244 protein-coding genes, 1 tRNA gene and 7 pseudogenes (2 of these 252 only partly in view) are annotated in these 224,343 nt (G+C 63.5%); 131 read left to right on the top strand and 121 right to left on the bottom strand.

The features are described from left to right. The 10 genes from JD971_RS05845 to JD971_RS05800 form a co-directional block, all read right to left on the bottom strand. A protein-coding gene (locus JD971_RS05845) for a rhodanese-like domain-containing protein (RefSeq protein ID WP_202086647.1) crosses the window boundary here: on the bottom strand, positions 1-95 show its 5' portion. 1,258 nt of this gene lie to the left of the window's left edge; 95 of the gene's 1,353 nt are visible here — the first part of the coding sequence; its start codon is at positions 93-95; its stop codon lies beyond the left edge, outside the window. Between the two features lie 71 nt (positions 96-166). After that, positions 167-871, bottom strand: coding sequence for an NAD(P)-dependent oxidoreductase (locus tag JD971_RS05840; RefSeq protein WP_202086646.1), 705 nt, complete (start codon positions 869-871; stop codon positions 167-169). A gap of 93 nt (positions 872-964) precedes the next feature. After that, positions 965-1,453 carry a DUF6692 family protein gene (locus JD971_RS05835; protein ID WP_202086645.1) on the bottom strand — a complete coding sequence of 163 codons (489 nt, stop codon included), beginning with the start codon at positions 1,451-1,453 and terminating at the stop codon, positions 965-967. Next, positions 1,450-1,977, bottom strand: coding sequence for a DUF305 domain-containing protein (locus JD971_RS05830; RefSeq protein ID WP_202086644.1), 528 nt, complete (start codon positions 1,975-1,977; stop codon positions 1,450-1,452). Before JD971_RS05830 ends, JD971_RS05835 begins: the two co-directional genes overlap by 4 nt. Continuing rightward, on the bottom strand, positions 1,974-2,387 hold the full coding sequence (locus JD971_RS05825; protein WP_202086641.1) for a potassium channel family protein: 414 nt from the start codon (positions 2,385-2,387) through the stop codon (positions 1,974-1,976). The genes JD971_RS05830 and JD971_RS05825 overlap by 4 nt, the downstream gene beginning before the upstream one ends. After that, positions 2,384-3,133, bottom strand: coding sequence for a glutaredoxin (locus JD971_RS05820; protein ID WP_202087390.1), 750 nt, complete (start codon positions 3,131-3,133; stop codon positions 2,384-2,386). The genes JD971_RS05825 and JD971_RS05820 overlap by 4 nt, the downstream gene beginning before the upstream one ends. A gap of 112 nt (positions 3,134-3,245) precedes the next feature. Continuing rightward, positions 3,246-4,529, bottom strand: coding sequence for an APC family permease (locus JD971_RS05815; RefSeq protein ID WP_236672378.1), 1,284 nt, complete (start codon positions 4,527-4,529; stop codon positions 3,246-3,248). Between the two features lie 280 nt (positions 4,530-4,809). Next, positions 4,810-5,085, bottom strand: a complete 276-nt coding sequence (locus JD971_RS05810) for a hypothetical protein (protein WP_202086637.1) — start codon at positions 5,083-5,085, stop codon at positions 4,810-4,812. Positions 5,086-5,129: 44 nt separating this feature from the next. Continuing rightward, positions 5,130-5,597: a DUF411 domain-containing protein gene (locus tag JD971_RS05805; protein ID WP_202086635.1), complete on the bottom strand. Its 468-nt coding sequence runs from the start codon at positions 5,595-5,597 to the stop codon at positions 5,130-5,132. Next, complete coding sequence (locus tag JD971_RS05800; RefSeq protein ID WP_202086633.1) at positions 5,594-6,280, bottom strand: class I SAM-dependent methyltransferase; 687 nt, start codon at positions 6,278-6,280, stop codon at positions 5,594-5,596. The genes JD971_RS05805 and JD971_RS05800 overlap by 4 nt, the downstream gene beginning before the upstream one ends. A 149-nt stretch (positions 6,281-6,429) precedes the next feature. On the opposite strand from JD971_RS05800, the gene JD971_RS05795 reads away from it, so the two are divergent. Genes JD971_RS05795 through JD971_RS05780 form a run of 4 tightly spaced genes read left to right on the top strand, consistent with a single transcriptional unit; the run spans position 6,430 to position 9,636 of the window. Further along, positions 6,430-6,726 carry a hypothetical protein gene (locus JD971_RS05795; protein WP_202086632.1) on the top strand — a complete coding sequence of 99 codons (297 nt, stop codon included), beginning with the start codon at positions 6,430-6,432 and terminating at the stop codon, positions 6,724-6,726. Positions 6,727-6,729: 3 nt separating this feature from the next. Then, positions 6,730-7,164, top strand: coding sequence for a periplasmic heavy metal sensor (locus JD971_RS05790; RefSeq protein WP_202086631.1), 435 nt, complete (start codon positions 6,730-6,732; stop codon positions 7,162-7,164). 15 nt (positions 7,165-7,179) lie between these two features. After that, on the top strand, positions 7,180-7,737 hold the full coding sequence (locus JD971_RS05785; protein WP_371809719.1) for an RNA polymerase sigma factor: 558 nt from the start codon (positions 7,180-7,182) through the stop codon (positions 7,735-7,737). A 48-nt stretch (positions 7,738-7,785) separates the two neighbouring features. Continuing rightward, complete coding sequence (locus JD971_RS05780) at positions 7,786-9,636, top strand: copper resistance system multicopper oxidase (protein WP_202086629.1); 1,851 nt, start codon at positions 7,786-7,788, stop codon at positions 9,634-9,636. A gap of 41 nt (positions 9,637-9,677) precedes the next feature. On the opposite strand, the gene JD971_RS16815 is transcribed toward JD971_RS05780, so the two are convergent. Then, positions 9,678-9,812: a hypothetical protein gene (locus JD971_RS16815; protein WP_256435290.1), complete on the bottom strand. Its 135-nt coding sequence runs from the start codon at positions 9,810-9,812 to the stop codon at positions 9,678-9,680. Positions 9,813-9,860: 48 nt separating this feature from the next. Here JD971_RS16815 and JD971_RS05775 point away from each other — a divergent pair, with 48 nt between their 5' ends. The 3 genes from JD971_RS05775 to JD971_RS05765 all read left to right on the top strand — a co-directional run bounded on the left by JD971_RS05775 (position 9,861) and on the right by JD971_RS05765 (position 12,182). Then, entirely contained in the window at positions 9,861-10,850 is a 990-nt protein-coding gene (locus JD971_RS05775) for a copper resistance protein B (protein ID WP_236672295.1), read from the top strand. Positions 10,851-10,941: 91 nt separating this feature from the next. Next, positions 10,942-11,427, top strand: coding sequence for a nuclear transport factor 2 family protein (locus JD971_RS05770; RefSeq protein ID WP_202086627.1), 486 nt, complete (start codon positions 10,942-10,944; stop codon positions 11,425-11,427). Positions 11,428-11,447: 20 nt separating this feature from the next. Beyond that, positions 11,448-12,182 carry a PepSY domain-containing protein gene (locus tag JD971_RS05765; RefSeq protein ID WP_236672294.1) on the top strand — a complete coding sequence of 245 codons (735 nt, stop codon included), beginning with the start codon at positions 11,448-11,450 and terminating at the stop codon, positions 12,180-12,182. A gap of 13 nt (positions 12,183-12,195) precedes the next feature. Here the strand turns inward: JD971_RS05765 and JD971_RS05760 are convergent, their stop codons facing one another. After that, positions 12,196-12,636, bottom strand: coding sequence for a hypothetical protein (locus JD971_RS05760; RefSeq protein ID WP_202086626.1), 441 nt, complete (start codon positions 12,634-12,636; stop codon positions 12,196-12,198). A 93-nt stretch (positions 12,637-12,729) separates the two neighbouring features. After that, positions 12,730-13,065, bottom strand: a complete 336-nt coding sequence (locus JD971_RS05755) for a hypothetical protein (protein WP_236672293.1) — start codon at positions 13,063-13,065, stop codon at positions 12,730-12,732. Between the two features lie 154 nt (positions 13,066-13,219). On the opposite strand from JD971_RS05755, the gene JD971_RS05750 reads away from it, so the two are divergent. From JD971_RS05750 to JD971_RS05690, 13 genes are all read left to right on the top strand, one after another. Next, on the top strand, positions 13,220-13,630 hold the full coding sequence (locus JD971_RS05750; RefSeq protein WP_236672292.1) for a hypothetical protein: 411 nt from the start codon (positions 13,220-13,222) through the stop codon (positions 13,628-13,630). A 225-nt stretch (positions 13,631-13,855) separates the two neighbouring features. Next, positions 13,856-14,509, top strand: a complete 654-nt coding sequence (locus JD971_RS05745; protein ID WP_371809718.1) for a DUF2231 domain-containing protein — start codon at positions 13,856-13,858, stop codon at positions 14,507-14,509. Positions 14,510-14,523: 14 nt separating this feature from the next. Then, positions 14,524-14,931: a hypothetical protein gene (locus JD971_RS05740; protein WP_202086617.1), complete on the top strand. Its 408-nt coding sequence runs from the start codon at positions 14,524-14,526 to the stop codon at positions 14,929-14,931. Between the two features lie 285 nt (positions 14,932-15,216). Next, on the top strand, positions 15,217-15,570 hold the full coding sequence (locus JD971_RS05735) for a hypothetical protein (RefSeq protein WP_202086615.1): 354 nt from the start codon (positions 15,217-15,219) through the stop codon (positions 15,568-15,570). Positions 15,571-15,641: 71 nt separating this feature from the next. Then, a complete protein-coding gene (locus tag JD971_RS05730; protein WP_202086613.1) occupies positions 15,642-15,911 on the top strand; it encodes a hypothetical protein in 270 nt (89 codons plus the stop codon). A gap of 267 nt (positions 15,912-16,178) precedes the next feature. Next, positions 16,179-16,577 (top strand): single-stranded DNA-binding protein, encoded by a 399-nt coding sequence (locus tag JD971_RS05725; protein ID WP_202086610.1) that lies wholly within the window; start codon positions 16,179-16,181, stop codon positions 16,575-16,577. Between the two features lie 401 nt (positions 16,578-16,978). Further along, positions 16,979-17,200 (top strand): hypothetical protein, encoded by a 222-nt coding sequence (locus JD971_RS05720; RefSeq protein ID WP_202087386.1) that lies wholly within the window; start codon positions 16,979-16,981, stop codon positions 17,198-17,200. Between the two features lie 572 nt (positions 17,201-17,772). After that, the gene (locus JD971_RS05715; protein WP_202086607.1) at positions 17,773-18,045 is read left to right on the top strand and encodes an AlpA family transcriptional regulator; all 273 of its coding nucleotides are present in this window, start codon (positions 17,773-17,775) and stop codon (positions 18,043-18,045) included. Positions 18,046-18,063: 18 nt separating this feature from the next. Further along, a complete protein-coding gene (locus JD971_RS05710) occupies positions 18,064-18,936 on the top strand; it encodes a replication initiator protein A (protein WP_371809717.1) in 873 nt (290 codons plus the stop codon). A 161-nt stretch (positions 18,937-19,097) separates the two neighbouring features. Next, positions 19,098-19,625 carry a DUF2840 domain-containing protein gene (locus JD971_RS16810; RefSeq protein ID WP_371809739.1) on the top strand — a complete coding sequence of 176 codons (528 nt, stop codon included), beginning with the start codon at positions 19,098-19,100 and terminating at the stop codon, positions 19,623-19,625. Then, the gene (locus JD971_RS05700; protein ID WP_236672290.1) at positions 19,622-20,203 is read left to right on the top strand and encodes a S26 family signal peptidase; all 582 of its coding nucleotides are present in this window, start codon (positions 19,622-19,624) and stop codon (positions 20,201-20,203) included. The genes JD971_RS16810 and JD971_RS05700 overlap by 4 nt, the downstream gene beginning before the upstream one ends. Continuing rightward, positions 20,200-20,532, top strand: a complete 333-nt coding sequence (locus JD971_RS05695) for a DUF736 domain-containing protein (protein WP_202086601.1) — start codon at positions 20,200-20,202, stop codon at positions 20,530-20,532. The genes JD971_RS05700 and JD971_RS05695 overlap by 4 nt, the downstream gene beginning before the upstream one ends. 4 nt (positions 20,533-20,536) lie before the next feature. Continuing rightward, complete coding sequence (locus tag JD971_RS05690) at positions 20,537-21,217, top strand: lytic transglycosylase domain-containing protein (protein ID WP_371809716.1); 681 nt, start codon at positions 20,537-20,539, stop codon at positions 21,215-21,217. A 105-nt stretch (positions 21,218-21,322) separates the two neighbouring features. On the opposite strand, the gene JD971_RS05685 is transcribed toward JD971_RS05690, so the two are convergent. The 3 genes from JD971_RS05685 to JD971_RS05675 form a co-directional block, all read right to left on the bottom strand. Beyond that, the gene (locus tag JD971_RS05685; protein ID WP_202086598.1) at positions 21,323-22,858 is read right to left on the bottom strand and encodes an IS66 family transposase; all 1,536 of its coding nucleotides are present in this window, start codon (positions 22,856-22,858) and stop codon (positions 21,323-21,325) included. Positions 22,859-22,930: 72 nt separating this feature from the next. After that, the gene (gene tnpB / locus JD971_RS05680; protein WP_202086595.1) at positions 22,931-23,284 is read right to left on the bottom strand and encodes an IS66 family insertion sequence element accessory protein TnpB; all 354 of its coding nucleotides are present in this window, start codon (positions 23,282-23,284) and stop codon (positions 22,931-22,933) included. Next, positions 23,281-24,039 carry a transposase gene (locus JD971_RS05675; protein WP_202086592.1) on the bottom strand — a complete coding sequence of 253 codons (759 nt, stop codon included), beginning with the start codon at positions 24,037-24,039 and terminating at the stop codon, positions 23,281-23,283. The genes tnpB and JD971_RS05675 overlap by 4 nt, the downstream gene beginning before the upstream one ends. A gap of 238 nt (positions 24,040-24,277) precedes the next feature. Here JD971_RS05675 and JD971_RS05670 point away from each other — a divergent pair, with 238 nt between their 5' ends. The 8 genes from JD971_RS05670 (at position 24,278) to JD971_RS05635 (ending at position 34,959) form a co-directional block, all read left to right on the top strand. After that, positions 24,278-26,026, top strand: coding sequence for a DUF3363 domain-containing protein (locus JD971_RS05670; protein WP_202087382.1), 1,749 nt, complete (start codon positions 24,278-24,280; stop codon positions 26,024-26,026). 167 nt (positions 26,027-26,193) lie between these two features. After that, entirely contained in the window at positions 26,194-26,532 is a 339-nt protein-coding gene (locus tag JD971_RS05665) for an antitoxin Xre-like helix-turn-helix domain-containing protein (RefSeq protein WP_236672289.1), read from the top strand. After that, the gene (locus tag JD971_RS05660; RefSeq protein WP_202086588.1) at positions 26,519-27,220 is read left to right on the top strand and encodes an RES family NAD+ phosphorylase; all 702 of its coding nucleotides are present in this window, start codon (positions 26,519-26,521) and stop codon (positions 27,218-27,220) included. The genes JD971_RS05665 and JD971_RS05660 overlap by 14 nt, the downstream gene beginning before the upstream one ends. 100 nt (positions 27,221-27,320) lie before the next feature. Beyond that, a complete protein-coding gene (locus tag JD971_RS05655; protein ID WP_202086585.1) occupies positions 27,321-29,315 on the top strand; it encodes a conjugal transfer protein TraG in 1,995 nt (664 codons plus the stop codon). Next, positions 29,312-29,788 carry a CopG family transcriptional regulator gene (locus JD971_RS05650; protein WP_202086582.1) on the top strand — a complete coding sequence of 159 codons (477 nt, stop codon included), beginning with the start codon at positions 29,312-29,314 and terminating at the stop codon, positions 29,786-29,788. Before JD971_RS05655 ends, JD971_RS05650 begins: the two co-directional genes overlap by 4 nt. Before the next feature lie 129 nt (positions 29,789-29,917). Beyond that, positions 29,918-30,856, top strand: coding sequence for a HEPN domain-containing protein (locus JD971_RS05645; protein ID WP_202086580.1), 939 nt, complete (start codon positions 29,918-29,920; stop codon positions 30,854-30,856). 366 nt (positions 30,857-31,222) lie between these two features. Beyond that, positions 31,223-32,335 carry a DNA repair exonuclease gene (locus JD971_RS05640; RefSeq protein ID WP_202086578.1) on the top strand — a complete coding sequence of 371 codons (1,113 nt, stop codon included), beginning with the start codon at positions 31,223-31,225 and terminating at the stop codon, positions 32,333-32,335. After that, entirely contained in the window at positions 32,332-34,959 is a 2,628-nt protein-coding gene (locus JD971_RS05635) for an AAA family ATPase (protein WP_202086576.1), read from the top strand. The genes JD971_RS05640 and JD971_RS05635 overlap by 4 nt, the downstream gene beginning before the upstream one ends. A 94-nt stretch (positions 34,960-35,053) precedes the next feature. Here JD971_RS05635 and JD971_RS05630 read toward each other — a convergent pair whose 3' ends face one another. Beyond that, positions 35,054-37,021 carry an ATP-dependent endonuclease gene (locus JD971_RS05630; protein WP_202086574.1) on the bottom strand — a complete coding sequence of 656 codons (1,968 nt, stop codon included), beginning with the start codon at positions 37,019-37,021 and terminating at the stop codon, positions 35,054-35,056. Between the two features lie 31 nt (positions 37,022-37,052). Between JD971_RS05630 and JD971_RS05625 the strand changes: the two genes are divergently transcribed. Next, complete coding sequence (locus JD971_RS05625) at positions 37,053-37,334, top strand: WYL domain-containing protein (protein ID WP_202086571.1); 282 nt, start codon at positions 37,053-37,055, stop codon at positions 37,332-37,334. Between the two features lie 96 nt (positions 37,335-37,430). Here JD971_RS05625 and JD971_RS05620 read toward each other — a convergent pair whose 3' ends face one another. From JD971_RS05620 to JD971_RS05610, 3 genes are read right to left on the bottom strand one after another with little or no spacing between them, the layout of a single operon-like run. Then, positions 37,431-37,670 (bottom strand): hypothetical protein, encoded by a 240-nt coding sequence (locus JD971_RS05620; RefSeq protein WP_202086568.1) that lies wholly within the window; start codon positions 37,668-37,670, stop codon positions 37,431-37,433. A gap of 47 nt (positions 37,671-37,717) precedes the next feature. Further along, a complete protein-coding gene (locus tag JD971_RS05615; RefSeq protein ID WP_202086566.1) occupies positions 37,718-38,839 on the bottom strand; it encodes a DNA cytosine methyltransferase in 1,122 nt (373 codons plus the stop codon). 52 nt (positions 38,840-38,891) lie between these two features. After that, a complete protein-coding gene (locus JD971_RS05610; RefSeq protein ID WP_202086564.1) occupies positions 38,892-39,929 on the bottom strand; it encodes a NotI family restriction endonuclease in 1,038 nt (345 codons plus the stop codon). Between the two features lie 340 nt (positions 39,930-40,269). Here JD971_RS05610 and trbB point away from each other — a divergent pair. The 16 genes and pseudogenes from trbB to JD971_RS17075 all read left to right on the top strand — a co-directional run bounded on the left by trbB (position 40,270) and on the right by JD971_RS17075 (position 52,665). Then, positions 40,270-41,252, top strand: a pseudogene (trbB, locus tag JD971_RS05605) (P-type conjugative transfer ATPase TrbB). Positions 41,253-41,263: 11 nt separating this feature from the next. Further along, the gene (locus JD971_RS05600; RefSeq protein WP_322295224.1) at positions 41,264-41,581 is read left to right on the top strand and encodes a TrbC/VirB2 family protein; all 318 of its coding nucleotides are present in this window, start codon (positions 41,264-41,266) and stop codon (positions 41,579-41,581) included. Then, positions 41,581-41,856 carry a VirB3 family type IV secretion system protein gene (locus tag JD971_RS05595; RefSeq protein ID WP_202086560.1) on the top strand — a complete coding sequence of 92 codons (276 nt, stop codon included), beginning with the start codon at positions 41,581-41,583 and terminating at the stop codon, positions 41,854-41,856. Before JD971_RS05600 ends, JD971_RS05595 begins: the two co-directional genes overlap by 1 nt. Before the next feature lie 3 nt (positions 41,857-41,859). Beyond that, a complete protein-coding gene (gene trbE / locus JD971_RS05590; protein ID WP_202086558.1) occupies positions 41,860-44,322 on the top strand; it encodes a conjugal transfer protein TrbE in 2,463 nt (820 codons plus the stop codon). Continuing rightward, positions 44,319-45,065 carry a P-type conjugative transfer protein TrbJ gene (gene trbJ / locus JD971_RS05585; RefSeq protein ID WP_202086555.1) on the top strand — a complete coding sequence of 249 codons (747 nt, stop codon included), beginning with the start codon at positions 44,319-44,321 and terminating at the stop codon, positions 45,063-45,065. The genes trbE and trbJ overlap by 4 nt, the downstream gene beginning before the upstream one ends. Positions 45,066-45,071: 6 nt before the next feature. Further along, positions 45,072-45,398 (top strand): putative entry exclusion protein TrbK-alt, encoded by a 327-nt coding sequence (trbK-alt, locus tag JD971_RS05580; protein WP_202086553.1) that lies wholly within the window; start codon positions 45,072-45,074, stop codon positions 45,396-45,398. 1 nt (position 45,399) lies between these two features. Continuing rightward, a complete protein-coding gene (trbL, locus tag JD971_RS05575; protein WP_202086549.1) occupies positions 45,400-46,713 on the top strand; it encodes a P-type conjugative transfer protein TrbL in 1,314 nt (437 codons plus the stop codon). A gap of 7 nt (positions 46,714-46,720) precedes the next feature. Next, a complete protein-coding gene (trbF, locus tag JD971_RS05570; RefSeq protein WP_202086546.1) occupies positions 46,721-47,401 on the top strand; it encodes a conjugal transfer protein TrbF in 681 nt (226 codons plus the stop codon). Beyond that, positions 47,401-48,390, top strand: coding sequence for a P-type conjugative transfer protein TrbG (gene trbG / locus JD971_RS05565; protein WP_236672288.1), 990 nt, complete (start codon positions 47,401-47,403; stop codon positions 48,388-48,390). Before trbF ends, trbG begins: the two co-directional genes overlap by 1 nt. Continuing rightward, positions 48,387-49,565 (top strand): TrbI/VirB10 family protein, encoded by a 1,179-nt coding sequence (locus JD971_RS05560; protein WP_202086544.1) that lies wholly within the window; start codon positions 48,387-48,389, stop codon positions 49,563-49,565. Before trbG ends, JD971_RS05560 begins: the two co-directional genes overlap by 4 nt. Continuing rightward, positions 49,562-49,798 (top strand): DUF2274 domain-containing protein, encoded by a 237-nt coding sequence (locus JD971_RS05555; RefSeq protein ID WP_010240186.1) that lies wholly within the window; start codon positions 49,562-49,564, stop codon positions 49,796-49,798. Before JD971_RS05560 ends, JD971_RS05555 begins: the two co-directional genes overlap by 4 nt. 329 nt (positions 49,799-50,127) lie before the next feature. After that, complete coding sequence (locus JD971_RS05550; protein ID WP_010240188.1) at positions 50,128-50,265, top strand: benenodin family lasso peptide; 138 nt, start codon at positions 50,128-50,130, stop codon at positions 50,263-50,265. A gap of 62 nt (positions 50,266-50,327) precedes the next feature. After that, complete coding sequence (locus tag JD971_RS05545; protein WP_010240191.1) at positions 50,328-50,942, top strand: lasso peptide biosynthesis B2 protein; 615 nt, start codon at positions 50,328-50,330, stop codon at positions 50,940-50,942. 50 nt (positions 50,943-50,992) lie between these two features. After that, on the top strand, positions 50,993-51,637 hold the full coding sequence (locus JD971_RS05540) for a hypothetical protein (RefSeq protein ID WP_202086542.1): 645 nt from the start codon (positions 50,993-50,995) through the stop codon (positions 51,635-51,637). A 17-nt stretch (positions 51,638-51,654) separates the two neighbouring features. After that, positions 51,655-51,954: pseudogene (locus JD971_RS16805) on the top strand (asparagine synthase-related protein); the annotation flags it as partial. Positions 51,955-52,047: 93 nt separating this feature from the next. After that, positions 52,048-52,665 (top strand): asparagine synthase-related protein, encoded by a 618-nt coding sequence (locus JD971_RS17075; protein WP_371809738.1) that lies wholly within the window; start codon positions 52,048-52,050, stop codon positions 52,663-52,665. Here JD971_RS17075 and JD971_RS05530 read toward each other — a convergent pair. The 3 genes from JD971_RS05530 to JD971_RS05520 form a co-directional block, all read right to left on the bottom strand. Beyond that, positions 52,651-54,798, bottom strand: a complete 2,148-nt coding sequence (locus tag JD971_RS05530) for an Atxe2 family lasso peptide isopeptidase (RefSeq protein ID WP_202086538.1) — start codon at positions 54,796-54,798, stop codon at positions 52,651-52,653. The two genes, JD971_RS17075 and JD971_RS05530, sit on opposite strands and share 15 nt — an antisense overlap. Continuing rightward, the gene (locus tag JD971_RS05525; RefSeq protein ID WP_202086537.1) at positions 54,798-57,152 is read right to left on the bottom strand and encodes a TonB-dependent siderophore receptor; all 2,355 of its coding nucleotides are present in this window, start codon (positions 57,150-57,152) and stop codon (positions 54,798-54,800) included. The genes JD971_RS05530 and JD971_RS05525 overlap by 1 nt, the downstream gene beginning before the upstream one ends. 120 nt (positions 57,153-57,272) lie before the next feature. Further along, positions 57,273-57,854 carry an RNA polymerase sigma factor gene (locus tag JD971_RS05520; protein ID WP_082379135.1) on the bottom strand — a complete coding sequence of 194 codons (582 nt, stop codon included), beginning with the start codon at positions 57,852-57,854 and terminating at the stop codon, positions 57,273-57,275. 408 nt (positions 57,855-58,262) lie between these two features. Here JD971_RS05520 and JD971_RS17070 point away from each other — a divergent pair, with 408 nt between their 5' ends. The 6 genes from JD971_RS17070 (at position 58,263) to JD971_RS05495 (ending at position 62,233) form a co-directional block, all read left to right on the top strand. Then, positions 58,263-58,454: a transcriptional regulator domain-containing protein gene (locus tag JD971_RS17070; RefSeq protein ID WP_029140658.1), complete on the top strand. Its 192-nt coding sequence runs from the start codon at positions 58,263-58,265 to the stop codon at positions 58,452-58,454. A gap of 190 nt (positions 58,455-58,644) precedes the next feature. Continuing rightward, positions 58,645-59,046: a DUF2285 domain-containing protein gene (locus JD971_RS17065; RefSeq protein WP_050775923.1), complete on the top strand. Its 402-nt coding sequence runs from the start codon at positions 58,645-58,647 to the stop codon at positions 59,044-59,046. Between the two features lie 184 nt (positions 59,047-59,230). Next, entirely contained in the window at positions 59,231-59,983 is a 753-nt protein-coding gene (locus JD971_RS05510; RefSeq protein ID WP_202086533.1) for a LuxR family transcriptional regulator, read from the top strand. A 167-nt stretch (positions 59,984-60,150) separates the two neighbouring features. Then, positions 60,151-60,786: an acyl-homoserine-lactone synthase gene (locus JD971_RS05505; RefSeq protein WP_371809737.1), complete on the top strand. Its 636-nt coding sequence runs from the start codon at positions 60,151-60,153 to the stop codon at positions 60,784-60,786. Further along, positions 60,783-61,649 carry a phytanoyl-CoA dioxygenase family protein gene (locus tag JD971_RS05500; RefSeq protein WP_202086531.1) on the top strand — a complete coding sequence of 289 codons (867 nt, stop codon included), beginning with the start codon at positions 60,783-60,785 and terminating at the stop codon, positions 61,647-61,649. The genes JD971_RS05505 and JD971_RS05500 overlap by 4 nt, the downstream gene beginning before the upstream one ends. Continuing rightward, positions 61,646-62,233 carry a GntR family transcriptional regulator gene (locus tag JD971_RS05495; protein ID WP_202086530.1) on the top strand — a complete coding sequence of 196 codons (588 nt, stop codon included), beginning with the start codon at positions 61,646-61,648 and terminating at the stop codon, positions 62,231-62,233. Before JD971_RS05500 ends, JD971_RS05495 begins: the two co-directional genes overlap by 4 nt. Here JD971_RS05495 and JD971_RS05490 read toward each other — a convergent pair. The 5 genes from JD971_RS05490 to lptB form a co-directional block, all read right to left on the bottom strand. Continuing rightward, complete coding sequence (locus JD971_RS05490) at positions 62,220-63,464, bottom strand: site-specific integrase (RefSeq protein WP_202086529.1); 1,245 nt, start codon at positions 63,462-63,464, stop codon at positions 62,220-62,222. The genes JD971_RS05495 and JD971_RS05490 overlap by 14 nt on opposite strands. Before the next feature lie 109 nt (positions 63,465-63,573). Continuing rightward, positions 63,574-64,290, bottom strand: coding sequence for a tRNA (guanosine(46)-N(7))-methyltransferase TrmB (locus JD971_RS05485; protein WP_202086528.1), 717 nt, complete (start codon positions 64,288-64,290; stop codon positions 63,574-63,576). Between the two features lie 76 nt (positions 64,291-64,366). Beyond that, positions 64,367-65,062 (bottom strand): response regulator transcription factor CtrA, encoded by a 696-nt coding sequence (ctrA, locus tag JD971_RS05480; protein WP_202086527.1) that lies wholly within the window; start codon positions 65,060-65,062, stop codon positions 64,367-64,369. A gap of 251 nt (positions 65,063-65,313) precedes the next feature. Further along, positions 65,314-66,765 (bottom strand): RNA polymerase factor sigma-54, encoded by a 1,452-nt coding sequence (gene rpoN / locus JD971_RS05475; protein ID WP_202086526.1) that lies wholly within the window; start codon positions 66,763-66,765, stop codon positions 65,314-65,316. A 44-nt stretch (positions 66,766-66,809) separates the two neighbouring features. Then, the gene (gene lptB, locus JD971_RS05470) at positions 66,810-67,586 is read right to left on the bottom strand and encodes an LPS export ABC transporter ATP-binding protein (protein WP_236672373.1); all 777 of its coding nucleotides are present in this window, start codon (positions 67,584-67,586) and stop codon (positions 66,810-66,812) included. 329 nt (positions 67,587-67,915) lie between these two features. Between lptB and JD971_RS05465 the strand changes: the two genes are divergently transcribed. The 3 genes from JD971_RS05465 (at position 67,916) to JD971_RS05455 (ending at position 71,116) form a co-directional block, all read left to right on the top strand. Continuing rightward, positions 67,916-68,266 carry a hypothetical protein gene (locus JD971_RS05465; protein WP_202086525.1) on the top strand — a complete coding sequence of 117 codons (351 nt, stop codon included), beginning with the start codon at positions 67,916-67,918 and terminating at the stop codon, positions 68,264-68,266. A gap of 106 nt (positions 68,267-68,372) precedes the next feature. Beyond that, positions 68,373-69,716, top strand: coding sequence for a TldD/PmbA family protein (locus JD971_RS05460; protein ID WP_202087369.1), 1,344 nt, complete (start codon positions 68,373-68,375; stop codon positions 69,714-69,716). A 5-nt stretch (positions 69,717-69,721) separates the two neighbouring features. Beyond that, positions 69,722-71,116, top strand: a complete 1,395-nt coding sequence (locus JD971_RS05455; RefSeq protein ID WP_202086523.1) for a mechanosensitive ion channel family protein — start codon at positions 69,722-69,724, stop codon at positions 71,114-71,116. Between the two features lie 86 nt (positions 71,117-71,202). Here JD971_RS05455 and ppa read toward each other — a convergent pair whose 3' ends face one another. Both ppa and JD971_RS05445 read right to left on the bottom strand, forming a co-directional pair. Next, positions 71,203-71,748: an inorganic diphosphatase gene (gene ppa / locus JD971_RS05450; RefSeq protein ID WP_202086520.1), complete on the bottom strand. Its 546-nt coding sequence runs from the start codon at positions 71,746-71,748 to the stop codon at positions 71,203-71,205. 141 nt (positions 71,749-71,889) lie between these two features. Then, complete coding sequence (locus JD971_RS05445; protein WP_202086519.1) at positions 71,890-73,854, bottom strand: M61 family metallopeptidase; 1,965 nt, start codon at positions 73,852-73,854, stop codon at positions 71,890-71,892. Positions 73,855-73,950: 96 nt separating this feature from the next. Between JD971_RS05445 and hisS the strand changes: the two genes are divergently transcribed. From hisS to prmC, 3 genes are read left to right on the top strand one after another with little or no spacing between them, the layout of a single operon-like run. Further along, the gene (gene hisS, locus JD971_RS05440; protein WP_202086518.1) at positions 73,951-75,204 is read left to right on the top strand and encodes a histidine--tRNA ligase; all 1,254 of its coding nucleotides are present in this window, start codon (positions 73,951-73,953) and stop codon (positions 75,202-75,204) included. Positions 75,205-75,208: 4 nt separating this feature from the next. Continuing rightward, a complete protein-coding gene (prfA, locus tag JD971_RS05435; RefSeq protein ID WP_202086516.1) occupies positions 75,209-76,276 on the top strand; it encodes a peptide chain release factor 1 in 1,068 nt (355 codons plus the stop codon). Between the two features lie 58 nt (positions 76,277-76,334). Next, entirely contained in the window at positions 76,335-77,249 is a 915-nt protein-coding gene (gene prmC, locus JD971_RS05430; RefSeq protein ID WP_371809715.1) for a peptide chain release factor N(5)-glutamine methyltransferase, read from the top strand. Between the two features lie 13 nt (positions 77,250-77,262). Here the strand turns inward: prmC and JD971_RS05425 are convergent, their stop codons facing one another. Together JD971_RS05425 and JD971_RS05420 are read right to left on the bottom strand one after the other, a co-directional pair. Continuing rightward, on the bottom strand, positions 77,263-77,562 hold the full coding sequence (locus JD971_RS05425) for a putative quinol monooxygenase (protein ID WP_202086514.1): 300 nt from the start codon (positions 77,560-77,562) through the stop codon (positions 77,263-77,265). Continuing rightward, complete coding sequence (locus JD971_RS05420) at positions 77,559-77,858, bottom strand: putative quinol monooxygenase (RefSeq protein WP_236672287.1); 300 nt, start codon at positions 77,856-77,858, stop codon at positions 77,559-77,561. Before JD971_RS05420 ends, JD971_RS05425 begins: the two co-directional genes overlap by 4 nt. Positions 77,859-78,170: 312 nt before the next feature. Here JD971_RS05420 and JD971_RS05415 point away from each other — a divergent pair, with 312 nt between their 5' ends. Then, a complete protein-coding gene (locus JD971_RS05415) occupies positions 78,171-80,651 on the top strand; it encodes a TonB-dependent receptor (protein WP_202086512.1) in 2,481 nt (826 codons plus the stop codon). Positions 80,652-80,657: 6 nt separating this feature from the next. Continuing rightward, the gene (locus tag JD971_RS05410; protein ID WP_202086509.1) at positions 80,658-82,754 is read left to right on the top strand and encodes a PQQ-dependent dehydrogenase, methanol/ethanol family; all 2,097 of its coding nucleotides are present in this window, start codon (positions 80,658-80,660) and stop codon (positions 82,752-82,754) included. A 13-nt stretch (positions 82,755-82,767) separates the two neighbouring features. Here JD971_RS05410 and JD971_RS05405 read toward each other — a convergent pair whose 3' ends face one another. Further along, positions 82,768-83,316: a VOC family protein gene (locus tag JD971_RS05405; protein WP_202086507.1), complete on the bottom strand. Its 549-nt coding sequence runs from the start codon at positions 83,314-83,316 to the stop codon at positions 82,768-82,770. Between the two features lie 177 nt (positions 83,317-83,493). On the opposite strand from JD971_RS05405, the gene JD971_RS05400 reads away from it, so the two are divergent. After that, a complete protein-coding gene (locus tag JD971_RS05400) occupies positions 83,494-84,843 on the top strand; it encodes an SRPBCC family protein (RefSeq protein WP_202086506.1) in 1,350 nt (449 codons plus the stop codon). 82 nt (positions 84,844-84,925) lie between these two features. Here JD971_RS05400 and JD971_RS05395 read toward each other — a convergent pair whose 3' ends face one another. The 7 genes from JD971_RS05395 to JD971_RS05365 all read right to left on the bottom strand — a co-directional run bounded on the left by JD971_RS05395 (position 84,926) and on the right by JD971_RS05365 (position 91,011). Beyond that, complete coding sequence (locus tag JD971_RS05395; RefSeq protein WP_202086504.1) at positions 84,926-85,681, bottom strand: SDR family oxidoreductase; 756 nt, start codon at positions 85,679-85,681, stop codon at positions 84,926-84,928. Between the two features lie 32 nt (positions 85,682-85,713). After that, entirely contained in the window at positions 85,714-86,481 is a 768-nt protein-coding gene (locus tag JD971_RS05390; protein ID WP_202086502.1) for an enoyl-CoA hydratase/isomerase family protein, read from the bottom strand. Positions 86,482-86,488: 7 nt separating this feature from the next. After that, on the bottom strand, positions 86,489-87,394 hold the full coding sequence (locus JD971_RS05385; protein ID WP_236672286.1) for an SDR family oxidoreductase: 906 nt from the start codon (positions 87,392-87,394) through the stop codon (positions 86,489-86,491). A gap of 126 nt (positions 87,395-87,520) precedes the next feature. Beyond that, positions 87,521-88,699 carry an acetyl-CoA acetyltransferase gene (locus JD971_RS05380; RefSeq protein ID WP_202086499.1) on the bottom strand — a complete coding sequence of 393 codons (1,179 nt, stop codon included), beginning with the start codon at positions 88,697-88,699 and terminating at the stop codon, positions 87,521-87,523. Then, positions 88,671-89,054, bottom strand: coding sequence for a Zn-ribbon domain-containing OB-fold protein (locus JD971_RS05375; RefSeq protein ID WP_202086498.1), 384 nt, complete (start codon positions 89,052-89,054; stop codon positions 88,671-88,673). The genes JD971_RS05380 and JD971_RS05375 overlap by 29 nt, the downstream gene beginning before the upstream one ends. Then, entirely contained in the window at positions 89,051-90,259 is a 1,209-nt protein-coding gene (locus JD971_RS05370) for a CaiB/BaiF CoA-transferase family protein (protein WP_202086497.1), read from the bottom strand. Before JD971_RS05370 ends, JD971_RS05375 begins: the two co-directional genes overlap by 4 nt. Before the next feature lie 119 nt (positions 90,260-90,378). Next, on the bottom strand, positions 90,379-91,011 hold the full coding sequence (locus JD971_RS05365; RefSeq protein WP_236672284.1) for a TetR/AcrR family transcriptional regulator: 633 nt from the start codon (positions 91,009-91,011) through the stop codon (positions 90,379-90,381). A 229-nt stretch (positions 91,012-91,240) separates the two neighbouring features. Between JD971_RS05365 and JD971_RS05360 the strand changes: the two genes are divergently transcribed. The 5 genes from JD971_RS05360 to JD971_RS16495 are packed head-to-tail and all read left to right on the top strand — an operon-like array spanning position 91,241 to position 94,544. Continuing rightward, a complete protein-coding gene (locus JD971_RS05360) occupies positions 91,241-91,822 on the top strand; it encodes an SDR family NAD(P)-dependent oxidoreductase (RefSeq protein ID WP_236672283.1) in 582 nt (193 codons plus the stop codon). Further along, positions 91,819-92,001 carry an SDR family oxidoreductase gene (locus JD971_RS16505; protein WP_236672282.1) on the top strand — a complete coding sequence of 61 codons (183 nt, stop codon included), beginning with the start codon at positions 91,819-91,821 and terminating at the stop codon, positions 91,999-92,001. The genes JD971_RS05360 and JD971_RS16505 overlap by 4 nt, the downstream gene beginning before the upstream one ends. 8 nt (positions 92,002-92,009) lie before the next feature. Further along, complete coding sequence (locus JD971_RS05355; protein ID WP_202086494.1) at positions 92,010-93,341, top strand: SRPBCC family protein; 1,332 nt, start codon at positions 92,010-92,012, stop codon at positions 93,339-93,341. A gap of 42 nt (positions 93,342-93,383) precedes the next feature. Further along, the gene (locus JD971_RS16500; RefSeq protein WP_236672281.1) at positions 93,384-94,046 is read left to right on the top strand and encodes an acyl-CoA dehydrogenase family protein; all 663 of its coding nucleotides are present in this window, start codon (positions 93,384-93,386) and stop codon (positions 94,044-94,046) included. Positions 94,047-94,061: 15 nt separating this feature from the next. After that, positions 94,062-94,544 carry an acyl-CoA dehydrogenase family protein gene (locus tag JD971_RS16495; protein WP_236672280.1) on the top strand — a complete coding sequence of 161 codons (483 nt, stop codon included), beginning with the start codon at positions 94,062-94,064 and terminating at the stop codon, positions 94,542-94,544. Between the two features lie 6 nt (positions 94,545-94,550). Here JD971_RS16495 and JD971_RS05345 read toward each other — a convergent pair whose 3' ends face one another. Genes JD971_RS05345 through JD971_RS05330 form a run of 4 tightly spaced genes read right to left on the bottom strand, consistent with a single transcriptional unit; the run spans position 94,551 to position 97,171 of the window. Beyond that, positions 94,551-95,027, bottom strand: a complete 477-nt coding sequence (locus JD971_RS05345; protein WP_202086491.1) for a MaoC/PaaZ C-terminal domain-containing protein — start codon at positions 95,025-95,027, stop codon at positions 94,551-94,553. Beyond that, positions 95,024-95,302, bottom strand: coding sequence for an acyl-CoA thioesterase domain-containing protein (locus JD971_RS16795; RefSeq protein ID WP_202086489.1), 279 nt, complete (start codon positions 95,300-95,302; stop codon positions 95,024-95,026). Before JD971_RS16795 ends, JD971_RS05345 begins: the two co-directional genes overlap by 4 nt. After that, positions 95,241-95,951, bottom strand: a complete 711-nt coding sequence (locus JD971_RS16790; RefSeq protein ID WP_202086487.1) for an acyl-CoA thioesterase II — start codon at positions 95,949-95,951, stop codon at positions 95,241-95,243. The genes JD971_RS16795 and JD971_RS16790 overlap by 62 nt, the downstream gene beginning before the upstream one ends. Then, a complete protein-coding gene (locus JD971_RS05330) occupies positions 95,951-97,171 on the bottom strand; it encodes an aromatic ring-hydroxylating dioxygenase subunit alpha (RefSeq protein WP_202086485.1) in 1,221 nt (406 codons plus the stop codon). The genes JD971_RS16790 and JD971_RS05330 overlap by 1 nt, the downstream gene beginning before the upstream one ends. Before the next feature lie 213 nt (positions 97,172-97,384). Here JD971_RS05330 and JD971_RS05325 point away from each other — a divergent pair, with 213 nt between their 5' ends. From JD971_RS05325 to JD971_RS05295, 8 genes are all read left to right on the top strand, one after another. Next, positions 97,385-98,248 (top strand): AMP-binding protein, encoded by an 864-nt coding sequence (locus JD971_RS05325; RefSeq protein WP_256435288.1) that lies wholly within the window; start codon positions 97,385-97,387, stop codon positions 98,246-98,248. A 5-nt stretch (positions 98,249-98,253) separates the two neighbouring features. Then, the gene (locus JD971_RS16785; protein WP_256435305.1) at positions 98,254-99,027 is read left to right on the top strand and encodes a class I adenylate-forming enzyme family protein; all 774 of its coding nucleotides are present in this window, start codon (positions 98,254-98,256) and stop codon (positions 99,025-99,027) included. A 333-nt stretch (positions 99,028-99,360) separates the two neighbouring features. After that, positions 99,361-100,059: a DUF4167 domain-containing protein gene (locus JD971_RS05320; RefSeq protein ID WP_236672279.1), complete on the top strand. Its 699-nt coding sequence runs from the start codon at positions 99,361-99,363 to the stop codon at positions 100,057-100,059. A 48-nt stretch (positions 100,060-100,107) separates the two neighbouring features. Beyond that, complete coding sequence (gene lnt, locus JD971_RS05315; RefSeq protein WP_202086483.1) at positions 100,108-101,751, top strand: apolipoprotein N-acyltransferase; 1,644 nt, start codon at positions 100,108-100,110, stop codon at positions 101,749-101,751. 58 nt (positions 101,752-101,809) lie between these two features. Further along, on the top strand, positions 101,810-103,051 hold the full coding sequence (metK, locus tag JD971_RS05310; protein ID WP_202086482.1) for a methionine adenosyltransferase: 1,242 nt from the start codon (positions 101,810-101,812) through the stop codon (positions 103,049-103,051). Positions 103,052-103,132: 81 nt separating this feature from the next. Further along, a complete protein-coding gene (locus tag JD971_RS05305; RefSeq protein WP_202086480.1) occupies positions 103,133-103,753 on the top strand; it encodes a lysozyme in 621 nt (206 codons plus the stop codon). A 92-nt stretch (positions 103,754-103,845) separates the two neighbouring features. Then, a complete protein-coding gene (locus tag JD971_RS05300) occupies positions 103,846-104,985 on the top strand; it encodes a hypothetical protein (RefSeq protein ID WP_202086478.1) in 1,140 nt (379 codons plus the stop codon). Between the two features lie 42 nt (positions 104,986-105,027). Continuing rightward, the gene (locus tag JD971_RS05295) at positions 105,028-105,750 is read left to right on the top strand and encodes a S9 family peptidase (protein WP_202086477.1); all 723 of its coding nucleotides are present in this window, start codon (positions 105,028-105,030) and stop codon (positions 105,748-105,750) included. Positions 105,751-105,780: 30 nt separating this feature from the next. On the opposite strand, the gene JD971_RS05290 is transcribed toward JD971_RS05295, so the two are convergent. From JD971_RS05290 to JD971_RS05280, 3 genes are read right to left on the bottom strand one after another with little or no spacing between them, the layout of a single operon-like run. Continuing rightward, a complete protein-coding gene (locus JD971_RS05290) occupies positions 105,781-106,329 on the bottom strand; it encodes a glutathione peroxidase (protein ID WP_202086476.1) in 549 nt (182 codons plus the stop codon). 19 nt (positions 106,330-106,348) lie between these two features. Further along, complete coding sequence (locus tag JD971_RS05285) at positions 106,349-106,984, bottom strand: CoA transferase subunit B (protein ID WP_202086475.1); 636 nt, start codon at positions 106,982-106,984, stop codon at positions 106,349-106,351. 59 nt (positions 106,985-107,043) lie between these two features. Continuing rightward, positions 107,044-107,763: a CoA transferase subunit A gene (locus JD971_RS05280; RefSeq protein ID WP_202086473.1), complete on the bottom strand. Its 720-nt coding sequence runs from the start codon at positions 107,761-107,763 to the stop codon at positions 107,044-107,046. A 132-nt stretch (positions 107,764-107,895) separates the two neighbouring features. Here JD971_RS05280 and glnE point away from each other — a divergent pair, with 132 nt between their 5' ends. The 4 genes from glnE to JD971_RS05260 all read left to right on the top strand — a co-directional run bounded on the left by glnE (position 107,896) and on the right by JD971_RS05260 (position 112,857). Then, positions 107,896-110,688, top strand: coding sequence for a bifunctional [glutamate--ammonia ligase]-adenylyl-L-tyrosine phosphorylase/[glutamate--ammonia-ligase] adenylyltransferase (gene glnE / locus JD971_RS05275; protein WP_202086472.1), 2,793 nt, complete (start codon positions 107,896-107,898; stop codon positions 110,686-110,688). Continuing rightward, positions 110,685-111,179 carry a peroxiredoxin gene (locus tag JD971_RS05270; RefSeq protein WP_202086470.1) on the top strand — a complete coding sequence of 165 codons (495 nt, stop codon included), beginning with the start codon at positions 110,685-110,687 and terminating at the stop codon, positions 111,177-111,179. Before glnE ends, JD971_RS05270 begins: the two co-directional genes overlap by 4 nt. A 71-nt stretch (positions 111,180-111,250) precedes the next feature. Beyond that, entirely contained in the window at positions 111,251-111,976 is a 726-nt protein-coding gene (locus tag JD971_RS05265) for a ferritin-like domain-containing protein (RefSeq protein WP_371809736.1), read from the top strand. A gap of 176 nt (positions 111,977-112,152) precedes the next feature. Then, complete coding sequence (locus tag JD971_RS05260) at positions 112,153-112,857, top strand: M23 family metallopeptidase (protein ID WP_202086468.1); 705 nt, start codon at positions 112,153-112,155, stop codon at positions 112,855-112,857. A gap of 176 nt (positions 112,858-113,033) precedes the next feature. Here the strand turns inward: JD971_RS05260 and JD971_RS05255 are convergent, their stop codons facing one another. Next, positions 113,034-116,756, bottom strand: a complete 3,723-nt coding sequence (locus JD971_RS05255) for a PAS domain S-box protein (RefSeq protein ID WP_202086467.1) — start codon at positions 116,754-116,756, stop codon at positions 113,034-113,036. A gap of 179 nt (positions 116,757-116,935) precedes the next feature. Beyond that, the gene (gene galU / locus JD971_RS05250) at positions 116,936-117,814 is read right to left on the bottom strand and encodes a UTP--glucose-1-phosphate uridylyltransferase GalU (protein WP_202086465.1); all 879 of its coding nucleotides are present in this window, start codon (positions 117,812-117,814) and stop codon (positions 116,936-116,938) included. 156 nt (positions 117,815-117,970) lie between these two features. Between galU and murA the strand changes: the two genes are divergently transcribed. Together murA and JD971_RS05240 are read left to right on the top strand one after the other, a co-directional pair. Next, positions 117,971-119,254: a UDP-N-acetylglucosamine 1-carboxyvinyltransferase gene (gene murA, locus JD971_RS05245; RefSeq protein ID WP_202086464.1), complete on the top strand. Its 1,284-nt coding sequence runs from the start codon at positions 117,971-117,973 to the stop codon at positions 119,252-119,254. Between the two features lie 86 nt (positions 119,255-119,340). Beyond that, positions 119,341-119,583: a hypothetical protein gene (locus JD971_RS05240; protein WP_202086463.1), complete on the top strand. Its 243-nt coding sequence runs from the start codon at positions 119,341-119,343 to the stop codon at positions 119,581-119,583. 75 nt (positions 119,584-119,658) lie between these two features. Here JD971_RS05240 and JD971_RS05235 read toward each other — a convergent pair whose 3' ends face one another. The 5 genes from JD971_RS05235 to secB form a co-directional block, all read right to left on the bottom strand. Further along, on the bottom strand, positions 119,659-119,913 hold the full coding sequence (locus JD971_RS05235; RefSeq protein WP_202086461.1) for a ribbon-helix-helix domain-containing protein: 255 nt from the start codon (positions 119,911-119,913) through the stop codon (positions 119,659-119,661). Positions 119,914-120,027: 114 nt separating this feature from the next. Then, positions 120,028-120,708 (bottom strand): DUF4136 domain-containing protein, encoded by a 681-nt coding sequence (locus tag JD971_RS05230; protein WP_202086459.1) that lies wholly within the window; start codon positions 120,706-120,708, stop codon positions 120,028-120,030. A gap of 163 nt (positions 120,709-120,871) precedes the next feature. Then, positions 120,872-121,870, bottom strand: coding sequence for a tryptophan--tRNA ligase (trpS, locus tag JD971_RS05225; protein WP_202086457.1), 999 nt, complete (start codon positions 121,868-121,870; stop codon positions 120,872-120,874). 30 nt (positions 121,871-121,900) lie between these two features. Next, positions 121,901-123,499 (bottom strand): murein biosynthesis integral membrane protein MurJ, encoded by a 1,599-nt coding sequence (murJ, locus tag JD971_RS05220; protein ID WP_202086455.1) that lies wholly within the window; start codon positions 123,497-123,499, stop codon positions 121,901-121,903. Positions 123,500-123,527: 28 nt separating this feature from the next. Next, positions 123,528-124,061 (bottom strand): protein-export chaperone SecB, encoded by a 534-nt coding sequence (secB, locus tag JD971_RS05215; RefSeq protein WP_202086452.1) that lies wholly within the window; start codon positions 124,059-124,061, stop codon positions 123,528-123,530. On the opposite strand from secB, the gene JD971_RS05210 reads away from it, so the two are divergent. The 4 genes from JD971_RS05210 to JD971_RS05195 all read left to right on the top strand — a co-directional run bounded on the left by JD971_RS05210 (position 124,060) and on the right by JD971_RS05195 (position 126,858). Beyond that, complete coding sequence (locus JD971_RS05210; protein ID WP_202086449.1) at positions 124,060-124,278, top strand: hypothetical protein; 219 nt, start codon at positions 124,060-124,062, stop codon at positions 124,276-124,278. The two genes, secB and JD971_RS05210, sit on opposite strands and share 2 nt — an antisense overlap. Before the next feature lie 113 nt (positions 124,279-124,391). Further along, entirely contained in the window at positions 124,392-125,039 is a 648-nt protein-coding gene (locus JD971_RS05205; protein ID WP_202087366.1) for a Tim44/TimA family putative adaptor protein, read from the top strand. Positions 125,040-125,071: 32 nt separating this feature from the next. Further along, complete coding sequence (locus JD971_RS05200) at positions 125,072-126,304, top strand: murein transglycosylase A (RefSeq protein ID WP_202086448.1); 1,233 nt, start codon at positions 125,072-125,074, stop codon at positions 126,302-126,304. Next, positions 126,301-126,858 carry a Smr/MutS family protein gene (locus tag JD971_RS05195; RefSeq protein WP_202086447.1) on the top strand — a complete coding sequence of 186 codons (558 nt, stop codon included), beginning with the start codon at positions 126,301-126,303 and terminating at the stop codon, positions 126,856-126,858. Before JD971_RS05200 ends, JD971_RS05195 begins: the two co-directional genes overlap by 4 nt. 66 nt (positions 126,859-126,924) lie before the next feature. Here JD971_RS05195 and ahpF read toward each other — a convergent pair whose 3' ends face one another. From ahpF to JD971_RS05175, 4 genes are all read right to left on the bottom strand, one after another. Beyond that, on the bottom strand, positions 126,925-128,523 hold the full coding sequence (ahpF, locus tag JD971_RS05190) for an alkyl hydroperoxide reductase subunit F (RefSeq protein ID WP_202086446.1): 1,599 nt from the start codon (positions 128,521-128,523) through the stop codon (positions 126,925-126,927). Between the two features lie 118 nt (positions 128,524-128,641). Next, the gene (gene ahpC / locus JD971_RS05185; protein WP_202086444.1) at positions 128,642-129,208 is read right to left on the bottom strand and encodes an alkyl hydroperoxide reductase subunit C; all 567 of its coding nucleotides are present in this window, start codon (positions 129,206-129,208) and stop codon (positions 128,642-128,644) included. Positions 129,209-129,414: 206 nt separating this feature from the next. Next, positions 129,415-130,509, bottom strand: a complete 1,095-nt coding sequence (aroC, locus tag JD971_RS05180) for a chorismate synthase (protein ID WP_202086443.1) — start codon at positions 130,507-130,509, stop codon at positions 129,415-129,417. Between the two features lie 90 nt (positions 130,510-130,599). Continuing rightward, positions 130,600-131,055 (bottom strand): PAS domain-containing protein, encoded by a 456-nt coding sequence (locus JD971_RS05175; RefSeq protein ID WP_202086442.1) that lies wholly within the window; start codon positions 131,053-131,055, stop codon positions 130,600-130,602. Positions 131,056-131,276: 221 nt separating this feature from the next. Between JD971_RS05175 and JD971_RS05170 the strand changes: the two genes are divergently transcribed. Both JD971_RS05170 and JD971_RS05165 read left to right on the top strand, forming a co-directional pair. Beyond that, positions 131,277-131,627 carry an ArsC family reductase gene (locus JD971_RS05170; RefSeq protein WP_202086439.1) on the top strand — a complete coding sequence of 117 codons (351 nt, stop codon included), beginning with the start codon at positions 131,277-131,279 and terminating at the stop codon, positions 131,625-131,627. Between the two features lie 35 nt (positions 131,628-131,662). Beyond that, complete coding sequence (locus tag JD971_RS05165; protein ID WP_202086437.1) at positions 131,663-132,559, top strand: dienelactone hydrolase family protein; 897 nt, start codon at positions 131,663-131,665, stop codon at positions 132,557-132,559. Between the two features lie 7 nt (positions 132,560-132,566). Here JD971_RS05165 and ubiG read toward each other — a convergent pair whose 3' ends face one another. Further along, a complete protein-coding gene (ubiG, locus tag JD971_RS05160; RefSeq protein ID WP_202086435.1) occupies positions 132,567-133,349 on the bottom strand; it encodes a bifunctional 2-polyprenyl-6-hydroxyphenol methylase/3-demethylubiquinol 3-O-methyltransferase UbiG in 783 nt (260 codons plus the stop codon). 53 nt (positions 133,350-133,402) lie between these two features. Between ubiG and JD971_RS05155 the strand changes: the two genes are divergently transcribed. Continuing rightward, positions 133,403-134,671 (top strand): aspartate kinase, encoded by a 1,269-nt coding sequence (locus tag JD971_RS05155; RefSeq protein WP_236672277.1) that lies wholly within the window; start codon positions 133,403-133,405, stop codon positions 134,669-134,671. Between the two features lie 103 nt (positions 134,672-134,774). On the opposite strand, the gene katG is transcribed toward JD971_RS05155, so the two are convergent. Continuing rightward, positions 134,775-136,964 (bottom strand): catalase/peroxidase HPI, encoded by a 2,190-nt coding sequence (gene katG, locus JD971_RS05150; protein ID WP_202086433.1) that lies wholly within the window; start codon positions 136,962-136,964, stop codon positions 134,775-134,777. A 175-nt stretch (positions 136,965-137,139) separates the two neighbouring features. Here katG and JD971_RS05145 point away from each other — a divergent pair, with 175 nt between their 5' ends. Next, the gene (locus JD971_RS05145; RefSeq protein WP_202086432.1) at positions 137,140-138,150 is read left to right on the top strand and encodes a nitronate monooxygenase family protein; all 1,011 of its coding nucleotides are present in this window, start codon (positions 137,140-137,142) and stop codon (positions 138,148-138,150) included. A gap of 24 nt (positions 138,151-138,174) precedes the next feature. Here JD971_RS05145 and JD971_RS05140 read toward each other — a convergent pair whose 3' ends face one another. From JD971_RS05140 to pepN, 3 genes and pseudogenes are all read right to left on the bottom strand, one after another. Then, positions 138,175-138,399, bottom strand: a complete 225-nt coding sequence (locus JD971_RS05140; protein ID WP_202086431.1) for a hypothetical protein — start codon at positions 138,397-138,399, stop codon at positions 138,175-138,177. 41 nt (positions 138,400-138,440) lie between these two features. Beyond that, positions 138,441-139,205, bottom strand: coding sequence for a peptidoglycan editing factor PgeF (pgeF, locus tag JD971_RS05135; protein ID WP_202086430.1), 765 nt, complete (start codon positions 139,203-139,205; stop codon positions 138,441-138,443). 2 nt (positions 139,206-139,207) lie between these two features. Further along, a pseudogene (pepN, locus tag JD971_RS05130) lies at positions 139,208-141,856 on the bottom strand (aminopeptidase N). 78 nt (positions 141,857-141,934) lie between these two features. On the opposite strand from pepN, the gene JD971_RS05125 reads away from it, so the two are divergent. Further along, positions 141,935-142,756, top strand: coding sequence for an SDR family NAD(P)-dependent oxidoreductase (locus JD971_RS05125; RefSeq protein WP_202086429.1), 822 nt, complete (start codon positions 141,935-141,937; stop codon positions 142,754-142,756). Here JD971_RS05125 and JD971_RS05120 read toward each other — a convergent pair. The 4 genes from JD971_RS05120 to pyk form a co-directional block, all read right to left on the bottom strand. Then, positions 142,710-143,711, bottom strand: a complete 1,002-nt coding sequence (locus tag JD971_RS05120; protein ID WP_202086428.1) for a DMT family transporter — start codon at positions 143,709-143,711, stop codon at positions 142,710-142,712. The two genes, JD971_RS05125 and JD971_RS05120, sit on opposite strands and share 47 nt — an antisense overlap. Next, entirely contained in the window at positions 143,674-144,675 is a 1,002-nt protein-coding gene (locus JD971_RS05115; RefSeq protein ID WP_202086426.1) for a low specificity L-threonine aldolase, read from the bottom strand. The genes JD971_RS05120 and JD971_RS05115 overlap by 38 nt, the downstream gene beginning before the upstream one ends. A 54-nt stretch (positions 144,676-144,729) precedes the next feature. Continuing rightward, positions 144,730-147,024, bottom strand: a complete 2,295-nt coding sequence (locus JD971_RS05110) for a TonB-dependent receptor (RefSeq protein ID WP_202086423.1) — start codon at positions 147,022-147,024, stop codon at positions 144,730-144,732. A 105-nt stretch (positions 147,025-147,129) separates the two neighbouring features. After that, on the bottom strand, positions 147,130-148,590 hold the full coding sequence (gene pyk / locus JD971_RS05105) for a pyruvate kinase (RefSeq protein ID WP_236672276.1): 1,461 nt from the start codon (positions 148,588-148,590) through the stop codon (positions 147,130-147,132). Between the two features lie 94 nt (positions 148,591-148,684). Here pyk and JD971_RS05100 point away from each other — a divergent pair, with 94 nt between their 5' ends. The 4 genes from JD971_RS05100 (at position 148,685) to JD971_RS05085 (ending at position 150,711) form a co-directional block, all read left to right on the top strand. Beyond that, the gene (locus JD971_RS05100) at positions 148,685-148,996 is read left to right on the top strand and encodes a DUF1244 domain-containing protein (RefSeq protein WP_202086417.1); all 312 of its coding nucleotides are present in this window, start codon (positions 148,685-148,687) and stop codon (positions 148,994-148,996) included. A gap of 151 nt (positions 148,997-149,147) precedes the next feature. Next, on the top strand, positions 149,148-149,384 hold the full coding sequence (locus JD971_RS05095) for a DUF2312 domain-containing protein (RefSeq protein ID WP_202086415.1): 237 nt from the start codon (positions 149,148-149,150) through the stop codon (positions 149,382-149,384). A 114-nt stretch (positions 149,385-149,498) separates the two neighbouring features. After that, complete coding sequence (locus tag JD971_RS05090) at positions 149,499-150,359, top strand: SDR family oxidoreductase (RefSeq protein WP_202086413.1); 861 nt, start codon at positions 149,499-149,501, stop codon at positions 150,357-150,359. Between the two features lie 31 nt (positions 150,360-150,390). After that, positions 150,391-150,711: a heavy metal-binding domain-containing protein gene (locus JD971_RS05085; RefSeq protein ID WP_202087362.1), complete on the top strand. Its 321-nt coding sequence runs from the start codon at positions 150,391-150,393 to the stop codon at positions 150,709-150,711. Between the two features lie 5 nt (positions 150,712-150,716). Here the strand turns inward: JD971_RS05085 and JD971_RS05080 are convergent, their stop codons facing one another. After that, positions 150,717-151,151 (bottom strand): VOC family protein, encoded by a 435-nt coding sequence (locus JD971_RS05080; protein ID WP_202086411.1) that lies wholly within the window; start codon positions 151,149-151,151, stop codon positions 150,717-150,719. 84 nt (positions 151,152-151,235) lie between these two features. On the opposite strand from JD971_RS05080, the gene JD971_RS05075 reads away from it, so the two are divergent. The 5 genes and pseudogenes from JD971_RS05075 to ruvB all read left to right on the top strand — a co-directional run bounded on the left by JD971_RS05075 (position 151,236) and on the right by ruvB (position 154,735). Continuing rightward, complete coding sequence (locus JD971_RS05075) at positions 151,236-151,985, top strand: YebC/PmpR family DNA-binding transcriptional regulator (protein ID WP_202086409.1); 750 nt, start codon at positions 151,236-151,238, stop codon at positions 151,983-151,985. Positions 151,986-152,025: 40 nt separating this feature from the next. After that, positions 152,026-152,502 (top strand): crossover junction endodeoxyribonuclease RuvC, encoded by a 477-nt coding sequence (gene ruvC / locus JD971_RS05070; RefSeq protein WP_202086407.1) that lies wholly within the window; start codon positions 152,026-152,028, stop codon positions 152,500-152,502. After that, positions 152,492-152,992, top strand: a complete 501-nt coding sequence (locus JD971_RS05065; RefSeq protein ID WP_236672275.1) for a nucleoside deaminase — start codon at positions 152,492-152,494, stop codon at positions 152,990-152,992. The genes ruvC and JD971_RS05065 overlap by 11 nt, the downstream gene beginning before the upstream one ends. Positions 152,993-153,052: 60 nt before the next feature. Then, positions 153,053-153,657: pseudogene (ruvA, locus tag JD971_RS05060) on the top strand (Holliday junction branch migration protein RuvA). A gap of 10 nt (positions 153,658-153,667) precedes the next feature. Next, positions 153,668-154,735, top strand: coding sequence for a Holliday junction branch migration DNA helicase RuvB (ruvB, locus tag JD971_RS05055; protein WP_236672371.1), 1,068 nt, complete (start codon positions 153,668-153,670; stop codon positions 154,733-154,735). A 40-nt stretch (positions 154,736-154,775) separates the two neighbouring features. On the opposite strand, the gene JD971_RS05050 is transcribed toward ruvB, so the two are convergent. The 4 genes and pseudogenes from JD971_RS05050 to acnA all read right to left on the bottom strand — a co-directional run bounded on the left by JD971_RS05050 (position 154,776) and on the right by acnA (position 158,938). Then, the gene (locus JD971_RS05050) at positions 154,776-155,177 is read right to left on the bottom strand and encodes a PRC-barrel domain containing protein (protein ID WP_202086406.1); all 402 of its coding nucleotides are present in this window, start codon (positions 155,175-155,177) and stop codon (positions 154,776-154,778) included. A gap of 88 nt (positions 155,178-155,265) precedes the next feature. After that, complete coding sequence (locus JD971_RS05045) at positions 155,266-155,676, bottom strand: hypothetical protein (RefSeq protein ID WP_202086405.1); 411 nt, start codon at positions 155,674-155,676, stop codon at positions 155,266-155,268. Next, positions 155,666-156,106, bottom strand: coding sequence for a hypothetical protein (locus JD971_RS05040; protein ID WP_202086403.1), 441 nt, complete (start codon positions 156,104-156,106; stop codon positions 155,666-155,668). Before JD971_RS05040 ends, JD971_RS05045 begins: the two co-directional genes overlap by 11 nt. Before the next feature lie 156 nt (positions 156,107-156,262). Then, positions 156,263-158,938 (bottom strand): annotated as a pseudogene (gene acnA / locus JD971_RS05035) (aconitate hydratase AcnA). A 457-nt stretch (positions 158,939-159,395) separates the two neighbouring features. Here acnA and JD971_RS05030 point away from each other — a divergent pair. Further along, positions 159,396-160,040 carry a hypothetical protein gene (locus JD971_RS05030; protein ID WP_202086401.1) on the top strand — a complete coding sequence of 215 codons (645 nt, stop codon included), beginning with the start codon at positions 159,396-159,398 and terminating at the stop codon, positions 160,038-160,040. 70 nt (positions 160,041-160,110) lie between these two features. After that, entirely contained in the window at positions 160,111-160,716 is a 606-nt protein-coding gene (locus JD971_RS05025; protein ID WP_202086399.1) for a L,D-transpeptidase family protein, read from the top strand. Positions 160,717-160,768: 52 nt separating this feature from the next. On the opposite strand, the gene JD971_RS05020 is transcribed toward JD971_RS05025, so the two are convergent. Together JD971_RS05020 and ispG are read right to left on the bottom strand one after the other, a co-directional pair. Beyond that, positions 160,769-161,263: a murein L,D-transpeptidase catalytic domain-containing protein gene (locus JD971_RS05020; protein ID WP_371809714.1), complete on the bottom strand. Its 495-nt coding sequence runs from the start codon at positions 161,261-161,263 to the stop codon at positions 160,769-160,771. Between the two features lie 215 nt (positions 161,264-161,478). Further along, positions 161,479-162,673: pseudogene (gene ispG / locus JD971_RS05015) on the bottom strand (flavodoxin-dependent (E)-4-hydroxy-3-methylbut-2-enyl-diphosphate synthase). A 149-nt stretch (positions 162,674-162,822) separates the two neighbouring features. Between ispG and JD971_RS05010 the strand changes: the two are divergent. Beyond that, entirely contained in the window at positions 162,823-163,833 is a 1,011-nt protein-coding gene (locus JD971_RS05010; protein WP_236672274.1) for a zinc transporter ZntB, read from the top strand. A gap of 69 nt (positions 163,834-163,902) precedes the next feature. Here the strand turns inward: JD971_RS05010 and JD971_RS05005 are convergent, their stop codons facing one another. The 3 genes from JD971_RS05005 to bla all read right to left on the bottom strand — a co-directional run bounded on the left by JD971_RS05005 (position 163,903) and on the right by bla (position 166,128). Then, positions 163,903-164,514 (bottom strand): hypothetical protein, encoded by a 612-nt coding sequence (locus JD971_RS05005; RefSeq protein ID WP_202086398.1) that lies wholly within the window; start codon positions 164,512-164,514, stop codon positions 163,903-163,905. Positions 164,515-164,623: 109 nt separating this feature from the next. Continuing rightward, complete coding sequence (locus JD971_RS05000; RefSeq protein WP_202086397.1) at positions 164,624-165,142, bottom strand: GNAT family N-acetyltransferase; 519 nt, start codon at positions 165,140-165,142, stop codon at positions 164,624-164,626. Then, positions 165,139-166,128 (bottom strand): class A beta-lactamase, encoded by a 990-nt coding sequence (gene bla / locus JD971_RS04995; protein ID WP_202086395.1) that lies wholly within the window; start codon positions 166,126-166,128, stop codon positions 165,139-165,141. Before bla ends, JD971_RS05000 begins: the two co-directional genes overlap by 4 nt. Positions 166,129-166,268: 140 nt before the next feature. On the opposite strand from bla, the gene JD971_RS04990 reads away from it, so the two are divergent. Next, entirely contained in the window at positions 166,269-167,210 is a 942-nt protein-coding gene (locus tag JD971_RS04990) for an isoaspartyl peptidase/L-asparaginase family protein (protein ID WP_202086393.1), read from the top strand. Here JD971_RS04990 and JD971_RS04985 read toward each other — a convergent pair. Then, on the bottom strand, positions 167,099-168,160 hold the full coding sequence (locus tag JD971_RS04985) for a prephenate dehydratase (RefSeq protein ID WP_202086391.1): 1,062 nt from the start codon (positions 168,158-168,160) through the stop codon (positions 167,099-167,101). The genes JD971_RS04990 and JD971_RS04985 overlap by 112 nt on opposite strands. 213 nt (positions 168,161-168,373) lie before the next feature. Here JD971_RS04985 and JD971_RS04980 point away from each other — a divergent pair, with 213 nt between their 5' ends. Continuing rightward, positions 168,374-169,117 (top strand): cytochrome c family protein, encoded by a 744-nt coding sequence (locus JD971_RS04980; protein ID WP_202086389.1) that lies wholly within the window; start codon positions 168,374-168,376, stop codon positions 169,115-169,117. 94 nt (positions 169,118-169,211) lie between these two features. On the opposite strand, the gene JD971_RS04975 is transcribed toward JD971_RS04980, so the two are convergent. The 14 genes from JD971_RS04975 to JD971_RS04910 form a co-directional block, all read right to left on the bottom strand. Continuing rightward, a complete protein-coding gene (locus tag JD971_RS04975) occupies positions 169,212-169,874 on the bottom strand; it encodes an RlmE family RNA methyltransferase (protein ID WP_202086387.1) in 663 nt (220 codons plus the stop codon). A gap of 28 nt (positions 169,875-169,902) precedes the next feature. Further along, complete coding sequence (locus JD971_RS04970; RefSeq protein WP_236672370.1) at positions 169,903-170,895, bottom strand: Ppx/GppA phosphatase family protein; 993 nt, start codon at positions 170,893-170,895, stop codon at positions 169,903-169,905. A 689-nt stretch (positions 170,896-171,584) separates the two neighbouring features. Beyond that, positions 171,585-171,932 carry a hypothetical protein gene (locus JD971_RS04965; RefSeq protein WP_202086385.1) on the bottom strand — a complete coding sequence of 116 codons (348 nt, stop codon included), beginning with the start codon at positions 171,930-171,932 and terminating at the stop codon, positions 171,585-171,587. 19 nt (positions 171,933-171,951) lie between these two features. Then, the gene (locus JD971_RS04960; RefSeq protein WP_202086383.1) at positions 171,952-172,356 is read right to left on the bottom strand and encodes a hypothetical protein; all 405 of its coding nucleotides are present in this window, start codon (positions 172,354-172,356) and stop codon (positions 171,952-171,954) included. Then, positions 172,353-172,568: a hypothetical protein gene (locus tag JD971_RS04955; RefSeq protein ID WP_202086382.1), complete on the bottom strand. Its 216-nt coding sequence runs from the start codon at positions 172,566-172,568 to the stop codon at positions 172,353-172,355. The genes JD971_RS04960 and JD971_RS04955 overlap by 4 nt, the downstream gene beginning before the upstream one ends. A 153-nt stretch (positions 172,569-172,721) precedes the next feature. Next, complete coding sequence (locus JD971_RS04950) at positions 172,722-173,252, bottom strand: lysozyme (protein WP_202086381.1); 531 nt, start codon at positions 173,250-173,252, stop codon at positions 172,722-172,724. Next, a complete protein-coding gene (locus tag JD971_RS04945; protein ID WP_202086380.1) occupies positions 173,245-173,628 on the bottom strand; it encodes a hypothetical protein in 384 nt (127 codons plus the stop codon). The genes JD971_RS04950 and JD971_RS04945 overlap by 8 nt, the downstream gene beginning before the upstream one ends. Positions 173,629-173,663: 35 nt before the next feature. After that, positions 173,664-174,134, bottom strand: coding sequence for a hypothetical protein (locus JD971_RS04940; protein WP_202086378.1), 471 nt, complete (start codon positions 174,132-174,134; stop codon positions 173,664-173,666). 11 nt (positions 174,135-174,145) lie between these two features. After that, positions 174,146-174,406, bottom strand: a complete 261-nt coding sequence (locus tag JD971_RS04935; protein ID WP_202086376.1) for a hypothetical protein — start codon at positions 174,404-174,406, stop codon at positions 174,146-174,148. Further along, positions 174,403-177,099 (bottom strand): hypothetical protein, encoded by a 2,697-nt coding sequence (locus tag JD971_RS04930; protein WP_202086375.1) that lies wholly within the window; start codon positions 177,097-177,099, stop codon positions 174,403-174,405. Before JD971_RS04930 ends, JD971_RS04935 begins: the two co-directional genes overlap by 4 nt. A 188-nt stretch (positions 177,100-177,287) precedes the next feature. Further along, the gene (locus tag JD971_RS04925) at positions 177,288-177,944 is read right to left on the bottom strand and encodes a hypothetical protein (protein ID WP_236672369.1); all 657 of its coding nucleotides are present in this window, start codon (positions 177,942-177,944) and stop codon (positions 177,288-177,290) included. Positions 177,945-178,170: 226 nt separating this feature from the next. Beyond that, on the bottom strand, positions 178,171-178,392 hold the full coding sequence (locus JD971_RS04920) for a hypothetical protein (RefSeq protein ID WP_202086371.1): 222 nt from the start codon (positions 178,390-178,392) through the stop codon (positions 178,171-178,173). A gap of 137 nt (positions 178,393-178,529) precedes the next feature. Further along, positions 178,530-178,814 (bottom strand): hypothetical protein, encoded by a 285-nt coding sequence (locus JD971_RS04915; RefSeq protein WP_202086369.1) that lies wholly within the window; start codon positions 178,812-178,814, stop codon positions 178,530-178,532. 198 nt (positions 178,815-179,012) lie between these two features. Next, on the bottom strand, positions 179,013-179,936 hold the full coding sequence (locus JD971_RS04910; RefSeq protein WP_202086368.1) for a phage capsid protein: 924 nt from the start codon (positions 179,934-179,936) through the stop codon (positions 179,013-179,015). 266 nt (positions 179,937-180,202) lie between these two features. Here JD971_RS04910 and JD971_RS04905 point away from each other — a divergent pair, with 266 nt between their 5' ends. Further along, positions 180,203-181,348 carry a hypothetical protein gene (locus JD971_RS04905; RefSeq protein ID WP_202086366.1) on the top strand — a complete coding sequence of 382 codons (1,146 nt, stop codon included), beginning with the start codon at positions 180,203-180,205 and terminating at the stop codon, positions 181,346-181,348. Between the two features lie 131 nt (positions 181,349-181,479). On the opposite strand, the gene JD971_RS04900 is transcribed toward JD971_RS04905, so the two are convergent. The 4 genes from JD971_RS04900 to JD971_RS04885 all read right to left on the bottom strand — a co-directional run bounded on the left by JD971_RS04900 (position 181,480) and on the right by JD971_RS04885 (position 183,571). Next, entirely contained in the window at positions 181,480-181,701 is a 222-nt protein-coding gene (locus JD971_RS04900) for a hypothetical protein (RefSeq protein WP_202086363.1), read from the bottom strand. Between the two features lie 43 nt (positions 181,702-181,744). Continuing rightward, positions 181,745-181,999: a hypothetical protein gene (locus JD971_RS04895; protein WP_202086361.1), complete on the bottom strand. Its 255-nt coding sequence runs from the start codon at positions 181,997-181,999 to the stop codon at positions 181,745-181,747. Positions 182,000-182,002: 3 nt separating this feature from the next. Next, positions 182,003-182,533 carry a hypothetical protein gene (locus JD971_RS04890; RefSeq protein WP_202086359.1) on the bottom strand — a complete coding sequence of 177 codons (531 nt, stop codon included), beginning with the start codon at positions 182,531-182,533 and terminating at the stop codon, positions 182,003-182,005. Positions 182,534-183,070: 537 nt separating this feature from the next. Then, a complete protein-coding gene (locus tag JD971_RS04885; protein WP_202086357.1) occupies positions 183,071-183,571 on the bottom strand; it encodes a hypothetical protein in 501 nt (166 codons plus the stop codon). A 556-nt stretch (positions 183,572-184,127) separates the two neighbouring features. On the opposite strand from JD971_RS04885, the gene JD971_RS04880 reads away from it, so the two are divergent. The 3 genes from JD971_RS04880 to JD971_RS04870 all read left to right on the top strand — a co-directional run bounded on the left by JD971_RS04880 (position 184,128) and on the right by JD971_RS04870 (position 185,500). Further along, positions 184,128-184,352: a hypothetical protein gene (locus JD971_RS04880; RefSeq protein ID WP_202086355.1), complete on the top strand. Its 225-nt coding sequence runs from the start codon at positions 184,128-184,130 to the stop codon at positions 184,350-184,352. A 343-nt stretch (positions 184,353-184,695) separates the two neighbouring features. Continuing rightward, positions 184,696-184,995, top strand: a complete 300-nt coding sequence (locus JD971_RS04875; RefSeq protein ID WP_202086352.1) for a hypothetical protein — start codon at positions 184,696-184,698, stop codon at positions 184,993-184,995. Further along, complete coding sequence (locus JD971_RS04870; RefSeq protein WP_202086349.1) at positions 184,988-185,500, top strand: DUF2335 domain-containing protein; 513 nt, start codon at positions 184,988-184,990, stop codon at positions 185,498-185,500. Before JD971_RS04875 ends, JD971_RS04870 begins: the two co-directional genes overlap by 8 nt. Before the next feature lie 17 nt (positions 185,501-185,517). Here the strand turns inward: JD971_RS04870 and JD971_RS04865 are convergent, their stop codons facing one another. From JD971_RS04865 to JD971_RS04850, 4 genes are read right to left on the bottom strand one after another with little or no spacing between them, the layout of a single operon-like run. Next, on the bottom strand, positions 185,518-187,407 hold the full coding sequence (locus tag JD971_RS04865; protein WP_202086347.1) for a hypothetical protein: 1,890 nt from the start codon (positions 187,405-187,407) through the stop codon (positions 185,518-185,520). After that, positions 187,407-187,787: a hypothetical protein gene (locus JD971_RS04860; RefSeq protein ID WP_202086344.1), complete on the bottom strand. Its 381-nt coding sequence runs from the start codon at positions 187,785-187,787 to the stop codon at positions 187,407-187,409. The genes JD971_RS04865 and JD971_RS04860 overlap by 1 nt, the downstream gene beginning before the upstream one ends. Further along, the gene (locus JD971_RS04855; protein ID WP_202086341.1) at positions 187,784-188,941 is read right to left on the bottom strand and encodes a toprim domain-containing protein; all 1,158 of its coding nucleotides are present in this window, start codon (positions 188,939-188,941) and stop codon (positions 187,784-187,786) included. Before JD971_RS04855 ends, JD971_RS04860 begins: the two co-directional genes overlap by 4 nt. Next, positions 188,938-189,159, bottom strand: coding sequence for a helix-turn-helix transcriptional regulator (locus tag JD971_RS04850; RefSeq protein ID WP_202086339.1), 222 nt, complete (start codon positions 189,157-189,159; stop codon positions 188,938-188,940). Before JD971_RS04850 ends, JD971_RS04855 begins: the two co-directional genes overlap by 4 nt. Positions 189,160-189,268: 109 nt before the next feature. Here JD971_RS04850 and JD971_RS04845 point away from each other — a divergent pair, with 109 nt between their 5' ends. The 20 genes from JD971_RS04845 to JD971_RS04750 all read left to right on the top strand — a co-directional run bounded on the left by JD971_RS04845 (position 189,269) and on the right by JD971_RS04750 (position 202,948). Further along, a complete protein-coding gene (locus JD971_RS04845; RefSeq protein WP_202086336.1) occupies positions 189,269-189,694 on the top strand; it encodes a helix-turn-helix domain-containing protein in 426 nt (141 codons plus the stop codon). 163 nt (positions 189,695-189,857) lie between these two features. Further along, positions 189,858-190,283 carry a hypothetical protein gene (locus JD971_RS04840; protein WP_202086333.1) on the top strand — a complete coding sequence of 142 codons (426 nt, stop codon included), beginning with the start codon at positions 189,858-189,860 and terminating at the stop codon, positions 190,281-190,283. Between the two features lie 106 nt (positions 190,284-190,389). Beyond that, positions 190,390-190,563, top strand: coding sequence for a hypothetical protein (locus tag JD971_RS04835; RefSeq protein WP_202086331.1), 174 nt, complete (start codon positions 190,390-190,392; stop codon positions 190,561-190,563). A 12-nt stretch (positions 190,564-190,575) separates the two neighbouring features. Then, complete coding sequence (locus JD971_RS04830) at positions 190,576-190,896, top strand: hypothetical protein (protein WP_202086329.1); 321 nt, start codon at positions 190,576-190,578, stop codon at positions 190,894-190,896. Further along, a complete protein-coding gene (locus tag JD971_RS04825) occupies positions 190,886-191,158 on the top strand; it encodes a hypothetical protein (protein WP_202086327.1) in 273 nt (90 codons plus the stop codon). The genes JD971_RS04830 and JD971_RS04825 overlap by 11 nt, the downstream gene beginning before the upstream one ends. Beyond that, a complete protein-coding gene (locus JD971_RS04820; RefSeq protein WP_202086325.1) occupies positions 191,140-191,346 on the top strand; it encodes a hypothetical protein in 207 nt (68 codons plus the stop codon). Before JD971_RS04825 ends, JD971_RS04820 begins: the two co-directional genes overlap by 19 nt. Next, the gene (locus JD971_RS04815; protein ID WP_202086323.1) at positions 191,339-191,566 is read left to right on the top strand and encodes a DUF2312 domain-containing protein; all 228 of its coding nucleotides are present in this window, start codon (positions 191,339-191,341) and stop codon (positions 191,564-191,566) included. Before JD971_RS04820 ends, JD971_RS04815 begins: the two co-directional genes overlap by 8 nt. Continuing rightward, positions 191,566-191,775 (top strand): hypothetical protein, encoded by a 210-nt coding sequence (locus tag JD971_RS04810; protein WP_202086321.1) that lies wholly within the window; start codon positions 191,566-191,568, stop codon positions 191,773-191,775. The genes JD971_RS04815 and JD971_RS04810 overlap by 1 nt, the downstream gene beginning before the upstream one ends. A gap of 56 nt (positions 191,776-191,831) precedes the next feature. Beyond that, entirely contained in the window at positions 191,832-192,074 is a 243-nt protein-coding gene (locus tag JD971_RS04805) for a hypothetical protein (RefSeq protein WP_202086319.1), read from the top strand. Positions 192,075-192,192: 118 nt separating this feature from the next. Next, entirely contained in the window at positions 192,193-192,429 is a 237-nt protein-coding gene (locus JD971_RS04800) for a hypothetical protein (protein ID WP_202086317.1), read from the top strand. Then, positions 192,419-193,597 carry a tyrosine recombinase XerC gene (xerC, locus tag JD971_RS04795; RefSeq protein ID WP_202086315.1) on the top strand — a complete coding sequence of 393 codons (1,179 nt, stop codon included), beginning with the start codon at positions 192,419-192,421 and terminating at the stop codon, positions 193,595-193,597. Before JD971_RS04800 ends, xerC begins: the two co-directional genes overlap by 11 nt. Before the next feature lie 158 nt (positions 193,598-193,755). Further along, positions 193,756-193,829, top strand: a tRNA-Gln gene (locus JD971_RS04790). Positions 193,830-193,960: 131 nt separating this feature from the next. Then, entirely contained in the window at positions 193,961-195,061 is a 1,101-nt protein-coding gene (pheS, locus tag JD971_RS04785; protein WP_202086314.1) for a phenylalanine--tRNA ligase subunit alpha, read from the top strand. Continuing rightward, positions 195,058-197,457 carry a phenylalanine--tRNA ligase subunit beta gene (gene pheT / locus JD971_RS04780; protein WP_202086312.1) on the top strand — a complete coding sequence of 800 codons (2,400 nt, stop codon included), beginning with the start codon at positions 195,058-195,060 and terminating at the stop codon, positions 197,455-197,457. Before pheS ends, pheT begins: the two co-directional genes overlap by 4 nt. Position 197,458: 1 nt before the next feature. After that, positions 197,459-198,211 carry an SDR family NAD(P)-dependent oxidoreductase gene (locus JD971_RS04775; protein WP_202086310.1) on the top strand — a complete coding sequence of 251 codons (753 nt, stop codon included), beginning with the start codon at positions 197,459-197,461 and terminating at the stop codon, positions 198,209-198,211. Between the two features lie 60 nt (positions 198,212-198,271). After that, positions 198,272-199,816, top strand: a complete 1,545-nt coding sequence (locus JD971_RS04770; RefSeq protein ID WP_202086309.1) for a peptide chain release factor 3 — start codon at positions 198,272-198,274, stop codon at positions 199,814-199,816. Between the two features lie 7 nt (positions 199,817-199,823). After that, positions 199,824-200,519 carry an endonuclease/exonuclease/phosphatase family protein gene (locus JD971_RS04765; protein ID WP_202086308.1) on the top strand — a complete coding sequence of 232 codons (696 nt, stop codon included), beginning with the start codon at positions 199,824-199,826 and terminating at the stop codon, positions 200,517-200,519. Between the two features lie 188 nt (positions 200,520-200,707). Further along, on the top strand, positions 200,708-201,046 hold the full coding sequence (locus JD971_RS04760) for a P-II family nitrogen regulator (RefSeq protein WP_202086306.1): 339 nt from the start codon (positions 200,708-200,710) through the stop codon (positions 201,044-201,046). A gap of 17 nt (positions 201,047-201,063) precedes the next feature. Next, positions 201,064-202,401, top strand: coding sequence for an ammonium transporter (locus JD971_RS04755; protein WP_202086304.1), 1,338 nt, complete (start codon positions 201,064-201,066; stop codon positions 202,399-202,401). A 208-nt stretch (positions 202,402-202,609) separates the two neighbouring features. Continuing rightward, positions 202,610-202,948, top strand: coding sequence for a P-II family nitrogen regulator (locus JD971_RS04750; RefSeq protein ID WP_202086303.1), 339 nt, complete (start codon positions 202,610-202,612; stop codon positions 202,946-202,948). A 10-nt stretch (positions 202,949-202,958) separates the two neighbouring features. On the opposite strand, the gene JD971_RS04745 is transcribed toward JD971_RS04750, so the two are convergent. Together JD971_RS04745 and JD971_RS04740 are read right to left on the bottom strand one after the other, a co-directional pair. After that, complete coding sequence (locus JD971_RS04745) at positions 202,959-203,402, bottom strand: TIGR01244 family sulfur transferase (RefSeq protein WP_202086301.1); 444 nt, start codon at positions 203,400-203,402, stop codon at positions 202,959-202,961. Then, complete coding sequence (locus tag JD971_RS04740; RefSeq protein ID WP_202086299.1) at positions 203,399-204,202, bottom strand: TerC family protein; 804 nt, start codon at positions 204,200-204,202, stop codon at positions 203,399-203,401. Before JD971_RS04740 ends, JD971_RS04745 begins: the two co-directional genes overlap by 4 nt. A 263-nt stretch (positions 204,203-204,465) precedes the next feature. On the opposite strand from JD971_RS04740, the gene JD971_RS16920 reads away from it, so the two are divergent. The 5 genes from JD971_RS16920 (at position 204,466) to queC (ending at position 209,159) form a co-directional block, all read left to right on the top strand. Further along, a complete protein-coding gene (locus JD971_RS16920; protein ID WP_202086297.1) occupies positions 204,466-205,251 on the top strand; it encodes a cold-shock protein in 786 nt (261 codons plus the stop codon). A gap of 167 nt (positions 205,252-205,418) precedes the next feature. Next, complete coding sequence (locus JD971_RS04730; RefSeq protein WP_202086295.1) at positions 205,419-206,597, top strand: aspartate aminotransferase family protein; 1,179 nt, start codon at positions 205,419-205,421, stop codon at positions 206,595-206,597. Next, the gene (gene argF / locus JD971_RS04725; RefSeq protein WP_202086292.1) at positions 206,594-207,523 is read left to right on the top strand and encodes an ornithine carbamoyltransferase; all 930 of its coding nucleotides are present in this window, start codon (positions 206,594-206,596) and stop codon (positions 207,521-207,523) included. The genes JD971_RS04730 and argF overlap by 4 nt, the downstream gene beginning before the upstream one ends. A gap of 11 nt (positions 207,524-207,534) precedes the next feature. Continuing rightward, entirely contained in the window at positions 207,535-208,422 is an 888-nt protein-coding gene (locus tag JD971_RS04720) for an Hsp33 family molecular chaperone HslO (RefSeq protein WP_202087356.1), read from the top strand. 44 nt (positions 208,423-208,466) lie between these two features. Beyond that, positions 208,467-209,159 (top strand): 7-cyano-7-deazaguanine synthase QueC, encoded by a 693-nt coding sequence (gene queC, locus JD971_RS04715; RefSeq protein WP_202086289.1) that lies wholly within the window; start codon positions 208,467-208,469, stop codon positions 209,157-209,159. Between the two features lie 60 nt (positions 209,160-209,219). Here queC and JD971_RS04710 read toward each other — a convergent pair. The 19 genes and pseudogenes from JD971_RS04710 to JD971_RS04620 all read right to left on the bottom strand — a co-directional run. Continuing rightward, positions 209,220-210,335: pseudogene (locus JD971_RS04710) on the bottom strand (OmpA family protein). A 204-nt stretch (positions 210,336-210,539) separates the two neighbouring features. After that, positions 210,540-210,962: a DUF2793 domain-containing protein gene (locus tag JD971_RS04705; protein ID WP_236672272.1), complete on the bottom strand. Its 423-nt coding sequence runs from the start codon at positions 210,960-210,962 to the stop codon at positions 210,540-210,542. A gap of 69 nt (positions 210,963-211,031) precedes the next feature. Next, on the bottom strand, positions 211,032-212,813 hold the full coding sequence (locus JD971_RS04700) for a phage tail protein (protein ID WP_202086280.1): 1,782 nt from the start codon (positions 212,811-212,813) through the stop codon (positions 211,032-211,034). Between the two features lie 424 nt (positions 212,814-213,237). After that, positions 213,238-213,636: a C40 family peptidase gene (locus JD971_RS04695; protein WP_202086278.1), complete on the bottom strand. Its 399-nt coding sequence runs from the start codon at positions 213,634-213,636 to the stop codon at positions 213,238-213,240. After that, complete coding sequence (locus JD971_RS04690) at positions 213,633-214,454, bottom strand: DUF2163 domain-containing protein (RefSeq protein ID WP_202086276.1); 822 nt, start codon at positions 214,452-214,454, stop codon at positions 213,633-213,635. Before JD971_RS04690 ends, JD971_RS04695 begins: the two co-directional genes overlap by 4 nt. Then, entirely contained in the window at positions 214,451-216,799 is a 2,349-nt protein-coding gene (locus tag JD971_RS04685) for a DUF2460 domain-containing protein (RefSeq protein WP_202086275.1), read from the bottom strand. Before JD971_RS04685 ends, JD971_RS04690 begins: the two co-directional genes overlap by 4 nt. Before the next feature lie 19 nt (positions 216,800-216,818). Then, positions 216,819-217,385 carry a tail tape measure protein gene (locus JD971_RS04680; protein ID WP_202086273.1) on the bottom strand — a complete coding sequence of 189 codons (567 nt, stop codon included), beginning with the start codon at positions 217,383-217,385 and terminating at the stop codon, positions 216,819-216,821. Next, complete coding sequence (locus tag JD971_RS04675) at positions 217,378-217,593, bottom strand: phage tail assembly chaperone (RefSeq protein ID WP_202086271.1); 216 nt, start codon at positions 217,591-217,593, stop codon at positions 217,378-217,380. Before JD971_RS04675 ends, JD971_RS04680 begins: the two co-directional genes overlap by 8 nt. Continuing rightward, positions 217,590-217,910, bottom strand: coding sequence for a gene transfer agent family protein (locus JD971_RS04670; RefSeq protein WP_202086269.1), 321 nt, complete (start codon positions 217,908-217,910; stop codon positions 217,590-217,592). The genes JD971_RS04675 and JD971_RS04670 overlap by 4 nt, the downstream gene beginning before the upstream one ends. After that, positions 217,907-218,320 carry a phage tail tube protein gene (locus JD971_RS04665; RefSeq protein ID WP_202086266.1) on the bottom strand — a complete coding sequence of 138 codons (414 nt, stop codon included), beginning with the start codon at positions 218,318-218,320 and terminating at the stop codon, positions 217,907-217,909. Before JD971_RS04665 ends, JD971_RS04670 begins: the two co-directional genes overlap by 4 nt. Positions 218,321-218,344: 24 nt before the next feature. Then, positions 218,345-218,734, bottom strand: a complete 390-nt coding sequence (locus JD971_RS04660) for a DUF3168 domain-containing protein (RefSeq protein WP_202086264.1) — start codon at positions 218,732-218,734, stop codon at positions 218,345-218,347. Further along, positions 218,724-218,900: a hypothetical protein gene (locus tag JD971_RS04655; protein ID WP_202086262.1), complete on the bottom strand. Its 177-nt coding sequence runs from the start codon at positions 218,898-218,900 to the stop codon at positions 218,724-218,726. Before JD971_RS04655 ends, JD971_RS04660 begins: the two co-directional genes overlap by 11 nt. Continuing rightward, the gene (locus JD971_RS04650; RefSeq protein WP_202086261.1) at positions 218,897-219,460 is read right to left on the bottom strand and encodes a head-tail connector protein; all 564 of its coding nucleotides are present in this window, start codon (positions 219,458-219,460) and stop codon (positions 218,897-218,899) included. The genes JD971_RS04655 and JD971_RS04650 overlap by 4 nt, the downstream gene beginning before the upstream one ends. Before the next feature lie 145 nt (positions 219,461-219,605). Beyond that, complete coding sequence (locus JD971_RS04645) at positions 219,606-220,745, bottom strand: phage major capsid protein (protein ID WP_202086260.1); 1,140 nt, start codon at positions 220,743-220,745, stop codon at positions 219,606-219,608. A 143-nt stretch (positions 220,746-220,888) separates the two neighbouring features. Then, positions 220,889-221,326 carry an HK97 family phage prohead protease gene (locus JD971_RS04640; protein ID WP_202087354.1) on the bottom strand — a complete coding sequence of 146 codons (438 nt, stop codon included), beginning with the start codon at positions 221,324-221,326 and terminating at the stop codon, positions 220,889-220,891. Positions 221,327-221,376: 50 nt separating this feature from the next. Next, positions 221,377-221,685, bottom strand: coding sequence for a DUF6127 family protein (locus JD971_RS04635; protein ID WP_202086258.1), 309 nt, complete (start codon positions 221,683-221,685; stop codon positions 221,377-221,379). Beyond that, positions 221,682-222,869 carry a phage portal protein gene (locus tag JD971_RS04630; protein ID WP_202086257.1) on the bottom strand — a complete coding sequence of 396 codons (1,188 nt, stop codon included), beginning with the start codon at positions 222,867-222,869 and terminating at the stop codon, positions 221,682-221,684. The genes JD971_RS04635 and JD971_RS04630 overlap by 4 nt, the downstream gene beginning before the upstream one ends. Positions 222,870-222,878: 9 nt before the next feature. Further along, positions 222,879-224,207, bottom strand: coding sequence for a DNA-packaging protein (locus tag JD971_RS04625; protein ID WP_202086256.1), 1,329 nt, complete (start codon positions 224,205-224,207; stop codon positions 222,879-222,881). Continuing rightward, positions 224,204-224,343: the final stretch of a hypothetical protein gene (locus JD971_RS04620; protein WP_202086255.1), read on the bottom strand. It continues 355 nt past the right edge of the window; only the last 140 of its 495 coding nucleotides appear in the window; the start codon falls outside the window, past its right edge; its stop codon occupies positions 224,204-224,206. Before JD971_RS04620 ends, JD971_RS04625 begins: the two co-directional genes overlap by 4 nt.

Below are 224,343 nucleotides of genomic sequence, written 5' to 3'. Positions count from 1 at the left end.
TCCCGGCGCGGATCGATGACCGCTGCCTGTCCGCCCGAGCCGATGATGTAGGAAAGGTGCGAGAGGCCAGGGGTTTTGATTTTCTCCAGAAACATACGATTTCCTTGTCTGTTGCTCACAACTTGTAACGTTCGGGCCCGTCACAAATCGCAAAATGATACGGCGCTCAATCGATCCCGAGTTCGGCCTTGATGGTGGCAGGGCTCTCGAAATGTTCGGCTTCGGGCCTGCCGATGGCAGGCTTTGCGTTGATCCAGGTATCTTCGCACACGAATTCAAGCAGGCTCGCCGCGAGATCAGCATGACGGCAGCGGAAACAGCCTTCCGCCAGCCGCTCGTCCGTAATCACGGCCTCGCCAGTGTAAGGCTCATCCAGCAGCCAACCCGGCCGTGCGGTCGTCCATTTGATACCTTGGGCGTCGCTGAGCATCGCTTCCATGGCGCGCATCTGCTCGAGTATATTGAACAATGCTGGCTTAGCGGTGAGTTCAAACCACGCCGGAACGCTCGACTGATGTTCGACGAAGGCGGCGGAGATCACGGCAATGCGGTCGATCTTCGCTTGTGCCATCGCCCCGAGCAGGTTGCGCGTGCCATCGGTATAGAGCGGCGGTGGATCGATCGCATTGCCCGGACCAAAAGCGACACCGAGGGTCGAGATGACCGCGCGGCAGCCATCGAGATCGCCCGCGAAATCGTCCGACAGCACATCGCATTCGATATATTCGAAGTCGCCCACTCGCTCGTCTGGCCCAGGCACGGTGTGTTCGAAGGCGCGGATCGGTATGTCCCGGGCAAGGGCACGCCTCAATAGCTCGGTGCCGGTCTTCCCGCCTGCGCCGAAGACAGCGATGGGCCTCGTATCAGTCATCTGCTTGTTCCTGTTAAGACTGGTATGGGCGACGAAGGGCGGCGGCGCGGGCGCACGGGGTAGCCGACGGCCCGCCCATGCGCCCTGCCAGTATCAGGCTCCGTCAGCCGGACAGGTGGTATAACCCCAGAAGCCGAATTCATCCTTGGCTCTTGGTGCTGCCACGATCATCTCCTGCATTTGCAGGCCCGCATCGCCTTCATCATCCAGCATACGGGTTCTGATCCGAAGCTCGCCATTCGCATAGCTGCCGGGGCCATCGGCGGTCACGGGGATCAATTTGCCATTGATCTTGATCGCTCCGCCCCCGTCGCCGTCATAAACAAACGACGGAAAGGCCACTTCGGTCAGGCGGAACTGGCAGGCCTGTCCTGCGCCCAGAGCAGCAAGGTCCGCCTCATTCATTGTCTCGGGAAGCATGAGGCCCGGGCTGACATTTGCCAGTGCACTGGCCGCGTCCTCGATCGGCGCGGCAGTGGCAGGTGGGTCGAGCTGGGCTTCGCGGTCGTTGCCCGGAGCGGTGTTCGAATTGCAGGCGGCAAGCGGCAGCGCGATGAGCGCTGTGAAAGCTATCTTGTTCATGGCTGCATCTCCTCGGGCAGGCGTTCTTCGGTCCGAGGACCGTTCTGCTCGATATCGTCTATGAGATATTTCATCTCGGCGATTTCGCGGCGCTGCGCGACGATGATAGCCTGCGCGAGTTCGCGCACGCGAGGATCTTTCAGGCTCGCGCGTTCGCTGGTCATGATCGCGATTGAGTGGTGCGGGATCATCGCTGCCATATATTCGGTATCGTCGACGGTGGTCTGGCTGCGCACCAGCCATAGTGCGAGCGCGAACACAAAGGCGCCGACACCCAGAATGATGAAGTTCTTGGTCCGGTCCTTGTACATGCCCCACATGAAGAGCAGCATGACGACCATCATCATCGCACCCATGACGAACATCATCCAGAAGCGCGTTTCGCTCCAGAAGACATCGTCAATGGTGAAGGTGTTGGCATACATCAGGAAGAACATGATCACGGTCGAAGTCGACACCATGGCCATGAACCGCCAGTAGTTGCCGCCCCCTCCCTTGTCCGAGTGGGTTGTCTTTTCGGTCATGCTTCTTCTCCTTTGTGCATCATGGTCCAGAATAGCTGCGCCGAGCAGCTGATGAGGGCGAAGCCGGTGAGGGCCTCGACGCCGGCGAGAACCCTCAGGTGCTCGGTCGGATAAATGTCGCCCAGTCCGAGTGTGGTCACGTTGATGAGCGAGAAATAGAAGTAGTCCATCCAGTCCATGGAAGGTGTTTTGTCGAACCCTCCCAGACCCCATTGCGCGCCCAGCCAGAAACCTGCGGCAAAAAGGATCGCGACCAGGAAATGCGACGCGAGCACGAGCAGCGACACGGCAAGCTTTGCCAGCGTATCGCGGCGGCGATCGAAAAGCCGGTGGCCGACACCCAGAATGGCAAGGTGGGAAGCGACGGCTGCAAGGAACAGGAAGACGGCGAGAAGGAGCGCGGTGATCATGCGAGAAGCTTCGCGCCCATCCACAGGCCCATTCCGATCATGAACAGATTTTCGGTCAGCGAGACAAAGCCGAGCGGCACATTGCTGCTGCCGCCCACGCAGGCGCATTTGAGTTCGCGCTTGTCGATGTAGACAGCCTTGAAGACGCTGACAGCGCCGACGGTGCCGATGAACAATGCCAGCGGGGCAGAAAGCCAGGTCAGCGCGCCCGCGGTCATGAGAATGCCGGCAGCGGCTTCGCCGAACGGATAGACGAAGCCATAGGGCACCCAGCGCCGTGCGAGGAGATCGTAGTTGAGGAACATCGTCGAGAAACTGCGCACGTCCTGAAGCTTCTGGACAGCGAGCAGGGTCATCGAGAGGCTGACGAACCATTCGGCGGCCCGGACAGTGAAGAGGTTATCAAAAAAGGCCCAGCTCAGTCCGAGCGCGAGCAGCAGCGCGATCGCGAAAATCGCAATGACCGGCTGATAGCTGGTTTCGCCTTCCTCGGGCTGCGAGCGGCTTTTGCCGAAGAACTCGCGGACATCGTCATAGCCGCCAATGCGCTTGCCTTCGATAAAAGTCTGCGGGGTGGTGTCGACGCCGTGCTTGTCCTTGAATGCGTCGGTTTCCTGCCTGCTGGTCAGGTGATGATCCTCGATCTCGAAGCCTTGCCGCTTGAGAAGATCGACCGTCTTGATGCCATAGGGACAGACATGGTCCTCCATAACCATCCGGTAAACCGCCGCTGTTCGGGTCGTCATGAATCGCTCCATCTGTTTTGTGTGACGTTTCGCTTCGTCAACTCCGGTTTTCGGGAGACGGTTTCGAAAAAGCCCGGCGTAAAAGCGGCAAAGCTGGTTGAAGAAGGTGCCATCAACTCTTCTCTCCTGACCGATCATGTTGGTGAGAAGCGGGCGCTTCGGAATTGCGCGAGAGGTAGATCCATTCTCCCACAAACACCGCGACGATGCCGATCGCCGCATAGGAGACAACGGCAGGATCGCTGCGCAATTTGGCCGCGGTAAAGGCTGCGAGGACCACGCCATCTGCCGCAAGTGCTGTGAGAAGTATTGTTGCGCGCGCGCCGACTTCCTTGCGCAGGTGACGCAGGACGCCCCAGTGCACCAGCATATCCATGACGAGGTAGAAGAAGGCGCCCAGCGAGGCGATCCGCGACAGATCGAACAGGACGGCAAGCGTCCCGGCAATGACCACCGTATAGACCAGCATGTGGCTGCGTATCCCGCCGCTCATGCCGAAATGGCTGTGCGGGATCATTTTCATGTCGGTCAGCATCGCAAGCATGCGCGACACAGCAAATACGCTCGCGATCACGCCCGACGTCGTGGCGGCGATCGCGATCGCCACGGTGAAATAGAAGCCCAGCTCACCCAGCGCCGGACGCGCTGCGGCCGCGAGCGAATAATCGCGCGCCTCGACGATCTCGGATATGCTCAGGCTCGAACCCACCGCCACTGCCACGAGCAGGTAGATCACGATGCAGACCGCGATCGAGATCATGATGGTCCGGCCGACATTCTTGTGCGGGTCGACGATTTCGCCGCCGCTATTGGTTATTGTGGTGAAGCCCTTGAAGGCGAGGATCGAGAAAGCAACCGAGGCGAGCAGGGCTTCTGCATTGGTCAGCGAGACGGGCTGCGAAAACGCGCGTGATGAAAAACCGCTGGCCCAGATCGCCGCGACTGCGAACAGCGCGATGCCGCCGATCTTGATGGCGGACATGATGAGCGAGAAGCTGCTTACCGACTTGTTGCCCGCTGCATTGACGAGATAGGCGAAGATGATGAGGGCAAGCGCTGCGAGAGAAACGAGCCACCCGCTGCTTTCGAGGCCGAACGGGCGCAGCGCGTAAGTCGCAAAGGTGCGGGCCACGAGACTTTCATTGATGACCATCGAGAGCGCCATCAGGAGCGATGCCGACGCGGCAATGACGCCGGGACCATATGCTTTCTGCAAGATCATCGCGACGCCGCCCGAAGACGGCCATTTGTTCGACATCTTGATATAGCTGTAGGCCGCCAGCGAGGTTACCAGCGCGCCAGCGATGAAGGATAAGGGGAAGAGCGGACCGGCAAGCTCGGCGATCTGCCCGGTCAGCGCGAATATGCCGGCACCGATCATGACGCCGGTTCCCATCGCCACGCCGCCCAGCAGGGTTATCGAGCCAGCTGCCTCGCTTTGATTCTCGTGCTCATTGTCTTGCAAGACTTTCCCCTGTCGATGGTCTCCCGTTAAAGAAAGATCATGCCGAACAGTACGTTCAGCCGGGGCTCATCCCTCAAAAATATTTCAGGACAAATCCGGAGAGTTGCGTTTTGCTCGGGGCGCTCGAGCAAATTGCAGCCCAAAGCGGACTGCTTGCGCAGCTGGAAATGCTCCGCGAGTATCAAGGCACGCGTCCATCGCCGCCGATTTGCTACGTCCTGAACCGGTTTCGGAAAAATCGCAGCAGTGGCACCCCAATGATCGCGATGTACCAGCCGTACAGAAAGCTGCCGAGAGCGCCTGCCAGAAAGCCTGAGAGGGTTAGCCATTCGAAACCGGGAAGCAGCGGCGCCCATGCTTCGTGCATATGCGCCCGTTCGGGCGCGAGCAGGCCGAAACCGATGCAGATCAGGTAGCTGAAAAGCAGGAAGAGACTGAGTGTCCAGCCCCATATCAGTATTGAGGCTTTAACCGAATAGTCTGACATGATGGTCCTCCTTTAGAGTTGGCACGAAACTGGCTCGTCCATAGTCACGGGTAGGATGCGAACACGCTCCGCCCGCCTGGACCGAAGGCGATGACATCATAAGGCTGCACCTGGTCCCCGACTTCCATTCCGGGCGAGCCAAGCGGCATTCCGGGCACGGCCAGACCGGCAAAGCCCTCAGGTCGTTCGCGCAATAGCTTCGCGACCGCACCGGCGGGTACGTGGCCTTCGATGATATAGCCATCGACTTCCATCGTGTGACACGACCACAGATCCTGCGGCACACCCCTGGCTGTCTTGAGCGCAGCCATGTCGTCGGTGTCGACCGAGGCGACCTCTGCTTCGAGCCCATGTTCGACGTGACCGGCCCAGTTGAGACAGCAGCCGCATCCTGCGTCGCGGTACATGGTGTAGGTCGCGGCCTGGGCCGCATTCGAGCAGGCTGCAAGGGCGAGGAGGAGCGAGGCCGCCAGCGAACGGCGCAGCGGTCTCGAGTCTTTCATGAGGTTCATTGAGCATTGCCTTTCTTGATGCCGCGCCAGAGAGAAATGGTTCCGGTCGCGGTATGGATACGATCGAGCAATTCGGCGTCCGCGAAAATCTCGGCGAGCAATTTCTCGACGGCTACGTCGGCGCTTGGCTGGGTGTCCTTCACGCCGTCGAGAAGCTGAACGCTCGAACGGAACAGCGCGCGCATGAGTGGAGCATCCTGCCCCATATAGTCAGCAATCAGCGCCATGCCCCCGGGGGCGAGCAGGTTCTCGATCTGCTCGAGGATCGCGCGTTTTTGCGCCAAAGGCACCTGGTGAAGGACGAGGGTGCTGACGATCTTATCTGGTTGCCAGCCGCCGGAAAGCTCGAGACTGTCGAGAAAGCCGTTGTGCCACCGGACCATATCGACTCCGGCCCCGAATTTGCGCTGCGCGATAACCAGCGCTGCGGGGTCTGGCTCAACGCCGATGAAGCCGGCTTCGGGACAGCTGGCCATCAGCGCCCTGAGCAAGGTCCCGGTGCCGCACCCGACATCGATGACCTTGTCGCCCGGCACCAATACGGCCTCTTCGACGATCGCGCGGCGCCACCGGCTCTCGCGCGTAAAGACTGCGATCGCGCGGTCATAGAACGGCGTGAGCCAGCTTTTGCCCAGCGGCGGAGTGAACTCGCGTTCTTTTGGCGGAACTGCCGCGCTTTTCATGCCATGGCTCCCATTCGACGCTGGTACATACCGCTGTTGCTACACTTATCTCCTCTTACGCGTCGCCAACCCGCAGCCCTCAAAAAAGAAACTTGAGGGTTTGCGCGAAGTGTCGCGTATAGAAACCGTGCAACCGACAGGAGCAAGGGATGCGTGATAATCAGACACTCGATGCGATGCTCGGCAACATGGCCTCGCAGGAGGCTGGCGACGTGCCGCCCGACTTCATGAACGGCGTCTGGCAGCGCGCGGGACAGCTTGGCGAAATTGCCGATCAGCGGCGCAGAATGGCCTTGTTCGCCGGTCTGTTTGTCGTCGGCCTGGCGGCAGGCGCAGGGACCAGCGGATGGCCGTCCGAATATGGCGCTCCTACAGAAATTGTTGGCGAGAGCCTCGTTGGCGGAGAATCCCTGTCACCTGCTGCATTGCTTCATGTGGGGTCATAGGCGTTGAAGAAGTTTCACCTTGTCCTCGCGGTCCTGCTGGCGGCGCTCGCCGGATGCCTCGGAGCGCTTGCAGCCGATCGCTGGTCCAACAACGATGCCGAGGGTAGCCTGCACCAGTTCGTGCACGATGAACTCTCGCTCTCGGCTGACCAGGAGGAGCGTCTCGACGCGCTCGAAGCGCGTTTCGCGGTAGAACAGGCAAGGCTCGAAGCCTCTGCGCGCGCAGCCAACGCCCAGCTCGCCCAGGCGATGGAAACCGAGCACGAATACGGGCCCGAAGTCAGTGCCGCGATCGACGAGGTGCATGCGCGCATGGGCGATTTGCAAAAAGCGACCGTGCGCCACGTCTTCGACATGCGCGAAATTCTCGATCCCGATCAGCAGCTTCAGTTCGACCGGAAAGTGTCCGCGGCCCTCACGCGCGATCCGCGTGACTGATCAGCCTTGGCAGCGGTGGATGACACTTCGAACGAAGCGCTGATCGGGCGGGCGATAGCCGGTGACAAGCGGGCGTTTACAGCTCTCGTCGAGAGCGAGATCGCCCGGTTGATCGCGCTTGCCACGCGTATGCTGGGTTCACCATCGCAGGCCGAAGATGTCGTCCAGGACGGTCTCGCTTCGGTCTGGCTGACACGGCATCGCGTCGACCCGAGCAAGCCCATCGGTCCCTATTTGACGACAATCGTTCTCAACAGGTGCCGCGACAGGCTCCGCCGGAGGAAAGTTGCGGGCTTCCTTGGCTTGCCGAGCGGGCGGGAAGCCGACGCCGTTGCCGACGATGCCCCCAATCCCGAAAATGTTGCCGGAGCCCGCGAACAGCTGCGGCTGGTCGAGGCCGAAATCGGGCGCTTGCCGGTGCGGCTGCAAGAGGCGCTCGTGCTGGTCACTGTCGAAGGGTACAGCCAGGCCGAGGCTGCCGAGCTGCTCGGCACCACGGAGAAGGCCGTCGAGACGCGCATCTACCGCGCGCGCAACCGGCTGAAGGAGCGATTCGAAAACTTTGAGGGGTAGCGCAGGTGGCCGCGTAAGTGACGGTATACGCATTTTCAGGAGCTCCCTATGCCTGCCGTAAATCGCCGAAAATTCCTTGGAGCAAGTGCCAGCGGGCTGGGCCTGCTTGGCCTGGCCGGTGCCGTTCCCGCTTGGGCGCGAGGCGGAGATCTGCTCTCCGGGGCCGCCCGACGAGGTATCGACGAGGCGACCGGACCGAATATCGATCTGACGGTTGCGCGTTCGGCTTTCTCCTCCGGCAACAGGCGTGGCGGCGCGATTGCCGTCAATGGCAGCATCCCTGGGCCGCTCCTTCGCCTGCGCGAAGGGACCACCGTCCGCCTCAACGTTCATAACCAGCTTGAGGAAGACACCTCGATCCACTGGCATGGCCTGCTCGTGCCGTTCCAGCTCGATGGCGTGCCGGGCGTAAGTTTTCCCGGCGTGAAGCCGGGCGAGACCTTCACAGCGGAATTTCCCGTGCGGCAGGCGGGCACCTATTGGTGGCATTCGCATAGCGGGCTGCAGGAACAGGCCGGTCATTATGGTCCGATCGTGGTCGATCCCGCAGGTCCCGATCCGGTGCAGGCCGACCGCGAATATATCGTGGTGCTGAGCGAGTTCAGCGAAATGTCGCCCCACACGATCTTCGACAAGCTCAAGAAGGGCGAAGGCTACTTCAACTACAACCAGAACACCTGGACCGACGACTATCCGCTCTCGGGCGAGGATCGCCGGATGTGGGCCAGAATGCGCATGATGCCGACCGACATTCTCGATGTGTCGAGCGCGGCCTATACCTATCTTCTCAACGGTCACGGCCCGCTCGATAATCTGGAATACCTCTTCCGCCCCGGCGAGCGCGTACGCCTGCGCTTCATCAATGCCGGAGCCATGACCTTTTTCAATATTCGCATTCCCGGTCTGCCGATGACCGTCGTTCAGGCGGACGGGCAGAACGTTGAACCGGTAGAAGTCGACGAGTTCCAGATCGGCGTTGCTGAAACCTATGACGTGGTCGTGACGCCCCGCGAACAGCAGGCCTACACGCTGGTGGCGGAGTCGATGGACCGCTCGGGCATGGGCATCGCAACCCTGACGAGCACGCCTGGAGCACGCGCTGCCATCCCGCCGCTGCGCGATCCCCCGCTACTGACCATGGCCGATATGGGCATGAGCGGCATGGACCACGGAGCCGGCGAGAGCGATGCTGGTATGGCCGGCATGGACCATGGTGCCGGCGGGATGGCCGGAATGGATCACGGATCGAGCGGAGCGGCTGGCGCGGATGGGATGTCCGGTATGGATGGCGGTTCGGCGGAGATGGCCGGAATGGCTGGCATGGCGGGGGGCATGCAGATGCGCGACACGTCTCGGCTGCCGCCGGATGTCAGGGTCGGACCTGGCCTCGACATGGTTGCGATGAACCCGGTCGACCGTATGGGCGATCCCGGCATCGGCCTTGCCGATGTGCCGCACCGCACGCTTGACTATCGCAAGCTGCGTGCTCTGACGCCGCACCGCGAGGGCCGCACGCCGTCACGGCGAATGGAAATCCATCTGACCGGCAATATGGAACGCTACATGTGGTCGTTCGACGGCAAGAAGTTCTCCGCCGTCTCCGACGAGCCGATCCGCTTTGCCTACGATGAACGCGTGCGCGTGAAGCTCATCAACGATACGATGATGGCGCACCCAATTCACTTGCACGGCCATTTCTTCGAGCTGGTCAATGGCGCCCCGGCCGACCGTCAACCGCTCAAGCACACAGTTATCCTGCAGCCGGGTGGCAGCGCGCAGTTCGACCTGACGGCGGACGAGCCGGGCGACTGGGCCTTCCACTGCCACCTTCTCTACCACATGCATGCCGGGATGTTTCAGATCGTCACGGTTGCCAATCCGGACGGGAGCGAAGCATGAAGACTTTCAATTTCAGCTTCCTCGCCTCCGTCGCAGCAGGTTCAGTCCTCGCTTCGCCCGCCGCAGCCCAGCATGCCGGTCACTCGCCGGCGGAGCCGCAGCAGAGCGCCGAGGCGCAGTCTGACGCCAAGGTAAAGTGCGAGGAAGAAGCTGCGCGCCATCGTGCGATGGGACATCCGGTAACAGAGGGAGCGTGCGAACGTACTGCCCCGCCTGAAGCTGCGATGGACCATTCGACGATGGACCATTCGACGATGGATCATGGCTCGATGCCGCAGGGCAGGCCTAGCGAAGGCGCGATGGATCATTCGCAGATGAACCACGGCGACATGGGGCAGGCGGAAGCCAGCAGCTTGTCGATGGACCGTGGGCAGATGGATCACAGCCAGATGAACCATGGGCAGACGGGATCGCAGGACATGCAGGGCATGGACCATTCGGCGATGCAGATGAGCTCGAACGACGATATCCCGCTGCTGCCGCCTCCTCCCGAAGCTGGGAGCGGTCCCGCGCGCGCGGCGGTTGCGATCTGGGGCGAGGAAGCCATGAACGAAGCGCGGCGCGAACTTGTCCGCGAGACCGACGGCGGGATGCGCTTCTGGTTTCAGGGCGACCGGCTCGAATACCGCGCCCGCGAGGGAGCGGATGGATATCTTTGGGACATCCAGGGCTATTATGGTGGTGATATCGACAAGTTCTGGTTCAAATCCGAGGGCGAAGGCAGCTTCGGTGAGCCTGTCGAGGGAGCCGAAGTCCAGGCACTCTGGAGCCGGGCGATCGCTCCCTTTTTCGACCTGCAGACAGGTGTGCGCCAGGATTTGACAGGACCCGAGCGCACCCATGCTGTCATTGGCATACAGGGCATTGCTCCCTACCAGTTCGAGGTCGACGTTGCAGCGTTCGTATCGAACAAGGGTGATGTAACCGCGCGCTTCGAGGGCGAGCTTGATCAGCGCATCACGCAGCGGCTGATCCTCCAGCCGCGAGCCGAAATCGCTCTTTCGGCTCAGGATATTCCCGAACTCGGCATTGGCGCTGGCCTCGACCGGATCGAGGCAGGTCTGCGTCTTCGCTACGAGTTCGCACGCGAATTCGCGCCCTATGTCGGCGTCTCCCAGGAGTGGCGGATCGGTCAGAGTGCCGATTTTGCACGCGCCGCAGGGGAAGACCCTAGCGTGACGAATTACGTCGTGGGCATGCGATTCTGGTTTTAAGAGAAGGAAATATACAATGAGGACAAGACTATCCCTAAGCGCGGTCGCCCTGGCCTTGGCCGCAGGGGGCACTCCCGCACTGGCACAATCCATGGATCATTCTGCGCACTCGGACCCTGCGGCTTCGACGCAGATGGACCATTCGGCCCAGGACATGGACCATGCTGAGCATATGGCTGCGATGAACGATGACGTTGCTGGCGCAGAAGCGGTTCTGACATCATATCGCGATGCCCTGACGTCGCGCGATGCAGAGGCCATGGCCGCGCTGTTTGCCGAGGAATCCTTCGTTTACGAAAACGGCAAGGCGGAAGGCAGCTTCACGCATTACATGGAGCATCACCTAGGACCGGAACTCGATGCAATAACCAGCTTCACCTTCGGCGAACCGACGCTCGCAGTCACCCGGATGGGACATATGGCGTATGGCCGCGAAACGTACACCTATCGGATCGAACTGGCCGACGGTCGCGTAATCGACCGCGAAGGGGTTGCGACCTCGGTCCTCGCCCATGATGCAGATGGCTGGAAGATCGTTCAGTACCATTCATCGTCACGCGCACCGCGTAACAACTGATCTGATCGGGGGAACACCGATTGGCGACACGCTCTTTCAAGCTGCGTCTTCATGTGCTGGGCAACAAGCTTCACAAATGGCTAGCAGTCTTTGTCGGCGTCCAGGTGCTACTGTGGATGATCACCGGGGCGCTGATGTCGTTCCTCGACATCGAAGAGGTCCGGTCCGAACATGTCGTTTCGCGCGCACCGGAGGTCCTGCCCGCTGATGCTGTCCTGCCCCAATGGCTCGATAGCAGGGAGGGGGTGGTTTCCCTTGCGACGCGCGCGGTCGGCGGCAGGGCCGTAACCGAGGTCCGCCGGGACGATGGAAGCGTCACGCTCCGCGACCCGGACAGCGGCATTCTCCTTTCGCCTCTTCCCGCTGCAAGCGCACAGGCCATCGCTCGCTATGCCTGGACCGGGCCACCAACCACCATAGCGACCACGCGCCTCATCGAAGATGCTGTCGGGACCGAATTCCGGGGTCCGTTTCCGGCGTGGCAGATCACCTATGGCGATGAGGACAATACCCGCGTCTACATCGATGCATCGAGCGGCTCGGTGCTCGCTGCCCGCAGCGACACCTGGCGCCTGTTCGATTTTGTCTGGGGGCTGCATATCATGGACTGGACGCAGCGCGACCGGATCAACAGCTGGTGGCTGCTATTGTTCGGGATCGGCGGGACAATCATCGCGCTTTCGGGCTTTGTCCTGCTTGCCAACCGGTTTCCCAGGATCAGGCGGCGGGCGAAACCTGCGCCCAACGCTCCCTAAAAGCGTCCCTTGTTCACTCGGCCTTGGCTCGGGCAAAGCGGACCAGAAGGATCGTTAGCGCCGGCACGATCGTCCACATCGCGATCGGGATCAGCGCCAGTCCCGTTACTGGCTCGTGCGGCATCAACTCGCTGTAGCGCCAGCTTAGGAAACTGTTTGCCGGAAGCGATGTGGCGATCATTTCGACGGCAATGGCGACGACAAGCCCGAAGCCGAAATAGATCGCATAGGGTAGTTTGTCTGACTGCCAGGGCCACGCATGCCCGCCGCGCAATGCTGCAAGGCTGTAAGCTGTCAGCAGGATCACGCCATCGCCCAGGCTTGCAATGCCGCAGCGAATGGTCTGATCAAAGGGCTCGAGATTTCCCGGCTTGAAAAACGGCATCTGGAAGATCTCCCAGACGAACGCGATCAGGCCTCCACAAGCAAAGATGAGCCAATGGGTTCTGGTCATACTGCGGATACGCCGGAATGATGTGCGCAAGGAAATAGCGTCGGGCTGAAGTTCCACGTCCTGCATAACGCCCTTGCTGCCCCAAAGCCTGGATCAGTCACGGTCTTCGCGGCTCTCGGTCTTGGCCATGCGAGCAGCGCGTTCGAGAAATTTCCGCATGTCACCTGCTGCCAGTTCGGTAAGCGGATGCCGGCTCGCATCGGGGCGCGGTTCGATCATGTCCGCACGTTTCCTGATCTGTTCGATCTGTTCATCGCTCGCCCCGGACAAAAGGCCGAGAACTATGTTCTCGAGAGTTATGAGGCGAATGCGCATTTGCACCAGTTCGGCATGATCGGGCTCCGGGATATCCCAGCTGCCGTTCTCATTGACCGTGCTCACGACTGCTTCTCCGACGGCTCTGTTGTCACCATGATCTGTCTCATTCATCTCTACAGGCTTCGGTCAAAAAGGGTGACCGAAAAACCCCATTCCTGCAACCGGTTGTGCGATCGGCTCAGCCGTCTCCGGTGGGCGCGGTAATTGTTTGAGGGGAAGAGATGTTGGCTGCGTAAAGAGAATGAATGCGCACAGCACCCATCGCATGACCGACGAAAGGAAATCGATTATGAAACGGACAGCTCTAGCTCTCATTCTCGCTACTGGTCTGACAGCCACTCCGGCGATGGCTCAGGAACAGCATGACCACGGAGCTCAGGCTGCGGCACAGCAGCAGGATCACGCTAGCCACATGATGCAGGATTCCGAGGCCATGACGGCCCATCGCGAGAAGATGGCTGAAATGCGCGCGCTGATGCAGCAGGCCCGAGCGGCGAGCGATCCTGCCGAACGCCAAAGGCTTATGGCCGAGCACCGCACAGCGATGCAGGAGCACATGGCGGGGATGATGCAGGGGGACAATTCCGATTTGATGGCGGCCTGTCACCAGCGCATGATGATGCATGACATGATGGAGCAGATGGCCGCTCACGAGAACATAGCGCAAGACGATTAGGAGGCGGTGGCCGGGCTCTCGCTTGTGCCTGAGCCTGGCCACACTCTTACCAGGGCGCGGTGCCAGGCCCGACCATCTCGTAAGTAAAATTTGAACCCTCACGCGTCGACGATCGCCGCGCTCCATCACCGCAAGAGATGAAGGTTCGCAGAGCATTACAGACACGATAGGTCGCACGACCATCGCCAAGACCGGAGCCCGTAGAGAATGAAACGAATACAATTCATGGCTATCGTGGCCGCCAGCTTGCTCTTCGTCGGACCAGTTCAGGCTCATGGCGACGAAAAACACGGCGAAGAGACGAGCGCCGCGCCTGCCGCCGCGAATGGCGATGCGCACGACCAGGCGGCCATGGCGCAGATGGGCGACGGCGGAGCGGTTGGCGAGCCCTCAGCCGGGCACGACGAAGCAAGTGGAGGCCATGACGAGGCTGGTGGCCATGCTGATGAGGGCGATTCCGGCGTCATCGCCGTCCTGAAAAAACTGCATCCGGCAACGATCCATTTCCCGATTGCCTTGTTTCTCATGGCTGCGGCCACCGAATTGTTCGTGATGCGCCGGAAAGGAGCGGGCCTGGAAAGTGCGGTGCGCGTACTCGTTTACGGCGGAGCGACCGGTGCGGTGATAGCCGCACTATTCGGATGGATTCACACCGGGCTATGGTTCGGCGGCGATACCGTCATGCAGGTGCATCGATGGAACGGTATGCTGATCGCGGTTCTCGGTATTGCGATGGCATACCTCGCGAGCAGGCCGAGCCAGAGCCGCGCATGGTTGCGTACGGCTATCTTCTCGATGGCGGCACTTATTCTGGTGCAGGGCTTCCTTGGCGGCGAGCTCGCGCATGGGCCAAACCATCTCGGAATTTCCTGGCTCTGAAGGAGTTGAACAGCATGCGTACTTCCAGATTAAAAGCGGCGTTCGGGATTCTCGCGATTGTGCCACTAGTGTCCGCTCTTGCTGCTTGCGACGAAGCGCAGAAGAGCACACCCACCTCAGAGGTGTCGCCGATGGGCGAAGCGACGGTGATGCCCGGCACGGCACCCGAGGGTGGTCTTGCAGACCCGGCAACCTCTCCCTCCGAAAGTGAGTCAGTGGCTGCGCGGCAGGACGCTCTTTCGAAAGGCGATGCTGCCGCGCCCGCGTCTCGGCGAGCCGCCTCACCGGCACCACGCGTAATTGCCACATCCGCCGCGCCGGCACCGCGCGCTCAACCCGAGAGCGAGGCGACCCCGCCCGCCGATCCCCATGCCGACCATGACATGTCCTCGATGGCCGATCACGACATGGAAGGCATGTAATCCGGCGCATGGTCCATCAGTCAGGATAGTCAGGAGAAATCGTCTGCAAGCAATCGCGACGGAAATCCGGATATCAGAAAAGGACGGCCCCGCCTCCCCCCGAAGCCCTGCGGGTCGCAGGTGCCCATGGGGCCGTTCTGGAACCCCGCGTGAAGACCAACCCAACGCGCGGGGTTCCGTCTCTTTGTCTTCGTTGTCAACGTTCTAGGCGCTTCCCGGCATGGCTTCGTGCTATGCAAGCATTGCGCTGCCAATCGCCAGGTGGGACATGGAAAGGAACTGCCAATGGCCGAAAAAAGAAAGGCCGGTGCGCTGTCGCGCTGGGAAGACGAAGGCGGTGCGCTCCCTTGCGGGCCGCAGGAAGCCCTCGCGGCCGATTGCGAGAAATGGGACATCCCTCCGCTCACTGATGCCGAAATAATCCAGCTACGCATAAGGGTGATCGCGCTCGAAAACATGGTGCTAGGATTATTGTCCACGGCAAGCGATCATCAGCTCACTGCGATCGAACAACTGGCCGAGTTCATCTCCCCACGCGCCGACGCGACGCAGCATCCGCTAACCTTGCACGCTGCCACACAAATGGAGCACTTTGTCGAGCGCGCTCGACGGTTTCGCGAGGAACCTTCAGCCGATTGACCGACGCATGACCGGCCCTCGAACCCTGGCGCTCCTGCCTGCGGCTGGATCGCTGACCTGAAGAGACTGCGATGGGCCTCGATACGCTCCTCGTCCGCTATTTCCGCACTGCCGATCTCGGAATGGTTGGCGCAGAGACATTGGCATCGGGGATCGAGCGGTGCCAGGTCGATCTCGGTCTCGAGCATGACCGGGGCAAGCGCTTTGCCTTGTGGGCCATGCTCTACCTGCTCGGGTCTGCCCCCGACCTCGAGGCCGTGTTCGACAAGGCAGATGATCGGGATTCAGCCCGCAATTTCATGGATCTCCTGGCGGCATCGGAAGGCGATGGGGTAGGTTGATTGCAGCAGGGTCCTGGCACCTTCAGACCCACGCCCGATACCCATCCAGCTTTTGCCGCGAACAGTCCTGAACCAGGTCAGCTGAGGGCAGCAACCCGTTCCTTTCCGGCCGTGTTGGCAGCTGCGCTGCCTGCCCGCACCACCCGTCATAAACAGGTTTCCCTTGGAGCTTCGCTCCTGCGGTGCAGTCCTCCCATGCCCTGCTTCTTCTGGATGTTCGCAAGCCGGAGATGGTCTCCGGTTTGAGGAACTGAAGGAACTTATCTCATGACCAATATCGCAATCCTCACTGGCCGCATCGCCCGCGATCCGGAAACCCGCGAGACCCAGGGCGGAACCAACGTCACCGGGATCACCGTCGTCACCGATCGCCCCGCACGCGACAAGGACGGCAAGACCTACAAGGACGAGAACGGTTACACCGCCAAGGAAAGCGAGTTCCACCGGGTGACCTGTTTCAACGGCCTCGCCAAGACCGTCGGCCAGTATTGCTCCAAGGGCCAGCTGGTCAGTGTCCAGGGCCGCATCCACTACACCCAGTGGGAGGACAAGGACGGCGTCACGCGCTACGGCACCGAGATCCTCGCCGACAAGGTCGACTTCCTCTCCCGCGGCAATGGCTCGGGTGACGACAACGACAACACCGACGCTCCCGAGATCGACTGACATCGATCCGGTCGTCACTATACGAAGAGGCTCTGCCGGAAACGGCAGGGCCTTTTTGCTGTTCACCTGTCCTTTCGCTCGATCTTTTCTCCCTGGGTCAGACAAGCTTTGCCCAGATGGCCAGATCCATGCTGGCAGCGCTCATTCGAAGCCGTCGATTGTGGTGGACTGGATTGGCCTGGCTTTACCGCACTTCCAGCATGATGGTCCTGCGCCGCCCGCATCAAGGACGACAGGGGCCCCACCATTTTGCCCGCCGCCGGATTGCATCCGGCACCGGACAAAATCGTCACCCCCTGCGCCGCTTCGCGGTCGCCTTGGCAGGCGATCCTGTGACCCGGCCTGCCCAGGCCCATCCGCCGACCTCCTGTCGTCTTACGACAGATTTCAGGAGGATTATCATGACCTATTTCACGCAATGCACACTGCCCTCGCGCAACTATTTCGAGGCTCTGGCAACAGCCGAGCAACGGGCCTTGCACAGCTTCTTCGACCAGCATGTTATCGAGGATGACGAGATCGGATATCGCGCGGTCGACGAAGGCGACTACAACGCGCTGCCCCCGCATCTTGCGATCCGGGTCGTTCATACCGTCCATGGCGGAATGCTCGACGAGTTCTGAGTCATCCGGCAGGGCAGGGACCAGCAGCGGTTCCTGCCCTTTTTCATGTGTCTCAGTGGCCGGGCTTCAGGGTCAAGGTTTCTATCCCGTAGAAACCGGCGTTTCTCCGAGTATCAGCCTGGCCCACTGTCCGTCGGGCTATGTCGAGCGGGGCTGGGGACGCACTCTGTCCCGCGCATCTGGCGATGCGCTCCTGAGGGTGCGGCATTATGCGTTCCGGGGCCCCGCACGCACTTGCGAATCGGCAGCGGGTCGGGCGAGCGGGAAGCTACGGCCGCGACATGCCCCGCTTGCCTTGCTTCCCACAGGCCCTTGGCCGCTGCCTCTCTCGCAGGTGCGCCTTCTCTTTCGGGCCTTTCGGCATTGCAGCCGAAAGCCTGCCGGGCGGCGCGATGTCGCCGGGCTCTACACGGATGTCGCCCCTCCTCGATCTTAGCGAGCCCACTACCGGTAGGGGCGACAAATCCGAACGCACCATTGTGTCGCTCCCCCCATTGCCAAGGCATGCGCCATCACCCTCCGCAATCAGCGGCAGTTAGCCGCAGCCACCCAAGCCTCGTGGAGCTCATACAATGCCCGCCGTCCCCGATCCGGTCCGCCCCCGTTACCTGCGCACCCCCGATGCCGCGGTGCATCTGGGGCTTTCGCCGCGCACGCTCGAGAAGCACAGATGCTATGGAACAGGGCCGGTATACCACAAGCTCGGAGGCCGCATCGTTTACCGGCCCGAAGATCTCGACGCCTGGGCCGAGCAGGGCCTGCGCCGTTCGACCAGCGATCCGGGCACGGGCATCGTCCATCCTGCCAAGCGGATCGACGGCTACACCGGTCCGGTCCGGCGCTGAGGCGGTATGATGCGCTCCTTGAGGACATCGGACGGCGAGGCCGGACAGCTCGACCTGTTCGTCGGCGCGGGCAGCGACATCGCCGCGCGCGATGCCCAGGACCTGATGGCCTGGCCTTTCTTCAGCCTTGCCAAGACGAAGCGGGTGAAGCCGATCGACTTTCGTATGGGCGAGGTCGCCATTCTGGTCGAAGCGACCGCCGAGCATGGAATGGCTACGATCTGGGATGCCGATGTGCTGATCTGGGTAGCGAGCCAGATCGTCGAGGCGCGCGATGCCGGCAAAGCCACCTCGCGCCTGATCGCTGCGACGCCCCATGAAATCCTGACCTTCACCCGGCGCGGAACCGGAAAAGCTGGCTACGAGCGCCTGAAGGCGGCGCTCGACCGATTGCAGTCGACCAGCATCGCCACCTCGATCCGGCAGGACGGAGCACGGCGACGCCGACGATTTTCCTGGATCAACGAATGGCGCGAACGGCTCGATGACAAGGGGCGCGCACTCGGCATCGAAATGATCCTGCCAGACTGGCTCTACGAGGGCGTGCTCGACCGTGCGCTCGTCCTGACCATCGACCCGGCTTATTTCGCGCTCACCGGCGGTCTCGAACGCTGGCTCTATCGCATCGTTCGCAAACACGGCGGGAAGCAGAAGGGCGGGTGGAGTTTCGACATTTCGCACCTGCATGTGAAATCGGGCGCGCTCTCGCCATTGAAGCGCTTCGCTTTCGAAGTGCGGACCATCGTCCGCCGCCAGTCCCTGCCGGGCTACAGTCTCGCTCTTGAGCACCAGTTCGGCCGCGAGCGCCTCCTGTTCGTCGCGACGCCTGTCGATCCCTTTACAGCTGCGCGGCGCCGCATCGGTCTGCCCCTTGTGGAAAAGGGCGTGTGATGTTCGGACTATCAGGAACCATAACGTTCGGACGATCGGGAACCCGATGCCCGGACTATCAGGAACCGAGAGCCCGCGCGACTCGCCGGAAACGCAGCGCTTGCGGAGCCCTTAACAATGCTAACAAGGAATCTTCCAGATTCCTGCTAACACAGCCACGCCTGTGCAAAAGCGCAGCGCGCGCTTCGCTTCCGCCCGCGGAAAGGGTCGACGCAGGTACCGGTGAACCGCCACTCACGCATGTCAGACTGGTGTGGCGCGGCGGCGTGCAGGAAGACTGGCTTCGGTTCGGCAAGCCCGTTGAAGAGCGCATTCTTGATCGCCGGACGCGTATCGAAAGCTATGCTCCCGGACAGGTCTTTGCCTTGGTTCGGTGGGCTTCGAACGATTACGGGACTATCCGCTCGGCGTTCGCGATCGCCCGCGCCGTCAGCATCGGCGACCCGTTGACCACATTGCCGCAGGTCGATCCCGGCGCGCAAATCCTGTTGTCGGTGAAAGGCTGGCCCAAAGTCCGCCAGGCCTTTGCGCTGATCGATGCGATCGAGGAGCACGGCATCGATCCCTGCGATGTGGCTCCGGACCACTGGCGTCATGTCCACAACAGGCTGGCAGCGGGCATGCAGGCACGTTCCTATTCCCCTGCGCGCCATCGCGCCTGGCTGCGGCGGCGAAAGCTGCAATCATGAGGCGGCGCACCGCCTTTCTGGCAGGGATGGTCGCGGCAGCGACACTAGCCAGCGTTGCATTCCCGCTCTCGCGACTTTTCGTCTGGAACGCGACTGCCAGCGTGCCGATTGGCCTGTACTCTATCGGCGCAAAGACCGCTATTCAGATAGGCGACCGCGTCGCGATCGAACCTTCTTCCAGGCTGCAGCGATACCTCGCCTCGCGCGGTTATCTTCCTGCGGGCATTCCGCTCATCAAGGAGGTCGCGGCGCTTGGCGGGGATACGGTCTGCCGGCACGACCTTCTGATCACAATCAATGGGACGGCTGCGGGAGCGGCGCGTCGGCTCGACAGCCTTGGACGCGAACTGCCGGTCTGGGAAGGGTGCCGAACTATCGCTGCGGATGAACTGTTCGCGATGAACACGCGCGTCCCCGGCAGCTTTGACGGGCGTTATTTCGGGCCTGTCGCACGCGCCGATGTCATCGGGCGGGCGCGGCCCGTCTGGACCGATGAAGCGGGCAACGGAAACTATGTCCTGCTTGCCTCGCTTGCCGACTTTCCCATCCCCAACGTCACTGAAGGAGACGCACAATGACCTGTATCGGCACTTTTACAGCTACACCCGACGGCTTCGAGGGGCGGCTGAAAACCCTGACCATCGATAGGCCGCTGACCCTCGTGGCCGCCGACCCCGGCGACACCGAGAACGCCCCGGACTATCGCATCATGGCAGGCGAGGGCGAGGAAACCTACGAAGTGGGCGCAGGCTGGAAGCATGTCGGCGACAGGGCAGGCAGCTTCGTTACGCTCCTCATCGACGACCCAGCGTTGGCGGGGCCCCTGCGCGCGAATCTGTTCAGTTCTGACGACCAGAGCCATGTCCTGATATGGTCGCGCAGCGCGCGCCGCCCGGCAAAGGACTGATTCCGTGCCCCGCCCGTATCTTCTGCCGGGACTCCTGGCCGCCATGCTGGCGGCGAGTCCGGCGCAGGGTTTTGCGCAATCGGAGCAGTTTGTCCGACCTTCCCCGCGCGTCGAGATTGCAGTGCATGTCAGCGAAGCATCGCAGCAATTCGGCATTCCCGAGCGCTGGATCTACGCGGTGATCCGGGTCGAAAGTGCTGGCCGGGTGCGGGCCGTTTCCAGAGCAGGAGCGATGGGTCTCATGCAGCTCATGCCCGGAACCTGGGCGCGGCAGCGCGCCCGGTTCTCGCTTGGGCAAGACCCTTTCGACCCACGCGACAACATTCTGGCCGGTACCTCTTACCTGCGCGAAATGTACGATCGCTACGGCGCGCAAGGTTTCCTCGCTGCATACAATTCGGGTCCGGGACGCTACGAAGACTGGCTTGCCGGACGGCGTTCGCTGCCACTCGAAACACGCCGCTATGTCGCCCGGATTGCGCCCCTGTTGCAGTCCGAGCGCATTTTTGCGGCGGCGCCTCTTCAAGCCGGGAATGTTCCGCCCGGCGTCTTGCAGCCTTCCGGCGCGGCGCGACAAGAGTTGGACGAGGTGGCTGCGCCCGGCCCCGTAGCGAACCCTTTTGCGCGCCCGGAACAGCCCGCGCATGATCTTTTCGCGCCCGTCTCGACGGCTTGCCCTCAATGAGAGCGGTCCTCGCACCTTCGCGCAGGCATGCGTTCCCTGGCGAAAGCGGGCGTAGGAGCGGAGACCTAGGCATCAATGGAAGGGTTAGCGTCCGGTTCTTGCACGTCAGGTTCTGGGCTGATGAGTGAGCGTCCAGTTCCACGGCAGGAGTTCGTCGAGTCGGCTGGCAGGATGACCGTCGGCCATGCGGGTCAGGACATCGCTGAGCCAGGCATGGGGCTCGACCTTGTTGAGCTTTGCGGTCTCGATCAGCGAGCAGATGATGGCCCAGCGATGCCCGCCGCCATCGGAGCCTGCGAACAGGTGGTTCTTGCGTCCGAGCGCGACCGGACGGATCGCGCGCTCGACCGGATTGGTGTCGAGCTCGATGCAACCATCGTCGAGGAACCGGGTGAGGCCCGCCCAGCGCGCCAGCGCATAGCGGACCGCATCGGCAAGGGTGCTGCTGCGCGCGAGCTGCGCCAGTTGCGCTTCGAGCCAGGGCTTGAACACTGCCAGATGCGGCGCGCTGAGCGAGCGGCGCCATGCGAGGCGGTCGTCGGGCGAGCGTCCGCGCGCCTTCGCTTCGATCGCGTAGAGATCGGCGATACGCCGCAGCGCTTCTTCGGCCACCGGCGAGCCGGTCTGCTGGTGAACGTCGTAAAACTTGCGCCGGGTATGTGCCCAGCACGCGGCAAGCACGATGTCTCCGCGCGCGGTCAGACGCTCGAACCCGGCATAGCCGTCGACGTGCAGCACACCCTTGTATCCGCGCAGATGCGTCATCGGTCGCTCCGCCTTGCGGTCGGGCGCGAACAGGTAAACCGCCGCGGGCGGTGCAGGCCCGCCCCATCCGCGCTGCTCGCGCGCATAGACCCACAAGCGCCCGGTCTTGGTCCGCCCGCGTCCCGGATCGAGCACCGGAACCGGCGTGTCGTCGGCGAACAGATGGTCGGAAGCGAACACATCGGCGCAGAGGCGCTCATGCAGAGCTTCGAGCCACCAGCATGCACCACCGACCCATCCGCCCAGCGTCGAACGCGAGAGCTCCATCCCGTGCCGGGCGAAGATGCGCGACTGGCGGTAGAGCGGGGTATGGTCGCAGTACTTGCTCACCAGCACCTGAGTGAGCAGCGCCGGTGTCGCCAGCCCGCCCGCGATCACGCGCTCGGGAGCCGGAGCCTGAACCAGGCTGCCGCATGTACGGCAGGCATATTTGGGACGCGTCGTGCGGATCACGCGCAGCTTTGCCGGCACCCAGTCGAGCATTTCGGAGACGCTCTCGCCCATACTATGAAGCGCACCGCCGCAGCACGGACAGGCCTCGTGCTGCGCGTCGATCACCACCTCTTCGCGCTCCAGATGATCGGGCAGCGGCGCGCGGTGTGGACGCCGTCCGACCGCATCGGCATCGCCAGCGATGACCGGACCGTTCTCCTCGATGCGCGCGATATCGGCATCGAGGTCTTCCAGACCGAGCGCCAACTGGTCGGGATCGAGCCGCTCGGAGCGGCGCCCGAACTGCATCCTTTGGAGCTTGGTGATGATCGCCTGAAGGCGTTCGATCTCGTCATTGCGGGTCTCGACCAGCGACGCCATGTCGCGCACCAACTGGTGCAGAAGACCGACATCGGACGGCAGATTGTCGAGCTCGAGCCGCATGGATTCTGCTACCATAAGAGCAGCATTTTCTCAAGCTTTTCTGCCGGTTTCGCGCCGGTTTCAGGCAGTTTTTCAGCCCGCCTTTCGCGGCCTCCACTGCTGCTCGGGACGCCGCCAGTCGATCCCCTCGATCAGCATCGCCAGCTGCGCATGGGAGAGCGTCACGCTCTCGCCCACCTGGTGCACGCTCGGCCAAACGAAGCCGCCATGCTCCATCCTTTTGGTGAACAGGCACAGCCCGCTGCCGTCCCAGTAGAGGATCTTGATGATCCGCGCATTGCGCCCTCGGAACGCGAACAGGTGACCCGAGAAGCTGTCTTGCCTCAGCACCTCCTGGACCATGGTCGCAAGACCATCGATCCCCTTGCGCATGTCGGTATGGCCCAGCGCCAGATGCACCTTCGTACCTGCCGGAAGCAGCATCATCGCACGTTCTCCTCAACCCGCACCGTCACCAGACGCACCTGCTCGCCTGCGCCAAGCCCCAGCTGCGCGCGCCAGCGGAACAGCAGCGAGGTCGCGATCCCGTGCCGCCGCGCGACCTGCGAGACGGTCACATGAGGCTCGAGCGTCTGCATCGCGATCGCGCGCTTCTCGTTCTCACTGAAGCTGCGCCGCTGCACCCGGTCTGCCTGTTCGGACCCACGCAAAGCGCCTTCGGTCAACCCCGGAACTGCATCTGCATGCAGATTATTAGGACTAAGCTCGCCCTTAGTCCTAGGACTAGCAGCGCTGCCTATTTGCGGCCTGGCGCTCGGATGCAGCCGCGCGCGCCAGTCGACCGGCACCTCCTGATCGGCCAGCAGATCGCGCCATCTGCGCAGGCTGTGCTGCGAGATCGACAACGCGGCGGCATACTCGCGCACCGTCATCCCGCTCCATTCGAGCGCCTCGACATGCATCGCCCAGTACGCCTGCGCTGCCTGATTGCGGCGGTCTCTCGTCAGCTTGCCGCCCTTGCGGCTGCGCTTCGCCCGCCGCTCGGCAGCTGCGCGTTCGACACGGATTCTAGCCGTTTTTGCGTCGGTCAGCACATCGATCCAGCGCGCGAAAGTCGTCTCGGTCAGCTTGTGAGCCCGGCAGTATTTGCGCCGCGACAGTCCGCTGCGCTGCCACGCCTCGACATGCACCGACCACCACTCACGCCGCGCCGGATTATCAAAATGGGAACGAGCAGCCATGCAACCTCCAGCCACCACGAGAACACCCGCTGGACGAAAATTGCACCCCGGAAATCAGGTGCCGATACCGGACGCTTACATGGAAGGGAGGGATGGCGAGATAAAAGCAGCGCCGTCGGCCGGGCTGCAGGTGGTTGGTTTTGCGGGAGAATATGCGCCGTCTCTGCTGTACGCCTGCAGGCGCTTGGATCGAAATCCTTAGGCTTTTCAATGCTGAAAGCGCCGTCTACCGGTTTTCCTGTCTGTGGCTGACGATGAACTCGATATCAGGCCAGGTCGGTCGAGAGACAGTGATGCGCGCGCCTATCGCAAGGCCGGTACGCTGGTCGCACGCGTGCTGCAGGCCTCGCGCCGATCAGGTTATACACCGCTCGGGCGAGGCCGGGCGGGAGGCGGAACCGGGCACCTGGGGCGCGGCAAACATGCTGCGTTCCGAGGCCGCTCCCATGCTTTCCAGCGGCGGGTCATTATCAAGACGCGCGTCGTCCGTCATAGCGGCAGCCGTTTCCGCTCGGCACCGCTCGCCCGCCACATCGCCTATCTCGAACGCGACGGCGTCACCCGTGACGGATCGGATGCCCAGATGTTCGATGCCTTGTCGGATGAGGTCGACGGCGATGCCTTCGCCGCGCGCTGCGAAGACGACCGGCATCACTTCCGCTTCATCGTGTCGCCGGAAGACGCAAGCGAGATGGCCGACCTGCGCGCTTTCACGCGCGAAATCCTCGAAGATATGGCGAGCGATCTCGACACCAGGCTCGACTGGGTGGCGGTCGACCACTGGAATACCGACAACCCGCATGTCCATGTTCTGGTTCGCGGCGTTGCCTCGGGCGGCAAGGACCTGGTGATCGATCGCTCGTATATCAGCGAAGGTATGCGTGCCCGCGCCCAGGAGCGCGTCACCGTCGAGCTCGGCCCGCGCAGCGAGCGCGATATTCAGCAAGCGCTCCGCCGCGAGGTCGATGCCGAGCGCTGGACCTCGCTCGACCGCCGCTTGCAAAATCAGCGCGACGATCTTGGCGTGGTCGATTTGTCCCCCGAGGCCGATGCGACACGCCGCAGCAACCGCGCATTCCTTATTGGCCGCGCACAAATGCTCGAACGCATGGGATTGGCTGAGCGGGTCGGGTCGGCGCGCTGGACCTTGGCCGCAGATTGCGAACCGACATTGCGCGCGCTGGGCGAGCGCGGCGACATCATCAAGACCTTGCACAAGGCGATGAGTGGACGCGGCGCGCATGACGGCCTTGCATCCTTCGCGCTGCATGGAAAAGACGAGAACCGCCGAGTCATTGGAAGGTTGGTCGAGCGCGGTCTTCATAATGAGCTGACGGGCGAGGCCTATGCGATCGTCAAAGGAGTTGACGGCCGCGCGCACTATCTTCGCTTCCCCGATCTGGACCAGACGAGCGATGCAGCGCCTGGAGCCATCGTTGAAACAAGCGAATGGACCGACCGCAAGGGGCGACGGCGCAGCAGCCTGCTGGTGCGTTCGGACCTGCCGCTCGAGCGGCAGGTCGACGCTCGCGGCGCAACCTGGCTCGATCGGCAGCTGTTGTCGCCTCGAGCCGAGACGCTGGGAAGCGGGTTTGGCGCCGATGTGCGGCTGGCTCTGGATGAGCGCCGTGACTGGCTTGTCGATCAAGGGCTGGCGAAGCGGCATGGGAAGAGCGTGACCCTGGCCCGCAATCTGCTGGGCACACTCCGCAAGCAGGAACTGGACTCAGCGGCTGAAGCGCTGGCCGCGCGTTACGGTCGTAAATCAAGGCCGGTGGCGGAGGGCGAACATGTTTCCGGCACCTACCGCGAGCGCATCACGCTCGCCTCGGGCCGGTTTGCCATGATCGATGACGGAGTGGGCTTCCAGCTCGTGCCCTGGAGGCGCGACCTTGAGCAGCATTTGGGGAAAGAGATCGTAGGCAAGGTCAATGAACGCGGCGGTGTCGATTGGAACTTTGCGCGCTCGCGCGGTCCAGTAATTTGAAGAACGCAGCGCTTGCACAGGAAACCTTGACAAACGCGTCATATGATGCTTATACAAGCGTCAGGAGATGCGATATGGTAAGTGCAGCAATTCAGCATGCCGAAGCTCCCAGCGGGCTTCAGACCTTTGCGAGCGACGATGATCGCAGCCGCCTCACTAGCGCTGCGGTGAAAGCCGTGCTGCGGCTCATCGAGGCCTGGGGTGCGAGCAATGCCGACGGTGCTGCACTGCTCGGCGTGTCCGAAAGCACCTGGGACCGGATGAAAGCCGGAACATGGGAAGGCTCGCTCGGTCAGGACCAGTTGACCCGCGCGTCGGCGCTGATCGGCCTGTTCAAGGGGCTGCACCTGCTGTTTGCCAACGACATGGCCGACCGCTGGCCGAAGCTTGAAAACAGGGCGCCGGTCTTCGATCGCCGCTCGCCCATCCAGGCAATGATCGAAGGCGGTATTCCGCGCATGCTGGAGACCAGACAGTATATCGACGCGCTTCGTGGCGGGCTCTGAGGAGGCAGGCGAGCCGCCGCAGATCCGCGAAGCCTTCGAGCGGACGGTCCGGCTCGTTTCCAGCGCGCGTTTGCGCGAAGCGGTCATGGCTCCGCTTGCCGACAGTAACGAAGATCTCGCGCTGCTCGCTGAAATCGAGGGGGCGACGAGTTCGCGCCTGATCGCCGAAGAGCGCGGGCTTGGCGGGCTGACAGCCGACGAACTGGTTCACGGCGTGCCGCATGCCAGATTTATCAATGCGAGCTTTGCATACGCCAAGCCGCGCGAGTCCAATCGCTTCAACCCCGCGAACCGCGGCGCATGGTATGCCGCGCTCGATGTCGAGACCTGTATCGCCGAGGTCGGTCATCATCTGACCCAGGCGCTCGCCGATGCCGGCGATTTCGATGCCGTTGTCGAATATGGCGAGATGATCGCCAGCATGGCGGGGGTCTTTATCGATCTGCGCGGCTCGCCCGATCACCCGGCACTCGATCCGGACAAGACGAAAGGCTATCCTGTCGGCAATGCTCTAGCGGCGCAGTCACGCGCCGCTTACCATAACGGCATTATCTATCCTTCGGTCCGCCATGCGGGCGGAACATGCATCGCGGCCTTGTGGCCCAATGTCGTGCAATCGGTCGCGCAAGGTTCAATGTACCGGCTGACCTGGTCTGGCAATCCGGCCTATGATTGGGAAGCAATCTAGCCGCGTGCCGCTTTCGCTACGCCAGCCTGCGATCACGCAGCTTCTGACTTGAATATGCGATGCAAAGCCGCCGTGCTGCCCTTCACGAAAGGAGACAGCCGTGTCGGCAACCCGGATATTGTGGGGTCAGATACTCGTCGTCTTCGCCCTCACGCTCGCAGGCGTCTGGGCGGGTACCCAATGGACCGCGGACGCTCTTGGCTACCAGGCGCAGCTGGGCGCGCCGTGGTTCAGTGTCTCCGGATCGCCCATTTATCCGCCTTACGCCATCTTCTGGTGGTGGTTCAGCTACGAAGCCTATGCGCCGCGCATCTTCGAGACCGGCGGAATGATTGCTGCATCGGGCGGTCTCGTGTCGGTAGTTGTCGCGATCGGCATGTCGGTCTGGCGCGCCCGAGAAATCAGGAACAGTGCGACCTATGGCTCGGCGCGCTGGGCGACCCGTTCCGAAATAGCACGCGCTGGCCTTCTGGCGGGCAAGGGCGTCATTATCGGCCAGCACGCCAATCTCTATCTTCGCCACGACGGGCCAGAACATGTGCTCTGTTTCGCACCGACGCGCAGCGGCAAGGGGGTCGGCCTTGTCGTGCCGACGCTGCTGACCTGGCCGCACTCGGCGATCGTCCACGATATCAAGGGCGAGAACTGGGAGCTGACCGCTGGTTTCCGGTCCAGCTTCAGCCGCACGCTTCTGTTCGATCCGACCAATGAGGCGTCGGCAGCCTATAATCCGCTGATGGAAGTGCGGCGCGGCATCAACGAGGTGCGCGACGTGCAGAACATCGCCGATGTACTGGTCGATCCGGAAGGCTCGCTCGAACGGCGCAATCACTGGGAAAAGACCAGCCATGCGCTTCTCGTCGGGGCTATTCTGCATGTGCTTTATGCCGAGCCTGACAAGACGCTCGCCGGGGTGGCGAACTTCCTCTCCGATCCGCGCCGATCAATCGAGGCGACACTGACCGCCATGATGCACACACCGCATCTGGGGGAAGACGGCATCCATCCGGTGGTTGCGAGCGCGGCCCGTGAATTGCTCAACAAGTCGGAGAACGAACGCTCGGGCGTGCTCTCGACTGCCATGTCGTTCCTCGGGCTGTACCGCGATCCGGTCATCGCCCGGGTCACCCGTCATTGCGAATGGCGGATCGCGGACCTGGTGGCACAGGGCCAACCGGTCACACTCTACCTCGTTGTCCCGCCCTCCGACATCAGCCGCACCAAGCCGCTCATCCGGCTCATCCTCAACCAGCTCGGAAGACGCCTGACCGAGGACCTGCAGGAGGGTGCCGATCGCGAACGGCTTCTTCTGATGCTCGACGAGTTTCCAGCCTTGGGCCGGCTCGACTTTTTCGAAAGCGCGCTCGCCTTCATGGCGGGCTACGGCATCAAGGCGTTTCTGATCGCCCAGTCATTGAACCAGATCGAGAAAGCCTACGGGCAGAACAATGCCATTCTGGACAATTGCCATGTGCGGGTGTGCTTCGCGACCAATGACGAGCGCACCGCCAAACGCGTTTCGGAATCGCTCGGGACCGCGACCGAGACCCGGGCGATGCGCAATTATGCCGGACATCGCCTCTCGCCCTGGCTCGGCCACTTGATGGTCTCGCGGTCGGAGACGGCGCGCGCTCTACTGACCCAAGGCGAGATCATGCAGCTTCCCGACACCGACGAAATCGTGATGCTCGCAGGCGTGCATCCGATCCGTGCCAGGAAAGCGCGCTACTACCGCGATCCCCGGCTCAGCAAAAGGGTAGAGCGTCCGCCAACGGGCAAAAAGTCGGAGTTCGCGCCGGACAAGGGTGAGTGGCACGGGAGACATGTGATCCCGCCTTCGCAATCGGAGAAATCACTGACCGGATCTGAAGAGTACGAGGTCGATGATCGCCAGTCCGATGGCGGGATCCGCCAATCGCCCGACTTGCCGGAATACGAGGATGTGGCGCCGCCGCCCATGGCAATTCCCAACGAATTTGAGTTTGACGACCGTAGCGACGAGGATCAGGCAAACCGCAATCGCAGGATGGCCGATCGGATGCAGGCCAATGCGCGGCGCGCTGCACTCGATCCGGGCGACGGGATCGAGTTATGAGCAAGGGCAACCGTATCAAGCATACCTTTCGCTTGCCGCCAGCCCTTTCCAGGCAGCTCGCCGACTACGCAGGTCGCAAGCGCGTTTCGCAGGCTTCGGTGGTGGAGGCCGCCATTGCCTCGTTCCTGTCACCCGATGGATCGGAACGCATGGAAGCGGCCTTCAGCCGCCGACTTGATCGCATAAGCCGACAGATCGGCAAGCTCGACTATCATATCGAGGTCGGGAACGAGGCCTTCGCGCTCTATCTCAGGCGATGGTTGGCGGTGACCCCGGCAATCCCGACTGAGGCCAACGCTGCCGCGCGTGCCGATGCCGAAAAGCGGTTCGACTTCTTCGTCGAAGCGCTCGCACGGCGCATGGAGACGGGAAGGCATCTCGCTGACGATCTCATTCGCGCGGCTCCGGAACCCGAACTGGGTGAGGTCGGGAATAGAAACGGAGGCGGTCCGGAGTCTCCGGCGCAGCCCTGACAGAGGTTGTCGATAGTCCGGCAGGGAAACCCTACGAATAGAGGAGAGGGACGCTTTGTTGGATGCGCCGCCGCACCGCGCAGCAATGCGAGGGTGCAACCATTCCAAGTGCTTGCTAAAGGTCCAGTAATGCGCACCGAACTCGATCATCTGCCTCCGCAAAAGCAACGCGAACTTGAGCGCGTGGTGCAGCTGATTTTCGAAGAATTCGATGATGCCTTTGCACTGGCAAAGCACGAATGGAAGAAGGCGGGGCGCATTCTCAAGGTTGTGCTCTACGGCAGCTATGCGCGCGGCACATGGGTCGACGAACCGCATACGGCCAAGGGTTACCAGTCGGATTACGACCTGCTCATCATCGTCAACGACAAACGCCTCGTTGATCGGGTGAAGTACTGGTCGAAGCTCGACGATCGGCTCATACGCGAATACGGCGTCACCAAGACGCTCAACACGCCGGTGAACTTCATTGTCCATACCTTGCAGGAAGTGAACGATGGGCTGGCCCATGGCCGCTACTTCTTCATGGATGTCGCCAAGGACGGGATCGCGCTTTACGAGTCCGACGATACCGAATTGCACACGCCAAAGCCGAAGACCCCCGAACAGGCGCTTTGCATGGCGCAGGAGTATTTTGATGAGTGGTTTCCAGGTGGTGCGGGTCGATTGGACACAGCCCGATACACAGCCAGCCAGGGCCGCCTAAAAGAAGCAGCTTTTGATACTCACCAGGCAGCCGAATTCCTTTATCACTGTGTGCTTCTTGTCTGCACTTTTTACACGCCGCATGTGCACAATCTCGGCTTCCTCCGCACCCAGGCCGAACGGATCGACCCCCGCCTGACCTATGTCTGGCCGCGCAACACTCGTCGTGATCGCGCGCGCTTCGAGAAGCTCAAGGAAGCCTACGTCAAGGCGCGCTACTCAAAGCACTACCGCATCACGAAAGAAGAGCTCGAATGGCTTGGCGAGCAGGTCGAGGAGCTTGGCCGTGTCGTGCACGAGGTATGCAGCGAGCGCTTAGGAAAGCTCAAGGCTGCCGCGAAAGCGCGACCGGATAATCAGTGAGACCCTTTTTCGCAGTGCGGCAGCTTTGCGCTTCGGCTCGCCCTAAGCGGACCTTCCGCTTTCGATCCGATTGCGGACATTCCAGTCAAAGACTGCTTTGCGCCCCATTGTCGGACGTTAAGCAACTCAGCGTTTATTCTCAAAAGCTGCCATTGCGCGTGCCGCATCATTGGACCGATCTTGCGTCGGTCGCCGTGCGCTTTGTCAAAAAAGCCTTTTGAGAAAGAGATATTGCGACAAGAAGATTGAAATTTTCACTTGTCGCGCAGTTGCCTGAGCAGAATAACAAAGACTAGGTCCGTAAGCGGATTGATTGGAGGGTGAGGTCCACCGACCTCAAGTGACGACGGGGAATGAGGGGATAACGTGTTTCGTTTTATTCACACCGCCGACTGGCAATTAGGAAAGCCCTTTGCCTGGGCTGAACCCGAAGTGCGCAGCGCCCTCACGGAAGCGCGCTTTGATGCGATTGACACCATCGGGCAGATGACAAGAGAGCATTCGGTTCCGCATATCCTGGTAGCAGGTGACGTCTTTGACACCGAAGGTCCAGACACGCGAACAATCGTTCAAGCTCTCTCCCGAATGGAACGGTATCAATGCAGTTGGTGGCTGCTACCCGGAAATCACGATTTCGTCAGAGCCGGAGGTTTGTGGGACCGGATCGAAGGGCGTCTACCAGGCAACGTAAACTTGATACCGGAGGCTCGACCAAGCGAACTCGATGACGGCGTTTGGCTGTTACCAGCACCGCTCGTTCATCGCCATCAGAATGACGACCCGACAGAGTCCTTCGACACAATGGAGACCCCCGGAGCAATTCTACGCATAGGACTGGCACACGGGTCGATCGTAGATTTCAGTGCTCAAGGCGAGACAAAGAACCAAATCGCTCCTGATCGCGCGGCGCGCTCCGCGCTCGACTATCTTGCCCTTGGTGACTGGCACGGCCTCCTGCAGGTGAATTCGCGCACCTGGTATTCCGGAACGCCAGAGGTTGATCAGTTTCAGCGCGATGAACCTGGCAAAGCGCTGCTTGTGGAACTCGAACAAAGTAGCGAACCGATCGTCACCGAACTCCGAACGGGAAAGTACCAATGGCTGAGGCGCGACTGGCGCGTGGACGATGCCGCAGGGTTCGAAGCTTACAGTGCCCAACTTCTCGACGAGTGCGATCCTGCCGCAACGCTCGTTCGGTTGACGCTAAGCGGCATCACGACACTGACTGACCGCGTCGCCATACTGAGCTCGATCGAGCACGATCTTGCGCACAGGTTCCGCTACTTCTCCTTCTCGGCAACGGACCTCGTAGCGAAACCCAGTGACGACGATCTGGCGGCATTTGCCGCCGAAGGGATCTTGGGAACAGCAGCTTCGACGCTCAATGCTCGTATCCAGGAGGATGGGCCAGAAAGCCTGATCGCGCGAAAAGCACTTGAACGGCTATTTGTCGAACACGCCAAGGTAGTCGGCTCATGAGCTTGCAGCTCGAACGCATTGTCGCGACCAATTTCCGGAAGTTCCGCGATCCCATGGTGATCGAAGGCCTCGGAAGCGGCCTCAACATTGTCATCGAGCCAAACGAAACCGGCAAATCCACGCTTCTCGAAGCCCTTCGCGCCGGCCTCTTCGTCCGGCACGGTACGAAAAACCAGCTTGCGCAATCCTTCATGCCATTCGGCGAAAACGTAGCGCCCGAGGTCGAAATTGAGTTTCAGATCGACGAAGAGCGTTGGCACGTCGCCAAGAAATTCCTCAAATCGCCAGCACTTGAAGTCCGGGGGCCGAAAGGACGCACTTCAGGCGATGCGGCGGAAGAACAATTACAGGCGCTGCTTGGGTTCGAGCGCAGCACGAGCCGTGATGCCGATCTGGACTCCTACGGTGCCTTAGGTTTGCTCTGGGTCGGACAAGGTGATGCGCTTTCCGTAAAGGCGCCGGGTGAAATCGTGCGGAACAGCGTACGCTCAACCTTGGAAGCGGAAGTTGGCTCGATCATGGGTGGGGCGACGCACGATGCCGTACGTGCCTCCGTCGACAAGCAATTCGCCGATTACTGGACTCCAGGCGGTTCGATTGGGGGCCGACAAAAATCGGCACGTGATGCTGCGCAAACGGCGCGAGATGCAGCGGATCAGGCCGCCTCCGATCTCGCCGCGTTGGAACGTTCCTTCTCAGAGCTTGCCGACAAACAAGCGCGTATCAAGGTTCTGAAACGTGAATTGGCGGACGAACACGATGTACGAGCGCGTGCCGATCTCGTGAAGTCTCTCGAAACAGCCCGGGCAGCCGCCTTGATGCTCGGCCAGCGCAAAGCCGAACGCTCGGCGGCACAGGCAGATGCCGACGCGCTTGGCGAGTTCGCGGAACGCCATAAAACTGCTGTATCAGCGAAGTCAGAAGCCACTGATGCATTAGCCGATGCAAATTCAAAACGGGCGGAAGTCGAGGCGGAAGTCGCGGACGCGAAGAAGAAAGAAGAGAGCGCGAAGCAAGCGCTGTCATCGGCCCGCGATGCCCGCGCAGCCGCACGATCCGCGTTAGGACACGCCCGGCTGCTCGCCACCGCCGCTTCTCAACATTCGGCAATCGCTGACGCGAAAAGTCGACATGAAAAGCTCGTCGAGCTGGAGGCAGAGCTTGCTGAAGCAAGAAAGATCGAAGCGTCTGGCGTCGATCCCCAAACGATGAAGTCGCTGGAATCCCTCCAACGGGACGTCGCGACCGCCTCTGCCGAGCTATCTGCTGGCTCAACCACCATCGAACTGGTCGGCGAAGCATCCCACATTACTGTCGATGGGGATGAATTTGGCAACGGCACGCGAACGATCATTGAGGAAACCAGGATTGGTCTCGGCGGTGGCGCCGAACTGATCGTCAAACCGCCGCGCGGGACAGCGAGTGCGCAAGCGCAGCTGGACAATCTAAACGCACGGCTCAAAACGGAGCTGTCTCAGATCGGTGTCGCGAGTGTTTCGGAAGCGCGCAATCGTGTTGACGCCGCTCGTGATGCGAAAGCAAGTATCGCCGCGCTCGATGCGCGTATCGAAGCAATCACCCCCGCCGTGCCGGCAGTAGAAGTTGGTGCTGGGGCTGATGCATTGAGGAGATTCGTCGCGTCAATCGCTGACAGCGACACGGTGGCACCTGCTACAATTCCCGACCTAGCTGAATTGGAGAAGTGTTTCGAAGATGCTGAGGATGGTCTCGCGACCGCCGATGGCACTCACCAGGCTGCACTTGAAGCCTTGCGAAAGGCTGAAGAGAAGGACCGCCCACTCGCCACAGCAGAAACCTCGGCACGCTCCACTCTCGCTAGCGCCGAGCAGCAGATTGCAACAATCGAAGCAGACCCGCGCTTCGCAAACTTGGATGCGGAACTGCTCGCCGCGCGCAAGAAAGCAGCCAGTGCGGATGTCGCATGGCAAAAGGCTCAGGAGAATGCTGGTTCTCTCGATCCCGACGCCATAGAACGACAAATAGAGAAGATCGACAAGCGCGCGGAGTCAGCCCGAACGCAAGCCACCGAACTTCAGCTGGAGATCGCGAGACTTGAAGCCACAATTGAAACCGAAGGCGGAAAAGGCCTCGCCGAAGCAGCAGCAAAGGCAGAGGAAGAGGCGGAAGCTGCGCAAAGGTTATTCGATCGCGTGAGCGAAGAAGCTACAACAGTGAAACTGTTGCGCGACACGCTCGAAGATGCGCGTTTAGAGACCTCCCGTACTTATGTTGGACCCATTGCTCGCAGGGCAAAACGCCACATTGAGCGGCTTCTGCCCGGATGTGACCTGTCGTTCACAGAAGATCTCCAGCTGCATTCGATCACTCGGGCAGGAACTGAGGAAGGATGTTCCAACCTATCCCGCGGAACGCAGGAGCAACTCGCAGTCCTAACACGGTTGGCCTTCGCCGACATGCTCCTCGAAAAGGGACGACCGGTATCCTTGATCCTCGATGACCCGCTAGCCTATTCCGACGATGCTAGACTGGATCTGATGAGTGATATTCTGACTGAAGCTGCTGAGCGGATGCAAGTAATCCTTCTCACGTGTCGGGAGCGAGCTTTTCGACACCTTGGCGGCACGCACATCGCAATTGGTTGAAGGAGGCTTTGACCACAAACACGACCGTGACACTCAGCGCTTGGACTTGGCAGATTTGTTTCTGAAGCGGAATCTGATTTTTTAGCCGGTGAGACTAGAGATTTTGACCTGTGAGGTGTGTCCAGGCACGCTGGACAATGGAATTGAGAATAGCCGACTCTTTTCCGTTTTCTCTCGCAAGCGAAAGAGTTTGGAACATCACTTCGGGAATCTTTTGAGTTTCTCCGTTAGCCGGCAGTTCAAGTGGCGCACACGCTGCTTGGAGATACTGCTGAAGTTCTGCCTCGCCGATTTCGCTCTTCAAAGTGCGCTCCAGAGAGTCTTGGAAGTGTGCGTAACTCGCTTCGACCGTGGTCTCTGTGGGAGCTTCCTCGATGTCCCCTGTCAGATCGCAGAGCCGCGCAAGCGCTAGGTTCGTAGCTGGGTGAGCGTTGTTTGCGTTCTTGTGCCCATCGCAATCCCAGATCGTGTAGACCGGCACGCCGAGCTCGGTAAAAATCACATAAGGTCGGTCCAGATTTTCCTTGCCTTCGGCTGACAAGATAGCGATGCCCGCCGAAGCGAAATTTACATTAAGCATTCGGGCAGCCGCTTCCAGAGCTGCCTTGTCGCTCCTCCCTTCGACGAGGATCACGCCTTGGGCGAAATAGCCCTCACTCAACTCTGCACCGAGAATATGCAGACGGGGCATCAGGGTCGCGCCGGTAAAGGTGCCCGGATCCTTCTGCCAAGCCGCCTCCAAACGTGTCGCTGCGGCATCTAGGGAAAGCGATTGCAGATCGCAGATTTTGAACTCACACTCTTCGATCGCAATTTTTCGAGCTAAGCGTATCTCGTCGGCATGCCCGAGCGAGACGAAGAACGGTGAGTGCGTTGCAAATAGAATCTGAGTCCGCGCATCGGCACCCGGCAACGTGCCGTTGCTCAATCCTCGCAAAACGTCCGCTAAATGACGTTGTTTTGTGGGATGCTGATAGAGTTCAGGTTCTTCGATCGCCAAGATGAGCTGCGGAACTGGCGTCTGTTCGCCTTCGGGCTCCTCCTCTTCCACCTCGTTCCCGGCCAGAACCGTCGAGCGAGCTAAATGCTGCAAGATCGTGAAAATGAAAGCGCGTTGCAGACCATGGCCCTGACGATCGACTGGGGCTCCGAAACCATCATCAGATAGCTCCACATCTGCCATCGGGAGAGGAACTGGAAATTCCTCGACCGCTCGCCAATCCATGCCTACCGCTGCGTCCTCGTAGAGATTGCGCAAATCTCGGGTGAGGTTGTCTGCGAGAACGCCGAGTTCTGGCATATTCTCCGGTGATACCAATTCCTGATAGCGCTCTGCCATCTCCTGCTTGAAAGCCTGGATCTCCTGACGTTGCTGGATTGCGCTTCTGACGAGCAACTCAAGAAGCTGTCCTACCGCCGAGCTCTTCCCGTCGGTCGCGTCAACGGAAGCGTCCCGAACTGCGGACACAAAGACGAAGGTCGTATGGCGCTGCAATGCTCCTCTGCTCGCATTCTGGAATCCGAAGAATTGACCATCATCCAAATGAAGCTCCAAGGCTTCGGGATTCGCCTCCTCCCACGCCGACATGGCGTCATCGGCTTGCGTTGCGCTGGTAACGGCAGGCAGGCCTGCATATGCTGGGTTGTTGTTGCGGAGATCCCTATAAGCGTCACGGCGAGGACCTGCTTGTATGAGTCCTCGGATCGGAACGAAGTCGGAATTTTGAAGAACCGAACCATGGTATCGCCCTGTCGATGCAGTTTGATCAAAGATGCGTGTGACGACCAGCTCGCCATTGCGCACCCTGCTCGCAAAGCTTTCAGCCTCAAGAGGCGTAAGCTGATTGTAAGTCAGCTCGATACTTACCTCTAGATTTTCATCGCGACCGTAGAAATCGTCGGAAGGCAGTTTCTTCGATGTCGAATAGAAGGCCTGTAATGCTTTTAGGACACTGGACTTACCAGCGCCGTTCCCACCAATCAGCGCAGTATGGGCACCGACGTCAATCGTCACGTCTTTCAATGATCGGAAGTTCTGGACCCGGATCTGTTTTAGCTGCAAAGCTGTTCTCCGACTGGAAGTAGGAAGACTTATGAATCAGACGATTATCAATGCGATACAAGAACGACTACTCCTGACTTTCGATTATAAGGGCAAAACGCGAGTGGTTGAGCCCCACACTTACGGCGTTCAGCACAATGGGAATGAGAGCTTGAGCGCTTGGCAGCTCTCTGGTGGGAGCGGGGAGGATTTTCGCCTCTACATTCTTTCCGAGATGACTGCGATCGAGCCGCAGGGCGAACCGTTCGAAGACGAACGACCCGCCTACCAAAAAGGTGACGGACGATATTCTAAGATCTTCGCCGAGTTGTAGCTGAAGAGCCCGCCGATGAATACCGAATGTCGAATGACAGCTCTTTGCTGGCTCATCTCTTGAAGCAGACGGTCAGCTTCCGGCCCAAAGTTGACGCTACGATTGCGACCTATATTTTTGGATCAACTGGAAAGGCCTGCCATCTGATGGTTCGCCCGTTTCTATCGGAATGCCGAAAGATTCCGAGTCGTCGACTTCGACACCCATCTCGAATTCAAGGAAGTGACGATACCTGGCTCTGTGGTAATCGTTCATGATCCAGACCAGATCATTCGGGTCTGAAGAAGGGGCCTGCGACACTGCTTCCGTCATCTCCCTGTGATAGTCGAAGCTCATCTGAGCATCCTTTCTATCAGTGCTTCGGCCTGCCGGCTGGGCGCGTGTCAAGCGGCTCGTCTCACCTGGTGCGACATAAGCGTCAGCAGATGTTCTCCAATGGCTTTCCCGAGCAGGGGAGGCACTGCATTTCCCACCTGAATATACTGTTCTGTCTTCGAGCCGAAAAACTCGAAATAGTCCGGGAATGATTGCAGGCGAGCCGCTTCGCGAACGGTTATCGCACGATCCTTTTCCGGATGGATGTAAGCGCCCCAGTGAATGTCGCATTTGGTCAGGATCGTGCACGCAAGACCGTCCCAACGCATCCGACCGTAACGCTTGGTGTGATCGGACCGCTTTGCTCTTTTCATGCCCGCAGGCAGAAGTTCATGCGGAATGTCGCGCCAGCTTCCGCCTTGCGGGATGTGCGGAAGGCGATCCATATTCACCTTGCCGAGGCGCGGTGCGGCGTGCTGCGTCACGTGGGTTGCATTGCCACGCAGCTGACGCTGGAAGGCCGACGAAGCCTCTGTGCGATAGGCAGGGGCACCCGGATCTTCACCGTTCTCGATCTCGGGAAGGTCACCGATCGCATCTTGAATTGTCGTGAAGGGATGGGCCCGGTCCGGTCCGTGGGTGGGATCCGGGTGGGAGATAGGCAGGCCGAGCCGGTTGCCGATAAAGACCACTCTGCGGCGTTCCTGCGGTACACCGAAATCTTCGGCCTTGAGCACTGCCTCTTCGACGTCGTACCCCAGAGCCGCAAGTTCGGCTTTGATTGTGCGAACCGCTTCGCCACCGCCGATGGAATAGATGCCTTTGACATTCTCCATCACGATCCATTCGGGTTTCATGCCCTCAACGATCCGAAGGTATTCCCTGAACAGCGTTGCGCGCCTGTCATGCATGCCACGCTTATGATTGTAGACCGAGTAGGCCTGACAGGGCGGTCCGCCAACGAGCACGGTCAACTCGCCTTTCTTGAGCCCGGTCACTCTCATGAGCCGCTCGACCGACAAATCCTCGATCGGGCCCGGGATGAATTGCGCGTTCGGATGGGTTGCCGAAAACGTTTTGCCTGCCGCCTCGAAGCAATCATTCCCGGCCAGGACGCGAAAGCCCGCCATCTCCAGTCCGGCAGAGAGGCCTCCAGCACCACAAAACAGATCAATCGCGGATTTTGTCATTGAGACAGCCTTCGGTTTGTTCTCTTTTTGTCCTGATACATATATCGCTGTGTCATAGCAAGCGATCCAGTCCTGCTTTCGCCTTGATCCGCGCTTCGAAGTCGCCTTGAGCAACCGGAATTCCGCCGGTCAATCCGAGCGTAGCGCTTTCGAGAGTGGTATAAATCTCATCCACGATCTTGAGCTGGTAACGGCCCGACACCGGATCTTCGACAAAATCTGCGATAAACCACGCGATATCGGCGTTGGAAATATGCTTTGTCTGCTCCATCTGGCCCATCGAATGGTAGAAAGCCCAATCGACCACGATGGCCATCTTCTTTCCCCAGCGCCTGAGCGTAGGAATCTTGGTCAGAAGCTGAGGCATGAGCCGCTTTACGCCGCTGCTGCGGTAGTCAGGGCGCCTGCCCAGGACCGGCATTGCCAGTTTCCCCTGACGGTTGGCGATATCGTCAAATTCGACTGCCATCCTCTTGCCAGAAAAATAAACTGCCTGAACCTCGACAGCCACCCAGTCCAGCAAGGACTGGTCATCCTTGTCCAACTTGAGCAGGACCATGTCTATCCGACCGACGTCTTTGCCCTCTTCGCTGTCCAGGCTGCCGGTAGATTCGAGAAACCCAACCTCGCCGACCTCGACCGGGTCCGAAGTTCCCAGAAGGCTCTTGCCGATTTCTGCAAATGCGACGTGACCCTGATGGAACCGCCATGGGCAAAGCGATCTAATCTTTCCTTGATCGCCTTTTACAGGTTCGATTTGATTGCCGCTGTCTTCATAAAGGCGGATTGAACACACCCCGCCTTTCTTGGTGCAAACGGGGTGGTCTCGTCCGGCCTTGAACGGGCAAGGCAGCTCGTCTTCATTCTGCTTCGAAAGCTTCTCGCGAAGTACATCGAGGCGTTTCGCTTCGCGCGCCGTCAGAGATGTTTCGGCCAGCTTTTGCTCGAGTACGGCGAGGCGGTCGAGCTCGTCTTTCTTCATTGCGGAACCACCCACGACATGCGCGGCGCGTACAACACGTGCGGTATCCGCGAGTTCGTGAAACGGATCGCCATACCATTCTGCGATATGGAATTTTCTGTCGGCCATGGATGCCCCGTTTAAAGATGGTCGGCCCTATGTGCAGGTTTAACAGTGGTCCGACAATTCTTGGCCAATTGTATTCCCCGCCAATTCCTTTCTAACCGGGCCTTGCTTAGCAACGTCCGGGAAGCTCCGTTCAGCGTGAAGATCGCTTATAGCGGGGCGCATGTAGAGCAAAGTCGTCAGCATCATCACCTTTGGGAAGCCTCGCTCAAGCGACGTTTCCTCTCAATGCCACGCTAATCTACGATTTGCGCGATTCCTTGTTGCCCGACCATGATTTGATGTCTTTTTGATCTGCCTCGCGAATGCAGCCGGTGGTCGGTTGCCGCATCCGAGGCAGTCCATGAGCGTTATCCCTCTCAGGTCCGAAATCGCATCGCGCGGCGCGCGCATGCTGCGCACCGCGCTTGGTGCTGATATCGCCCGCTGGCTTGATGAACCCGATGTCATCGAAGTCATGCTCAACCCCGATGGGCGTCTCTGGGTGGACCGATTGGGCGAAGGCCTCGCGGCGACCGAATATCTGATGAGCGCAGCCGATGGTGAGCGGATCATCCGGCTGGTCGCCCATCATGTCAGCGCCGAGGTTCACGCAGGTGCACCGCGCGTATCCGCCGAACTCCCGGAAGGCGGCGAACGCTTCGAAGGTTTGCTACCACCGGTGGTTGCCGCCCCAAGCTTCGCCATCCGCAAGCCAGCCATCGCGGTGTTCTCGCTGGCCGATTATGTGACAGCAGGGATCATGAGCAAATGGCAGGCCGAAGCGCTTGCCGGTGCAGTCGCTGCAAAGAAGAACATTCTGGTCGTCGGCGGCACCTCAACCGGCAAGACGACGCTCACCAATGCGTTGCTCGCCGAGGTCGCATCCACGTCCGACCGTGTCGTTCTGATCGAGGATACGCTGGAGCTGCAATGTGCAGCGTCCAATCTGGTGTCGCTGCGAACCAAGGACGGCGTTGCGACCTTGTCCGATCTCGTCCGATCCGCGCTGCGCTTGCGGCCCGATCGCATTCCGATCGGTGAGGTGCGCGGTGCCGAAGCGCTCGATCTGCTGAAAGCCTGGGGCACCGGTCATCCGGGCGGGATCGGCACGATTCATACCGGCTACCGGCGCTCGGTACGCTGCGGCGGCTCGAACAGCTGATCCAGGAAAGCGTGGTCACCGTGCCGCGCGCGCTGATCGCTGAGACCATCGACATCATCGCCGTGCTCGTGCGCGACGGTACTGGGCGGCGCCTTGCCGAGCTCGCCGAAGTACGCGGACTCGATGCCACCGGCGAATACGTTCTCGCCCCCCTTCCATCCTCAGCAGGAGACCCTTCGTGACCCATATATTCTTGCGGGCGCGCTCGCGCCTGTCGGCCCTTGTGCTGGGCAGTTTCGCGGCACTGGCTGTCGCCACGCCCGCCCACGCTGCCGGTTCGTCGATGCCGTGGGAGGCGCCGCTCCAGGCGATCCTTGAATCCATCCAGGGCCCGGTCGCCAAGATCGTCGCCGTGATCATCATCATCGCCACCGGGCTGGCGCTTGCCTTCGGGGATACGTCGGGCGGTTTCCGGCGCTTGATCCAGATCGTCTTCGGGCTTTCGATCGCCTTTGCCGCGTCCTCCTTCTTCCTTTCGTTCTTCTCCTTCGGCGGCGGAGCGCTGGTCTGATGGACAGCGGTCAATCTTCTCTGCCGAACGGCTTTGCGGTGCCTGTCCACCGGGCGCTGACCGAGCATATCCTGCTCGGCGGTGCGCCGCGCGGGCTTGCCATCGCCAATGCCACACTGGCGGGCGCGATTGGGCTCGGTCTGCAGCTGTGGATCGCAGGCATCGTCTTTTTTGCGTTCGGCCACATGGTCGCGGTCTGGGCCGCCCGGCGCGACCCGCAATTCGTCGATGTTGCGCGGCGGCATCTGCGGTTTCCCGCGCATCTGCAGGTCTGAGCTATGCTGTCCCTGCGCGAATATCGAAACAAGGCCGACCGGCTTGCAGACTTCCTCCCGTGGGCGGCGCTGGTCGCCCCCGGCGTCGTACTCAACAAGGACGGCAGCTTCCAGCGCAGCGCGCGCTTTCGGGGGCCGGATCTCGACAGTGCTACCCCTGCCGAACTGGTTGCAACGACCGCGCGATTGAACAGCGCGCTGCGCAGGCTTGGCTCGGGCTGGTCGATCTTCGTCGAGGCGGTGCGCCGTCCGGCACTGGACTATCCGGCCTGCGCCTTTCCCGACCCGGCATCGGCGCTGGTCGAACGCGAACGCGCGGCACAGTTCGCAGAGGAAGGCGCGCATTTCGAGAGCCGCTACTATCTGACCCTGCTGTGGATGCCGCCTGCCGAGGATGCCGCGCGGGCTGAGAGCTGGCTCTACGAAGGCAAGGCCGAGAAAGGCATTGACCCGGGCGAGCTTCTCGAGGGCTTCGCCGATCGGACCGACCGGCTGCTGCGCCTGTTCGAAGGGTTCTTCCCCGAGGTCCAATGGCTCGATGATGGCGAGACGCTGAGTTATCTTCACAGCTGCATCTCGACGCGAGTGCACGACGTATGCGTTCCCGAAACCCCGATGCATCTCGATGCGCTGCTTGCCGACGAGCCGCTGACCGGCGGTCTCGAACCGCGCCTGGGTGCGGCCCATCTGCGGACGCTGACCGTGATCGGCTTTCCGAGCGCGACCTTTCCCGGGTTGCTCGACGAACTCAATGCGCAAGGCTTTACCTATCGCTGGTCGACGCGCGCGATCATGCTCGACAAGAGCGACGCGACGAAGCTGCTCTCGAAAATCCGCCGCCAGTGGTTCGCCAAGCGCAAATCGGTCGCCGCGATCCTCAAGGAAGTGATGACCAACGAGGCCTCGGTGCTGGTCGATAGCGATGCGGCCAACAAGGCCGAGGATGCCGATGCTGCGCTACAGGAGCTGGGCGCCGACCATGTCGGGCTCGCGCTGGTCACCGCGACCGTTACGGTGTGGGACGAGGATCCGGCGCTTGCCGCCGAGAAACTGCGGCTTGTCGAGAAGGTCATCCAGGGACGCGATTTTACCTGCGTGACCGAAGGCATGAACGCGATCGAGGCCTGGCTCGGATCGCTGCCCGGGCATGTCTATGCCAATGTTCGCCAGCCTCCGGTCTCTACCCTGAACCTCGCGCATATGATGCCGCTCTCTGCGGTGTGGGCCGGACCCGAACGCGATGCGCATTTCGACGCGCCGCCGTTGTTTTACGCAAAAACCGAAGGTTCGACCCCATTTCGCTTTGCGCTTCATGTCGGCGACGTCGGACATAGCCTCGTCGTCGGCCCCACCGGAGCGGGTAAGTCGGTGTTGCTGGCCACGATGGCCATGCAGTTCCGCCGCTATACCGGGTCGCAGATTTTCGCTTTCGATTTCGGCGGCTCGATCCGTGCGGCAGCGCTCGCCTGCGGCGGCGACTGGCAGGATCTGGGATCGAGTCTTTCCGAGGAGAGCGACGAGGTGGTCCTGCTGCAACCGTTGGCACGGATCGATGAGCCGGGGGAGCGCAACTGGGCCTCAGAATGGCTTCAGGCGATCCTCGCTACGGAGGGCGTCACGGTGGATCCGGAGACCAAGGACCATCTGTGGTCGGCGCTGAGCTCGCTGGCGAGCGCGCCGGTCGCCGAACGCACGGTCACCGGGCTCGCTGTTCTTTTGCAATCACAGGCATTGAAGCAGGCGCTTGCCCCCTACTGCGTCGGTGGGCCGTTCGGACGGCTGCTCGATGCCGAAAGTGAACGGCTGGGCGAAGCGAGTTTCCAGGCGTTCGAGACCGAAGGGCTGACCGGATCGGCGGCTGCGCCTGCCGTGCTGTCCTATCTGTTTCACAGGATCGAAGGACGCCTTGATGGCTCGCCCACACTCATCATCATCGACGAAGGCTGGCTGGTGCTCGACAGTCCAGCTTTCGCCGCGCAATTGCGCGAATGGCTCAAGACCCTGCGCAAGAAGAATGCGAGTGTCGTTTTCGCCACCCAAAGCCTTGCCGATATCGAGACCTCGGCAATCGCGCCCGCGATTATCGAGAGCTGCCCGACGCGCATTTTCCTGCCCAATGACCGGGCGGTCGAACCCCAGATTTTGGGTATCTATCGCCGCTTTGGACTGAACGACCGCCAGATTGAAATCCTCAGCCGGGCAACGGCCAAGCGCGACTATTACTGTCAGTCCTCTCGCGGCAATCGCCTGTTCGAACTGGGCCTTGGCGAAGTGGCGCTCTCCTTTACCGCCGCCTCCTCCAAGAGCGACCAGCTGGCCATTTCCCGCATCGTCGAAGAGCATGGCCGGAGTGGCTTTGCCGCCCACTGGCTGAGACATCGCGGCCTCGACTGGGCTGCCCAATTGCTCGCTGACAGTGGACACTCTTCCGACCCCCCAATCCCACCAGAAGGAGACCTGAAATGACCTCTCGACAAATTGTCCGCAGCATCGCCATGGGCACCGCGCTCGCCATGGCGAGTACGAGCGCCTTGGTATCATCGCCCGCACACGCCCAGTTCGGCGGGATCGTCTATGATCCGTCCAATTACGCGCAGAACGTGCTGACCGCCGCGCGCACGCTCGAGCAGATCAACAACCAGATCCGCATGCTCCAGAACCAGGCGGACTCGCTCATCAACGAAGCGAGAAACCTCGAAAGCCTGCCGCTCACGCTCGTGCAGCCCTTGCAGGATCAGATCCAGCAGACCCAGCGACTGCTGAACGAAGCCCAGCGCATCGCCTACGATGTCCGCACCATCGAGGGCGCTTTCGACCTGCACTACAAGAACGTTCCGCTCGGTGCCTCGCAGCAGGCGATGGTCGACGGCGCCGAGGCGCGCTGGCAAAACAGCGTGGCGGCCTTCGAAGATGCTCTTAAGGTCCAGGCGGGCACAGTTGCCAATATCGACGGTTCGCGCGAAGCGCTCGGCAGCCTCGTTTCGGCGAGCCAGTCCGCCACGGGTGCCTTGCAGGCAGCACAGGCTGGCAACCAGCTGCTGGCATTGCAGGCCCGCCAGCTGGCCGACCTGACCGCCACGCTCGCCGCTACTGGCAGGGCGCAGGCGCTCGATGCGGCCGAACGCGCGGCGGCCAAGGCACAGGCGCGCGAACAGCTGAGGCGGTTTCTCGCTATTCGTCCGCGCTATCTGCCCGGCGGATCGGACTGATCCGCGATGGACACCAAGCTTCTCGCGCGCATCGGTGCCGCTGTGTTCGTCGGTCTCGCCATCGCGATGACGATCGTACAGCTGCGCGAGGAGCCCGCACCGGTGCGGCAAGCCGACCGGCGCATATGGGTGCCCGACGGCGATCCGCTGCCGGCCCAGCTGAGGGTTTGCGCTCAAATGGGCGAACTGGCGCTGTCCTCGCCCGATTGCCGCGACGCCTGGGCCGAGAAGCGCCGCCGCTTCTTCGGCGTCGATCACCCCGAGGCTTATTCCGGGATCGGCGATCGGGCGCTGCCTGAGTCCTCTTCCGGCGAAGCGAGAGGGGAGGACTGACATGGGCGGCACCGGCGTCGTCGATCGCTTTCTGGCGATCTTCTCGCAATATATCGACAGCGGCTTCGGGCTGCTTTCGGGCGAGGTGGCGTTCATCGCGACCACGCTGATCGTGATCGATGTCACGTTGGCGGCCTTGTTCTGGAGCTGGGGCGCGAACGACGACATCATCGCCCGGCTCGTCAAGAAGACGCTCTTTGTCGGGATCTTTGCCTACATCATCGGCAACTGGAGCGCGCTCGCCAACATCGTGTTCAACAGTTTCGCCGGGCTTGGCCTCAAGGCGAGCGGTTCGGGGCTCGGCGCGGGCGATCTGTTGCAGCCGGGAAGGGTGGCGCAGGTTGGCATCGATGCCGCCTGGCCGCTCCTCGAATCGATTGCCGATTTGATGGGCTATGTCGGCTTCTTCGAGAATTTTCTGCAGATCATCATCCTGCTTGTCGCCTGGGCGATTGTCATCATCGCCTTCTTCATTCTCTCCATCCAGCTGTTCGTGACCCTGATCGAGTTCAAGCTGACGACCTTGGCGGGTTTCGTGCTCATTCCCTTTGGGCTGTTCGGCAAGACCGCTTTCCTCGCCGAACGCGTGCTCGGCAATGTGGTCTCGTCGGGGATCAAGGTGCTCGTTCTCGCCGTCATCATCGGCATCGGTTCGACGCTCTTCGCCGAGTTCACCGGCGCCATCCCCGGCGAGCCCACCATCGAGGATGCGCTGGCCATCGTGCTCGCCAGCCTCACCCTGCTTGGTCTCGGCATTTTCGGGCCGGGGATCGCCAATGGCATTGTCGCGGGCGGTCCGCAGCTCGGCGCAGGCGCTGCCGCAGGCACCGCGCTTCTGGCAGGCGGCGCTGCGGTCGGCGGCGTGGCCGGTGCCAAGCTCGCTGGCGGCGCGGTCGCCAGTGCAGCCTCTTCCGTCGCGCGAGGCACCTCGCGCGCCGCCGGAGGTGCGACCATGGCCTATGCGACCGGTTCGGCGGGCAAGAGCGGCGGCGCCGCCGTCGCAGGCGGAATGGCCGGTGTTGGCCGCGCAGCAGGCGGTGCCGCCATGTCGCCGCTGCGCAAGGCGACAGACAGCGCCAAGAGCAACTTCCGCGACGGCGCACGAGCGTCGGTCGGGAATATGGGTGGGCGCATCGTGCCCGCTTCCGGTGCTTCGTCACCGGATTCCGAACAGACAAACGGCCCGCCAGCCTGGGCGCGGTCCATGAAGCACAGGCAGAGCCTTGGCCATTCGGCCTCGCTTGCCGCCCACACCGTGCGTGCCGGCGACGGCTCCGGCGCAGGCGCTTCCATCGACACCAAAGAGAAGGATTAGCTTTACAATGTTCAAACGGCCTTCGATCCGGTACGCAAAGACGCCTCAAGCAGAGACGCCCTACCAGCGCGCGGCGCAGGTCTGGGACGAGCGCATCGGTTCCGCGCGCGTCCAGGCAAAGAGCTGGCGCTACGCCTTTTTCGGCGCGCTCGGCCTGTCCGCCGTGCTGACCGGCGGCCTCCTGTGGCAGAATGCGCGCGGTACCATCGTGCCCTGGGTGGTCGAGGTCGACAGGCTGGGCGAGGCTCGCACCGTCGCTCCCGCCGCTGCGGATTACGAGCCGACCGATCCGCAGATCGCCTTTCACCTCGCCCGGTTTATCGAGCATGTCCGCGCTATCCCCGACGATCCAATTGTGGTGCGCGAGAACTGGCTCAGAGCCTACCAGTTCGCCAGCGACAAGGGTGCCTTGGCGCTCAACGATTATGCGCGGGCCAACGACCCGTTCGCAGCGATCGGCCGCGAACAGGTGGCGGTCGATGTCACCAGCGTGATCCGCGCCTCGCCGCGCAGCTTCCGCGTGGCCTGGGTCGAGCGGCGCTACCGTGACGGCGCGCTCGCCGAAACCACTCGCTGGACCGCCATTCTCGGCATTGCCGTCCAGCCTCCCAGAACACCCGACGCGCTCACCAGCAATCCGCTCGGAATCTTCGTCACATCGATCAACTGGTCAAAGGAGCTTGGCTGATGACCCACTTTCTTGAATTCTCCCGTCCGGCGCTGCTCGCAGCGGGCGTTCTGCTCTTTGCCGGATCGCCGGCGGCAGCGACGCCTGCGCCGCAGGCACAGGCCGCATCGCGGGCGATCGCAGCCATCGACTTCGCCGATGCATCCCGCCTTGTTCAGGCCCTTGCATATGCCACCACCCCCTCGCGGCAGGCCTCCCCCACTGCCGCGCGCCGCTCCCCTGCCTCTGACCCCGAGGGGCATGTGGGGGCGGCGAATGAGGCCGCCAGGATCGAACCGGACAATGCAGGATTCGACAATGCCATCCAGCGCTATGCCTATCGCGAAGGTGCATTGTTCCAGGTCTACGCCAAGCCCGGGCAGGTCACCGACATTGCCTTGCAGGAAGGCGAAACGCTGGTTGGCCCCGGACCGGTCGCTGCGGGTGATACCGTGCGCTGGATGATCGGTGACACGCTGAGCGGCTCGGGGGCGACGCAACGTGTGCATATCCTCATCAAACCGACGCGGCCCGATATCGCCACCAATCTGGTCATCAATACCGACCGCCGCACCTATCACATCGAACTGCGCGCCAACCCGAACATCTATATGGCCTCGGTCAGCTGGTCCTATCCGGCAGACGAACTGATCGCGCTGCGCCGCGAAAAAGAGCGAGCGGCACGAGCCGCACCGGTCACCGAAGGATTCACTCTGGAGGCGCTCAATTTCGATTACCGCATCTCGGGAGATAAGCCTGACTGGCGGCCCGTTCGTGTCTTCGACGACGGACAGCGGACCTTGGTCGAGTTTCCACCCGACATCGCCCAGGGCGAAATGCCGCCGTTTTTCGTGGTGGGCGCGGATGGCGCAGCCGAGCTGGTCAATTACCGGGTCTCTGGGCGCTATCTCATCGTCGACCGCCTCTTCCATAAGGCCGAGTTGCGCCTGGGTGCCGGTCGCAGACAGGTCCGCGTGAAGATTGAAAACCGCAAGCGGGGCCGGTCGTGAAAGAGGAAGGCAAGACCGAGCCGTCACCCGATGCCGAAAGCATCGTTCAATTGCGCGGGGAAGGACCGCGCGTGGTCAGGCTCTCACGCAAGGCTATCGGCCTTGCCAGCGCCGCGGGTCTGACCGTTCTTGGCGGTATATTGCTCTATGCCCTGCAGCCGCCTTCACAGGACGGCGGCGAAGAGCTGGTCAACACCGACGGGATTGCTGTGGCAGACGGACTTGCCGCAGCCCCGGCAGACTATTCCCAGGTTCCCAGGTTAGGGCCACCGCTGCCGGGCGATCTCGGTCAACCGATCCTCGAGGCGCAGGATCGCGGTGCCATTGCCGCGCTGCCCCCTGTCGGCGCGCCGCCTCCGGTTCCGCCACAGCGGGCCGCGCCGAGCCCTGAAGAGATAGAGCGCGAACGCCTAGAACAGGAACGCGAGGCGGCGCGCGGCAGTCGCCTGTTTTTCGGCGGCGGGACACAAGCTGCCAGTTCCGGTCCGGCAGCTTCGGGCGCTGGGCCGCAACCCGCAGCACCAGTTCAGCCTTCCGTCTCGACCGCGCGGGCAAGTTTTCTAGAACGGCCTGCCGACACGCGGACAGCGTCCGTGCAGCGGCTTGAGGCGGTGCCATCTGGCGCGCTGCTTCACGCCGGGTCGATCATTCCGGCAGCGCTGATCACCGGCATCCGCTCAGACCTGCCCGGCCTTGTGACCGCGCAGGTGACCGAGAATATCTATGACAGCCCGACGGGGCGGCATCTTCTGATCCCGCAGGGTGCGCGCCTGATCGGCGAATACGATTCCGATGTCGGGTTCGGGCAACGCCGGGTACTGCTGGCCTGGAACAGGCTCATCCTGCCCGATGGTCGCTCGATCGTGCTGGATCGTCAGCCAGTCGCCGATCCGTCGGGCTATGCCGGACTGGAAGACGGCGTCGATTACCATTGGGGCGGTGTCGTCAAGGCGGCGCTCGTTTCCACTTTGCTCGGGATTGGCGGCGAGCTTGGCGCAGGCGGAGATGATGACCTGCTGCGCGCTGTTCGCCGCGGCAGTCAGGACAGCATCAATCGCGCGGGCGAGCAGGTCGTTGCACGCGAGCTTGATATCCGCCCGACGCTGACGATCCGCCCCGGCTTTCCCGTGCGGGTGCTGGTGACGCGCGATATTGTGCTGGAGGGTGGAGCATGACCCGGCTCAAGCTCTCCGACATTACCGATGGCAAGCCTGTAAAGTTAACGATCGAAATCCCTGCCCGGCTCCATCGCCGGCTGATCGAATATGGGACCGTGCTCAATGGCGGGGTATCAGAGGGTGCGCCTGTGCCTGAGCTGCTTATTCCGCCGATGATCGAGCGCTTTGTTGCAAGTGACCGGGATTTTGCCAAGGCACGCAGAGGATCGCGCGCACTATCCAAACAATAAGCACCTACAATATCGGAACTTTTTCTGGTTCTTCCAAGCCATTCTTACTTGCGAAATGCACACGTAGGTAGAATTGCGCTGTTTCCGCGTGCATGATTGGCCTTATCGTGAAGTAGGGAACGCATGTTCCTAGCGACCGGGTGGCGACACGCATGTCCAGGCGAAAAGCTAAAAGTGTCGATACACTCGCCAACGGGTGTTTCCATCACCCGGTCGCATCTTCGACCACACTGTATTTATAATTCCATTATAAGTTGGTCTGAATTCCGCTCCGCGCTCACTCTCCACTTGCGACGTCCGAGTCGCGATACCAACCACAGGAGTGAATCATGAAGGAGTTCGACCATAACCAGAATGAGGTTATCGACCTCGGCAAGGCCTCGGTTGAGACCAAGGGCGCCGTCGGTTTCTACATCGACGCCAGCGGCGGGCAATTGGCCAACAGCCCGGGCCTGCTCGACGAATAAGTCCTCGGCGGGCCGTGCGGCGCAATCCTGCCGCGCGACCCGCCGATTCGGGCTCCCAATCGATGGATCTCCACCGCGAAGGACTGGCGTGGCGCATTTTGGATGGCCAGCTCCTATTTCTCGATGTTTCCAACGATCGCTACTTTCGGTTGTCGGATGACGAAAATCGCAGATGTCTCGAAAAACTTGGCCGGTATCCCGAGAAGCAATGGCACCAACCGAGCAGCCTCGCCCGGCCTGCGGACTGGACCGTCCCAGAACAATCGAGCCCGGCAATCGCCGAGCACACCTTTAGTCTGCCCGCAGTCGCGAGAGCGCTTTGGATGCAACGCCGCGTTGAAGCGCGGCTCGCGAAACACTCTTTGGCGCTGGTCCTTTCCCAATTACGGAGCGTTGTCGAATCCAGGTCGGAAAGCCAATTCGAGATCAGTGAGAAGGGACGCAGGTGTATCGGGGCTTTTGAGGATGCACGATTGTTGCGCACCGCTGCGGACCGGTGTCTTTCGCGCTCCATCGCTCTCGCGACTTGTCTTGCCGCATATGGCGACCGGGCGCGGATCGTCATCGGCGTCCATACACCCCCTTTTGCAGCACACTGCTGGACGCAGCACCGAGACACGGTCTTGAACGACAGTGTCGAAGAAGTGCTCCGCTATGAACCAATTCTTGTCGTATGAGACCGCTACGTTTTGTTCTTGCGGTTCCTCATGGCGCGAACGGCCAAATCTTGCCGTCAATCGTTGCAACCCCGGGTCAGGTTTGTTCCGATGTCGCGGCCTTGTGGTGTGACAGCGAAACGCCCTGCCATTTCCTGAACCGACAGTGCTGCCTGATCGGGATCGCTTTTTCCCGAACGACATATCGCCGCGTGCGCGCCGCCGAGGAACTCGGGTTGGCCCCGGCCGAAGCCGAGGAGGCCGCCAAGCATCTCGTCGCCAACGTCTGGGGTGGATATGTCGCCATCCTAGGCGATTGGAGCAATGGGCCAATGGGTGTGCTGGTCGATCCTTCCGGACTCTTGCCCGTTTACCTTCTCTCCACATCCGAGCACGTCATACTGACCAGTGACCCGCTCCTGATTGCGGAAGCGGGAGGATTGGAGACGCCGGTTTCGTACCCGGCGCTGCACGCGCACCTGCTACGGCCTGAACAACGCCACCGGAAAACGTGTCTTGAGGGAATTGACGAACTCGCGCCTGGATCGCTGCATTTACTCGCGCGCCAGGGTTTGCAGATCCGTAGGATATGGCATGCAACCGACTTTCTCCCACGAATGCCGATCCCGGCATTCACGGATTACGCCGCGCAACTGAAGGAGCTCGGCGCCGCAGTGCTGCAAAGCTGGAGCGGCATGTTTGAAGAGCAAGCGTAGCGGCATCGGGCGGCGTCGATTCGTCATTCATTTGCGCTGCTCTGGCCCATTCGGGCGAACGCTTCGATTGCGTTACTCTCGCCACTCCGGATCCGTCCGGCGACGAGCGCATATACGCCAATCGCGTGGCGGAATGGTTCGGGGTTCGGTGTGTCGAACGGATATACGACCCGGCGTTTTACGATCCTTCGAGGTCTTCCTCCCGGGGGTTGCCGCGACCGGCCCGACGTTCATTCCAGCACATTCTTGACGCCTTGCTTGTCGATGCGATGGCGGACCTCGGCGCCTCGGTCATCTACGATGGCAACGGAGGCGACAATCTGTTCTGTTTCCTCCATTCCTCTGCGCCGGTAGCCGACCGGCTGGCAGCGGAGGGTCTGGGGACAGGCGTGCTGCGCTCCCTGATTGACATGTGCCATATCACCGGATGCTCGGTCCCCACCATGGTCGCCGCAGTTCTTCGCAGACGGCTTGGTAAGGGAACGAGGGAAAGCTGGCCGGTCGATGCGAGTCTGCTTACCTGCGGAACTGACGCTGCGTACAGCGAGCCACTCGTGCCCTGGCTGAGTCCTCTAGGGATCTCAGGTTCGGGAAAACGCGACCATATGGTCCTGATCATGCGGGCACAGAACCACATTCATGGACTGGCCGCCGGCCCGCCTCGATTTTCGCCACTAATGAGTCAGCCGCTCATGGAGTTTTGTCTCGGTGTTCCGACTTGGATATGGGCACACGGCGGCAGGAACCGCGCTTTGGCCCGGGCGGCATTCGCACAGGAATTGCCGCCTGCCGTGCTGGCCAGAACATCGAAGGCCGGACCCGACAGCTTCGTAAGGCAAATTTTCGCCCTGAACCGAAATTCGATCGCCGAGCGCTTGCTGGATGGGTTGCTCGCCGCGAACGGGGTAATCGACCGCCATGCCGTGGAAGCCGCGCTGCGCACTGATGAACGAGACGACAACAGCATGTTCGGTCGCATACTTGACCTGCTCGAAGCCGAGAATTGGGCTCGCTCATGGACCCGCTAATGGTTCAGCATGGCAGCGAAGGTCGCGTGTGGGCGGGGCACCCTCCATGGCGCTCCAGCGGGCGTACTGTGCTTCTCTTGAAGGATTGCAGTTCAGCCTGCCCATAAGCCAGAACTCGAACCATTCGACGACGCGCTCGTACATCGCCAGGCGATGCGACGATTGCCATTTGACATGAGACTCATCGGGGAACACGTAGAGTTCGATAGCCTTATTGTTATGCGAGAAGGTTTCAACGACATCGAGGCTGCCTTCGTACTCGCTGTCCCCTGCCTGGATCAAAATTGGAACATCGATCCGGTCCACATTGAGTATGAGCGACATGGGCTCCCAGAATGTTTCGGCACCGGGCTCGAAATAGCGATAACCCATGTCCCGCAAATACTCGGTAAACCGTGGCCCTGCAGCGAGAGCGAAGGAGTAGAGATCCTCGCAGCACGATCCCATCGAAGCGACCTGGAAAAGGTCCGAGTTGATCAGCGCCCACTGGACGGTCGATCCGCCATCACTGAATCCGCTGATCCCCATGCGCGTTGGATCGACCGCACCAGTCTCGACGGCGCGTCGTACAGCGAGCTCTAGTGCTTCCTGCACCTGGCGCCGGTCCGCCCAGTCATCTTCGCTCAATGTCCGTATTTCTGCATCGGTTGTTGCCAGATACGCCTCTGGCGGGAAATCAGGCCGGTCGAAACTGAGGACCGCGAATCCGCGTGCGGCGAGAGGCTGGATCGGAACCTCGTCCCCGGTTCCTCCGCGAAGGAAGCCCCGGCTCCGGTACTGCACCACGATCAGGGGATGCAGTTCGCCAGGTCGATGAGTGGGCGGCAGGACAAGGTCGGCGAAACTCTCGACACCGCTTGCCAGGCGGAAGCGGAAACGCTGGACGGAGCCATACTCCATGTTCTCAAGCTGCGGGTTTGGATCGTGGATCAGTCGTTCTGATCCCGTTCGCATGTCGAGCGCCACTAATCGGCGAGGCTGTGTGCTGCCCTCACGCCCGCAAATAAGTTCCTTGGCATGAGGGGCGCACCCGATGAACACATCATCGGAAATCAGGACTTGGCGAGGCGCAGCATCGCGGGGATCCCAGCGCAACAATGCCGTCTGGCTGTCGGCCCATCCAGTACGCTGGACGAGGAAAAGGGCGCGCTCCGAGGCCGACCAGAACAGTTCTCGGATGCCGTCGCATTGCGTGACAGGGCAGACTTTTCGGCTGCCGTCCGGAGCGGCCAGAACCAGCCGCGTCGGGCTGAGGAGACGCTCGGGGAACTCTGCTTCGAGCCAGGCCGAAAATCCGCCCTCTCCTGATCGAACATTTCGTGCGTTGTCCGGTATCGCTGCCGGTCGCGGCGGGGCAATAAGCACCTGCTCCATTTCGGTTGCAGGTCGCGATGACCCGTCCCGAAGCGAAACCCATGTATAGACCGGATCGGCATGACCGGTCGGTATCGGTCGGTCGGCTGCCTGCGGCGCAAACCGCGCGTCGAAGAGAAATCCGCGTCTGCCTTCGCTGGCGATTGCCGCGGCGGCGAGGCGAATTGCAGGTCTTGTGCTGACAATGAGACCCATTCCGTCCTGAGCCCAGGCGAAATCGTCGACATCGTCGGCCAGATTGGTTGCTCGGACCGCACCCGTTTGCCCGGTTGGGCTGGCCAACCAAACCTGTGTCGAACCGGCTTCTCTCCTCAGATACGCAATCCGCATGCCATCCGGCGACCATCGCGGCGCGCTCGTCCTAGGCCAACCCGCCAGTATCGCGGTGAAGTCGCGAAGCCGGAAATCGTCGCGAATGAATTCCCCGCCGCGCGCCACCTCGATTGGAGAACCTTCGCCGCTCAACGGCGCGACCAGCAATCTTTGGCAATAGCTATTCGTCTCGGGAATTGCGCGACGGACGGTGAAGGCGATTTGGCTGTCGTCAGGCGAGATACCAAATACACTTCGGTTGGGAGTTCCGACCGGTGCGCCAATATCCGCAATCCGGACTTGTCCGTCCACTGTCCACTCACCTAACTCCGCATTTGCCGTTTCCGGGGCGACCGGCAGTGCATCACACGGATCTTCGGCCGATGGCGGATCTTCAGCTGTCGGCACGATCGTCAGGCTGAGCGCTAGCGCAAAGAGCGCAGTCATTACCAATGCCTCCTCACGCCAAACGCGATGAAGCGCCCGATCGGAGAATAGTTGGTTGAATCGTAGGGTGTTGTGTTGGGACCGGTTTGGCCGATCACGTCCGGCTTATCGTTGAATAGGTTTTGAATGGTCAACGAGAATTCAAGACCGGGATCACGGCCGTCTCCCCGAATGACCGCATAGTGCATGCCAAGATCGACAGTTGCGCTTGGTGACAGCCGCTGCACGGTTGCAAGCCGTCTGTCGACGAGCGCACCGATATAACTGACTGCCGCATTGGCGGTAAGGCGGCCTGCCCGATATCTTGCTGCTCCACGCGCGCGGTAGCGGGGCGGGTTGAAAGTCGTACCGGCAAGCTGGACTTCAGGTAGTTCGGATGTGATGGTTTGCCTGCTGCGCAACCAGCTGCCGTTGAGATCCAATGCTATCGAGCGGTCATTCCCGAGATCGCGGTTCCAGGCAATCCTGGCATCCAGCCCTTCTACGCTCCACGCCGCGACATTAATGTTCCTGTTGTCGAACAGAACGACAACGTCTGCAGGATCGAACGGGCGGCCTGTGAAGTTCTCCAATCCGAACTGGGCACCCGTGATGAGTTCGGCCAAATCGGCCGGATCAGGTGAAAAATCGATGAGGCTGGCATATCCCGGATTGTTGATAGCAGCTGCGATCGATCCAGCGATCGGCGCAACGACGCGGTTGTCATAGCGGATATCATACCAAGTCGCGGAGGCGGTCAATCCTCGGACCGCTGCAGGCTGGACCTCGACTCCCGCCGTCCAGCTTCGGGCGCGCTCGGGACGGAGGTTGGGATTGCCGCCCCCGCTCAGAAACACTGTGTCGGAGCCGGTGCCCGCTCCGAACGCCGCAGCAGGCACCAGAATGGCCTGAGAAAAGATGTTTTGCTGGTAAAGCGTGGGAGCCTTGAACGAGCGTGCCCAACTCGCTCTGAACATCAGATCACCACCTGGCGAATAGGTAATCCCAAGGCGCGGGGTGGCGAGCTGGTCGAGTCCGGGATAGTCTTCGTAGCGAACTGCAGCGGATAGCGTTAGCTGCTCGATTCCATCGACGGCGTTCCGACCCGACATGAATGGAACATACAGTTCCGCGTAGGCGAAGCGTGCCCGTTGCGTTGCATCGAATTGCGCATTCAGGATCGCGCTTTCCAGAGAGTACTCGAGTCGATTGTTACGAAATCCGATGCCGACAGCCAAGCGCGTCTCGCCGCCGGGAAGAGTGGCGACCGGGCCTTCCGCACCCATTTCCAGCGAGGTGATCTGATGCAGGTAGCTTCCCGTAGAGACGCGCGCCGGACCTGTCTCTGGAATGAAACTGGTCTGGAAGCGGGTTCGATCGCGCCCGAAGACACCCGCGAGATTGGCCTTCCAACTCGGCCCAAGGTCGAACTGCAGCGACGGCGCTACGGAAAAGGTCTCGAGGTCGGGCTCACGCCGAATGCGCTGGGCCGGCGTGCCATCAATGGTGGTTGATTCGCGATACGAATAGAGCGCGTCGAGATTGGCCTCCACGCCTTCTGACAAGCTCTGGTGCGCCGAAAATGTTACGGCGTGGCGCCGGTTTGAGGGATAAAGCAAGGTTTCCGGTAGCAGTGATCCTGCATAGGCGCGCTCCCTCGCCTCAATCCCGGAATTGTTCGCGAAGTCGTAGGCGAAGACGAAGCCGCCACTGTTCCAGATTGTGCCTGCGACTATGTCGGCCTGTTGGCGAAAGTTGCCTCCATCGGTGCTCGCTCCAATCTGGGCCGAGGTTGTCACGCCCTCAAAGTCGCGGCGCAGGATGACGTTCACAACGCCGCCAACCGCGTCCGAGCCATAGAGCGCTGAAGCTCCATCGGGGACGACCTCGAGCCGGTCGACAATGGCGAGCGGAATGGCGGAGATGTCGACGCCCTGGGACGCCGAGTTGTATGGAAGGCGATGACCGTTGAGCAATGTCAGCGTCGCATCGGGCCCAAGCCCGCGCAGATTGGGAGTCGATGCTGAATTTACATTTTCATTGCCGATGCCGCCGCCCGAACCAACCCCAGGGTTCTGACCGCCCGAGAAATTCTGGGGTAGGTTGCGGATCGCTTCGCCGAGGTCCACCTGGCCCGTCTCGACGATCGTCTCGCGATCAAGCTCGATGACTTCACCTACGACCCGTGCGCCTCGGATACGCGTTCCCGTGACAACGATCGCGGAACTCTCTTCGTCCAAAGCTGTATCGCCAACCTCGGCAGCGTCATCTTGTGCCTGTTCGCCTGGACTGTCTTGGGCGAAAAGAGGAGGAGCGGCACCTGCAAATGCTGCCCCGGTTAGAAGGACGGAAAGTGTGCGAATTGTCGACGACATTGATATCTCCCTGTTTTGGCGCGGACCTACCGCTACAGAAGATGACGCTCACTTTTGCGAGCACCTTAGTTTCAATTGAAATTAAATTTTGAGTGGTCCCTTTTGGCCGGATGCCTGCAGTCACCAACTGTGACCCAGCGCTTGACGCAAATGCGCAAGAGCTTTCATCATGTGATAGTCGACCGTCGGCAGTGCGATGCCGAGTTCGATATGTATCTCTCGGTAGGATTTCTTCTCGAAGCGGTTCATCGCGAAGATACGCGCGCACTTTTCGGGGAGCTCTGCGAGCGCGATTTCCAGCGCTTGCCGGGTTTCACGGACATGCACGGCATCTTCTTGCGCAGCACGGCTTGGCGCGTCTGCGTTCTCCAGAAGTGGCTGGGTCCTGACCCGGCACTTTTGCCGCCGCGCCTCGTCCACCATCAAGTTGAATGCAATCCGCCTCAGAAAGCCCGCCGGATTGACGAGTTCCGTCAGCTGCTTGCTGGTCGCCGCACGCAGGAACACGTCCTGTGCCAGGTCGCGGGCGCGTTCGGAGCCCACGCGGCGCGCAAGATAGGCGATCAGTCCAGCCCGTTCCTCGCGGTAGAGGGCATCGAGTGTGCGGCGGCGACCGACCGTTCGGCTTACCTTTGCAGCGCAATATGCGGGACCCACGCACTGGGGAGATTGGTGCCGAATTTCGGCGGCAATTTGAGTCATGCTTCGAACTTGGAGGCGACCGCAACCTGAGTTCGCCGTGGCGAACTGCGTGCGGGTTCCAGGTCTGTGCCGCCGTCCGGGGCCTAGTTTGTGCCCCTTGATCGGTCCGGCCGCCGGGCCTGCGATGGACCGGCGTGCATGATGTCCGGCGGAAAGATCCACGCGGATGGTGCCAGAATATCAATCCGCGCGCTGTCAATCTGCCCAACATAGGAATGGCTTGCAAGAGGTAAGTAGAGCCGTTTTGGACCCGCTTGTGGCGGCGGTCGTCGCCTTCCCTAAGAAAGCAACGGTCTCGGCGAGCGCCTGATCAAATATGCCCAATATTGGGGAGGCGGCCCCCTAGGTCATGGAATGTCGGCGCGGTGCTGGCGCCTCTAGCGAAATCGGCGAGAAAGGAGGTGCTTCATGGATCGACCATTTGACAGCAACGACCGGACAGGCGCATTCGACTATTCGGATTTCGCGCAGGAATTCCTGCGCCGCAATGCCGCGTACCGGCAACAATACGCACGGATCGCCAGCGAAAGCGGTTTCGACCCGCAATCCCCAGCTTGCCGCCGAATGGCGCGTTCATGGGGCCTTGAATTTCCCGATTGATCCCGACCTTTCAGCTCGCAGCCATCCGGCGATCTGGCAAGCCGAGGAAAACGCTCATGTGGTAATTCTTGGCGGTGGGCGCGCAGTCAAGGCGGCGCGCGCAACGTGCGACCTGATCTCCAAGCGAACCAGCAATGCGGGAGATCATCTGGTCCTCGCCGGTGGTGGCGCTCGCCATCGGCTGCTCGTTATGGCCTCCGCCCGGTTGGGTGGAGACAATTATCTGATCCCTCGGGACCAGTCGTTTCCGATCAGGCTGGCGGCGCTCGATGCGTTTCACTGCTGTGTAGATGGTTCCGCTGCTCCCAGCGTGCGAAACCAGTTGCAGCCCACTGCCTATCAGTCCCACCGCTTCCACTTGCTGCTCGCCATACTTGATGCTTTATCCCGGGCGCCTGAGGGTGTTATGCTAAAAGATATCGCTGGAACCATTGTTTATCGGGGATTGTCCGCGCAGCGCGCCATTGACTGGAAATCGTCATCGCAACGCCGCCAGACCCAGCGTCTCGTGGTTGAGGCGCGGCGAATGGCGTCGCACGGCTATCTCGGCTTGCTTCGCCAAAGCCGGCTCCGCTCTTTTCAAACGCACTGAATGCACTATGGTTTTTCGTGGGGCATGCTGCTGAATTTTGCGGCGCGCCCGGATTGGAACCGGACCTTGAGGGTCGCAACTGCAACTGCTGGAACAGGTGGAATGGAACCGTCTGATCCGGCACCGAGCAGGCGGTCAGGTGGCGGCGTGTTGGATTGCGTGCTGCCGATCGAACGGCAGGTCTATGTACGCATATCTCGCGGAGGAATTCGCAACTGAACTTATCAATGTCCGTTCGGACACTGAACTCGACGGTGCGCTTAAACAGGTTTCCCGGCGCCTTGGCTTCGACCACTTCGCGCTTAGCCTGGAGATGCGTTCGACATCGTGCGAGGCACCGGGCCTGCTATTGCACGACTATCCCGACGAATGGGCGAGAGTCTATATTGCCTTCGACCTCGCAGGGCAGGATCCGGTGCGAAGAGCCTGTGACAAGACAATCATCGGTTTTGCCTGGGACTGGATTGACGAACTCGTCCCTCTCACGCGCGGCGACCGTCAAATGCTCAATGTCGGCCGGGAATGCGGTATCGGCAATGGCTATACTGTTCCGCGGCATTTGCCCGGGATAGGGCGCGGTACCTGCACCTTTGCTGTTCGGCCCGAGCGAGAACTGCCCCGACGGCGCTTCGCTGTCGCGGAAATGGTCGGGACGCTGGCTTTGAGCTGCGCGCTGGGCCTGAGTTCAGAAAAGTTTGATGAGAAGGTTCCCTCCCTGACCGACCGGCAGCGCGAGTGTCTGCTTTGGGTTGCAAGAGGGAAGACTGCGGCTGAAACGGCCATGATACTCGAAATCAGCACGGAGACCGTGATTCAGCATCTCAAGATGGCCCGCGAACGCTATCAGGTCCATTGTAAACAGTCCCTCGTCGTCGCGGCGCTGTTCGACGGGTTGATCGGGTTTGCCGACATTATCCGTTGGCGGGACGCAGGGTAAATCCACTGGCAATAACACAGCGTTCCTCCGCTATTTTCGATAACCCGTCGCCCGAGCGATGAGAACTCGCGTTGCATTGCGTAAATCGAGGAAACCCCATCCCCAGTTCTTGGTATGTCTGTAATTGAATGAATTTGTTGAGATGCCGCCTGTCATCAATCTTGCAGGTGGACCCAATGCAGCAATCAATGGGCGCAATTCGCGCCAGTCTCGCCGATCCGGCACTTCGCGTAATGTTCGAGGCGCGCAAGCGGGTCTTCGTTGACCTCCTCAAATGGGATGTGCCCGTTCTGGAGGACGCCTACGAAATCGATCAGTTCGACACGCCGTCAGCCAGCTATCTGGTTCTGACCGACAACGATTTCGGACACCGGGCTTCGGCGCGGTTGCTGAGGTCTGATGGCCCTCATATTCTCAAAGATCTGTTCCCGCATCTGTGTGCCGGGCCTGTCCCATTGCATGGCAATTTCCGCGAGATGACCCGCTTCTGTATCGAGCCAACGCTACCGCGCGGCGATCGGCGCAAGGCCCGCAACCAACTTGTCTCTGCGCTGGCCGACCATGCCTTGGCGAACGGGATTGCAGGCTACACGGCTGTGGCTCCGATGCCCTGGTTCCGGCAGATCGCAGACTTCGGCTGGCAATGCCATCCGCTCGGACCGGGCGAAGTAATCGATGGTCAAGAATTGGTCGCACTGCAGATTAAAATCGATCAAAATACGCGCGAGGATCTTGAAAGCACCGGCATCTACGGCGGCGAGGCATACCGCATCGCCAATGCCAGCATGGAGCTGGCCGCATGACCGACAAAGCGCACACCCCATGGCTGGAGCAACTACGGTCCGATGGCTACTGCATAATCCCTCGCCTGATGCCCGATGCCACTATAGCCGGGCTCGATGCGGACCTTGAAGATGCATTCGAGAAAACGCCGACGGGCAAAGGCGACTTCTACGGGCGCCGGACCCAGCGTTTCGGGGGATTGCTACGCCGGTCACGGTGGGCGAGCGATCTCGTGCTCCAGCCTCTGGTCCTGGCAATCGCTCGGGAAATACTCGGCGACGCCTGCGACAAGATCCAGCTTAATGTCGCGCAGGCCATCGCCATCCATCCCGGAGAGATCGAACAATTTCCGCATTGCGATCACGACATGTGGGCAGGCCGCAAAGGCGATCACGAATATCTCCTCAACGTCATCTGGCCGCTCACCGAGTTCACCGCCGAAAACGGCGCAACGCGCATATATCCCGGTACGCACAAGCAAGTGATCGAAAGTCTCGATCAACTCGATGATCCGATAGTGGCCGAATGCGGACCCGGAGACGCGATCTGCTTCCTAGGATCGACCGTGCACGGTGCCGGGCCAAATCATACGAATACAGTCCGACGCGGCGTCGTGATCGGTTACAGCCTCGGCTGGCTCAAACCCTATGAAAACCTCTGGCTAGCTTATCCGCCACAGATCGCCAAAACCTTCTCGCCTGAGCTCGCCGAGCTGGCGGGATATATCCAGCATCGCCCCAATCTCGGAAATTTTGAGGGGCAATGTCCTTCGATCCTTCTTCGCGGCGATGTGCCCGATTATCCGCAGGCTACCGATGGCCTGCGTCCGGACCAGGAGGATGCCGTTCGCGAATTTGCCGAAGCGCAGCGTTATCGGTCGTGAGCCCCGCGCACGTTCTCGAACCCACCTATTGCCGCCTCAAGCGGGCACTGATGGAGGGAGCATGGCGAGGCGGAACGAAGCTGGAGGCAATGCGGCTCGCCGACGACTTCGGAGTGAGCATGACGCCCGTACGGGACAGCCTGAACCAGCTCGTTGGGGAAGGCCTAGTCGACCTGACCCCCGGAGAAGGGTTCCGGGTTCATGTCCTGACCGAGCAAGCTTTGCGGGATATCCTCAATGTGAATGCGCTGCTTCTCGAAACTTCATTGTCGGAAAACACCTCGACGGAGGCCCAAAGAGATGATCAACCCTCTTCTGATACCTATCCCGACCGCCTGGCCGCGGCTTATCTGGGTCTCGCGCGCGGATCAGGCAACGGCTATCTCGCCTATCTGGTCGATAGGATAAACGAGCGCCTTCATCCTGTCAGGAAGCTCGAACCGCAGGTTTTGCCGAAAGCGATTGATATGCTCAATCGGATCGAGGCCAGTCTAACAGCAACTCGAGGTGAGCAGCTCGAAGCGATACGCAGGTACCACGAGCAGTGCCGCTCGGCGGCGTCGCAACTCATCAGCCTCCTGTAGAATTCGATCCGCTCTCGCTCTCCAATGAACCTGATGCAGAGAGGATTTGCACTAGATGGCTGTTCCAGTCATCCAGGGCTTCGCGCTTTTCGTCCTTCCAGTCATGCCGCTGATAGACTCCAGCAACACCTGCACGCGAGCCGCCGACGTGGTTGAGCACAGCCTCGGTGACCTCAAACCGCACACCCAGACGCTGGAAGTTAGTGGCAAGCGTTCGTCTCAGATCGTGTAACCGCCAAGCAGGTAACGGATCCCCCTGTTCCGCCTCGATTGCGCTATCAAGCGTATTCTTGCCCTTGGCGTAGCCCGTGAAACCCGCTCCGGTCGATGTTGCAAATATCCTGCCTTTGCGCGGCCAGATGTCGCTGCGCGCCTGCCGGTCCAGTTCTGCGATCGCAAGATCGTTTAACGGGATCGAGTTCGGCTCACCGTTTTTGGTTCGTGAGCCTGGAAGCGTCCACAACCGCTCGCTCCGATCAAGTTCCTGCCAATGCATTCCCGAGACCTCTTCGCGGCGCTGTCCGGTGGCAATGAGCAAGTGAACGATCGGCCCGAAGCAGGGATGACATTGAGGAGCCGCATTCCAGACGAGCCGCAGCTCATTATCCTTAAGCCAACGATCTCGCGGCTTGACCGGGGGCGGCGTTTCCATCCCCTCCATCGGGCTGCGCTCGATATCGCCGCGACTGACCGCCCAGCGAAAGAGCCGCCGCATGACAGCGAAGACATTCCGGCGATTGGCAACCTGTTCCTCGGGCATGTTGTCCAGAACGGCTACGATGTCCGACCTCGAAATTCGGGGAAGCGGCTTTTTCCCGATAACCGGTTCAAGATAAAGCCGGATGACGCGTTCAACGAGCCTCGCCCAGCCAACGCCCTTGCAGGACCGAGCGAAATGCGACGCGTAGTTGTCGAATGCGAGATCGATGGATTCGCGGCGCCTCCGCTTGTCGTCGTCTACAGGATCGATACCTTGCGCAATTAGCAACTGAAGGCGCTCTGCTTCCGCTCTCGCTGTCGTCGGTGTCCACGGCGACCCGTGCGGCCCGATTGTGTAGCGTCTTGTTCGAGCTTCACGGCCGCCCATCCGGAACTGCAGCACATAGGATATCGAGCCAGCTGGAGTGATTTTCGCACCGAATCCTTTGAGGTCGGTATCCCAAAGGAGCTGGCTCGCGCTGCTCGGCTCGAGCGCATCTATCGATTTTTTCGTGATTTTTCCTGTTGCCATCCGAAACCTCGTGTCCCTTTTCTGGCAATCACCGGGCAATCACGCAAGAGGAAAAAGGGGCGAAATGGAGGCAATTCTGGCGTAGGGTGAATCTGCTAAGTACATTGTTTTACAACGATTTCGTACTTTGGCGTCGTCTGAATCGAAAGTACCAGACTTCGTGCCCCTGGCGCCGGGCCTTTGCCTCGTATCGCGTTTCGGGCCAGCCGCCCGGCCGCACCTGGAAATCGGCGGGCTTGTCGCACAGCCATTCGAAGCGCCCGGTATGGCGCTGCATCACCAGCAATGCGTGGCGCAGATAGATCGGATGGTCGGTGCCGAACCGGAATTCGCCGCCCGGCTTCAGCTTGCGCGCGATGAGGTCGACCGGGCCGTCGTTCATCATCCGGCGCTTCGCATGGCGCGCCTTCGGCCAGGGATCGGGATGCAGCAGATAGCAGAAGGACAGCGCGCCATCGGGAACCCGGTCGAGCACCTGCAGCGCGTCGCCCATGTGCAGCCGCACGTTCGGCAATGTCCGCTCCCGCACATGGAGCAGCGCGCCGACCACGCCGTTCACGAAGGGTTCCGCCCCGATAAACCCATGATCGGGGAGCATGTCGGCACGCCCTGCCATATGCTCACCCGAACCGAAGCCGATTTCGAAATGCAAAGGGCGATCGCTTCCGAACAGGCCCGCCGCGGTGATCGGCCCGTCGTCCGGCACCGCGATCTGCGGATAGAGTTCGTCGAGCAGATGCTGCTGCCCGCTGCGCAGTTTCTTCCCCTTGGACCGGCCATAAAGCCGGTTGAGCGTGAGGGGATCGCCTTCCTTGTTCGCCGTCATGCCGCGCCGATAGCGGGTGGCACGCGCCGCGTCGAGATGCGATCGCCCGGGCTTCCCCCGCCCGCTTTGTCGGGAGTCAGGCCGCCTCCGCCTCCTGGGCCGGGTCGCGCAGGACATAGCCGCGGCCCCAAACGGTCTCGATATAGTTTTCCCCGTCGCACGCCATCGACAGCTTCTTGCGCAGCTTGCAGATGAAGACGTCGATGATCTTCAACTCCGGCTCGTCCATGCCGTTGTACAGGTGGTTAAGGAACATTTCCTTCGTCAGCGTCGTGCCCTTGCGCAGCGACATCAGCTCCAGCATGGCATATTCCTTGCCGGTGAGATGCACGCGCGAGCCTGCCACCTCGACCGTCTTGGTATCGAGATTGACGGCGAGCTTGCCGGTCCGGATCACCGATTGCGAATGCCCCTTAGACCGGCGAACGACGGCATGGATGCGCGCGATCAGCTCGTCCTTGTGAAACGGCTTGGTCACGTAATCGTCGGCGCCAAAGCCGAAGCTGCGGATCTTGGAATCCATTTCGGCGATGCCCGAAAGGATGAGAACGGGCGTCTGCACCTTGGCGACGCGCAGTTTCTTGAGCACGTCGTACCCGTGCATGTCGGGCAGGTTGAGATCGAGCAGGATGATGTCGTAATCGTAGAGCCGCCCGAGATCGAGGCCCTCTTCGCCAAGATCGGTCTGATAGACGTTGAAGCCTTCGCCCCCCAGCATGAGCTCGATCGCCTTTGCCGTGGTCGGTTCGTCTTCGATCAACAAAATCCGCATGATGTCGCTTCCCTGTTTCGTATCGCCCCAACCCGCGATCGCCGTAGTCCCCGATCTGGAAGAGCCAGTGCCCCGAATTAACCATACAAATGATGGGCGACAAAGGTTAATAAGGTGTGAAATGGACCCAAGGCACTGAAGCGTAGGTGTTGTGTGCCCGAAAATTCGCTCTGTTCCCCCGGATTGCGCCACTTCGGGCAAGGTCCGAAACGGAGGATTATCGCCGCGCGACGCGCGTTGCGGGGGGCGGATTACCGGCTGGCGGCGATCCGTTTGAGGCGCCGCCGCTGGACCGAGGAGCCGATGCCGATCGCCTCCCTGTATTTCGCGACCGTCCGGCGGGCGAGCGTATAGCCGCGATCCTTGAGGCATTCGACCAGCGCATCGTCCGACAGGATCTTCTTCGGGTCCTCCGCATCGCAAAGCTGGCGAATGGCGGCCTTCACCGCCTCGGCGGAGGCGCCGCCCTCGCCGTCGGCATGGGCGACGCCCGAACCGAAGAAATATTTCAGTTCGAACGTGCCGCGCTCGCAATGCAGGAACTTGTTCGACGTCACCCGGCTGATCGTCGATTCGTGCAATTCGACCTTTTCCGCCACCTCGCGCAGGGTGAGCGGGACGAGCGCGGACACGCCGCGGCGAAAAAACCCGTCCTGCCGCCGCACGATTTCATGCGCCACCTTCAATATGGTGCGCTGCCGCTGATCCAGGGCGCGGGTGAGCCAGTTCGCGTCGGTCAGTTTTTCACCCAGCCAGCCTTGGGCGGCGCGGTCGCGGCAGTGGCGTTTCATCTGCACGTAATAGTCGCGATTGATGACGAGCCGGGGCAGCGTGCGGCGGTTGATGGCCACGCCCCAACCGCCTTTTTCGCGGCGGATAAGCACGTCGGGCACCACCGGCGTCGCCGCCCCGCCGCCAAAGCGGTGCCCCGGTTTGGGATCGTAGCGCCGCAATTCGGCGATCATGTCGGCAAGGTCGTCGTCATCGACGCGGCAAATCCGGCGAAGATGCGCGAGATTTCCCTGCGCAAGCAGGTCCAGATTGGCGAGCAGCGCCGCCATGCACGGGTCGTGGCGATCGGCCTCCTTCGCCTGTAGCGCGAGACATTCGGACAAGGAGCGCGCACCGACCCCCGTCGGGTCGAGCGTCTGCAGCAGCGCCAGCGCCCGCTCCGCCTCGTCGAGCTCGATGCCGAGCGTGGCGGCGATGTCGCCAAGGTCGCCGACGAGGTAGCCCGCCTCGTCCAGATGATCGATCAGATGCCCGGCGACGAAGCGGAGCACCGCCGTCCCGTCCGCGGCGCCAATCTGCGCGTGGAGATGCTGCGCCAGCGTGGCGGCGTCGTCGGCGCGTTCGGCAAAGTCGAAATCGCCATCGGACGCGGCACCTTGCCCCATGCCCCCCTCGCGCGCGCCGATCCCGTCGCCGGTGTCGAAATCGCGATCCGCCGCATCGGGCGCGATGTCGAGTGCGTCGCCGCCATTCGTGCTGCCTGCATCGGGCAATTCGGCGTCGGCCTGGACCGGCGCGGCAGCCTCCCCGGTATCGCCGAGTTCGAGCAGCGGATTATCCGCCACCGCGTCGGCGATATGGCTTTCCAGTTCCAGGTTCGACAGCGTCAGCAGGCGGATCGCCTGCTGCAATTGCGGTGTCATCACCAGCGATTGCGATTGCCGTATGTCGAGGCGGGGGCCGATGGCCATGGGACGTCAGCCGCGCGGATCCGGCAGGAGGGCGCGCACGCAGTTCACAAGGTGAACCCCTCGCCGAGATAGAGCCGCCGCACGTTTTCATCGGCGACCAGCGCCTCCGGGCTGCCGGCAAAGAGCACCTGCCCGCCATAGATGATGCAGGCTCGGTCCACGATTTCGAGCGTTTCGCGCACGTTGTGATCGGTGATGAGCACGCCGATGCCGCGCCCCTTCAGATCCTTGACCAGATCGCGAATGTCGCTGATCGAGAGGGGATCGATGCCGGCGAAAGGCTCGTCGAGCAGCATGATCGACGGTTTCGCCGCAAGCGCGCGGGCGATTTCGGCGCGGCGCCGTTCCCCGCCCGAAAGCGCCATCGCCGGGCTTTCGCGCAGACGCGTGAGCCCGAATTCGTCGAGCAGCCGCTCCAGCTCGGCGGCGCGGACCTGCTTGTCCGGCTCCACCAGTTCGAGCACGCAATTGATGTTCTGTTCGACGCTCATCCCGCGAAAGATGCTCGTTTCCTGCGGCAGATAGCCGAGGCCGAGGATCGCGCGGCGATACATCGGCAGGTTGGTGATGTCGTTCCCGTCGAGCAGCACCCGCCCCGAATCGGGCCGCGCAAGCCCCATGATCGAATAGAAGCACGTCGTCTTGCCCGCGCCATTGGGGCCGAGCAGGCCCAGCACCTCGCCCTTCGCGACGGAGAGCGAGATGTCGGTGAGCACCGCCCGCTTGTCGTAGCTCTTGGCGATGGACAGCACCTCAAGCCCGCCTTGCGGCACAGGGGGCGCGGCCGTCTCTTCGGGGTCTACGGCGGGGTCGAGAGTGATCTCGGTAGCGATGGCGTCTGGTCCTTGGTCTGCGGCGGGGTGCCGGTCACGATCGGTTGTGGCGCAACGCATATCATGGCCTGCCAACCATTAAAGCCCCCTCAACGCCGTCATGCAATCGGTTTGGCAGGCGGTTTGGCAGGATTCGTGCATGGCCACCCTGCGCGCGATGGCCCAGCGCCCCCGAAACAGCCGTATATGCAGTGCCATTGACCTTGGCCGTGAAACAAATGATACTCGATCCGGGACTGAAAGGGAAAGGATCGTGCGGCATGGCAGGATCGCAAACACGAATCGAACGTAGCGCCCGCTTGCACCGCGAGCGAGAGATGGCTCGACCGGCGCCGCCGGTTCATGCGACCCGCGGCTGGCCGAGGAAGATCAGCGACAATATCGCCTATGCGCTTCTGGCGTATACGGTCCTGCAGATCTTCGTCACGGTAAAGCAGCTGAAGGAATTTTCCGGCACGTTGCTGCCCTATATGGCGCTGGTCATTCTGGTGCTGGCGATCATACCGCTCTGTCTGAAGCTGGAGCGGCGCTGGGCCGGGATGTCGGATGAAGCGGCGCACAATCCGCAATATCGCGGGGCCTATCGCCGCGATCAGCTGCTCATCTGGGCAGGGGCGATCGGGCTGCCGTTCGCGATCGCGGGGCTGGCGCGGATGCTGCACGGGTAATCCGCGCAACGGGCTGAACGCGGCGGCGGCGCTTGCCCAGCGGGCAGGCAATGCCTATCCCGCCGGTTTCGAATTCAGGAGAAACCGGCATGTCGAGATCCAACCCGTGCTGAACGCCGAGCAGGCGGAGAGCCGCTGCCACGATCTGATCGCCCGCGTGCGGCGGCTGGGCGCCGATGCGGCGGATGCCGTCTATCTCGGCGATTTGTCCGAAACCGTGCATGTCCGGCTGGGCGCGCTTGAAGAGGTGGAGCGATCCGAATCCGAGCATTTCGGCCTGCGCGTCTTTATCGGGCAGAAAAGCGCCACCATCGGGTCGAGCGCCGCCGACGAGGCCGCGCTCGACGAATTGTCGCGCCGGGCCGTGGCCATGGCGGAGGCGGCGCCTGCCGACCCCTATGCCGGGCTGGCGCCTGCCGACATGCTGATGACAGGGGCAACCCCCGCGCTCGATCTCCTGTCGCCGCCGCCGGGGCCGGACGCGCTGCGCGAAGCTGCGGAACGGACCGAGGCGGCGGGCCGTGCCCATTCCGGCATCACCAATAGCGACGGCGCCGCGGCAAGCTATGGCCGCGCCATCGCCGCGCTGGTTACGAGCCACGGTTTTGCCGGGAATTACGAGCAGGCGCGCCATGCGCGGTCGATCTCGCTCGTCGCGGGGAAGGGCGCGGGGATGGAGCGCGGCTATGCCGGGCGCAGCGCGCGCCATGCAGGCGATCTGCCGGACGAGGAGAAGATCGGCACGCTCGCTGCGGATCGCGCGCTCGAACGGCTCCATCCCGGCACCATGAGCAGCGGGCCGATGCCCGTCGTCTTCGATCCGCGGGTGGGCGGAACGCTGCTCGGCCATCTTGCCGCGGCGATTTCGGGCCACAGCATCGCGCGCCAGGCCAGCTTTCTCCTCGAATGCGAGGGGAAGCGCATCTTCCCGGCCGCCATCACCGTGGCCGACGATCCGCTGCGCCATCGCGGCCTGCGTTCGCGGCCCTTCGACGGGGAGGGATTGCCGACCGCGCCGCGTGATCTGGTGGCGGAGGGGCGGCTGACGGGCTGGTTGCTCGACAGCGCATCGGCGCGCAAGCTTGGCCGCCGCCCGACGGGCCACGCGGCGCGCAGCGGGGGCGGTTCGCCCGCCGTCGCGACCAGCAACGTGACCCTGAACGCCGGCGATGTATCGCGCGACGCGCTCATCGCCGACATCCGCGGCGGCGTGCTGGTGACGGAGCTGATCGGGCAGGGGGTCAATCTCGTGACCGGGGATTACAGCCGCGGCGCATCGGGCTTTCGCATCGTGAATGGCGCCATCGCCGGGCCGGTAGCGGGCTTTACCATCGCCGGCAATCTTCTGGACATGTTCGCGCAGATGACCGCCGCCGACGATCTCGACGACATTCGCGCCGTCAACGTGCCGAGCCTGCGCGTCGACGGCATGACCGTGGCGGGGGGGTGACGACCATGCGCCGTGCCATGCTTGCCGCCGCGCTGCTGCTTTTCTCCGCGCCCGTCCATGCCGCCCTTCCCGATCTTTCGGGCGGCGGCGCAGCCGAACCGTCGGCGCCTGCGCAGGAGATCGAGGCCGAACAGGGTGCCGAGCAGGACATTCGCATCGCCGCGCGCATCCGCAATATCTTCGCCGCGATCGAACCGCTCGCCAATGTCGGCGTGCAGGTCGAGCAGGGCGTCGTCACGCTCAGCGGGAACGTCGCGCAGGCAGAAGCCGCGCAGCAGGCGGAGGACATCGCATCACGCGTGACGGGCGTCGTCACCGTGTCGAACCGGATCGAGCGCGACCTTGCCGTCAACAGCAACCTTGCACCCACGCTCGGCGGGATCGTGGACGAGGCGCGCGGCCTTGTCCGCATGTTGCCGCTCATTCTCGTCGCGACGGTGGTCGCGGTGCTGGTGGCGCTGCTGTTCGGCGCGATCTCGCGCATGCGCTGGCTGCTCGACAAGGTGACGCCCAACGCCTTCGTCACCGAATTGTTGTCCAGCGCGATCAAGTTCGTGGGCGTGTTGTTCGGGCTTTATCTCGCGCTGAAGATCCTCGGCGCGACGGCATTGCTGGGCGCGGTGCTCGGCATCGGGGGCGTCATCGGCATCGCGGTGGGCTTTGCCGTGCGCGACACGATCGACAATTACATCTCCTCCGTCATGCTGTCCCTGCGACAGCCGTTCCGCGCCAACGACCACGTGATGATCGAGGGGAACGAAGGCCGCGTCGTGCGCCTCACCAGCCGGGCCACCGTGTTGATGACGCTGAACGGCAACCATCTGCGCATTCCCAATTCGACCGTCTTCAAATCGGTCATCCTCAATTACACCCGCAATCCGCAGCGCCGTTTCGAATTCGATCTCGGCGTGGATGCGGACGACAATCCGGTGGACGGCATGGCCACGGGAATAGAGGCGCTGCGCGGTCTGGATTTCGTGCTCGACGAACCCGAGCCGACCGCCGTCATACGCGAGGTCGGCGATTCCAATATCGTCATCAGCTTTCGCGGCTGGGTCGATCAGGAAGAGACCGATTTCCTCAAAGGACGATCCATCGCGATCAAGGCGGCGAAAGACGCGCTGGAGGAGGCGGGCTTTGCCCTGCCGGAGCCGATCTACCGGCTGCGTTTCGATTCCGGCAGCCCCCTCGCACTGGGCGAAGGGGCGAGCATTTCGCAGGCGCCGCGTCCCGCGCCCGCCGCGCCGTCCCCCGTCACCACGCGCAAGCGGGCGAGCGGGGAGAGCGAGGCACAGGCGCGGAGCACCCGGCCGGAAAACCACATCGCGGAACTCGTCGACCGCGAGCGTGCCGTCACGGGCGAGGCCGACCTGCTCGATTCCAGCCGCCCGGTGGAATGATCGCGCCGACAACGGGGGCACTCGATACGAAAAAGCCCGGCGGTTTTGGGACCGCCGGGCTTTTGCATGGGATGGTGAGGCGCGCCTCAGCGCTTTTCGTTCTGGGCCTGCTTCTCGCGTTCGATCGCCTCGATCACGATGCGGCGGGCTTCCTCGGCGCCGCCCCAGGTGCCGACGCGGACCCATTTTTCCTTTTCCAGGTCTTTGTAATGGGTGAAGAAATGCTCGATCTGCTTGAACAGGATTTCGGGCAGGTCGCCCTTTTCCGACACCTTGGTGTAATAGGGAAAGGTCGAATCCTCGGGCACGCAGACCAGCTTTTCATCGCCGCCATGTTCGTCTTCGAGGTTGAGCACCGCGATGGGACGCGCACGCACGACGCAGCCGGGCACGAACGGGCTGCGCGCCACGACGAGCGCGTCGAGCGGATCGCCATCGGGCGACAGCGTGTGCGGAACGAAGCCGTAATTGGCGGGGTAACGCATCGGCGTGTGCAGGATGCGATCGACGAACAATGCGCCCGAATCCTTGTCGAATTCGTATTTCACCGGCTCGCCGCCAACGGGAACCTCGATGATGACGTTCAGGCTTTCGGGCGGGTTGGACCCGGTCGGGATCAAGTCGATACGCATGTGGGCTTTCGTCCTCTGTCTATCCGGCGCTGCGTTGCAGCATGTGACCCGGCGGGGCTGTAGCGCGGCGCGCCGCCTGCGCCAAGAGCGCATTTCGCGCCCCCGGCACGGCGCGGCTCACGCATGGCCGCGCCGCGTTTTTCAATCGGCGACCGTCGGTTCGAGCAGGCGATCGAGCAATTGTTCGCCGTCCTTCCCGTCCACCGGTTCGAGCCAGGGATAGCGCAACCCCCCGTCATAGGCGAGCGGCACGGTGAGGTAACGGCCCCCCCGCTCGATCAGCAATTCGATCGGCCCGCCGCCATCGGCCGCGGCCGCAATGGCGCGCTTCATCGCGTCGCTGTCATAGGCCTCGCCATTGACGGCGACGATATCCGCCCCGCCGACGATGCCCGCCTTGAACGCTGGCCCGTCCCACAGGACCGAGGACACGGACCCGTCATTGCCCACGTTCAGCCCAAGCGAATGCCACAGGTTGAGATATTTGGCGTTCGCCATGATCGCCTCGTCATAGGGGTTGGGCTCGGGCCGGAATGCCACGCGATAGCCGGCAAGCTCCACCCCGCGCGTCGGCGCCGGCTGGTTCGGCAATTGCAGGCGTCGGCCAAGGAAATTCGCCCAGTCGTAGGGATGAACCGCGTTGAGATCGGCGACGACATCCTCGAACTCGTACGTCACCTCGCCCCAGTCGCCGTCGCGCAGCCCGAAGAACCTCTTGTTGAAATCCTCCAGCGATTTCCGGCCGCCCGTCTCGCGCCGGATCAGCATGTCCGCCTCCAGCCAGGTCAGCGCGCCCTCGCTGTAATATTCCTCACCGCGGGACTGGCTCGAAAACGGCTTGGCCTTGCGCGCGGCGAAGATGGGATCGTGCGTCGTGTCCTCCACCGAACGCCACGCCCGGCCCGGCTGCGTCATGTAATTGGCGACCGTGCGGGCGATGTCGCCCTTGATCAGGTCGGTCGTCTGCAATCCCGAACGCGCGGCCAGCACCATGTCCCAGTAGCTGGTCATGCCTTCATAGACCCAGAGCAGGTTGTCCTGCATCGGTTGACGATAATCGGGGGTCCACAGGCGCGCGGGGCGGCGGAACTTGCCGTTCCAGCTATGCGTCATTTCATGGGGCAGCAGACCGCGGCGGTATTCGGTCTTCTTCCACTCGGTAAACGTGTCGGGCGGAAGCGTGTTTTCCGAACTGCGATGATGTTCAAGGCCGATCCCGCCGAGCTTGTCGGTGAGGCCGAGCAGGAATTCGTAGTGGTCGAACGGTTTCGAGCCATAAAGCGCGATCGCCTCGTCCACGAGCCGGCGATGCGCGTCGATCTGCTCCTCGCTCGCCTCGAGGTAGCGCGGCGCATCGGCGAACACCTCGAGATCGACGTTCTGACCCAGATCCCACGCACGGTGATAGGCGCCTGCGAAGATCGGCGAATCCACCAGCGTCTGATAATCCGTGGTCGCCCATTGCACGGTGTCGCCCGCGCGGCTTATCCCGTCGAGCGCGGTCGCGACGTCCCATCCTTCGGGAAAGGTCACCGTCGGGCGGATCGCGATGCGGCGCACGTAATGCCCGGCGGGATAGAGGCTGACATCCTCGAACTTGAGGTTCATCATCTCGGGCGTCATGACGATGCGCCCCTCGTTCGGCTCCAGCGGGGAGGTATAGACGAGCTGCGCCGCGACCTGCGCCGTGCCGGCAGGAACCTCGACGTGAAAGGCGTAGACCTCGACCGGGTCGCGCGTCCATTTCAGATCCTGCCCATTGGCGGTGAAACGAATGCCGGTCAGCTCGGCCAGGAAACCGCGCGGCGCATGCTTGCCCGGAAGCCATTCGGGATAGAGCAGGGTCAGACGCTCCGTCCCCGGCGCGAGCGGGATCGTCTCGGTCGTGCGGAACACGCCGCGCGTGATGTCGGTCGCATCGACGGCGAGGTCGATGGTGCCGCCCGGCCATGGCGTATCGACCGGATCGGGCACCGACGGCGAAATCGGCACGGCCTGCGGGAGCGAGCGCTGCTGCTCCGCCTGTGTCTGTGCATGGGCGGGCATGGCGATGGCGAAAAGGGATGCGGCGGTGAGAAGGGCGCGGCCCGTGATGGTCTTTTTCATGGGCGATGGTGTGCCGCGAGCGCCGCGCATATGCAATACGCCAGTGCGGTGCGGCGATGCTTTGCAGGAGCGGGCTTTGCGGGTAAAGGCCGCGCCATGACGGACAAGCGCATCGACACACCGCAGGCCATTCGCGGAACGCAGGACATCTTCGGAGCGGAGGCGGAGGCCTTCGCCCACGTGGTCGAAACCTTCGAACGCATTCGCCGCCTTTACCGGTTTCGCCGGGTCGAGATGCCGGTCTTCGAAAAGACCGCCGTGTTTTCGCGCAGCCTGGGCGAGACGACCGATGTCGTGTCGAAGGAAATGTACAGCTTCGAGGATCGCGGCGGCGAATCGCTCACGCTCCGGCCCGAATTCACCGCCGGTCTGACGCGCGCGTTCCTGACCAACGGGTGGCAGCAGCACGCGCCGCTGAAACTCGCCACGCATGGCCCGCTGTTCCGTTACGAACGCCCGCAAAAGGGACGCTACCGCCAGTTTCACCAGATCGACGCCGAAATCATCGGCGCCGCCGAACCGCAGGCGGACGTTGAATTGCTCGTCATGGCGGATCAGCTCCTGCGCGAGCTGGGCATTGCGGACGGCGTGACCCTGCAATTGAACACGCTGGGCGATGGGGAAAGCCGGGAGAACTGGCGCCGTGCGCTCGTCGAATATTTCGGCGACCACCGGGCCGAACTGTCGGAGGATTCGCAGGACCGGCTGGAGCGCAATCCGCTGCGCATCCTCGATTCCAAGGATCGCCGCGACCGTGCCTTCGTCGCCGACGCGCCGCAGATCGACGCGTTCCTTTCGGGCGAGGCGCAGGAATTCTTCGCCGCCGTCACCGAAGGGCTGGATGCCGCGGGCGTCGCATGGGAACGGGCGGCGTCGCTCGTGCGCGGGCTCGATTATTACCGGCACACCGCGTTCGAATTCGTGACCGACCGGTTGGGCGCGCAGGGGACCGTGCTGGGCGGTGGGCGTTATGACGGGCTGGTCGAGGCACTGGGCGGGCCGGCGACCCCGGCGGTCGGCTGGGCCGCGGGGATCGAGCGGCTGGCCATGCTGGTCGGCGAACGGGGCGAGCCATCCGCCGATGTCGCGGTCGTGCCGATGGGCGCGGCGGCAGAGGCCGCGGCGGCGGGCATCGTCGCCGATCTGCGCCGCGCAGGGCTCACCGTCGACATGGCGTTCAAGGGCAATATGAAAAAGCGGATGAGCCGCGCCAACGACAGCGGCGCGCGTCATGCCGTGATCCTCGGCGACGAGGAACTCGCCGCAGGCGAGGCGACGGTCAAGACGCTCGCCACCGGGGAGCAGGCGCGTGTGCCGCTTACCGGTCTTTTGCCCGTGCTGAAGGGTTGAACCCTTGCGCGTGTCCGACGAACGCCTCGCCCAGATTGCCGGGCGTTTTGCCGAGCTTGAGGCGCGGCTGGCCAGCGGCACGCTGGAGGGGGAGTCCTTCGTCGCCGCCAGCCGCGATTATGCGGAACTCGAACCGGTCGCGCGCGAGGCTGCCGGGGTGGCCGCCATGCGCGGCGAGCTCGCCGAGGCCCGCGCGATGCTCACGGATCCCGAGATGCGCGCGATGGCAGAAGAGGAGATCGTCCGCATCGACGGCGAATTGCCCGCGGCGGAGGATCGGCTCGCGCTGGCCCTGCTGCCCCGCGACAGCGCCGATGCGCGGCCCGCGATGCTCGAAATCCGGGCCGGCACCGGCGGGGACGAGGCGGCGCTGTTCGCCGGCGACCTTTACCGCATGTACGAACGTTTCGCGGTAAAGAGCGGCTGGCGAATCGAACCGATCAGCACCAGCGTATCCGATGTCGGCGGGTTCAAGGAAATCGTCGCCCATGTCACCGGCACCGGCGTGTTCGCGCGGATGAAGTTCGAAAGCGGCGTCCACCGGGTGCAGCGCGTGCCCGTCACCGAAAGCGGCGGGCGCATCCATACCAGCGCGGCCACCGTCGCCGTCCTTCCCGAACCGGACGAGGTGGATGTGGAGATTGCCGACGCGGATGTGAAGATCGACATCTACCGCGCATCGGGCGCCGGCGGGCAGCATGTGAACACCACCGATTCCGCCGTCCGCCTGACCCATATCCCCAGCGGCATCGTCGTCATTCAGCAGGACGAACGCAGCCAGCACAAGAACCGCGCCAAGGCGATGCAGGTGCTGCGCGCCCGCGTGTACGAGATGGAGCGCGCAAAGGCCCATGGCGAAGAGGCTGAGGCGCGCAAGGCGATGGTCGGGTCCGGCGACCGTTCCGAACGCATCCGCACCTATAATTTTCCGCAGGGGCGCGTGACCGATCACCGCATCGGGCTGACCCTGCACAAGCTGCCTGAAATTCTCGAAGGGCCGGGCCTTGCTGAAATGATCGATGCGCTCATTGCGGAGGACCAGGCCAAACGCCTGGCCGCGCAGAATTCGTGATGGCGCGCCTGTATCCCCGGCGGGTGCGAAACCCTGTCCCCAATGGAACGTTCGACGCATGACGATGGAAGACAACGCCCCCGCAACCGGTTCCGCCCCCGGCGCCAACCGCACCATCGCCGCCGCATTGCGTGACGGTGCGGCGCGGCTTGCCGAAGTGTCGGACAATCCCCGGCTCGACGCCGAATGGCTCATGGCGGAGGCGATGGGCACCGACCGCTCGACGGTGCTGCTGCAACACATGGACCGGGCCGCGCCCGAACGGTTCGACGATCTGGTGGCGCGGCGCGCATCGGGCGAACCGCTTGCGCATATCACCGGGCGTCAGGAATTCTACGGGCTGGAACTCGCGGTATCGCGCCATGTCCTGATCCCGCGGGCCGATAGCGAGGTGCTGATCAACGCGGCGCGCGACGTGCTCGCCGACAGGCCGCCGGCGCGCATTCTCGACATGGGGGTGGGGTCGGGCGCGCTCCTGCTCGCGGCGCTGTCGTCATGGGATGCGGCGCGCGGCGTCGGGATCGACCGGTCGGGCGCGGCGCTCGCCATGGCGCAGCATAACGCGGAACAGCTGGACCTTGCCGATCGCACCGAATTGCGGCTGGCCGACTGGACCGAAATCGGGTGGGAACGCCGGGTGATGCCGGCCTATGATCTGGTGCTCGCCAACCCGCCCTACGTCGCGACGCAGGATCCGGCGCTTGCCGACGACGTCCGCCGGTTCGAGCCGGAGGGCGCGCTTTTCGCGGGCGAAGATGGGCTGGACGCCTATCGCACGATGATCCCGCAATTGCCCGACCTCATGACGCCCGGCGGCGTCGCCATGGTCGAGATCGGATATGCGCAGGCCGACGCCGTGATCGACATCGCCGCCCGGTCGGGCCTGCGCCATGTGCTGCACCACGATCTTTCCGGCCATCCGCGCGCGCTGCAGCTCTGGGTGGAGCAGTTCGGCGACGACGAGATGGACTGAGGCGCAGGGCGCGTCACCCCAGCGATCGGTAGAACGCGATCTCCATCTCGCCCTCGACGCAATCGAGGATGGGGGGGACGAGCGCCTCGTGAAAATCGACCGCCATGTGATGGTCGAACGCGGCATCGTCGCGGAACGTGGCGACAACCTGGAACAGATCCTCGTCGTCTTCCGACTGAAACAGTTCGTAGACGATGGCATCCGGCTCGCGTTCGAACACCAGCCCCTTCATCTCGACCTGAAGGCGGATAAGCTCGGCGCCGCGGCCCGGTTTCGCGCGGAGCTGCGCGATGAAGCTCTTGCCGCCCTTCACGACGCAGACTCCAGATCGAGCAGCATCTCGCGTTCGTAACTGCCGTCCATGCAGTCGATCATCGTCGCGATCAGCGGCTTGTTCCGCTCATATTCCATATGCGCCTCGCCTGCCTTTTCATCGACGAAGCTTTCCAGGACGGCGAACATTCCGGGCAGATCGAGGCGGTAGAACTGAAAGAAAAGCGCGCCTTCCTCCTCGCGCGCCTGTTGCTCCATCTGGCGCGCGGCGTCGAGAAAATCGGAAACGCGGGTCTCCTTTATGCGGAAGCGCGAAAGGAAGCTGTAGGCCATCATGTCTCTCCGGTCAGCAGCCCTTTTGCCGGGCCGTCTCCCGTAATAAAAAACATACATGTTTGCTTTTGCAAAGCGATTTTCGCGGCGTTCACAACTCGAGCCGCGGTAGAGGAGAAGAAAATTTCACGCTATTCGCAAGCAGGGTTGTAAAAAAGACAAACATGTATGATTGTTGGCGAATGCCCGGCGCAAGATCGGGTGTCGAACACAAAACCCGACGGCCGGACAATACGGCTGCAATGGGGGAGAGAGGGTATGATGAAGGCACGTTTCCTGATGCGGAGCGCGTTGGCTCCGTTTGTCATGTTGGGAATGGCGAGCGCCGCCCATGCGCAGGTTTCGCCGCAAGAGGGGCCCGAAACGGCCCCCGCCGGACCGGTCGACGATGGCCCTGCGCCCGAACCCTCGAACGAGCGGTCGCCTGCCGGCACGGTCACCACATCGGGCGGGCTGGGCGAAATTCTCGTCACCGCGACGCGCCGCTCCACCGATCTTCAGGCGACGCCGGTCGCCGTGTCCGCGGTCGACAGCCAGCTGATCGATCAGGCCGCGCCGCGCGATGTCGGCGACCTGGCCGCCTTCGTTCCCAATTTTTCCGCCGCGACCATCGCCAATTTCAATGCGGCATCCTTTGCCATGCGCGGGGTTGGGCAGACCTCGATCATCGTGTATTTCGAGCCTCCGGTCGCCGTGCTCGTCGACGATTTCGTGGTGCCCTCGGTGCAGACGCAATTGCTCGACACCTTCGATGTCGAACAGGTCGAGGTGCTGCGCGGGCCGCAGGGGACGCTTTTCGGCAAGAACACGACCGGCGGTGTCGTCACCGTCCGGACCAAGCGGCCCGAGCTTGGCTTCATCGGGGCCGAGGTGCGTGGCGAATATGGCGATTTCGGAACCACCCGTCTTCAGGGGGCGGTGAACGTGCCGATCGGCGATGTCGCCGCGCTGCGGCTCGTCGGCGGGTACGAACAATCGGATGGCTATTACAAGAATGGCGCGTGTTACGGCCCGGTGACGGGGTTCGTGCCCAACAAGTTCCAGGGGCAGGAAGGCTGTCTCAATGGGGAGTCGCTGGGCGGAAAGGACGTGTGGCAGGCCCGCGCCAAGCTGCTGGTGGAACCCACGACCCGGCTGTCCGCGCTGTTTCAGTATGAGTGGATCCGCGACCGGTCCGATGTCGTGCCGTCGGTCAATGTGAACTATCTCTACGAAGGCGACACCCCGCTGCTGACCGATCTGCTCGGCCTCACCGATCCCAATGCGCAGGATACCGATCCGCTCGACCGCGCGGCCTATACCGACCGTTTCGTGAACACCGTCGAATTGCGCAACGGACAGCGGATCTCGGTCGACGGCGTCTATGGCAATATCGACTACGATTTCGATTTCGGGACGCTGACCTCGGTTTCGGGCTACCGGTTCCAACGCTCGCGCATTCCCAACAGCTATGCCGGCGCCACCGCGGTCGCGCCCGACGGGACGCGCCTGTCGTTCTTCGATGCATCGCGCGACGACGATCGCAAGACCTACCAGCAGGAAATCCGCTTCGCGAGCGACCTTGGCGGGGCATTCGATTTCGTGGCGGGCGGGTTCTATCAGAAGGACAAGATCGACTTCTGCGTGTCGCAATTGCTCGGTTTTCTCGACCTGACGAGCGGGCCGCTGCCGTTCGGCAACTGGAACAGCACGCCCTACATCCTCTGCAATGCGCAGAACGCGACGTCGAAGGCGCTGTTTGCCGAAGGGACGTTCGAGGTCACCGATCGCCTCTCGCTCACCGTCGGCGGGCGCTACACCTGGGAGGACAAGACCTGGCGCGGGCGGCAGCAGACCTTCATCCCCGCGTTTGGCGGTGGATTCGATCCCGCGATCACCATTGACGAGGCGCTCGACGCGAGCGTGTACGACTATCCCGCGGGCGTCGTGACCGTCGACGCCAGCGCGCGCGAGCCGACCTACCGGGCGAGCCTGAGCTACGAAGCCAATCCCGACCTGTTCTTCTACGGGACCTATTCGCACGGGTTCAAGGGGGGCGGCTTCAACGACCAGATCGGCGGATTTGCGGCATTCGGGGACGATCTCGACGCCTTCCGCACCGCCGCGCGCGCGACCGAGCCGGAAAAGGCCGACAGTTTCGAGGCCGGCGTGAAATCCGAATTCCTCAACAACCGGCTGCGCTTCAACCTCACCGGGTTCTACGTCAAATATGACGACCTTCAAAAACAGCTGAACGTGCCGATCGTCGTCAACGGGCAGCCCAATCAGGTCACCGTCTTCGTCAATGCGGCGAGCGCGGAGGTGAAGGGGCTGGAGATGGAGGCATCGGCCTCGCCGTTCGACGGGCTGACCCTGCGTGCCGTCGCCGGTTATCAGGATGGCGAGTACAAGGAATATGACGCGCCCAACGCCGGCTACGACCTGTCGACGGCCCCGCTCGACCGCGCGCCGAAATGGCAGTGGACGCTCGACGGGACGTACAACATGGCGGTCGGCGCATCGCATGACCTGACCTTCAACGCGTCGGCGGCCTATACCGGGCGCAATCTCAACACGCAGGCGATCGACGATCCGCTCGGCAACACGTTTCTCGACGCGCGCACCCTGGTCAATGCGTCGATCACCTTTGCCGAATTCGATGAGCGTTATTTCATCCGCCTCATCGGCCGCAACCTCACCGACGAACGGTATCGCGTCGGCATTCAGAACGTCGCAGGTCTCTGGGTGAATGCGCAATACGGTCCGCCGCGCTACTTCGGCGTGCAGGTCGGCGGCAAGTTCGGGCGGGGGTTGTAAGCGTCGATGAAAGCCAGAGCGTACTGGCTGTGGCTGGCTCCGTTGCTCCTGTCCGCATGCGGCGGGGGTGACGGGGCCGGCACCGGCGGCGACGGGGAGGTTCGCGCCAATGCCATCCTTGCGGATGATAGCGGCGGGGACGACTGGCCCGCCTTCGGCCGCACCTATGGCGAGCAGCATTACAGCCCGCTGACGCAGATCGACACGGGCAATGTCGCACAGCTCGGCCTCGCCTGGTCGATGGACCTGCCGCCGGGCAATCCGGCGACGGGGCCGATCGCGGTGGATGGCGTCATCTACATGGCGACGGGCTATTCCATCGTGCGCGCCATCGATGCCCGTAACGGCAAGCAATTGTGGAGCTTCGACCCGAAGGCGCCGCAAGCCTCCGGCAAGAAGTTGCGGCAGGGCTGGGGCAGCCGGGGTATCGCGTGGTGGAACGGCAAGGTCATCACCGCGACGCAGGATGGCCGGCTCGTCGCGCTCGACGCGAAGACCGGGGCGGTTTCGTGGTCCTCGCGCACCTTTCCGCAGAGCGACAGCCGGTTCATCTCCGGCCCGCCGCGCGTTTTCGACGGGAAGGTCGTGATCGGCCACGGCGGCGCGGATTCCGGGCCCATTCGCGGCTATGTCACGGCCTATGACGCCGATACGGGGGAGCAGCTGTGGCGGTTCTACACCGTGCCCGGCAACCCCGCCGACGGGTTCGAGAGCGAGGCGATGGAAATGGCCGCGCGGACGTGGTCCGGCGAATGGTGGAAATATGGCGGCGGCGGCAATGTGTGGAACGCCATCACCTATGATGCGGAGCAGGATCTGGTCCTCCTCGGCACCGGCAATGGCGCGCCGTGGAATCACAAGATCCGCAGCGACGGCGAAGGGGACAATCTGTTCCTGTGTTCGATCGTCGCGGTGGATGCAAAGACCGGCGAATATCGCTGGCATTATCAGATCAACCCCGGCGAAAGCTGGGACTTCAACGCGTCGATGGACATGGAGCTTGCCGATCTCACCATCGACGGCAGGCAACGCAAGGTCGTGATGACCGCGCCCAAGAACGGGTTCTTCTACGTCATCGATCGCACCAATGGCGAGCTGATCAGCGCCGAACCCTTCGTCACCGTGACCTGGGCCAAGGGCATCGACAAGGCCACGGGCCGCCCGATCGAGGCGGAAAACGTCCGCTACGAAGACGGGCCGGTCACGTTTCAGCCTACGCCGGTCGGCGCGCATAGCTGGCTCCCCATGGCGTATAGCCCGCAGAGCGGCCTCGCCTATATCCCGACCCTCGATCTCGAGGTGACGTATGACGATACCGGCATCACGAAGGAGAACTTCGAATGGGTCGAAGGGATGGGGCTGGCGAGCGGGGTCGGCTATGCCGTGTCCATTCCGGAGGGCGCGGAGACGACCGGCTATCTCACCGCCTATGATCCCGTGGCGCAAAAACCGGCATGGCGCATCCCGATGGACGTCCCGTTCAGCGGCGGGGCCATGGCGACCGCAGGCGGGCTGGTGTTCCAGGGGCGCGTGAACGACGATTTCGTCGCCTATGACGCGAAGAGCGGCAAGGTGTTGTGGACCTTCGATGCCAAGGCGCCCGTCATCGCGCCGCCCATCACCTATACCGCCGACGGGGTGCAATATGTGACCGTCATTGCCGGCATCGGCACGTCGCCCGGCCTGTTCGGGCCGATGACGGCGAAGTTCGGCATCGATTACCGCACGCAGGCGCGCCGCGTCCTGACCTTCCGCATCGGGGCGGCGGGGACATTGCCTGCAAAACAGCCCTATACCGCGGTGGCTTTCGCCGATCCGGACTATCGGGCCGATGCGCGGCTCGAAACGGCGGGAGAGGGGATTTTCAACGCGCGCTGTGCCGTGTGTCATGGCGGCGCGGTCATCGCAGGGGGCACGGCGCCCGACCTGCGCACGTCGGCCGCGGTGGCCGATCCCGCCACCTTCCATCAGATCGTGCGGGGCGGGGCGCTGGTGCACAATGGCATGCCGCAGTTTCAGGAGCTGAGCGACCGCGAATTGCGTGCGCTGCGCCAGTATATCCGCGCCCGCGCCGCCGACCTCAGGAAGGACGGCGGCGCGTAGCGGTTCCTGCCCGTCACATCGCGGCGAGCCGGGTCTTTCCGTCCCAGTCGCGCGCGGCGTCGCGGATCTTGGCGAGCGTGTCGATCATGGCCGGGCGCGCCTCGATCAGCTCGATCATCGCGCCCGGGAACGCGGCACCTGCGGCGCCAATGTCGCTGTCGATATAGGCGAAGCGGGAGAACGGCAGCTCCCCTTCGAGCACGACCTTCGCACCGCGCCGCTTCGCCTCGGCGACCTGTTCGTCCAGCCGGTCCGTCATCGTACCGAGGTGGTGAACGCCGCTGCGCCCGCTGTCGAGGAATTCGCGATAGGTCGAAGGGTGCGTGCCCGGCTGGATCAGCTCGATCATCGTGTCCCCGCTATAGGATACGGCGACCGCTTCGTAGACCGGCGCATCGGGCGCGGTATCCTCCCCCAGTGATCGTACCCAGTCGAAGGGCAGCGGCACGGGAAAATGGAAAAACGGTCCAACCCCCAGCACGCGCGTCCAATGGTCGATATGGGCCTCGATGTCGTCGACCACCCAGGCGATTTGAAATATATTTCCGAACGACTTGCTCATCCTTGCGCATCCTCTCTCAGGCCATGGAAAATCCGCTTCGTTTCGTCGGATTCCTCTTGCAAACATACATGATTGTCTTTTTTATGGAAGCGATCCGTCAAGAGATCCGCCGACGATATCGGCATGCACACGAAAAAATCCCGCCGCGTCCGTTCGTGCCGGGATGGAGAGAGGCCCATGAAATTCGATTTCAATCTCTGGGATATCCATATCGGCAATCCCCACCCCTTCAACGAACGCGCCCCGCGCATCGACAACGGCACCGGGCGGCCCGATCCCGAACGCTATCACGACCGCGATTTCGCCGCCCGCGAATGGGAGCAGGTCTTTGCGAAAAGCTGGCTTCTGGCCTGTCCCGTATCGGACGTGGCGGAGCCGGGCGATTTCGCGAAATTCGACATCGGGAGCGAAAGCTTCCTCATCGTGCGGGGCGAGGATGGTGAGATCCGCGCGCATTACAACGTGTGCCCGCACCGCGGCGCGCGTCTCGTGCAGGCCGACGTCGGCGCGGTGAATCAGTTTTCCTGCCCGTTCCACAGCTGGAAATTCGATCTTGAGGGCACCAACACCCATATCACGGACGAGGAAACGTTTCAGCCTGAAGTGCTGTGCCACGACACCGATCTGACCTCGGTGCGGTGCGAAACCGTCGCCGGGCTGGTGTTCATCTCGATGGATGAGACGATCGAGCCCTTGCGCGATTTCCTCGGCCCGGTGGCGGAACAGCTCGAGCTTTACCAGATCGCGGACATGTATCCGGTGCAGCATCGCCGCAGCGACTGGGGCGCGAACTGGAAAGGCGGGATTGACGCCTTTGCCGAGACCTATCACCTGCACGCCGTCCACCCGCAGACGCAGGGGTTGATGGACGACCGCACGCAGATCGACCTCTACCCCAACGGGCTGGTAAGCCGGCAATTCGTGCCCTTCGCACAGCCCAGCCGCCGTTACGACGATCAGGACAGCGTCAACCCCGGCATCGCCATGATGCTGGCGGATGCGGGGATCGACCCGGCGACGTTCGAGGGCACGGCAAAGGAAACGCGCGCCGCCATTCAGAAGGCGAAACGCAAGCGGTCCGACGATCTCGGGCTCGGCTACGAACGGTTCAGCGATACGCAACTCAGCGATTCGACGGTCTATTCCGTCTTTCCCAACGTGCAGATCGGCTGCCATCCCGAAGCGGTGTTCCTCCACCGTTTCCTGCCGCACCCGACCGACCCGAATCAATTCACCTACGATACGCTGATCCTCTATCGCGATGTCGATGCGCCCGGCTATTCCGCACCGGCATGGATGGGGCTTGGCGACGACGTCGACCTGTCGGGCAGGACGCGGCCCGAGGTGGTGCATACCAAGCTTGGCGATCCGCCCGGCCTCGGCGAGGTGCTGGATCAGGATTCGGACCTGCTTCCCGTGGTGCAGGCCGGCGCCCATTCACGCGGATTTCGCGGCCCGTTGTGGAGCGAGCAGGAGGCGCGCCTGCGCCATTTCCACGCAGAGCTGGACAAACGCATGGCGCAATAGGGGCGAGGCGTCCGCTTCCGTCGCAAAAAGGGCGGGACCTGCACGGCGCAGGTCCCGCCCTTTTTCATGGTAGCCCAGGCGATCAGAACGGCCGGACGGTCAGCCCGTTGTCGACCACCATTTCGGCGCCGTTGATGAACCGCGATTCGCCCGAGGCCAGGAACACCACCATCGCCGCGATGTCGTCGGGATGGCCGGGCTTTCCGGGCGGCAAGATGCCTTCCGCCGGCACGTCCTCGGCCTCGCGTCCCTCGGCCTTTTGCACCATCGGCGTTTCGATCGCGCCGGGATGGATGGAGTTGCAGCGGATGGCATATCCCTTTTCCTGGCACATCACCGCGACCGATTTGGTGAGCGAGCGGACCGCGCCCTTCGCCGCGGAATAGGCGAGGAATATCGGATAGCCCAGAAGCGCGCCGGTGGACGACATGTTGATGATCGACCCGCCATCGTTCCTGTTCATGAGGGGGATCGCGTGCTTGCACCCGAGGAACACGCCATCGCTCATCACCGAATTGACCCAGCGATATTGTTCGAGGGTGGTATCCTCGATATCCGCACTCAGCACGACGCCCGCATTGTTCACCAGAATGTCGAGTAGGCCGAATGTCTTCTCGACCTCCTGCATGACTTTCTTCCACGCGTCTTCGCTGGCGACATCGTGTTCGAGCGCGATCGCATCATTGCCGATCTCGTCGGCGATCGCCTGCGCGCTTGCGCGGTCGATGTCGGTGACGACGACCGTCGCGCCTTCCTTCGCCAGCATGCGGCAATCGGCGGCACCCAGGCCGGAACCGCCACCCGTCACGATTGCGATCTTTCCGTCTACGCGTCCCATAATCCTCTCCTTTGTCCGGCGTTTTGCCGTGGTCATGAATTGAAATTCGCCGCGCGCCCTTGTGCGAATGCGGCGACGCCCTCGGCACTGTCCGCCGATTGCAGCGTCGCACGGTCGAAATGCGCGCCGAAATGAAGCGCGAGATCATGGCCCATGTCCCGGCTCGCATCGAACAGCGCCAGCGCATGGCGGATCGCGGCCGGGCTGTGGCGTAACATGCTCTCCGTCACCTCCAGCGTGCGGGGCATGAGCCGGTCCGCACCGGTCACCTCGGTGACGAGGCCCAGCGCGTGGAGCCGCGCCGCGCCAAGCGGTTCGCCTGTCAGTATCATTGGCAACGCCGTGGCGCGCGGCAATTCGCGCGCGAGCCGCTGTATCCCGCCGGCAAAGGCGAAAAGGCCGCGCTTCACCTCGCTCAGCCCGAAGGTCGCATGATCGGCGGCAAAGATGAAATCGCAGGCCAGCGCAATTTCCATGCCCCCGGCAATGGCCGCGCCGTTCACCGCCGCGATCAAGGGCTTCGTCCGCCGGCGCGCCGTTATGCCGCCGAAACCGCGATCCGCGACGAGCCCCTGACCCGCGCCGGTCTTGGCCGCCTCCTTCATGTCCATGCCGGCGCAAAAGGCGCGGTCCCCCGTCGCGGTCACGATCACGGCGCCGATGCCATCGTCGGTCTCCGCCTCCGTCATGGCGGCATCCAGCGCATGCGACGCCGCAGCGTCCAGTGCGTTCGCGGCATGCGGCCGGTCGATAGTCAGGATCGCGATGCCCCCGCGGCGTTCGATGACGAGCCCGGTCACGATGCGGCTATTCCGTCTCGCCCTCGTTGAAATAATCGGGCCGGCCCTGCGGCCAGACCACGCCCCATTGCGCCTGCCCGCCGTCGATGACGATGAGGTCGCCATTGATGAAATTGGCCGCCGGGCTGGCGAGATACATAACCTGTTCGGCGACGTCCCACGCATCGCCGCGTTCCTTCATCGGATTGGCGTTGTGAAACCGCTTGAGCGCCTCTTCGGGATACATGCGGAATCCCTCCGTCTCGATCACGCCGGGGCCGATGCAATTCACGCGGATGCGATGGGGCGCCCATTCGGTGGCCACCGTTTTCGACAGGTAGATCACGCCCGCGCGCGCGGCACAGGTGTGCGCGGCCTGCGGCATGCCGCGTTCGACATTCGCGACGATATTGATGATATGCCCCGCCTTGCCATCCTCGCGCCAGCGCCGTGCGGCCTCCTGCATCATCCACCATGTCCCGTTGAGATTGGTGTCGATCACCGCGAGCCAGCCCTTGCGCGTGAAGTCGATGGCGTCCTGCGGGAACTGCCCGCCGGCATTGTTGACCAGCGTGTCGAGCGCGCCGAACCGGTCATGCACCGACGCGATCAGCGCCTCCACCGCGTCGCCATCGCGGATATTGGTGGGGCAGGTGAAGATCTCGCGCCCGGTCGCCTCCGCAATCGCATCGCGCGTCGCATCGAGCTTTTCCGCGGTACGGCCGCAGATCGCCACATTCGCGCCCAGCCTGCTGGCGAGGAAGGCCATCGCCTTGCCCATGCCGCTGCCGCCGCCGGAGATCAGCATCGTGTGCCCCGCCAGCAGATCGTCGCGAAAGACGGTGGAATTGGACGCCAGATCCTCTTCGTTCAATCCGCGCTGGGGCCGCGATGTATCATTGGGGTCGGGGCGGAAAATCTTCGGCTTGTTCACAGGCGTTCTCCCGCCATCGCATTGCTCACATTTTGTCGGCTTTATCTCCGCAATTGGCAGGAAGCTTGCCGCGTTCGCAAGTAAAAAACAATCGTGCATGTATCTTTCTGGCGTCTCCCACCCGGATCACACCGTGTCGATGCTGCCGAGCACGATGGTCGCCTGGCTCGACAATGTGCCGCCATTGCCGTGAGCGAGCGCGGTCGCCACATTGGGGAGCGCGTTGGCCGCGTCGCCGCGAATCTGCCGGGCGGCCTCGATCAGGGCGAACAGTCCGTACATGCCCGGATGGCCGCAGGACAGCCCCCCTCCGTTGGTATTGACGGCCAGCCGCCCGCCCGGCGCGATCGCCCCGCCCGATACGAAGTCGCCGCCTTCGCCCTTCGCACAGAAGCCAAGATCCTCGAGGAACAGGAGCGTGTTGATGGTGAAGGCATCGTAGATCTGCACCACGTCGATATCGTTCGGGCCGAGCCCGGCCATGCGATAGGCGCGCGGTCCCGATTCCGCCGCGGCGGTGGTGGTGATGTCGCGCGATTGCGCCACCGAATTGTACCAGGTTGCCGCCGCCCCGCCGAGCACGGGCACAGGCGCGCGCGGGCAGTCGCGGGCCCGGTCCGTCGCGGTGAGCACGATGGCCCCGCCGCCATCCGTCACGAGGCAGAAATCGCTCTTCGCAAGCGGGGTGGTGATCATCCGGCTTGCGAGGCAATCCTCGATGGTGAGCGGATCCTTCGCAAACGCCTCCGGGTTGGTCTGCGCCCATTGGCGCGCCGCCACGGCAACCTCGGCCAGATGGGTGCGCGTCGTGCCATATTCATGGAAATGCCGCGACGCCGCCAGCGCATAGGCCGAGGCCGGAAACAGGGCGCGATAGGGTGCATCCCACTGGTTCCAGGTCACCGGGGTCGACAGCTTGCCGCCCGCGCTGCGCTGGTTCGAGCCATAGGCGATGAGCGCGGTTTCGATATGTCCCGCCGCGATCGCGAGGCTCGCCGTGATGACATGGCTCATGAAGGACGAGCCGCCGGTGCGGTTGTTATCGGTAAAGCGCGGATCGATGCCCAGATATTCGGCAAAGGACAGCCCGGCGAAAATATCGTCGGGCAGGCAGATGAAGAGCGCATCGACATCGGCAATCGTCATGCCCGCATCGGCCACGGCGCGAAGGCCCGCCTGCGCCGCGATCTCCATTGTGGTGTGACCCGGCGCCTCGCCCATGCCCCATGTCGCGAGCCCGGCGATGGCGGCGCGGCCGCGGGGAAATCGCCCGCGCTCATGCCTGCCCCACCGGTTCGAAGGCAATTGCCGGTTCGTCCGCGATGGTGACGATCCGCGGGGCGACTTGCATGCCGATGCGCACCGCGTCCGCCGCGATGTTATCGACCCTGCCCATCATCCTCCCGCCGCCATCGAAATCGACGATGACGACATTGTAGGGCTCCTTCGGCGGGCGCGGGTGCACGATGGTAAGGGCATAGACCGTGGCAAGGGCGGGCGCCTCGACCCATTCCCAGTCGGTATCGCCGGTCCCCGGTTCGGCCAGCCGGGGCGGAAAGAACACCGTGCCGCTGCCTCTCGCGCGCTGAAGCAGGATGCGCCCCTCCTGCAATGCCGCGCGCCAGTGCGCCTCGGGTCCGGGCTCGACCGGCGCGGTCATACGGCCTCCCGCACGGCGCCGTCCGCCAGCAGCGCCTCGATCGCTGCGTCGCCGAAGCCCGCGTCCTGCAATATGCTCCGGCTATCCGCGCCCAGGACCGGACCGGGATCGCCGATTTCGCCCGGGGTTGACGAAAAGCGCGTTGGAATGCCGGGCAGGCGCAAGGCTACGGCCGCGGTCTCGCGATCCTGCCAGAACCCGGTGTGGTGGAGGTGCTCATCCTCCAGCAGATCCGACAGGCTGGCGATGGGGCCGGCGGGGATCTGGACCTTGCGGAAGAGGGCGATCCACTCCGCGCTGGTTTTCGTGGCAAGGATATCGGACACGTGCGACAGGACCGCGGTGATATTCTCGGTCCGGCTCTGGATCGAGGCGAACATCGGGTCGCGCGACCAGTCGGGATTGCCGATCGCGTCGAAGAAGCTGCGCCAGTGTCTGTCGGTGTAGATCATGACCGCGATATGCCCGTCCGCCGTGGCGTAGGGGCGGCGCGCCTCGGACGTGGCACGGGCATATTCGGGTGGGCCGAGCGGGGGGCGAAACACCGACCCGCACAGATGTTCGAGCGCGGCAAACGACACCATCGTCTCGAACATGGGAATCTCGATTTCCTGCCCCTTGCCGGTTCTTTCCCTTGCGAAAAGCGCCGCGATGATGGCGTAGGCGCCCGTCAGGCCCGTCACCTTGTCGGCCACCACATTGGCAAGATAGGTCGGCTTTCCGCCCGACAGCTTCGCCTGAAGATCGACGATGCCCGATGCGGCCTGCACGATGTCGTCATACGCCGGATAATCGCGATACGGCCCGTCGCGGCCATAGCCATACATGTTCGCATAGATGACGCGTGGGTTGACCTCCGCCACGGCGGCATAGTCGAGACCGAGCCGCCCGATGGCCTGCGCGCGCATCGAATGGACGAACACATCCGCCTTCGCCGCGAGCGCAAGCAGCGCGTCGCGCGCGGCGTCCTGCTTGAGATCGAGCACGATCGAACGTTTGCCGCGATTGAGGTTGAGAAACATGCCGCCGCGATCCGCCTCCCGTCCGGGGGGAAGCGCGCGCGTGGTATCGCCCGAGGGGCTTTCCACCTTGATCACGTCGGCGCCCAGGTCCGCGAAGATCTGCGTGGCGTAGGGCCCCATCAGCACGCTGGTCAGGTCGAGGACCGTCACCCCTTCGAGCGGGCCGATGCCGCGTCCGCTCATGCGCGGTTCCGCCGGGGGGCAATGGGCCGCGGCGTGGCGGCAAATCCTGCGGTCGGGTGGATCATGGCTGTCTCTCCTGTCTTCGCGCCCGGCTGTTGGCGCCGGGTCGCGGGACCATGCTATTCTGCGGGTTTGAGCTGGCGTATCCTGTCCTCGAGCATGGTCAGCATGGGCTGCACCATGTCCTCGTTCAGCGATCCGGCGAGGCGCATGATCGCCATGCCCTCGATCATCGTCTGCGACAGGGCCATGGCTTCGGCGAAACGGGCCGGATCGGAACCCCATTCGGGGAACATCTCCATAGCCTCGCGGTGAAAGCGTTCGCGAAATTCGATCTGGAGCGGGTGCAGGATCCCGGCCAGCTCGTCATCGGTGCGGGCGGCCAGCGCGAGTTCGTGGAACGCGATGAAGCCCGGCTTCTGTACCTGCCGCCAATAAGCCTGCACGAGGTCGGCGGGGTCGTGGCCGCGATCCGACGCCCGGCGAAATGCCCGCATCCGTTTTTCGTGCAGTTCGGCGATCGCGGTCTTTATAAGGGCGGTGCCATTCTCGAAATGATGCAGCATCGCGCCGCGCGACAAGCCCGCTTCCTGCGCGATGCGCGGCGTGGTGATGTTGGAATAACCGAACGTCACGATACAGCGGATGACCGCATCGACCAGGCGCGCGCGCGTTGCCGCGCTCTTGCGCGACTGCTGCGTCGCGGGCGGTTCGGCAATGTCCGTGCGCGGCGTTTCGCCGGTTTTGTTCATGGCCAGCGGCATGGTCGGTCCCCACTAATTTAAACAATCATGAATGTTTTATACGCGATGGCAAGCGTTATCTTGATATCACATGGCGATCCGCACGGTGCACTGCAACACGATCAAAAAAACAATCATGCATGTTTTGCTTGATTGCCGGCACGGTGCCATCTAACTCTTGGGAAAACACGCTGCGGCGCCGGGGGCGTCAGTGGCACGAAATGCTGAGGAGAGTAACGTGGATCTCGGACTCCAGGGTAAGAAAGCCATTGTCGTCGGTGGCGCGCGCGGGATCGGCTATACCATTGCCCAGATACTCGCCCGCGAAGGGTGCGATATCGCGCTGACCGCCCGGTCCGAGGACAGCGTGAAGGACGCGGTCGCCGAACTCGGCAAATATGGCACGAATATCGTCGGACGCGCCGTCAATGTAAAGAACGCCGACGAATATCGCGAATGGCTCGAATGGGCGGTCGAAACGTTGGGCGGGGTCGATATCCTGATTCCGATCAGCTCGTCGGGCGGCGGGCTGGGTTCCGAACAATACTGGCACAATGCGTTCGAGGTCGATGTGCTCGGCCCGGTGCGCGCGGTCGAAACGGTCATCCCGCACATGGAGGAGCAGGGCAGCGGCTCCATCATCCTGATCGCGAGCACCTCGGCCGCAGAGGCGATGGGCGGACCGCAGGCCTATAACGCGATGAAGGCCTCGCTCATCACCTGGGGCAAGCAGCTCGCATTGCACCACGGGTCCAAGGGCGTACGGGTCAATGTGGTGTCGCCCGGCCCGATCGAGTTCGAGGCGGCAACTGGGACATGATCAAGGGCACGATGGAAAAATTCTACAACGCGCAATTGCGTCAGCATCCCGCCGGCCGCCTCGGCACGCCGGAGGAGGTCGCACGGTGCATCGTGTTCATGGCGAGCCCCGCGGCGCAGTGGTGCAACGGCTCCAATCTCGTCGTCGATGGCGGCTACACCAACCGCACGCAATTCTGAGCCGCGCCATGGACGTCAAACGCAAACAGACGATAGAGCGGGTCGATCCTGCCGACTGGCCCGACGGCACGCCGACCGAAAAGGCGGAGGATCCCGACCTCGGCTACGATCTCATCCCGGCGGAACGCTATACCAGCGCCGATTTCATGAAGCGGGAATGGGAGAACGTCTGGACGAAGGTGTGGCTCCTGGGCGGGCGGTCATGCGACATGCGCGAGCCGGGCGATTATATCTGCACCGACATCGGCAGGGAATCGGTGCTGATCGTGCGGCAACAGGACGGGTCGGTGCGTGCCTTTCCCAATGTCTGCCTGCACCGCGGCAATCGCCTGCGCCCCGAAGGGATCGGCAATGCCGAGGCGTTTCAGTGCATGTACCACCACTGGACCTATGACTGGGAGGGGAAGATCGCCCGGATCCCCGATCTCGATACCTTTCCGCAGGGGTGCCCGCCGGGCGCCGCGCTTCCGTCCTACCCGTGCGCGGAATGGGGCAGCTTCGTGTGGTTCTCGCTCAATCCCGATGTCGGCCCGCTGGAGGAATTTCTGGCGCCGATGCCGCAGCATCTCGACCCCTATCACATGGAGCGCATGGCGTGGGTGCGCGACGTGACGGTGGAATGGGACTGCAACTGGAAGGCGAGCGTGGACGCGTTCAGCGAAGTCTACCACGTGCAGGGCATTCACCCGCAATTGCAATGGTATCTCGACGATACGAATGCTCAGATCGACGTGTACGAGCGCCACAGCCGCTATCTCGTGCCCTTCGCCGCGATCAGCGCGCGCGTCGCCATGCCGAGCGCCATTCCCCCCGCCATCGTCGGCATCATGCAGGCCGCCGGCATGGACCCGGCCGCCTATGAAGGGCGCGTCGGCGACATTCGCAAGGACGTGCAGGCGTTCAAGCGCAAGCACGGACCGGAGCAGGGCAAGGACTACAGCGATCTCAACGACGATCAGCTGACCGACGATTATCACTATTCGATCTTTCCCAACGTTTCGATGAACGTCCATGCCGACGACGTGATGATGTTCCGGCAACGTCCCCATCCCACCGATCCCGACCGGATGCTCTACGACATCTGGATGCTCGAACTCGTGCCCGAGGGCGAGGAATGGCCCGAACGCCCCCGCCACCGGCAATTCGCCCATGGCGACAAGTCGATCGGACAGGTGCTCGACCAGGATGCGTTCAACCTGCCCTCGGTTCAGAAGGGCATGCATTCCGACGCGTTCAAGGGGCTCTGGGTCGGGGATCAGGAATTGCGCATCCGCCATTTCCACAAGGTGCTGGACGATTACATCTACGGACCGGGCGGCAAGGGCCCGGACGATATCTGACGCCGCCATAGCGAAGACGAGCGGCGCGAGGGGAGAAGACGCGTGGATTTCAGACTGACCGAACAGCAGCGCGAGTTGCAGGATGTCGCGCGCCAGTTCGCGCGCAACGAGCTGCCCGCGATCGCCGCCGAGCTCGAGCGCGACAACGTGCCGCCCAGCCGCGATCTCGTCCGGCGCTATGCCGAAATGGGGTTCCTGGGCATCAACGTGTCCGAAGATCTGGGCGGTCTCGGCCTCGGCAATATCGAGGCGCTCGTGGTGCTTGAGGAATTTGCGAAGATCTCCTCCGCCGTGGCGTTCCCGGTGTTCGAATCGAGCGTCGGCCCGGTCCGCGCGATCGAGCATTTCGGCTCAGACCCGCTGAAACAACGGATCGTGCCGAAGGTTTGCAGCGGCGAGATGGTGGTCGCGGTGTCGATGTCCGAACCGGATGCGGGCTCCGCACTCACCGATCTGAAGGCGCGGGCCGAACGGCGCGGGGATACGGTCGTGCTCAACGGGACGAAGCGGTGGTGTTCGGGCGGGGGCCATGCCGATGCCTATGTCGTATATTGCCGCATGTCGGACGATCCGGGCGCGCGGGCCATCGGCGCGGTGCTGGTGGAAAAGGACGCGCCGGGCCTGAGTTTCGGGCCGAACGAGGAATTGATGGGCTTTCGCGGCATCCCGTCGAGCGACCTCAATTTCGACGATTGCGAGGTGTAGGCCGAAAACATCATCGTGCCCGCCGGCGGGTTCAAGAAGCTGATGGAGGCGTTCGATCTGGAACGCTGCGGCAATGCGACCATGGCGCTGGGCCAGGCGACCGGCGCGCTCGACGATGTGTCCGCCTATGTCCAGGAGCGCAAGCAGTTCGGCAAGCCCATCGCCGAGTTCCAGGCGGTGCAGCTCAAGCTCGCCGAAATGTACATGAAGACCGAGGCCGCGCGGCTGATGATCTGGCGCGCGGCGTCGAATGCGGAGGAGGGGCTGCCCTCCATCCTCGAATCGTCGTCGGGCAAATGTTTCAGCAATACGATCGCGCGCGAGGTGTGCGGCGACGCGATGCAATTGATGGGCGCCTATGGCTATTCCAAGGATTTCCCGATGGAACGGCGCCTCCGCGACAGCTGGGGCTGGGGCATTGCGGGCGGGGCGATCGATATTCAGAAGGTGAATATCGCGGGCGCCATGCTCGGCCGCCGCTTCGATCAGCGGCGCTAGCCGCGTTCAGGCACGCCGCCGCCCTTCGCGGGTGTAGACGAGGTTGATGCTGGTAAAGGTGACCGCCTCGGTTCCGTCGGCCTTGACCACGGCATAGCGGGTGAGCGCGGTCCCGCGGTCACTGCGCGTGGTGGAGGGGGTGAGGGCGACGATTTCGGACGTCACGTGGATTTCATCGCCCGCGCGCACCGCGCTTTTCAAGCGCAATTCGTCCCAGCCGACGCCGCAGACATGGTCGATGTCGGAATTGATGGCGTGATCCATCTGCCGCCACATGGCGAGCACGTGAATACCGCTTGCCACCACCTCGCCGAACACCGAATCGCGGGCCGCTTCGGGATCGGTGTGGAACCATTGCGGGTCGTAGGCGCGCGCGAATTCGAGGATCTCCTCCTGCCGGACCACGCGGGGCGGAGAGCGGCGGAATTCGCCGACCTCCAGATCTTCGAAACATCGTGTCGGGCGGGCGGCGGCGAAGGTCAAAGCGTGTCTCTCCTCGGCGTGTCGAGTATCCGGATCAGCCCCTGCTGCGCCGTGCTGGCGACGATGGTCCCGTCGCGCGTGAACAGATCGCCCCGGCCCAGCGCGAGGGCATGGCCCGCATGCGGACTTTCCACGCGATAAAGGAGCCAGTCGTCGAGCGCGGCCGCCTCGTGGAACCACACCGAATGGTCGAGGCTGGCGGTTTGCAGCCGTTCATCGGCAAAGGCGACCCCGATCGGGGCAAGCCCCGCATGCAGCAGATGCAGGTCCGACATATAGGCGAGCAGTGTGCTCGCTGCCGGCAGGGCCGGTCCACGGCTCTTTCAGCCGGACCCAGAAATGCTGTGCCCCCGGTTCTCGCGGTCGTTCGAACATGCGGAACGGTTCGGCCGGGCGCCATTCGAACATGTGATCGCGAAGCCAGAACGGGCGGTGCCGTTCGGGCAGTTCGCGGGGCGCCTGGCGCAGCAGCATCTCCATATCGGGCAGGTCTTCGGGCGCGGCAAGGTCGGGCACGGGCGTCTGTGCCGCAGGCCCGTGTTCGGCGACATGGAACGTCGCGGTCATGGTGAGGATGAGGCGGTCGCCCTGCTGCGCGGTGATGCGGCGGATCGAAAAGCTGCGGCCGTCGGCATCGCGGCGCACGGTATAGCGGATGGGTTCGTCCACCGCGCCCGGCGCGAGAAAGCAGGCATGGCAATTGGCCGGGTGCCGGTCGCTGCCCATCGTTTGCTGCGCGGCCCATAGCCCTTGCGCCACCGGCTGCCCGCCGTAGAGGCGGAGGAGCGCGCTCGGCAAAGGGGCGCTTTCGAACAGATCGGCGCCGGTGTCGTCGCGGCCCATCGGCGCGAGGTCGAAGAGACGGTCGCGCTCGTACCTTCGGGCCGGGCCGACATGGCCTGCCTCCGCATCGCCGCGGGCCATCAGTCGCGCATCACCTGATCGCTCAACACCTGCGCCACGCGGGCGTTTTCGGGCACCGCGTTCAGCCCGATGCGGCGATCGAGTTCCTCGTGCCAGTGATAGATGCGGCGCTCCTGATAATTGAGCGGCATTCCGCGAAACCCACCGCTTTCGAGCGATTCCTGGATCTGCGGCGCATATTGCAGGTCTTCGTAGAGGATGTGGGTCCAGTTCTTGATCCGCGTTTCCCACAAGGGATGGGGATCGTCGGCATCGTGACCGGGCGCCAGCCAGTTCGACACGACCTCGCACTTGCGAGGGCCGCGCGGAATGAATTGCAGGACCGGAATGCCGCTGTCGGACGGCGGCATCACGAAATTGGGAAAGATGTGATAGCTCACATTGTTGTTGGCGGGCACCGGCGTGATGCTCTCGATCTTGGGCATGCCGATGGTCCCCGGATCGACCCAGTCGGGGCGGCGGTTGGGGGTCATCATCCGGCTGTGCCCGTTGGGATAGAGCGTCACGATCATGCCGCGATGGTCGAGAAAGCGATTGACCGTCTTCTCGTGGATCGAGCTGATGTGATACACCTCGAGAAACGCGTCGAGCAGGATCTTCACATTGCAATCGACGTCGTAACGCTTCGAATCGACCAGCCGTAAATTGTCGAGATCATACTGGTCGAGTTCGCGCGCCATCGGTCCGATCTCTTCGCGCAGGGGCATCGCGTCGGGATTTTCGTTGAGGAAGATCAGCGTGCCGAGCCGCTCGCACCGCACCTCGACCAGTGAGCGGCAACTGAAATCGAGATCGACGAAATCGCGCTTGTCCCGGACCGCGACCAGCTTCCCGTCGAGCGTGTAGCTCCAGCCGTGATAGCCGCACACGAAACCGCGTGCCTTCCCGCTTTCGCCCTCGACGAGCGGTGCGCCGCGGTGCTGGCACGTGTTGTAGAACGCCTTGATCTCGCCCTCCATCGTGCGGGTCACGATGATGGGCGAGCCGGCATCCCTGGTCAGGAACCAGCTCCCGTTTTCGGGCAACTGATCCGTATGGCCGACGTAGCGCCAGGACCGTTTCCACATGCGCTCGTCCTCGAGCGAGAGAAACGCAGGGTCGGTATAGCGTGCGCCGGGAATGTCCGGCATCGCCGGAAAATCGGGGGGCGGTGCCTTGCGCCCGCGTTCGAAATCGATGCTTTCGCGAACCTGTTCGATCGTGTCGTGATTGAGTTCCATCGTGCCTTCTCGCTCCTCTGAATACGGTTTTCGCACAGCCTGCCAAAAAAAACAAACATCATTGTCTTTTTTCGCAAGTCGTCGTGTGCGTTAAAAAGACATGAATGATTGTTTTTTATTTCGAAGCGGTTATCCTCCCTTCATCGTCGGCGGCGATACGACAGAGATGCACCAACGCATCCGTTGCGCCGGCGGGGGAAAAGGATGACGGATATGGCCGATGATGCGCCGGTGGTAACGATGGGTGCGATGCTGCGTGCATCGGCACGGCAATATGCAGACGACGACGCGCTTATCTTCCCGGACGAGCGGCGCAGCTATGCCGAACTGGAGACGGCGGCCCGCCGCTGGGCGCGCGGGCTGGTCGGCCATGGCGTGCGGCCGGGGGACCACATCGGCCTGCTCCTGCCCACCCGAATCGACTTTATCGAGGCGTTCTACGGCATCGCCATGGCAGGCGCCGTCGCCGTGCCGATCAATGCGCGATACCAGGCGCACGAATTGCGCTATCTCGTGGCGGATGCCGATCTGACGATGCTCATCACCACGGGCAAGGTTGCCGAAAACGTGGATTTCGCCGAACGTTTGTGCAGTGCGTTCCCCGATCTTAAGGACGCGACGCCGGATCGCGGCCTGCAATTGACGGATGCGCCGAAGCTGCGCACGATCGTATGCCTCGATCAGCCGTGCCCGTCCTATCTCATGTCGCCTGAAACCCTGTGGGCGAAGGGGGAGACAGTGTCCGATACGACCATCGATGCGCGGATCGACGCGGTCGATGGCGACGACCTGGGCATGATCCTCTACACCTCCGGCACCACCGCCAATCCCAAGGGCGCGATGATCGGCCACGGGGCGCAGGTCGGCAACAGCCGCAACCTCGGCCGGCGGTACGAGGTGACGCGCGCGGACAAGATGTGGTCGCCGCTCCCGATCTATCACATCGCGGGTATCTTGCCGATGACGATGATCCTCGATGCGGGCGGCGCCTATATGACGGTGCCGCATTTCGATCCCGGCGTGGCGCTCGAAATGCTCGGCCGCGAAGGGGGACGATCGCCTATCCCAGCTTCGTGACGATCATGCAGGATCTCATCAATCACGAGGATTTCGAAACGACGGACCTGTCGAGCCTGCGCGTGATGAATTCCAATTTCGCGGTGCAGCCCGACTGGATCCGCAAGGCCGTCGCCAAGGCCATGCCCGATACGATCCAGGTCGGCACCTACGGCATGACAGAGGCGGCGGGCACCGTTTCCACCAGCCGTCTTGACGACAGCTACGAAGTGCGGACCGGGCGTTGCGGCAAGGTGCTTCGCGATTGGGAGATGCGCATCGTCGATGCCGACAGCGGCACGGATTGCGAACCGGGTACGCGCGGCGAGATCGTTCTGCGCGGGCCGAACATGCTCAAGGGCTATTACAACGCGCCGGACAAGACGGCGGAGGCGATCCGGGACGGCTGGTTCCATACAGGCGACATCGGGTCCGTCGATGCGGACGGGAATGTGATGTTCCATGGCCGGATGAAGGACATGTTGAAAGTCGGCGGCGAGAACGTCGCCGCGACCGAGATCGAGACCATGTTGCAAACGCATCCGGCGGTGAAGCTGGCGCAGGTCGTGGCCGTTCCCGACCCCCGCTATTCCGAGGTGCCGGCGGCGTTCATCGAACTGGCCCGCGGACAACAGAGCAGCGAGGAGGAGCTGATCGCGCATTGCCGCGGCAAGCTGGCGAGCTTTAAAGTGCCGCGCATGGTGCGTTTCGTGTCGGAATGGCCCATGTCGACCTCCAAGATTCAGAAGTTCCGCTTGCAGACGCAGCTTATCGCGGAAATGGAGGAGGGGCAGGGCTGAAATCTCCCTTCCCTTGCGATAATGAGGGGTAAAACACGGCCTCTCCGGCAAAAAGGCTTGGCAGGGGCGTCATTTGTCGATAGTCCTGCTGCGTGTCAGGGCATCGGACGAGATCGCTTCCCGCTGCCCCGGCAATCCTGATCATCGCAGCATGTCGCGGGCCCGAAACGGCTTGCGGACAGGATGCGAGGTTGGCCCGGTCGCTTCGTAATTCGAGACAAGAGCGTCGCGGCGGACGGTTTGGCGAACCCGGACACGGTCCGGGGTGCTTCCGGAATGGTTTCGCGCGGCGGTGAAAGAACCGAACCGCGCCGGACAGAGGAACGGCTTCAATTGAACAATAATCGCGGAAACAATCGTAAGCGTGGCCGGAACAACAACCGTCAGCAAGGTGGCGGCCAGTTCCAGAACCGTGTCGACAGCAGGGCGCGGGGCAATGCGCCGCAGCTTCTCGACAAGTACAAGAAACTCGCGGAGGATGCCGCCCGCAATGGCGACCGGGTGCAATCGGAATATTACCTGCAATTCGCGGACCATTATTTCCGCGTGATCGCCGACGGCAAGGCCCGCCAGGAAGAGCAGCGTGCCAAGCGCGACGACAATCGCGGCGATCAGGACGACAGCGACGGCAACGCGCCGCGCAATGCGCGCGGTCGCGGCAACAATGATCGCGATTATGACGACGATGGCCATGGGTCGCGCGACACCGACAATGACGATTTCGAGTCCGGCGGGTCCGACGACGACGATGCCGACACCGACACGAAGCCCAGGCGCAAGCCGCGCAAGGCGCGCAGCGACAGCGACGGGCAGGAGGACGGCGCCCCCGCCGAACCGCGCAAGCGTGCCCCCCGCCGGCGCAAGGCCGAGACCGAGGATGCCGTGGAAAACGGCGGTGCCCTCGACCCGCAGGCATTGCCCCCCGCGATCGGCGCCGCCGATGGCGAGGAAAAGCCGAAACGCGCCCGCCGCCCCCGCAAGCCGAAGGCCGAGGACGGCGACAGCGACGAGATGAAGCAGGCGGTCGGCTGATCCCCGGTCCTTTGCGGAGCAGGCGCACCAGCACGACCGCACCTCGACATGTTTCGCGCTTTTCATAGGATTCCGGCACCCCTGCTCGCGCTCGTCGCGGGCGGGATCGCCCCGCTCGGGTTTCAGCCGCTCGGCTGGTGGCCGTGCACGCTGGCGGGCTTTGCGGTGCTGTTTCACCTGCTTCACCGGGCCGAACGGTCGCGCCGGGCGGCGTTGATCGGGTGGCTCTTCGGGGTCGGGCTGTTCAGCGTCGGCAACAACTGGATCGCGACCGCCTTCACCTATCAGGCGGCGATGCCGGCGTGGCTCGGCTGGGTCGCGGTGGTGCTGCTTGCGTTTTATCTCGCGGTGTATCCGATGCTTGCCGGGGTTGCGGCATGGCGGCTGGCGGGCGGTTCGCGAGAACATACGCCGGGCGCCGGTTTCGGCCTCGTCGCGATCTTAGGCGGGTGCTGGGTCTTCGCCGAATGGCTGCGCGGGTGGGTCTTTACGGGCTTTGCGTGGAACCCTGTCGGCATGGTCACGCTCGGTGGGTACGATGCGCCGGGGCTTGCCGGGATTGCGCCGTGGATGGGGACCTATGCGCTGTCCGGGCTTGTGGTGATATTGGCCGGGCTGTGCTGGCTCGCCGTACGCGGAGGCGTGGGGCGCGGCGGCATGGGGCGTGGCGGAGCGGAGCGCGGCAGAGCGGGGCCGGGCATGGCCGCGCGCGCGGCGATGGTGCTCGTGCCGGTCCTTTTGTTCGCGGTGCCGTGGCCCGCGTGGCACGGCGGGGAGGGCGATCTGCGCTTTACGCTGGTGCAGCCCGATATTCGCCAGGACGTGCTCAACGATTCCGCCTGGTTCGAGCGTAATTTTCGCAAGACTGCGGCGTTGACGGCGCGCGTGGACGCAGGCGATGGACCGCGGCTCGTGCTCTGGCCGGAATCGGGAGTGCCCGATTATCTGCGCGAGGGGTATCCGGACCGCTATTACCGGATGACGACCTACGCCGCCGATCCGCGGCTTGCCCGTGCGCGCATCGCGGATGTCATCGGGCCGGACAGCATGCTTTTGACAGGGGCGGTCGATCTGGTCATCGGGCCGGACGAGAGGGCGAGCGCCGTGCGCAATGTCGTCACCGCCATCGGCCCCGATGCGCGCATCCGGGGAAGCTATGCCAAGGCGCATCTCGTGCCCTACGGCGAATATCTGCCCATGCGCAACGTGCTGGAACCCATCGGCCTGTCCCGCCTCGTCGAAGGGGCGCTCGATTTCGAGGAGGGGCCGGGACCGCGTACGCTGGACCTCGGCGCATATGGCCGGGCGGGTATTCAGATCTGCTATGAAATCATCTTTCCCGGTGCGGTCGCGGACCGGTCCGACCGGCCCGACTACATCGTCAATCCGACCAATGACGGCTGGTTCGGGGCGTGGGGTCCGCCGCAACATCTGGCGCAGGCGCGGATGCGCGCGATCGAGGAAGGGCTGCCCGTGCTGCGCCCGACGACCACGGGGATCAGCGCGGTGATCGACGCGGGCGGCACGGTGCGCGCGCATATCCCGCAGTTTCGCGACGGGCGGATCGACGCACTCGTGCCCCCCGCCCGGGCGCCCACATGGTTTGCGCGTGCGGGCAACGGTCTTTCGCTTGGCTGGGCCTTACTATTCCTTTTGGCGGGAATGGTTGCCACCCGCCGCCCTCGCGTATAAAGATATAAAGAAACCTTTATACTGTTTTGAAGGCCTTTAGACTATTTGAAGGATCGCCATGCGCAACAATTATCTCTTCACGTCCGAAAGCGTATCCGAGGGCCATCCCGACAAGGTCGCGGACCAGATTTCCGACGCCATCGTGGACCTCATGCTGGCGAAGGACGCGGAGGCGCGCGTCGCGTGCGAGACCATGACCACGACGCAGCTCGTCGTGCTGTCGGGTGAAATCCGGTGCAAGCCGATGTACGACGAAAGCCAGAAGGACTGGGCCGCGAACGGCTATTGGGCGCCCGGCGCGCTCGAGGAGATCGAGCAGACCGTCCGCAATGTCGTGCGCGACATCGGGTATGAGCAGGACGGCTTCCACTGGGAAAAGCTGCGCTTCGAAAACTTTCTGCACGGGCAATCTACCGAAATCGCGCAGGGCGTCGATTCGCGCGAGGACAAGGACGAAGGCGCCGGCGATCAGGGCATCATGTTCGGTTTCGCCTGCGACGAAACGCCGGACCTGATGCCGGCCACACTGGATTACAGTCACAAGATCCTGCACCGCATGGCGCATGATCGCAAAACCGGCGCGGCCCCGTTCCTGGAGCCGGACACGAAGAGCCAGGTCACGCTGCGCTTCGAAAACGGCGTGCCGTCGGCGTGCACCGCGATCGTCGTGTCGACGCAGCACAGGCCCGGCTACGATCAGGGCGAGCGCGAGGCCGAGCTAAAATCCTATGTCAGGGGCGTGGTCGCCGACATCCTGCCCGGCCACCTGCTTTCGGATGAAACGGTCTATCACATCAACCCCACCGGCAAGTTCGAGATCGGCGGGCCGGACGGGGACGCCGGGTTGACCGGGCGGAAGATCATCGTCGATACCTATGGCGGTGCGGCACCCCATGGCGGCGGCGCGTTTTCGGGCAAGGATCCGACCAAGGTCGACCGTTCCGCGGCCTATATCGCGCGCTATCTGGCCAAGAATATCGTGGCGGGCGGTTTCGCGACTCGCTGCACGATACAGCTGTCCTATGCCATCGGCATTGCCGATCCGCTGTCGATCTATGTCGACACGCATGGCACGGCGACGGACGGTATTACCGACGAGGCGCTCGAGGATGCGATCCGCAGCATCGAATCGCTGCGCCGGCTGACGCCGCGCGGCATTCGCACGCGGCTGCAACTGAACCGCCCGATCTATCGTACCAGTGCGGCCTATGGCCATTTCGGGCGGCAGCCGGAAGGCGACACCTTCCCATGGGAAAAGACCGACCTGATCGATGAGTTGAAGGTCGCGCTAGGCCGCTGAGGGCTGCGCAGCTTTTATTTTCCTACATCGGCGGTGCCGGGCATGGCGGGCTTTCTTCATCGCAAGGGAGCCTGCCCCGCCATGTCCGAAATTTGCAAAAGCTGCGGCAATGTCATCGCCGCCCCGCCGAGCGGCGGCGCCCGTTATGACCCGTCCGCGCCGCATATCACCCCGCGCATCGCGGCCGAGCTGATCGCGCACGAAGGCATCGTGACGGAGGCGTATCGCGATTCGGTCGGCGTGTGGACGTGGAGCGTGGGGCTTACGGATGCGTGCGGCCACGGTGTCCGGCGCTATCGCGACAATCCGCAGGATCTCGACCATTGCATGGCGATCTATGCCTGGGCGCTGCGCGAACGCTATCTGCCTGCCGTGCTCGACGCGTTCGGCGACCATGCGCCGGCGGAGCACGAGCTTGGCGGCGCGCTTTCGTTTCACTGGAACACCGGGGCGATCCGCCGTGCCGAATGGATGCGCCGGTTTCGTGATGGCGACGTCGCGGGCGCGCGCGATGCCATCATGAACTGGTGCCGGCCCGCGGTGCTGACGAAGCGGCGGCGCTGCGAACAGGCGTTGTTCTTCGACGGGATATGGACGAACGACGGCCATGCCACCGTGTATGACGTGGCGAAGCCGTCCTATCGCCCGACCGCGGGCCGCCGGGTGGAAATTCTGTCGCGGCTGGAGCGACTTAGCCTCTGACTCCATGGGTGCGCTGAATATTCTTGCCAAAATCGCGGAACCGGTCATCAATCCGGATGCCGGTTTCGCGGCGGGATTGTTCAGGACACGGGATGAATACTTGGAAAAGCTGGGTCGCCACGGCGGCCATGGCCATTTGCGCGGTACCGGGGACCGCGATGGCCGAACGACCCATTGCCGATTTTACGGAGGGCGACCCGGTCGGCTGGGTGCGGATGTCCCCCACCGGCAACAGGCTCGCCGCCGAAATGGACCGCGGCGGCGAACGGCAGATCGTGATCTTCTCGCTCGATGGTCAGCGCGAGCCCGTCGTCATCGGCAAGCCCGCGAATACCGATGTCGGGGATGTCAGATGGGTCAACGACGACTGGTTGATCGCGACCGTCGGGCGCAAGGGCAATTACGAGCTTCACGAGGTTTACGTCTCGCGCACCATGGCATTCCGGGCCGACGGCACCGCAATGCACATGCTGGAGCCGCGCAATGGCAATCTCGCCGATTCGGGCGGCGATGTGGTCTGGATCGCGCGGGACGGCACGCCGCGCATCCTGCTGTCCTATCGCGAAACGATCTTCATCGGCGAGCCGGGCTTCTTTCCCAAGGTCGCGATGGTCGATGTCGCGCAGAACAAGTTCACGCGCGTGACCTCCGAAATGGAGGGGGTATGGAACTGGTATGCGGATGGCAATGGCGATGTCCGGCTCGGCGTGGGCGACGAGCAGCAGGGCTTGAAACGCCGCCTCGTCTATCGCGAGGGGGGCAGCGGCCTGTTCAAAGAGGTTGCCAGCGCGACCGGTGACGAGGAACTGATCGCGCCGGTCCTGTTCATGCAGGATGGCAAGGCGCTCACCATCAGCAATGTCGATGGTTTCGATGCGCTCTACGAACTCGATCTCGGCACGATGCGCCGCGGCGCGAAAGTGTTCGGCATCGCGGGCGCCGACGTGTCGGGCGTCATCAGCGATTCGAAAAATCAGGAATTGCGCGGCGTCACCTGGGAGGGGCAGCGCCGGCAGGTGCAATGGCTCGACCCGCAATATCGCGAGATTCAGGCGCTGCTCAACGCCACCCTGCCCGGGCAGAACCCGGTGATCCTGTCCAGCAATCTCGATGGCACGAAACATGTCGTCTATGCGGGCGGGACCGGGCCGGTGACGGGGTATCTGATCTTCGATTCGGCGGCGAAGAAGATGACCGTGCTGTCGCGCACGCGCAACGAAGCGAGCTGGTAGGCCGCGCGCACCTATCGCTACACCGCGCGGGACGGGCTGGAGATGGAGGCGATCGTCACCGTGCCGCAGGACCGGGAGGCGAAGAACCTGCCGGTGATCGTCATGCCGCATGGCGGTCCGCGCGCCCGCGATTACGAGGGGTGGGATAGCTGGGCGCAATTCTTCGCCGACCGCGGCTATGCCGTGATTCAGCCCAATTTCCGCGGATCGACCGGCTATGGCGTCGCGTTCGAGCGGGCCGGCCTCGGGCAATGGGGGCTCCGGATGCAGGACGATGTCGACGATGCGCTGGCGTGGGCCGCGGGCAAGGGAATGGTCGATCCCGCCCGCGCCTGTATCGTGGGCGGATCGTATGGCGGATATGTCGCGATGCGGGCCGCAGAGCGCAATCCCGAGCTTTACCGCTGCGCCATCAGCTTTGCCGGCGTCGCCGATCTCAGCAAGATGATGAGCCATGACAGCGCATCCTATGTCGGGCGCGGCCTGCGGGCATACTGGAAAGGGCAGGTATCGGACCTTGCGGGCGTATCGCCGATCAACAACGCGCAGGGGTTCGGCATCCCGGTGCTGCTCGTGCATGGCAAGGATGACCTGCGCGTGCCGGTGGATCAGTCGCGCGACATGGCAAAGAAGCTGCGCGCGGCGGGCAAGGACGTGACCTATATCGAACAGGCAGAGGGCGACCACCACTTCTCCCGCGATGAGGATCTGGTCGAATTCCTGAAGGCTGCGGAGCTGTTTCTCGACACCCACAACCCGGCCTGATCGCCGCCCCCGTTTTCCGCCCCGCCGGGATCAGGCGCCGAGCGCGCTTTCGATCAGCCCGGTGAGTTCGGCATCGTCGGGCGCGGTGGACGGGGCGAATCGCGCCAAGACCGCACCATCGCGTCCGACCAGGAATTTCTCGAAATTCCAGAGCACTTCGGGGTCGTTGTTGGGGATCATGCCCGCCTGTTCGAGCCGCGCGCGAAACGCGTCGGCATCGCCGCGCTTGTTCGGAACGGCAGCGACGAGTTCCTTGTACAGCGCCTGCTTCTCCGGCCCGGCGACGCTGGCCTTTGCGAAGACCGGGAAATTCACCCCGTATTCGGTTTCGCAGAACTGCGCGATTTCGCCATCGGTGCCGGGTTCCTGCGCCCCGAAATCATTGGCGGGAAACGCCAGCACCTCGAACCCCTTGTCGCCATACCGCTCCTGAAGCGCTTTCAGCCCGGCATATTGCGGGGTCAGCCCGCATTGCGAGGCGGTGTTCACGATGAGCAGAACCTTCCCCCGGTGCGCGCCGATGCTGTCGGCGCTGCCGTCGTTGCGGGTGAGCGAAATATCGGAAAGCGTCGTGGCCATGGTTTTGCTCCTCGGCGGTTCAGGAAACGTAGTGGGCAGTGGTCTTTTCGGCGATCTCTTCCGCCGTGACGCCCGGGGCCAGTTCGACGAGGCGGAACGGGCTGTCGTGATCGGGGCGTTGAAACACGCACAGGTCGGTGACGATCATGTCGACGACATTCTTCCCCGTCAGCGGCAGGGTGCATTCGGGAATGAACTTGGGCGTGCCGTTCTTCGACGTGTGTTCCATGACGACGATGATCTTCTTCACCCCGGCGACAAGATCCATCGCGCCGCCCATGCCCTTGATCATCTTGCCCGGAATCATCCAGTTGGCGATGTCCCCGTTCTGGGCCACTTCCATTGCGCCCAGCACGGTGAGGTCGATGTGACCGCCGCGGATCATTGCGAAGCTTTGCGCGCTGTCGAAATAGGCGGAGCGGTCAAGTTCGCTGATCGTCTGCTTGCCGGCATTGATGAGGTCGGCGTCCTCCTCCCCCTCATAGGGGAAGGGGCCGATGCCCAGCATGCCGTTTTCGGATTGCAGCGTGACCTCGATCCCGGCGGGGACGTGGTTGGCAACCAGCGTGGGAATGCCGATGCCGAGATTGACGTAGAAACCGTCTTCGAGCTCCTTCGCGGCACGGGCGGCCATTTCGTCGCGGGTCCAGGGCATGCGTGTCTCCTCAAGATGGGTGGCTGGCGCGGCCAGCGATGATGGTCGTGCTGCGCCGCTCAGGCGGTTTCGCGGGTCCGGGTGGTGACGAACTCGATCTTCTTGTCATAGGGGGCGCCGACGATCATGCGCTGCACATAGACGCCGGGCAGGTGGATGTGATCGGGATCGAGGCTGCCGGTCGGCACGATCTCCTCCACCTCCACGACGCAGACCTTGCCGCAGGTCGCGGCGGGCAGGTTGAAATTGCGCGCGGTCTTGCGGAATACCAGATTGCCCGTCTCATCCGCCTTCCACGCCTTCACGATGGCGAGATCGGCGAAGATCCCGTGTTCCAGAACATAGTCCAGTTCGCCGTTCGGCCCGTCGAAGCGCTTGGTTTCCTTGCCTTCTGCGACCTCCGTGCCGAAACCGGTGCGGGTGTAGAAGCCCGGAATGCCCGCGCCGCCCGCGCGCATACGCTCGGCCAGCGTGCCCTGCGGACAGAATTCCACCTCCAGCTCGCCGGCGAGGAACTGCCGCTCGAACTCCTTGTTCTCGCCGACATAGGACGAGATCATCTTCGCGACCTGCTTCGTGCGCAGCAGCTTGCCCAGCCCTTCGTTGTCGATGCCGGCATTGTTCGACGCCACGGTGAGCCCGCTCACCCCGCTTTCGACCACGGCATCGATCAGCCGCTCGGGAATTCCGCACAGGCCGAACCCCCCCGCCGCGATCATCATGCCGTCGTGCAGGAGCCCGTCGAGGGCGGATGTGGCGTCTGGGAAAAGCTTCTTCATGGGCTGCGGCCTTTCATCGTGAAAGCGTCGGGAGTGCCGAAAAGGCGTTCGGCCCCGGCAATAGTCGGCAAATCGGCGCGTGTCACGCCCGCCCCTCTTGCACCTGCAATTTGCGGGGACCATGGGGAGGGGATGGAGCGAAATGACGACGAACCGGCGCCCGCCCGCGGCGCAGACCCGGCCGACTGGCAGGACGCGCTCAACCGGGCGAGGGCGCATGCGCCGTTCCTGTCCGACCTGCTCGGGCGGGAACCGGCGCTTGCCGACATGCTCGACGAGGGACGCGGGGCCGATGCGCTGGCCGCGGCGCGGGATGCGGGCGCGGATGCGGGCGACGTGGGCGTGGCGCTGCGGCGGCAACGCCGGGCGCTGGCACTCGTACTCGGCATTGGCGATCTGGCTGGCGCGTTCCCGCTTGCCATGGTGATGGCGGAATTGTCCGCCTTTGCAAGCCGCGCGCTCGACGCCGCGATCCGCGATGCGGTGGCGCATCGCGTGCCCGACCACGCGGCGGACACGGACCCGGTCGGCATGACCGCGCTGGCGCTGGGCAAGCATGGGGCGGGGGAGCTCAACTATTCCTCCGACATCGACCCGATCCTGCTCTACGATCCCGATACCCTGCCCCGCCGCCCGCGCGACGAGCCGGGCGAGGCGGCACAGATCGCCGCGCGCCGCATCGTGCAGACCATGTCGGCGATGACGGCGGAGGGCTATGTCCTTCGCATCGACCTGCGCCTGCGCCCTGCGTCCGAGGTCAGTCCGCTCGCCATTCCGTTTGCCGCCGCGCTGACCCATTATGAAAGCAGTGCGCTGGCATGGGAGCGTGCCGCGTTCATCCGGGCGCGCTCGGTCGCGGGCGACGTCGCGGCGGGGGAGGATTTTCTCGACGCGATCCGGTCGTTCGTCTGGCGCAAATCGCTCGATTTCGGGGCGATCGACGAAATCGGCCGGCTGGTGCGCCGGATCCGCGACAGCCACGAAGGCGCCGAACGCCCGGGGCCGGGCTATGACCTGAAACGCGGGCGCGGCGGCATCCGCGAGATCGAGTTCTATGCGCAGACGCATCAGCTGATCCACGGCGGGCGCAATCCCTCGCTGCGCCTGCGCGGGACGCGGGGCGCGCTCGACGCGCTGGCGGCGGCGGGGATCATCGCGGCGGACGACGCGCGTGAAATGGGCGAGGCCTATGACCGGCTGCGCGTGATCGAACACCGGTTGCAGATGGTGAACGACCGGCAGACCCACGCGCTTCCCGATAGCGAGGAGGCGATCGACAATGTCGCGCGCCTCGACGGGATGGCGGGCGGCGCGGCGCTCATTGCCGAGATCGCCACGATTGCCGCCACGGTGCGGCGGCGCTTCGACCGGCTGGTGGCCGCGCATGGCGGCGGCGATGCGCCCGCCATGCCCAAGGCGGGAGAGCCGTTTTCCGATCCCGCCCCGCCGCCTGCCGCCGCGAGCCTTCGGTCGCTGGGCTTTGCCGATGCCGAGACGCTGGCCGCGCGGATCGAGGGGTGGAAGGACGGCAAGGTCAAGGCGCTGCGCTCCGATGCCGCCCGCGCCGCCTTTGCCGCGATACAGCCGCAATTGCTGGAGGCGCTGGCCGCCGCGCCCGAACCCGACCGCGCGTTCAACCGGTGGGAGCAGGTGCTGACGCGCCTGCCGTCGGCGATCAATATCTTCCGCCTGCTTGAGGCGCGGCCCGCCCTGCTCGAAACGCTGGCGCGGATATTGGCGCTGGCGCCGGGGCTGGCCGACATGCTGGGCCGGCGCGGCGATCTGCTCGATACGCTGATCGACCGGAGCGCCTATGACCTGCCGCCCGATGCCGATGCGCTGACGCATGATTTTGCAGGGCGCGCCAATGCGGCCATGCTGCGCGACGATTACGAGGCCGTGCTCGACCGGGTGCGGCGCAAGGTCGGCGACCTGCGGTTCGAACTGGGCGTGCAATTGCTCGACGATGCGCATGATCCGCTGGCCATCGCGGCCGGGCTTTCGCGCATGGCGGAGGCGGCGATCCGCGTATTGTGCGATGCCGCCGCCGCCGAATTTGCCGGCGCGCACGGGCGGATCGAGGGCAGCGGGCTGGTCGTGCTGGGGCTGGGCCGGATGGGCGGCGGGGTGATGACCCATGCGAGCGATCTCGACCTCGTCTATCTCTTCACCGGCAGCCACGAGGCGGAATCGGACGGTCGCCGTCCGCTTGGCGCGACGCAATATTACAACCGCCTCGCCCAACGTGTGACCGCCGCGCTGTCCGTGCCCACGGCGGAGGGCAAGCTGTTCGAGGTCGACACCCGCCTGCGCCCTTCGGGCATGCAGGGGCTGCTGGCGGTGAGCACCGACAGCTTCGCCCGGTATCAGCGCGAGGATGCCTGGACGTGGGAGCATATGGCGCTCACCCGTGCGCGGGTCCTGCACGCGCCGCCGGGCGTGGCGGAAACGCTGAATGGTGCCATTCGCGACATTCTGTGCCGCGAACGGGCGCCGGACGAACTGCGCACCGCGGTGCTGGCCATGCGGGCCGAGATTCTGGCGCACAAACCGCCGACCGGGCCGCTCGACGTAAAGCTTTCGCGCGGCGGGCTGGTCGATCTGGAATTTCTCGTCCATTTCCTGCAACTGCGGGAGGGCGCGTTCGTGACGCCGGATCTCGGCGGTGCGGTGCGCATGCTGGCGCAGGCGGGGCTGGTCGACGGGGCGCTGCTGTCCGCGCACGACCTGCTCACCCGCATGCTGGTGGTGATGCGGCTGGTCGCGCCCGATGCGGCGGTTCCTCCGCCCGCCGCGCGCACGATCATGGCGAAGGGGTGCCGGTGCGAGGATTGGGACGCGCTCTTGACCGCGTTCGACACAGCACGCCAAACCGTGGCAAGAGCCTGGGCCGCGATATTCGATGAGACGCTGGAGCTGACATGACCGATGCCAAGGATACGCGCCCGGACGTGGGCGATCAATTTCCGCACATGACCCTGACCACGCCCGACGGGGACGAATTTTCGACCGCGTCGCTGGCCGGGAAACCGGCGGCGGTGTTCTTCTATCCCAAGAACAACACCCCCGGCTGCACGACCGAGGCGAAGGATTTCACCGCCCTTGCCCCCGCATTCGCCGACGCGGGCGTCGCCATCCTCGGCATCAGCAAGGATCCGCCCAAGAGCCACGCCAAATTCATCGAGAAACAGGCGCTCACCGTCCCGCTTTATAGCGATACGCCGGCAGATGCGGGCGATGGTCTTGCCGAGGCGCTGGGTATCTGGGTCGAGAAAAACATGTACGGCCGAATATATATGGGCATGGAGCGCACGACGTACTTGATCGGCGCGGACGGGCGCATCGCGCGCGTATGGCGCAAGGTGAAGGTGAAGGGCCACGCCGATGCCGTGCTGGAGGCGGCGCGCACGCTTTGACCTGGTCGCAGCGTTCGGTGGGAGAGGCGGTGCGCGCCGTCCTGTTGACGGGCGACGCGCAGGCGAAGGTCATGGCGACCCGCGCTTTGGTGCGGGACTGGCGGGCCGGGCGGCTCGATTTCCGGTTCGACTGCGCCATGCCGCACGAACCGGCGCGTCCCGACCGGCCCGAACTGCATCCCGCGCGCGACATGCCGAGACGCGGGAAGGGCGGGTCCGAGCGTGGCCGCATCGCGTTGTGGCACAGCCTCGCGCATATCGAGTTTACCGCCATCGACCTCGCGCTCGACATGGTCGGGCGGTTCGGCGGCGGCATGGCGCGCGGCTTCACCGACGATTTCCTGTCGGTCGCGGCGGACGAGGCGATGCATTACGCGCTTCTCGACCGCAAGCTGAGGACGATGGGGAGCCATTACGGCGCGCTGCCGGCCCATGCTGGATTGTGGGAGGCGGCGCAGGATACGCGCCACGACGTCGCGGCGCGGCTGGCGATCGTGCCCATGGTGCTGGAGGCGCGGGGGCTCGACATCACGCCGATGACACTGGAACGGGTGCGCGCGCAGGGGGATGCGAATGGCGCGCGCATTCTGTCGCGGATACTTGACGACGAAATCCGCCATGTGCGCTTTGGCACCAAGCATTTCGTCGATGAGGTGAAAAAGCGCGGAAAAACGCCCGAATCCTACTGGCAAACTCTGGTTCGGGAACATTTTCGGGGTCGGTTGAAGCCACCGTTCAACGACTCGGCGCGGGAGTCAGCCGGTCTGTCGCGCAGCTTCCTCGATGGTATTGCCTAGTTAACTGTTTTCCCTTTACCCAATACTCACGAGAGCGGCGGGGGGTTCCGACAATCTCGAAAATTTTGAACCTGCGGATGCGCTTCCCTTTGTTCGAAGCCATCGCTTGCAGGTGTAATCAGACGTTTTTCCGGCCTTTAGGGGGGTCGAGGCGTCTCGGAAAAAAGGGTATCGTAATGACGGCACTTGGACAGATCTCGAATTTCTGGACGAAACGCGGCGCGGTATTGAGCGCGGTCGCGGTTGCGTCGATGGCGATGGCCCCTGCCCCGGCCCTGGCGAATGCCAGTGCGACGGCAGCGGCCAGCGCCGACATGGCCGCCTCGGTCCGCACTCCTGCGACGCAGGGCATCGGAGAAGGCGTCGAAAGCGACGGCACGTTCCGCACGCTTTTCGCCAGCTGGAAGACGCTCGACAATTCGAACAAGCCCGTCGTCCCGACCAAGCCGGTGATGTCCATTCCCAGCCGCCTGCCGGTTGAGAACTCCCGCTTTTCGAGCAGCTTCGGCATGCGCGTCCATCCGGTAACGGGTCGCCGCACCGGCCATCACGGCCTCGACATGGCGGCGCCCACTGGCACGCCGATCTACGCGACCGCCGATGGGCAGATCGCCGATGCGCGCTGGAACGGCGGATATGGCAATTACATCCGGATCGAGCATGGCGGCGAAATGGAAACGCGCTATGGCCACATGTCCCGCATGGCGGTGTCCGCCGGGCAGGCGGTGAAGAAGGGCGATCTCATCGGCTATGTCGGCAGCACGGGTCGTTCGACCGGGCCGCACCTGCATTACGAAGTGCGCGTCGGCGGTGAGCCGGTCGATCCCGAGCCCTATCTGCATGCCGACACGTTCGAGCAGGCCTTCGCCAGCGCACGTTGATCATAATCCCTAAGGGACGGTCATTGGCGGTCCTTCGAAAAAGCCCGGCGCCGCAAGGCACCGGGCTTTTTCGTATGCGGCTTCGGCGGGGCGAAGGACGGCGACGTTTCCGTCCTTCGCATGGTTGGACCGACGCTTCGCCCGCGTCCCGCCGTGTTATGCGGCGCTAGGACGCGTCAGCTTGCCTCGCGCATGGACGCATATTCCGATTTCACGAGCGACCGGCGCGTTTGCGCATCGTCGATACGGCGGATGCGCTCTTCGAGGTCGCGGGCCATCTCACCCAGCTTTTCATCGCCAAAATATCCGGCCGACCCGGCGAGCTTGTGCAATTGCGCCGACAGATCGTCCCAATCGCCCTCGGAATCGGTCTGCGCGATCTTCGCCATCACGTCGAACAGCGCCTGTTTGCGGGCGGCATATTTCGCCGATAGCGAATGGCCGCCCGTCTGCACCACCGGCGGGCCAAGCGAATCCGGCTTTGCCGCGGGCGTGTCCTCGGTCGCGCTCGCACGCACATCGATACGGCTGACAGCGCCGGGCGCGGTGTCTTCATGGGCCGGAACCGGCGGCGAAGTGGGCGTGGTGTCGTCGGCATCCGGATGCGCGCCGGGCATGTCGTCATTGGCGGCCTGGGTCTGGCCTTCTTCGCCGAAATTGGCGTTTTCGCCGTTATCCTCGCCGTCGAAAAGATAGAGATCGATCGCGTTGCGCAGCGCCTCCATCCGCAACGGTTTGCCAAGATGCCCCTGCATTCCTGCATTCCGGCAGGCCTTTATATCGTCCTGATAGCAATTCGCGGTGAGCGCCAGGATCGGCAGGTCGCGGCGCGTGTATCCCTCCATGCGCAGGCGGCGCGTCGCCTCCAGCCCGTCGATTTCGGGCATCTGCATGTCCATCAGTATGAGCTTGTACGGTCGGCCTTCCGCATCGGCCTGTTTCACGCGTTCGATCGCATCGCGCCCGTTCACGGCAAGATCGGCAGTGAGATTGAGCTTGCTCATCATGCTCATCACCAGTTCCTGATTGATGTCGTGATCCTCGGCGACGAGCACGCGCGGACGGTTCGCGAATTCGGGTTCCGGCATCTGGGTCGGCTTCGATCCGGTGTCGACCATCGCGAGCGTCAGTGCGGGCGGATCGTTGAGCTCGGCATCGTCGTCCGCGGCGATCAGCGGTATGCGCACGGTAAAGGATGTGCCGCGCCCTTCCTTCGATTTCACGGTCAGCGTTCCGCCCATCATTTCGGTGAGCTGGCTGCTGATCGAAAGGCCGAGGCCGGTGCCGCCAAAGCGCCGCGCGATCGACCCGTCGGCCTGATCGAACTGGTTGAAAATCGTGCGCAGCTTGTCCGGCGCGATGCCGATCCCGGTGTCCGCAACCTCGAGCACAAGAATTTCCTCGTCATCTTCGAAGTCCGCGCGGGCGTCGATGCGTACGTCGCCATGTTCGGTGAACTTGACCCCGTTGCCGACGAGATTGAGCAGAATCTGGCGCAGACGCAGGGGATCGCCGATGATCGATTTGGGCAGGCGAGGATCGATGCCGAAGGACAGCTCCACCCCTTTTTCCCGCGCCACCGGTTCGAGCAGGCGCACACAGGATTCCACCTTGTGCCGGATGTCCATCGGCACAGGCTGCAATTGCAGCTTGCCCGATTCGATCTTCGACATGTCGAGAATATCGTTCAGGAGACGCATCATCGCCTGTCCCGAATCGGCGATCATGCGCACCTGCCGCTGCTGCGCCTCGTCGAGGTCGGTTTCCATCAGCAATTGCGTGAACCCGATGACGCCGTTCATCGGAGTGCGGATTTCGTGGCTCATATTGGCGAGAAATCCCGATTTGGCCTGCACCGCAAGCTCCGCGCGCTCACGCTGCGCGGTGAGTTCGGCCTGAAGTCGCTTGTCCTCGGTCACGTCGCGGATCGAGGCGATGATGGCGCCCTGTTCGTGCGTTTCGGCATCGCGCGCGACCGCGATCTGCCCCGAAAGCCAGCGCGTGCCCTCCGCTTCGCCGACGCCCGCAATCTCCATTTCAAGCTCGCACCCTTCGGCTGCTCCCGAACGCAGCAGCGCGAGTCGGCTCTTTACATATTCCGATTGCGCCATGCCGAACATGTCGGCGAATTGCCGGCCGATGAGCTGTTCGGGCGGCATTTCCAGGATCTCGCCCGCAAACAGCGAGGCGTAGATGCATTCGCCCTTGGCGCCGATCATGAACAGCGCATCGTCAATATTGTCGGCGACGATCTGCAACTGGCTTTCGCGCTCGGCGAGCCGCTCCTCCGCCAGCTTGCGTTCGGTGACGTCGATATTGGTGCCGATATACCCGGTGAGCCGCCCGTCGCTGTCGAACTGCGGTGCGCCGGCGGTCGTCACCCAGATTTCGGTCCCGTTCCTGTGCAGCCAGCGCCATTCGGACGAGAAGCGTTCCTGTGCGTTCACCGCGCGCAGCCATGCCTCCGCCACGCGTTCGCGATCCTCGTAATGGATCGCATCGTACCAGCCGGGGCCCATGGCCTCTTCATTCGTCAGCCCGGCCAGTTCGAGCCAGCCCGGACTGACATAGGTGGCGTTGCCGTCGACATCGGAACACCAGATGCCCGCCGGCGCATGGTGTGCAAGCGTCGCGAATTGCTGTTCGCTATGCTCCAGCGCCTCGCGCTCCTGGTAGCGTTCGGTGACGTCGACCATGTGCCCAACCAGGCCGAGCGACTGTCCGTCTTCGCTCCTTGCGGGGCGGGCGCGGATCTTGATGCGCAATTCCTTGCCGTCCCTGCCGATGATAGACCGCTCGACATTCATCGTGTCGAACTCTCCGGAGAGCATGCTGGAAAAATTGTGCCAGGCATCCGCGCGGTCTTCGGGCTTCAGGAAATCGGTGAATTTCGTGCCGATCGATTCGGTGATCGCCCGCCCGGTGATGCGTTCCCACGCGGTGTTGAGCGACATCCACCGTCCGTCGGGATCGATCCGGAACAGCACGTCGTCCAGATTGTCGAGGACATAGCGGTTTTCATTGCGGCTCGTGCGGAGCATTTCGCGGATCATGCGGTTCCGGCGGGACAGCGCACCCACCGGCAGCGCGATCATCGTATTGGCCGCCATGAAGGTGACGAGGGCGATGAACTGCATCCCCTGTCCACCGCGAACGAGCAGGATCGGCCCGCTTCCCATCGCCGTGGCGACGATCGCGACGACATGGCTGAGCAGGACGGCGAGGGCGGTGCGCCGCAGTCCGATGAGCACGCCGGCGGTGATGAGCGTCGGCGTGACGAGGAAAAGGAACGGCATCGTCGTCTGCGCGAAGACCGCGGCGGTTCCGCACACGACAAAGGCGATGCTTCCCACGATGACCGAAACGGACACCGGCGCCAGCTTCGTCGTTTGCTTGCGAAAGCAGAGCAGCGGCGGGACGAGCGCGAGCAGCATGCCGAAATGGCCGGTCAGGAAAAGGAGATTCGCGCTCCGCTCCAGGCCCAAGAGGACGTTGGCGAGCGCGGACGACACCAGCGCACCCATCGCGAACGCGCCGAGCATCGGCGGGTAGCAATCGAGTTTGCGGACGTCGGGCTGCCCGTCGCAGAAACGGCGGATGAGAGAGACGACAAGGCCCGTTTCAATGGCCATGATGGCGGTCGTGCGCACGACCGTGTCGATATCCAGCCCGATCGCGAGAAGCGTTCCGGCCATGGCGAGGGTGAATCCGGTGAGGCCGAACCGGTCGAAATAACGGCTGTGTCCGATGATATAGGCGACCGCCGCCGCATTGGGGAGCCATACGGGCGCAAAGATGCTGTCATCCGGAATGGCCCAGGAGAGCAGGGTCAGAACGGCAACCGTCATCATCAGCAGCGTCAGCCGCGCCGCCGCCTTCTGTTTTGCCTTACTGATCATTTTCGCAAAAGACTCCGAGCCCGATTTCAGAACAACCGCATCGGCGCGATCCTTCCACGAATAGGGTCAAGGTTTGCTCTTGCGCGGTATGGGGCCTTTTACCCTACCGCTGCTAAGGATCGGTTAACTCGCGTCTTTTCATGCCAGCAGGGGCGCCCGGCCAGCCGCCCTAGCCGCTCTCAGCCCAAGAGCCGCGTGGCGATGGCGCGCACCTCCTCGCCCATGTCCTCGCGTTCGAGCGCGATGGCGAGCGTGGCCTCCACAAAGCCGGTCTTCGAGCCGCAGTCGAAGCGCCGTCCCTCGAAAGTGACCGCGTGAAAGGGCTGGCTGCCGATCATCTTCGCCATTGCATCGGTGAGCTGAATCTCGCCGCCGGCGCCCTTTTCCTGATCCTGAAGCGTGCGCATCACCTGCGGCTGGAGGATGTAGCGGCCCGATACGATCTTGTTCGACGGCGCGTCGGCGACCTTCGGCTTCTCGACGAGGCCGGTCACCTCGGTCAGGGCGCCATCGACCTTGCCCGGCGCGATCACGCCATAGCTCGACACCGATTCGCGGGGCACTTCGAGCACGGAGATCAGATTGCCACCGACCTTTTCATAGGCATCGACCATCTGCTTGAGGCAGCCCGGCTCCCCCCACATCAATTCGTCGGGAAGCATCACGGCGAACGGTTCGTCGCCCACGATGTCGCGCGCGCACCACACCGCGTGACCGAGGCCGAGCGGCTCCTGCTGCCGGACATAGGCGCAATTGCCGGGCGCAAGCCGCGTCCCGTCGAGGATGGACACGTCCTTGCCGCGTTCCTTCATCGTCGTTTCCAGTTCGAAACCGATGTCGAAATGATCCTCGATCGCGCCCTTGCCCCGCCCGGTGACGAAGATCATCTGCTCGATCCCGGCGGCACGCGCCTCGTCCACCGCATATTGAATCAGCGGACGATCGACGATGGGCAGCATTTCCTTGGGGACGGCCTTTGTGGCGGGCAGGAACCTTGTTCCCATGCCGGCGACGGGGAATACGGCCTTGCGGATGGGCTTGCGCGAATTGTCGGTCATGGAAGCGATTCCTGTTGCAACTGCGAAATGGAACATGAGCCATAGCCAAGCCGCACGCGGATGCACAAGAGCGTCGATGGATCGGGCGGTCCGGACATCGCGCGGTTTGGGCGTCATCGCCTTGTAACCGCCGCGATTCCGGCTAAACAGCCGCGCATGGACAAGATCATCATCAAGGGCGGAAACCGCCTGACCGGCACGTTGCCCATTTCGGGCGCGAAGAACGCGGCACTGACCCTGTTGCCCTGCGCATTGCTGACCGAAGAGCCGCTGACGCTGCGCAATTTGCCGCGGCTGGCGGACATTGACGGGTTTCAGCATCTGTTGAACCAGTTCGGCGTGTCGACGACCATCGCCGGGTCGCGGCCCGAGGATTTCGGCCGGGTAATGACGCTGCAGACGCCGCGCCTCACCAATACCACCGCGCCTTACGAGCTGGTGCGCAAGATGCGCGCCTCGATCCTCGTGCTCGGCCCGCTGCTGGGCCGGGCGGGGGAGGCGAAGGTGTCGCTTCCGGGCGGCTGCGCCATCGGCAACCTACCGATCGACCTGCACTTGAAAGCATTGGAGGCGATGGGCGCCGAGATCGAGCTGGCCGCGGGCTATGTCCGGGCCGCGGCGCCCGATGGCGGTCTGCCGGGCGGCGATTTCGCCTTTCCGGTGGTGTCGGTGGGCGCGACGGAGAATGCGCTGATGGCCGCGGTGCTCGCCAATGGCACGACGCGGCTCGACAATGCGGCGCGCGAGCCGGAGATCGTCGATCTGTGCAATCTGCTCGTCGCAATGGGCGCGCGAATCGAGAATATCGGCGAATCGGATCTCACCATTCATGGCGTGCCGCGCCTCCACGGGGCGACCTATCGCGTGATGGCCGACCGGATCGAGGCCGGCAGCTACGCCTGTGCCGCGGCGATCACCGGCGGCGACGTCATGCTGAAGGGGGCGAACCCCGCCGAAATGCGCGCGACGACGCATGCATTGCGCAATGCGGGCGTCAATGTGGAGGAAAGCGAGGCCGGCCTGCGCGTCTATTGCGACGGCCCGCTGCGCGCGGTCAACTTGTCCACCGCGCCCTATCCCGGTTTTGCCACCGACATGCAGGCGCAATTGATGGCGCTCCTGTGCCGCGCCGACGGGACGAGCGTTCTCAACGAGACGATCTTCGAAAATCGCTACATGCACGTGCCCGAACTGAACCGGATGGGCGCCCATATCGAGACCAACTGCCGCACCGCCGTGGTGCACGGTGTCGAACAGCTGACGGGGGCGGAGGTGATGGCCACCGATCTGCGCGCCTCGATGAGCCTCGTGATCGCCGGGCTCGCGGCAGAAGGCGAGACGGTGGTGCACCGGCTCTACCACCTCGACCGCGGGTATGAGCGGCTGGAGGAGAAGCTGGCGCTGGTGGGCGCGGATATCGAACGCGTCGGCTCGGATTAAGCCCGCCTCGACCGGTATCGGGCGAATTGCGAAACCTTGCACGCGTTGACGCGTTTCATTGCCACTTGTCTTACAGGAGAATCGCAATGGGACTTATCAGAATGGGCGTGCTCGGCGCGCTCGGCTATGCCGGATACAAGCATTTCACCAAGCAGCATGACGAACCGGCCGCATTCGCCGATGGTCAGCCGCACGCCACGCAGGGCGGCGGCACCGTCGTCCGCGACGCGGGCGCGGGTTCGATGCGCGACAAGCCTTCGACCTGGACCAAGACGGACGAGGAAATGGACGAAAGCTTCCCGGCGAGCGATCCGCCCGCCAATTACTGACGCGAGCTATTCGCGTTACGCATGAAAAGGCGCGCCGTCCGCAAGGGTGGCGCGCTTTTTTCGTGCGCCTGGCCCTCATTCCGCGATAGCGCCGTCCCGAGCCTCGCGCTCGCACACGAGCCAGACCCGGATCGCGCTGGCCAGGCCCGGCGGGGTTTCGGCCGCGATCCGTTCCGCGTCGATCGCCCCGACGAGCGCGTTGATCGGCAAGCCGCGCCGCATCGCCGCGTCGCGCAGCATGGACCAGAAGACAGGCTCCAGGCTGATCGAGGTCTTGTGCCCGGCGATTTCGACCGAGCGTTTGACCGGCGGGTGATAATCGGGCGCCATGGCGACGACCCTAGCGCGGGCGGCGGCGTGGGCAAGCCGGCAGCATGGCGGCCATGAAAAAGGCGGGCGCATCGCTGCACCCGCCTCTTGCACATTGTTGCGTGTCGGCGCCGGTCAATCGATGCGGCGCACCTTCGTGTTGCGGTCCTCCGGCGCGATGGAAATGCGCAAAGTCTCGCCCGAATTTCCGGGGAAATCGACGAACATCGCCTCGACCAGATTGGGGACGAGATAGGGCAGGCGATCCGAACGGGACACCGCCTCCGCCTTGCCTTCGAAGAGCCGCTGTCCATCGGCGCGGCGTTCGATCTTCAGATCGATGCCGCTGGTATAGACGGTGTAGCTCGTGATGTTCGGCCCGGAATTGAAGAACGGATCCTGCCAGCCAAAGCCCCACGGACCGCCGCGATAATAGGCGCTGCGCCCGCCGAAGCCGCCATAGCCGTACCAGGGATCGAAGAACGGATCGCGCGCCCCGAACGAGCGGATCTTTTCGCGCCCGTCATTCACGCCGTAATCGAACTTGACCAGCAGGTCCGCCGTTTCGGGCGTCGCTTCGGTATAGCCGAGGTCGGCCATCTCGGCGCCGACATAGCGGGCATATTGCGCAAATTCGAGCCCGCCGACCAGGTCGGGATCGTCGGCGACCACGGCAAAGGTCTTGCCCTGCGGCGCGGGAAGCTGCGTCGCGAATCGCGACACGTCGGCCTGGAACGGGGTGGTGCATGCCGCAACGCCAACCAGCAGCAACGATGCTGCGATCGAACGTGCCGCGCGCTTGGCGAGGGATGTCATGGCGTGTTTCTCCGAACGTGCTTGTGGCGATGCGGCGCCTGCTCGAACGCCGTTATATCGCATATGATGCACGCTTTATAGAACAATGCCAATGAACCACGATTTAACGAAAATCCTAACAATTGTGATTTTTCGTGTCTGCGCAGGGACTTAAGCCAACCCTCTATCGCAGCAGACCGAGCGCGCGATAGGCCGCATCGAGCGTATCCGCCGATGCCGCCCGCGCCCGTTCCGCCCCGGCGCGCAGGATCGAATCCAGCGTCGCCGCATCATCCTTGAGCGCGGTAAAACGTTCGGTGATCGGGCGCAGATGTTCGACCAGCAGCTCGCCCAGCGCGGGCTTGAACTTGCCGAAACCCTCGCCGCCGAAATCGCGCAGCACGTCGGCCACCGGCACCTCGGCAATCGCGGCATAGATGGAGACGAGGTTCTTCGCCTCGGCCCGCCCGTCGAGCCCGCCAATGTCGGACGGGAGCGGTTCGGGATCGCTCTTGGCCTTCTTCACCTTTTTCATCACCGTGTCGGGATCGTCGGCGAGATTGATGCGGCTCATGTCGGACGGATCGGACTTGCTCATCTTCGCCGTGCCGTCGCGCAGGCTCATGATCCGGGCTGCCTCGGGCGGGATATACGGATCGGGCAGGGTGAACACCTCGGTGCCGCCGCCGAAATCATTGTTGAATTTCTGCGCAATGTCGCGGGCGAGTTCGAGATGCTGCTTCTGATCGTCGCCGACGGGCACGTGGGTCGCCTGATACAGCAGGACATCGGCGGCCTGCAGCACGGGATAGGTGAACAGCGCGACGCTCGCCCCTTCGCGGTTCTTGCCCGACTTGTCCTTGAACTGCGTCATGCGGTTGAGCCAGCCGATCCGCGCCGTCCCGTTGAGCAGCCATTGCAGCTCGGCATGGGCCGGGACCTGCGTCTGGTTGAACAGCACGGCCCGGTCCGTATCCACCCCGCACGCGATGAGCGCGGCGGCCATCTCGCGCGTGTTGGCGGTCAGTTGCGCCGGGTCGTGCGGCATCGAAATGGCGTGCAGGTCGGCGAGGAAGAAGAAACACTCGCCCTCGTCCTGCAATTTTACCCAATTGCGAATCGCCCCCAGATAATTGCCGAGGTGGAGATTGCCGGTGGGCTGAATGCCCGAAACGATGCGCATGGATGATCCTGTCGCTGAGCTGCTTTGGTTTTAGGGTGCGGGTGTCTTCGCCTTCGCGCCGCGCCGCGTCAATTGCGCGAGGAGCGATTTGTCGATCGCGCCCACCAGCCACGCCGCGACGAAGAACACCGCCGCGCCCGCGATGACCAGCACGCCGAGCGACCAGACGCGGTCCACCACATTGCCGTCGTACCGGTCCGCCATCGTCGGCATGATGAACCACAGCGCCGCGCCCATCGCGGAAACGGCGACGATCTGCCGCGCAATTTTGCCGATGAGCCTGCCATCGATCCGGAACCAGTCCCGCCGGTGCAACAGGACGTAGAGCATCCCGGCGTTGAGCGATGCGGTAAATGCCGTCGCCGCCGCGAGCCCGACGATGCCGTAGCGCGGCACGACGTAGAAATTGATGGCGATATTGATGATGAGCGCCGCCGCCGCGATCCATACCGGCGTGCGCGTGTCCTCCCGGCTGAAGAATGCCGGTTGAAACACCTTGACCAGCACGTAGGCCGGCAGCCCGGCGACCAGCGCGACGACGATATTCGCCATCGTGTCGCCGTTCGCCTCCGTCATCTGCCCGCCGACGAAGAACGCGGCGGTGAATGCCGGCGCGCAGATCGCCAGCGCGACCGCGGCGGGCAGGGTGAGGAGGAGCGCGATCTCCACCGCATTGGCCTGCAACCGCTGCGCCCCGGCGCGGTCGTCGGTCTGAATATGGCGGGCGAGCATCGGCAGGATCGCCGTGCCCAGCGCGATGCCGACAATGCCCAGCGGCATCTGATTCAGCCTGTCCGCGAGTTTGAGCAGGGTGAGCGAGCCCTGCGGCAGCGAAGTCGCAAAGAACGTGTCGACGAACTGGCTGACCTGGTAAATCCCCGCGCCGAAGGTGGCCGGCAGGATCAGCATGGCGAGCCGCTTCACCTCCGGCGTGAATTTCGGCAGGCGCAGGATCAGCTTTACCCCCGAACGCCGCGTCGCCCACACCATATAGACAAGCTGCGCCACCCCGGCGAGCGTGACCGCCACCGCCAGCGCATAGGCGACCACCATATTGTCGCCATCGTCCCCGCGCAGGGCGTAACCCACGCCGATCCCGGCGATCAGCACCACGTTGAGCAAAACCGGCACGAACGCGCCCGGCGCGAATTGCGACCGCGCATTCAGCACGCCCGACAGCATCGCCACCATGCTCACCAGCGCGAGATAGGGGAAGGTGATCCGGGCGAGCGTCACCGACAATTCGAACTTGCCGGGGATCTCCTGAAACTCGCTGGCCAGCAGCCAGACGATGCCCGGCATGGCCAGCATCGCGAGGGCGGAAAAGCCGAGCAGCACCCAGATGAACACCGCCATCACGTCATTGGCGAATTTCTGGGCGGCCAGATCGCCGCCCTCGTCTCCCTCGGCATGCAGGCGGCGCGTGTACATCGGCACGAAGGCGACCGAAAACGCGCCCTCTGCAAACAGGCGCCGGAACGTATTGGGCAGGATGAAGGCGAGCTGAAACGCGTCCGCCGCCATCCCTGCGCCCAGCACGCGGGCGAGCAGCATGTCGCGCACGAAGCCGAAGACCCGGCTGAGCGCGGTCAGCCCCCCGATCGTGCCGACATTGCGGACAAGGCTCACGCCCGGCGTTCCTGTTGGGCCGGTGGGGTCAGGCGTTGCCGGTGGGCGGGGTGCCCGCGCCCATGCCGCCCTGTTCGGCCTGCCGCTGATTCAGCTGCTGCACGTAGAGCCCCTGAAAATCGACGGGGTCGAGCAGCAGCGGCGCAAAACCGAGATCGCGCACGGCATCGGCAATGATGCGGCGGGCAAAGGGGAACAGGATGCGCGGCGCCTCGGCATAGAGGAACGCGTGCGCCTGGTCGTCGGGCACGTTGCGCATGCCGATGAGCCCGCAATAGTCGAGATCGACGATATAGCTCGTGCCCTCGTTCGCCTTGGCCGTGACGGTGATCTTGAGCGTGACCTCGTGGACCTCGCCGTCGATGCCCTGCGCATTGATGTTGAGCTGCACGTCGAGCTGCGGCTGCGACTTGAACTGGTAACTTTTCGGCGCATTCGGATTCTCGACCGAGAGATCCTTGATATATTGCGAGATCAGGCCGATCGCGGGCTGATTGTCGGCGCCGTTCGCCGCGCCCTGATTGCCGTCCAGATCGGTGAGGATGTTGCCTTCGTCGGCCATGTTCGATTCGCTTTCCGTGATGGGCGGGAAGTGGCGCGATTTTTCGGCGGAGATCCGCCCCGCGCCCGCGTCCGCCGATGGTTTCCGGCGCGAGTTAGCACCCCCCCGCGAACGCTTCAACCGATACGAGAACCGGCGTAGCGCGACGTTCATGGCGCATAGAGAGCGGGCATGCGAAGGGAACCCATGTAAAACCGCCGATATTGTCGATTTGTAATCCTTTCCTATTTAGGGCAGGCTAATCTCAAATCCCGTCGCATCCGGAAGATTCCCGTGCGGCGCCATGCATGAAACGGATGAAATTTCGTGGTCCAAATCATCATTCTTGCCATGATTGCCGCTTTCCTCGGCTACAAGCTCTACTCGGTGCTGGGGCGCCGGGCGGAGCATGAGGAGGAAATGCTGGGCCGGCAGGTGCCGCGTCCGCAGCCCCGCAATCCGCAGGCCTTGCCCGGCGGCGAACGCGGCGGTGCGGCGGGAGAGCAGCCGCAATCCGCGCTCGAACGGGCGCTTTCGGGCGTTCCTCTCGGCGCGCAGCGCGGCGTGCGCGAAATCGCCACCGCGGACCGCAATTTCACCCCGGCGCTGTTCCTCGAAGGGGCGCGCGGTGCCTATGGCATGATCCTCGAGGCGTTCTGGAAGGGCGACCGCGAAACGCTCAACGAATTGTGCGACGACGATGTCTACGCCAGCTTTGCCGCGGCGATCGACGCGCGCGAGGACGCCGGCGAATCGGTGCAGAACCGCCTCATCCGGATCGAGGAAGCCGAAATCGTTTCCGCCGAATACGACGCCCCGATGGCCCGCATCACCGTGCGTTTCGCCGCCGACATCGCGGCCATGACGACCGATCGCGATGGCAACATGATCGCAGGCTCGCTCGACGATGCGGTGGAAAGCCACGATATCTGGACCTTCAGCCGTCGGGTGAACGCGGCGCGTCCGGACTGGCTGCTCGACGAAACCGGCGAGGGCTGATCCCCGCGACCCCGTTCGGGAGCAGGCAGATCATGCGCGCATTGTCCGTCCTGCCCGCGATGATCGCGCTTTCCGCGTGCGCGGTGGTTCCTTCGGTCGAGGGGCCGCCCCGCGCGCCGCCCCCCGCGACCCCGCCCGCACCCGTCACGCAAAGCCCGCCCGAACCGGCATGGCCCACGCCCCCGGTACGCGTCGGCGCGGAGGCGGTGAGCGCGCGGGACGCCGGCCTCTATCCCGGTCCCGACATTGGCGCATTGCTGGCCTCCGCCGGTTACGACACCGTTCGCGAGGGTGAGGCGGATGCGGCGCGGCGGTCCTTTATCGAATCGTGTCCGGCGCTTCTGTCCCGCTCGGATAGCAGCGGCATCGCGGCCGACTGGACGCGCGCCTGCGCCGCCGCGCCGGGCTATGCCGGTTCTGCGTCGCGGTTTTTCCGGGAGTTTTTCGAAACCGCGATCGTGGGCGGCAACGATGGCTTCGTCACCGGATATTTCGAACCGCGCATTGCCGGGGTTCGCAACCGGCAGCCCGGCTTCGACGTGCCGGTCTATGGCATGCCGACCGATCTGGTCCGTCAGTCGGACTATGCGGGCGGCGGGCGCGCACCGCTGGGCCGGTACGAGGATGGGCGGTTCGTACCCTATTTCGAACGGGCGGAGATCGTCGCCGGGGCGCTCGACGGGCGGGCGCCGGTGATCGCCTGGGCCGCCGACGCCATCGATTTCTTCTTCCTCCAGATTCAGGGTTCGGGGCAGCTGATCGCCCCCGATGGTTCGGTCCTGCGCATCGGCTATGCCGGGCAGAACGGGCGCGGCTATACCGCCATCGGTCGCACATTGCGCGAACGCGGCGTGTTCGCACCGGGCGAAGCAACGATGCAGGGGATCGTCGACTGGCTCCGCGCCAATCCGGGCGAAGCCGATGCCATCATGAACGAGAATCAGAGCTGGGTCTTTTTCCGCGAGCTGACGGGCGATGGGCCGCTGGGCGCATTGGGCGTGCCGGTGCGTCCGCGTGTGAGTGTCGCGGCCGATCCGCGGTTCACGCCGCTCGGCGCGCCGGTCTGGATCGACGCGGCGAACGACCGTGCCGACGGGCTGTGGATTGCGCAGGACACCGGCGGCGCGATCAAGGGGGCGGGGCGGTTCGACACGTTCTGGGGCGCGGGCGAGATGGCGAAGGCCACCGCCGGCGCGATGAGCAGCGAGGCGCGCACGCTTCTGCTCCTGCCCAAGGGGACGCTGGCGCGTATCGCGCCGCGATGAGGGCGCCACGGGGGCTGAGCGCGGAGGAGCAGCGCGCCTGGGCCGCGCTCGCCGCGACGGTGACGCCGATGGAAGGGCGCAAGCGGCCCGCCCCGCCGCCCACGATGAAAGAGGCGAAACCCGCGCCCGCCCCGCCAAAACCCGCAAAGCCACAGCGCCGCACCCCGCCACGCACCACCCCGCAGCCTGTGCCCATGCGCGAGGGCGGCGGCACGCTCGATTCGTCTTGGGAAAAACGGATGAGCCGCGCCGCCATCGTGCCCGATTTTACGCTCGACCTGCATGGCCACACTCTCGACACCGCCTATCGCCGGCTGGATCGCGGGCTGGCGCAGGCCAAGGCGATGGGCGCGCGCGTGGTGCTGATCGTTACGGGAAAGGCGCGGCCCGTCGATGCCGCCGACCGGGCCGAGAGACGCGGCGCCATCCGCGCGAAATTCCTCGACTGGCTGGCGGCGGGGCCGCACGCGTCCGACATCGTCGCGGTGCGCAATGCCCATCGCCGACACGGGGGAGATGGTGCGGTCTATCTGGTCCTGCGCAAGCGGCGATAGGCGCGCATGAAAAAAGGGCGACGACCGCAATGGCCGCCGCCCCGTTTCTCGGGTAATCGCGCCGGTTCAGGCCGCCTGCGCCGCCGCGGCGATCTCCTCCGCCGGTTCGGTGCGGATGATGTAGTCGAATGCCGACAATGCCGCCTTCGACCCTTCGCCCATGGCGATGACGATCTGCTTGTACGGCACGGTGGTCACGTCGCCCGCCGCGAACACGCCGGGCAGGTTGGTGGCGCCGCGCTCGTCGATCTTCACCTCGCCGCGATCCGACAGATCAATGCCGCTGTCCTTCAGCCATTCGCTGTTGGGGACGAGCCCGATCTGCACGAACACGCCGTCGAGATCGACCTTGCGCTCCTCGCCGCTGTCGCGGTCCTTGTAGACGAGGCCGTTCATCTTCTTGCCGTCGCCGGTGACCTCGGTGGTCTGCGCGGAGGTGACGATCTCGACATTGGCAAAGCTCTTCAGCTTGTCGACCAGCACCGAATCGGCCCGCAGCTGGCTGTCGAATTCGATCAGCGTGACATGGCCGACGATATTGGCAAGGTCGATCGCCGCCTCCACGCCGGAATTGCCGCCGCCGATCACGCCGACGCGCTTGCCCTTGTACAGCGGCCCGTCGCAGTGCGGGCAATAGGCGACGCCCTTGTTCTTGTACTCCTCCTCGCCCGGCACGCCGAGCTGGCGCCAGCGGGCCCCGGTGGTGATGATCACCGACCGCGCCTTCAGCGATGCGCCATTGTCGAACAGGACTTCGTGCAGGCCGCCCTTTTGCGTGGCGGGCACGAACTTGCTCGCATTCTGAAGGTTCATCACGTCGATGTCATATTGCGCAACGTGGTTTTCGAGCGCGGCGGCCAGTTTCGGGCCTTCGGTGTAATCGACGGAGATGAAATTCTCGATCCCCATCGTGTCCATCACTTGCCCGCCGAAACGCTGCGCCGCGATGCCGGTGCTGAACCCTTTTCGCGCGGTGTAGATCGCCGCCGACGCGCCCGCCGGGCCGCCGCCGATGACGAGCACCTCGAACGCATCCTTCGCCGCGAGCTTTTCCGCCGCACGCGCCGACGCGCCGGTGTCCACCTTGGCCAGGATCTCCTTCACGTCCATGCGCCCGTTCGCAAAGGGTTCGCCGTTGAGATAGACCGCAGGCACGGCCATGACGTCGTGCTTTTCGACCTCGTCCTTGTACGTGCCGCCCTCGATCAGCGTGGCGGTGACGTTGGGGTTGTAGATCGCCATCAGCGTCAGGGCCTGCACCACGTCGGGGCAATTGTGGCAGGACAGCGAGAAATACATTTCGAAATCGAACTGGCCGTCGAGATTGCGGATCTGTTCGATCACATCGGCATCGACCTTGGGCGGATGGCCGCCGGCCCACAGCAGCGCGAGCACCAGCGAGGTGAATTCGTGTCCCAGCGGCAGGCCCGCAAAGGTGACGGAGGCGGAATGATCGTCCGCGCGGCGAATGTCGAAGCTGGGCTTGCGGGCGTTCGTGCCGCCCTCGACCACGGTGACCTTGTTCGACTGGGACGCGATTTCGTCCAGCAGTTCCTTCGTTTCGGCCGATTTTGCATCGTCGCCAAGGCTGGCGACAAGCTCGATCGGCGTCTTGAGATTGCCGAGATAGTTTTGCAGCTGCTGCTTCAGATTGGCGTCGAGCATGTCTGTTTCCTGTTAAGCTGATTGTTGCGCGGAGGCCGGACGCAGCACGGCCCGGGGCGGCGTATCCCACCCCGGGCCGCGCGCATCGTCATGGCCCTTACGAAAAAGGGCGAAACGTTTAGATCTTGCCGACGAGATCCAGCGAGGGCGCCAGCGTGTCGCTGCCTTCTTCCCAGTTCGCGGGGCAGACCTGGCCCGGGTTGGCGCGGACATATTGCGCGGCCTTGATCTTGCGGACCAGTTCCTTGGCGTTACGGCCGACGCCTTCGCTCGTGATTTCCATGACCTGGATCACGCCGTCGGGATCGACGAGGAAGGTCGCACGGTCGGCGAGGCCCATTTCCTCACGCAGGACGCCGAAATTGTTCGACAGCGTGTGGAGCTGATCGCCGAGCATCGGGAACTTGATCTTGCCGATCTTGTCCGAGGTGTCGTGCCATGCCTTGTGGCTGAAATGCGTGTCGGTCGAAACCGAATACACCTCGACATCCATGTTCTTGAGCGTGTCGTACTGACCGGCGAGATCTTCGAGCTCGGTCGGGCAGACGAAGGTGAAGTCGGCGGGATAGAAGAAGAATACCGACCAGTGGCCCTTCACGTCGCTGTCCGAAACCTCGAAGAAATCCTTGCCTTCCTGATAGGCGGTGGCGTTGAACGGCTTGATCTGGCTTCCGATGATACCCATGCGGTCTTCTCCTTTTGCGGTGGGAAAGAGCGCGGCAGCAGCGCCGCACCCTTCGAATTTCTGATGCTGAGATAGGTGTGCGCCTGCCAAAACCCAAGCGGCAAAAAGCGATGATATTAATCGAGTAAATCGATGAAACCTTCTGCGTCAGCCGAAACGTTCGATCAACGCGGCAAGCCGTTGATGCAGCGCGGAATTTCAGGGTCTCACAATTCGCCCGGCCCGCATTGCGCCCGATGCAGCATCGCATGATCGGCAAGGACAAGCGCCATCATCGCCTCCACCACCGGCACGCCGCGAATGCCGACGCATGGATCGTGGCGGCCTTTCGTGACGATTTCGCCGGCCCCGCCGTCGCGGGTTACGGTCGGCACGGGGATGAGGATGGACGAGGTCGGCTTGAACGCGACCCGCACGCGCACGGGCTGTCCCGTCGAAATGCCGCCGGCGATGCCGCCTGCGTGATTGGCGGCGAAGGTCACGCCGTCCGCACCGGGCCGCATCGGGTCGGCGTTTTCCTCCCCGCGGAGCGCCGCGGCGCCGAAGCCGTCGCCGATTTCCACGCCCTTTACCGCGTTGATGCCCATCATCGCGGCGGCCAGATCGGCGTCCAGCTTGCCATAGACGGGCGCGCCCCATCCGGCGGGCACGCCCACCGCCTCGCATTCGACCACCGCGCCGAGCGAGGAGCCGGCCTTGCGCGCGTCATCCACCGCCGCGGTCCAGCGTTCGGCGGCCTTGGCGTCGGGACAGAAAAAGGGGTTCCGGCCGATTTCCTCCCCATCGAAATTCGCAGGGTCGATCGCGTCGCCGCCGATGGCCGACACCCATGCGCGGATCGTCACGCCGCCCACGATTCGCCGCGCCACGGCACCCGCCGCGACCCGCGCCGCGGTTTCGCGTGCGCTGCTCCGCCCGCCGCCGCGATAATCGCGAAAGCCATATTTCGCGTCATAGGCATAATCGGCGTGGCCGGGGCGATAGCTTTGCGCGACGTCCGAATAATCCTTCGAGCGTTGATCGGTATTTTCGATCATGAGCGAGATCGGCGTCCCCGTCGTGCGCTGCACCGCGTCTTCCCCCGCGAACACGCCCGACAATATGCGCACCGCGTCGGGTTCGCGCCGCTGTGTCGTGAAACGGCTGGTGCCGGGACGGCGCGCGTCGAGGAAGGGTTGTATGTCGGTTTCGGAGAGGGCGATGCCCGGCGGGCACCCGTCGACCACGGCGCCCAGCGCGGGCCCGTGGCTTTCGCCCCACGTGGTAAAGCGCAGCACGCGGCCGAATGTGTTTACGCTCATGTCCTGGCCCCTGCAATCGGATGGGATGGTGGGGGCGCTTTTGGCGTTTTGTGCGCAAATGTCCACCGCAACCGATGGACCGCGCAGGGGTCAGGCGATCTGTGCGATCTCCGCCGTGTCGCTATCTTCGGTAATGTCGCGCGACACGCACAGGATCGACACCACCGGCCCCGCCCGCGAAATCAGCGGCTTGAGATTGACCGACCAGCACCGCGGCGTGCCGAGCGCGGTGGGGCAACGTGCCTTGAACATGCGCGGCGATCCGGAGAGCGCCTCCATGAATTCGCGCCGCACGAAGGGACGGGATCGCTCCGGCCAGATGTCCCACCATATCCTGCCGAGGATTTCACTTTCATGGGCAAGTTCCAAAGCGCGCAACCCGCCGCAATTGATATGCTCCAGCGTGCCGTCCACGCCCAGGATCTTGACGCAATCCTCGCTCTGCATGAGCAGCTCGAGCGCACTATCCCCGTGGGAAAGCACGATGCCTTCGAAGGGGTGAAGCGACACCACGCGGGGGTGATCCCTCTGAGATTTCTCTTTCATTGCCTTGGACCAGTTCGAAATTCGCGCATGGAGGTCACCCACGGTGCCCAACCCAACGATACAGGACGGCACTTGAGGGACGGTTTATAGGTGCCCTATGGGGAATCGCGGGGTTCGATGCGGGGGCCGGGCCATCCAATATTAACCGCGACGCACGACATTAACCGTAATCATCACCGGGCGCCGTTGCGTTCATTCCCATCGACAGGAGCATCACGCCCATGACCCAGATCGTGCTTTACGGCATTCCCAATTGCGACACCGTGCGCAAGGCGCGCAAATGGCTGGATACCGAAGGGGTGGACTACCGGTTCCATGATTTCAGGAAGGACGGGACCGATCCCGACCGGCTCGCCGGATGGATGCGGACGGCGGGGCGCGATACGCTTCTCAACCGGCGGGGGACCACGTGGCGCAAGCTGCCGGATACGGCGAAGGAGGCAATCGACGACGATGCGGGAGTAGCGCTCATGGTGGAGCATCCCGCACTGATCAAACGGCCGGTGGTGGAACATGCGGGCGGTCTGCTGGTTGGATTCGACGAGGCGGAATGGCGCGCCGCATTGCTCTAGGCGCCGGATCGAGAACAGCGACAGGAGCGTGACCCATGTGCGAGGACAGAACCGGCCCGGACGATTTTTCCGAGCATGATGCGGCGCTCGCGCGGCGCGGCCTTTCCCGGCGGCAATTCGCCGCGATGGGGGCGGCCGCTTTCGCCGCGTCCTGCACCACGATGGATGGCGGCATGGGCGGCGCCGATGCCGGGGCCGGATTGACCGAGGGCATGGTCGATATTGCGACGCCCGACGGCACCGCCGATGCGTTTTTCGTCCACCCCGCCGAAGGGCGCCGCCCGGCAATCCTGCTCTGGCCCGATGTCGCCGGCCTGCGCGAGGCGTTCAAGGTGAAGGCGCGCAAGTTCGCGCAGGAGGGTTATGCCGTGCTCGCCGTGAACCATTATTATCGCAACGCCCGCGCCCCGATCCTCGACACGTTCAGCGAATGGCGCACGCCCGAAGGCAGCGCGAAGATCGAACCCATGCGTCAGGCGATCAATCCCGCCCGCACGACAACCGATGCGCGCGCCTTCATCGCATGGCTCGATGCGCAGGCCGCCGTCGATACGACGCGCGGCATCGGGACGCAGGGGTATTGCATGGGCGGTCCCTATACCGTGCGCACGGCGGCGGCGGTGCCCGCGCGGGTGCGGGCGGCGGCCTCGCTCCACGGCGGGGGGCTGGTCGTCGACGAATCGAACAGCCCGCATCGCATTCTGGATCAGACGCAGGCTGCGTTCCTGTTCGCCATCGCGCAGAACGACGATGCGAAGGATCCCTCGGCCAAGACCGCGCTGCGCGAGGCCGCCGATGCGGCGAACGTGCCCGCGGTGGTGGAGGTCTATCCCGCCGACCATGGCTGGACCGTGATCGATTCGCCCGCCTATGACGCGGCGGCGGCGAACCGGGCCTTTGCCGCGATCCTCTCGCTTTACGCCGCCTTGTAACCGGGCCTTAGTCGCGCGTGACCGTCACGATATAGTTCAGCGCCAGATCGTCGGACAGTTCCAGCCCGCGCATCGGTGAAAAGCCGATGCCGCGAAGGTTGTGCATCGCCAGCCCCGCGGCGCGCAGCAATGCCTCAAGCTCGTCCGGAATGATGAACCGGTTCCAGTCATGCGTGCCCCGCGGCACCATGCCGAGCCGTTCCGCCCCCTCCACCAGCAGCAGCCGCGACCGCGCCGTCCGGTTCGGGGTGGACAGGATCATCAACCCGCCCGGCGCGAGCTTTTGCGACAACGCGTGGACGAAGGCGCCCTTGTCCGCGACATGTTCGATCACTTCCATCGAGGTGACGAGGTCGAACGGACCGTCCTCCAGCGCGGCCAGCTCGCCCGCATGGTAATCGATGGAAAGGCCCATCGCATCGGCATGGGCGCGCGCCACCGCGATGTTTTCCGCCGCCGCATCGACGCCCGTGACCGCCCCGCCGAGCCGGGCCAGCGGTTCGCACAGCAGCCCCGCGCCGCACCCGACGTCGAGCGCGCGCTTGTCCCCAAGAGGCCGGCGCGCATGAATATCGCCCGCCCAATGCGCATCGATCGCCTCGCGAATATAGCGCAGCCGCACGGGATTGAGCCGGTGCAACATCGCCGACGATCCCGCAGGATCCCACCATTCGCGGGCGAGCGCGCCGAAATGCGCGGCCTCGTCCGCACGGATGGTCGCGCCGACGGGGGCCGCGGCACGGGTTTCGGGCGATGAGCCGGTTTCAGGTGATACAGTTGCATTTTCCATAGCAGTCAGACTAACAGCGCCGCGAACCCACTTCCAGCGAAAGGCACAGCGGCTTGGCGCGTATCGTGATGAAATTCGGCGGCACCTCGATGGCAGGGACGGAGCGTATTCGCCGCGTCGCCAATATCGTGCGGCGTCAGCAAGAAGCCGGCCACGAGGTCGCCGTCGTCGTGTCGGCCATGGCGGGCGAAACCGACCGGCTGGTCAATTTCTGCCGGGAGGCGAACCCGCTTTTCGACCCGGCGGAATATGACGTCGTCGTCGCCAGCGGTGAACAGGTGACGGCGGGGCTGCTCGCCCTCACGCTTCAGGCGCTGGGCTGCAAGGCGCGGTCGTGGATGGGCTGGCAGGTGCCGATCCGCACGGTGGAAAGCCATGCGAAGGCGCGCGTCGATGCGATCGATTCCGACCGGCTGTGCAATGCGATGGCGGCAGGCGAGATTGCCGTGCTGCCGGGGTTTCAGGGGCTGTCGATCGACGGGCGCGTGACCACCATGGGGCGCGGCGGGTCCGACACCTCCGCCGTGGCGGTGGCGGCGGCGATTTCTGCGGACCGCTGCGACATCTATACCGACGTCGACGGCGTCTATACCACCGACCCCCGCATCGTCGCCCGCGCGCGCAAGCTGAAGGCGGTGACGTATGAGGAAATGCTCGAACTCGCCAGCGTCGGGGCAAAGGTGCTGCAGACCCGCTCGGTCGGGCTGGCGATGAAGGAAGGCGTGCGTGTGCAGGTCCTGTCGAGCTTCATCGACGACGACGCGCCGCCGGCCGACGATCTGCCGGGAACACTGATCGTCTCTGACGAGGAAATGGAGAAGCTGGACATGGAACGCCAACACGTCACCGGCATTGCGCATGACAAGAACGAGGCCAAGGTCATCCTGACCCGCGTGCCGGACAAGCCGGGCGCAGTCGCCAATATCTTCACCCCGCTGGCCGATGCGTCGATCAACGTGGACATGATTATCCAGAACGTCGGCCGCGAAAAGGGCGAAACCGACGTGACCTTCACCGTGCCGCAGGCCGACCTCGCCCGCACGCAGGCGCTGCTCGAAGACCGGCGCGAGAGCATCGGCTTCAACCGCATCATCACCGACAGCCAGGTCGCGAAGATCAGCGTCGTGGGCGTCGGCATGAAGAGCCACGCCGGCGTCGCGGCACAGATGTTCGCCGCCCTGGCCGACCGCGGCATCAATATCCAGGCGATCACGACATCGGAAATCAAGGTGTCGGTGCTCATCGACGAGGACGAGACCGAGCTGGCCGTGCGTGTCCTCCACACCGCCTACGGTCTGGACGCGGTGGACGAGGCGGCCTGATCCTTTTGCGCAGAAAATCGCCCCGCCCCCGTTGAACAGGGGCGGGGCGAAGTGCCGGACGCTTTCAGGGGGGACGCCCGGCTATTCGGTCATTCGGGCCCGATTATTTCAGGTCGAAACGATCGGCGTTCATCACTTTCGTCCATGCCTTGACGAAGTCCGTCACGAATTTCTGCTCGTGCCCGTTTTCGGCATAGACCTCGGCGATCGAGCGCAATTGCGAGTTCGAACCGAAGATCAGGTCGGTGCGGGTCGCGCGCCAGATTTCCGCATCGCTGGCACGATCCGAGCCGATGAATTCCTCGTCCCCGCTTTCGTCCACGACCTTCCACGCCGTGTTCATGTCGAGCAGGTTGACGAAGAAATCATTGGTCAGCTGACCTTTGCGCTTCGTCAGCACGCCGTGCTCGCTATCCCCGTGATTGGCGCCCAGCACGCGCAAGCCGCCGACCAGCACCGTCATTTCCGGCGCCGACAGGCCCAGCAATTGCGCCCGGTCGAGCAATAGCTCCTCGGTCTTTACCGCATGCTTGGTCGACAGGTAATTGCGGAAACCATCCGCCTTGGGTTCGAGCGGCTCGAAGCTTTCGGCATCGGTCCATTCCTCCAACGCATCGCCGCGGCCGCCGGTGAAGGGCACGTCGATGGCGAAACCGGCATCCTTGGCCGCCTTTTCCACCGCCGCCGTCCCGGCCAGCACGATCATGTCGGCCATGGAAATCGCACGATCCCCGCGAATATCCTCCAGCGTGTTCAGCACCTTCGCCAGCTCTTCCGGCTCGTTCACCGCCCACTCGCGCTGCGGAGCGAAGCGGATATGCGCCCCGTTCGCGCCGCCGCGATGGTCCGATTTGCGATAGGTGGAGGCAGACGCCCATGCCGTGCGCACCAGCGCGCCGATGGAAAGCCCGCTCGCCAGGATCGCATCCTTCAACGCGGAAACATCGCCATCGGACGGCGCGGTTCCGGCGGGGACAGGGTCCTGCCAGATCAGGTCTTCGCCCGGAACTTCCGGCCCGTGATAGCGGATTTTCGGCCCCATGTCGCGGTGCGTCAGCTTGAACCACGCGCGGGCGAAGGCGTCGGCGAATTCGTCCGGGTTGGCGCGGAACCGTTCCGAAATCTTGCGATATTCGGGATCGACCTTCATCGCCATGTCGGCGGTGGTCATCATGGTCGGCACGCGCTTCCCATCGCGGTGGGCATCGGGGGCGAGTTCGTCGTCGCTGTCGACCTTGGGCTGCCACTGATGCGCGCCGGCCGGGCTTTTCACCAGCTCGTACTCATGGTCGAGCAGCATCTCGAAATAGCTCATGTCCCATGTCGTCGGCGTGGGCGTCCACGCGCCTTCGAGGCCCGACGTGATGGTGTGCTCGCCCATCCCGCTTTCGAATCCGCTGGTCCAGCCAAGACCCTGCATCGCGATATCCGCGCCTTCGGGATCGGCCCCGACGAGATTCGCGTCGCCCGCGCCGTGGCACTTGCCAAAGGTGTGGCCGCCAGCGGTCAGCGCGACGGTTTCCTCGTCATTCATCGCCATGCGGGCGAAGGTTTCGCGGATGTCGCGTGCCGAACCCATCGGGTCGGGCTCGCCGCCCGGACCTTCGGGATTGACGTAGATCAGCCCCATCTGAATCGCGGCGAGCGGGTTTTCGAGTTCCAGCTCCTTGTCCGGGTCGATGCGCGTCTGGCCGAGCCATTCCTCCTCGGTGCCCCAGTATACGTCGGTTTCGGGGGCATAGACGTCCTTGCGCCCGCCGCCGAAGCCGAACACCGGGCCGCCCATCGATTCGATCGCGACATTGCCCGTCAGGATGAACAGATCGGCCCAGCTGATGTTCTTTCCGTATTTCTGCTTGATCGGCCAGAGCAGTCGGCGCGCCTTGTCGAGATTGGCATTGTCGGGCCAGCTGTTGAGCGGGGCGAAACGCTGCTGCCCGCTCGACGCGCCGCCGCGGCCGTCGGCGGTGCGGTAGGTGCCCGCCGCGTGCCATGCCATGCGGATGAAGAACGGGCCGTAATGCCCGTAATCGGTAGGCCACCACGGCTTCGAATCGGTCATCAGCGCGTGGAGGTCGGCCTTCAGCGCGTCGTAATCGAGCGCGTTGAACGCCTCGGCATAATCGAAATCGTCGCCCATCGGGTCGGGCGAGGTGCCGCCCTGATGCAGGATCTCGAGCTGCAATGCGTCGGGCCACCAGTCGCGGCTCTGCCGGCCGAGCAAGCCGCGCACGCCGCCATCGTGGCCAAAGGGGCATCCGCCGCCGGGGATCGATCCAGTCGCTACGTCCATGTCGTCTCATCCTCTTCCATCTGTGGGGCGTCGCACCCCGCTATCTGCAACGCCTCACTCATAGCCCTTATCCGATCATCGGGTAAAACGATGCATAACGGATAGAGTAAACGCTTTATTCGATTACGAATCCTCCTATTGCCGCAACGCCCCGGCGGGCGTAAGCGCCGTCCCCATGAGTGATTTTGTGAAAACAGCCGCGCTGATGCGGCGCGGCGCCGATTTCCTCGGCAGCGAATATGCAATCATGTGCGGCGCGATGAGCTGGGTTTCCGAACGGAACCTGGTGTCGGCCATGTCCAATGCGGGCGGGTTCGGCGTGATCGCGTGCGGGGCGATGACGCCGGAATTGCTCGACGCCGAAATCGCCGCGACCAAGGCGATGACCGATCGCCCGTTCGGCGTGAACCTCATCACGATGCATCCCGACATCATGGCATTGATCGATGTGTGCGCCGGGCATGGCGTCGGCCATGTCGTGCTGGCCGGCGGATTGCCGCCCAAGGGCAGCGTCGAGGCGATCAAGGCCTCGGGCGCGAAGGTGATCTGCTTTGCCCCGACGCTCGCGCTGGCGAAGAAATTGCTGCGTTCCGGCGCCGACGCCATGGTGATCGAGGGGATGGAGGCAGGCGGCCATATCGGCCCTGTCTCGACCAGCGTGCTGGCGCAGGAATTCCTGCCCTCGCTATCGGGCGATCACCTCGTCTTCGTGGCGGGCGGCATTGGCCGGGGGGAGGCGATGGCAGGCTATCTCGAAATGGGGGCGGCGGGCGTGCAGCTTGGCACGCGCTTTGCCTGCGCCACCGAATCGATCGCCCATCCCGATTTCAAGAAGGCGTTTTTCCGCGCCAATGCCCGCGACGCGGTGGCGAGCGTGCAGCTCGACGCGCGGCTCCCGGTCATTCCGGTGCGCGCGTTGAAGAACAAGGGCACCGAGGCGTTCACCACGAAACAGCGCGAAGTGGCCGGCATGCTGGATACAGAAGGCCTCGAAATGGCGGAGGCGCAATTGCAGATCGAGCATTACTGGGCGGGCGCGCTGCGCCGCGCGGTGATCGACGGCGATGTGGAGAACGGCTCGCTCATGGCGGGGCAGTCGGTCGGCATGGTCACGGCGGAGGAGCCGGTCGCGACCATTCTGGCAGACCTTATGGCACAGTCCGAGGATGCGCTGACCCGCCGGTAGGGCAGGGAACGCGCAGACGGGGTATCAGTCGCCGATGCTGCGGCTGGTCTCCGTCGCGCGGCGCAGGCGGCGGGCGGTTTTCATCGCCTCTTCGCGGCGTTCGGGCGCGCAATCGTCGGCGACGATCTGTTCGAGCCGTTCGGCCCCTTCGGACAGCAGACGGCACAGCATTTCGATCTGCGCTTCAAGGTTGCGCATTTCGTGGCGAAGCTTCGCGGTTTCGGCGCTGTCGGTTGTCTGCTCGGTCATCGGGCGCGATTATCCCCACACATTTGCCAAACGCAAGCATCCTATGATGCAATGCCGATCAGGCTGATCTGCCGGCCATATCCGCTTTCCCCTGCCAATGTCGCACGGCGGTAGGAAAAATAGCGATCCGGCTGCGATGCGGTGTCCTCGCCGGTGATGGCGATGCGCGAAATGCCCGCATCGGCAAGGCGCGATGCAACATATCCGGCAAGGTCGAATTGCGCATGGCCGGGGCGCCCGTCCTTGAAAAATCGCTCGTTCGCCTCGTCCCGGCCCACGAAGGTCAGGCGGAAGCCGTCGTCCACCTCGTAGCTTTTCTGTGCGATGCATGGCCCGATCGCGGCGCCGATATTGTCGCGCGATGCGCCCAGTTCCTCCATCGCCGTGATGACCGCGTCGGTCACCCCGCCGATCGCGCCGCGCCATCCCGCATGCGCTGCGCCAACCACCCCCGCCGCCGTATCGGCGAGCAGAACGGGCGCGCAATCGGCGGTCAATATGCCGAGCAGGAGGCCGGGCCGGTCGGTCACCATCGCATCGGCATGGGGCCGGGCATCGTCGGGAAAGGGGGAGCGGATCGTCACCGCGTCCGCCGAATGCACTTGAAACACGGTGCACAATTCGCCTCCGGGCATCACGGCATCGACGGCGCGCGTCCGGTTGGCGGCGATGGCGCGTGGCAGATCGTCGGAGCCCAGCCCGACATTCAATCCCGCATATTGCCCTGACGATATGCCCCCGCGCCGCCCGAGAAAGCCATGCTCCATCCCGTCGAGCACGTCGCAGCGAATGATGTCGACCGACATGTTCAGTCCTCGAGGCTCTTGCCGACCTGCTCGCGCACGTCCTTCGACAATCGGGGCCGGGCCGCAATCCGTTCCAGCGCGGCGCGCATCATCGCGGCCCGCTTCGGTTCGATCCGGCGCCAGCGGCCAAGCGCGGGGACGAAGCGCGCCGCCGTTTGCGCATTGATCGGGTCGAGCGCGATGATGAGATCGGCGATCATGGCATAGCCGCGCCCGCTTTCGTCGTGGAACGCCGCCGGGTTGCCCGCCATCGTCATGTACAGCGAACGGACGCGATTGGGGTTCTTCATCGTGAAGTCGGGATGATCGGCCAGCGCGGCGACATGATCGAGAACGTCGGCGTGGCTGGCGCTGGCCTGGATCGCGAACCATTTGTCGATGACCAGCGCGTCGCCCGCATGGCGGCGGTGGAAATCGGCGAGCAATTCCGCGCGCTGGGTCACGTCGAGGCTGGCCATCACCATCATCGCGCCCTGCCGGTCGGTCATGTTGTCGGCGGCGCGATATTGCGCCTGCGCCAGCTGCGCGCCGTGTGCCTCGTCCGCTGCGGAAAGCAGCGAGAGCGCGAGCGTCTTCACCTTGCGCGCGCCGCGGCTTTCCGCGGACAGGTCGTAGGGCACGGCGGCGGCACGCTCGTAAAGCGCGGTGAGCGGCCCCGACAACCGCGTGCCCAGATATTCGCGCAACCCGTCGCGCGCGGCGACCAGCGCACCCGGATCGGCGGGTACGGCCTGCTCGATCAGGAACGAGATCGCCGGCAAGGTCATCAGCTCGCCCCGCATCAGGTCGTCGATGCGCGTATCGTCGAGCACGGCGGCCAGCGCATCGGCAATGGCGGCACGGCGGTCCCCGTTCTCGCCATGCGCGTCCCGGCCCAGCAATTCGCGGGTCAGCAATTGCTGCTGCGCTTCGTAGCGGGCGAAGCTGTCATCGTCATGCGCGGCGAGGAACACGAGATCCGTATCGCTCATCTCGGCATCGAGTACGATCGGCGCCGAAAAGCCGCGATTGGCCGACACCACCGGCGGCGTCGCGCATCCGGTGAAGCGGAAGCTGTTTTCCGCAGCGTCCAGCATCAGCAGATGTTCCCCGCCGTGCCGCTGCATCGCCCGGTCGAACAGGGCGACGCGCAGGGGGATCGGCATCGGTTTCTTGTCCGGCTGTCCGGGGGTGGCGGGGACGGCCTGCGTGAAATGCAGCGTCACCGCGCCTTCGGCCTCGTGATGCTCCGCCCGCATGGTGACGCGCGGCGTGCCCGCCTGTTCGTACCAGCGGCGGAATTGCGTCAGGTCCAGACCGGCGCCATCCTCCATCGCGGTGATGAAATCCTCGCAGGTGGCGGCCTCGCCGTCGTGGCGCTCGAAATACAGGTCGCTGCCTTTGCGGAACGCCTTGTCACCCGCCATCGCGTGCATCATGCGGATGACCTCGGCGCCCTTGTTATAGACGGTCGCGGTGTAGAAATTGCTGATTTCCTGATAGCTGTCGGGCCGGATCGGGTGGGCGAGCGGGCCGCTGTCCTCCGGGAACTGCGCGGCGCGCAGGATGCGCACGTCCTCGATCCGCTTGACCGGCGCGCTGCCCATCGCGGCGCTGAACATCTGGTCGCGCAGGACGGTGAACCCTTCCTTCAGCGACAATTGGAACCAGTCGCGGCAGGTGACGCGATTGCCCGACCAGTTGTGGAAATATTCATGGCCGACGACCCCTTCGATGGCGTCGTAATCGGCATCGGTCGCGGTGTCCGGATTGGCGAGGATGTAGCGGGTGTTGAAGATGTTCAGCCCCTTGTTCTCCATCGCGCCCATGTTGAAATCGGACACGGCCACGATGTTGAACAGGTCGAGGTCATATTCCCGCCCGAACGTTTCTTCGTCCCAGCGCATCGCGTGTTTGAGCGATTCCATCGCGTGGCCGGTGCGGTCCTCGTCCCCTTCGCGCACCCAGATGGCGAGATCGACCTTGCGCCCGGACATGGTGGTAAAGCTGTCGCGGCGCGACACCAGCCGCCCGGCCACCAGTGCGAAGAGATAGGACGGCTTGGGCCAGGGATCGTGCCACACCGCGTAATGGGTGTCGCCATCCTCGCCCGCTTCGGTGCAATTGCCGTTGGACAAAAGCACGGGGAAATCCGCCTTCGACCCCGTCATCCGCACGGTATAGCGCGACAGGACATCGGGCCGGTCCGGGAAAAACGTGATGCGCCGGAAGCCTTCCGCCTCGCACTGCGTGCAGAGCATCCCGTTCGAGGCATAGAGGCCCATGAGCTGGCTGTTGGTGGAGGGATGCAGATGCGTCTCCACCATGATCTAGGCCGCATCGCCCGACAGGGGGAGCAGCAGGTTGGCGCCGCTCATGGTCCAGCCTTCGGCCTGCGCGCCATCGATGGTCAGCTCCCGCACCGCGATGCCGTCGCCGCACAGATGGATGGTGCGGTCGGCCGGCCCGTCGGGATTGCGCGCGACCTTCATCGTCGTGCGCAGCTTCGTCACCTCCAGCCCCAGCTCGAAATCGAGGTGGATTTCGGGGATCAGCCAGGCCGGCGGGGTGTAATCCTCCCGCCGCACGGTGGCGGGCGCCTGCGGTTCGGGGGCGGCATCCGCCATTTCGGGGTTGGCGTCGGGGCGTTCGGGGTTGCGGGCAATATCCATGCGGCACTACATGCGTGTTCGGCGGCGCGGGGCAAGGGGCAATCGCCCAATACCCCCAATCGAAAGGCAGGCGGCCCCATGCATCTCGTAATTTTCGGCCTCGGCTACACGGCAACGCGGATTGCCGCCCATGCGCGGGACGCAGGCTGGGGCGTGAGCGCGACGGGGCGCGACGGCACGCTCGACTTTGCCGATACGGCGCGGGTCGCCGATGTGCTGGACACGGCGGATGCGGTGCTGTCCTCCGTCCCGCCGGACCGGGATGGCGGCGGCGATCCCGTGCTCGACACGCATGGTGCGGCGCTGGCGCGGTTCGGCGGGTGGCGTGGCTATCTCTCCTCCACCGGCGTCTATGGCGACGCGGGCGGGGCGTGGGTGGATGAAAGCGCGCCCACCGGCACCGGCCGGCGCAGCGCGCGCAGCGCCGCCGATGCGGCCTGGCTGTCGCAGGGCGCACATGTGTTTCGCCTTCCGGGCATATACGGGCCGGGGCGCAGCGCGTTCGACAAGGTGCGCAGCGGCACCGCCCACCGCATCGCCATGCCGGGACAGGTGTTCAGCCGCGTCCATGTCGAGGATATCGCCCGCGGGGTGATGGCCGCGCTTTCCCATGACGTGCCGCCGGGCGCGTATAATCTGTCCGATACCATGCCGGCGAGCCACAATGCCGTCACGGAGGAGGCGTGCCGCCTGTTGAACGTCGCGCCGCCGCCGCTCCAGACGATGGAGGAGGCGGAGCTGTCGCCGATGGCGCGCGGCTTCTATGCCGAAAATCGCCGCGTCGCCAATGTGAAGGCGAAGCGCGTGCTGGGCTGGTATCCGCTCTACCCCACGTTTCGGGAGGGGCTGGCCGCTATTCTGGAAGCGGAGCGGGGGGAGGGGGCGTCCGCTTCCCCTTGAGCGCGATGATGAGGCCCGCCATCGCGAGCGCCGCACCGCCCATGGCAAGCCCGCTCCACACATATCCCTCGAACAGGGTCGACAGCATCATGGCGATCACAGGGACCGACACGCCGATATAGGCGGCCTTTCCCGCGCCGATCATGCGGATGATCCCGAAATAGAGCGGGAAGGTCATCACCGAGCCCACCACGCCGAGGTAGAGGATCCCCGCGCCATATTCCCACCGCGGATCCCACACCGGCGCGCCATAGATGACGAGCGCGAGCCCCACGTTGATCGCCGCCCCGATCAGCATTGACCATGCCAGCAGCGGAATGAACGGCTGCGCATGGGCGGTGTCGGTATCCTGCGCGACATTGGCGATGCTCGCGCCCATGGTGGCGGTGAGCGCGAGCACGATGCCGATTGTGACCCCGCCGCCAAGCCCGGCCCCGGCGCCCGCGATCCGGTATTCATGCGCGAACAAAAGCGCCACGCCCGAAAGCGCGATGACCGATCCGACGACGAAGCGCGCCGTTTGCCGCCGTTTGAGGAAAAGCCAGCTCATCGCCGAATTGGGAATGAGGATGAGCGCGAAGAGCACCGCCACGATGCCGGAGGTGAGGTAAAGCTCCGCCCGGTACACGAACTGGAAATTCACGACGAATTGCGTAATCCCGATGAGCAGCGCCATGCCCCACCCGCCCGGGCCGAGCCGGAACCCGTCCCCACGCACCGCGGCGAGGATGAACATGCCGATCGTCGCCACCATAAAGCGATAGGCCACCGTCCAGCCGACCGGCACGACGCTGATCTGATCCTTGATGACGAGCCAGGTGCTGCCCCAGATGAACGTCACCAGGACGAAGGGCACCCACACGATGGGTTCGGAAAACGAACGCTGCACCGCGCGGCCGGGGCGGGGGCTGCGCCGGTCACAACGCGGCGATCCGGGCGGCGAGCGATTCTGCATCGGCGATGGGGGTGTTCCATGCCGCGACGAACCGCGCCGCATCCTGTCCCCAGTCGTAGAATTGATAGCCTTGCGCGCGCAACGCCTCGCGCTCCGCCGCCGTGAGGGTCATGAAGACCTCGTTCGCCTCGACCGGATGCATCAGCCGTTCGGGCGCCGCATCGCCCAGCGCTGCGGCCGCCGCGTTCGCGGCGCGCGCATTGGCGAGCCACAAATCGTCCTCCACCATGGCGAGCAATTGCGCGGCGAGAAAGCGCCCCTTCGACGACAGGTGCCCGGCCCGCTTGCGCCGCCGCCGTGCCTCGTCCGCGAGGGCCGTGTCGAAGAATACCAGCGCCTCTGCCCCCATGCCGCCGTTCTTGATGAAGCCGAAGGCGAGGCTGTCGATGCCGTGCAGGCTGCTTGCCTCGGCAGGGGTGCAGCCCAGATGTGCCACCGCATTGGCAAAGCGCGCGCCGTCCATGTGGAAACGAAGGCCGCGCACGCGCGCAAATTCGCCCAGCGCGGCGAGTTCGTCGGGGGTGTAGCATTCGCCATATTCGCTGGCCTGGGTGATGGCGATCGCGTGGGGCTGCACCTGGTGCACGTCGTTGCGGATGGGGTCGATGACCGCGGCGGCGGCATCGGGCGTCAGTTTCGCGCCCGGCCCGTCCGCCAGCATCAGCTTCGCCCCGTGGGTGAAGAAGCCCGGCGCGCCGCCCTCGTCCACTTCGATATGGGCCTCACGATGGCACACGATGCCGCCGAACGGGGGCACCATGCTGGCGAGCGCGAGGCAGTTGGCGGCGGTCCCCGTCGGCGTCCACAGCACCGCGCATTCGGTCCCGAACAGGGCCGAGAACCGCGCGTCGAGCGCCGCCGACATCGCATCGCCGTCATAGGGCGCATCGGCCGCATCCACGGCGCGCATGGCGTCCCACACGGCGGGATGGACGGGGGCGGCATTGTCGGACAGGAATTGCATATCCCGCCCATGCGAAGCGTTGCCGCCGCCGTCAAGCGCCGTATCAGGGCCGGCTTACCAGTCGAAGGCAAGCTCCACGCCCACGCGCCGCCCTTTGATCAGCGGGCTGAACGTACCGGCGGCGGGCGCGGGGTCGAACGGGGTGTTCTCCCCATCCGAAAACGGCCCGGCGGCGAACGGAATCTGCGTGTCGCCGCCGAACTGCACATTGTCGAGCAGATTGCGCCCGAACAGCGTGAGCCGGATGCCCGGATCGCCAAGGTCGATGCCGATGCTGGCGTCCAGATTGTCGAACGCATCGACATAGCCGAAATTATTGTCGGTATAGGCGTAGCGGTCGCGATGCTGAAAATCCGCGCCGGCGGTCAGCATTGCGCCTTGCCGCACCCCCGGCACCGGAAGATTGGCCACCGCGCCGGCGCCATAGGTCCATTCCGGCACGCGCGGCAAAGCGAGCGCGCGATCCGCCCCATCGATCACGCCGTCGCCGGAGATATCCTGAAACACGCGGCGATATTGCGCGTCGATATAGCCGGCATTGGCGCGGATCGTCACGATCGGCGATACCGCGAAATGGCCCGCGATCTCGCCGCCGCGAATGCGTGCATCGGCGGTGTTGTAGACCGATTGCGCAAGGCCGGATGCAACGCTCGCCACGCTGACCTCGCGTTGCAGGTCGTCCACCTCGGTCCAGAACGCGGCGAGGGTCAACGCCGCGCGCCCGCCGGGGGAGCGATATTTGAAGCCCGCCTCGAAACTGTCGACGCGCTCCTCGTCAAACGCCGCGCTGCCGAGGAGGTCGGCGACATCCTGAAACGCGGCGGGCTGCGTCACGCGCAGATTATAGCCGCCCGAACGATGCCCGCGGGTCCAGCTCGCATAGGCATTGGCGACCGGCACGATGGCGTAGGACAGCGCAATGCGCGGCGACAGGCTGTTCCAGGCGCGCGCATCGGAAAACCCGTTGTCCTCTCCGGTCACGGGGTTCGTGCCGGTAAAGGGGCAGGTGCCCTGCGTCACGAAACAGGGGGCGTTGCGCGGGCGGACGAAACTGATGTCGGCGCGCTTCTCCTCCCGCGACCAGCGCAGTCCGAGCCCGAGCGTCAGCCGCGTCGCGACCGGGTAGTCGGCCTGCGCATAGAGGCCGTAGACATCGTGATCCTGCCGACCCCCGCCGTAGAAATTGAGCGCGCTGAACGGCGGAAGCGAGCGATCCTCGTCATAGGCGACATCCTGCGTAAAGACATAGCCGCCCGCCGTCATTTTCGCCCGGCCCAACGCGCCGGTCCAGAACAGCTCGTTCGAAAACTGCTCCTGCGACGTGCCGGTGTTGGAGTGGAATATGTACGCCGCGCTGGAATCGATGTCGTTCCGCGTGCGCAGGTCATATTGCCGCCAGCCGAAAATATTGGTGAGCCGACCGTTGCCGAGCAGATACTCGCCGCGCAGCACCGCAAAATCGGAACGGCTGTCGTAAAACCCTTCCTCGTCCACCGCGAGCGTATAGCCGTAACGCGAATGCTGACCGTGGTTCTGGGTCGGGGCGCCATCGCCCGCGCTGTCGTGCCATTCGCCCTTGGCCGTGATGGTCAGCCGCTCGCTCGCCACGAAGGTCAGCCCGCCGCGCAGCACGCTCGTCCGCGCCGCGCCGAAATCGCTGTCATTGAACCCGTTACGGAAATAGCCGCCGTCGATGGTGTGCAGCGCGCCCAATCGGATCGCCAGCCGGTCCGACAGCGGTCCCGACACCACCGCCCGCGCCGTCGCCATCGGCGCGCCCCGGTCGCCGTCCACCGGCGTTTCGAACGTGATACCCGCGTGCCCTTCGCCGCGAAACGATGGGTCGCCCGTTTCGACCAGCACTGCGCCGCCCGTCGTGTTGCGCCCGAACAAGACGCCCTGCGGCCCGCGCAGGATCTCGACGCTGCTCACGTCGAGCGCGTCGAACACCGTGCCCGCATTGATGCCGACATACACGCCGTCGACGAACAGGCCGACTGCAGGGTCGATCGACGGGATCGAGCTGTTGACACCCAGCCCGCGGATCGAGAAATTCGCCACCCCGGCAAAGGTGCCGATGGGGTCGAGCGACACGTTCGGTTCGGCATAGGTCAGCGAGGACAGGTCGCGAAACTGCCGCGCGTTCAGCATGGCCGCATCATACGCTGCGACATGGCCGGGATAGTCGAGCGCGCCGGTATCGCCCTTGCCCGCGGTAACGACGATCGCGTCGGCGGCCACCGGCGCGGCAGGCGCCACAGGCGCGGTCTGCGCATTGGCGGTGGCCGTGCCGGCGATCATGGCGCCCAGGCACAGAATGGGCCGGCGAAGTGCGGCTGTTGCGGTCAATGTCGTTCCTACCCCTACGCGCGAAGTGCATCATTCGCGCCGGGCAGCTATACCGCGTTGCGTCTTATTGCAATTGCGAGGCGTTTATTCCCGCCGCGCCGAGGCTCACGGTTCGGTCGGGTAGCCTTCGAGCTCGCTGCCCGTAAGGGTCACGACATGCAGCAGGTTCGTCGCGCCCGGCACACCGAACGGCACGCCCGCCAGCACGACCAGCTTCGACCCCGCCGCGCCGAAACCGTTGCGCAGTGCCATGCGCTTGCCCTTGGCGATCATCTCCTCGAAACTGCCGATGTCCTTCGTGCGGACCGCGTGCGCACCCCAGAGCAACGCCGAACGCCGCGCCGTCTTCACCGCCGGGGTCAGCACGAGCAGAGGCACGCCGGGCCGTTCGCGGGCGACGCGCCGCGCCGTGCTGCCGGATGCGGTAAACACGGTGATCGCCGCGATCGGCAGGGTGTTGGCGATCGACGCGCTGGCCTCGGCCAGGGCGTCGGATGTCGTCGCATCGGGCTCAACATGGCCGAGCGCGATATGTTCGGAATAGCCGGGGTCGCGTTCGACCTGCCCGGCGATGCGGTCCATGATCGTGACGGCTTCCTCCGGCCATTGCCCGGCGGCGGTTTCGGCCGACAGCATGACCGCATCGGCCCCGTCATAGACCGCATTGGCGACGTCCGACACCTCCGCCCGCGTGGGCGAGGGGCTTTCGATCATGGATTCCAGCATTTGCGTGGCGACCACGACCGGTTTGCCCGCAGCGCGCGCCTGCCGCACGATGCGCTTCTGAAGCGGCGGCACTTCCTCCGGGTTCAGCTCCACGCCGAGATCGCCGCGCGCCACCATGAGCCCGTCCGACAGTTCGAGAATTTCGTCGAGATGCCGCACGGCCAGCGGTTTCTCGATCTTGGCCATCAATGCGCCATATCCGCCCATGAGCTTGCGCGCCTCGGCCACGTCTTCGGGCCGCTGCACGAAGGACAGACCGATCCAGTCCGCCTTGTGCTCCACGGCAAAGGCGAGGTCGCGGCGATCCTTGGGCGTGAGGGCGGGAATGGGGATTTCCGCATCGGGCACGTTCACGCCCTTGCGGTCCGAAATGACGCCGCCGACCTCCGCACTGCACAGGATCTCGTCATCGTCGGCGCGAATCACGCGCAGGCGAAGCTTTCCGTCGTCGAGCAGCAGGCGCTGTCCCTTTTTGAGCAGGCCGAACAATTCGGGATGCGGCAATTGGACGCGGGTTTCGTCGCCCGGTTCGTCCCGGCGGTCGAGCGTGAAATGCCCCGAATGGCGGATCACGGCCTTGCCGTCCCTGAACTTGCCCACGCGCAGCTTCGGCCCCTGAAGATCGCACAGGATGCCGATGGGGCGTCCGGTCTTTTCCTCCAGCGCGCGGATCGCGGCGATGGTTTTCGCGTGGTCGGCATGTTCGCCGTGGCTCATGTTCACGCGGAACGCATCGGCGCCCGCGGTCAGCAGCCGCTCGATCATTTCGGGGTCGCGGCTCGCAGGGCCGAGCGTGGCGAGAATCTTGACCTTGCGGTCGCGCGGTTCGAACTTGTGCAAGAAGATTTGTCCCGATGGCTGCTCAGTGGCAAGTCCTATGGGCACAGTCCCGCGCTCGCAAGCGTTAGTGGCGATATTCAAATGGAGAAATGACATGACCGACCCCCTCGACGCGCTGCCCGATGCACAGGCCGCCGCCGCGTTCCGGCGCCTCGTGCGCCATTTGCGGCATCGCACGGATGCACAGAACATCGAATTGATGGGGCTATCGGGGTTTTGCCGCAATTGCCTCGCCGACTGGATCCGCGATGCCGGTTACGAAGGTGACAAGGCCGAGGCCCGCGCGCTCATCCACGGCATGCCGATGGACGCGTGGAAGGACCGGCTTCAAACCCCCGCGACCCAGGATCAGATCGCCCGGATGGAGGCAAGCGTGAAGCGCAACAAGGTGGAGAGCAATATCTGAGGCCCCCAGGCTGCGGGGCGAGCGGGCAGAGGCGCACCCTGTGCATAAATTGCGCGGGCACGGGTTCACCCCCGCGCCCCTCTTGGCTAAGGCCGCGCGCTGACGAGCATGACGCTCGAACCCGATTCTATCATTGTGGAGACACGCCGCCATGGCCGAAAACACTGACGATCGCCTGCGCCTGCTGATCGAGCGTATCGAGCGCCTCGAAGAGGAAAAGAAGGGCATCGCCGACGACATCAAGGAAGTCTACGGCGAGGCGAAGGCCGTGGGCTATGACGTGAAGATCATGCGCCAGATCGTCCGCCTGCGTAAGATGAAGGCCGACGACCGCCGCGAAATGGACATGGTGCTCGAAACCTACAAGGCGGCGCTGGGCATCGACTGAGCGGGCCGGCCGCCTCCGACTATTCGGCAATGCGGGCCGGACATGCGACCGTTCGCGGAACGGGGCTCATGTCCGGCCCGTTTCCTTTCAAACGCGATTTTGAAAGGAAACCCCATGGCCCATGCCGATTTCATCGAGAAGATCGACGAAGAGCCCGGCCTCCCCGGCAGCGAGGCGAAGCTCGATCCCAGCCCCGAATACATGCCCCGCTACCCCGGATCGGGGCGGCTGAAGGACAAGGTCGCCATCGTCACCGGCGCCGATAGCGGCATAGGCCGCGCCGTTGCCGTGCTCTATGCCCGCGAAGGGGCGAAGGTCGCGATCTCCTATCTTTCCGAGCATGAGGATGCGGAAAAGACCGCGCAGCTCGTGCGCGACGAGGGGAGCGAGGCGCTGCTGTTTCCCGGCGACCTCGGCCACAAGGAACAATGCGACAAGATCGTGCGCGAAACGGTCGACGAATGGGGCCGTCTCGACATCCTCGTCAATGATGCGGGCGAGCAGCACCCCGACAAGGACGTGACCGACATCACTCCCGAACAGTTGCAGCGCACGTTTCAGTCCAACATCTTTTCGCAGTTCTACATGGTGCAGGCCGCGCGCCCCCATCTGAAAAAAGGGGCGGCGATCGTCAATTGCACCAGCGTGACGATGTACAAGGGTTCGCCCGGCCTGCTCGATTACAGCGCGACGAAGGGCGCGATCACCGCCTTTACCCGCTCGCTGTCGGGCAATCTGGTCGATGACGGCATTCGCGTGAACGCGGTCGCACCCGGTCCGATCTGGACGCCGCTCAACCCCGCCGGCGGCGCCCCGCCCGAAAAGGTGAAACATTTCGGCGAAGGCACGCCGATGGGCCGCCCCGGACAGCCGAACGAGGTGGCGCCCGCGTTCCTGTTCCTCGCGTGCGAGGATTCGTCGTATATGACCGGACAGGTGCTGCACCCCAATGGCGGGAGCGTGGTCAATGCCTAACCCTTGGAGCAATCGCGGCGATGGCGGCGGCATGGTGGTGACCACCACCGCCGTCGTCGAAGGGCGCGAGGTGCGCGAATATCTCGGCATCGTCACGGGCGAGGTGATCGTGGGCGCGAACCTGTTTCGCGACCTGTTCGCCTCCATCACCGACCTCGTCGGCGGCCGTTCGGGCAAGTACGAGGAGGTGCTGTCCCGCGCGCGCAAGGAAGCCTTGTCCGAAATGCAGGCCGAGGCGCTGGAACTGGGCGGCAATGGCGTCGTCGGCGTGGATATCGACTACGAGGTGCTGGGCCAGAACGGCTCGATGCTGATGGTGTCGTGCAGTGGGACGGCGGTCATCCTGCGCTGAGGCGGTCAGTCCCCGCGGAAATTCAGTTCGAGCAGCACGCCATTGGGCTCGTGCACGAAAATCTGGCGCAGGCCGATCTCCGCAACCTCGTTCGTGCGCACGCGATAGCCGTTGCGGCCGAGCCGTTCGAGCAGCGCATCATACCCGCTGCATTCGAGTGCGACGTGATCGAAGGCGCCATTGTCCTCGCCGACCGGGGCGTCGGGCTTTTCGCGAAGCAGGTGAACGACGGCGCGGCCCGCCTCGTCCAGCAGCCAGGCGTTATGCTCGACTCGGCGGCCCGGCGCGGCGGTGATTTCCATGTCCAGCATGTCGCGAAAGAACGCGATGGTGCCATCCATGTCCGGGGTGCGGATATTGACGTGGTCGATGGCGAGGATCGGCATGGGCAGGTTTTTCCATATTGCGGACTTGATAAAGCCATGGGGCGTGGACGGCATGCAAGCGAAGCGACGGCCTTGCGAAGGGACGGGCACGGGTCTAAGCACCGCGCCAATCCATAATATGACGACAGGAGCGGATTGGTGGCAGGCCATTCCAAATTCAAGAATATCATGCATCGCAAGGGCGCGCAGGACAAGAAGCGTTCCGCGATGTTTTCCAAGCTTTCGCGCGAAATCACCGTGGCGGCGAAAATGGGCATGCCCGATCCGGACATGAACCCGCGCCTGCGCCTCGCCGTGAACGCCGCCAAGTCGCAGTCGATGCCCAAGGACAATATCCAGCGCGCCATCGACAAGGCATCGGCCAACGAAGGCGACGATTACGAGGAAATCCGCTACGAAGGGTACGGCCCGCAAGGTGTCGCGATCATCGTCGAGGCATTGACCGACAATCGCAACCGCACCGCGACCAACGTACGCACCGCTTTCTCGAAAAACGGCGGCAATCTGGGCGCGTCGGGTTCGGTCAGCCACGGGTTCGAACGGCTTGGCCTGATCGTCTATCCCGCCAGCGTCGGCGGCGAGGACAAGGTGCTCGAAGCCGCGATGGAGGCGGGCGCCGAGGATATCCAGTCGGGCAAGGACGAGCACGAGATCTGGACCGCGGCGGACGATCTGCACGAGGTGGCGAGCGCATTGGAAAAGACGCTGGGCGAGGCCGAGACGGTCAAGCTCGCGTGGAAGCCCAACATCACCGTCGACATGGAAGAGGCGCCGGCGCAGACGCTTTTCAAGTTGATCGACGCGCTCGACGACGATGACGACGTGCAGACCGTCTGGGGCAATTACGAAGTGTCGGACGAAATCATGGAAAAGCTTGGCGCGGAATAAGCGGGCGATTCGATGATCGCCTTCCAATGATCGTGCTGCGATGATCGTATTGGGGCTGGACCCCTCGCTGACCTGCACCGGATGGGGGCTGGTCCGGGTGGAGGGCGCGCGCCTGTCGCATATCGCCAACGGGCAATTGCCGACGAGTTCCAAGCTGCCCATTGCCGAGCGTCTGTTGCAGATACAGGACGGCGTCGCCGCCGCCATTGCCGCGTATCACCCCGATGTCGCGGCGGTGGAGGAGGTTTTCGTCAACAAGAACCCGCAATCCACGCTGAAACTCGCGCATGCGCGGGGGTGCGTCCTCGCCGCCTGCGCCGCGGGGCGGGTGCCGGTGTTCGAACATTCGACCCGCATCGTGAAGAAAGCCGTCGTCGGCACCGGCGCCGCGCAGAAGGAACAGGTGCAGGCGATGTTGAAGGTGCTGCTCCCCGGCGTGAAGGTTACAGGCCCCGATGCGGCCGACGCGCTTGCCGTGGCGATCGCGCATGCCCATCTGAAACCGCATGGACAATAGCGCACAGGACCGCGAATGGATGCGGCAGGCCCTCGCCCTCGCCATTCGGGAAAAGGGCACCGATCCCGCCGATACGCCGATTGCGGCGCTGATCGTGCGCGACGGCATGCAAGTCGCGGGCGGGGTGAACCGCACCGTCGAAGGATGCGACCCCACCGCCCATGCCGAGATTACCGCCATGCGCGCGGCGGGGCAGGCATTGGGCGACATGCAGATGCGCGGCGCCACGCTCTACTCCACCTTGCAGCCGTGCGGCATGTGCACCATGGCCAGCATCTGGGCCGGGGTGACGCGGATCGTTTACGGCGCGGGCCGGGACGACGTGCACGACATGTATTTCGAAGACCGGCACCTCTCCACGCTCGATTTCATCGCCGATGCGTACAAGGACGACCTGACCATCACGGGCGGCGTGCTGGCGGACGAATGCGCGCCGCTCTATTTCGGGCCGGACGACGACGTGCCGCAGGACGCACAGGCCAATAAATAGCGCCGGGAAAACGCGGGCGTGCATGTTCCCTTCCCGTTCCGCGTGCGCTAGCGTCCGGCCATGATTGCGAAACTTTCCGGCAGGCTGGACGAAACCGGCATGGACTGGGCCATTATCGACGTGGGCGGGGTGGGCTATCTCGTCCATTGTTCGGCGCGCACATTGTCCACGCTTGGCGAGCGGGGCGAGGGGTGCACCGTGTTCACCGATCTTCAGGTGTCGGAAAACGACATGCGGCTCATCGGCTTTGCCAGCGGGGCGGAGCGGGACTGGTTCCGGTTGTTGACGGCGGTGCAGGGGGTAGGCTCGAAGGTCGCGCTCGCGATCCTGTCGGCACTGGCGACCGACGAATTGCAGCGGGCCTGCGCGCAGCAGGACGCCGCCATGGTGACGCGCGCCAATGGCGTCGGTCCGAAACTGGCCAGCCGCATCGTGAATGAATTGAAGGACAAGGCCGGCGCGCTGCCGCGGCACCGGGCGTATCGGGCGGGGCCGGTGCGGCGCCTGTGGGTGGCGCCAATGCGGATGCGGTATCCGCGCTCGAAAACCTGGGCTTCAAGCCGGCCATCGCGGCGAGCGCGGTCGCCCATGCGGCGGGTGAGCTGGGCGCGGATGCGGGGTTGAACGATCTGGTCCGGGTCGCACTGAAACGGGCGGCGGGGTGATGGCATGAACATGGACGACATGCCGGGCGAAGGTCCGATTCACACGCCCGAACGCCTGCCCGACGATCCCGATGCGGCGCTGCGGCCCAAATCGCTGGCCGAATTCGTGGGGCAGAAGACCGCGCGTGAAAACCTGCGCGTGTTCGTCGAGGCTGCGAAATCGCGCGGCGAGGCGATGGACCACGTGCTGTTCTTCGGTCCGCCGGGCCTTGGCAAGACGACGCTGGCGCAGATCGTGGCAAAGGAACTGGGCGTGGGGTTTCGCGCCACCTCCGGCCCGGTGATTGCGAAATCGGGCGATCTTGCCGCGCTGCTCACCAATCTGGAAGCGGGCGACGTCCTGTTCATCGACGAGATTCACCGCCTCAACCCCGTGGTCGAGGAGGTGCTGTATCCGGCGATGGAGGATCGCGCGCTCGATCTCATCATCGGGGAGGGGCCATCGGCGCGGTCGGTGCGCATCGACCTGCCGCCCTTCACGCTGGTCGGTGCGACCACGCGGCAGGGTCTGCTCACCACGCCGCTGCGCGACCGGTTCGGCATTCCGGTGCGGCTGCAATTCTATACCGTGGAAGAGCTGGAGCGGGTGGTCACGCGGGCGGCGCGGCTGCTCGACCTCGACATCGACCGGGACGGGGCGACCGAGATCGCGCGGCGGGCGCGGGGGACGCCGCGCGTGGCGGGGCGCCTGCTGCGCCGGGTGCGCGATTTCGCCAGCGTCGCGGGGGCAAGGACCGTGACCAAGGCCATCGCCGACGATGCGCTGACCCGGCTGGAGGTGGACCGGCTGGGGCTCGACGCGATGGACCGGCGCTATCTCACCATGATCGCCGACATCTACAAAGGCGGACCGGTCGGGATCGAGACGCTCGCCGCCGGGCTGTCGGAACCGCGCGATACGGTCGAGGAAGTGGTCGAGCCGTACATGATACAGCTCGGCCTGATCGCGCGGACGGCGCGGGGGCGGTGCCTCAACGACCGGGGGTGGCAGCATCTCGGCCTGACGCCGCCGGGCGGGGCGGTGCAGGGCGGATTGTTCGCCGACGCGCCGGAAAGCGAGGGCGGGGCGGAGCCGTAACGCCCGGCCCCGTCGCCGCAATTGGCGTATGCCGGGCCGCTTACATCGGCGTGGGGGCGAGCGCGTCCAGCTCCTCTGGCGAAAGCGTGGTCTGCACGTCCATCTCGCCATCGATGTCCATCCGGGTCAGGCTGTCGAGCGGCACGGCAACCATCCCGCCGTCCCGCTCCACGTTGAGCGCGGTGACCGTGCCCGATGCATCGCGCACCACGCCCTCGACATCGCCGAGATCCTCGCCCGCCGCATCGACGAGATCGGCATCCATCAACTGCATTTCGGTCATGCCGAGTGCGGCTTCCGCGCTCGGGTCGGTCGCGGGGATCGTCGCGGTGTCGGTCGCCATGGTGTCGGCGGGTGCAGCCGCGTTCTGATCCTCGGCATCGTTACCGCCGCATGCGGCAAGCAGGAGCGGCGCGGAGGCAAGGGCGACAATACGTTTCATAGCGGGTTCCTTCACGAAAATTCGCGGACCGGGGTGGCCGCAGTTCGCTCTCTCAATCGCCGGGAATGCGCCTTGTTCCGTGACGCCGTCACGCCGCGGTGCCCATCGCGCGAACGAGGCGGCATCCTGTGAACCACATCGCATGGCGTCCCGCCGCCGGGATCATGTCGCATATCATCCGGTCGAATCCGTCGCGCATGCCGCTCGCCGCGGCCGCGAGCATGTCGGCGAGCAGCGCCTCGTCAAAGCTGAGCATGGGATCGCAGGGGCGGTTGAGTGCGACCGGTTCGGGCCAGTACTGGTCCACTTCCGACAAGAAGCAGTGAAACGGGCGGATCGCCGCCTGCGTGCCGAGGAAGCGCTGCAACCCTTTGTGGCAGTAACATTGCCCGATGCGCGCGACATGCACATAGCGGACGGCGCACACGATCATGGCGCGCAGGGGCGGGATCGCGCGCAAGTCGTATTGCGGCGTGAGCGTCGCCAGGTCAAAGCCCATGACGGACCGCCTTCGCCTGCGTTCCGAATGCCCGGGGCGCGATCGATGGCGGCTGCGTTCGGCGTGCGGCCACTGCCTCGTTCCCACCCATGCCGATCGCCCGGCATACGGACAGGGCACACCGGTCGAGCGGATCGCGGCTGTCCTCCCCCTCTGCCTTCGCGAGAAGCGCGATCAACGCCTTTTCGTCGGGCGAAAAGCTGCGCGAGCAACAGCATTCCGGCCGCAATTCCCGGCCCAGCCTGTCCTCCACCATCTGAAACAGCCCGGCGCAAAGCTGCGCCGCATGGGCGGGGAGCATGAAGCGTCGCGCGGCATCGTGCATGTGGCGGGCGACATCGCCATCGGTGCGGGCGGCACTCCACGAACGGAAAAGCCGGACAAACATGGCCTCGGCAAAGGGACGGGCGGCAATGACGGACGACGGCATGCGATCTCCTATTCATGCTAATGAGAATAGGTTGCATTAGTGGGGCCGGGATGCAAGCGCCTTTATCCGGAAATTGCAGAGCGCTGCACCGCACCACGAAAAAGGGCGGCCCCGAAGGACCGCCCTTTCATCGCAGAGGATTGCGGTGGTCGCGGGTTACGCGGCCAGCTTGCGCAGCACGTAGTGAAGGATGCCGCCGTTGTTGTAATATTCCATTTCGTTGGCGGTATCGATCCGGCACTTCGCAGTGAAGGTGAACGTCTCGCCGGAGGGGCGCGTCACTTCCACGGTCACGTCCTGCGCCGGCGTCAGGCTGTCGAGGCCGAGGATCGTGAAGCTGTCGTCTCCCGTCAGGCCGAGCGACAGGCGCGTGTCGCCGTCCTTGAACTGCAGCGGGAGCACGCCCATGCCGACGAGGTTGGAGCGGTGGATACGCTCGTAGCTTTCGACGATGACCGCACGCACGCCGAGCAGGATCGTGCCCTTCGCGGCCCAGTCGCGCGACGAACCGGTGCCATATTCCTTGCCGCCCACGACGACGAGCGGCGTGCCGTCAGCCTTGTGCTTCATCGCGGCGTCGTAGATCGCCATCTGCTCGCCATTATAGGTGGTCACGCCGCCTTCGACGCCGGGCACCATCTCGTTCTTGATGCGGATATTGGCAAAGGTGCCGCGCATCATCACCTCGTGATTGCCGCGGCGCGAACCGTAGGAGTTGAAGTCCGCCTTCGCGACCTGATGCTCCTTGAGGTAACGGCCCGCGGGGCTGTCTTCCTTGATCGAACCGGCGGGCGAGATGTGGTCGGTCGTGACCGAATCGCCCAGGATCGCCAGCGGCTTCGCATCGCGGATGTCGGCGATGGGGGCAGGCTCCATGCCCATCCCTTCGAAATAGGGCGGGTTCTGCACATAGGTCGACCCGGCGCGCCACGATACGTGTCGGAGCCGGTGACGTCGATCTTCTGCCAATGGTCGTCGCCCTTGTAGACGTCGGCATAGCGGGCCTGGAACATCGTGCGGTCGATCGAGCTGTTCATCAGCTCGGCGACTTCCTGATTGGTGGGCCAGATGTCGCGCAGGAACACGTCGTCGCCCGCCTTGTCGGTGCCGATCGGCGTGGTGGTGATGTCCTCGGTCACCGTGCCCTTCAACGCATAGGCGACGACGAGCGGCGGCGAGGCGAGGAAATTGGCGCGCACGTCGGGCGATACGCGCCCTTCGAAATTGCGATTGCCCGAAAGCACCGATGCCGCGACGATATTGTTGTTGTTGATCGCCGCAGAAATCGGCTCGGCCAGCGGGCCGGAATTGCCGATGCAGGTGGTGCAGCCATAGCCGACGAGATCGAAGCCGATGGCATTGAGATCGTCCTGCAGCCCGGCCTTTTCCAGATAGTCGGTCACGACCTGCGACCCGGGGGCGAGCGAGGTCTTCACCCAGGGCTTGGGCGTCAGGCCCTTTTCATGCGCCTTGCGTGCGACGAGGCAGGCGGCAACCAGGACGCTGGGGTTCGACGTGTTGGTGCAGCTCGTGATGGCGGCGATGACCACGTCGCCATCGCCGATGTCGTGGCCCTTCGTCTCAACATCAACGCGCTCGGGCGCGGCCTTGTTGTAGACGTCGGAAAGATCGGCGTTGAACAGCTCGTCCACCTTGTCGAGCGCGACCTTGTCCTGCGGGCGCTTGGGACCTGCGAGCGAGGGGACGACCTGCCCCATGTCGAGTTCCAGCGTGTCGGAGAACACAGGGTCCGGGTTCGCCGGATCGGCCCACAGCCCCTGTTCGCGGGCATAGGCCTCGACGAGGGCGATGTCCTCCTCTTCGCGGCCGGTCAGGCGCAGATATTCGAGCGTCTTGTCGTCGATGCCGAAGAAGCCGCAGGTCGCGCCATATTCCGGCGCCATGTTGGCGATGGTCGCACGGTCGGCGAGGCTGAGCGAGGCGAGGCCCGGCCCGTAGAATTCGACGAACTTGCCGACGACGCCCTTCGCGCGCAGCATCTGCACGCAGGTAAGGACGAGATCGGTCGCGGTGATGCCCTCGGCCATCTTGCCGGTCAGCTTGAAGCCGACGACTTCGGGAATGAGCATCGAGACCGGCTGGCCGAGCATGGCGGCCTCCGCCTCGATCCCGCCGACGCCCCAGCCCAGCACGCCGAGGCCGTTGATCATGGTGGTGTGCGAATCGGTGCCGACGCAGGTGTCGGGATAGGCGACGGTGACGCCGCTTTCATCCTGGCTCGTCCAGACGCCCTGGCCGATATGTTCGAGGTTCACCTGGTGGCAGATGCCGGTGCCGGGAGGAACCGCCTTGAAATTGTCGAGGCTTTTCGCGCCCCATTTCAGGAAGTCGTAACGCTCGGCATTACGCTGATACTCCATCTCGACATTGTGTTCGAATGCCTTGGGATGGCCGAATTCGTCCACCATGACGGAGTGGTCGATCACGAGGTGCACGGGCACCTGCGGGTTGATCTTGGACGTGTCGCCGCCCAGCGTGCCGATGGCATCGCGCATCGCGGCCAGATCGACGACGCAGGGAACGCCGGTGAAATCCTGCAACAGCACGCGCGCCGGGCGATACTGGATTTCCTGCCCCGTGACCGGGTTCTTCTGCCAGTCGGCGATGGCCTGCGCATGTTCGCGGCCCACGGTGAAGCCCTCATCCTCGAAGCGGAGCATGTTTTCGAGCAGGACTTTGAGCGAGAAGGGCAGGCGCGATACGTCGCCGAGCTGCTCACCCGCCTTGTTCAGCGAATAATAGGCGATCTCGCGCCCGCCGACATTCATCGTCGTGCGGGTCTTCCAGGGTGTCTTTTCCAACGGCTGTCATGGTCGTGTCTTCCCCGTTTTGGCTGTGCGAACGGTGCGGCAGGGATGCCGCCTTCGCAAATGCGGTGATATTTGTATGCGGCGATGGGTCAGAATGGCGCAAACGTCAAGGGATCGGCAGGGCGAACCGGTGCTGGGCCACGACAATATCGCGCACGCGCATGGGCGGATTAAGCATGGCGAAAGCTGTATGAGAGGATATGGAAGGCACGAAGAGCCGGGTGCATGGGCGCCCGACGAAGGAGAGTTGATTTGACCTGCCTGCCGCTGATTTCGAGACATTCGCGCATTTCAGGTTCCCTCGTGGCCGGTGCGCTGGGTGCGCTGGCCCTTGCCGCAGGGGCCGGTGCCGGCGCCGCGCAGGCGCAGGACGCGCAGCGAACCTGGCAGCGAACCCGCGCGCCCCGCGACCTGTTGCCAGCAAAGGGCGACGAGCCGCCGGTTTGCAGGTCCGGCAGATGCCCGACCGCGCACAGGCACGCGACCAGCAGGGGGAGGGCGAGCAGGCGCTCCCCCGCCCGGTGAAGCGTGAGGCGGTCCCCGCCTCGCAGATGGAGTTCGGGTCCGAAGCGGTGGTGCAGGACATTCCGACCGATCATTTCGACGTCGCGCCCGACTGGACCGCGGCGCAGGCGCAGGCGCTGCTCGCCTATGTCCGCAAGCTCGATGCAGAGGGGCTGTTCCCCCGCGATTACGAGCCGGTCATGCTGGAGGCGGCGATCCGTTCGGGCGATGCGCAGATGCTCAACGATACGGCGACGCGCGTGTTCACCTGGGTGGCGCAGGATCTGCGCGACGGGCGGACCGAGATGGATGCGCGCCGCCAATGGTTCGTGGTCGATCCCGATGCCGACCGGCTGCCGATCGCGCCTTTGCTGACCGAGGCGCTGGATACCGGCGACATTGCGGGCGCGCTCGATTCGCTCAAACCCGTGCATCCCGATTATGTCGCGCTGCGCGAGATGCTGGCGAAGACGTTTACGCGGCGCAGAAGGAAAAGCGCGCCCGGATCATGGCGAACATGGATCGTTGGCGCTGGCTGGGCCGGGATCTGGGGCTGGCAGCTATCTGCTGACCAACGTGCGAGTATCAGCTGCGCCTGACGGTCAACGACAAGATCGTGCGCAGCTACGCCGTCGTGGGCGCCCTACCGACCGACCGCCACGCCGCAGCTTGCCCGAAATCGTCGAGGGCGTCATCTTCAACCCCACCTGGACCGTGCCGCAATCCATCGTCGTGGGCGAGGGGCTGGGCGCGCGCCTGTCCAACAATCCCGCGCAGGCCGCGCGCGAAGGTTACAAGGTGAGCAAGACCGAGAGCGGCATGACCATCGTGGTGCAGCAGCCGGGCGAAAACAACGCGCTGGGGCTGATGAAGCTCGACATGCCGAACGAGCATGCGATCTTCCTGCACGACACGCCGTCGAAGCATTTCTTCGCGCAGGACAGGCGCGCGCTTTCGCACGGGTGCATCCGGACCGAACGCGCGCTGGAACTTGCGCTGACGCTGGCGATCGCGGTCGGCGGGCTGGACAAGGACGAGGCCGTCGCCATTTCGGGAAGCGGCGAATATACGAAGGTGCCGCTGGAAAAGCAGTTGCCGGTGTATATCACCTATTTCACCATGGCCCGCGACATCGACGGCAAGATGCGCAGCTTTGACGATATCTATGGCCGCGACGCGCCGGTGCTGGCCAGCATGGCGGCGCCGCGCGTGATGAAGACCGGGCAGCGCGTCACCGACGAGGAAGTCGTGCCGATCGAAGCACCGGGCGCCTGAGCCGACCGGTTGTTGAAGAGAAGGGCGGGGGTGATCATCCGCCCTTGTCGTATCAGCCGAAATCGAGCCGGTCGGCAAAGAGCAGCCGCCCGCCCGACAGATGCCACAGCGCCTCGTTGAAATCGTCGGGCGCCATGGCGAAACACCCGTCAGAGCGGCCAAGCCGCCCCCATTCGGCGACATGGGACGGTTCCGCATACCAGGCCGAGTGCATCACGATATAGCGGCGCAGCGCATTGTCGTTCGTCGGGTCGAGCCCGCCGAGCCGGATCGAGGTGCCATATTTGCCGACATACCATTCATAGGTGATGTAGGCGCCCCGGCTCGTCGCGTTCGATCCCTCGACATTGGAAAACGCGTCGAGCATGCCGTCGTGGTCGGGATCGGACCCCTTGCCATGGGCGACGCGGAAGCTGCGCACCGTGCCGTTTTCCAGGTTGGCGAAATGGAACCGGGGGACCGAACTGTGCACGCCGAAATCGGCGATGCCGGCGATGTCGCTTTTCCACAAGGTCGCGGCATTGCGCTCCACCTCGCGCTTGGCCACGTCGAGGATGGCGCGGTCCCGCGGCGATACCGGCGACGCCTGCGCAAAGGCGCGGTCGCCGCGGCGCCCGGCAGGGTCAGTGCCGCACCCACGCCGAGCCCGGTTTTCAGCAGGGCACGGCGGGGCAGGGCGATGGCGGATGTGTCGTTCATGCGCGGAGGGGTAGCACGCGCGCGTGGCGGGGATATGAACCGCCGCGCGGCCCGCCGCACGGATCATTCGGCCGGGACCGTCTGCGCCCCGTTCGTCGTCGATCCGCCTTGCTTGGCTCCGTCTGCCTTGCCGGCATCGGTGCTGCGCGCTTCGAGTTCCGCCGCCTCGATCTCGGCGGCCTTGGCCTCCACGAGGCTCACGATATGGTCCAGCATGTCGTCCGATTGCACATGGTGGTCGGTCACCCCCGACAGATAGACCATGTGCTTGTTATTGCCGCCGCCGGTGATGCCGATGTCGGTTTCGCGCGCCTCGCCCGGCCCGTTCACGACGCAGCCGAGGACGGAGAGCGAAAGCGGCACCTTGATGTGCTGCAACCGGTCTTCCAGTGCCTCGACCGTGCGGATGACGTCGAAACCCTGCCGCGCGCAGGACGGGCAGGACACGACCCGCACGCCGCGGGTGCGCAGGCCCAGCGCCTTCAGCATTTCGAAGCCGACGCGCACCTCGGTCTCCGGTTCGGCGGAGAGCGACACGCGCAACGTATCGCCGATGCCCGCCCAAAGCAGGTTGCCCATGCCGATCGAGGATTTGACCGTCCCGCCGACGAGCCCGCCCGCCTCGGTAATGCCGAGGTGGAGGGGGCAATCGACCGCATCGGCCAGCCCCTGATACGCTGCGACGGCGAGGAACACGTCGGACGCCTTCACCGCGACCTTGTATTCGTGGAAATCGTGGTCCTGCAACAGCTTGATATGGTCGAGCGCGCTTTCCACCAGAGCCTCGGGACAAGGCTCGCCATATTTTTCGAGCAGGTCGCGTTCGAGCGAGCCTGCATTCACCCCGATCCGGATCGCGCAGCCATTGGCTTTCGCCGCGCGCACGACCTCGGCCACGCGTTCGTCGCTGCCGATATTGCCGGGATTGATGCGAAGACACGCGGCGCCCGCATCGGCCGCCTCGAGCGCGCGCTTGTAATGGAAATGGATGTCGGCGACGATCGGCACCTCTACCTGCGCGGACGATTTCGCCCAGCGCCGCCGTGCTGTCGGTGTCGGGACAGGACACGCGGATGATGTCGGCGCCCGCATCCTCGCACCGGCGGATCTGGTCGATCGTGGCGCCTGCGTCACTGGTGGGCGTGTTGGTCATGGTCTGCACCGTGATCGGGGCATCGCCGCCGACGGGCACGTTTCCGACCATGATCTGCCGGCTCTTGCGGCGCTCTATCGTGCGCCAGGGTCTGATGGAGGACATGGGGCCACCATACAGGCTCTTTGTGACACGGGCAATTCCAGCCGCGGATCATTTCGCGCATTTGGTCGCACGGGGCGGCGGACAGGCTTGCGCAGGGCGGCGCGCTCCTGCCATCAGGGCGCTTCGGCTCGCACTGGAAAGGGACGCAATTGGCTGCATCGCAGGACTATGACGTGGCGGATCCGGATGCCGCGCTGCTGTTCGCGCGCGTGCTCGACGGGAATGGCGGCGGGCGCGTCGTTTCGTGGGAGGAGGCGAATCAATGGCGCCCCGGCCGCGCGGGCGAAATGCTGTGGCTGCATCTGTGCCGCAATGCCGACGGATTGCAGGACTGGCTCGAACACGAATTGCAGATGAGCGAGCCGACGGCCGAATTGCTGGTCAGCGACGATACCCGCCCGCGCGCCCTGCGCGAAGGCAATGCGCTGGTTGCGGTGTTGCGCGGGATCAATTTCAACCCCGGTGCGGAGCCGGAGGACATGATCGCCCTGCAACTATGGTCCGACGGGCGGCGGGTGGTCACCTTGCGCCGCGAACCGCTCCAGACCCCGCGTCAGACTCTGGCCGAGATCGACGCCGGCACGGGGCCGACCGATGCCGGCGCGCTCATCACCAGCGTGACCGAACACATGATTGCGCGGATGAACCACTCCATCCTCGACATGAACGACAATATCGACCGGCTCGAACAGGCGGATCCGGAGGACGACGCGGACGAAATGCTCGACCGGATCGCCGTCATCCGCCGCAATTGCCTCGCGCTGAAACGCCATATGAGCCCGCAGCACGAAGCGCTCGAACGCATCAGCCGCGACGCGCCCCCCTGGTTCGAGGAGCATGACCGCCGCGAGATCGCCGAATCGATCGACCGCCTGCGCCGCTATCTCGAAGATATCGACATATCGAAGGAAAGCGCCGTCGTGCTTCAGGACGACATCCGCGCCCGCGCCGCGGCCAGCGCCGACCGGACGAGCTACCTGCTGACCATCGTGGCGGCGATCTTCCTGCCCTTGAGCTTCGTGACCGGATTGCTCGGCATCAATGTCGGCGGGATGCCGGGGGTCAATGATGGCGATGCGTTCTGGGTCGTGACGGGCCTGTGCTGCGCCATACTGGCGGTGCAGATCGTGCTGTTCTGGCGCTGGAAATGGCTGGGGTGAAACGGGTGCGGCGCGCCCCTCTATCGGGACGCGCCGCACTTCGTGTCGTTCCGCCTCGCGACGGAAGGCTTAGCGCCCGCCGCCCACCGGGGCGATCTCGCCGCAGGCCACCGGCAGGACGTTGAGATAGCCGTTCGTGCCATCGACCTCCCCGGTGGTGCCCGCGCCCGGTCCCTGCGGCACGGTCAGGCCGTGCAACACGATGGCGCGGAAATCGAGCGGCGTGATCTGCTGCGCGGTCGCCCCATCGCCATAGCGGGTCGTGGTGAGGTCGATCGTGCGGTGGTAGTTCACGCGTCCGTCTCCATCAGGATCGACATTGCCGAGCGGGATCAGGATGTCGCCATAGGACGGCACCCCCTCGGCCAGTTCGACGAAGCCGTCGCCATCGCGATCGGCGGCCGTCGTCGGGCACTGCGAATCCACCGCCGTGCCGTTTGCGACCCAGCCGTGAATATGGCCAAGGTGCACGCCGCCCGGTTCCAGTCCTCGCGCATTGATGATGACACGGATAAAGCGGCCATCGGTAAATTGAAGCTGCGCCTTGCCCGTCACGCCGCTATCGTTGAGCGCGCCGAGATCGACGGTGTAGTTGTCAGCCTTTTGCGCGACTGCCGGGCTGGCGGTGGCGGCGATGGCCAGTACGGCGGCGGAAACTATTTTGAATTGCGACCCAAGCATCGGTATTTCTCCTGCGTAATTGCCTGAAAAAAACCGATTTTCCTGCAAAAGGATCCCGACGGATCGTTCGCTGTATCAAAGCGAGACGATGGCTCGACCGCCTCTGTGGTTACAGGCGGCGTTCATAAAGATATTCATCGTCGCGATGATCCCCGACCCAGAAATCGATGTCGGCGATCTTTTGAAAGCCATGGCGGGCGTAAAACCGCTGCGCCGCTTCGTTCTCGCTCCACACCGAAAGCTGGATCGCGTCGCAGCCGCGCGACCGGGCCTCCGCGATGGCCCATTCGGCGAGCACGCGTCCGATCCCCTGGCCCGTGCGGTCGGGCGCGGTGTAGATCTGCCCCAGCGTGATGGGCCGCTGCGCATCGGATTGGCCGGGGTAGCATTCGCCCTCGATAAGCTTGCAATAACCGACCATCTCGTCCCCGGCAAAGGCCAGCCGATGGATCATCGCGGGGTCTGCGATCTCCTCCGCCACCGCATCGCGGGCATAGACCTGTTGCAGGAACGCCGCGAGATCGGCGGGGTCGTAGACATGGCCGAATGCGGCGACGAAACTGTCCCGGCCCAGCGCCGCGAGCGCATCGGTGTCGTCCATCCGGGCGGCACGATAGTGGATGGTCATTGCCAATTCTCCATGCGGGCGGAAAGCCATGCCGCGGCGATGCGTCCCACCTCGGCCAGAACGGCCTCGTCCGCCGGGTCCATGTCCGACTGTATTGCGCCGGTATCGTAATAGGCCGTGATCACGACGGGCGCATGGCCGGCCGTTTGGGCGACCGCGATGTCGATATAATGCGCGCTGGCATCGGGGTAGAGGCTCGTGCCGGTCTTGTCGCCCGCCGTAAAGCCCGCGGGAAGCCCGGCGCGTATCCGCCGCGTGCCCGTGTTCGTCGCCGCCATCCATTCGCGCAAGGTCGCCCGGGACGCGGGGTACAGCACGTCGCCGGTGGCGAGGCGCGCCAGCGTCGCGGCCATGGCGGCAGGGGTCGTGCTGTTCTCCTCAGTGCCGGGGGGGGTGCGGTTCAGTTCCGGCTCGTAAGCGTCGAGCCGGCTGATCCCGTCGCCGATCCCGCGCCAGAACGCGGTCATTGCCGCCGGCCCGCCGAGCCGCCGCAGCAGCAGGTTTGCAGCGGCATTGTCGCTCGTCACGACTGCCGCGCGGGCGAGCACGATGGCGGGCAGGCCGCCCTCGTCCACGTGGCGCGCCGTGACCGGCGACACATGCATCAGCGCGTCGGGCCCATAGGGCAGAATCTCGTCCCCGTCGATCTCACCCCGGTCGATCCGGTGGAGCAGCATCGCCGCCAGCGACAGCTTGAACGAGGAACAATGGGGAAAGCGGCGATCCGCGTTCAGCCCGAAATGCGCCCCGTCGCCGGTGTCGAGCACATACGCGCCGAGCATGCCGCCGGCCTGTCGTTGAAGCGCCGCAAGCCGCGCCGCGCCGTCCGCGCCGGACATCGGCCCGTCCCGCGATGCGGTCTCGTCTGCCCCGCCTCCGTCCAATCCCCCTCCGTCCAACCCGCGTCCGGCCACCCCGCATCCTGAAAGCGTATATCCGGCAAGCAGGCCGAGGCCGCCCAGCGTCTTGCGTCGATCGATGGTCATGGCATGCTCCCTTGTGCCCGTATCGCCCGCCAAACGCTTGCCCCCGCGTCGGCGAACGTGCATCGCGGGGCGAATGCGCCACCGATGCCGTCCCATCGCCGGGCGTTCAAGCGTCATCAATTTCCAAGGACCTTATTTTCATGACCGACGCCACTGCCCGACATCCGCGCTGGAGCCTTGCCCTGCATGGCGGGGCGGGGTCGATGACGCCCGACATCCTCGGCCCGGAGATGCAGGACGCCTATCGCGATGCGCTGGGTACGGCGCTCGATGCCGGGACCGCGGTGCTGCGCCGCGGGGGCAGCGCGCTCGACGCGGTGGAGGCGGCGGTGATGGCGCTGGAGGATGATCCGCTGTTCAATGCGGGGCGCGGGGCGGTGTTTACCTTCGAGGGGAAGAACGAACTCGACGCCGCGATCATGGACGGCGCGACGCTTTCGGCCGGGTCCGCCACGGGATTGCTCCGCACGAAGAACCCGGTGCGCGCCGCCCGCGCCGTCATGGAGGAAACGCTGCACGTGATGCTCGCCAATGATGGCGCGAATCGGTTTGCCGAGGAACAGGGGATCGAGCAGGTCGACCCCGCATATTTCGCGACCGCCGAGCGCCGCCGCCAGTGGGAGGAATTCAGCCAGAAAAAGGACGCCTGGTTCGATACCGATCTCAAATATGGCACGGTGGGCGCGGTGGCGCGCGATGCGGATGGCCATGTCGCCGCGGCGACCAGCACCGGCGGCCTGACCGGGAAACGATGGGGCCGCGTCGGCGATTCGCCGGTGATCGGCGCGGGCACCTATGCCGACGATCGCTCCTGCGCGATTTCGGCGACGGGCACGGGCGAAACCTTCATCGAACTGGCCGCCGGGCATGAAATCGGCGCGCGCATGCGGATGTTGAACGAAACGGTGGAGGAGGCCGTTGCCGCCGTGCTCACGGAACTGGGCGCGAAGGGCGGCAATGGCGGCGTGATCTATGCCGGCGCGGACGGGACGACCGGTTTCGCCTTCAACACGCCGGGCATGTATCGCGCCCGCGCCGATGCGGACGGGATGCGCGAAACGGCGATTTTCGCGGGGGAATAGGCGACGAATCGCGCAGCCGCCGCCTCAGCGGCGGGTAAGCCCTGCGGATAGGTGCCGAGGATGCGCAGATCCTTCGCAAAATATTCGAGTTCCGCGAGCGCGCGATCCACATTCGGTTCGCCGGGCCGCCCGATAATGTCGCAGTAGAACTCGCTCGCGGAAAATCCCGATCCGTTCTGATAGCTTTCCAGCTTGGTCATGTTGACGCCATTGGTCGCGAACCCGCCCAGCGCCTTGTAAAGCGCGGCGGGAATGTTGCGCACTTCGAACTTGAAGGTGGTCATCGCCGGCCCGTCCACCCCGGCGGGGTCGAGCGCATCTTTCGACAGGATGACGAAGCGGGTCATGTTGTCGGCGCCATCCTCGATATTTTCGGCAACGATGGTGAGGCCGTAAAGCTGCGCCGCCAGTTTCGGCGCGATGGCGGCCACGCCGGGATCGCGCGCATCGGCGACGCTGGCCGCCGCGCCCGCCGTGTCCGCATGGTCGAGCGGGACGATATTGCGGCTGCGGAGCCAGCCCCGGCACTGGCCCAGCGCCTGCGGATGGCTCATCGCGGCGCGGAACGGCCCCGGCCCGGTCGCCATCAGCGTATGATGTATCGGCATGAAAAACTCGCCGATGATGGCCAGCCCCGATTCGGGCAGCAGGAAATGAATGTCCGCGACGCGCCCGTTGTGCGAATTTTCGATGGGAATGATTGCGCGCGCCGCCCGCCCCGCAAGCACCGCGTCGATCGCATCGGCAAAGGAAAAATGCGGCATGGGCAGGCATTCGCCGTCGTAAAGCGTGGCGGCGAGGTGGGAATTGGCGCCGGGCGCCCCCTGATACGCCATGGCGCGCGCGGGATCGGCCGAGGCGGCTGCGGTCATCTCCTCCACAAGGGCGAGGGCCGGTGCGGAATAGCTGTGCGTGACGGGAGACGTGTTTTGCGACGTGGTTTCGGACATGGCGCGGTCGATAATGGGCCGGCTCCGCTCTGCCAAGCAATTAGCGGAGGGGCCAAGCGATTGGCGGCGGGGCGTTGGCGCGATCGACGAAGGGCGATGGGGCGGCGAAACGCGAAACCGCAAACCAGCCCTTGCCTTGACGCGGCGCAATAACTAGAGCGTCGCGCAAGCCTTTTGCGCCGGTTCGCCCGGCATGGACCGACGGATTTCACGATGCAAGACAAAAGCAATACGATTGCCGGCTGGGTGCTCTTTGGCGGGGTTGTGGCATTGGGCCTGTCCGCGATCAGCAGCCGGGTGTTCCATGCCGACAATCCGGAGACCGAGGAATTCGGCTATGTGATCGAGGCGGCAGAGGAAGAGGGCGGCGAATCCGGCCCCTCGCTCGCCGTGCTGCTGCAATCCGCCGATCCCGCCGCGGGCGAGGCGGTCTTTGCCAAGTGCACCGCGTGCCACACCATCGCACAGGGCGGGCCGAACGGTATCGGCCCCAACCTGTGGGGCGTGCTGGGCAAGCCGATCGGCAAGCATGCGGCAGGCTTTGCCTATTCCGGCGCGCTTTCGGGCCATGGCGGCGACTGGTCGTTCGAGAACATGGACGACTGGCTCGCCAGCCCGCGCGCCTTTGCCAGCGGCACGAAGATGAGCTTCGCCGGCCTGTCGAAGCCTGAAGATCGCGCCAATGTCATTGCCTATCTGAATTCGATGGGCTCGAACCTGCCGCTTCCCGAGCCCGAGCTTGAGGATGTCGCGGCAAGCGGGGATGAGCCTGTTGCCGATAACGAGGGCGGCGATGCCGACACCCCCGGCGTTTCGGACACGCCCGCAGGGTCGGTAGGCCCCGCGACGAAGGTCGGGGCCGAGGCCGCCGGCGCGATGGCGCAGCCCGCGCTGAAGCCCAGCGGCGGCGACAACTCCACCGGCGAAGTGAACCGCCCGGCGGGTGCGCCCGAATAAGCCACGCTTTCGCGAATCGACGGGAAAAGCCCCGCATCGGTCACGGCCGGTGCGGGGCTTTTTTCACATGTGCCGGCGATTCGCTGGGCCTGCTTTACGCCTCGCCCTTGAAGCCCTTGGCAATGACGTACCATTCCGAGCTGCCCTTGCGGCTGGCGGGGGGCTTGGCATGCTTGACCGTGGTGAAATGCCGTTTCAGCAGGGCGAGCAATTGCGTGTCGGTCCCGCCGGCGAGCACCTTGGCAATGAAATCGCCACCGGGTTCGAGCGTGCGAATCGCGAAATCGACCGCCGTTTCGACAAGGCCCATCGTGCGCAGATGATCGGTCTGCTTGTGCCCGACCGTGTTGGCGGCCATGTCCGACATGACGAGATCGGGCGGCCCGCCCAATGCGCCGGTCAGCGTGGCGGGGGCGTCATCGTCCATGAAATCCATCTTGAAGATGGTGACGCCGGGCAGGGGCTCGACGTCGAGCAGATCGATCCCCACGATTTCCGCCCGGGGGCACACCTGCGTGACGACTTGCGACCACCCGCCCGGCGCGATGCCAAGGTCGACGACGCGGGTCTTGCCCTTCAACAGGCCGAATTTCTCGTCCAGTTCGCGCAGCTTGTAGGCCGCGCGGCTGCGATAGCCGTCGGCGCGCGCCTGTTTGACGTACGGATCGTTCAGATGCCGGGTGAGCCAGCGTGCCGAGGATTCGCTGCGCTTGCGCGAACGCTTGAGTTTCTCGCGGTCCTGTCCGGCGCGGCTCATGATGGAATGTCCTGTATCAAGATCGGGGTCAGAGCGGGCGGGGCGGGCGCGTCGGTTCGTCCTGCGGGGACAGCACGCCTGCCATGAGGCTGCGCAGGATGCCTTCGCGAATGCCGCGATCCGCAACGCCCAGCCGGTCCGCCGGCCAGAGGTCGAGGATCGTTTCGAGAATCGCGCACCCCGCCACCACAAGCTCCGCCCGGTCGCGCCCGATACAGGGCAGTTCCTGCCGCTTTTCGGGCGATGCGGTCGACAGCATGTCGGCAATGTCGCGCATGGCATCGGAAGGCACGATCAGCCCGTCGACCGCGCGCCGGTCATATTGCGGCAATTCGAGATGCAGGCTGGCGAGCGTGGTCACGGTACCGCTCGTGCCGAGAAGGCGGGGCGCCTCGCCATCGGCGCCGCGCGCGCGGAACGGTTGGAGGCGTTGCGAAAATTCGCGAAAACTGTGGTGCACCGCGTGGCGCATCTGCCGATAGCGGGCGAGGCGATCGGCATCGTCCTCGTCCTGCGCGGGCGGGAAGCTTTCCGTGAGCGAAACGACGCCCCACGGCACCGATTGCCAGTCCATGATGCGCGGCACGACATCGCCCGTCTCGATCAGCACGAGCTCGGTCGAGCCGCCGCCGATGTCGAAGATCATCATCGGCCCTTCGCCCTGTTCGAGCAACACGTGGCAGCCCAGCACGGCGAGCCGCGCTTCTTCCTGCGCGCTGATGATGTCGAGCGCGATGCCGGTTTCCTCGCGCACGCGCTCGATGAAGGCGGGGCCGTTCTCCGCACGGCGGCAGGCCTCGGTCGCGACGCTGCGGGCGAGATGGACGTTGCGGCGGCGCAGCTTGTCCGCGCACACGTGCAGCGCGGCCATCGTGCGTTCCATCGCCGCATCGCTCAACCTGCCGGTATGCGCCAGCCCTTCGCCCAGCCGTACCACCCGGCTGAAGGCATCGATCACGACGAAATTCTCGCCCGACGGTCGCGCGATGAGCAGGCGGCAATTATTGGTGCCGAGGTCGATGGCGGCGTAGGCCTGGCGGCGTTGGCCGGGGCGTTTCGGGGCCCCGGCGCCGGCGGGCCATCCATACGCGGTGTTTTGGGGAGGATCACGATCGGCGCGTCTTCGGCCGAAGGGGGGCGCCGGGACGCCGCGTCGACATGTGTTTCCACAGACGCCGGATGACGCGTACGCCGGGCGGATTTTTCGCTTTTCTTTCGGCCGGAAACGCGTCTGGAACGATGCGAGCGCTTTTTTCGCTCTTTTCCCGAATCGGCGGGTGGCTTTGCCGTTTCGGGCGGGCCGCGACGATCCTTTTCCTGCGATGCCGGCGGGGATGTTTCCGCCATGGCGTTACTCTATCAATGTGTTTTCAAGCCGTGACACTGAACCGCCACGGGGAACCTGACGATAAGGATAACCGCACACCGGCAATGTAGCAAGTTTGCAACATGCCGTGTTCCGCGCGAACGGAAATTGGACGCAGGGTCTGTGTCGCACGGGTCATTCGCAGCATGACTCAAATCGCAGGGAAGAAACCCCTTGACCCGCAGAACTCCGCTATTTAGAGGCACCGCTTCCATCGCGGCACGGCCCGATGAATGATGCCCCGTCGTCTAATGGCAAGTTCCCATACGACCGTGCAAAATCAATGACTTAGCTATAAGAACACGCGCGACCTCGACCGCTTTTGCGCTTCAAGTCGCACCGACTTATTGCGCCTCAAGCTGCGCAAGTCGATTTTGATAGTCGTCCAGCTTGGCGTTGATCGTCGGCACATCGATCGCCTGCAATTCATCGTCGATCGTCTGCACCCGCGTTTCGACTTTTTTGACGGCGGTGGCCGCTTCCTTGTTCACGACGGCCACTTGCTGTTGCTGGACGCGAGCCAGGTAGCGCGGATCAATCTTCGCGCGTGGCATCACTCTTCCCCGGCGCCGGCGGGCAGAAATCCACCCCGGCATATCGGTAGCGGCAAAGAATCGGCACAGCCGCGCGCCGGCGCTCCACACCCGATCGCCCCAGCCCTCGATGGCCGCATTGTAATGCGCGTTGGCCACCGGGTCAGACGCGATAGCGTCACTCGGCACTGGCTTCGCCTCCACCGCAGCTTGAAGATCGGCAAGCGGCGGGTATGCGCCCGAGGTTGCGCAACCGCTGGCAAGCAAGAGCATGGGCAGCAGGATCCAGCGTGCCGCCCTTCGGCGCATTGTCGATCGCTTCACGGTTCTTCCTTTCGTTCGCCTCGTTGCGCAGCGCGTCGTCCACCCGCTCACCCGCCGCCGTCTCGCGCGCCGCGCCGGCTTCGACCTCGCGCGCCGTGTCATGCCGTTCGATGACCGCCGCATCGTGCGCGCGCAGCCAGAGCGACCACGCCGCGACCACAGCGATGGCAAGGGTTAGCACCAGGAGAACCGTGCCGAGCGGGCGGCGCACTGCTTCGGGCACGCCCCAACGGGCGAGCACGGCGACGATCCAGCTCATTCCGCCTTGTCCCGCTTGTGCTTCTCGACCGCGCGCACAGCAAAGCCACCCGCCGCCGCCGCTGCCAGCGCACCGAACGTGTCGATCGCGGACGGTTCGTAAATCACTGCCTTCATGGCAAAGCCCACGGCGGCGAGGGCGAATCCCCACCCCATGAACGGACGCCATCCCTTTTCGGCAATCTGGAAAGCCACCGTATCGCAGATGTTCATGCGCCATCCCCCAGCAGACTTTCCAGCATCGAGAGGACCGGGCGGCGGCGCCCATGCACAGGCTTGTAGCTGGGCTTCGCCACATCATAGACCAGCGCGGTGCCATCGCCTGCCCAACGCCCGTCGAAAAACAGCCGCTGCTCCGCCAGGCGTCTAGGTCAGAACCGCAGTCCGGACCCAGTTCATGATGGCCGCTCGCGCGCCTGCCACGTCGCCCGCCATGTAGCGTTTGACCCATTCGGCCCGCTCGATCGCGCCCGTGTTATAGTGGAACGACAGCGCCGCGCCGAGCTGCGCTTCGCTCAATGGCTTGCCTGCAAAGGCGCGCAGGACCGGAGGCAGATAGGTGCGCTCCAATTCGCGAACGAACGCCTGCAAAGCAGCGGCCATCGTTTGCGGATTGTCCTTGTAAAGCTGCACATCGTGCCCGCCTGTTTCGGCGAGGCCGACGCTCCACGTCCACACCCCGACGCTATCCTTGTATGCTTCGAGCACAATGCCTTCATGCCCGATCAGCTCGGCGGCGATGCGCGGCGTAATCTCGGTGCAGCCAGCCCGCGCAGTCGGCACACCGAAACTGTCGAGCAGGTTGTCCAATGCGGGGATCGTGCCGGCCTCGTTGAACACGCCTTGGCGCCCATGCTCCCGCACGGGTCCGAAAATCTGATCGCGAATATCACTCATCGCCTTCATCCTTCTTCTTGCGCTCGAATCCCATGCTGCCGGCGATGCTATCGACCGCGCTTGAAAGCAGCTTCGGCCCCACCTTGCCGATCATCTTGCCGATCACGGCGGGGGCCATCGCGATCGAGAGGGTGAAAAACGCGGCCACTTCGCCGCGCAACGCCATGGTGGCGATCACCGCCATTGCCACGATGCCGACCACCCCGCCGAGGAAGACCGCCCCGGCCAGTTGCGAAAACACCTGCGCCAATGGCCGCTGTTCAAAAAAGGCGAGGCCGACCAACCCGAACCACGATGCCACGATGGGAAGCGCGACGAACCACACGATTTCGTCGACCTGCATCACAAGGCCCGGCACGGCCACGGCCGTTGCCATCAATGCGCCTTGCTTGGCGGATGCCGCCGCGACGCTCACGCCAGCCCCCGGACATTGATGCCCATGAAGGTGATGAGCAGAACGATCGCGGCCATGCCCATGCTTGCGGGCTTCGGTGCCTGGCTCACGGTGAAGATCCACCCCGCACTGGCGATGACCGCCCACGCGAACAGCATCACCACGGTCAGCGCCGGATCGTAGAGGCCCATCGGCATGAAATTGACGGCCACGACAATGCCTGTGCCCGCCAGGCCGAGGAAGATCAGCAGGAGGACCATCACCCAGGCATTCACCCGAAAATCGATCGAATTGCCCTCGCGCCACAGCGCCAGCATGAACACGGCCAGCGCCCGGTTCGGTGCGCCATCGTCCACCGCAAAGGCGCGCTCGCAGCGCATCGCCATGGCCGCGCCGCGCACCGCCGTCACCATGAAGGCCGCAATGATCGGTGAAGCGAACAAAAGCGCCGACGCACCCCAGCTGCGCAAGCCATTCGTCAGCGCCATGACGAGCTCCATCACGCAGCCCCCTGCACCTGGTCGCGCGCTGCACGGCCTTCGGCGGTCAGCCGCCAACCTATGATCGACACACCGGACGGGGATCGCAGCGTTTCGTAAAACGCAAGCGGCAGGTCGACCGGCTCCCCGGTCGGCGATGGCATTTCCGGCGTAATGCCCGGCCCGAAAACCTCCGGCATCGGGACCACATCGCCGACCGCGATGAAATCGCCTGTCATCTTGGACAGTCGCACCCGGCCTTTCTCGCTCAATTCGCTCATTGCTCCTGCCCTCTCGCGGTGGCCTGATATTCGCCCGTAGGCGGCTGCGCCTCGGCATCGCCATTGTTGCGCAGGCGGAAACGCACTTCGTCCGGCGTGCAGCGGACCTGCACGATCTCGAAATCGTCGCCCATCGCCCCGCCGGCGAATGTCACGTCGCCGCGCAGCCGGTTGTGGGCGCCCGTCACCGAAATCGATTGCGGCGCGGACACGCCACCGGCCGGGACCAGGACGCTTGCAAAGTCGATGTCGCGCGCATTCGTAAGCGGCGGGGGCGGGCGCGTGATCGTCCACGCCAGCGCCCCGCTCACCACCCGCGCGGCGAGCGTCATCGACGCACCCGGCGGAATCACCGCGCGCGCGAGGCGATTGTCGAAGCGATTGAACGCCAGCATGGGAAAGCTGCCGGTCTGGAAATTATAGAGCGTGAGCTCCTGCCCGTCCTGCACCCAGTCCGTGGCGACGCTGAACGGCACGGCGCCATTGATCCATGCGTATATATCGCCCGGCGTGTGCGAGCGCAGAACCATCTGATCGCCGATGATCGCGAACGCCGAATTGTTTTGCAGATTGACCGATGGCATCGACTGCTCGGGCTGCGTAGAGCGAAAGCGATTGCCCCGGAACAGCGGGTGAAAATCGCGAACCACGGTCGCCGGCGCCAGCGCAACGCCAGTCAGGCTCTCGCCGCTGCCATCCTCGATGATGACCCGCTCGCCGATCGAGCCGCCATATTGCACCGCGCTGGCAAAATACTTGCCCTCCGCGATGGCGCGTTCGGTGCGATAGCAATGCACCTTGAACCGGCAATCGTGAATGCCCCGCTGCCCGGTGGCGAGCCCCAAGCTGTCGTCGTTGATCCCGAACAGCGTAAGCGGGATATGATCCGAACTGCGGTCGGCCCACGCATGGAGTTCGAGGTCGATCGTGTGCGCATCGGCGGGCGCTGCGACCTGTCCGTTCACCACCGAAAGCGCGGTGGTGTCGACGGTGACGGAACTGTCAACGCTCTTGATCCGGCCCTGCACGTTCGAAAAAATACCAATGCGGCTGTCATACTGGTTTACGTCGACCTGCATGATCGGCGCCTTCTCACCGGGTCGCGCCGATGCGGGCCAGTAATTGCGCGACGGATCGAAATTGAACGCGCCGCCTTGAAGATGCCCGCCCTTCGTGTTGCGGATCGTGCATTGCACGATCGACCCTTCGCCGCCCTTGCCCTCGATGCTGAAATAGCAATTTTCAATGAGGACGTTGCCACGCACGATCAGCTTGCGCACATCGTTGGGGTTGATGGCCTGACCGTTCGTTTCCGCAATGCGGATATTACCGTCGAAAATGCCCGTGCTGCCCGAAGCCAGATAGAAACACTCGCCGCGCCACCCCACGATGCTCGACGTGCCGGTGACGCGCACCTCGCCCTCGTTGAACCCATCGGGCTGCATCTGCACGAATTTGTGGCTCTGGTTGTCCCAGCCATCGCCGGTGACAGGATCGGCAGGCCAGAAGCCCTGGCCGGTGTATTTCGTCGTGGTGTAAAGGTGCATGTCGTGCAGGTGCAGCGCCGCATATTCCGACGGATCGTCGGGCCGCTCCAACTTGCGGACGAGCTGATGCCCGACGCCCCGCCATATTTTCCCGTTCACGACCTGCCATTCGGTGCGTGGATCGCCGCCGTTAAACGTGCGATAGTCCATCGTCGTGCCGCCGCATGTCGAAACGATGGAAATGGGTCGCGTGTGGACGAAATGAATGCCGTCCTGCGCGAACTGATCTTCGGGGTCGGAAACGCGATAAGGTGCCCACGGTTGATAATAGGGCTTCGTCATGGCCATCTGCCCGATACCCACCGCCTCCATGTAGCGGACACCGGCGGCAAGGGCGGGCTGGCAATTGGCGGCAGCAAGCCCCGGACCAATGGCGCCACGCGCGCCCATCTGTTCCGCCGTCAACGCCGAACCATCCCCGCGCAGGCGGAAAATGCGCCCGTTCGCGGTCTGAAAGACAAAGCGCGGGTGCGCCGCGAGCAGGTCCGCGTCGGCCAGATCGTCGGCGACATAGAGCGCCGCACCAATGCCCGGCGTGTCGTGGCCCGACGTGGACACGATATCCGTGCCCGGCGGCACTGACACGCCCCATAAATCGGTCGCAAGGCCCACCGCCATGACATTCCCGCCCGGCTCGCCCTTCGCCCCTCGGAAATCACCGACCTGCAACAGCACGGGATCGCCAAGATAATCGAAACCCGGAAACGCCGACCGGCGACGCTGGCGCGAAGGAATGTCGAAACCCGGTTCGTTCGGCGCAAAGCGGAAACCCCGCCCCGACGTGTCCCGCGCCTCCTGCGCAGCCATGACCGCGTGGTCGAGCGCGGCTTCCAACGCATCGGCGGGCAGGGGCTTGTGCGCGATGATACGGGCCTGCTGCTGCGCGAAGGTCCGACGTTCGACATGCCAGATCGTGTCATCCGGCCATACGCCGGTGGCCGTAATTGTCGCCGCGCCCGCCGCGCCATCGCCCGAAATGACATAATCGCGCCCGGCGCTCAGCTTGCGGGGCAAGCCGGTCGCATCGTCCTCGCGCGTCACGATCAGGTCGGACGCGGCCTTGAACACGAGGCCCGAAAGCGATTCCGGCGCCATCGCCCCGCCGGGCCTGTAGCTATGTGATACGCGGTCGCTCGCGACGGTCATGACAAACCCCTTCGCGGCGCGCAGCAATGCGCACCGCCGGATGAAGGGATCGGAAAACCGGCGAAGCCAACGCCCTACGCCTGTTGTCCACTATGGTCAATATGCAGGCGCGGCTTTATCGTGGACCTTATGTGTGAGGCGCCTAGCGACTACAGAAATCATCAAGCTTTTTGTCCCACGCAGCCGCATCATCGCTGCTCCAACGATAATCGGTAAGGCCTTCGATAACGGATCGCGCCAATTTTTCGGCATTCACCGAAATTTGTCCCTTGTAGGAAATATGTTGCTCCGTTGTCGAGGGGCTTGTCCGCGCTCGCACGGGCCTCTATATCCGTATCAGACCCGGTCCGGTCCGTGGCGGTAGAATACGCCCCGGACTTCCCCCCGCCATCGCGCGGGATTACCGGACCGGGTCCACGCATCGATCCCCCATCGCCATCAATCGCCATGGCCTCAAGCGTGTAGATGCGATTGGCTTCCACGGCGCTCCGGGTTTCCTTGACGAGCAAAGCCACGCCGACCTGCCGATCTTCAAACCGCATCGGCGCCATGAAAATCCGGATCGCGGCAATATCGTGCTTTTCGCGCGGTCGCCCGGCTTCGAGCGCCTTTATGTCGGCGCCGCTGTGAATCTCGCGGGCGCCGGCAATGAGGTGGTCCAGGTTCGCCACGGCTTGGAAATGCGCCAGGCGCGATACGGATTTCTCAACCGCGCTGCCATGCGTCAGCTTCTTGATGTTGCCTTTCGACACCCGCATTTCGATGGTGCCATCGGCATCGGTCAGCGGCTTGTCGAGAAATTCGCGGCGCGCGATTTCTGAAGCTTCCTGCGCATTGCGAGCCATTCGCGGCGTTTCAATCGGCGCCATGTCTGCCGATTGCCGCAGCGCCGCGCGAAGGGCTGCGCCGCGCGCTTCGCGTTCCATGCGCGCATCATGCGCCAGGCTGTCGGCCTGCGCCCGTGCATCCGCCCCATCGCTATCGAGAAACCGCGTGCGCTCGTCTCGCGGGATCGCCGCCAGTTCCGGCCCGCTTAGCGGCCTTGCTTCGCCTTCACGCGCAGCAGCAGGGTCAATATCCCGGCGCGGGAATCTCCGCTGCCCGGTTGAGCCGCGCCCGGCGGATTGCGAAGTTCCACGGATGGCTGGCAATCGCGTCGTCGACGGTGCTGCTCCACATGGCCCGCGCATCCTCGGCGAGCTGGCCGGGGTCGCCAATATCGATCAGCTTGCGGGTGCTGCCGATCCGCGTCAGCGCATCGTTGACGATGCTGGTTTGCGTGCGCGTGGACATGGCGGCATCCGTTCAAAAAAGTGGCGCGCCGGCCTGTCTTTCCCGATCCCTTCGTTAAGACTGGTCCGTTACCCGGAACCGGCGCGCCACAGGTGGAGGCGGCGGGCGGGGAGAGGATAGCCCGCCGCCGTAAGGGGTTACCGGTGGCTTGCGCGCAGCGTGGTGCGCACCGCGCCCGCGCCCGCGATCGCGGCGGAGGGAAACAGGAAAACGTCCTCGGCGCGCGCATTCGCATCCAGCTTGCGGGCGAGCGGGGGATAAACGATCTTCGCCCCGTTGGCGGCGGGACCGGCGATCGCCGCCCCATATTTCGCCGGCTCGCTCTCGGTCCCTATCGTAAAGTTCACCGCCGAAAGATCGGCGCTCGCCTCGATCAGCGTTTCCTTCACGACGCAGCCGGGACCAAGTCGCGCAATCTTCATCGCCTCTGCCGTCCCGCCATCGGTGGCCAGGTCGAAATGGTTGGAATAATCGCGCTAGGCCGCATTGTGCGACGTGCCGGGCGCCCGGTGCAATGCGTCATTGCCCGACGCCGATGCGAAAGCGATACCGTATTTCATGGGTTCTTCCCTTCATGGGTGAATGGATGACGGGGCCGGGATCACCGGCCCCGTGCGGGATCAGGCCGCTTCCTGCTCGTCCACTTCGAGCAGGAAGCACTTGTCCTCGTTGGTGCGGACCACCGCGCTGCGCGCTTCGCCGTAAAGCTGGATGTTCAGCTTTTTGTCGGGACGCGGGCCGATATGCCCCCAGAACTCGGTCCACACACCGCGATGCAGGCCCGAAGGCACGAACGCGGGCAGGCTGCGGATCGTACTACCTTCCGGCTTGGTCAGGTGGCGGGCTTCGCCATATCCGCGCTTGCTGTCGGGGTTGAAGCCGACAAACCGGAACCCAAGCCATGGCTTGACTTCTCCGCGCACCAGCGGGTGCCCATCCTGAAAATCAGAATTGTTGTATTCCTCGATATTGAACAGGTTGGTTTCCTGTCGGGGCGTGATGAGAAGGATCGGCATTTCCTCCTCGAAATCGATATCGGAGAGCAGCATCTGTTCGCGCAGCGCGAGCAGCTTCGCCTTGGTAAGGCCGGTTCCGCCCGGATCGACGATGTTCGCCGACTTGAACGGCACGGCGATATCGCCCTGCTCACCTTCCCAGCCCATCCCGAAATAGCCTTCCAGCCATTTGCGATCGTGATAGCGGCGCGCAGCCGTCGCGATGTTCGCAGCGACGGGACTGTTGAGCGGCACCCGCGTGACCTTCTGATCGTTCTTGTCGATCATTTCGGCGACGTCGGCGGCAGGGCCCACCTTGATGTGGCGCGTGGTGCTCGGCGTATCGGTCAGGTTCGTGTCGCCCAGGCGTTCGCCCGAATCTTCCATATCCACTTCGCCGAAGCGGTTCTCGATCCGCGCCGACGCGGAGCCCGCATAATTCTCGGTCGAACCGACCAACGGGGAAAGCAGGCCGGGCTTCGCCGCCAGCTCGAAGCTGACGGCATCGTTATATTCGGTATTGCGATGCTGTTCTGCGGAATGGTCCATCTTTCCCTCTAAGGTCAAAAATCAAACGGTATCAGTGCTTGGTTTTTGACCGGGAGGCGGCTGTTGCCGGGCCGATCTGGCGGGTAACGCATCCGCGTGGGCGTGGCTTCTTTCGCCAAAAGCATCCGGGGCCGCAAAAGCGGGGAGGCCGGCAAATCTCAATTATCCATCATGAATAATATGTCAATGCCTTTTTCCTGTCCGTCTATCTTTATATTTGCCAAACCGAGCAAGTTATTGTTCAGGTTTGAACGGAGTGCATTGAAGTGAATTCAGTATCGCAAGGCGAGTTGGAGCTTGCATTGAGCAGAGGCATTTTTTCCGATCTTTTCGCTTATCGCCCACGGTTTGCCGAAGGTGAAAAGCGTGACCGCACACCCCTTGAAGATTGGATGACCGAATGCCTTGCGAGTTGCTTAAGGGCATTGCTGGCTATTGATGAAGAGCGAGGCCTCGCTGCGCTCTCGTATTTGGCAAATAGGCCGCTCGGAGAAATAAGCGAGATAGCTCGTGTTGGTGCTCGGATCACCGTCGAAACTCAGGTCTCAATTACGGGGCAGAGACCTGACCTAGTTGTTTTCCTCGGAAAACGGCCGTGGATCGTGGTCGAAAGCAAGATCGAACATAGCGCGACGATCGAACAACTTGCCGGCTATGCCCAATGGGTCCGAGATGAAACGCGAATTGCGAGCTTCCGTCCGACGCTAGTTTTCCTAACGGATGTTACTTCATGCCCGAAGGAATTCGACCCTGGCAATCTCAATTTTCGCGGCGTTAACCTCGCAACGCGAAAGTGGAGCGGTGTAGGCCGTGCGTTTTTGGATGCCGCCGGGACGCTAGAGGAACATACACTGGCGAAAGCACTATGCACGTCGTTCTTTCACCAATTGGAGGACCATAATATGTCGAACGAATTCCCTTCGTCTAAATCATTGGCAGCAGCGCAGTTGTTCATGATTTTTGGAATAGAGATCGACCATCTGGTCAATAGTCTTCTTGATGATGTTACTGATATTGGAGATTTTTCTCATCAGAAAACCTCAGACGCGAAGCCGGAGGTGCATACCGGCCTATATTACGCATGTCGCTGGGCAAAAAACATTGCATCCGATGTTGGCGGAACAATTTATGCCGGTCTTTGGTTTCCGGAAACCGGCTCTTACCGGCTGCTGGTCGAAGAAAGCATGCAAATATCTGTGTCCGTCACACCAAAAATCTTCGTTTCGATAGAAAATAACCAGCTACTGGCGGCAACCGAGGGTTGCCCGGATGGGTGGCATCGCGATGATGAAGAATTTCTCACCTTTACAAATTACGAGGAGATTTCCGAAGATTCATTAGAACGGGCGAGCTTGGCAAAGGCGTGGGTAAGAGAGCGCATTCGCGACTTAAAAAGCCATCTCGTCGCGTAAAAGTCAGCGATAGAAAAATTGCTGCTTTCACAGTGCTCGTATCGTTCAAGGTATTCAGCTATCGAACCGGGCATCGCTGCAGAGGTCCCAGGCCCATTTTATATGGGACCTATATACGTGCGTGACCCACGCTAGGGTCTTTCAGTGATCTTTACGTAATCTGCAAGACGGACGCCCTTTCGTAATTCTGTCCCGTAGGTTTCACTGATTCCCGCTCGTGCGGCGAGCGCTTTCAAATCCATCCCCTTCAGCCGTTCGGCATGTTCAATGCCAAAGAGGTGGATGGTAACAACGGTGTCGCCCTTCTTGGCGGACCGGCACGCATTGCGCAGTTCATCTGCGATTTCCGACATAGACCCCTCCATGAGAAAGCCCGGCGCGATGGCCGAGCGATCTTCAGTTTGATTGCTCCCTGTTGCGCCGTTCCTTCTTAAGAAAGATTTCGAGATAATCCGCCAGATCGCCAAGGCCATCGGCGCTTATCCCCTCAGGAAAGATCAAGGTGACGTCACCCTCGTCGAGAGGGAACATCGCCTTACGCATCCCAATGCCGGTCTGATCGTCGTGTTCCTCTTTAGGAAGCGGAAGCTTTGGCGGAATAGGCCGTTGGCCAAAAGCCTGCTCCGTCGCGACTCGCGGCGGAAACTCCACCTCCTACCGATCCTTCACAATTACGCTGTCGATTTCGAGTCCTGTCTCGCTACCATCGACAAAGACCCACTTTCCATAATCCGAGAGAGCGCGAACCCTCATCGGCTCAGGATTGGCTATCGTTCCGCTACTATCGTAGTCAATTAGATCGCCAACGCGGGCTCCGCCGTAGGTGATGCCGTTATCACCTTTCGACATTGGCGATTCTGGGCCTTTGTCCGCGCCCACTCCATGACTTTCGCTTGCTCCCGCTTCCTTTAAAAACTGCAAGGTTTCAAGATATGCCTTTGCAGCGGGACCGATGGCAGTTTGATTAAATCCCTGTCGGTTCAAGAATGTTACGACGCCATCCTCGGGCGGAGTCATATCAGGGAAACGTTCTTGCAATTCCCGAAACAGATTTGGCTCTAGTGCCGCCCATCTGAGGGTTTCATTTTTCTCCTGCTGACTGGCAGGATGAAGGATTGCGCGCGCTTTGTCCGTAACACGCATCTCACCTTTTTCCGCGCGCTCAAAGGGGAAAAATACCCACATTTGCGATATCATTTGAGGATCAAATGCTAATACTGATACTCGCAAATTAGATTGCTATGGCAAACTCCGGGGACAGGAGGCTTCGGTGCGCCTGGCTCTTCACCGTCTTTCATGTAGAGATCGTAGCAGTAAGTATAGCACGTACCGTAATCGTTGCCATAAGCTTGGCAAGACGCCAGACATTCATGATAAGCTGCGGTATTATCTTGAGCAATAACCGGCGCTGGCGCAGAAAGCATAACAAAAGATGCAATGGCGAATGTCGCATTACGGAGCATACAGATTTCCTTATTAGTTTGATAACTAACACATGTGTATCTGGTAAGCAAAATTACGGTACACTTGGTGTCTGGCGTGTCAACCGAACGCTGCCATTTTCAGTCCTATTTTGGATTAGAGATAGGCCGCCGCAACCCGAAGTGATCAGCACAAACGGCAACGAAACAGCATATTTCAGCGAAAGTTCGCGCGCTTGGGAAGATTTCAGCCAGCCTGTCGTTTGCGTGCCCCCCCCGCTACCACCCGAGCGAGAATGCATTAAGAGCGCAAAATTCCTGCAGCAAGGCGGACCATCTTCTTCCGATCTTGAATATGCCGTCCGTTCGATAACTCCCATATTCTCTGCGCTTTTGCCCGCTTGGCTGCGCCCTTGGGCAAGCCGCGCATCCCATTCAGCTCGGCAACGTTCATTGAAAAGCTGGCGGGATAGACACGCCCGGGAAGGCCGCACCAACCAATTGTCTTGCCGCCTGCATCCCCTGAATTGCAGGGCGCACAAATATAGATCGGATCGAAACGTACCGCGTCAAGAAACACCTCCCCGTGGCGATTCCAGAGAGTGTCCCACCGCTCACCAGGGCGTAGGCTAACCGAAAGCCGTTTGAACGCGTCGCGTGCGAAATTCATCAAATGATCGTGATGCAGGCACCATCCTGGCGTATCCTCGAACACTTTCAGGCAGACGGGGCACGGAACACCGCCTTCGGGCTTCGTCGCAAGCTTTTTATGCAGATCGCGATGCGGGATGGGTTTGGCCATCGTCAGCAGATACGCAAAACTCGTTTCAAACCGGTAGCCAGTTCCCCTACCGACACGTGTGGTCCCCCTAATATCGTTTCCATCGCACCGCATGGCCGCTCTTCACCATCGCACAGCTTATATCGCCACCGTCCGACATGCACCGCATCGCCGGCCCCTCGACCATGACATGACCATAAGCGGACATGCCTGTCTGAATTCCAATGAGCTTCACCAAAGCATCCCGCGCCTCGATCCCGCCGACGTCGGGGCAGGGCTGGTTCACCCGGCGCGTCTGGTCGCGCTCCCGCGCCCAATATCCGATAACCGAATCCGCGACCCCTCTTAGCACCCCAGCGGTCTATCGCCGTCCCGCACACGAACAGGCGTGCAGGCAAATACCTCACTGGCGGGAATCACGAGGGCGGCAGCGAGAAACAGGGACATGATCTAACGTGCTGTAGCAGCGCGATCTTTATGGCAAGGGGCAACACAAACTATCGTACCCAAAACGGAACAAATAAAGAACTTTCCTACAGCGCAAAGGTCCGGTAACGCACTCGTGAAAGGATCGTGAATGCCGTCCGATGTTCCCATTATGCTCGACGCCAGCCTGCACGCCCTCGTATTGCTAACCCGCCAAATTGCCATCCTCGGCGCCCACCCATCCGCCGAACGTGACCGCGTCGTGGTCCTCTTGCGCGCTATCCTCGCCGATATGGAAAAGAACGAACGTTATGCGTTTTGCGACGGCATGGCGGTCTTGGAGCAGTCGGAAATGATTTCCGACTTGCTCACGTAATATCAGAATGGATGCTCTTGAACGGATGCGGCGCGACTCGATTCTCTCCTGAGTCAATTGTGAGGAGCGCTGCGAAAAATCGATATTTCAGATCGTCAATGCGCTACTCGATTCAAAATCTTGTCGAGCAAATTTGCTTGAAGAGCTGCATTTCTCTGCCCTTTCCATGCGACCCTAATTCGAAAAGCTCTTGTCCAGAGTCGCAAGAGTGTGCTCAAGAGCGTTTGAGGTGCAGCGTTGAGTTTACTCGGGCGCATTTGTGCACAGGTAAGAGCGTGATGAGAGGTGCGAGTAGTCTGGACCTAATCGTTCGTTAGCTCGTTATTCATCTCGGAGATGGCACATGAACGTTATGATCAAAAAGCACGGATTGACACCGAGCGAACTCGCCCATCGCGTTGCGCACGTCCAGCGTGTAGCCGGACGAAGTGGGCGCATAATTTCCTGTGAAACTTGGGGGAAGAGTAACTCCGATGCCCGAGTGATGGGCTTCTTCTCGGTTTTCGACAGCTTCATTGCACCTGAAAGTTTGGCGACTTGGGAGTTGGGTGAAGTTGAGTTTGAACGCGTTCGCTGTTTTCAAAAGGTAGGTAAATACATATCTGCTGCTATGGAACGTGTGACTGAGTTGGAAAGTGAATAACCCGAATCCTGGCCATCCGGGTGACGATGAGCAGAATAATCTTTCTGGCGATGTAGGGCTTTACACTCGGGACGACGAGGGAAACTATGTACCCGTAGTCCTCTCTCCTTCGGACGAGGGTGAGGGCGAGGGTGTTGAAGGTGAGATATATATATCCCAGCGTCAAATGCATGCTGGTCCGTTGCCATCGGTCGAACAATTTAGGGGATATGGAGAAGTTGTGCCGGATGCGCCTGAGCGCATCCTAAAAATGGCTGAAGATGAACAAGCCGCTTATCACAAATTTATGCAGGCACAACTTAATGGCCGCTCTCGTGCGGTATCTCAAGGCCAATGGATGGGCTTTGTAGCGATGATGGTGGCTTTGCTTGGAGCTATTTATCTCGCTATTACCGGACATACTGCTGTAGCAATAGGGCTGGCAAGTCCAGCGGTTATTACGCCTATCATGCGTTTCTATTTTCAGGGTAAACACGAAACACGGCAACCCAATCAGGATAAATAAGTTTCGCGCGAGCCCCATCACTCATCCCCACCCATCAACGCCGCCAAAGGCACCGCCAGCGCATTATCCGGCGCCGATCGCCCGGCGAACCGTATCTTGATCCCCTTCTTCGCCCCCGGAATCTTGCCCAGCGATTGCAGGTAACCATCGCCCGCCCATTCGGAGCCGCGGAATATCTCGGCCAGCGCCTTGTTGGTGGAATAGGCGACGGCCAGATACCCCTCCGCCCAGCCTGCATCGTCAAGCTTGGCATCCCCGCCGAATTTCCATCCGCCGCTTTTGTTCGGTTCGACCTCGATCACGCGCAGCCCGTGGCTTTTCAGCTTTTCGCGCGCATCGTGATCCGGCCCTTCCTGCACCGGAGACGTTTCGAACTGCCCGGGCACCACCTTGGTCTTCATCGCGCGGTCCAGCCACACGCCCACCGGCTCGCCCGGCTTGCCATGCGCACCGGGCAGCATGTGGGACATGAGATGCATCTGCACACGCTCCACGTCGGTCCGTGCCTCCGACTTGCCCCGCGTCATCATCGGCAATATCTTCGCCACCGCCGAATGGATGCGCTCCATCCCTTCCTCGTGCATTGCCCCGCTATCGGGCGCCGTATCGTAAAGGAGCAGGTCGGCACAGGCGAGCAGCGTGCCATAGGTGTCCTGCCACCGCCCTTCGTATCGCTGCGCCGCGATGGCCCGCTTATAGAGGTTCAGCGTGTGCAGATATCGCGGCCACTGGTCGATCATGCGCCGGTGCATCCGCCGCCCCATCACGCGCCAGGTCGCCTCTTCCAGTTCGAGCGGCGGCACTTCCAATGGCACCTCCCGCATTTCGAGGATGGCAATGCGGTTGCGATCCTCCCCGCGCATCGAGGCGTGCAGCACGCTGGACAGGATGAAACTCGACCGCACCACGAATTCGTGCCCCTTGTCGTCGGCGCCGCCGCGATGAATCTTGCCGCCGCTCGACCCCTTCTTCATCAGGTTGAGGATATTCTTCAGCTTCTCCGGGTTATCGTGCGCCTCGGCCTCGTCGATCAACACGGGCAGCGTATCGTTGTCCAGCGTCTGACGAAGCCGCCGCTCGCTCGAATCCTCTGTGTGAAGGCACCAATCCCCGTCGTGGATCGACCGGATCAGCGTTTGCAGGCTCGACTTGCCCGCCGCTGTCGGCCCGGCGAGCCAGATATGCGAACGCCACGGGAGTGCCCCGCAAATGAACATCTGCGCAATCCCGTCGAGTAGCAGCAGCGTCGACGCATCCGGGTCTACCCAATACCACTTGCCGAGCAGCGACAGCAGCTCGCGCCCATCCGCCGCCGCGCTGGCCTTGTCGGCGATCGGGGGCAGGGACGGGCGCGCGGGAAAATACAACGTGCCATGCCCCGGCACGTCGAGCGCACCCGCCCGCGCGGTAATCACGTCCTTGCGCCGCTTCCCCTTCTTGTCGGGGGCATTGGCAATGAGCAGCTTCGATCCCAGGTGGAGCACCATCTGGTCCTCGTCGCCCCGCGCCACATGCGCCCCGCGTCCGAACACCCGGCCCGCCGGATTGAAAATGCCCTTGGTCGCGCAATCTTCGACGAGTGCTGCGGAGGCTGTTTTCTGATTGAACCCGTCAACGTCGCCCGGTTCGCCATCCTTCCCCTTCTTGTATTGCGGGAAATGGCCGATCAGGTAGCCATCGCCGAACCACAGCGTCATGTCGTTCTTGCGGCACTCGGTCGCCACCGTCTGCAACTGGTTGAGCCGGTCGAGAAACTGTATCTTGGACCCCAGCACGCCCAATGGCGTCACCGGGCACGGCTGCGGCAATTGCGGCCCGTGCCCGTCGGCTTCGGGCGCGCCTTCCGCCGCCGTCATGTCCGGCGCCGCGATCGGCGCCGCATTCTTCATGTCGTCCAACCCCGCCATCAGCCGTGCGCGGCCATGAACTTGCGGGCTTTCTCGGTGGCGCTTGCGCTTGGCGACGTGCCATCCATCATCTCCACCACGAACCGTTTGGGCAGCCGGGCGCGGGTCGTGAATTGGAGCTTGCTCATGTCATGGGTCACGAGGAACCGCATGACCTCTTCGCGCAAATCGCTCGCTTCGGTCTGCGTCTCTAATGATCCACCGCCTTTCGCCGTGCGCCGGGAAACGGGGGACTTCTCCTGCGCGGGGCGGAATGCAGGCGCGGGTGCAGGTTCGAACGGCAATTGATGCGCGCATCCCTTCGCGCCGGGCACGCCACACCGGAAACACGGATCGCGCGATAGTGCCGGTTGAATGGCAATCGTGTCGAATGTCGTCATCGGTCCTGCTCCCCGTCCGGTTCGCCCTGGGCATCGGCATCCGCATCCGCGTCATCGCGGCGCAGCTGCTGCAACCAGTCGTTCCAATCCTTGATGCCTTCGGGCGTCCACCGGCACGCAACCTGCCGCCCGCTCCCGTCGCTCCGCGCGATGCGCTGCTGGTCGGCGATCGCCTTTTCCAACGATGCCGCCGCCATCGACCCATCGGGGTCGCGCTGGGCCAGAATGTTCATCGTGCCCGCCTGTGGGGGCAGGCGAAGCGCCGCGATATTGCCCAGCGTGCCGGCCGCAATCACCCGCGCGGCGGGGTCCGCCATGGCAAACGATAAACCGTCCTCGATGCCTTCGGCGACATCGACCGGCGTGCCTGGCCGAATATCCGCCAGCTTGCCGCGCTGCACCCCTTTCCAGAGCGGGATATGCGCCCCCCAATAGGTCCGCCCGACGATCTTCTTGACCGTCGCCACCCCGCGCAGCTTGACCCACCGCCCATCGGCTTCGCGTTGCAGGAACGTGCAATGCGTGCCCGCATGCTGCCCGGAAAGGTCGGTAAAGGCGGTGACCATCGCCGGCACCTCGCGCCGCAATTCGGGTTGCCACACGCCGCGATGAAACCGGATCGCACCGGGCAGCTTGCCAAGATGCGCGAAATCGATCCCGCGCCCTTGCAGGTAAAGCACCGGCGGCGAAGACGGGGTGAGGGGGCTCGCCGCCCACCACAGCCGCCGCGCGTTGATCCGTGTCTTTTCCTTGTCGCTGGCTTCGCGCAGCGCGGCCCGCTCGGCGGAAAGCTGCGCCCGCTTGCGCTGCCGCTCCAACGCGCGCGGGTCCATGCTTTCGAGGTTGAGGAATTTCTTGGCCTCGCGCACGGCGGCGGCAAGATCCCCGTCGGCAATCGTCGCCTGCAACAGCTTGAGCATGTCGCCCTGCGCGCCAGGCTCCCCGCGCGCCTTCGAATAATCGGCCCAGGTGCCTTGCCGCGATCCCTTCAACCGGATTTTGAGGCTCTGCCCCTTTTCCCCGTCGATCGACCCGATACAGAAGAACCCGCCCGCCTTGTGCCCCGCCGGAAACAGCGACCACGCCAGCGCTTCGGCCTGCGCATTCAGCATCTGCGCAATATCGCGCGCGGAAAGCTCGCCAGTGTCGGTCACGCCGCCCGCTCCGCCGACAGGAACCAGTCTTCGAGCGTGCAGATACCGAGTGTTTGCAGATGGTGGATATTCGCCGCGCTCGCGACTTGTCCGCCTTCTTCCCAGCGATATATCTGCAACCCCTTGCAGCCGAGCCTTTCGCCCAGCTGCTCCCGCGTCATCGGGGGGCGTTGCGCTTCACGCCATTGGCGCAGCTTCGATCCGGCCTTGTGTTTCATAGGGCTGCTGGCTTATCCTTAATGAATAATCAAGTGCAACCTGTTTTCTTGATTATTGTCCATGAAAGGATTTTCGATGCCTGCTGCCACCGTTCTACAATTCCCCACTATGGCACGAACGACCCGACTGTCCCGCGAAGATGAAATGCCCAACCGCGTGCGCGACCTGCGCAAGCAGCGGGAGATGACGCTGGTGGAGCTGGCCGAAAAGATCGGCATGGCCCACGGCCACCTGGCCAAGATTGAGCGCGGGCACCGTGACCTCAACCAACAATGGATGGAACGGATCGGCGCCGCGCTCGATGTGGAACCGGCGGATCTGCTGCATCCCCGCGATGGCGGGCTGACCGAGGAAGAGCGCGACCTGATCCGCACCTACCGTGCCGTGCCCGCCGCCCTGCGTGCCGGTTTCGATGCCCTGCGTGAAAGTGCGCGCCCCTACATGGGCACACCCGAAGTCGTGCCGCTCCACCCGGATGAAAGCGCGGAAGGTGAGGGCGACACCATCCCGAATGGCGCACGCAACGCCGGGTAAACTCTTGAAAATCCGGGCGACAAGCCGCCCCGCGCATGATCCATTGCGCGGGGTTTTTTCATGCCTGCTCAATTGATTATCCTCTAGGAATAAAAAATCCGTTTGCATGATTATTCATAAAGGATAACTTGGCCTCCATCGCAACCCTTGCATGGAGGTCAAATTGTCCGCTGATATCGTTCCGTTCCACTCGTCAAACACGGCGCAATACCGCGCCACCGGCGACGATCCCGCGCCCGCCGAACCGGCCCGCGCGTTCCGCTCCCGCCCGCGAAACTATCGCCTGTCCGACATGGCGCGGCTGCTGGGGATGGAGGACAACCACCCGCGCACCATCATCGAACGCCTGCGTCTTCTCGCCGAACAGATGGGACTGCCCCTCCCGCGCAATCCGCGCATCTATCGCGGCAAGATTCAGCGCGGCGCGATGGCGATCGGCGCGAAATCCCAATGGGACGCAGCCGCGGTCGAGCATTGGCTCGATCGTCCGACCTGCCCGCCGGGAGGCGCGGCGAAGGCGCCGCCCGCCCCTTCGAACCTGCGCGCGGTCATGGCCGACCGTGCGCAGAAACTCGCCGCCCGCGCGTGATCCGCGCGGCTGTCGGCCCGGCCTGGCCGCTGCTGCTGATCGTCGCGAGCTTGGCCCCTGGCCTCATCTGCGCCGACTGGCCCCGTTTGATGGAAGCCTTCCTGCCATGAACCCGAACGACGAACACCGCGCGCGCGAGCTGCCGGAATGGCTGCAACGCGAAATCGAGGTGCGCCAGTCACAGCGGCGCGGTGAAACCATCGCCCGAATTGCGGTGGGCACGATCACCGCCGCGCTCGTCGCCGCAGCTGTTTGGGCGCTGACGCCGCTGTTCGGCTGAAAGGAATCGGCCATGACCGCCCCTCACCAAACCTTCGCCGGCGTTCCCGTCCGCGCGGCGGAGGACGCCATGGCCGAACGCCATCGCCAGATCGTCGAATTCGGCCACACCCCCGAAACCGATCGCTCCGAATACCACCGCGACGGGCGAGGGCGCACGCACCTTGCCCGCACCGCACGCACTTACGCGCATGATGCGCTCGACCTGATGCAGCGTGGCCCGGCCCACCACGAACGCGCCCGTCAGAAAGCCGTCCGCGCCGCCGCCGCCTGCCTTGCCCTGATCGACCTGATCGATGCCCTCACTGAAGGAGAACACCCCGATGCCCGATAACCAGGAGGACACTCTCCGAACCCTGATTTCCAACCTCCGCAAAGGGCGCTGCGTGCTCAAGAGCGGCGAATATGACGGTGCCGACCTGATGCGGGCATACTCCGCGATGGGGCAGGCGGCTGACGCCATCGAAGCCTCGCTCGCACCGCAGGACGGCACGCCCCGTCACGAGAAACCGCCGCGCAGCGCATGCTCCACCTGCAAAGGCCAAGGCGAAGTGCCGACCGAGCTGGAAATGATCCCATGTCCGGTGTGCCGATGACGCTCTCCGTCAGCTGCTGCCATTGCGACCGCGACGACGTGCCCCTCGGCCCGTCCGCCATCTGCGACGCTTGCGACGATGAACTGTTCGGCAATGGCCCCCAGAACTCCGATGGCGAACCCGTCGACCAGGGCGACCCCGCGACCTTCCTCGAAACCTACGAAACCGGAGAATACCACCATGGCTGAAACCACCGATGACCGCCTGCGCCTGCTGATCGAACGGCTCGAAGAAGAAAAGAAGGGCATCACCGACGATATCAAGGAGGTTTACGGCGAGGCAAAAGCCGTGGGCTACGATGTGAAGATCATGCGCGAAGTCGTAAAGCTGCGCAAATTGAAGGCCGACGATCGGCGCGAAATGGACACGGTGCTCGAAACCTACAAAGCTGCGCTGGGTATCGAGTGATGGATGATACGCCGCCCATTCCGCCCGACGACATTGCCCGCCGGCGCGAGGCATTCGTCACCAAGCGCGCCGATTACATCACGATCGACGGATGGACCGGCATCAAGGCGCGCGACCAGGTAACGCGTGCCATCGATGCGGGCCTGCTCGAACACGACGCGGCGCGCAGCAAGCTTAACAGCGACAGCCAATATATCGCGCTGTCCTAACGCCCGACGAATGCCATGCTCGATCTTGTGGCCGCTGCACCGGCGCGGGAGGGGGCATGACCGATTTCATAACCCGCGCAACGATCCCGATGAAGGGCACCGCCCTGACGGTGCAATTGGCGGATCGCGCCGCCGCCGCCACGCGCACGCACCCGGTCAACGCGAAATGCCCCACCTGCCATCACGTCTGGGCGGTTTGCTTCCTCCCCATGCCGCTCGACCTTGCGGCCGAGCTGATGCAGCGCCACGCTATCTGCCCCAAAGGCTGCACGGCGCCGCCGCAAATCCACGACCCTTGACCACCCCGCGCCTTCGGGCGCAGCATTCCCTTTCCACGGCAACGGAGGCCGATTCAAATGCCCAAACCGTCCACCACCCCCCCCCGACGATCCTACGCGCAAACCGGCTGTCTCGGCCATGCGCGGCCACATCAACAGCCTCGGCGGCGTTGACGCCTTCGCCGCCATGCACGAGCTGTCCCCCCGCACCGCGCAGCGGCTCATGTCGGGTAAAAGCCTGCCGCCCTCGCTCTGCGCCGAAATCGCCGCGGGCATCCGCAAGGACCGCATCGCACCGCAAGAGGCGATGGACCGCGCCGACGCACTCGCCGCCTATGCCGAGGCAAACGGGAAGGAGGTGCCCGATGGCCAATAAGCGCCAGATCCCGTTCCTGCATTGGACAAAACTCACCGACGGCACCCGACGCGCCCATTGGAAGCCATCGCCTCGCCTGCGCGCCCTTGGTTGGAAGAATCAGGCGATCGGCACCGACGCTGACGAAACCGCCGCCATCACCCGCGCCATGGAGCTGAACCGGCAGGTTGCCGAATGGGAACATGGCGCCGTCGCCCCGATGATGAACCGCGCCGTGCCCCGCAAATGGACCTTCACCGACCTGGTGAACGCCTATCGTGCATCGACCGAATGGGACGGGCTGAAACCCGCCACCCGCCGCGAATATGACGTGCGCCTGCGCCAGCTGGAAATATGGGCCATGGATGGCGCGTTGCCCATCGGCCAGATCGACCGCACGATGGTCCGCGACCTGCGCGACGTTCACGTTCGCGCCGGTGAAAAGCACAAAGCAGCCGCCATCCTGCGCGTCCTGCGCCTGCTGATGAATTGGGCCATCGGACAGGAGGCTTTGCAAACCAATCCGACCGACAAGGTGAAGATCCCTACGGTCGCCTCGCGCGGCCTGCGCCTCGATGCGGAACAGCTCGCCGTCGCCGAAGCCATCGCGCTGGACGAGGACCAGCCTTCGGTCGCGCTCGCGCTGACGTTGGCACTATGGAGCTTGCAGCGGCAGGGCGACTTGCTCACGCTCACAAAGATGGCATGGCGCCCGCTCGAAAACGTCGCGCCCGCCGATGCCGCCGTGCTTGCCAATCCCCGCGGTGACGTGATGGGTTTCCGTCTGCAACAGCAGAAGACCGGCGCATGGGTGGATTGCCCAATCCCGCCGTTCCTGCACGATCAAATCGCCGATGCCTTCACGCGCAGCCAGTTCCTGTTGTCCGACGACACCGACCGCAGCCGCGCGACCCCGCAATATCTGTTGCAGCGCCGTGTGCGGGCCATCTTCGACAAAGCAGGGCTGGACCAATACCAGTTCCGCGACCTTCGCCGCAGCGGCATGTCGATGCTGCGCGACCTGGGCGTCGACGGCGCGGCGATCACCACGATCAGCGGCCATGCCATTCTTGGCCGGCGCTCGATCCTCGATACCTATATGCCGCCCGACACGCGCGCAGCCTGCGCCGCCATGGCCACCGCCTTGCGCACGCTCAAGCTGCGCGAATCGAAGAAGGATGCACGATGATTCGCACTGCTGACATTCATGTAAGTCGCACGTGCGACTTGAATGAAGTCGCACGGCGCTCTTTTGCAAAGTCCGAAAGCGCGGAAGATTTCCCCTTGACCCGCAGAACTCCGCTGATTAGAGGCACCGCTTCCATCGCGGCACGGCCCGATGAATGATGCCCCGTCGTCTAATGGCAAGACTACGGACTCTGACTCCGTCAATCGAGGTTCGAATCCTCGCGGGGCATCCAGTTTTCATTTCATTCACCATGACGCGCGGCTCGTTCCGGGGATTCGCGACGTGGCGGGCCATAGTTGCCCTTTGCTTCGGCCCTGCTAGACAGCGCGGAACGCATTCTTGCCGAAGACAATGAAAGATACGATGGCCGATATTGATCAGCTGCGCGCCGATGCAATGGCGCAGATTGCCGCGTCCCGGACCCTCGACACGCTCGACCGCGTGCGGGTTGCGTTTCTGGGCAAGCAGGGCAGCATCTCGCTTTTGATGAAGACGCTGGGCAGGATGACGCCCGAGGAGCGGCAGGTCGAAGGACCGAAGCTCAACGGCCTGCGCGCCGAGGTGACCGACGCGGTCGCGGCGCGCAAGGCCGCTTTGGAGCAGGCGGCGCTCGACGCGAAGCTTGCGGGCGAGACGGTCGATCTGTCGCTGCCAGCCGCCGATGCCCTTACCGGTTCGGTCCACCCGGTCAGCCAGGCGATGGACGAGCTGGCGGAAATCTTCGCGGATCTGGGCTTTGCCGTGGCCACGGGACCGGAGATCGAGGACGACTGGCACAATTTCACCGCGCTCAACATGCCGGACACCCATCCGGCCCGCGCGATGCACGACACGTTCTACTTCCCGGACACGGATGACGAGGGGCGCGCGATGCTGCTGCGCACCCATACCTCGCCGGTGCAGATCCGGTCCATGGTCGAAGGAGGCGCACCGGTGCGTATCATCGCGCCGGGCCGCACCTACCGGTCGGACAGCGATGCCACCCACACGCCGATGTTCCATCAGATCGAGGGGCTGGTCATCGACCGGCACATCCACATGGGCCATTTGAAATGGACGCTGGAAACCTTCCTCAAGGCGTTTTTCGAGCGGGACGATATCGTGCTCCGCCTGCGTCCGAGCTATTTTCCCTTTACCGAACCGTCGGCGGAGGTCGATGTCGGCTACAGCCATGAAAAGGGCCGCCGCGTCATCGGCGGGTCGGGCGACGAGCCGGGCCATGGCTGGATGGAAGTGCTGGGCAGCGGGATGGTCAATCGCCGGGTGATCGCGGCCTGCGGGCTGGACCCCGACGAATGGCAGGGCTTTGCATTCGGCTGCGGGATCGACCGGCTGGCCATGCTGAAATACGGGATGGATGATTTGCGCGCGTTTTTCGATGGCGATCTGCGCTGGCTGAAGCATTACGGATCCGCGGCGCTCGACGTGCCGACACTCTCCGGCGGCGTGGGAGTGGCGGCATGAAGTTCTCGCTGTCCTGGTTGAAGGATCATCTCGACACCGACGCGACCGTCGACGAGATCGCGGCGAAGCTGACCGCGATCGGGCTGGAGATCGAGGGCGTGGAAAACCCGGCCGAGGATCTGGCCGGCTTTCGCGTGGCGAAGGTGCTGACGGCGGAAAAACATCCCGACGCGGACAAGCTGCAGGTGCTTTGCGTCGACAGCGGCGATGGCCAGCCGCTCACCGTGGTCTGCGGCGCGCCCAATGCGCGGGCGGGGCTTGTCGGCGTGCTGGGCCTGCCCGGCGCGGTGGTGCCGTCGAACGGCATGGAAATGCGCAAGGCGGCGATCCGCGGCGTCGAATCGAACGGCATGATGTGTTCGGCGCGCGAACTCGACATGGGCCAGGATCACGACGGCATCATCGAATTGCCGTCCGATGCGCCCGTGGGCACGGACTATGCCGATTATGCCGGGCTCGACGATCCGGTGTTCGACGTGGCGATCACGCCCAACCGGCCCGATTGCATGGGCGTTTACGGCATCGCGCGCGATCTGGCCGCGGCGGGGCTGGGCACGTTGAAACCGGTCGATGCCGCGCCGGTTGCGGGCGACGGGCCGTGTCCGGTGGACATCCGGATCGAGGATCGCGACGGATGCCCCGCGTTCTACGGGCGGACGATTCGCGGCGTGGCCAATGGCGTCAGCCCGGACTGGATGCAGGCGCGGCTGAAATCCGCGGGCCAGCGGCCGATTTCGGCGCTGGTCGACATCACCAATTACGTGATGCTGACCTATGGGAGGCCCAGCCACGCCTATGATCTGACGAAGCTGTCGGGCGCGGTCACGGCGCGGCGGGCGAGGGATGGGGAAACCGTCACCGCGCTCAATGAAAAGGAATACACGCTCGACGATACGATGCTGGTCATCGCGGACGAGGCGGGCGTGCACGATATCGCGGGCATCATGGGGGGCGAGCATTCGTCCTGCACCGATGCGACGACGGACATATTGCTGGAGGTCGCCTATTTCGATCCGGTGCGCATCGCGCTGACCGGGCGGAAGCTGAACCTCACCAGCGATGCGCGCAGCCGGTTCGAGCGCGGTATCGACCCCGGTTTCGTGAATAACGGGCTGGAACTTCTGACCCGTCTGATCCTCGACATTTGTGGGGGAGAGGCGAGCGAGGTGTGCCATGTGGGGGCACCGCCCGCCGCGGAAAAGACGGTCGCTTTCGATCCGGCGTTGACGCGTTCGCTGGGCGGTATGGATGTCCCGCACGCGACGCAGCGGGACATTCTGGAGCGGCTGGGCTTTACCGTGACGCAGACGCAGGACCACTGGATCGTGGCGGTGCCGGGGTGGCGCCCGGATGTCGATGGCGCCCCCGATCTGGTCGAGGAGGTCATTCGCATTCACGGGCTGGACGCGATCCCGTCGGTCGCCCTCGACCGGGCCGAGGGCGTCGCGCAGCCGACCGTCACGGCGGAGCAGGCGCGCGAACGGCGCGTCCGGCGGGCCGCCGCCGCAAGGGGCCATCACGAGGCGGTGACCTGGTCTTTCCTGCCCATGCCGGTGGCCGAGGCTTTCGCGGATGGGCAGCCCTGGGTGCTCGCCAACCCGATCAGCGAGGACATGAAGGCGATGCGCCCCTCGCTCATCCCCGGACTGCTGATGGCGGCGCAGCGCAACATGGCGCGCGGCGCGGACAGCGTGCGCCTGTTCGAGATCGGCCGCCGCTATCTGCGCGGCAAGGGCGGGGCGAGTGACGAACGGCTGACGCTCGGCCTCGTCATGGCGGGAGAGAAATCGCCGCGCGGCTGGCAAGCGGGCAAGGCGCGAATGTTCGATGCCTTCGATGCGAAGGCGGAGGCGATGGCGCTGCTCGACGCGGCGGGCGCGCCGGTCGAAAACCTGCAGGTGATGGGCGAGGCGGGCGAGCAGTTCCATCCCGGGCAGTCGGCGACGCTGCGGCTCGGGCCGAAGAACGTGCTCGCCCGGTTCGGCACGCTGCACCCGCGGATCGCGAAGGGGTTCGACCTCAATGGCGCGGTCATGGCGGTGGAAATCTTCCTCGACGCGATTCCGGCGAAGAAGGGAGAGCGCAGCTTCACGCGTGCGTCCTACGCCCCGCCGGCGCTGCAATCGGTGATGCGCGATTTCGCATTTCTCGTGCCTGACGATGTCGCCGCCGGCGATCTGGTCAAGGCGGTGAAGGGCGCGGACAAGAAGCATGTCGTCGAGGCACGCATCTTCGACGAATTCCGCGGGGCCGGCGTCGCCGAGGGGCACAAGTCGATCGCGGTCGAGGTCGTGCTTCAGCCGCAACAGGCGAGTTTCACCGAAGACGATCTGAAAGCGATCAGCGATGCCATCGTTGCGGCGGCGGCAAAGCGCGGCGCGGTATTGAGAGGCTGAGATGGCAAGAACGGTTCTGATCACGGGCGCGACGGCGGGCATTGGCGAGGCTGCGGCCCGCGCGTTCGCAGGCGCAGGCTGGCAGGTCATCGCGACCGGGCGGCGGCAGGAACGGCTCGACGCGCTGGCGCAGGATCTGGGCGAGGCGGTGCTGCCGCTGGCCTTCGACATTCGCGATGCGGCGGCGCGCGATGCCGCCATCAAGGGTTTGCCCGAGCGATTCGCAGGGATCGATCTGCTCATCAACAATGCCGGGCTGGCGCTGGGTTCGGGTCCGGCGGTCGAGGCGGATCTGTCCGACTGGCACACGATGATCGAGACCAACGTGACCGCGCTGGTCGGGTTGACGCACCGGCTGCTGCCGCTGCTGATCGAACGCAAGGGCGCGATCATCAACCTGTCGAGCGTGGCGGGCACATACCCCTATCCGGGCGGGAACGTCTATGGCGGGACGAAGGCGTTCGTGACGCAATTCTCGCTCGGCCTGCGCGCCGATCTGCATGGGACCGGCGTGCGCGTCACCAATATCGAGCCGGGCATGGTGGATACCGAGTTCACCTTCGTGCGCAATGGCGGCGACCGGGAGGCGGCCGATGCGTTCTATCGCGGGGCGGACCCGATGACGGGCGGCGATATTGCCGAAACCATGCTGTGGGTGGCGCAGCTGCCGCCGCATCTCAATATCAACCGGCTCGAACTGATGCCCGTTACGCAGAGCTTCAACGGTTTTAACGTGGCCCGCGACGAGGGCTGAGACCGGCGGGCGCGATACGCGATATTGCTACCATGCGCCCGCGCCCCTAAAGCGCGGGGCATGACAGCCATTCCGCAGCGGCGTACATTCGCCATCATCTCCCACCCCGACGCGGGCAAGACCACGCTGACCGAGAAGCTGCTGCTTACAGGCGGCGCAATCCACCTGGTAAGCGAGGTCAAGGCCCGCGGGCAGGCGCGGCGTGCCCGCTCCGACTGGATGAAGATCGAGCAGCAGCGCGGCATTTCGGTCACAAGCTCGGTCATGACGTTCGAGCGGACGGATGCGGACGGCAATGTCATCACCTTCAACCTGCTCGACACGCCGGGGCATGAAGATTTTTCCGAGGACACCTATCGCACGCTGACCGCCGTCGATTCCGCCATCATGGTGATCGACGCCGCGAAAGGCATCGAGCCGCAGACCCGCAAGCTGTTCGAGGTGTGCCGGCTTCGCTCGGTGCCGATCATCACCTTCGTCAACAAGGTGGACCGCGAAGGGCGCGAACCGTTCGAACTGCTCGATGAAGTGGCCGACATGCTCGCGCTCGACGTGTGTCCGATGAGCTGGCCTATCGGCACCGGCGGCCGGTTCGAAGGCGTGCTCGATTTCGCGAGCGGGAAAGCCGCGCGTCCCGAGGGTCCGTCGAAGGAATTCCTCGGCAAGCGGGACGCCGATCCCGAAATGCCCGAGGAATTCGCGGAGCAGGCGGAGCTGGCGCAGATCGGCTACCCCGAATTCGATATCGACGCCTATCGCGGCGGCGACCTGACGCCGGTCTATTTCGGGTCGGCGCTCAAGAATTTCGGCGTGACCGAACTGATCGAGGCGATCAGCGCATTCGCCCCGCCGCCCCGGCCCCAGCCGACCGAGGCGGGCGAGGTGGCCCCCACCTGCGATGAGGTTTCGGGCTTTATCTTCAAGGTGCAGGCGAACATGGACCGGCAACACCGCGACCGCATCGCGTTCATGCGGATGGTGTCGGGCACGTTCAAGCGCGGCATGAAACTGACGCCGAGCGGGCTTGGCAAGCCGATCGCGGTGCATTCGCCCATCATGTTCTTCGCGCAGGATCGCGAGATTGCCGACGCCGCCTTTCCGGGCGACATCATCGGCATTCCCAATCACGGCACGTTGCGCGTGGGCGATACGCTGTCGGAGAAGAACGACATCCGTTTCACCGGCCTGCCCAATTTCGCGCCCGAAATCCTGCGCCGCGTGATCCTGAAGGATCCGACCAAGACGAAGCAATTGCGAAAGGCGCTCGACGATCTTTCGGAGGAAGGCGTGATCCAGGTGTTCTACCCCGAGCTGGGCGGGCAATGGATCATCGGCGTGGTCGGGCAATTGCAGCTCGAGGTGCTCGTGTCCCGGCTGGAGGCGGAATACAAGGTCGAGGCGATGCTGGAGCCGGCGCCGTTCGACACCGCGCGCTGGATCCGCGGCGATGAAAAGGCGCTGGACGCGTTCGAGAAATACAACCGCGCCAATCTGGCGAAGGACCGCGATGGCGATTTCGTGTTCATGGCGAAATCGGCGTGGGATGTCGGCTATCAGCAGGAACGCAATCCCGATCTGACCTTTTCCGCTACGAAGGAGCGTTAGGCCAGCCGTGCAGTTGAAATTCGCCAGCTACAACATCCACAAGGCGGTCGGGCTGGACCGGCGCCGTGATCCGGATCGCATTCTGGCGGTGCTGCACGAGATCGACGCGGATATCATCGCGCTTCAGGAATGCGACCGGCGTTTCGGTACGCGCGAAAGCGTGCTGCCGCGCGCGCGGGTCGAGGATTCGCCCTATCGCCCCGTCCCGCTCGATACCCGGCCGCTGTCGATGGGCTGGCACGGCAATGGCTTTCTCGTGCGGAAAGGCGTGGAGGTGATCGAGGCCGCCACGATCGCCCTGCCCACGCTGGAGCCGCGCGGCGCGATCAGGCTCGATGCGGTGATCGATGGGCAGCGCGTTCGGGTGGTGGGCATGCATCTCGACCTGTCGGGCCTGCGCCGGAGGCATCAGGCCGAGGCCGTGCTCAGCCATCTCGGCGGGTGTGAGGAATGCCCGACCGTGTTGATGGGCGACACCAATGAGTGGGCCGGGCGCGGCGGGGTATTCCGCGTGTTCGACGACGACTGGACCGTGCTCGACAGCGGGCGCAGCTTTCCCGCGCGCCGCCCGCTTGCCCGGCTCGACCGGATCATCGCATCGTCCGAGTGGGATTGCGTGGACACGGGGGTGCATCACTCCGCGCTCGCCTCGCGCGCATCGGATCATCTGCCGGTGTGGGCGCGGCTCAACTGTCAGGGGTGACGCTTCACCTGCCTAAAAAATGGGCAGCCGATGCGCCTTGCCCAAATGAGAGGCGCCCGGTTTAACCATTCCTTTACCGCCATTTTACGCAACACCCTGTTTTCGCGGCAAAGTCCGTTACTGGCACGCGCCTTGCTATGTGCTGGGCAGCCGGCGACGGGCCGGTCGAGCAATCGAGGGGGATAGGCGTGAAATTCATCATTGCCATCATCAAGCCGTTCAAGCTGGACGAAGTGCGTGAAGCGCTGAGCGGCATCGGCGTCGCCGGCATGACCGTGTCGGAGGTGAAGGGGTTCGGTCGTCAGAAAGGGCAGACCGAGATTTACCGCGGTGCGGAATATTCGACCAACATGCTTCCGAAGGTGAAGCTGGAAATTGCGGCAGCCGATTCGCTCGCGCCGCAGATCGTCGAAACGATTCAGCAGGTCGCAAGCACCGATTCCATCGGCGATGGCAAGCTCTTCGTCCTCGACCTTGCCGCCGCCACGCGCATCCGCACGGGCGAATCCGGCGACACCGCGCTTTGAAACAGGGGGTTTCGAACATGTATCGCATCTATGCAAAACTGGGCGCAGCCGGGATCGCTGCGGCCGCCGTGGCCGCGCCGCTCGTCGCCTTTGCCCAGCAGGGCAGCACCGAGGCGGTCGATGCCGTCGCCGTGGGCGGGGGCACCGCCTATATCCTCAACACCTTGCTGTTCCTGATCGGCGGGTTCCTCGTCATGTGGATGGCGGCGGGTTTCGCCATGCTCGAAGCCGGCCTCGTCCGCACGAAGAACGTGTCGATGCAGTGCCTCAAGAACATCGCGCTCTATGCGATTGCCGGGATCATGTTCTGGTTCATCGGCTACAACATCGCCTATCCGGGCGATTTCAACGGCTATTTCGGTCTTTCGGGGATCATCTACCCGATGCAGGGCGTCGGTGAGGCCGATGTCGAAACCGGCTATTCGGTCGCATCGGACTGGTTCTTCCAGATGGTATTCTGCGCCACGACCGCGTCGATCGTTTCGGGCACGCTGGCCGAACGGATCAAGCTGTGGCCGTTCCTGCTGTTTACCGTGATCCTGACCGGCATCATCTATCCCACCGTCGTGAGCTGGGAATGGGGCGCAGGCTTCCTTGACCAGATGGGCTTCTCCGATTTCGCCGGCTCGACGCTGGTGCACTCCACCGGGGGCTGGGCGGCACTGACCGGGGCGTTGATCCTGGGTGCGCGGCTTGGGCGATATGGCGCCGATGGCAAGGTCATGGTCTTCCCCGGCACGAACATTCCGCTGGCGACGCTCGGCACCTTCATCCTGTGGCTCGGCTGGTTCGGGTTCAACGGCGCATCGCAGCTCGCCATGGGAACGGTCGGCGACGTGTCCGACGTGTCGAAGATCTTCGTGAACACCAACATGTCGGCCTGCGCCGGGGTGGTTACCGCGATCGTCCTGACGCAGATCCTTTACAAGAAAGTCGATGTGACCATGGCGCTCAACGGTGCGCTGGCGGGTCTGGTGTCGATCACGGCCGAACCGCTCACGCCGAGCGTGCCAGCCGCGCTCTTCATCGGTGCCATCGGCGGCGCGCTCGTGGTGGCGGTGGTTCCGCTGCTCGACAAATTGAAGATCGACGATGTCGTCGGCGCCATCCCCGTCCACCTTTGTGCGGGCATCTGGGGCACGCTGATCGTTCCTCTGACCAATGGCGATGTGCCGTTCATGGCGCAGCTGATCGGCGTGGTCGCCACCGGCGTGTTCGTCTCGATCGCCAGCGCCATCGTCTGGTTCGCGCTGAAGTTCACCATCGGCCTGCGCCCGACCGAAGAGGAAGAGATGCTCGGCCTCGACCGTGTCGAGGTGGGTGTCGATGCCTATCCGGAGTTCGTCAATCGCTGAGGCGCGTTGACATCCTTCTTGGCGGGGCGGGGCTTTCTCCTCTCCTCACCCCTCTCCGCCTCCACGCGTTCCTCCTGCGAACGCAACTCGGGCCGGAAGCATCACGCTTCCGGCCTCTTTTTTCGCATATCATGGAGGGGTTGCGATATTGGCGCCGCGCCGTCAGAACCGGTGTCCCGCATCCAAGGCCAGGCAAAAGGCGCAGACCATGAAATATATCATCGCCATCATAAAGCCGCACAAGCTGGAAGAGGTGCGGTCCGCGCTTGCCGACCTTGGCATTGCCGGCATGACCGTGAGCGAGGTGAAGGGCTTTAGCCGGCAGAAGGGCCAGACCGAAATCTATCGCGGCGCCGAATATGCGGTCAACATGGTGCCGAAGGTCAAGCTGGAGATCGCGACCGACGACATGCTCGGCGAGCGGGCGGTCGAAACGATACAGTCCGTCGCCAGCACGCAGGCGATCGGCGACGGCAAGATCTTCGTCTTCGATCTCGTCGAGGCGGTTCGGATTCGCACGAACGAGACGGGCAGCAACGCCCTTTAGCTCAAGTCCGTCAGCTTTCCGCCCGACCGGCCGACAGCATGTCGATCATCTGACGGATGGGGGACACGTCATATCCGGCCTGCGCGGCCTTCGATGCGATCACCGCCGGCGGATCGCCCCGTTTCGCGGCGGCAAGCGCCCACAACATCGTCGAACGCGTGCCCGACCGGCAATAGGCCAGCACCGGCCCGTTGGCATCCTGTACGGCGGCCAGCATGGCATCTACCTGTCCCTGTCCGATACCGGCGTGGGTGACGGGGATCGCGACATAGCTCAGGCCGGCGGCGCGGGCCTGGGCTGCGATGGTGTCGCCTTCGGGCTGATCCGCATCCTCGCCATCGGGGCGATTGTTGACGATGGCGGTAATGCCAAGCTTGGCGGCTGCGGCGATATCGTCTGCCGAAATCTGCGGGCTTGCGTAAAAACGGTCGTCGATCTTGCGAAACTGGGTCATGCGGTTTCCTGTTTGGCGGCGCTGTTTTTGAGGCGGCGATTGCGCTGGGCCATGTTCAGCACCTCGACCGCGACTGAAAAACCCATGGCCGCATAGATGTAACCCTTCGGCACGTGAAACCCGAAACCATCGGCGATGAGCACCAGCCCGATCATCACGAGGAAGGACAAGGCGAGCATCACGAGTGTCGGATTGTTTTCGATAAAGCGCGCAAGCGGATCCGCCGCCACGAGCATGATGCCGACGGTGATGACCACGGCCGTCACCATGATGGGAATTTCATCGGTCATGCCGACCGCGGTCAGGATCGAATCAATGGAAAACACCACATCGAGCGCGATGATCTGAACGATGGCGGCGGTGAACGTAAGCTCGGCCGCGCCCTTCGTCTTGTCCAGCAGGTCCCCCGAATTGTCCTCGGGCTCCATGCTGTGGTGAATTTCCTTGGTCGCTTTCCAGAGGAGAAACAGCCCGCCCGCCAGGAGGATGAGGTCGCGGCCCGAAAACGCGGTTTCGAATGTGGGCTGTCCATGCGGGCCGGGCGCGCCGCGAAGGCCGAGATCGAAAAGCGGGGTTTGCAAGGTCACCAGCCAGCCGATGAGCATGAGCAGGCCGATTCGCATGACGAGCGCGAGGATAAGACCGATGCGGCGGGCCTTCTGCTGTTGCCCGGCCGGCAGCTTGTTCGACAAAATCGCGATAAAAACGAGGTTGTCGATGCCGAGCACGACCTCGAGCACGATCAGCGTCAGCAGGGCCGCCCACGCGGACGGATCGGCGAGAAGAGAAAGGATATCCACCGCTTGCCCCTGCCAAGATGCGACGGTTTCCGCAAGGCGGTGATGGCACGCGCGCAACGAAAATTTCGCATGCCGGCGCCGTGCTGCACGAGGATTGCCGATCCCGTGCGCAAATCATTCGCTATTGGTTCCAAAATGATTTATGAAAAAGAATGTCAGTGGGAATCCCTCATTAAAGATGCGGGGTCCGATCGCATGGCGTGCCCCGTCCGCTCGCCATGGGATAATAGGCTTAGGGCGCGATTTGGGAATGTTTTCGGTTTATGGGTTTTGATAAAGGTCGGCGCGGCAGGGGTCGCGACAAGCGCGAAGGTTTTGGCGAAGACAGCTACGACCCGTTCTCGCAGGGCGGCGGTTTCGGGGGAGACCGCGGCGGCTTTGGCCATGATCGCGGGAGCGGTTTCGGCCAGGATCGCGGCTATGGCGATCGCGGCGGCTTTGGCAATGACCGCGGCGGGTTCGGCAACGACCGCGGCGGCCCCGGTGGCGGCGGTGGCGGTTTCCGCGGCGGCGGCGCTGGTGGCGGTGGCGGTGGCGGCCGCATGCCGGCGCAGGTGGTCGGCACGGGCCGGGGCACGGTAAAATTCTTCAACTCGCAAAAAGGTTTTGGCTTCATCCAGCGCGATGATGGCGGCGAAGATGTGTTCATCCACATCAGCGCGGTCGAGCGTGCCGGCCTTGAAGGGTTGGGCGAAGGACAGGAGCTCGAATTCAATCTCGTCGATCGCGGCGGCAAGGTTTCGGCCGCTGATATCCAGGTCGTCGGCGACATTGTCCCGCCGAGCGCGGGCGGTCCGGCCAAGCGCGAAGCGCCGCAGCGCGAGCTGACCGGCGAAAAGGCGACGGGCACCGTCAAGTTCTTCAATTCGATGAAGGGCTTCGGCTTCATCACCCGCGACGATGGCGCGGCGGATGCGTTCGTACACATCAGCGCTGTGGAACGGTCTGGTCTGCGTGAGCTGAACGAAGGCGACCGGGTGGAATTCGACCTCGAAGTCGACCGACGGGGCAAGCATTCGGCCGTCAATCTGGTCCCCGTGCAGGGTTGATTGAAAGCGCTTGCGTGCAGGGTTTGACCCCGCGCTTGCGACAATCTAGAGAGTTGCAGATGGCGGCACCGGCAGGTGTCGCCATTTGTCGTTTCTGAAATTGTCGGACTCGATGCGGGTCCGGCATCGGAATACAAGCCAGCAGTATCATACAAGGAAGCCATGTCATGTCGATCACCCCGTTGATGCCCGTCTATCCGCGCTGCGACGTGCGTCCGGTGCGTGGTGACAATTGCCATCTGGTTTCGGAGGATGGCCGGCGCTTCCTCGATTTTGCCAGCGGCATCGCGGTGAACCTCCTCGGCCACTCCCATCCCGGACTGATTGGCGCGATACAGAAGCAGGCCGATACCTTGATGCACGTGTCAAACCTGTACGGCAGCCCGCAAGGGGAACGCCTCGCCAGGCAGTTGGTCGACGCGACCTTTGCGGATACGGTGTTCTTCACCAATTCCGGTGCCGAGGCGGTCGAAACGGCCATGAAGACGGCACGCGCCTACCACCAGTCGGAAGGTTCCGCCGAAAAATTCGAGATCATCACCTTCGATATGGCATTCCACGGGCGGACGATGGCCACGATCAGTGCGTCGAATCAGGAAAAAATGCACAAGGGATTCCAGCCGCTCTTGCCCGGCTTCCGCTACGTCGAATTCAACGATCTCGACGCTGCGAAGGCGGCGGTCGGGCCACATACGGCCGGGTTCCTTGTCGAGCCAGTGCAGGGGGAGGGCGGTATTCGCGTCGCGGATCATGCCTTCCTGAAGGGGCTTCGCGACATTGCGGATGCGAACGACCTGATGCTCATCCTCGACGAGGTGCAGTGCGGCGTCGCGCGGACGGGATCGATGTATGCCTACGAACAATTCGGCATCGAGCCAGACATTCTTGCGACCGCAAAGGGCATCGGCGGTGGTTTCCCGCTCGGCGCATGTCTCGCGACCGAGAAGGCAGCGCGCGGCATGGTCTTCGGTACGCACGGGAGCACCTACGGCGGCAATCCGCTCGCCATGGCGGCCGGAAGTGCGGTGATGGATGTCGTCACCGACGATGCATTTCTTGTTCACGTCCGCGAGATGGGGCAGAAGCTGCGTGGACGGCTGGAGCAGTTCATCGGCAATTACCCCGAACTGTTCTGCGAGGTGCGGGGGCTGGGTCTCATGCTCGGCGTGCGGATGACCGTCGAAAGCCGTCCGTTCGTGGCGCATCTGCGCGACCATCATGGACTGCTCACCGTGGCGGCGGGTGAAAATGTCGTCCGGGTTCTGCCTCCGCTGGTCATCGAAGACGCGCATATCGATGAATTCATGGATAAGCTGTCTGCCGGCGCTTCGGATTACAAGCCGTGAGTGTTCGGCATTTCCTGGATCTGTCCGACGCAGGATCAGACGCGATCACGCGCATGATCGACGATGCGAAAACGAGGAAATCCGCCCGGACCGCCTGGGCGAAGGGGCGTCCCGATGCCGATGCGCCCTTGGCGGGGCACACGCTCGCCATGATTTTCGAGAAGAACTCGACCCGGACGCGCGTCTCCTTCGATATGGCAATGCGCCAGCTCGGCGGAACGTCGCTGATCATGGAAGCAGGAAGCATGCAACTGGGCCGCGGCGAGAGTATCGCCGATACGGCGCGCGTGCTGTCGCGGATGGTCGATGCGATCATGATCCGCACCGACGATCATGCAAAGGTTGAGGAAATGGCGCGTCACGCGACCGTTCCGGTGATCAACGGGCTCACCGATCGATCGCACCCGTGTCAGATCGTCGCGGATCTGCTGACCATCGTTGAGCATGGAAAGCCGCTCAAAGGATTGGAGCTAGCCTGGTTTGGTGACGGCAATAACGTGCTGCACTCAATCCTCGAAGCAGCGGGGCTTATGCGCTTCAATGTGCGGTGCGCCGTTCCCGACGGGTTCGCCCCGTCAGCCGAGTTCCTCGCCTTCGCCAGGGAAAGGGGTGCGCGTATCGATGTTATGACCGACGCACGCGCCGCGGCTCGGGATGCAGATATTCTTGTCACCGATACTTGGGTATCCATGGGGCAGGCGATGGCCGATGAAAAGATCGCGGCGATGCAGCCCTATCAGGTCAACGCTGAACTCATGGGCTACGCAAAGACCGATGCGGGATTTCTGCACTGTCTGCCAGCCCATGTCGGCGACGAGGTGACGCAGGACGTCTTCGAAAGCGAGCGGTCCTGGGTATGGGACGAGGCTGAAAACAGACTGCACGCACAAAAGTCGATCCTACTGTGGGCGTTGGGGCAGTTGTGACTGAAATCGAAATGCCGGAATCTGTTTTCGATTCGCTCGTCGCGTTTTCGATTCCCGATCGGGACGCTCGCGGCCGTTGTGTCCGGATGGGGCCGGTTCTGGACACAATCCTTTCGGCGCATGATTATCCGCTACCGATTCGGCACCTTCTTGCAGAAGCCCTGATCCTGACCGCTCTCATGGGGTCGCTTCTTAAAGGGGAAGGCGGTCAGCTGACCATGCAGGCACAGTCGGCGTCGGGACTGATCGACCTGCTGGTATGCGATTACCGTGATGGGGCCGTGCGCGGTTACGTCAAATACGACGCGGAAAGGCTCGCGGCGCATGGTTCGAATACGGCGCTCCGCGATCTTTTCGGTAAAGATGCGCATCTGGCGATGACGTTCGATCTGGCCGAAAAGAAGCAGCGCTATCAAGGTATCGTGCCTCTGGACGGGACCGACCTTGCTCAGGCGTGCGAGAGTTATTTCCGACAGTCGGAGCAAGTCCCGACGATCATGCGCGTGGCGGTCCGTTTCGATGGCACCCATTGCATCGCCGGCGGATTGCTGATTCAGCATTTGCCGCAGGGCGAAGAAGGCCGCGAGCGACTCCACGTGAAGATGGATCACCCGGACTGGGAACATATCGCGGTCATGGGTGGGAGCGTCCGGCATTCCGAGCTGGTCGATCCATCGCTGACGATCGAGCAGATCTTGTGGCGCCTGTTCCACGAAGAGAGCGAGATACGCATCGAGCCCATGCCCGCTTTGATGCGTGGATGTCGATGCACGGCCGAACATTACATCGACGTGCTTTCGCGCTTTCCACAAGCAGAACGGGTCGAGATGCGCGCCGATGATGGCTTGGTTCACGTCGACTGCGCGTTTTGTTCGAAGGTGTTCCGGATCGAAGTTTGACGCCCCCGCTTGCATGGCATGGTGTCGAACGGTAGCGATTTGGAATGACTGAAAACAACGGAAGTCGAAAGCCTGCGGTCGTCCTGCTGTCAGGCGGGCTAGATTCCATGGTGTCGGCGGGCATCGCGAAAGAGCGTGGCTATGCCATCAATGCTCTCACTATAGATTATAATCAGAGGCACAGGCGGGAACTGCAAAGTGCTGCGCGGATCGCCCAGTCACTGGGCGCGACCCGCCATTGTATCCTACCGTTGGATCTGAGTGTTTTTGGGGGCTCTGCGCTTACCGATGACATCGCGGTGCCAAAGGACGGCCTCGGCGATACGATCCCCGTGACCTATGTGCAGGCTCGAAACCTTGTCTTTTTGTCGCTCACCCTTGCCTGGGCGGAGACGATCGGAGCGGAGGACATTTTTATAGGCGTGAATGCTCTGGATTATTCCGGATATCCCGATTGTCGACCGGAATTTATCTCCGCGTTTCAAGACATCGCCAATCTTGCGACAAAGGCGGGGGCAGAGGGGAGCCGTTTTCGCATTCAGGCCCCCCTTCAGCACTTGGGAAAGGACGAGATCGCAGCGGAGGCATTGCGCCTTGGGCTCGACCCGGCGATGAGTTGGTCGTGTTATGACCCGCGTTCCGATGGCAGGCCGTGTGGGCTATGCGACAGTTGTCGTTTGCGGAGAGATGGATTTCGAAAGATAGGAGCCGAAGACCCTCTCGATTATCCTGATTAGAAAACGAAAAAGGGGCCGGATTTCTCCGGCCCCTTTCTTTTACCGATGGTGATCGGCTGCTTACATGCCCGAACCCGGACCGTAGGTGATTTCCACCCGGCGGTTCTGAAGTTCACGGACACCGTCCGCAGTAGGAACACGCGGGTTGGCCTCACCAAACGCCTGGCTGGTGATTGCGGTACCCGGAATGCTGCGTGCCGTGAGGTACGAGCGAACCGACTGGTTACGACGCTCCGAAAGACCCTGGTTGTACTGCACCGTACCCGAACGGTCGGTGTAGCCAGCCAGCATGATCGGAACGCGGTTGCAATTGCCATAGGCATTGATCGCGCTGTCGAGAATGGTCGCTGCTTCCGGCGTAACCTAGGCCGAATCCCAATCGAAGAACACGATATAGGGGCCGGTGTTGCATTCCGCGACCGGAGCCGGCGGCGGGGGCGGCGGGGGCGGCGGCGGGGGCGGCGGGGGCGGCGGGGGTGCGACCGGAGCCGGCGGCGGCGCCATGCCGAAGTTGAAGGTCAGCGTGCCAAGCAGCGAGTGCGAGGTGAAATCACCCGACGTGTCGCGACCAACGCTGTCGATGAAATCGGCGCCGTCAAGGTTGAAGTAACGATACTTCAGGCCGACGTCGATCGTTTCAGTCAGAGCGGCACGCACACCGGCGATTGCCTGCCATGCGAAACGCGTGTCGGAGTCGTCGAGGAAGCCGGGGCCGTTGTTGTTAAGCGTGCCGTCCACATCCAGACGACCAACGCCAGCACCGCCGCCGACGAAGCCTTGAAGGCCATCGTCATCGCCGAAATCGACCATGCCGTTCAGCATGAACGACAGCACGTCGACCGAACCGTTGGCGTCGAAAACGCCATTCACGAAGTCGTCATTGCCAAAGCTCGGGATCGAGGAATTCGATTCCAGTTCGTCAATGTCGGCCTTCTTGTAGGCGCCTTCCGCTTCGAGACGGAACATGCCGAAGTCGTAACCGACTGCGCCACCGAAATCACCGCCATATTCGAAATCGGCACTGGCCGCGTTATCAACGGCACCAATGTCGAAGTCCATGTCTTCGACGATCATCGGACCGGCATTCAGTTCGACATACCATGCATTGTCGCGGGCAAAAGCCGGCGAGGCGATGACTGTCGAGGCCATTGCCATGCCTATTACGAGTTTACGCATAAGCGTTTCCCCTTATTATCCAAACTATTGATAGAGGCCACGATGCAGCTTCTATCGTCCATTATAAACGCACGCAAGCGCCGAAGAATTGTAATGCGTTGCATTTGCGCATCACCAAGTTCTCAGGGCGGTCACTTCGACAATAGGCTTAAATTCTACCCTCACGTTATCGGGCAAAACCAACGATCTGGCGCTTCGTTCCCGTCAGGGTACATTTTCTTCCGCACCGGTCAGAATGCCCGCACGGACCATCGCTTCGCGAAGCGCGGCGACGGCGCTCCGGGCTTCGTTGTCGATAATCGAGCCACCGGTAGGCAGTTCGACTTCCTGGGCAAAAATCCATTCTCCGTCGAACCGGCGCTGCTTGCCAAGGGTGCGATCGAATACGAGCATGGCCGGGTTTGGCGCGGCGAAAAGCCACTGTCCTTGCTGACGGCACGCGATCTTTCCGTCCTGCCCCTGAAACGCTCCGCTCGCTGCATCGGCTACGATCCAGTTCTGCCCATTCTGCGGCGCTGCCGGTTCGCTGGAGGCAATTCCCTCCACCACGCATTGGATCAGGGCATCGACCCGCGAAAGCGCTTCATTGACGAAATATTCCTTTTGCGCCTGCGCGGCATAGAGCATGGGAAAGGCAAAACGCGGGGTGCTTTCATCGAATGTCACCGGGTCGGTCATGGGATATTCCTTTCAAATTCAAAGTACGGCGGGCAATGCGAGCACGAGGGGAAGCGACAACGAAACGCGTCCACGCTGTCGAATTTCGATCGTCCTGAGGGGCGCAAGCCGCTTGGCGTCGAGCGGTGAAATCAGAAGGCTGGATGTCTTGGTTTCCCAGAAAAGAGTTTCGCCCTGTGCTGTTCGCGCCGAGATTTCGTATGCCTCGCTCACCTCGTTCAAGGGTGTTTCGACCTGATTAAGCCATTGCCATCCGCCTCGTGCCCGGCGAACCCAGTTCACTAAGATCGAGCCATCGGCGAATGTTTCGGCGCGGCCATGAACGGGGACAAGCGGCCGCAGCGAAAGGCCCGCATTTTCGATCGGTGCCACCACCGGCTCCGGATCCGAATTGCCGAGTGCCACGATCGCATCTGGCACCGGGTTGTCGATTGCGGATGGTGGAAGCGGGGTCAGCCGCTCATCCAGAAGAACGAATTGTGTTCCCGGTTCGTGGTCGGCAATTTCGGCTTCGGTGCCGCCGCGGCCCCGGAGAAGTTGGTCGATCCGCCAACGCCCATCACCAAGGGCGGTCGCTTTTGCGAACTGGACGATTTCCGATCCGATTCGGGCACGATTGGCACCGTTGGCAAGCGACGCCATGTCACAATCAACAAGTGCCTGGTCGCTTGGCAGCAATTCGATGACCACGCCGCCATGCCGGTCAACGATGTGGGGGGAGGCGGCGCGTAGCCGCGTTGTCAGCGTCCCGATCACCGCGCGGCTGCGCAGCGCCGGCCGAACGTATGCGAGCGCGCCGACACCCGTTTTTTTGTAGAGTGCAGCGCCGGTCCACCCCACCGCATCGGACGATGTCGCAGCGTATCCCGTCGGTACGTCGGACGCCCCTACGCCATCCCAGGGAAGCTCGAACACAGCCAGGGATGTCGATCCGCCGATCCGGTCAACCGGCGGATTTCCCTGTCCGGTCGCGCCGGTCGGCATGTTTCCAATCTGACCGACCGTGCGAAGGGCCTCAAGCTCCAGTTCGATGCCGCTTTCCCGCCATTCCCACGAAAGAACCTGCCAGAGCCCTCGCTCACCGGGCACGATGACATGCGCGCCTGGCCGAATATCGGGATGTATCGTTGCGATCCGATAGGCCATCGTTTCGCGGCGTGCATCGCTCCGCGCGGCAATTCGGTCGGCAAGCCGTCGTGCATCGTTTGCGCGCATCGTGGCAGGAAATTCGATCGTTTGTGGCCCCTGGACCACCGTTCGGCCTCCGCTGCGTTGGAGGCCTGGCTGGTAATCGCGGTCCTTGTCATAATAGCGAAGAGCGATTTGCGTGCGGTCCGACTTTGCCGCCCGCTGACGCGAGATGCCGGTCCGCCGCCCGAAATCGTCGTCGGCGCCCATAGCGGTCGGCGGCAGGACAACAGGTGTTCGCGAACCATCGGGGGTCGTATCGACGAGAGCGAGCGTTTCATTACGGGTATCGCAGGCAAGGGGATAGGCAGTCGATAGTTCCTCGAGAAGTGCGGCGTACGAACCCGCTTCGTGACTGAATCCACTCAGTCCCGGCAATTTCACACTCACCTCTACCGAAGCACCGCCGATCATATCAATCAGCCGGATATCGCCGCCACGTTCGATGACTTCGAACGTGAGCGCTGGAATGCGGTTTCCGAATTCGGAAAGATCGAGATCCTCGAACACGACATAGGCAATGTTGCGAAAGGCTGGCGTGCGGCCGCTTCCCCGGTCGCTCGCAATAAGTGGGTCGAGCGGCTGATCCCCATATCCGCGATAGAGCCGCATGCCCCCGCCGACTTTCAGATCGCCCGCGCTGCCGCGCAGCAGATTGCCATCGGCCCAGATCCGCCCGACCGCCTCGATCGGCGCGCTCGACAGGGCGATGGCGAGCGACACCGAGTAGGAATAGCTCGTCACTCCCGGTTGTCCCTTGCTGCCGCCGGTGCTTTCCTTGCGTTCGACGAGGTCGGTCGCCCAGATGATCGTTCCGGCAGTGCGCACCGTGCCGAAAATGCGCGACAGCGGCTGGCCATAGCTCGACATCGTGACCGAAAGGTCCTTGAGCCTCGGCCCCTCCCGCGAAGGCGTGCCGATGATCGCCTGATCGACGGACCGCCCGGCCAAAGCCCCAAGCGCCCCACCCAGCGGACCGCCAAGAGCCGTGCCGACGGCCGTCAGTACCAATGTAGCCATCTTTCGTTCTCCTTCGTTATCGGGAAAGGCGCCAACGATGGGCTATGCGCCACCCCTGATCGATCGGGACGGCAACGATCCTGCGCAAACCTGCGTGCGCGTGAATGAAATCAGGGCCAAAGCCGCGGATTGCCACGTGGGGCTGCATGCGATGAACCCAGGCCAGAACGACGTCGCCCGGCGTGTCTCCGTCCGCGGGCCTTAATCCGCATTTCTCCGCATAGCCGAGATAGCATTCGACATCGTCGTTTCGCAGCCTGTACCCCACGGGCAGTTGCGCCGCCCTTCCGACCGCCGAAAGCGAGGCGTGGAGCAGCCCGATGCAATCGAGCCCGGTGGCCGGATCGCGCCCGTGAATACGAAACGGGGCGTCCAAAAACTGCATCGCGGCATGCGCAAGCTGTTCGCCGATCACGATCCCGGGACCGGATAGCGCGTGAGCAGATCGTTACCTGGAAGAAACGGCTCGCCCCGAAAATTGATGGCGTTGCCAAATCTTTCGGCGCAGGTTTCGAGCCGATGATCACAGCCTTCGCGCAAAAGCGCGCGTGCCCCCGGGCCGATGTCGTCCGGGATGTCGGGGTCAAGCAAAAGCCTGCCACCATCGACGGCGATGACCCGATGAACGACTCTTACCGCATTGCCATCCAGCCATCGCAGTGTGCCATCGAGAAAGTCCGCGGCGGTCAACTGGCCGGATATGGAAACGGAATTCTGGCTGCTATCGACCGCCACGATCTTTGTTTCGTGGCTATGACGTGCACTCGAAAGATTGCAGCCAGGACCGCAGAAAAGCGCCCGACATGTCGGACTTGTCCGCGGGATGGGATCGATCGCCAAACGGGCCTTGCTCGATGTCAGTTCGGCCTCGAATGCTTCCCCATCGCGCGCAACCCGCCCGATCATGCCGGAAAAGAGAATTTCGTGTTCCAGATTTTCCCAATCGACGATCCCGATTTCGACCCTGGCATCGTCGTAACGGCCAGCGACGAGATCGCTGCCAGTGATCGCCCGGTGATCGAGTGCGCCCTGAACTTCGGCACTGTCCGGGTCGAGTTGCGCGGTCATGCGGATTGCCGATGGCACCATACCGGGCGCGCTACGGTGTCGAATATCGTCGATGAGAAGATCCCGGTCATGCGAGGTGAAGCCCAGCGTCACCCCGTCACGACGATAGACACGCCAATAGCTCGCGACCGTTTCCAGCTCGCCGGAAAACCAGTGACGCGTCATACCGCCTCCCGCAATTCGATGAGCGGCACGCTGGGCGCTTCACCGGCTGCAAAGACCGCGCTATTGACCTCGATCCGGTCTTCGGCGAACCGGACCGGAACGTCGAAAAGAAATCCGGCGCGCACATCGGCATTCCGCGGTGCTGGCTTGTCCAGGCGTATGACGCCAAGGTGATCGAGCGTCCACGCATCGGTTTCGACCCCGTCAACGCTGACCATGACAGTGCCCGGATCCGGCCGGGTGATGCGGCGGATCTGAGCATCACTTCCCACGCCGTAATGCTTTACAAGTTCGAAACGCGTGCGGACCCCATCGCCGATACCCAGAAGCTGATCATACGGCGTCGGCGTACCCGACATTGCCATGGAACTGAAGTCGTTGGGATCGCGCAGGCGAAATCCGCGCGCCGCACCCCGCCGCGCCCGGAAGAACGACAGGAGGACGCCGAGTTCGTGCTCCGAGCGAATGCCCGGTCCCACGTCGAATTTCAGACGCGCATCGGACCACAAGGTATTGCGATGCTCGTGGCCCGAAGCAGTCACGACGATGCTGGTCGAAAATTCCGGCATCACGGCTGTGCCGTTGCCAAGTGCGAGAGGGTAAGGAATATCGTCGAAGGCTTTCATGTCATCTTTCCCTTCGTCATCGTCAGGCCCGCTACCCGTGTGGCGAACGTAACCATCGCGCATCACCTGCGGCGACGCCCATACGAAGCGGCGGGGCACGCCGCGTTTGGCCGCTTCGTCCAGCCCTTCGTCGATGAGCGGCCACATGCGCGACGCATCGCGTGCGAGGAGGACGAAGCCCGAGAGGTAATCCTGCAAGGATTTGGGATATTTAAGCCGTGCATCCGTTTCGGCGTATGCTTCTTCCCGCAGATTGGCACGCCCGGCAGTGAGCCAGTCATAATCCTCGAGCTGGAGCCGGTCGAAAGCCGGGTAGGCCCACCCGACGGGGAGGTTCGCACGCCGGGCCTCGGGCATCGCCGGGTCCAGCACGGTCGGCAAGAACGCCAGGAGCCGCAGATCGATTGCGCCCCCCGCCTCGTCGCGCACAGCCTCCCCCAAAGCTTTCGTGGATGCGGAAAGCACTGCGCCTGCCGTGTCGAGAAGCTGTTTCTGGGCCTGATTCAGCGGAGCGGTCAGCGTGTCGATGCGGGGTGGATTCCCCCCGAAACGAGCCACCGCCGCATCGTCATATAGACAGATCCGCCCGTCCGAAAACATCCACCACCACGGTTCACCGATCTGAAACCGAACGGGAACTCTGGCCCGTTTCATGAGGTCGGCAGCCGCGCTGCCGACCCGCTGAAGATAGTTCATCGCCTCATCGTTGGCCGGCGACAAAAGCGATGAGGGCGGCTCCCAGCCGGTCTGCGCCGGATTGCCATCCGCGTCGCGCTGCTGCCATTCTGGTGGACAATGCATGGCCAGCAGTTCGTAAGACAGCGATGCGATCGGTTCGAATCCGGTCCGCCGACATTCGGCGAAAAAAGCCAGATGCCAGGCGGCGGCGGCATTGTTGAACGCCGCAGCCTGATCATCCACCCGATATTGCGCATCTCCTGCTGCGACGAGCCGGAAATAATGGCTCATTCCCATGTAGTGGACGATTTCCCCGCGATAGCCGAGAGCCCGGATATTCCGGATCAGGCGCGCCGGTGTCTGGGTGCCGCTATCGTCGAAGGCGGTGCACATGCCGATGCCGTGGGGCGGGACCATCACGTCACCGATTTCCAGAACGGCGTTTGCGCCATCCACCGTAATATCGCTGATCTCGACAAAGCTTTCGACCGCGCCCGGCAGATCACCACCCACAGGATCGTATCCGGGCGGAACCAGCGAGAAAAAAAGCCGGTCGATATCTGCGCAATGTACGGGATCGGCCTCCGCAGGAAGCAGAAATCCCCCGTCGAGATCGGAAAAATCGAGCGTGATGCGCGCGTCCTGCGGCGTGCCCTGCGCATAGTTCCAGAGGCGCACATACCACGCGCGAGGCTGGCCGCCGGCGTCGCGCCCCTCGATCGTCAGCGTCGGCCCGTTGATCGCGTCCAGCGGCATGATCCCGGCCGAGCGCCAGCGAAACGAAAGTTTCAGCCGCCGGTAATCCCGGTTCGTGATATAGGCGGTCAGCGGATGATCGATCGTATCCACGCTGTCCCAGATCAGGCCGGCGAGGTCGTCGGCCCGGTAGAATGTGCAATCGACGCGCAGGGCATCGACAGCGGTCGTCGTCACCGCCGCCATCATCGGGCGCGGAAAATTTACCGTCCAGAAACGGGGATCGAAACGCTGAATATAGTCGGTTTCCTGCCCCTTGCGGTTCTTCGCGAGCCAATAAGCCACAATGGCCCCCTTTCTTTCATTATGTCAGCAAAGCCCGGCGCACTGCGCTTGCCACCTGTCGGCTGGAGCGCTGCAGGCTTTGTGCGGAATTGCCGCCCGGCGGGGTCACGAGATTGATCGACACGCGCACATCGCGCGCCGGCGCGGAGGCTGTGCCGGTTTCGACCCGGCCTGCGCTGGTCGGCACGAAGAGTTCGGGACCGCGCTCACCCACAAGATATGGCATGTTGGGCGACACGTTGCCCCCCGTCGCCCGCCCCGGCAGGCCGAGCACGGCGCCCAGAAGGCCCGTTCCGATCCCGAGCAATCCGCCGCCGCCCCCGCCGGAAATCTGATCGAGACCGGTGCGAAGGGCACGCCCGGCAATATCGTCGAGAACCCGCATCGCGGTGCGTTTCAGATCCTCGAAACCGAGATTGCCGGTCCGGATCGCACCGAGAAGACTGCGTTCGAGCACGCTTCCCGCCCGGTCGAAACCTGCGGTCAGCGTGGTGTCGAAATCGGCGCGCATCTTGGCGATGTCGCTGGCGAAACCTTGCGTGCTGGCCCGCACGTCGATCAGCATGGTATCGAGTTCTTCATCCATTGTCGCGCTCCATCATCCGTTGCATCTCATCGCGCGCAAGCGGCTCTACCGCGCCCGTTTCGGGGCTGCGCATCGCGGTCAGGATGCAGGCCAGTTCGGCCGGCGTCGTTTCCCAGAATTCGGCCGGTCGCCAGCCGAGCAACATGGCGCAATGACCACACAGCCGTTCCGCGACCGAGGCGAATGTTCCCTCCCGCGCGCTGCTCATCCGCTGCCCTGGAGAATCTGTGCGAGGATCGCGCGAAGCGGGGCGGCACTTGCGGCAAGCCCCTGCGCGGCGATGGCCTCGCCGACGTCCTCGCGCCCGATATCGCCGCGATCGGCGAGGCAATGCCAGAACAGCGCCGTCATCTCGGCCAGCTTCAGCCGGCCATCGCCCGCACGCTCGACAAGCTCGAACAGCGGGCCGAGCTCGTCCTCGGCTGCGACGAGAGCGTTGAAGCTCGGACGCAGGCGACGCTTGCGACCGGCAATCTCGATCGCTGCCTCGCCGCGCGCGGCATTGGCCGTCTCGCCGGGCGTCATGCCGGCACCGCGACGACAGGTCCGCTGCTTTCGAGCGAGACGGTATAATTACGCTCGCCGTTGAAATCGCCGGCGTAATCGAGCCGCTGAACCAGGAACCGGCCCTGCATGCGCGCGCCATCCTCGAAGCTCAGTTCGTAATCGTCGATGGTGCCGGCGAGAACGTGGTCCCGCATGGCGTTTTCTGCCTCGCTTCCCAGGAAAATGCCGGCGGCGCTGACCGAAACCTGTCGCACGCCTGCACCCGAAAGCAATTCGCGCCAGCCGCCCGACAGCTTGCTGGTGATGACAACTGCGTCGCTGGTGATCGACATCTGCGTCGTGCGCAGGCCGGCGACGGTGCGATAGCTTCCCGGACTTTCGGCATTGCGAATCTTCAGCAGGAATGCGCTGCCTTTTTGTGCAGTCATGGGGTGTTCTCCATTTGGAAAGGGTCAGTGCGCCAGAAGGCGGAAACGATATTCGAAAAGAATGGCGCGGACGGCGGGGCGGCGCTGCTCCGTACGGGCGCGGAGGAAATGCGCGCTCACGATGGTGAAGCCGTCCTGCTCTTCCGAAATATCCTCGATCGCTTTTTCGATGCGCCGGACGAGCAGCGCCGCTGTCGCGGGATCGTCGCCGCGGCATTGCAGTTCCACCGCGACGCGAATTTCGCGCCCGCGCCCGGTCTTGTGGCTCCAGTCGGTGCTGGCGCTCGTGGTGATGGCGAGCCAGGGAAGGCTCGCCCGTGCGGGCGCCTCCTCCGTGATCGAGTTCAGCTCGCTGGACAGGACCGGATTGTCGGCAAAAGCGTTGAGCATCACGCTGCGCAATTCAATTTCCATCGGAACTCTCCCGATCTTGGAAGGCAAGGTCCGGCCACAGCCAGTCAGCGCGGCGCCAGCGTTCCTCTGGCGGCACGCGGCGGCCAGTCTTGCGGCGCACACGCGCCCGGTTCAGGCCCGCCGAAACAAGGCGCGCCGTATCGAAGATGATGTCGGCGCGGATCATATGAGACGCATCCGGCGCCACGGGTGCCACAAAGCGGTCACGGCCATCGGCGGAGCGGGCGTGCCGTCGCCTGTATCCCGGGCGCGATGGTGATGCGCTGCAAGCCGCAGGACACCCTGGCGCAACGCATCCGGCAGCGCGTTCCATCCCGGGGCCATCCCGGCGGTGAAATGCACAGCCACGCGGCGCGCGCCATGGGCGTCCATGATACGGAACCGTCCCGTTCCATCGGCATCCAGTTCCATGGCGCAGGAATCGGATGGAAGCAGGGCGCGAACCCCGTCCGGAGAAACGGTTTCGATGGATGCGATGCGCTGCACCGGCCGTGTGGACAATGTCTGCCACTGTCCGGGCGCGGTTTCTGTCCGGGTGGGCCAGATCTCTTCGCAATAGGCCTCGATCGGGCGCAGGCCGGTATAGCTTTCGCAAATATCGAGCGCAGCGTGGAGCAGGGCGGTCAGCAGCGCATCCTCGCGCGTGGTGTTGATGCCCAGCCATTGCTTCAGTTCGGCAAGGGCCGAGGCCGGCAATGGCACGGGCGCGATGATGGCGCGCTTCATGATGGGCAGCCTTTCGTGTCGGGTGGGGCAAAAAAATGCGCCCGTGCCTTGGCGTTCGGGCCAGGCACGGGCGCATCAGTTCGGAATGCGCGAAGGGGACACACACGCATCCCGGCAGAAGCGAGAGCTTCCGACAGGGTCCGGATTACGCCTCGATGCGAAGCAGCTTGATCGCTTCGGAATCGAGCACCTGCCCGCCGATCCGCTTCGTCGCGTAGAAGTGGACGAAGGGCTTGTGCGTGAACGGATCACGCAGGATCGCGGTCGCCGAGCGTTCGGCGATCAGGTATCCCGCGCGGAAATTGCCGAACGCGATCGGGCATTCGCCAGCCGCAATATCGGGCATGTCCTCCGCCTCCACGATCGGATAGCCGAGCAGCCGGTCCGGCTGACCCTCGACCATGCCGGGCTGCCACAGGAAGGCGCCGTCGGTCGTCTTCAGCTTGCGCACAGCCGCCATCGTGGACGAATTCATGACCCAGCTCGCCCCCTGGCGATGCGAAGCCTTGAGCGTATGCACGAGATCGATGAGTCGTGCTTCGGGTTCCGAATCGAAACCGATATCGTCACCCGATCCGATATATTGCAGCGCGCCGAAGCCGCGCGCCGCATCGTCGAGCGTGGACAGAGGCGAATTGAGGAAGCCCGAAGGCTGATCGACGCCGGTGCCCGAAACGAAGGCGCTGCCCTCGGCCCGTGCAAACTCCGCCGCGATCTCTCCGGCGAGCCACATTTCGAGATCGAAACCGGCATCGTCCAGCATGGCCTGACTCGCAGCAGGGTTGGCGAAAAGCTCGCCGGTCGGCGGAGCGATTTCATGGAACGCCGGCGTCGAGGTTTCGGGCCGTGCCGCGGTTTCGCTGACCCAGCCGGAGGCGGTGCCCCCCGCCGTGATCAGCTTGCGATAGCCGGCCGTGCCGGTCTGCACGACCTGCGCGATCTGGCGGATCGGGCTGATATTGGAAAGCGTCCGGGCGATCATGGCGTCGATTTCGCGCGGCACGGCATAGCCGCCATCACCCGGCACCATGCCCGACATGCTCTTCAGCTCGGTTTCACGGCCGCTGCGCAGATAGCCGTCCACGAACCCTTCGACCTCTGCGGTCCGGGCGGGCTGCCCTCCGTCAAGCACGGGGCGCGCGGCGGCCCGGCTCACCTTGTCGAGCCGGTTGCGGATTTCGTCGACATCGGTGCGCAGCGTCTTGATCTTGTCATCGGCGGCGTCCTGACGGGCGACGATGTCGAAGGAAGCGTCGAGGCTTTCCGTCTTGTATTCCATATCCATGGGGCAAATAACCTTTCGCACGTGAAAAAGGCCGCCTTTGAGGGCGGCCGTTCGGGGTGCCGCTCGCGAGCGGGCGGGCGGCATGGGCATCGCTTGCTTGGCGAAGCGAATGGGAAAAATCGGGCTGCGGTCGCAGCGGTCGGTCAGGTCACGAAATGCACACGGGCGCCGTGCTGCATGGGCCGGGTCACGAGGCTGACCTCGAAAAGATCGACGGCCTGCAACTCGCGTCCTTCGCCGCCATCGTCGAGCCGGGTGGTCGACGATGCGCCGGTCCGATAGCCGAATGACAAGCCGGAGAGGGATCCTTTGCGAAGCAGTTTCGCGGCCATGCTGTCGGCATTGTCGATCCGCGCCACGACCCGCAGACCGCGATCGTCCTCGGTAATTCTCTCGACCCATCCGATGCGCTGGTCGGGCCGATGCTGCCACAGAAGCGGCACGGCCTCGCCGCTCAGCCTGCGTTGCGCGAGGCTGCGCGAAAAGGCCCCCCTGCGGATGACATCGCGTCCGGCATCGGGCGTATCGAAGAGCGCGGCATAGCCTGCAAAGCGGATTGCGCCGAAATCGTCCGTCGGCATGCGGGTCAGCGCCGGCGGGAGCGCTGAGGCATCAATTGCGGTTTCCAGTCTCATCGAAAAATCTCCCCCGCGCCGAGACGCATGGCAATGGCGAACAGCAGCAGGGCAAGAATCCCGCGCACCGTCCATTCGATCACGGCCTTCCACGCGCTGCGCTTTGCATCGCGCCAGGCCCGCAGCAATTCGCGCAATTCGGCGAGGTCGCCATGCGCGGTCGCATCGTCGAGACCCATGCGGGTCAACACGCGCGCCGCGCCAAGCTCGCTCGCCTCTTCCACGACGGCGCGCATCGTCACCAAGTCGCCGCCTGTGTCCTCTGCCTGCGCGATGAGCCGGGCAAGCATGTCTTCACGGTTCATTTGGTGTCGTCCTTTCCGGGCTTGCCGCTCTCTCCCGCCGGTTCGCGCGGCGGCAGGCCCAGCATCGCGCGCTTCTCATCCTCGCTCAGGAAATCGGCGTCGTTGACCTGGCTCCACAGCTTCTCCCGGTCTTCGGAAAGCGCCGGCACGCGGTCGAGATCGACCCGCAGCGTAACCTCCGGCCACCAGGCGACGAGCGCCTCGTTCAACGCATCGAGGATCTTCTTGGCCAACGGCAACAGGGTCAGCCGCCACAGCGCGCGATTGGCCTCGCGATAGTTGGAGTAGGTGTTGTCCCCCGGAAGCCCGAGCAGCATAGGAGGCACGCCGAATGCCAGTGCAATATCGCGCGCAGCCGACGATTTCAGCGTGGCGAAATCCATATAGGCCGGCGACATCGACAGGCTCTGCCATTTCAGCCCACCTTCGAGCAGCATGGGCCGCCCGGCATTGCCGCTGCCCTGAAATGCACTGGCGAGTTCCGCCTTCAACCGCTCGAACTGTTCGGAGGTGAGCGTCGACCCGTCCCCCGCATCGTAAACCATCGCGCCGGAGGGACGCGCCGCGTTTTCGAGCAGCATCCGGTTCCACCGCGCCGCCGCATTGTGAATGGCGACCGATTGATGCGCCGCCGAAAGGCTGCCTGCGCCGTAATGATCGTCGCCGGGGTGGAACGTGCGGATATGCACGACATTGGGATGCTGCGTGTCATCCTCCACCGGGAGCGTCACGAGATTTTCCCCCACGCGATAACGCCACGACCGGGGCCAGCCATCCGGGCCGGGATCCACAGTCATGCGTTCAGGCCGCAGCGCGAACAGTTCGCAAGGTGTGCCGGTGGCATCCTTGATGATCTGCACATAGCCATTGCCATGGAGCAGAACCTGCGCAGCCAGCGTTTCGAGCAGCGATTGCCCCGCACTCGTCGCAGCGACAAGTTTCATCACCGTCTCGTCGGTCTGCGCCAGCGGGGTGCTTGCCACCCCTTCGGCCACCATGCGCACGGCGCGCTGCGCCACCGGATTGTCCAGGAACGCAGAGCTTACCGAGTTGCGGTATTCGTAAGGCGCAGCCCCCGGCCCCGCGTCGGCGAACAGCCAAGGCGAAGCGAAGGGCGGCGCCAGGGGCGGACGCGCGGCCGGGGCGGCCTTGAAGGCCGCGCCCAGCGTTTCGAGAAATGACATAAAAGGCTCCTATTGCACCCAAATTCGCGGGCGTCCGGATGGACTCAGCATCAATTCGGTCAGCGCCCAGACAAGCGCATCCGCCCGGTCGGGCGACCGGCCCGGGCCGTGATATTCGCCTCCGGACACCAGCGCGCACATTTCGTCTTCGACTTCGGCGAACACGCCCTGGTGGCGGACGCGCCCCGCTTCGTAGAGCGCGGCAACCGGTTCGGCGCGCGCGACCTTGCCTCGGCTGGCATGGACCAGCTTGATCGGCAGATTCACATCGGCGGCGCGCATGACGCTTTCCACCATCGCGCCGCCCTGATTGGCCTCGGCGACGACGCGGTCGGCGTTCCACATGCGCGCCGCCCCCGCCGCCGCCCGCGCCCATTGTTCGGGCGTGGGCTTGACGACGGAACAATCGGCCAGGACGCGTGCGATGCCGTCGGTGCCCAATCCGGCCACGACAATACCGCACGCATCCCCTTTCGCGCTGGCCGGCGGATCGACCCCGACGACCACCCGCTCCATGGCGACTCCCGCCGTCTCGCGGCAGTTTTCAAGCATGTCGCGAGTCCACAAGGCGCCCTCGACATCTTCGAGCAACACGCCTTCGAGCTCTTGCCGCCCGATGGCGCTGCGCCCGAAATCGGCGCGAATATCCTTCAAAAAGCGGGCCGGCAGATTGGCCGCGTTCTCATAGCTCGTGCCCCGCGTGACGATGGTCTCGCCCGTCGTCTCGCTTACCATCAACCGTTTGAGCAATTCGACGGACTTCGGCGTCGTCGTCGCCAGAACCTGCGGGCACTCGCCAAGGCGAAGGCCCAGCATCAGGTTGTCCCACGCCCGCGTCGCCCGCTCGCCGGCGATCTCCCATTTCGCGATCTCGTCGCACCATGCATGGCTATGCTGCGGACCGCGCAGGCCTTCGGGCTCGGCGGCGGAATAAAGCCACGCCTGCGCCCCCGTCGGCCAGGTCAGCCGGCGCAGCGAGGGTTCGAAAACGGGGCGGCGATGGGGAGGGGATGTGGCCAGTATTCCACTTTCCCCTTCCACCATCACCGCCCGCGTCTCCGCCAGCGACGCCCCCACGAGCGCAATACGCGCCTCCGGGTTGCGGCGGACGACCATGCGGACCCACTCTGCGCCGGCGCGGGTCTTTCCGAAGCCGCGCCCGGCACAGATGAGCCACGTTCGCCAGTCTCCCGGCGGCGGCAATTGTTCGGGCCTCGCCCATAGTTCCCAGTGCCAGCGCAGCTCCTCCCGCTCCGCATCGTCAAACAGGTCGAGGACGGTAAGGCGGTCCTTGGCCGGAAGCGTGAGCAGCCAGTTAAGCCTGTCGGCGAGCCTCATCCGTGATCGGACGGCGAAATGTTGCCATTTTGTTCGCCATCACTTCCCAGCAATTCGTCGGCGGCTCGCATGCGTTCGCGCATCCGGTCGAGCTTGGCATTGATCGAGGCCAGCGTCGCTTCCTCGTCCTTCTGAT

Source organism: Croceicoccus sp. YJ47 (assembly GCF_016745095.1).
Taxonomy (GTDB): Bacteria; Pseudomonadota; Alphaproteobacteria; order Sphingomonadales; family Sphingomonadaceae; genus Croceicoccus.
This window is presented reverse-complemented; position numbering and strand designations above follow the sequence as displayed.

Bases quoted from the DNA above. Each gene is read 5' to 3' on its own strand.
- JD971_RS05840 (WP_202086646.1), bottom strand. From the start codon at position 871: ATGACTGATACGAGGCCCATCGCTGTCTTCGGCGCAGGCGGGAAGACC.
- JD971_RS05835 (WP_202086645.1), bottom strand. From the start codon at position 1,453: ATGAACAAGATAGCTTTCACAGCGCTCATCGCGCTGCCGCTTGCCGCC.
- JD971_RS05830 (WP_202086644.1), bottom strand. From the start codon at position 1,977: ATGACCGAAAAGACAACCCACTCGGACAAGGGAGGGGGCGGCAACTAC.
- JD971_RS05825 (WP_202086641.1), bottom strand. From the start codon at position 2,387: ATGATCACCGCGCTCCTTCTCGCCGTCTTCCTGTTCCTTGCAGCCGTC.
- JD971_RS05820 (WP_202087390.1), bottom strand. From the start codon at position 3,133: ATGACGACCCGAACAGCGGCGGTTTACCGGATGGTTATGGAGGACCAT.
- JD971_RS05815 (WP_236672378.1), bottom strand. From the start codon at position 4,529: ATGGGAACCGGCGTCATGATCGGTGCCGGCATATTCGCGCTGACCGGG.
- JD971_RS05810 (WP_202086637.1), bottom strand. From the start codon at position 5,085: ATGTCAGACTATTCGGTTAAAGCCTCAATACTGATATGGGGCTGGACA.
- JD971_RS05805 (WP_202086635.1), bottom strand. From the start codon at position 5,597: ATGAACCTCATGAAAGACTCGAGACCGCTGCGCCGTTCGCTGGCGGCC.
- JD971_RS05800 (WP_202086633.1), bottom strand. From the start codon at position 6,280: ATGAAAAGCGCGGCAGTTCCGCCAAAAGAACGCGAGTTCACTCCGCCG.
- JD971_RS05795 (WP_202086632.1), top strand. From the start codon at position 6,430: ATGCGTGATAATCAGACACTCGATGCGATGCTCGGCAACATGGCCTCG.
- JD971_RS05780 (WP_202086629.1), top strand. From the start codon at position 7,786: ATGCCTGCCGTAAATCGCCGAAAATTCCTTGGAGCAAGTGCCAGCGGG.
- JD971_RS16815 (WP_256435290.1), bottom strand. From the start codon at position 9,812: ATGTCCCATCGCACGATGGCGCGCAGCTTCTTCCTCGCACTTTACCTT.
- JD971_RS05775 (WP_236672295.1), top strand. From the start codon at position 9,861: ATGGACCATTCGACGATGGACCATTCGACGATGGATCATGGCTCGATG.
- JD971_RS05770 (WP_202086627.1), top strand. From the start codon at position 10,942: ATGGATCATTCTGCGCACTCGGACCCTGCGGCTTCGACGCAGATGGAC.
- JD971_RS05760 (WP_202086626.1), bottom strand. From the start codon at position 12,636: ATGACCAGAACCCATTGGCTCATCTTTGCTTGTGGAGGCCTGATCGCG.
- JD971_RS05755 (WP_236672293.1), bottom strand. From the start codon at position 13,065: ATGAATGAGACAGATCATGGTGACAACAGAGCCGTCGGAGAAGCAGTC.
- JD971_RS05750 (WP_236672292.1), top strand. From the start codon at position 13,220: ATGACCGACGAAAGGAAATCGATTATGAAACGGACAGCTCTAGCTCTC.
- JD971_RS05745 (WP_371809718.1), top strand. From the start codon at position 13,856: ATGGCTATCGTGGCCGCCAGCTTGCTCTTCGTCGGACCAGTTCAGGCT.
- JD971_RS05740 (WP_202086617.1), top strand. From the start codon at position 14,524: ATGCGTACTTCCAGATTAAAAGCGGCGTTCGGGATTCTCGCGATTGTG.
- JD971_RS05735 (WP_202086615.1), top strand. From the start codon at position 15,217: ATGGCCGAAAAAAGAAAGGCCGGTGCGCTGTCGCGCTGGGAAGACGAA.
- JD971_RS05730 (WP_202086613.1), top strand. From the start codon at position 15,642: ATGGGCCTCGATACGCTCCTCGTCCGCTATTTCCGCACTGCCGATCTC.
- JD971_RS05725 (WP_202086610.1), top strand. From the start codon at position 16,179: ATGACCAATATCGCAATCCTCACTGGCCGCATCGCCCGCGATCCGGAA.
- JD971_RS05720 (WP_202087386.1), top strand. From the start codon at position 16,979: ATGACCTATTTCACGCAATGCACACTGCCCTCGCGCAACTATTTCGAG.
- JD971_RS05715 (WP_202086607.1), top strand. From the start codon at position 17,773: ATGCCCGCCGTCCCCGATCCGGTCCGCCCCCGTTACCTGCGCACCCCC.
- JD971_RS05700 (WP_236672290.1), top strand. From the start codon at position 19,622: ATGAGGCGGCGCACCGCCTTTCTGGCAGGGATGGTCGCGGCAGCGACA.
- JD971_RS05695 (WP_202086601.1), top strand. From the start codon at position 20,200: ATGACCTGTATCGGCACTTTTACAGCTACACCCGACGGCTTCGAGGGG.
- JD971_RS05685 (WP_202086598.1), bottom strand. From the start codon at position 22,858: ATGCGGCTCGAGCTCGACAATCTGCCGTCCGATGTCGGTCTTCTGCAC.
- tnpB (WP_202086595.1), bottom strand. From the start codon at position 23,284: ATGATGCTGCTTCCGGCAGGTACGAAGGTGCATCTGGCGCTGGGCCAT.
- JD971_RS05675 (WP_202086592.1), bottom strand. From the start codon at position 24,039: ATGGCTGCTCGTTCCCATTTTGATAATCCGGCGCGGCGTGAGTGGTGG.
- JD971_RS05650 (WP_202086582.1), top strand. From the start codon at position 29,312: ATGAGCAAGGGCAACCGTATCAAGCATACCTTTCGCTTGCCGCCAGCC.
- JD971_RS05645 (WP_202086580.1), top strand. From the start codon at position 29,918: ATGCGCACCGAACTCGATCATCTGCCTCCGCAAAAGCAACGCGAACTT.
- JD971_RS05635 (WP_202086576.1), top strand. From the start codon at position 32,332: ATGAGCTTGCAGCTCGAACGCATTGTCGCGACCAATTTCCGGAAGTTC.
- JD971_RS05625 (WP_202086571.1), top strand. From the start codon at position 37,053: ATGAATCAGACGATTATCAATGCGATACAAGAACGACTACTCCTGACT.
- JD971_RS05620 (WP_202086568.1), bottom strand. From the start codon at position 37,670: ATGAGCTTCGACTATCACAGGGAGATGACGGAAGCAGTGTCGCAGGCC.
- JD971_RS05615 (WP_202086566.1), bottom strand. From the start codon at position 38,839: ATGACAAAATCCGCGATTGATCTGTTTTGTGGTGCTGGAGGCCTCTCT.
- JD971_RS05610 (WP_202086564.1), bottom strand. From the start codon at position 39,929: ATGGCCGACAGAAAATTCCATATCGCAGAATGGTATGGCGATCCGTTT.
- JD971_RS05595 (WP_202086560.1), top strand. From the start codon at position 41,581: ATGGACAGCGGTCAATCTTCTCTGCCGAACGGCTTTGCGGTGCCTGTC.
- trbE (WP_202086558.1), top strand. From the start codon at position 41,860: ATGCTGTCCCTGCGCGAATATCGAAACAAGGCCGACCGGCTTGCAGAC.
- trbJ (WP_202086555.1), top strand. From the start codon at position 44,319: ATGACCTCTCGACAAATTGTCCGCAGCATCGCCATGGGCACCGCGCTC.
- trbK-alt (WP_202086553.1), top strand. From the start codon at position 45,072: ATGGACACCAAGCTTCTCGCGCGCATCGGTGCCGCTGTGTTCGTCGGT.
- trbL (WP_202086549.1), top strand. From the start codon at position 45,400: ATGGGCGGCACCGGCGTCGTCGATCGCTTTCTGGCGATCTTCTCGCAA.
- trbF (WP_202086546.1), top strand. From the start codon at position 46,721: ATGTTCAAACGGCCTTCGATCCGGTACGCAAAGACGCCTCAAGCAGAG.
- trbG (WP_236672288.1), top strand. From the start codon at position 47,401: ATGACCCACTTTCTTGAATTCTCCCGTCCGGCGCTGCTCGCAGCGGGC.
- JD971_RS05555 (WP_010240186.1), top strand. From the start codon at position 49,562: ATGACCCGGCTCAAGCTCTCCGACATTACCGATGGCAAGCCTGTAAAG.
- JD971_RS05550 (WP_010240188.1), top strand. From the start codon at position 50,128: ATGAAGGAGTTCGACCATAACCAGAATGAGGTTATCGACCTCGGCAAG.
- JD971_RS05545 (WP_010240191.1), top strand. From the start codon at position 50,328: ATGGATCTCCACCGCGAAGGACTGGCGTGGCGCATTTTGGATGGCCAG.
- JD971_RS17075 (WP_371809738.1), top strand. From the start codon at position 52,048: ATGTGCCATATCACCGGATGCTCGGTCCCCACCATGGTCGCCGCAGTT.
- JD971_RS05530 (WP_202086538.1), bottom strand. From the start codon at position 54,798: ATGACTGCGCTCTTTGCGCTAGCGCTCAGCCTGACGATCGTGCCGACA.
- JD971_RS05525 (WP_202086537.1), bottom strand. From the start codon at position 57,152: ATGTCGTCGACAATTCGCACACTTTCCGTCCTTCTAACCGGGGCAGCA.
- JD971_RS05520 (WP_082379135.1), bottom strand. From the start codon at position 57,854: ATGACTCAAATTGCCGCCGAAATTCGGCACCAATCTCCCCAGTGCGTG.
- JD971_RS17070 (WP_029140658.1), top strand. From the start codon at position 58,263: ATGGATCGACCATTTGACAGCAACGACCGGACAGGCGCATTCGACTAT.
- JD971_RS17065 (WP_050775923.1), top strand. From the start codon at position 58,645: ATGGCCTCCGCCCGGTTGGGTGGAGACAATTATCTGATCCCTCGGGAC.
- JD971_RS05510 (WP_202086533.1), top strand. From the start codon at position 59,231: ATGTACGCATATCTCGCGGAGGAATTCGCAACTGAACTTATCAATGTC.
- JD971_RS05500 (WP_202086531.1), top strand. From the start codon at position 60,783: ATGACCGACAAAGCGCACACCCCATGGCTGGAGCAACTACGGTCCGAT.
- JD971_RS05490 (WP_202086529.1), bottom strand. From the start codon at position 63,464: ATGGCAACAGGAAAAATCACGAAAAAATCGATAGATGCGCTCGAGCCG.
- JD971_RS05485 (WP_202086528.1), bottom strand. From the start codon at position 64,290: ATGACGGCGAACAAGGAAGGCGATCCCCTCACGCTCAACCGGCTTTAT.
- ctrA (WP_202086527.1), bottom strand. From the start codon at position 65,062: ATGCGGATTTTGTTGATCGAAGACGAACCGACCACGGCAAAGGCGATC.
- rpoN (WP_202086526.1), bottom strand. From the start codon at position 66,765: ATGGCCATCGGCCCCCGCCTCGACATACGGCAATCGCAATCGCTGGTG.
- JD971_RS05465 (WP_202086525.1), top strand. From the start codon at position 67,916: ATGGCTCGACCGGCGCCGCCGGTTCATGCGACCCGCGGCTGGCCGAGG.
- JD971_RS05455 (WP_202086523.1), top strand. From the start codon at position 69,722: ATGCGCCGTGCCATGCTTGCCGCCGCGCTGCTGCTTTTCTCCGCGCCC.
- ppa (WP_202086520.1), bottom strand. From the start codon at position 71,748: ATGCGTATCGACTTGATCCCGACCGGGTCCAACCCGCCCGAAAGCCTG.
- JD971_RS05445 (WP_202086519.1), bottom strand. From the start codon at position 73,854: ATGAAAAAGACCATCACGGGCCGCGCCCTTCTCACCGCCGCATCCCTT.
- hisS (WP_202086518.1), top strand. From the start codon at position 73,951: ATGACGGACAAGCGCATCGACACACCGCAGGCCATTCGCGGAACGCAG.
- prmC (WP_371809715.1), top strand. From the start codon at position 76,335: ATGACGATGGAAGACAACGCCCCCGCAACCGGTTCCGCCCCCGGCGCC.
- JD971_RS05420 (WP_236672287.1), bottom strand. From the start codon at position 77,858: ATGATGGCCTACAGCTTCCTTTCGCGCTTCCGCATAAAGGAGACCCGC.
- JD971_RS05415 (WP_202086512.1), top strand. From the start codon at position 78,171: ATGGCGAGCGCCGCCCATGCGCAGGTTTCGCCGCAAGAGGGGCCCGAA.
- JD971_RS05410 (WP_202086509.1), top strand. From the start codon at position 80,658: ATGAAAGCCAGAGCGTACTGGCTGTGGCTGGCTCCGTTGCTCCTGTCC.
- JD971_RS05405 (WP_202086507.1), bottom strand. From the start codon at position 83,316: ATGAGCAAGTCGTTCGGAAATATATTTCAAATCGCCTGGGTGGTCGAC.
- JD971_RS05400 (WP_202086506.1), top strand. From the start codon at position 83,494: ATGAAATTCGATTTCAATCTCTGGGATATCCATATCGGCAATCCCCAC.
- JD971_RS05395 (WP_202086504.1), bottom strand. From the start codon at position 85,681: ATGGGACGCGTAGACGGAAAGATCGCAATCGTGACGGGTGGCGGTTCC.
- JD971_RS05375 (WP_202086498.1), bottom strand. From the start codon at position 89,054: ATGACCGCGCCGGTCGAGCCCGGACCCGAGGCGCACTGGCGCGCGGCA.
- JD971_RS05370 (WP_202086497.1), bottom strand. From the start codon at position 90,259: ATGAGCGGACGCGGCATCGGCCCGCTCGAAGGGGTGACGGTCCTCGAC.
- JD971_RS05365 (WP_236672284.1), bottom strand. From the start codon at position 91,011: ATGAACAAAACCGGCGAAACGCCGCGCACGGACATTGCCGAACCGCCC.
- JD971_RS16505 (WP_236672282.1), top strand. From the start codon at position 91,819: ATGATCAAGGGCACGATGGAAAAATTCTACAACGCGCAATTGCGTCAG.
- JD971_RS05355 (WP_202086494.1), top strand. From the start codon at position 92,010: ATGGACGTCAAACGCAAACAGACGATAGAGCGGGTCGATCCTGCCGAC.
- JD971_RS16795 (WP_202086489.1), bottom strand. From the start codon at position 95,302: ATGTCGGACCTGCATCTGCTGCATGCGGGGCTTGCCCCGATCGGGGTC.
- JD971_RS16790 (WP_202086487.1), bottom strand. From the start codon at position 95,951: ATGGCCCGCGGCGATGCGGAGGCAGGCCATGTCGGCCCGGCCCGAAGG.
- JD971_RS05330 (WP_202086485.1), bottom strand. From the start codon at position 97,171: ATGGAACTCAATCACGACACGATCGAACAGGTTCGCGAAAGCATCGAT.
- JD971_RS05325 (WP_256435288.1), top strand. From the start codon at position 97,385: ATGGCCGATGATGCGCCGGTGGTAACGATGGGTGCGATGCTGCGTGCA.
- JD971_RS16785 (WP_256435305.1), top strand. From the start codon at position 98,254: ATGCAGGATCTCATCAATCACGAGGATTTCGAAACGACGGACCTGTCG.
- lnt (WP_202086483.1), top strand. From the start codon at position 100,108: ATGTTTCGCGCTTTTCATAGGATTCCGGCACCCCTGCTCGCGCTCGTC.
- metK (WP_202086482.1), top strand. From the start codon at position 101,810: ATGCGCAACAATTATCTCTTCACGTCCGAAAGCGTATCCGAGGGCCAT.
- JD971_RS05305 (WP_202086480.1), top strand. From the start codon at position 103,133: ATGTCCGAAATTTGCAAAAGCTGCGGCAATGTCATCGCCGCCCCGCCG.
- JD971_RS05300 (WP_202086478.1), top strand. From the start codon at position 103,846: ATGAATACTTGGAAAAGCTGGGTCGCCACGGCGGCCATGGCCATTTGC.
- JD971_RS05295 (WP_202086477.1), top strand. From the start codon at position 105,028: ATGGAGGCGATCGTCACCGTGCCGCAGGACCGGGAGGCGAAGAACCTG.
- JD971_RS05290 (WP_202086476.1), bottom strand. From the start codon at position 106,329: ATGGCCACGACGCTTTCCGATATTTCGCTCACCCGCAACGACGGCAGC.
- JD971_RS05285 (WP_202086475.1), bottom strand. From the start codon at position 106,984: ATGCCCTGGACCCGCGACGAAATGGCCGCCCGTGCCGCGAAGGAGCTC.
- JD971_RS05280 (WP_202086473.1), bottom strand. From the start codon at position 107,763: ATGAAGAAGCTTTTCCCAGACGCCACATCCGCCCTCGACGGGCTCCTG.
- glnE (WP_202086472.1), top strand. From the start codon at position 107,896: ATGGAGCGAAATGACGACGAACCGGCGCCCGCCCGCGGCGCAGACCCG.
- JD971_RS05270 (WP_202086470.1), top strand. From the start codon at position 110,685: ATGACCGATGCCAAGGATACGCGCCCGGACGTGGGCGATCAATTTCCG.
- JD971_RS05265 (WP_371809736.1), top strand. From the start codon at position 111,251: ATGGCGACCCGCGCTTTGGTGCGGGACTGGCGGGCCGGGCGGCTCGAT.
- JD971_RS05260 (WP_202086468.1), top strand. From the start codon at position 112,153: ATGACGGCACTTGGACAGATCTCGAATTTCTGGACGAAACGCGGCGCG.
- JD971_RS05255 (WP_202086467.1), bottom strand. From the start codon at position 116,756: ATGATCAGTAAGGCAAAACAGAAGGCGGCGGCGCGGCTGACGCTGCTG.
- galU (WP_202086465.1), bottom strand. From the start codon at position 117,814: ATGACCGACAATTCGCGCAAGCCCATCCGCAAGGCCGTATTCCCCGTC.
- murA (WP_202086464.1), top strand. From the start codon at position 117,971: ATGGACAAGATCATCATCAAGGGCGGAAACCGCCTGACCGGCACGTTG.
- JD971_RS05240 (WP_202086463.1), top strand. From the start codon at position 119,341: ATGGGACTTATCAGAATGGGCGTGCTCGGCGCGCTCGGCTATGCCGGA.
- JD971_RS05235 (WP_202086461.1), bottom strand. From the start codon at position 119,913: ATGGCGCCCGATTATCACCCGCCGGTCAAACGCTCGGTCGAAATCGCC.
- JD971_RS05230 (WP_202086459.1), bottom strand. From the start codon at position 120,708: ATGACATCCCTCGCCAAGCGCGCGGCACGTTCGATCGCAGCATCGTTG.
- trpS (WP_202086457.1), bottom strand. From the start codon at position 121,870: ATGCGCATCGTTTCGGGCATTCAGCCCACCGGCAATCTCCACCTCGGC.
- JD971_RS05210 (WP_202086449.1), top strand. From the start codon at position 124,060: ATGTTCGATTCGCTTTCCGTGATGGGCGGGAAGTGGCGCGATTTTTCG.
- secB (WP_202086452.1), bottom strand. From the start codon at position 124,061: ATGGCCGACGAAGGCAACATCCTCACCGATCTGGACGGCAATCAGGGC.
- JD971_RS05205 (WP_202087366.1), top strand. From the start codon at position 124,392: ATGATTGCCGCTTTCCTCGGCTACAAGCTCTACTCGGTGCTGGGGCGC.
- JD971_RS05200 (WP_202086448.1), top strand. From the start codon at position 125,072: ATGCGCGCATTGTCCGTCCTGCCCGCGATGATCGCGCTTTCCGCGTGC.
- JD971_RS05195 (WP_202086447.1), top strand. From the start codon at position 126,301: ATGAGGGCGCCACGGGGGCTGAGCGCGGAGGAGCAGCGCGCCTGGGCC.
- ahpF (WP_202086446.1), bottom strand. From the start codon at position 128,523: ATGCTCGACGCCAATCTGAAGCAGCAGCTGCAAAACTATCTCGGCAAT.
- ahpC (WP_202086444.1), bottom strand. From the start codon at position 129,208: ATGGGTATCATCGGAAGCCAGATCAAGCCGTTCAACGCCACCGCCTAT.
- aroC (WP_202086443.1), bottom strand. From the start codon at position 130,509: ATGAGCGTAAACACATTCGGCCGCGTGCTGCGCTTTACCACGTGGGGC.
- JD971_RS05175 (WP_202086442.1), bottom strand. From the start codon at position 131,055: ATGAAAGAGAAATCTCAGAGGGATCACCCCCGCGTGGTGTCGCTTCAC.
- JD971_RS05170 (WP_202086439.1), top strand. From the start codon at position 131,277: ATGACCCAGATCGTGCTTTACGGCATTCCCAATTGCGACACCGTGCGC.
- JD971_RS05165 (WP_202086437.1), top strand. From the start codon at position 131,663: ATGTGCGAGGACAGAACCGGCCCGGACGATTTTTCCGAGCATGATGCG.
- ubiG (WP_202086435.1), bottom strand. From the start codon at position 133,349: ATGGAAAATGCAACTGTATCACCTGAAACCGGCTCATCGCCCGAAACC.
- katG (WP_202086433.1), bottom strand. From the start codon at position 136,964: ATGGACGTAGCGACTGGATCGATCCCCGGCGGCGGATGCCCCTTTGGC.
- JD971_RS05145 (WP_202086432.1), top strand. From the start codon at position 137,140: ATGAGTGATTTTGTGAAAACAGCCGCGCTGATGCGGCGCGGCGCCGAT.
- JD971_RS05140 (WP_202086431.1), bottom strand. From the start codon at position 138,399: ATGACCGAGCAGACAACCGACAGCGCCGAAACCGCGAAGCTTCGCCAC.
- pgeF (WP_202086430.1), bottom strand. From the start codon at position 139,205: ATGTCGGTCGACATCATTCGCTGCGACGTGCTCGACGGGATGGAGCAT.
- JD971_RS05125 (WP_202086429.1), top strand. From the start codon at position 141,935: ATGCATCTCGTAATTTTCGGCCTCGGCTACACGGCAACGCGGATTGCC.
- JD971_RS05120 (WP_202086428.1), bottom strand. From the start codon at position 143,711: ATGCAGAATCGCTCGCCGCCCGGATCGCCGCGTTGTGACCGGCGCAGC.
- JD971_RS05115 (WP_202086426.1), bottom strand. From the start codon at position 144,675: ATGCAATTCCTGTCCGACAATGCCGCCCCCGTCCATCCCGCCGTGTGG.
- JD971_RS05100 (WP_202086417.1), top strand. From the start codon at position 148,685: ATGACCGACCCCCTCGACGCGCTGCCCGATGCACAGGCCGCCGCCGCG.
- JD971_RS05095 (WP_202086415.1), top strand. From the start codon at position 149,148: ATGGCCGAAAACACTGACGATCGCCTGCGCCTGCTGATCGAGCGTATC.
- JD971_RS05090 (WP_202086413.1), top strand. From the start codon at position 149,499: ATGGCCCATGCCGATTTCATCGAGAAGATCGACGAAGAGCCCGGCCTC.
- JD971_RS05085 (WP_202087362.1), top strand. From the start codon at position 150,391: ATGGTGGTGACCACCACCGCCGTCGTCGAAGGGCGCGAGGTGCGCGAA.
- JD971_RS05080 (WP_202086411.1), bottom strand. From the start codon at position 151,151: ATGCCGTCCACGCCCCATGGCTTTATCAAGTCCGCAATATGGAAAAAC.
- ruvC (WP_202086407.1), top strand. From the start codon at position 152,026: ATGATCGTATTGGGGCTGGACCCCTCGCTGACCTGCACCGGATGGGGG.
- JD971_RS05065 (WP_236672275.1), top strand. From the start codon at position 152,492: ATGGACAATAGCGCACAGGACCGCGAATGGATGCGGCAGGCCCTCGCC.
- ruvB (WP_236672371.1), top strand. From the start codon at position 153,668: ATGGACGACATGCCGGGCGAAGGTCCGATTCACACGCCCGAACGCCTG.
- JD971_RS05050 (WP_202086406.1), bottom strand. From the start codon at position 155,177: ATGAAACGTATTGTCGCCCTTGCCTCCGCGCCGCTCCTGCTTGCCGCA.
- JD971_RS05045 (WP_202086405.1), bottom strand. From the start codon at position 155,676: ATGGGCTTTGACCTGGCGACGCTCACGCCGCAATACGACTTGCGCGCG.
- JD971_RS05040 (WP_202086403.1), bottom strand. From the start codon at position 156,106: ATGCCGTCGTCCGTCATTGCCGCCCGTCCCTTTGCCGAGGCCATGTTT.
- JD971_RS05030 (WP_202086401.1), top strand. From the start codon at position 159,396: ATGCCCGACCGCGCACAGGCACGCGACCAGCAGGGGGAGGGCGAGCAG.
- JD971_RS05005 (WP_202086398.1), bottom strand. From the start codon at position 164,514: ATGCTTGGGTCGCAATTCAAAATAGTTTCCGCCGCCGTACTGGCCATC.
- JD971_RS05000 (WP_202086397.1), bottom strand. From the start codon at position 165,142: ATGACCATCCACTATCGTGCCGCCCGGATGGACGACACCGATGCGCTC.
- bla (WP_202086395.1), bottom strand. From the start codon at position 166,128: ATGACCATCGATCGACGCAAGACGCTGGGCGGCCTCGGCCTGCTTGCC.
- JD971_RS04990 (WP_202086393.1), top strand. From the start codon at position 166,269: ATGACCGACGCCACTGCCCGACATCCGCGCTGGAGCCTTGCCCTGCAT.
- JD971_RS04985 (WP_202086391.1), bottom strand. From the start codon at position 168,160: ATGTCCGAAACCACGTCGCAAAACACGTCTCCCGTCACGCACAGCTAT.
- JD971_RS04980 (WP_202086389.1), top strand. From the start codon at position 168,374: ATGCAAGACAAAAGCAATACGATTGCCGGCTGGGTGCTCTTTGGCGGG.
- JD971_RS04975 (WP_202086387.1), bottom strand. From the start codon at position 169,874: ATGAGCCGCGCCGGACAGGACCGCGAGAAACTCAAGCGTTCGCGCAAG.
- JD971_RS04960 (WP_202086383.1), bottom strand. From the start codon at position 172,356: ATGAGCTGGATCGTCGCCGTGCTCGCCCGTTGGGGCGTGCCCGAAGCA.
- JD971_RS04955 (WP_202086382.1), bottom strand. From the start codon at position 172,568: ATGAACATCTGCGATACGGTGGCTTTCCAGATTGCCGAAAAGGGATGG.
- JD971_RS04950 (WP_202086381.1), bottom strand. From the start codon at position 173,252: ATGAGTGATATTCGCGATCAGATTTTCGGACCCGTGCGGGAGCATGGG.
- JD971_RS04945 (WP_202086380.1), bottom strand. From the start codon at position 173,628: ATGGCAACGGCCGTGGCCGTGCCGGGCCTTGTGATGCAGGTCGACGAA.
- JD971_RS04940 (WP_202086378.1), bottom strand. From the start codon at position 174,134: ATGGCGCTGACGAATGGCTTGCGCAGCTGGGGTGCGTCGGCGCTTTTG.
- JD971_RS04935 (WP_202086376.1), bottom strand. From the start codon at position 174,406: ATGAGCGAATTGAGCGAGAAAGGCCGGGTGCGACTGTCCAAGATGACA.
- JD971_RS04930 (WP_202086375.1), bottom strand. From the start codon at position 177,099: ATGACCGTCGCGAGCGACCGCGTATCACATAGCTACAGGCCCGGCGGG.
- JD971_RS04925 (WP_236672369.1), bottom strand. From the start codon at position 177,944: ATGGCTCGCAATGCGCAGGAAGCTTCAGAAATCGCGCGCCGCGAATTT.
- JD971_RS04920 (WP_202086371.1), bottom strand. From the start codon at position 178,392: ATGTCCACGCGCACGCAAACCAGCATCGTCAACGATGCGCTGACGCGG.
- JD971_RS04915 (WP_202086369.1), bottom strand. From the start codon at position 178,814: ATGAAGATTGCGCGACTTGGTCCCGGCTGCGTCGTGAAGGAAACGCTG.
- JD971_RS04910 (WP_202086368.1), bottom strand. From the start codon at position 179,936: ATGGACCATTCCGCAGAACAGCATCGCAATACCGAATATAACGATGCC.
- JD971_RS04900 (WP_202086363.1), bottom strand. From the start codon at position 181,701: ATGTCGGAAATCGCAGATGAACTGCGCAATGCGTGCCGGTCCGCCAAG.
- JD971_RS04890 (WP_202086359.1), bottom strand. From the start codon at position 182,533: ATGTGGGTATTTTTCCCCTTTGAGCGCGCGGAAAAAGGTGAGATGCGT.
- JD971_RS04885 (WP_202086357.1), bottom strand. From the start codon at position 183,571: ATGGCCAAACCCATCCCGCATCGCGATCTGCATAAAAAGCTTGCGACG.
- JD971_RS04880 (WP_202086355.1), top strand. From the start codon at position 184,128: ATGCCGTCCGATGTTCCCATTATGCTCGACGCCAGCCTGCACGCCCTC.
- JD971_RS04875 (WP_202086352.1), top strand. From the start codon at position 184,696: ATGAACGTTATGATCAAAAAGCACGGATTGACACCGAGCGAACTCGCC.
- JD971_RS04865 (WP_202086347.1), bottom strand. From the start codon at position 187,407: ATGGCGGGGTTGGACGACATGAAGAATGCGGCGCCGATCGCGGCGCCG.
- JD971_RS04860 (WP_202086344.1), bottom strand. From the start codon at position 187,787: ATGACGACATTCGACACGATTGCCATTCAACCGGCACTATCGCGCGAT.
- JD971_RS04850 (WP_202086339.1), bottom strand. From the start codon at position 189,159: ATGAAACACAAGGCCGGATCGAAGCTGCGCCAATGGCGTGAAGCGCAA.
- JD971_RS04845 (WP_202086336.1), top strand. From the start codon at position 189,269: ATGGCACGAACGACCCGACTGTCCCGCGAAGATGAAATGCCCAACCGC.
- JD971_RS04835 (WP_202086331.1), top strand. From the start codon at position 190,390: ATGAACCCGAACGACGAACACCGCGCGCGCGAGCTGCCGGAATGGCTG.
- JD971_RS04830 (WP_202086329.1), top strand. From the start codon at position 190,576: ATGACCGCCCCTCACCAAACCTTCGCCGGCGTTCCCGTCCGCGCGGCG.
- JD971_RS04825 (WP_202086327.1), top strand. From the start codon at position 190,886: ATGCCCGATAACCAGGAGGACACTCTCCGAACCCTGATTTCCAACCTC.
- JD971_RS04820 (WP_202086325.1), top strand. From the start codon at position 191,140: ATGTCCGGTGTGCCGATGACGCTCTCCGTCAGCTGCTGCCATTGCGAC.
- JD971_RS04815 (WP_202086323.1), top strand. From the start codon at position 191,339: ATGGCTGAAACCACCGATGACCGCCTGCGCCTGCTGATCGAACGGCTC.
- JD971_RS04810 (WP_202086321.1), top strand. From the start codon at position 191,566: ATGGATGATACGCCGCCCATTCCGCCCGACGACATTGCCCGCCGGCGC.
- JD971_RS04805 (WP_202086319.1), top strand. From the start codon at position 191,832: ATGACCGATTTCATAACCCGCGCAACGATCCCGATGAAGGGCACCGCC.
- JD971_RS04800 (WP_202086317.1), top strand. From the start codon at position 192,193: ATGCGCGGCCACATCAACAGCCTCGGCGGCGTTGACGCCTTCGCCGCC.
- xerC (WP_202086315.1), top strand. From the start codon at position 192,419: ATGGCCAATAAGCGCCAGATCCCGTTCCTGCATTGGACAAAACTCACC.
- pheS (WP_202086314.1), top strand. From the start codon at position 193,961: ATGGCCGATATTGATCAGCTGCGCGCCGATGCAATGGCGCAGATTGCC.
- pheT (WP_202086312.1), top strand. From the start codon at position 195,058: ATGAAGTTCTCGCTGTCCTGGTTGAAGGATCATCTCGACACCGACGCG.
- JD971_RS04775 (WP_202086310.1), top strand. From the start codon at position 197,459: ATGGCAAGAACGGTTCTGATCACGGGCGCGACGGCGGGCATTGGCGAG.
- JD971_RS04770 (WP_202086309.1), top strand. From the start codon at position 198,272: ATGACAGCCATTCCGCAGCGGCGTACATTCGCCATCATCTCCCACCCC.
- JD971_RS04755 (WP_202086304.1), top strand. From the start codon at position 201,064: ATGTATCGCATCTATGCAAAACTGGGCGCAGCCGGGATCGCTGCGGCC.
- JD971_RS04750 (WP_202086303.1), top strand. From the start codon at position 202,610: ATGAAATATATCATCGCCATCATAAAGCCGCACAAGCTGGAAGAGGTG.
- JD971_RS04745 (WP_202086301.1), bottom strand. From the start codon at position 203,402: ATGACCCAGTTTCGCAAGATCGACGACCGTTTTTACGCAAGCCCGCAG.
- JD971_RS16920 (WP_202086297.1), top strand. From the start codon at position 204,466: ATGGGTTTTGATAAAGGTCGGCGCGGCAGGGGTCGCGACAAGCGCGAA.
- JD971_RS04730 (WP_202086295.1), top strand. From the start codon at position 205,419: ATGTCGATCACCCCGTTGATGCCCGTCTATCCGCGCTGCGACGTGCGT.
- JD971_RS04720 (WP_202087356.1), top strand. From the start codon at position 207,535: ATGCCGGAATCTGTTTTCGATTCGCTCGTCGCGTTTTCGATTCCCGAT.
- queC (WP_202086289.1), top strand. From the start codon at position 208,467: ATGACTGAAAACAACGGAAGTCGAAAGCCTGCGGTCGTCCTGCTGTCA.
- JD971_RS04705 (WP_236672272.1), bottom strand. From the start codon at position 210,962: ATGCTCTATGCCGCGCAGGCGCAAAAGGAATATTTCGTCAATGAAGCG.
- JD971_RS04700 (WP_202086280.1), bottom strand. From the start codon at position 212,813: ATGCGGCTCTATCGCGGATATGGGGATCAGCCGCTCGACCCACTTATT.
- JD971_RS04690 (WP_202086276.1), bottom strand. From the start codon at position 214,454: ATGACGCGTCACTGGTTTTCCGGCGAGCTGGAAACGGTCGCGAGCTAT.
- JD971_RS04680 (WP_202086273.1), bottom strand. From the start codon at position 217,385: ATGGATGAAGAACTCGATACCATGCTGATCGACGTGCGGGCCAGCACG.
- JD971_RS04675 (WP_202086271.1), bottom strand. From the start codon at position 217,593: ATGAGCAGCGCGCGGGAGGGAACATTCGCCTCGGTCGCGGAACGGCTG.
- JD971_RS04670 (WP_202086269.1), bottom strand. From the start codon at position 217,910: ATGACGCCCGGCGAGACGGCCAATGCCGCGCGCGGCGAGGCAGCGATC.
- JD971_RS04665 (WP_202086266.1), bottom strand. From the start codon at position 218,320: ATGACTGCACAAAAAGGCAGCGCATTCCTGCTGAAGATTCGCAATGCC.
- JD971_RS04660 (WP_202086264.1), bottom strand. From the start codon at position 218,734: ATGGAAATTGAATTGCGCAGCGTGATGCTCAACGCTTTTGCCGACAAT.
- JD971_RS04655 (WP_202086262.1), bottom strand. From the start codon at position 218,900: ATGATCCGCGCCGACATCATCTTCGATACGGCGCGCCTTGTTTCGGCG.
- JD971_RS04650 (WP_202086261.1), bottom strand. From the start codon at position 219,460: ATGAAGCGCGCCATCATCGCGCCCGTGCCATTGCCGGCCTCGGCCCTT.
- JD971_RS04645 (WP_202086260.1), bottom strand. From the start codon at position 220,745: ATGGATATGGAATACAAGACGGAAAGCCTCGACGCTTCCTTCGACATC.
- JD971_RS04640 (WP_202087354.1), bottom strand. From the start codon at position 221,326: ATGCCGACGGACGATTTCGGCGCAATCCGCTTTGCAGGCTATGCCGCG.
- JD971_RS04635 (WP_202086258.1), bottom strand. From the start codon at position 221,685: ATGAACCGTGAAGACATGCTTGCCCGGCTCATCGCGCAGGCAGAGGAC.
- JD971_RS04630 (WP_202086257.1), bottom strand. From the start codon at position 222,869: ATGTCATTTCTCGAAACGCTGGGCGCGGCCTTCAAGGCCGCCCCGGCC.
- JD971_RS04625 (WP_202086256.1), bottom strand. From the start codon at position 224,207: ATGAGGCTCGCCGACAGGCTTAACTGGCTGCTCACGCTTCCGGCCAAG.